The following is a 230686-nucleotide window of genomic DNA, read 5'->3' as shown; positions in this document are numbered from 1 at the left end:
GGAGCCGGACAAGACCTCAGACCGCGACCTTTCCAGCGTCAAGGTCATCCCGAGCCGGGGTGCCTGGCTCGAGTTCGATATCGACAAGCGCGACACCGTCGGTGTCCGCATCGACCGCAAGCGCCGGCAGGCCGTCACCGTCCTGCTCAAGGCGATCGGTTGGTCGGCGGATCAGATCCGGGAGCGGTTCGGCTGGTCCGAGCTGCTCATGACGACGCTCGAGAAGGACCACATCGCCGGGCAGGACGAGGCCCTGCTCGACATCTACCGCAAGCTCCGCCCTGGCGAGCCGCCGACGCGGGAGAACGCGCAGACCCTGCTCGACAACCTCTTCTTCAACCCGAAGAGGTACGACGTCGCCAAGGTCGGCCGTTACAAGTTCAACAAGAAGCTCGACATCGACGTCCCGATCGTCCGGGGCACGCTGACCGAGGAAGACATCGTCAAGACCGTGGACTACCTCTGCCGGCTGCACGCCGGTGAGGAGGGCTACGAGGCCGACGACATCGACCACTTCGGCAACCGTCGCCTGCGCACCGTCGGCGAGCTCATCCAGAACCAGGTCCGGGTGGGCCTGTCCCGGATGGAGCGCGTCGTCCGTGAGCGCATGACGACCCAGGACGTCGAGGCGATCACGCCGCAGACCCTGATCAACATCCGCCCCGTGGTGGCGGCGATCAAGGAGTTCTTCGGCACGTCGCAGCTGTCGCAGTTCATGGACCAGACCAACCCGCTGGCGGGCCTGACCCACCGGCGCCGGCTGAGCGCGCTCGGCCCCGGTGGTCTGTCCCGTGAGCGGGCCGGCTTCGAGGTTCGTGACGTGCACACGTCGCACTACGGCCGGATGTGCCCGATCGAGACGCCGGAAGGCCCGAACATCGGCCTGATCGGCGCCCTCTCGACGTTCGCGCGGGTCAACCCGTTCGGGTTCATCGAGACGCCGTACCGCCGGGTGGACAACGGCCGGGTCACCGACCAGGTCGACTACCTGACGGCCGACGAAGAGGACCGGTTCGTCAAGGCTCAGGCCAACGCGCCGCTCAAGAGCGACGGCACGTACGCCGAGGACCGCGTTCTCGTCCGCCGTAAGGGCGGCGAGATCGACTACGTCCCCGGCGAGCAGGTCGACTACATGGACGTCTCGCCGCGGCAGATGACCTCGGTCGCGACGGCGATGATCCCGTTCCTCGAGCACGACGACGCGAACCGTGCCCTCATGGGCGCCAACATGCAGCGTCAGGCCGTTCCGCTGGTCAAGGCGGAGGCCCCGCTGGTCGGCACGGGCATGGAATACCGTGCCGCGGTCGACGCCGGCGACGTGGTCGTGGCCGAGGTCGGCGGTCTGGTCGAGGACCTGTGCGCCGACTACGTGACGGTGCACCAGGACGACGGCCACCGCCGGACCTACCTGCTGCACAAGTTCCGTCGCAGCAACGCCGGCTCCTGCGTCAACCAGAAGCCCGTCGTCTTCGAGGGCGACCGGGTCGAGGCCGGCCAGGTCATCGCCGACGGTCCGTGCACCGACGAGGGGGAGATGGCCCTCGGCCGGAACCTGCTCGTCGCGTTCATGTGCTGGGAAGGCCACAACTACGAGGACGCGATCATCCTGTCGCAGCGCCTCGTGCAGCAGGACGTCCTCACCTCGATTCACATCGAGGAGCACGAGGTCGACGCCCGCGACACCAAGCTCGGCCCGGAAGAGATCACCCGCGACATCCCCAACGTCAGCGAGGAAATGCTCGCCGACCTGGACGAGCGCGGCATCATCCGGATCGGTGCCGAGGTCGTGCCCGGCGACATCCTGGTCGGCAAGGTGACGCCCAAGGGCGAGACCGAGCTGACCCCGGAGGAGCGGCTGCTGCGCGCGATCTTCGGTGAGAAGGCCCGGGAGGTCCGGGACACCTCGCTGAAGGTGCCGCACGGCGAGACCGGCACGGTCATCGGCGTACGCACGTTCTCGCGCGAGGACGGCGACGAGCTGCCCCCGGGCGTGAACGAGCTGGTCCGGGTCTACGTCGCCCAGAAGCGCAAGATCCAGGACGGCGACAAGCTCGCCGGCCGGCACGGCAACAAGGGCGTCATCTCGAAGATCCTGCCCATCGAGGACATGCCGTTCCTCGAGGACGGGACGCCTGTCGACATCGTGCTCAACCCGCTCGGTGTGCCCTCGCGTATGAACATCGGCCAGGTCCTGGAGACCCACCTCGGGTGGATCGCCAAGACGGGCTGGGAGGTCGAGGGCGACGACGCCGACTGGAAGCGGCAGCTGCGGGCCATCGAGGCGCATGAGTCTCCGAAGGACAGCAATGTCGCGACGCCGGTCTTCGACGGCGCCCGCGAGGAGGAGATCAAGGGCCTTCTCGAGTCGACGGTGGTCAACCGTGACGGTAAGCGGCTGGTCAACGGCGACGGCAAGGCGCAGCTCTTCGACGGTCGTTCCGGTGAACCGCTGCCGGACCCGATCTCGGTCGGCTACGTCTACATCCTGAAGCTGAACCACCTGGTCGACGACAAGATCCACGCTCGTTCGACCGGACCGTACTCGATGATCACGCAGCAGCCGCTGGGTGGTAAGGCGCAGTTCGGTGGCCAGCGGTTCGGCGAGATGGAGTGCTGGGCGATGCAGGCCTACGGTGCGGCATACGCACTGCAGGAGCTGCTCACCATCAAGTCCGACGACGTCCTGGGCCGCGTGAAGGTCTACGAGGCCATCGTCAAGGGCGAGAACATCCCGGAGCCGGGAATCCCCGAGTCGTTCAAGGTGCTGCTCAAGGAGCTGCAGTCGCTGTGCCTGAATGTCGAGGTGCTCTCCAGCGACGGCGTCGCCCTGGAAATGCGTGAGACCGACGACGAGGTCTTCCGGGCCGCGGAAGAACTCGGCATCGACCTGTCGAGGCGTCCTAACGAGGGCGTCAGCAGCGTCGAAGAGATCTGACGGAAGCGTCCCCGGTGGTTGAAACTGCCGGGGACGCCCCCGCCGGCCTGGAAAATATCCGAGCAACGAAACACGAGGGATAGACCAAGTGCTCGACGTCAACTTCTTCGACGAGTTGCGCATCGGCCTTGCTACCGCTGACGACATCCGCCAGTGGTCGCACGGTGAGGTCAAGAAGCCCGAGACGATCAACTACCGCACGCTCAAGCCCGAGAAGGACGGACTCTTCTGCGAGAAGATCTTCGGTCCGCAGCGGGACTGGGAGTGCTACTGCGGTAAGTACAAGCGGGTTCGGTTCAAGGGCATCATCTGTGAGCGCTGCGGCGTCGAGGTGACCCGGTCCAAGGTGCGTCGTGAGCGCATGGGCCACATCGAGCTGGCCGCGTCGGTCACGCACATCTGGTACTTCAAGGGTGTGCCGAGCCGGCTGGGCTACCTGCTCGACCTGGCGCCCAAGGATCTCGAGAAGATCATCTACTTCGCCTCGTACGTGATCACGAGCGTTGACGCCGAGGCGCGTCACCGCGACATGTCCACCATCGAGAACGAGATCTTCGCCGAGAAGCGGCAGTCCGAGAACAGCCGCGACTCCGAGATCGAGAAGCGGGCCGCCAAGCTCGAGCAGGATCTCGCCGAGCTCGAGGCCGAGGGTGCCAAGGCCGACGTGCGCCGCAAGGTCAAGGAGGCCGGCGAACGCGAGATGCGCCAGATCCGTGACAAGGCGCAGCGCGAGATCGACCGGCTCGACGAGGTGCTCGACACGTTCCGCAAGCTCGACAGCAAGCAGCTCGTCACCGACGAGCTGCTCTACCGCGAGCTGCGCGACCGCTTCGGCGAGTACTTCACCGGTGGCATGGGCGCCGAGGCGATCAAGGCCCTGCTGGAGAACATGGACCTCGACGCCGAGGCCGAGTCGCTGCGCGAGACCATTCGCAGCGGCAAGGGCCAGCGCAAGATCCGTGCGCTCAAGCGGCTCAAGGTCGTCGCCGCGTTCCTGAACACCCGCAACTCGCCGCTCGGCATGGTGCTGGACTGCGTCCCGGTCATCCCGCCGGACCTGCGCCCGATGGTGCAGCTCGACGGTGGCCGCTTCGCGACCAGCGACCTGAACGACCTGTACCGCCGGGTCATCAACCGCAACAACCGGCTCAAGCGACTGATCGACCTCGGTGCCCCCGAGATCATCGTCAACAACGAGAAGCGGATGCTGCAGGAGGCCGTCGACGCGCTGTTCGACAACGGCCGCCGCGGCCGGCCGGTCACCGGCCCGGGTAACCGTCCGCTGAAGTCGCTGTCCGACATGCTCAAGGGCAAGCAGGGCCGCTTCCGGCAGAACCTGCTCGGCAAGCGCGTCGACTACTCCGGCCGTTCCGTCATCGTCGTCGGCCCCCGGCTCAAGCTGCACCAGTGCGGCCTGCCGAAGCAGATGGCGCTGGAGCTGTTCAAGCCGTTCGTGATGAAGCGCCTGGTCGACCTGAACCACGCGCAGAACATCAAGTCGGCCAAGCGGATGGTCGAGCGTCAGCGCGCCGTCGTGTGGGACGTCCTCGAAGAGGTCATCAGCGAGCACCCCGTGCTGCTGAACCGCGCGCCGACCCTGCACCGCCTGGGCATCCAGGCCTTCGAGCCGCAGCTGGTCGAGGGCAAGGCGATCCAGATCCACCCGCTCGTCTGTACGGCGTTCAACGCCGACTTCGACGGTGACCAGATGGCGGTGCACGTGCCGCTGTCGGCCGAGGCGCAGGCCGAGGCCCGGATCCTGATGCTCTCGTCGAACAACATCCTCAAGCCGGCCGACGGCAAGCCCGTCACCATGCCCACCCAGGACATGGTCATCGGCCTCTACTACCTGACGCACCTCACCAAGGGTGCGAAGGGTGAGGGCCGGGTCTTCAGCTCGGACGCCGAGGCGCGGATGGCGTTCGACAACGGCGAGCTGCACCTGCAGGCGCAGGTGAAGATCAGGCTGCCCGAGGTGCTCGAGGTCGACAACGGCGCTGCCGAGCCGACCTGGGAGCGGCCCGAGGGCTGGGAGTCGGGCGACAAGCTGCTCGTCGAGACCACCCTGGGACGGGTGCTCTTCAACGAGACGCTGCCGCCGGGCTACCGCTACGTCAACTACGAGATCCGCAAGGGTCAGCTCTCCGCGATCGTCAACGACCTCGCCGAGCGCTTCCCCAAGGTCGCCCTGGCGGCGACCCTGGACGCGCTCAAGGAGGCCGGCTTCCACTGGGCCACCTGGTCCGGTGTGACGATCGGTATGGGCGACGTCATCGGCCCTCCGCGCAAGCCGGAGATCATCGCCCGCTACCAGGGCGAGGCCGACCGCATCGACAAGCAGTACCAGCGTGGCCTGATGACCGCCGAGGAACGTCGCGGCGAACTCATCGACATCTGGACCAACGCGACCAAGGACATCTCGAAGGAGATGGAGACGGCGCTGCCGCAGGAGAACCCGCTCTGGGTCATGATCAACTCCGGCGCTCGCGGTAACCTCCTCCAGCTCCGGCAGATCGCCGCGATCCGTGGTCTGGTGGCCAACCCCAAGGGCGAGATCATCCCGCGCCCGATCACCTCGTCGTACCGCGAGGGTCTGACCGTGCTGGAGTACTTCATCTCCACGCACGGTGCCCGTAAGGGCCTGGCGGACACCGCGCTGCGTACCGCCGACTCGGGTTACCTGACCCGGCGTCTGGTGGACGTCTCGCAGGACGTCATCATCCGTGAAGAGGACTGCGGCACCGACCGCGCGATCCCGATGACGGTGAGCGACCGCGAGCCCGACGGCACCCTCGTCGTGCACACGCACGCCGAGACCGGCGTGCACGCCCGCACCATCGCGGACGACATCGTCGGCCCCGACGGCAGCATCGCGGTGGCGCGTGGCGAGGACCTCAACTCGATCCTGGTCGACAAGCTTGTCGCCGCCGGGGTGGAGACGGTCCGGGTGCGCAGCGTCCTGACCTGCGAGTCGAAGCTCGGCGTGTGTGCGGCCTGCTACGGCCGCTCGCTGCCGACCGGCAAGTCGGTCGACATCGGCGAGGCCGTCGGCATCATCGCGGCCCAGTCCATCGGTGAGCCCGGCACGCAGCTGACGATGCGTACCTTCCACACCGGTGGTGTCGCGGGTGAGGACATCACCCAGGGTCTGCCGCGTGTGCAGGAGATCTTCGAGGCCCGCGTGCCCAAGGGCAAGGCGCCCATCGCCGACACCCCGGGACGCATCCGCATCGAGGACGGCGAGCGGTCGCGGAAGATCATCGTGATCCCGGACGACGGCAGCGAAGAGATCGTGTACGACAAGATCTCGAAGCGCGTCAAGCTCCGGGCGCTCGACGGCGACCACGTCGCGGTCGGCGAGAAGCTCACCGAGGGCACCATCGACCCGCACGAGCTTCTGCGGATCATGGGTCCGCGGGCGGTCCAGGTCCACCTGACCAGTGAGGTCCAGGAGGTCTACCGCTCGCAGGGTGTGCTCATCCACGACAAGCACATCGAGATCATCATCCGCCAGATGCTCAAGCGGGTGACGGTCATCGACTCCGGCGCGACCGAGTTCCTGCCGGGCGTGCTGGTCGACCGGGCGCTCTTCGAGTCGGAGAACCGCCGGCTCGTCGGCGAGGGTGGCGAGCCCGCCGCCGGTCGTCCGGTGCTGATGGGTATCACCAAGGCCTCGCTGGCGACCGACTCCTGGCTCTCGGCGGCCTCCTTCCAGGAGACCACCCGGGTGCTCACCGACGCTGCGATCAACTCGCGCAGCGACTCGCTGGTGGGCCTCAAGGAGAACGTCATCATCGGCAAGCTCATCCCGGCCGGTACTGGCATCAGCAAGTACCGCAACATCCGGGTCGAGCCGACCGAGGAGGCCAAGGCCAAGGTGTACTCGATGACCGGGTACCCCGAGACCGACTACGGCTTCGGGCCGGCCAGCGGGCAGGCTGTGCCGCTGGACGACTTCGACTTCGGGTCGTACCGCTAAGGGTTTCACGTTTCACCACCGGGGCGGCCGCGCATCACTGCGCGGCCGCCCTTCGGTGTTCCTAAGATGGATGGGTGACACTCCCCGCCACCGCCGTGCCCACCCGCCACCCGATGGATCCGGATCCGGCCCCATCGACCAAGGCGCGTGCCGTCTTCGCGCTCGGCCTGGTGGGGTTCCTGACCGGGGCGTTCGTCGGCGGAGTGATTCCCGCCACCATCGCATTGCTGCTGGCCCGCCAGGTCGAGCACCAGGCCTACTCGGCGGGCGGCTACCTGACCGGCATGGTCTGGGTGCGCCGCGGCCGGCGGCTGGCCTGGGCGGGGATCGTGCTGGCGCTCACCACGCTGGTGGTGGCGACGATCGCCGGTCTGCTGCACCTGGCCGGCGGGCCGGTCGGGCAGGACTTCGGCGCGAACACCGACTGAGGGCCCTCAGCGCGCCCTGGGGCTGCGCCGGACCACGTTCGGGTGACATGCTCGATGAGCCTTTTTCAATTGCCCGGGCGGCAGCCAACGGCCCGGTTGCCGCCGGCCCGGGGCCAGGGTTGAAAATTGCTCACTGATCCAGCGGGTTCGCGGTGAGAGGGACGTTTGTGACGCAGCAGCCAGGTTCGTGGTCGGCACCACCGGCGGCGCCGTACGGACAGCCGCCGGCGGTGCCGGCGCAGGCGCACGGCGTCATGCCGCCGAAGTCGAACGAACTGTGGACGCCGGAGCGGGTGGAAGCCGTGCCCGGCACCGGGTTCGGCCTGGTTCAGCTCAGAGTTACGCCGATCACGTCCGGCCTGGCGGTTGGCGCGCTGATGGCCGGCATCGCCTCGATCCTGGTATCCACCTTGGTGCTCTGCTTCGGCATCGCCGGCTCGTCGGAGGGCTGGGGCGGCTGGGTGGCGGGAGCGTTCGCCCTGCTGAGCGTCCTGTTCGGCGGCGGAGCCATCGCTGTGGGCCTGGTCTCACGGCGGCAGATCCGCCGCTCCGGTGCCGAGGGCCGGGTCCGCTTCACCGGCAACGGCGTCGCCGTCGCGGGGGTCTGGTGCGGGGGAGCCGGGCTGGGAATCGCGGTGCTGACGTTGTTGTTGGTAGTGGTATTGCAGTCATCGTGAGACCTCGTGGTGCCGGATCCGACACCGCGGCTCTGTCGTGCCGGGGCACCCGGTACACTTGTTAGTTGGAGATGTCCATCAGGGGAAGCAGGCTCGTTTTGACCTGTGTCCCCGAGGTGGGTACTCTTTCCCCTCGTGCCCGGGCTCGCCCGGGCAACTCGTGCGTGCGCCCGAGTCTGTGGTAATCGACGGGGCAGTGGCACGACAGGGTTACAGCCCTGACAAAGACAGAAACACTCGTTGCGTGTGTCAAGCGCGCGGCGGGACCGTGAGCCGGACGACACGCCCGACCGCGGGTGTCGGAGACCCAAACCGGGGTCTCACGACGCACATCGCAAACGAAGACATTGCGGCCGCTAAAAGGGCGGCCGAAGGGAGCGGAGAAACCCGGTGCCCACGATCCAGCAGCTGGTCCGAAAGGGCCGCCAGGCGAAGACGAGCAAGACCAAGACGCCGGCGCTGAAGGGAAGCCCCCAGCGGCGCGGCGTGTGCACGCGCGTGTACACCACCACCCCCAAGAAGCCGAACTCTGCGCTGCGCAAGGTCGCTCGTGTGAAGCTCAGCAGCCAGATCGAGGTGACGGCGTACATCCCGGGCGTCGGCCACAACCTGCAGGAGCACTCGATCGTGCTCGTGCGCGGCGGTCGTGTGAAGGACCTCCCGGGCGTCCGCTACAAGATCGTCCGCGGTTCGCTGGACACCCAGGGTGTCCGCAACCGCAAGCAGGCCCGCAGCCGTTACGGCGCGAAGAAGGAGAAGAGCTGACATGCCGCGTAAGGGCCCCGCTCCGCGCCACCCGGTGGTTCCGGACCCGGTTTACAACTCACCGCTGGTCACCCAGCTGGTGAACAAGATCCTGGTCGGGGGCAAGCGTCAGCTCGCCGAGCGCATCGTCTACGGCGCCCTCGAGGGCTGCCGGGAGAAGAGCGGCACCGACCCCGTGGTGACGCTCAAGCGCGCCATGGACAACGTCAAGCCGACCCTTGAGGTCCGCAGCCGCCGTGTCGGTGGCGCGACCTACCAGGTGCCGGTCGAGGTCCGCACGCCGCGGCAGACGACCCTCGGTCTGCGCTGGCTGGTCCAGTACTCCAAGGCCCGCCGCGAGAAGACCATGATCGAGCGCCTGCAGAACGAGCTGCTCGACGCCAGCAATGGCCTCGGTGCTGCCGTGAAGCGGCGCGAGGACACCCACAAGATGGCGGAGTCCAACAAGGCCTTCGCGCACTACCGCTGGTAAGACCCCGCTGCCGGCCCGGTTCCCGCCGGGCCAACGCAGTCAGTCGTACCGGTCCTGTAGAGACGACGACGAAGAAAAGTAGGGATTGAAGTGGCCGCCGCAGACGCGCTCGCCAAGGTACGCAACATCGGCATCATGGCGCACATCGACGCTGGTAAGACCACGACGACCGAGCGGATCCTGTTCTACACCGGTATCACGTACAAGATCGGTGAAGTCCACGAGGGCGCGGCCGTCATGGACTGGATGGAGCAGGAACAGGAACGCGGCATCACCATCACCTCCGCCGCCACGAAGTGCGAGTGGAACGGGTACACGATCCAGATCATCGACACGCCCGGCCACGTCGACTTCACGGTCGAGGTCGAGCGGTCGCTGCGTGTGCTCGACGGTGCCGTCGCGGTCTACGACGGCGTCGCCGGCGTGGAGCCCCAGACGGAGAACGTCTGGCGGCAGGCGGACAAGTACCACGTCCCCCGGATGTGCTTCGTCAACAAGCTCGACCGGACCGGCGCTGACTTCTTCCGCTGCGTGCAGATGATGATCGACCGGCTCAACGCCACGCCGCTCGTCCTCCAGATCCCGATCGGGCTCGAGGGTGACCACATCGGCGTCGTCGACCTGATCGGCATGCGGGCGCTCACCTGGCGTGGCGAGACCACCAAGGGTGAGGACTACGCGATCGAGGAGATCCCGGCAGATCTGCTGGACTCCGCGACCGAGTGGCGCGAGAAGCTCATCGAGACGCTCGCCGACGTGGACGACTTCGTCATGGAGAAGTACCTCGAGGGCGAAGAGGTCTCCCAGGACGAGATCAAGGCCGCCATCCGGCGCGCCACGATCGCCAGCAAGGCCAACCCGGTGCTGTGTGGCTCGGCGTTCAAGAACAAGGGCGTTCAGCCCATGCTCGACGCCGTCGTCGACTTCCTGCCGTCGCCGCTGGACGTCCCCGCGATCGACGGTACGGCCGTCGACGGTGAGACCCCGATCGTGCGCAAGCCGTCGAACGACGAGCCCTTCTCGGGCCTGGCGTTCAAGATTCAGACGGACAAGCACCTCGGCAAGCTCACCTACGTCCGGGTCTACTCCGGCACGCTCGATTCCGGCTCCCAGGTGGTCAACTCCACCAAGGACCGCAAGGAGCGGATCGGCAAGATCTACCAGATGCACGCGAACAAGCGTGAGGAGCGCCCGTCGGCGCAGGCCGGCGACATCATCGCCGTCCAGGGTCTCAAGCAGACCACCACCGGCGACACGCTCAGCGACCCGGCGAACCCGGTCATCCTGGAGTCGATGACCTTCCCGGAGCCGGTCATCCAGGTCGCCATCGAACCGAAGACCAAGTCGGACCAGGAGAAGCTGGGCGTCGCGATTCAGCGCCTCGCCGAGGAGGACCCGACCTTCCGCGTCTTCAACGACGAGGAGACCGGTCAGACGGTCATCGCCGGCATGGGCGAGCTGCACCTCGACATCCTCGTGGACCGCATGCGCCGCGAGTTCAACGTCGAGGCGAACATCGGTAAGCCGCAGGTGGCGTACCGTGAGACCATCCGCGGCACCGTGGAGAAGCTCACCTACGTGCACAAGAAGCAGACCGGTGGCTCGGGCCAGTACGCGAAGGTCGTCGTCACCGTCGAGCCCCTGCCGCTCGCGGCGGACGGCCCGACCTACGAGTTCGTCAACGCGGTGTCCGGCGGTCGCATCCCCAAGGAGTACATCCCCTCGGTGGACGCGGGCGCGCAGGACTCGCTGCAGTACGGCGTCCTCGCCGGCTACCCGCTTGTCGGCGTGAAGCTGACACTGGTGGACGGTCAGTTCCACGAGGTCGACTCGTCGGAAATGGCGTTCAAGATCGCCGGCTCGATCGTGATGAAGGAGGCGGCCCGCAAGGCCGACCCCGCACTCCTCGAGCCGATGATGTCCGTTGAGGTCACCACCCCTGAGGACAACATGGGTGACGTCATCGGTGACCTCAACTCCCGCCGCGGCATCATCCAGTCGATGGAGGAGCGTCACGGCGCTCGCGTCATCAAGGCACTGGTGCCGCTCTCGGAGATGTTCGGCTACGTCGGCGACCTGCGGTCGAAGACTCAGGGCCGGGCGAGCTACAGCATGCAGTTCGACTCCTACGCCGAGGTTCCTCAGAGCGTCGCGAAGGAGATCATCGCTAAGGCCACCGGCGCCTGACGCGTTGAGGCACGTGCGGTCCGTCGAGGACCGCACGTGCACGAGCAGTCGACAGAGTCCTGAGCGCCTTATCGGCGTGCCGGGCGAGAAGAAAAGACACAGTCCACAGGAGGACACCAGTGGCGAAGGCGAAGTTCGAGCGGACTAAGCCGCACGTCAACATCGGCACCATTGGTCACATCGACCACGGTAAGACGACGCTGACTGCGGCAATCACGAAGGTCCTGCACGACCAGTACCCGGACCTGAACCCCTACACGCCGTTCGACGAGATCGACAAGGCGCCGGAGGAGAAGGCCCGCGGCATCACGATCTCGATCGCGCACGTCGAGTACCAGACCGCGTCGCGGCACTACGCGCACGTGGACTGCCCCGGCCACGCCGACTACATCAAGAACATGATCACCGGTGCCGCCCAGATGGACGGCGCGATCCTGGTGGTCGCCGCGACCGACGGCCCGATGCCGCAGACCAAGGAGCACGTGCTCCTGGCCCGCCAGGTCGGCGTTCCGTACATCGTTGTCGCCCTGAACAAGAGCGACATGGTCGAGGACGAGGAGCTCCTGGAGCTCGTCGAGCTCGAGGTCCGCGAGCTGCTCAGCACCTACGAGTTCCCGGGCGACGACCTGCCGGTCGTGCGCGTCTCGGCACTCAAGGCGCTCGAGGGCGACGAGGAGTGGAGCGGCAAGCTCATGGAGCTGATGAACGCGGTCGACACCGCGATTCCGCAGCCCGAGCGTGAGACCGAGAAGCCGTTCCTCATGCCGATCGAGGACGTGTTCACGATCACCGGCCGCGGCACCGTTGTCACGGGTCGCGCCGAGCGCGGCATCCTCAAGCCGAACGAGGAGGTCGAGATCGTGGGTATCCGCGAGAAGTCGACCAAGACCGTTTGCACCGGCATCGAGATGTTCCGCAAGCTGCTCGACGAGGCCCGCGCGGGCGAGAACGTCGGTCTGCTGCTGCGTGGCATCAAGCGCGAGGACGTCGAGCGCGGCATGGTCGTCGTGAAGCCCGGCACCAGCACCCCGCACACGGAGTTCGAGGGCCAGGTCTACATCCTCTCGAAGGAAGAGGGCGGCCGGCACACCCCGTTCTTCCAGAACTACCGCCCGCAGTTCTACTTCCGCACCACGGACGTCACCGGCGTCGTCACGCTGCCCGAGGGCACCGAGATGGTCATGCCGGGCGACTCCACCAGCATGTCGGTCAAGCTGATCCAGCCGATCGCCATGGAGCAGGGCCTGAAGTTCGCGATCCGTGAGGGTGGCCGCACCGTCGGCGCCGGCACGGTCACGAAGATCAACGTCTGAGTAAGCACCCCGATTAGCAATGCCGCGATCGATGCGGCATACTAGTCAGGTTGCGTCCGCGCAGGGTGGTTGGCTGCTCTCGCTTTCGAGAGAGGGCGGTCAGCCACCCTCGCCGGGTGTCCGGCGTGGTTGTTCGTAGCCGCCGGCATCCCCGATCCCGACGGATCAAGGAAGACTCCCTGGAGAATTCCTTGCGGGCATGATCGCTCCAGATTCTTGGGGCGGAGCCTGGTTCACCAGCGCGACACGCCCGACCGCGGGGGTCGGACATCGCAGGACCAACGGTCCTGCGGGCATGCGAGGGCCACAGCTTTCGCACGTAGCGGCATCGAGAGAAGGAAACAGAAGCCACCATGGCGGGACAGAAGATCCGCATCCGGCTCAAGGCCTATGACCACGAGGTCGTCGACTCCTCGGCGCGCAAGATCGTCGAGACGGTTACGCGTACCGGTGCGCAGGTTGCTGGCCCGGTGCCGCTGCCCACGGAGATCAACCGTTTCTGCGTGATCCGTTCGCCGCACAAGTACAAGGACTCGCGCGAGCACTTCGAGATGCGCACGCACAAGCGTCTGATCGACATCATCGACCCGACTCCGAAGACGGTCGACTCGCTGATGCGCCTCGACCTTCCGGCTGGCGTCGACATCGAGATCAAGCTGTAGGGATCCGGACAATGGACAGGCAAGTGAAGGGCATCCTGGGCGCCAAGCTCGGCATGACCCAGGTCTGGGACAACAACAAGGTCGTCCCGGTAACCGTGGTGCAGGCCGGCCCGTGCGTCGTGACCCAGGTCCGCACCCCCGAGACTGACGGCTATACCGCGGTTCAGTTGGCGTACGGCGCCATCGACCCGCGGAAGGTCAACAAGCCGGAGGGCGGCCACTACGCGAAGGCGGGTGTGTCGCCGCGGCGCCACATCGTGGAGCTGCGCACCAGCGACGCCACCGAGTACGAGCTCGGCCAGGAGGTCACCGTTGAGGCGTTCGCGGTCGGTACGCCGATCGACGTCACCGGTAAGACCAAGGGCAAGGGCTACGCCGGTGTCATGAAGCGGCACGGTTTCCACGGCCTCAAGTCGAGCCACGGTGTGGAGCGTAAGCACCGTTCGCCCGGCTCCATCGGCGCCTGCGCGACGCCCGGCCGCGTCTTCCGGGGTACCCGGATGGCCGGTCGCATGGGCAACAAGCGCTTCACCGTGCAGAACCTCACGGTGCAGGCGGTCGACGTGGAGAACAACCTGCTGCTCGTCAAGGGTGCCGTTCCCGGCCCCAAGGGCGCGCTGATCCTCGTCCGTACGGCGGCGAAGAAGAAGGGTGGTGCCAAGTGAGCTCGGTTGACGTGATCAACACCGAGGGCACGAAGGCCGGCTCGGTCGAGCTGCCCGGCGACATCTTCGACGTGCAGGCGAACATCCCGCTGATGCACCAGGTCGTCGTGGCGCAGCTCGCTGCGGCCCGTCAGGGTACGCACAAGGCGAAGACCCGTGGCGAGGTCGCCGGCGGCGGCAAGAAGCCTTACAAGCAGAAGGGCACCGGTCGCGCCCGTCAGGGCTCGATCCGCGCGCCGCAGTTCACCGGCGGTGGCGTCGTGCACGGACCCGTGCCGCGCGACTACAGCCAGCGGACCCCGAAGAAGATGAAGGCCGCCGCCCTGCGTGGCGCCCTCTCTGACCGGGCACGCGACGGCCTGGTGCACGTGGTCGAGGGCTTCATCGCCGGCGAGAAGCCGTCGACGAAGGCCGCGATCGCCACGCTGCGCAAGGCGACCGAATCGAACAAGGTTCTGGTCGTCCTGAGCAGCCACGACGAGCTGAACTGGATCTCGCTGCGGAACGAGCCGACCGTCCACCTCATCGAGGCCGGCCAGCTCAACACGTACGACGTCCTGGTCGCCGACGAGGTCGTCTTCACCAAGGAAGCCCTCGACGAGTTCCTGGGCGTTCCGGCCGAAGCCGCCGAGGAGGGGGACAAGTGAGCACGATCGCCGACCCGCGCGACATCATCGTCGCGCCCGTGGTCTCCGAGAAGAGCTACAGCGTTCTCGACCAGAACTGGTACACGTTCCTGGTTCACCCGGACGCCAACAAGACTCAGATCAAGATCGCGATCCAGCAGATCTTCGACGTCCGCGTGCTGACGGTGAACACCGCGAACCGCGAGGGCAAGCGCAAGCGCACCAAGACCGGGTTCGGTCAGCGCAAGGCGACCAAGCGCGCGATGGTGAAGCTGGCTGACGGTGACCGTATCGAGGCCTTCGGCGGCCCGGTCAGCTAAGGGGTTGTAAATCATGGCTATCCGTAAGTACAAGCCGACCACGCCGGGCCGTCGTGGCTCCAGCGTCGCCGACTTCGCCGAGATCACCCGGTCGACGCCGGAGAAGTCTCTGCTGGCCCCGCTGCCCAAGAAGGGTGGCCGCAACGTCCACGGTCGCATCACCACGCGGCACCAGGGCGGCGGTCACAAGCGGCAGTACCGGCTGATCGACTTCAAGCGCAACGACAAGGACGGCGTGCCGGCCAAGGTCGCTCACATCGAGTACGACCCCAACCGCACGTCCCGCATCGCACTGCTGCACTACGCCGACGGCGAGAAGCGCTACATCCTCGCGCCGAAGGACCTCAAGCAGGGCGACCGGGTCGAGTCGGGTGTCGGCGCGGACATCAAGCCGGGCAACAACCTGCCCCTGCGCAACATCCCGGTCGGTACGACGGTCCACGGTGTGGAGCTTCGTCCCGGCGGTGGCGCCAAGCTGGCCCGTTCGGCCGGCGTTGGCATCCAGCTGCTCGGCCGTGAGGGTGTGTACGCCACGCTGCGTATGCCCTCCGGTGAGATTCGCCGCGTCGACATCCGCTGCCGCGCGACGGTCGGCGAGATCGGCAACGCCGAGCAGTCGAACATCAACTGGGGCAAGGCCGGCCGCATGCGATGGAAGGGCAAGCGCCCGACCGTCCGTGGTGTCGCCATGAACCCGGTCGACCACCCGCACGGTGGTGGTGAGGGTAAGACCTCAGGTGGTCGCCACCCGGTCAACCCCGCCGGTAAGCCGGAGGGCCGTACCCGCCGCAAGGGCCAGGAGAGCGACCGCATGATCGTTCGCCGCCGCTACGCCACCCGCAAGCGCGGGTAACGGGAGTTAAAAGATGCCTCGCAGCCTGAAGAAGGGCCCGTTCGTCGACGACCACCTCATCAAGAAGGTGGAAGTCCAGAACGAGAAGAACTCGAAGAACGTCATCAAGACCTGGTCGCGACGCTCGACGATCATTCCCGACATGCTCGGGCACACGATCGCCGTGCACGACGGGCGCAAGCACGTCCCGGTGTTCATCACCGAGGCCATGGTCGGGCACAAGCTCGGCGAGTTCGCTCTGACCCGCACGTTCAAGGGTCACGAGAAGGACGACCGCAAGAGCCGTCGTCGCTAAGCAGTCCACGGATTAAGAAACAAGAGGGGTTACAGCGATGCCAGTCAAGGGCGACGCTCCGGCGCTTCCGGGCGCACGGGCGGTTGCGCGCCACGTGCGCATCTCGCCGAACAAGGCGCGCCGTGTGATCAACCTCGTCCGCGGTCTGCCCGCGAAGGAGGCTCTCACGGTTCTGCAGTTCGCACCGCAGGCCGCGAGTGAGCAGGTCTACAAGGTGCTCGCGAGCGCGATTGCGAACGCGGAGAACAACGAGCGGCTCGACCCGGACGCTCTCCTCGTCAGCGAGGCGTTCGTCGACGAGGGTCCGACGCTGAAGCGGTTCCGGCCGCGTGCGCAGGGCCGGGCGTACCGGATCCGCAAGCGCACCTGCCACATCACCGTGGCAGTGGAGGCGGTCCAGGTGGCCACTCCGGCCCGCAAGGCCGCCGCGAAGAAGGCCGCGCCTGCGAAGAAGGCGGCGCCCGCCGCCGAATCCCAGCAGAGCACGGAGGGTGCCGAGTAATGGGTCAGAAAGTTCACCCCACCGGGTTCCGTCTCGGCATCTCCACCGACTGGCGGAGCCGCTGGTTCGCGGACAAGCTCTACAAGGACTACATCGGCGAGGACGTCAAGATCCGCCGCATGATGTCCAAGGGCCTCGAGCGCGCCGGCATCTCCAAGGTCGACATCGAGCGCACCCGTGACCGGGTCCGCGTGGACATCCACACCGCCCGGCCGGGCATCGTCATCGGCCGTAAGGGTGCGGAGGCCGACCGGATCCGCGGCGAGCTCGAGAAGCTCACCGGCAAGCAGGTGCAGCTCAACATCCTCGAGGTGAAGAGCCCGGAGTCGGACGCACAGCTCGTGGCGCAGGGCGTCGCCGAGCAGCTGTCCAGCCGGGTCAGCTTCCGCCGGGCGATGCGCAAGGCGATGCAGTCCGCGATGAAGAACCCGGTCTGCAAGGGCATCCGCGTGCAGGTCTCCGGCCGCCTCGGCGGCGCGGAGATGAGCCGCACGGAGTTCTACCGTGAGGGTCGCGTTCCGCTGCACACGCTGCGCGCCAACATCGAGTACGGCTTCTTCGAGGCCCGTACGACCTTCGGCCGCATCGGTGTGAAGGTCTGGATCTACAAGGGCGACGCCGTGCCGGGTCGCGAGGTCGCCCCCGAGGCGCCCGCGCGTCCGCGCCGTGACCGTGCCGACCGCCCCGAGCGTCCGCGCCGTGGCCGTTCCGGTTCGTCCGGTACGACCGCGGGTGGCACCGAGGCCGGCCGTGCCGCCCAGGCCGCGGCTGTGACCCCCGCCTCGGCGGAGGCCGCGCCCACGACCGACACCGCCGTTGCTCCGGCCGCGGCCGAAACGCAGCAGGAGGGCTGACACATGCTGATGCCGCGTAAGCCCCCGAAGGGCTTCCGCAAGCCGCACCACCCGGACCGCCACGGCGCGTCCAAGGGCGGCAACCGGGTGGTCTTCGGTGAGTTCGGTATCCAGGCCCTGGAGCCGGCGTATGTGACCAACCGGCAGATCGAGTCGGCCCGTATCGCCATGACGCGCCACATCAAGCGTGGCGGTAAGGTCTGGATCTCGATCTTCCCGGACCAGGCGCTGACCAAGAAGCCCGCCGAGACCCGCATGGGTTCCGGCAAGGGCTCGCCGGAGTGGTGGGTGGCGAACGTCAAGCCGGGACGCATTCTCTTCGAGATGTCCTTCCCGAACGAGACGATCGCGCGCGAAGCGATGCGTCGCGCGATCCACAAGCTCCCGATGAAGTGCCGCATCGTGACGCGCGAAGTGGGTGAAAGCTGATGGCAGCGGGCGTTAAGGCCTCCGAGCTGCGTGAACTCCCGGAAGAGGAGCTCGTCACGCGACTCAAGGAGTCCAAGGCGGAGCTGTTCAATCTCCGCGTCCAGGGTGCGACCGGTCAGCTCGACAACCACCGTCGTCTGCAGGTCGTCCGCAAGGACATCGCGAAGATCTACACGATCATGCGTGAGCGTGAGCTGGGGCTCTCGGCCGCGCCGACTGAGGTGACTACAGCATGAGCGAGAACGCAGCTGCTGAGCCGCGGAGCCAGCGCAAGGTGCGCGAGGGCCTCGTGGTCAGCGACAAGATGGACAAGACCGTCATCGTCGAGGTCGAGGACCGCGTCAAGCATGCGCTGTACGGCAAGGTTCTGCGGCGCACCCGCAAGCTTCAGGTGCACGACGAGCAGAACGCCTGCGGCGTTGGCGACCGGGTCTCGCTGATGGAGACCCGCCCGCTGTCCGCCACCAAGCGGTGGCGGGTCGTGGAGATCCTCGAAAAGGCCAAGTGAGTTTGCTGGGCCGGCCGGGTTACCCGGCCGGCCCGGCGGCCCGTCCAACCGCCCCGCCGCAGCCCTGGAAACGGACTAACGGCGGAGCAGAGTTCCGCCAAGCTTCGGCTCGTTGCCGGAGAACTGGCAGACATAGGAGACAGACGTGATCCAGCAGGAGTCGCGACTGCGCGTCGCCGACAACACGGGTGCCCGGGAGATTCTGTGCATCCGCGTTCTGGGCGGCTCCGGTCGCCGTTACGCGAGCATCGGTGACGTCATCGTGGCGACGGTCAAGGACGCCATTCCGGGTGCCGGTGTGAAGAAGGGTGACGTCGTCAAGGCGGTCATCGTTCGCACCGCCAAGGAGCGCCGCCGTCCCGACGGCTCGTACATCCGCTTCGACGAGAACGCCGCCGTCATCATCAAGGACGGTGGCGACCCCCGCGGTACGCGCATCTTCGGCCCGGTCGGCCGCGAGCTGCGCGACAAGCGGTTCATGAAGATCATCAGCCTGGCGCCGGAGGTGCTCTGACCGTGAAGATCAAGAAGGGCGACACGGTCGTCGTCATCGCCGGCAAGGACAAGGGCGCCAAGGGTAAGGTCATCGCGGCCTTCCCGCGGCAGGACAAGGTCCTGGTCGAGGGCGTCAACCGCATCAAGAAGCACGAACGCATCCGCACGACCCAGCGCGGTTCCAAGACCGGCGGCATCGTCACGCAGGAAGCCCCGGTTCACATCTCGAACGTGCAGATCGTGGACTCCGAGGGCAACCCGACCCGCGTCGGGTACCGCACCGACGAAGGCGGCCAGAAGGTTCGCATCGCGCGTAGCACCGGTAAGGACCTGTGATGACTGCCGCTACTGAGACCAAGACGCTGCCCCGCCTGAAGCAGAAGTACCGTGGCGAGGTCATCGCCGCCCTTCAGGAGCAGTACAAGTACGGCAACCCCATGCAGATCCCGGGCCTGGTGAAGGTCGTCGTGAACATGGGTGTCGGCGAGGCTGCCCGCGACGCCAAGCTGATCGACGGCGCCGTGCGGGACCTGACCACCATCACCGGTCAGAAGCCGCTGGTGCGGCGTGCGACCAAGTCGATCGCGCAGTTCAAGCTGCGCGAGGGCATGCCGATCGGCGCGAAGGTCACCCTTCGCAACGACCGGATGTGGGAGTTCCTGGACCGGCTGCTGTCGATCGCGCTGCCGCGTATCCGTGACTTCCGCGGTCTGGACGGGCGCAAGCTCGACGGCCACGGCAACTACACGTTCGGTCTGACCGAGCAGTCGGTGTTCCACGAGATCGACCAGGACCGGATCGATCGGACCCGGGGCATGGACATCACGGTGGTCACCACCGCCACGACCGACGAGGAAGGCCGGCAGCTGCTCAAGCTCCTGGGCTTCCCGTTCAAGGAGAACTGAGCATGGCTAAGAAGGCGCTGATCATCAAGGCGGCCGCGAAGCCGAAGTTCGCCGTGCGTGCGTACACCCGCTGCCAGAAATGCGGACGTCCGCACTCGGTCTACCGCAAGTTCGGTCTGTGCCGGGTGTGTGTCCGGGACATGGCCCACCGCGGTGAGCTGCCCGGCGTGTCGAAGGCTTCCTGGTAACCAAGCAATACCGCTTCGCCGTAGGCCCGGAATGCCTGGGAACCCCGGCGAGAAAGGTTGACGAATACCCATGACGATGACGGACCCGATCGCAGACATGCTCACGCGTCTGCGTAACGCCAACCAGGCGTACCACGACAAGGTGACCATGCCCTTCTCGAAGATCAAGGCGAACATCGCCGAGGTCCTCAAGGCAGAGGGCTACATCGCGTCCTGGACGGCTGAGGACCCGGCTGAAGGCGAAGTCGGCAAGCGGCTGGTCGTAGAGCTCAAGTACGGCCAGAACCGCGAGCGCAGCCTCGCCGGCATCAAGCGCGTGTCCAAGCCCGGTCTCCGGGTGTACGCCAAGTCCGACGAGCTCCCGCGGGTGCTCGGTGGCCTGGGTGTCGCGATCGTTTCGACGTCCCAGGGGCTGCTGACCGACCGGCAGGCCCGCAAGCGGAGCGTTGGCGGGGAAATCCTCGCCTTCGTTTGGTAACGGAGACTCTGACATGTCGCGAATCGGACGTAAGTCGATCCCGGTACCGGCCGGCGTCGACGTCACCATCACGGGCCAGACCATCAAGGTCAAGGGCCCCAAGGGCGAACTGCAGCACATCGTTGCCGAGCCGATCAAGGTCGAGAAGGCCGAGAACGGTGAGCTGTCGGTGAACCGCCCCAACGACGAGCGCCGCGCCAAGGAGCTGCACGGTCTCTCTCGTACCCTGGTCGCCAACATGATCATCGGCGTCACCGAGGGCTACAAGAAGACCCTGGAGATCAACGGCACGGGTTACCGCGTGACCGCGAAGGGCAAGGACCTCGAGTTCGCGCTCGGCTTCTCGCACCCGGTCAACGTGGTCGCTCCGAACGGCATCAGCTTCTCCGTCGAGAAGCCGACCCAGTTCACCGTGGCCGGCATCGACAAGCAGCTCGTCGGCGAGGTTGCCGCGAACATCCGGAAGATCCGCCCGCCGGAGCCGTACAAGGGCAAGGGCGTCAAGTACCAGGGCGAGGTCATCCGCCGCAAGGCTGGAAAGGCAGGTAAGAAGTGACCGCCACGCTGCTCAAGCGCCGCAATGGCGGCGGTGCCGCGTACAAGCGCGCTGTCGGAAAGGCGCGCCGGCACTTCCGGGTCCGCAAGAACGTCCGCGGCACCGCCGAGCGTCCCCGTCTGGTCGTCACCCGGTCCACGCGGAACATCACCGCGCAGATCGTCGACGACCTCAAGGGCCACACGCTCGCGTCGGCATCCACCCTCGATGCGACCCTGCGGGGCGGCGAGGGTGACAAGAGCTCGCAGGCCGCCAAGGTCGGGGCTCTACTCGCCGAGCGGGCCAAGGCCGCGGGCGTTTCCAAGGTCGTCTTCGACCGCGGTGGCAACCGGTACGCGGGGCGGATCGCCGCGCTTGCCGACGCTGCCCGCGAAGCCGGACTCGAGTTCTAGGAGGGAAGACCAATGCCTGGTCAGCAGCGCCGAGGCGGCGGGTCCGGCGGTAACAACGAAGGTGGCCGCCGCGACAACCGCCGTGAGGGCGGTCGCGGTAACGCGCCCGTCGAGAAGACCCCGCATCTTGAGCGGGTCGTAGCGATCAACCGCGTCGCCAAGGTCGTCAAGGGTGGTCGTCGCTTCAGCTTCACCGCCCTGGTGATCGTCGGCGACGGTGACGGCACCGTCGGCATCGGCTACGGAAAGGCCAAGGAGGTGCCCGCGGCGATCGCCAAGGGCGTCGAGGAGGCCAAGAAGCACTTCTTCAAGGTGCCGCGCATCGCCGCGACGATCCCCCACCCGATCACGGGTGAGGCCGCCGCGGGTGTCGTGCTCCTGAAGCCGGCGTCCGCCGGTACCGGCGTCATCGCCGGTGGCCCGGTGCGTGCCGTGCTGGAGTGCGCCGGCATCCACGACGTGCTCAGCAAGAGCCTCGGCTCGTCGAACCCGATCAACATCGTGCACGCGACGGTGGCGGCCCTGAAGGGCCTGGAGTCCCCGGAGGCCGTTGCGGCCCGCCGTGGCCTCCCGGTCGAGGACGTCGCTCCGGCGGCCATGCTGGCGGCGCGTGCGGAAGCGGCGGTGCGGTGATGGCACGCCTGAAGGTCACCCAGCTCCGCTCCGCGATCGGCCGTAAGCAGAACCAGCGGGACTCCCTGCGGTCGCTCGGGCTGAAGCGGATCAACGATGTGGTGGTCAAGGAGGACCGCCCCGAGATTCGGGGCATGATCTTCGCCGTGAACCACCTCGTCAGTGTCGAGGAGGTCGAGTAATGGCGATCAAGGTTCACCACCTGCGCCCGGCGCCCGGTGCCAAGACCGCGAAGACCCGTGTGGGTCGCGGTGAGGGCTCCAAGGGCAAGACCGCCGGTCGCGGCACCAAGGGCACGAAGGCGCGTTACCAGGTTCCGGCCCGGTTCGAGGGTGGGCAGATGCCCATCCACATGCGCCTGCCCAAGATGAAGGGCTTCAAGAACAAGAACAAGGTCGTGTTCCAGGTCGTGAACCTGGACCGGCTCGCGGAGCTGTTCCCCAACGGCGGCGAGATCGGCCCGCTGGAGCTCGCCGAGGCCGGCGCGGTCCGTCCGGGCCAGCCGGTCAAGGTTCTGGGCTCCGGCGAGCTGGGCGGCGTGACCCTGCGGGTCACGGCGCACGCGTTCAGCGAGTCCGCCAAGGAGAAGATCGCAGCTGCTGGTGGTTCCGCCACCGAGCTGTGAGGCTTTCCGGGGATGCTCGCCCGGGCATCGCGAGATGCTCGGGCAGCATCCCCGTTGTGGCGTCTGAACTGGCGTTTTGCCAGTTCGGACGTCGCTGTTTCAGCGGTCACCGGATGGATCTTCGCCCCGGGGCGGAATTGATGCGGCGACCGTGCCTCACAACAGGCACGTCAGACTGTTAAAGTCCGTTCCCAGCTAGGGATATCGGTCGTCCGGACCGATGCCTCCCCCCATCCGCCGATTTACACGCGGCCACCTCGCGCAGGAGGAAGAAGTTGCTCTCCGCCTTTTCCAGTGCGTTCCGGACGCCTGACCTGCGCAAGAAGTTGCTGTTCACAGTAGCGATCATCGCGGTCTACCGGCTCGGCGCCACTTTGCCCAGCCCAGGCGTGTCCTACACCAACGTTCAGAACTGTCTGGACGTGGTGAACAGCACCAACGCCGGCGGCGGGGTGCTGAACCTCCTCAACCTCTTCTCCGGCGGCGCGCTCCTGCAGCTGTCGGTCTTCGCGCTCGGGATCATGCCGTACATCACGGCGTCGATCATCCTGCAGCTGCTCACCGTGGTGATTCCGCGGCTCGAGCAGCTCCGCAAGGAGGGCCAGTCCGGCCAGGCGAAGATCACGCAGTACACCCGCTACCTGACCCTGGGCCTCGCGATCCTGCAGTCCTCGGCGTTCGTGGCCCTGGCCCGCTCCGGCCAGCTCTTCGCCAACGCCTGCCCGCAGGACCAGGAGAAGTTCCAGATCGTCCCGGAGAACACCGGCATCCCGATGTGGCTGACCCTGGTCATGCTGGTGGTCACCATGACGGCCGGTACTGGCGTCGTCATGTGGCTCGGTGAGCTCATCACCGACCGCGGCGTCGGCAACGGCATGTCGGTCCTCATCTTCACCTCGATCTCCGCCCGCCTTCCCGGCGAGGGCTGGACGATCAAGGAGACCAGCGGTACCGCGAAGTTCCTGCTGGTCATCGCGCTCGTGCTGGTCGTCATCTGCGCGGTTGTCTTCATCGAGCAGGCCCAGCGCCGCATCCCGGTGCAGTACGCGAAGCGCATGATCGGCCGGCGCATGTACGGCGGTACCTCGACGTACATCCCGCTCAAGGTCAACCAGGCCGGCGTCGTGCCGGTGATCTTCGCGTCCTCGCTGCTCTACCTGCCGCAGCTGTACCTGCAGTTCTTCGACCAGAACAACCTCAAGGGCTACCAGCAGTGGATCCAGAACAACCTGGCCAACCCCAGTAACTGGATCTACATCACCACGTACTTCCTGCTGATCATCTTCTTCACGTACTTCTACGTCTCGATCACGTTCAACCCGACCGAGGTCGCGGAGAACATGAAGAAGTACGGTGGATTCGTCCCGGGCATCCGTCCCGGCAAGCCGACCGCCGACTACCTGGACTTCATCCTCAGCAGGATCACCCTCCCGGGCGCGCTCTACCTCGGTCTGATCTCGGTTCTGCCGAACTTCTTCTTCATCTGGCTGAACAATGCCCAGTACCAGAACTTCCCGTTCGGTGGTACGGCGGTGCTGATCATGGTGGGTGTCGGCCTGGAGACGGTCAAGCAGATCGAGAGCCAGCTGATGCAGCGCAACTACGAAGGGTTCCTCCGGTAGTGGGGGCGCGGAGCCGGGGGGCTCTTGCGTCTGTGGTTTGCGAGGCTCGTTCTCACCGAAGCGAGGCGATGTAGGTGCGGCTGGTACTGGTGGGCCCTCCGGGGGCCGGTAAAGGGACCCAGGCTGAGTTCATCGCTGCCCATCTCGCCGTACCGAAGATCTCCACCGGTGACATCTTCCGGGCCAACGTGTCGCAGGGGACGCCCCTCGGCGTCGAGGCGAAGCGGTACATGGACGCGGGCAACCTCGTCCCGGACGAAGTCACCATCAACATGGTCCGCGACCGGCTCGCCGAGCCCGACGCCGGCGACGGCTTCCTGCTTGACGGTTTCCCGAGAACCGTCCCGCAGGCGTCGGCGCTCGACAAGCTGCTCGCGGACCTGGGCACCGCACTCGACTTGGTGATGGAGCTCGTGGTCGACGACGACGAAGTGATCCGGCGGCTCTCGGGCCGCCGGACCTGTCGCGGCTGCGGCAAGATCTGGCACGTCGAGTTCGACCCGACCAGCAAGGAGAACATCTGCGACAGGTGTGGCTCCGAGCTGTTCCAGCGCGACGACGACAAGGCGGAGACCATCGCCAACCGCCTCGTCGAGTACGCGGACAAGACCGCTCCGCTCGTGGACTTCTACGGGGCGCAGGGCAAGCTCGTCGGCATCGACGCGACGGGGCCGGTCGAGGACGTCACGGTGCGCGCCATCGACGCCCTGCGGTCGTACGGGGGCTGAGATGCGCCGTCAGCAGCTGGATATTCAGCTGAAGACCCCCGAGCAGATCGAGCTCATGCGGGGCGCCGGCCTGGTGGTCGCCGCCGCGCTCGACGCGATGCGGGACGCGGTGGCGCCAGGCGTCTCCACGGCCGACCTCGACGCGATCGCGGAGAAGGTCATCCGGGACGCGGGCGCGACCCCGTCGTTCAAGGGCTACCACGGCTTCCCCGCCTCGATCTGCGCCTCGGTCAACGAGCAGGTCGTGCACGGCATCCCGGCGGCCGGTCAGGTCCTCAAGGAGGGCGACCTGGTGTCGCTCGACTGCGGCGCGGTCCTGAACGGCTGGCACGGCGACTCGGCGATCACGGTCGGGGTCGGCGAGACCGACCCGGCGCTGCTGAGGATGGCGGCGGTGGCCGAGGACGCCATGTGGGCCGGCATCGCCGCCGCGGCCCGCGGCGCGGCCAACGGCCGGGGCCGGCTCACCGACATCTCGTTCAACATCGAGAAGGCCGTCCGCAAGGCGGGCCGCTTCGGCATCGTCGACGGCTACGGCGGCCACGGCATCGGCACCGAGATGCACCAGGATCCGCACGTGCTCAACCACGGCAAGCCCGGCAAGGGTCCGCGCCTGGTGCCCGGCATGTGCCTGGCGATCGAGCCGATGATCACCATGGGCTCGCCGCGCACCGCCGAGCTCGACGACGGCTGGACCGTTGTCACCCGCGACGGCTCGATGGCGGCGCACGTGGAGCACACGATGGCCCTGCTCGACGACGGCGTGTGGGTCACCACCGCGCCGGACGGCGGCCGCGCCCGCCTCGGCGATCTGGTCACGGCCCGCCAGCCGGCCCTCGGCTCGCTGGCAGAGTAAAACCATGGGTCGTGAGGAGATGCGGGCCGGCGACAGTGAGCGTCAGGCTGTCGCCGACCAGCTGAAGGTCGCGCTCGACGAGGGCCGGCTGGATCTGCACGAGTACGACGAGCGGTTGCAGCAGGCGTACGCGGCGAAGACCTACGGCGACCTCGACGGTCTCGTGACGGACCTGCCCGGGGTGATCCCGGCGCAGCGGTCCCGTCTCGAGCCCCGCCAGCAGCCCGCCACGCCGTCGGCGGCGTCCGGGGTGGATGGGAAGGGCAAGGACGGTGGACGGCCGTTCCTGGCGTCGTACAGCGGCGTGGTGCTGGTCTGCGTTGTCATCTGGGCCATGTCCTGCCTCGGCTCCGGCGAGTTCGTCTACTTCTGGCCCGGTTGGATGCTGATTCCGCTCCTGTTCGGATTGATCGGCCGGATCACCGGCCGGAATCGGTAGCGCGCTTCCTGGCCCGCTGCTGGCATGCTGGAGTGCATGGGGCGGGACGAGATGCGAGCGGCCGATGCCGATCGGCAGGCCGTCGCCGACCAGTTGAAGGTCGCGCTCGACGAGGGCCGGCTTGACCTGCACGAGTACGACGAGCGGCTGCAACAGGCCTATGCGGCCAAGACCTACGGCGACCTGCACCCGCTGCTCGACGACCTGCCGTCGGCCCGCACCACCGCGCTGCCCGGCGCCGTGGTCCCGGCCGGCGTGTCCGCGGTGGCCGGCACCGATGCCGAGCTGACCCGGCGGTGGGTGTTCGAGGTGTGGAGCGCCTGGGTGCCGGTCGTCGGCATCACCACGGTGATCTGGCTCATCTCCTGGATCGGCGCGGGCGATCCGATCTACTTCTGGCCCATCTGGGTTGCCGGGCCGTGGGGCGTCGTCCTCGCCTTCGTCACGGTGGCGGGCATCGCCAACGGCGAGCCCCGCAAGCAGGCCGAGAAGAAGGCCCGCAAGGAGCACGCGAAGCAGCTGAAGCGGGAGCGTAAGGCCTTGGAGGCCGAGTCCGCCCCGCAGGGCGAAACCCCCTTGACCGGGACGGAACCAGACAAACAGGCAGGGTGAATCTCCCGCCTCGTCCGGTTCTGCGCATCGCCGACACACCCGACCCCGGGTTACGGGGACCTCGGTTTGGTGTCGATGCACGGGCGCGCGTACACTGGCTAGCTGGCGCGCAGCGTCCACTCTTCCATGTCCACCAGCGCTTCGGTGGCGGGAGAGCCGCGGCTGGTCCCGGATCGATCCCTCGACCCGGAATGAGCGTTGCGAGCCTGCCCCAGAACCCGATGTCAGGTAGCGGAGGACATGCCAAAGAAAGACGGAGCCATCGAGATCGAAGGCCGAGTGATCGAGCCCCTGCCGAACGCCATGTTCCGTGTGGAGCTTGCGAATGGTCACAAGGTGCTGGCTCACATCAGCGGCAAGATGCGGCAGCACTACATCCGCATCCTCCCCGAGGACAGGGTCGTCGTCGAGCTTTCGCCGTACGACCTCACCCGTGGGCGAATTGTCTACCGTTACAAGTAAGGGTCGCGGGGGCTTTTCCAGTCCCGTCTGACGAGAGTTAAGGCACAACCGTGAAGGTCAAGCCGAGCGTCAAGCGGATCTGCCAGAAGTGCCGGGTTATCCGCCGGCACGGCCGGGTCATGGTCATTTGCAGCGACCCGCGCCACAAGCAGCGCCAGGGCTGATTTTCAGCCTGACGCTGTACAGATCCGTTTCATGAACAAGCTCGTCCCAGCCGCCGAGTCGACACGTCGATGCGCGCGGTTTCACCCCCGGTCGGAGGCCGGGGCCCGTCTGGGCAGGCGGGGTGGGTCGGGCACAGACCTCCGTGAGACACCTGAGGAGTAAGCCCACAAATGGCTAGACTCGTCGGCGTCGATCTTCCCCGCGAAAAGCGGATGGAGATCGCGCTCACCTACATCTTCGGGGTCGGTCGGACCCGCGCCGTTGAGGCGCTCACCGCGACCGGCATTGACCTGAACAAGCGCGCCAAGGACCTCACGGACGAGGAGCTGGTACAGCTCCGCGACTACATCGAGGGCAATTTCAAGGTTGAAGGCGACCTGCGCCGCGAGGTCGCCGCCGACATCCGCCGCAAGGTTGAGATCGGCTGCTACGCCGGCATCCGCCACCGCCGGGGTCTCCCCGTCCGCGGACAGCGGACCCGGACCAACGCTCGTACCCGCAAGGGTCCGAAGCGCACGGTCGCTGGCAAGAAGAAGCCCGGTCGGAAGTAATAGGAGCGCACTGACTTATGCCACCGAAGGCACGCGCTGGGGCCCCAGTCAAGAAGGTCCGGCGCAAGGAACGCAAGAACGTCGCCCACGGGCAGGCGCACATCAAGAGCACGTTCAACAACACCATCGTGTCGATCACCGACCCGACCGGTGCTGTCATCTCCTGGGCCTCCTCTGGCCAGGTGGGCTTCAAGGGCTCCCGCAAGTCGACTCCGTTCGCCGCGCAGCTGGCCGCCGAGGCCGCCGCACGCCGGGCCATGGAGCACGGCATGCGCAAGGTCGACGTGTTCGTCAAGGGCCCCGGTTCCGGCCGGGAGACCGCCATCCGTTCGTTGCAGGCCGCGGGCCTCGAGGTCGGCCAGATCTCCGACGTCACGCCCCAGCCGCACAACGGTTGCCGTCCGCCGAAGCGTCGCCGGGTCTAAGGGAGAGATCGAAGCATGGCTCGTTACACAGGGGCGGACTGCAAGCGCTGCCGCCGCGAGAAGATGAAGCTGTTCCTCAAGGGCAGCAAGTGCGACGGGCCGAAGTGCCCGTTCGAGTCGCGTCCCTTCCCGCCCGGCCAGCACGGCCGCGGTCGGACCAAGGAGACCGAGTACCTGCTCCAGCACCGCGAGAAGCAGAAGGCCCGCCGCACCTACGGCGTGCTCGAGAAGCAGTTCCGCGGTTACTACGAGGAGGCTGTCACCAAGCCCGGCAAGACCGGTGAGGTGCTGCTGCAGATCCTCGAGTCGCGTCTCGACAACGTGGTCTACCGGGCCGGCTACGCCGCGTCCCGCGACATGGCCCGCCAGCTTGTCAAGCACGGCCACATGCTGGTCAACGGCGTCAAGGTCGACATCCCGTCGTACCGGGTGAAGGACCACGACATCGTCCAGGTTCGCGAGAAGTCGCGCGAGATGACGCCGTTCGTGGTCGCGCAGGCTCAGGCGGGTTCCCGCCCGGTGCCGGCGTGGCTCGAGCCCATCCCGAGCGAGATGAAGATCCTGATCCACTCGCTCCCGGCCCGCCAGGTCATCGACACGCAGGTCCAGGAGCAGCTGATCGTGGAGCTCTACTCCAAGTAGCGCTCAGGTTCCGGCGTCCTCCGTAGGGGGACGCCGGAGCCGCACCACCACAGGACGGGCGTCATATAGCGGACGCCCCGAACGAAAGAAGAATCGCGTGCTCATCAGCCAGCGCCCGAGCCTCTCGGAAGAGTCGCTCAGCGAGACCCGCTCCCGGTTCACCATCGAGCCCCTGGAGCCGGGCTTCGGCTACACCCTCGGCAACTCGCTGCGGCGGACCCTGCTGTCGTCCATCCCGGGCGCGGCGGTCACCAGCATCAAGATCGACGGCGTGCTGCACGAGTTCACCACCATCCCCGGTGTCAAGGAGGACGTGGTCGAGCTCGTCATGAACGTCAAGGAGCTGACCGTCAGCTCCGAGCACGACGAGCCCGTCAGCATGTACCTGCGCAAGCAGGGCCCGGGCGATGTCACCGCGGGTGACATCCAGCCCCCGGCCGGCGTCTCCGTGCACAACCCCGACCTGAAGCTGGCCACGCTCAACAGCAAGGGCCGGCTCGACATGGAGCTCACCGTCGAGCGGGGTCGTGGCTACGTCACGGCCGCGCAGAACAAGAACGCCGGCGCAGAGATCGGCCGCATCCCGGTCGACTCGATCTACTCGCCGGTCATGAAGGTGACCTACCGCGTCGAGGCGACCCGTGTCGAGCAGCGCACCGACTTCGACCGTCTGATCATCGACGTCGAGTCGAAGGCGTCGATCTCGCCCCGTACCGCGCTGGCGTCGGCCGGCTCGACCCTCGTCGAGCTGTTCGGCCTCTGCCGCGAGCTGGACGAGACCGCCGAGGGCATCGACATCGGACCGTCCCCGCAGGACGCTCAGCTGGCCGCCGACCTGGCCCTGCCGATCGAGGAGCTGGACCTCACGGTCCGGTCGTACAACTGCCTCAAGCGCGAGGGCATCAACACCGTCGGTGAGCTGATCGGGCGGACGGAGGCCGACCTTCTGGATATAAGGAATTTCGGTCAGAAGTCGATCGACGAGGTCAAGATGAAGCTCGCCGGAATGGGCCTGGGCCTGAAGGACAGCGCGCCGTCCTTCGACCCGGCGCACGTGGTCGACTCGTTCGGCGACGTGGACTACGACACCGACGACTACCGCGAGACCGAGCAGCTGTAAGCGCGGCTGCCGCGGCCATGCTGTGCTGCAAATGAGCGGCTCCGCCGCACGGCAAGGGTAATTCCTCAAAGGCGGCAAATAGGCGGCTCTGCCGCACTGCAAGGTTTATTCCTCGAAGGAGCAACAAATGCCCACGCCCACCAAGGGTCCCCGCCTCGGCGGCAGCCCGGCGCACGAGAAGCTGCTGCTGGCCAACCTGGCCACGGAGCTCTTCCGGCACGGGAAGATCAAGACCACCGAGACCAAGGCCAAGCGCCTGCGCCCCCTGGCGGAGCAGCTGATCACCAAGGCCAAGCGCGGTGACCTGCACGCCCGCCGCCGGGTGCTGACCGTGGTCAAGGACAAGGACGTCGTGTACGCCCTGTTCGAGCAGATCGCGCCGCGTTACGGCAACCGGCCGGGTGGCTACACCCGGATCACCAAGACCGGTCCCCGCAAGGGTGACGCCGCTCCGATGGCCGTCATCGAGCTGGTCGAGGAGCTTGAGGTCGCGGCCACCACGGCGCCGGCCAAGAAGGCGGCCCGCAAGGCCGCCGCGCAGCAGGACAAGGTCGAGGCGCTCGCCCGCGAGGACGAGACGCCCGCCACCGCGTCCGACGCCGCCGGCGACCAGGGCACCGAGGTCGAGGGCGAAGACACCGACGCCAAGGCCTGATCCTTCGCAAGGTTGTGAGGCCCGGCACCCCTGGTGGGTGCCGGGCCTTCCTCTTGTACGGCTACCTAGTCCACGAATTTTGCGGGGTATCAGGTCGACATGGACGAAACAACGCGACTGCGCCTGGACGTCTCCTACGACGGCCGGGAGTTCTCGGGCTGGGCCGCGCAGCCGGCCCGGCGCACCGTCGCCGGCGTCCTCGTCGAGGCGCTCGAACGGCTGGTCGGCCCCGTCCCGCTGGGCCTCACCGTCGCCGGCCGCACCGACGCCGGGGTGCACGCGACCGGCCAGGTCTGCCACATCGACCTGCCGACGGCCGCCTGGTCCACCCTGGAGGGTTCGCTGCTGCGGCGGCTGGCCGCGCTCATGCCCCCGGACGCCCGGGTACGGGCCGTGACGCCGGTGCCGTCCACCTTCGACGCCCGCTTCTCCGCCACCTTCCGGCGCTACGAGTACCGGGTCGCCGACACCGTCTCCGGTCCCGAGCCGCTGCGCCGCTACGACACCCTCTGGTGGGTGCGGCCGCTGGATCTCGAGCGGCTGCGCGAGGCCGCGGCCGGGCTGGTCGGGCTGCACGACTTCGCCGCGTTCTGCAAGCGCAAGGAGCACGCCACCACCGTGCGGGCCATCACCCGGCTCGACTGGCGGCGGGAGGAGGACGGCGTCGCCGTCGCCACCGTGCAGGCCGACGCGTTCTGCCAGGCCATGGTGCGCAGCCTGGTCGGCGCCATGCTGACCGTCGGCGACGGCCGGCGGGACGCGTCCTGGCCGGCGAAGCTGCTGACGCTGCGGGAACGGTCGAGCGAGGTGACCGTCGCGCCCGCGCACGGCCTGACGCTGATCGCAGTGGGCTACCCGGCCGAGTCGGACTACGCCGACCGGGCCGAGGCGACCCGGCGCCTGCGCGCGTAAGGCTAGGGCCTGTCCTGCCGATCATGACGGCCTGCGCCGGGCCCAGCTTCCGCCTCGCGGCGCGGTCCGAACGGCCGAATACAACACCGGTATTCGACCGTCCGGCCCACTTGCGACGCGAAACCTGGACCTCGGCTCGGCGTCGCCATGATCGGCAGGACGGCCCTAGGGCTGGCCGGCCCGGCTGCTGATGATCGTCTCGTCCAGGTAGCGCCCGATCAGGTCGGCGGTGATCCGTTCCGCGTACGGGTCGTCGTCCTCGACGAGTCGGCCGTCCGGGCGGGCGATCACGCAGTAGAGCAGGTAGTGCCCGCGCTGGTGCCAGCCGACCTGTGCCAGCGGCTCCGCGAGTGGATCGCTGCCGAGCCCGCCCATCGCGGCGAAGCTGCCCCGGCCGGTCTCGACCAGCGGCCCGGCCTGCGAGGACACCAGCGTCGCGCCGGCCTCCTCGGCGAGGTTGAAGACGCCGGCGGTGACCTGGTAGCCGCCGAACGGCGCGGTCAGGCCCGCCCGGACCACCTGGTTGCAGCCGTGCTCGGCGAGCAGGGCGCCTAGTTCGCCGGTCGTGGCGACGTCGCAGTCGGTGTCGATGTGGGTCATCGTGACCTGGTACGGGGCCGTGCCCGCGACCAGGCGGATCTCCGGCTGCGGGAACACCTCGCGCTGACTCAGCGGCTCGGCGTCCACCTCGCGTGAGGCGATCGCCGCCGAGGAGACCGCCGGCGCGGCCGCCGAGTCGCCGAGCCCGCGCCGCTCGTCGGCGATGATGAAGAACGCGCTCAGCCCGATGATCGACACGATGATCACGGCGCCCATCCCGCTCATCAGCGTCTGCAACGCCCGCTGCGCCTGCTGCGGCTCGCGGGACGGCCGCCGCCAGGGCCCGCGCCGCGGCCGCTGCGGCCGGGCGGCGTGCGAGTGCGCGTGCGCGGACCGGGTGTGCGCGGCGCGGGTCTGGCGGTGCTGCGGCGCGGCCTGTCGGGTCAGGCCCTGCCGGGCGAGCACCTGGCGGGCGAGGGCCGGTCCGGCCAGCGCCTGTCGCGTCAGCACTGCGAGTCCGCCCTCCGGGATCGCGCGATGTGCGGAGCGGGGGTGCGGGTCGCCAGGCATGAAGGTCACGGTAGGAGCGCACCGTGATCGATGGACGCACAGACTGTGCGGCACCCCCGGCGGCCTCCCGTCGTTGCGGTCCACCGGTTGAGGGAGGATGGGCGTCGTGACCGCCGATCATTACTTCAGCGCCGAACCCGCCGCGCCCGAGAACCGGAGCCGCATCGAGTTCACCGCCGCCGGGCGGGCCTATGCCCTCACCGTCGCGGCGGGTGTGTTCTCCGCCGGGCGGCTCGACCCCGGCACCGCCGTGCTGCTGCGCAAGGCTGACCTGCCGACGGCCGACGCCGGCGGCACCCTGCTCGACCTCGGGTGTGGCTACGGCCCGATCGCGTGTGTGCTCGCGACCGAGGCGCCGTCGGCGACCGTGTGGGCGATCGACGTCAACGCCCGGGCCCGCGACCTGACGACGGAGAACGCGGCCGCGCTGGGCCTCGCCGGCCGGGTGGAGGTGGCGTCACCCGATGACGTGCCCGGCGACGTGGCGTTCGACCAGATCTGGAGCAACCCGCCGACCCACGTCGGCAAGGCCGAGCTGCACGCCCTGCTGGAGCGGTGGCTGCCGCGGCTGAAGCCCGAGGGCGTCGCCTGGCTCGTGATCAACCGGAATCTGGGCGGCGACTCGCTGCACACCTGGCTCACGTCGCTGGGCTGGGACGTGGCGCGTACGGCGAGCCAGCGGGGGTTCCGGGTGCTGCGCGTGACCCGGAAAACCGGCTGACCCGCCACACTTTGTCGGGGAGGATGCTCGCGTGGGTTACGTAGACGTCTCAGGCGTCGGATTCGTGCTGCCGGACGGCCGCGAGCTCTTCTCCGACGTGTCGTTCCGGGTCGGCGAGGGCGCGAAGGTGGCGCTGGTCGGGCCGAACGGCGCCGGCAAGACCACCCTGCTGCGGATGGTCGCCGGTGACACGCCCACGCCGGTCGGCACCATCGCCCGCGCGGGCGGGCTCGGGGTCATGCGGCAGTTCATCGGCATGATCGGCGATGACCGTACCCTCGAGGATCTGGCCCTGTCCCTGGTCGCGCCGCCGCTGCGCGCGGCAGGCGGTGCGCTCGCGGCCGCGCAGGCCGCGCTCGACGCGAGCCCCGACGCGGAGAGGGCGCAGATCGGGTACGCCAACGCGATCGCCGGCTGGGGCGAGGCCGGCGGCTACGACGCCGAGGTGCTCTTCGACGTCGTGGCCGTGTCCATTCTCGGCAAGCCGTGGGACGAGGTCCGGCACCGTGGCGTGCGCACGCTCTCCGGCGGCCAGCAGAAGCGGTTCGCCCTCGACCTGCTGCTGCGCGGCGGCGACGAGGTGCTGCTGCTCGACGAGCCGGACAACTTCCTGGACGTGCCCGGCAAGCGCTGGCTGGAGGCCCGGCTCCGGGAGTCGCCGAAGTCGGTGCTCTACGTGTCGCACGATCGTGAGCTGCTGGCGCAGACCGCGGACCGGGTCGTCGCCGTCGAGGGCGGCGGGGCGTGGACGCATCCGGGCGGCTTCGCGTCGTGGCACGAGGCCCGCTCGGATCGTCATGAACGCCTGCTCGAGCTGCGCCGGCGCTGGGACGAGGAGCACGAGAAGCTCCGCGAGCTGGTCTTCACGCTGAAGAACAAGGCGGCGTACAACGACGGGCTGGCGTCGCGCTATCAGGCGGCGCAGACCCGCCTGCGTAAGTTCGAGGAGGCCGGCCCGCCGCCGCTGCCGCCCAAGGAGCAGTCGCTGCGGATGAACCTGCGCGGCGGGCGCACGGGCAAGCGCGCGGTGATGTGCACCGGCCTGGAGCTGGAGAACCTGACGTTCCCGTTCGACCTGGAGATCTGGTACGGCGACCGGGTCGCGGTGCTCGGCGCCAACGGCACCGGCAAGAGCCATTTCCTGCGGCTGCTGGCGGCCGGCGGCACCAGTCCGGACGTCGACAACAAGCCGGTCGACGGCGCGCCGCTGGCACACGTGGCGCACAGCGGCGTGGCGCGGCTCGGCGCCCGCGTCCGGCCCGGCCACTTCTCGCAGACGCACGACCGCCCGGAGCTGCTGAAACGCACCCTTGTCGAGATTCTGTGGCGCGGCGACGACCACCGCAGCGGCACGGACCGGGCCGGCGCGATGAAGGCGCTCAACCGCTACGAGCTCGCGGCGCAGGGCGACCAGGTCTTCGGCACGCTCTCGGGCGGCCAGCAGGCGCGGTTCCTGGTGCTGCTGCTCGAGCTCTCCGGCGCGACCGTGCTGCTGCTCGACGAGCCGACGGACAACCTGGACCTGGCCTCGGCGGAGGCGCTCGAGGAGGGCTTGCAGGCGTTCGAGGGCACGGTGATCGCGGTGACCCACGACCGCTGGTTCACCCGGGGCTTCGACCGCTTCGTGCTGTTCCAGGGTGACGGCGAGGTCGTGGAGACCCCGGAACCGGTCTGGGACGTCCGCTGACCCGGCGGCGGTGACGGGCGTCACCCATGTTGATCATGGGTGACGTGGCCCGGGATTTCGCGGGCGAAAGGCCTGCGTGCGTGCTCTCTGGAGTGGCACAGCCACCCACTGTGGAGTGACGAGGGGGCTTTACGGGCGCCCCGGTGCGGGGTTACGGTCTGCGCGGAACCAACCCCACGGGAGTCCGGTGCACCGGGCTGAGAGGGGGGCTGTCGCGGCCCCCGACCGTCGAACCTGATCCGGGTCATGCCGGCGCAGGGAGGAGCGCGTTGTGGGCCCTGATTTCCCGCATCTTCACCTCATCACCGACGCACGCCGCGGGCGTGAGCCGCTGTCCGTCGTCGCCGCAACGGTCGCCGAGGCGCACCGCCGCGACGCGACCGGGCGGCTGGCCGTTCAGATCCGCGTCGAGGACGACGTCAGCGACCGCGAGACGTACGAACTGGCGGACGCCGTGCTGGAGATCTGCCGCCCGTATGGCGTGTTGTGCTTGGTCAACGACCGTCTGCACGTCGCGCTGGCGGTCGGCGCGGACGGCGGGCACGTCGGCGCCGGGGACCTTCCCGTCGCGGCGGCGCGCCGGGTGCTCGGGCCCGCCGGCGTGCTCGGCGCCACCTGCCGCGACGCGGCGGCGGCCCGGGCGGCGCGGCGGGCGGGCGCGTCCTATCTGGGCGTCGGCCCGGCCTTCGCGACCACGACCAAAGCCGGCCTGCCGGATCCGCTGGGCCCGGCCGTCATCGGCGAGGTCGCCGCCGCCGTCCCGGACACCCCGATCGTCGCCATCGGCGGCGTGACGGCCGCGAACGCGGGCTCACTGATCGCCGCGGGAGCCGCCGCGGTGGCCGTCGTCGGCGCGATCGCGAACGCGGCCGATCCGGGGCGGGCCGCCGGGGAAATGCTGGCGGCGCTCGCATGAGCGAGCTTGCGAGCGAATCAAACGGCTCAGTGTCTGACTCATGTCGTCGCCGCAGCGAAGCGGAGGTGACGGCATGAGCGCGACCGAGGTCGTGGTTGTCGGGGGCGGGATCATCGGGCTCTCGATCGCCTGGCGGTGTGCGCAGCGCGGGCTGGCGGTGACCGTCCACGATGACGGCGGCGACGGCGGTGCCTGGTACGCCGCCGCGGGAATGCTCGCGCCGGCCGGTGAGGCGGGCTTCGGGCAGGAGGCGCTGACCGAGCTCATGGTCGAGTCCGCGGGCCGGTGGCCCGGATTCGCCGAGGAGCTGAGCCGGGCGTCCGGCATCGACGTCGGCTACGACCGCACGGGCACGCTGACCGTCGCGCTGACCGCCGACGATGTCGCCGAGGCGCAGCGGCTCTGGGCGTACCGGCGAGGTCTTGGTCTCGGGTTGAGCCCGCTCGGGCCGAGCGCGCTGCGCGAGCTGGAGCCGGCGCTCTCGCTGCGGCTGCGTGGCGGCGCGCACGCGCCGGACGACCGGCAGGTCGACCCGCGCCGGGTGGTCGCGGCGCTGCGCGCGGTCCTCGGGCCCGCCGTGCTCCGGAGCCGGGTGGACGACCTGCCGGCGGGCGTGCCGGTGGTGGTCGCGGCCGGATCCGGGACCGCCGCGCTGACCGGGCTGCCGGTGCGGCCGGTGAAGGGACTCGTGCTGCGGCTGCGCGGCGAGCCCGGCCTGCTGCGGCACGTGGTCAGCGGGTGGGCCGACGGGCGGCACGTCTATCTGGTGCCGCGCGCCGACGGCGAGGTCGTCGTCGGGGCCACCCAGGACGAACGCCGGGACAGCACGGTGACCGCCGGGCAGGTGCGCGACCTTCTGCGGGCCGCCACCGACGTGGTGCCTGAGCTGGGCGAGTGCGAACTGACCGAGACCGTGGTGCGGCACCGGCCGGCGACTCCCGACAACGCGCCGCTGCTCGGCGCGCACACCGGCGGCCCGATCATCGCCGCCGGGCATCACCGCAACGGGGTGCTGCTCGCGCCCGTCACCGCCGACCTGATCGCCGAGCTGGTGGCGACCGGGAAGGCCGATCCGCTGCTGGACGCGTTCGCGCCGGGGAGGTTCGCATGAGGGTCATCGTCAACGGCGCCGAGCGCGACGTCGAAGTCGCCGACGTCGCGGCGCTAGTCGCGCAGCTCACCGAGGCCCAACGGGGGGTCGCGGTCGCCGTCAACGGCGAGGTCGTGCCGCGGTCCGCGTGGACCGGCGCGCCGCTGCGTGACGGCGACCGCGTCGAGGTGCTCACGGCGGCGCAGGGTGGCTGACATGTTCGGTGAGTCCCGGCTGATCCTGGGTACCGGCGGCGCGGAGAGCCTGGCCGCGCTCGAGGCCGCCGTCGTCGCCTCGGGCACCGAGATGGTCACCGTCGCGCTGCGCCGGGTCGACGCCGCCGGGCCGGGGCTGCTGCCGATGCTCGACCGGCTCGGCATGCGGATCCTGCCCAACACGGCCGGCTGCTACACGGCCGCCGACGCGGTGAAGGCCGCGCACCTGGCCCGGGAGGCCTTCGAAACGGACCTGGTGAAGCTCGAGGTCATCGGCGACGAGCGCACCCTGCTGCCGGACGGGGTCGAGCTGCTGCGGGCGGCGGAAACCCTGGTGGCGGACGGGTTTCAGGTGCTGCCGTACACCAGCGACGACCCGATCCTTGCCCGCCGGCTGGCCGACGCCGGGTGCGCGGCGGTGATGCCGGCCGGCGCGCCGATCGGCTCCGGGCTGGGCATCTCCAACCCGCACCACATCCGGCTCATCCGGGACAGCGTCGACGTGCCGGTGATTCTCGACGCGGGTATCGGCACCGCCTCGGACGCCGCGCTCGCCATGGAGCTGGGCTGCGACGCGGTGCTCATCGCGAGCGCGATCACCCGGGCCGAGGATCCCGCGCGGATGGCCGCCGCGATGCGGCACGCGGTGCGGGCCGGGCGGCTGGCCTTCGGCGCCGGCCGGATTCCCCGGCGCTTCCACGCGCTCGCGTCCACATCGGACGAGGGGCGGCCGGAATGGTGATCCCGTCCGGCGTCGTCGTGCTCACGGACCGCGGGCTCGCGGCGCGGCCGCTCGTCGAGGTGGTCGCGGCCGCGGTTCGCGGCGGCGCGGCGTGGGTCATCCTGCGCGAGAAGGATCTGGCGTACGCCGCGAGGCGCGCGCTGGCGACGGCCCTGCGTGCCGTGGTCCCGCCGGGCCGGCTGGTGGTCGCCGGGCCGGATCCGCTCGGCGGCGACGCCGTGCACCTGTCGCGGACGGATCCCGTGCCGCCGGATGCCGGGATCGTCGGCCGCTCATGCCACGGCGAGCCGCGACTGTCCACGGAGGACTATGTGACGCTCTCGCCGATCTACCCGACGGTGACCAAGCCCGGCTACGGCCCGGCGCTCGGCCCGGCGCGGGCCGCGGAGCTTGCCGGCGACGTGCCGTGGCTGGCGCTCGGCGGGATCGACTCGCCCGCGCGGGTCGCCGAGTGCATGGCGGCGGGCGCGGCCGGGGTGGCGGTGCTCGGCGCGGTGATGCGGGCGGCCGATCCGGAGTCGGTGACCGCCGCACTCGTGGCGGCGGCGGGGGTGCGGGCATGACGCCGACCGTGGTGCTGACCATCGCCGGCTCCGATTCCGGTGCGGGCGCGGGCATCCAGGCCGACCTGAAGACGTTCGCGGCGCTGGGCGTCTACGGCGTCTCCGTGCTCACCGCGGTGACCGCGCAGAACACGCGCGGCGTCACGGCGATCCACTCCGTGCCCGCCGAGGTGGTCGCCGCGCAGCTTACGGCGGTGCTCGACGACTTCGCCGTCGCGGCCGTCAAGGTCGGCATGATCGGCGATCCCGCGGTCGCGGCCCTGCTCGCCGACCGCGCCGCCGAGCTGCCGGAACTCGTGGTGGATCCGGTGCTCGTCGCGACCAGCGGCAGCCGGCTCTCCGGTGTCGCGGCCGTCGAGCCGCTCATCCCGTACCCCCGGGTCCTGACGCCGAACCGGCACGAGGCCGGCGCCCTCCTCGGACGGGAGGTGGGCACGGCCGAGGAAATGGCCGATGCGGCCGCCGAACTCGCGGCCCGCGGGCCGCGAGCGGTGGTGGTGACCGGCAGCGAGCTGGCCGTCGACGTGCTGCACCACGACGGGCGCACGGTCGTGCTCTCCGGCGAGCCCGTCGCGACCGCCAACAATCACGGCTCGGGCTGCACGTTCTCGTCCGCGATCGCGGCCCGGCTGGCGCTGGGCGACGACGTCGTCGCCGCGGTGCGTTTCGCCAAGAAGTACGTCGCCGGGGCGCTCACCGGCGGCCGGAACTGGAAGCTCGGCCGGGGGCCGGGTCCGCTGCACCACTTCGTCTGAGGGTCGATCCGGCGATCGCGCGATCCCGTGCGGTCGAACGCCGCCCTGTTCGTCACGATTGGGGAGGAAATATGAGGCGCAAGGTGTACGTCGAGGGATCCCGTCCGGACCTGCGGGTGCCGTTCGCGGAGGTCGAACTGTCGGGGGACAACCCGCCGGTGCGGCTCTACGACACGTCCGGGCCGGGCAGCGATCCCGCCGTCGGGCTGCCGCCGCTGCGCGGCGCCTGGATCGCCGAGCGCGGCGACGTCGCGCCGGTCGCCGGCGCCGGCACGCCGCTGGCGGGAGAGCGGCCCACCCAGCTCGCGTACGCGCGGGCCGGGCTGGTCACCGCCGAGATGGAGTTCGTCGCGATCCGCGAGGGTGTCGAGCCCGAGGTGGTCCGCGAGGAGATCGCGGCCGGGCGGGCCGTGCTGCCGGCCAACGTCAACCACCCGGAGATCGAGCCGATGATCATCGGCGCACGGTTCCTGGTGAAGGTCAACGCCAACATCGGCACGTCCGCGGTCACGTCCTCGATCGCCGAGGAGGTCGACAAGCTCACCTGGGCGACGCGGTGGGGCGCCGACACCGTGATGGACCTGTCGACCGGCAAGCGGATCCACGAGACGCGCGAGTCGATCGTCCGCAACTCGGCAGTGCCGATCGGTACCGTGCCGATCTACCAGGCGCTGGAGAAGGTCGACGGCGACCCGGTCAAGCTGAGCTGGGAGATCTTCCGGGAGACCGTGATCGAGCAGGCCGAGCAGGGCGTCGACTATATGACCGTGCACGCCGGGGTGCTGCTGCCGTACGTGCCGCTGGCCGTCGACCGGGTCACCGGGATCGTGTCGCGCGGCGGCTCGATCATGGCGGCGTGGTGCCTCGCCCATCACACCGAGAACTTCCTCTACACCAACTTCGCCGAGCTCTGCGAGATCCTGGCCCGCTACGACGTCACGTTCTCGCTCGGCGACGGCCTGCGGCCGGGCTCGATCGCGGACGCCAACGACGAGGCGCAGTTCGCGGAGTTGCGGACCCTTGGCGAGCTGACGCATGTCGCCTGGGAGCACGGCGTGCAGGTCATGATCGAAGGGCCGGGACACGTGCCCATGCACAAGATCAAGGAGAATGTGGACCTGCAACAGGAGCTGTGTGCCGGTGCGCCGTTCTACACGCTCGGTCCGCTCACCACGGACATCGCGCCCGCGTACGACCACATCACGTCGGCGATCGGCGCCGCGATGATCGGCATGTTCGGCACCGCGATGCTCTGCTACGTCACGCCGAAGGAGCACCTCGGGCTGCCGGACCGCGACGACGTGAAGGCCGGGGTGATCGCCTACAAGATCGCCGCGCACGCCGCCGACCTGGCCAAGGGCCACCCGGGCGCGCAGGACTGGGACAACGCCCTGAGCAAGGCGCGGTTCGAGTTCCGCTGGGAGGACCAGTTCAACCTGGCGCTCGACCCGGATACCGCCCGGGCGTACCACGACGCGACGCTGCCGGCCGCGCCCGCCAAGACCGCGCACTTCTGCTCGATGTGCGGACCCAAGTTCTGCTCGATGAAGATCACCCAGGAGCTGAAGGAGTACGCCGCCCGCGGGATGAAGGACAAGAGCGACGAGTTCGTGAACGCGGGAGGTCGCGTGTACCTCCCGGTCACGTCGGATCAGAGCTTGTAGAAGTTGACGTAGTGGTCGGGGGTGAACCAGGTCTCGCGGGTGGACCGGTTCACCACGATCCGGTACGCGTCCCGCGCCGCGCCCCGGGCCCGGGGATAGACGTCGTACTCGCTGTAGGTGGCGTTGAGCGGCAGCTGCCGCTCACGGTTCTGGAACGTGCCGCCGGTGTAGTTGTACTGCCCGTACGGCCAGCTGTACCAGCCCGCGCTGGTCGGCCAGCCCAGCGAGCTCCACCCGGTCCGCGCGGTGCGTGCGGCCGAGCAGCGCGACAACGTGCAGGTGGAATAGACCGCCGCCTCGGCGGCCGGTGTGTGCGTCGGCGCCACCACGGCGGGGGCGACGAGGCCGGCGGTGGCGAGCGCGAAGGCGATCGCGATCGCCGACAGCAGGCGGCGTAGACGGGAGGGGCGGTGTGCGTCAGGGGTCATGGCGGACTCCGATGCGTCAGGGCCCATGGCGTTGGGCCGTGACTACATGGTCAGTCCGCCGGCGCGCCCGCGGTACATCCCCGACACGTCATTCCATCGGTGTTCGACTATGTGTTGCCGGCTATTGGCCCAGGCCACTGACCCAGCCCACGTAGTCGGCGTCCCGGCCGTGCCGGGGCTTACCGTCCGGGACCGGGTCGGCGTTGCGCTGCCGCGGCGCCGGAGTCACCGACAGCGGAGCGCTGATCGGATTCGGTTGCGGCAGCGGCGCGCTGATCGCGGTCGGCTCCCGGGTCAGCGGCTCGGCGTTCCGGCCCCGGGCGAACGCGTCGTAGGGCGCGGGCTCGTCGTCGGTGTAGTCGCCGACGGCGACGCCGCCGGGCTGCGGGCGGGCGATGAAGGCGTCCGCGACGTTCGCGCGCCGTCCCTGGCGGCGGGGCTTCTGCGGCTTGCGGCCTGCCGCGGACGGCCCGCTCGGCCGAGCACCGGTCTGCGGCCGGGTAGCCGCCTCGGTGGTCGTCGCCGGCTTGTCGCCGGAGGCGTTCTTCGCCGGGCGGGCGGGTGAGCCGGGCGCCCCGGTGCCGGCGGCGGCGATCTCGGAGTCGGACCGGCCGGTCCGCTTCGGCAGCGGCGGCTTGTCCTGCCCCGGTGCGCCGGCGTCGTCGTCCGGGCCGGGGCCGCGGCGCACGACCGCGGCCAGCACCGAACCGAGCACTCCCGCGCCGGCGGCGGTCATCGCGGCCCAGTAGGGCACCACCTGGTAGCGGTCGTCGCCCGCGCCCGGGCCCGCGATCAGGTACGCGAGCGTCAGCAGCGCCGGACCGGCCAGCCCGGCCAGCGCGACGGTCAGAAGGGGCAGCTCCCGGCGGCGGGCGACCAGGCCGAGCGCCAGGCCGATCAGCAGGGCCAGCGCCGGCATCGTCGCCAGCGCGGTCCGCTGCGTCACCGCGGGCGAGAGGAACCCGGCGTCGAACACCCCGAGCCGGACGGCGGGCAGCGGGTCACTCGGCGCCAGCGACGGCGCGACCGACACCACCGCGACGACCCAGATCGCGATTCCCGTCACGACGATGCTCCACCGCGCCACCGCCTGCGCCAGGGCGGCCCACGCCGCGAAGATGCCGACAAGCGCGCCGAGCCCGGCGCAGATCGCGATCACGACGACCTCGTCGACGCCGGCGACCTGTGCGGTGCGGGCCGGCTGCATGGTCAGCGGCACCACCACGCCGGCGCCGAGCGCCGCCGCGAGGGAGAGCGCCAGCTCGGTGCCGACGCCGAGCCGCACCCGGTCCGGGTACCAGCGCCGCAGCAGCACCGCGCCGGCCAGCGCGCCGGCCGCGGCCGCCACCATCGCGAACCAGGAGATCCACGCGAGCTGCGCCGTCCACTGATCACGCGTGGTCACGTCCAGCACCCGCGTGAGCCGGACGATGCCGAGCCCGTACGCCACACCGAGCTGACTCGCGCCGGCCAGCGCGGCCACGCCGAGGGTCGCCGACAACAGCTTGACCCAGGTCCGAAATGCCATGCCAGGCACGTTACGGGGTGCTCAGGAGCGCGGCCAGTCCACGGCGCGCTTCTTAAGGATGGCCAAACCTCCGGCTAGGCGGAAGCGCCGCCGGCCTTCAACTCAACGATGCGGCCGATATACGCAGTGTCACCCGCGTTGGTAAGCATGTGGGTCTGACCGGGCTCCCGGAAGACCACGCCGCCGGTCTCCTCCTCGACGTCGATCCGCTCGCCCGCGGCCGTGTGGATCACGTTCCGGGCGCCCTGGACGGCGACCACCACGTACGCAAGGCCGTGGTGGTGCAGGGGCTGCGTCTCGCCCGGCTCAAGGGCGATGTGCCAGATCCGCACCTTGTCGTTCTCGAGCATGATCTGCTGCCCGACGGGGCTCAGCGCCTGATCGCTCACAGCTCTCCTACCTGGGGGAGGACCCGGGAAGCGATCAGCTCCACGTGGTCGAGGTCGTCCATCTCGATGATCCGCAGGTGTACCCGGGTCGCGCCGATCGCGGCCAGCTCGCCGATGCGCTGCACGAGCGCGTCCGGCGATCCGACGACCGGGTCCTCCGGCGGCAGGGCGCTCGGCACGTGCAGGGGCGCGGCCCGCCGCTGGGCCTCGGACTCGGTGCGCCCGACGGCGACCACCACGCCCGCCGACAGCCGCAGGTCGCGCCCGTGGCGCGCGGCCGCCTCGCGTACCCGGGAGAAACCCGCCGCCGTCTCCGCGACGGTCTTGAACGGCATGTTGAACTCGTCCGCGAAGCGGGCGGCGATCTCGGGCGTGCGCTTCGGGCCGCGGCCGCCGACGATGATCGGCGGCCCGGGCCGCTGCACCGGCTTGGGCAGCGCGGGCGCGTCCAGCAGCCGGTGGTGCTTGCCGTCGAAGGAGAAGCGCTCGCCCTCCTCGGTCGCCCACAGCCCGGTGATGATCGCGAGTTGTTCTTCCAGCCGGTCGAAGCGCTCGGCCAGCGGCGGGAACGGGATGCCGTACGAGGTGTGTTCGCGCTCCAGCCAGCCGGCGCCCATGCCCAGCTCGACCCGGCCGCCGCTCATCGCGTCCACCTGGGCCACCATGATCGCCAGCGGCCCGGGCAGCCGGAACGTCGCCGAGTTGACGAGCGTGCCCAGCCGGATCCGGGAGGTCTCCCGGGCCAGGCCGGCCAGGGTGATCCAGGCGTCGGTCGGTCCGGGCAGCCCCAGCTCGGCGCCCATCGACTGGTAGTGGTCGGCGCGCAGGAACCCCTCGAACCCCGCGTCCTCGGCGAGTCGGGCCAGCCGTAGCTGGTCCTCGTAGGTGGCGCCGCGGTGCGGCTCGGTGAACAGGCAAACGCGCATGGGCCGTCCTATGCCATCAGCAGTTCGTGCAGCTCCGCGCTACAGCGGGCCACCTCTTCCAGGTGCGCACCCCGGCCGAGCGTGCGGGGCCGGGGGATCTTGATGTCGAGGACCTCGCGGATCCGGCCCGGTCGCGGGCTGAGCACGACCACCCGGTCGGCGAGCAGCACCGCCTCGTCGATCGAATGGGTGACGAAGACGATCGTGGTGCCCAGCTCCATGTGCACCCGTTGCAGCTCTCCGGAGAGCTCCTCGCGGGTCAGCGCGTCCAGCGCGGAGAACGGCTCGTCCATGAGCATCACCCGCGGGTTGGCGATCAGCGAACGGCACAGCGCCACCCGCTGCTGCATGCCGCCGGAGAGCTCGTGCGGCAGCCGCTTCTCGAAACCGGCCAGGCCCGTCATGGCCAGCAACTCGTGCGCGCGCCCCCGGTGCGCCGCCTTGCGCCAGCCGAAGATCTGCACCGGAAGCAGCACGTTGTCGAGCACCGAGCGCCAGGGCAGCAGGGCCGGGCGCTGGAACATCATGGCGATGTCGCGGCGCGGGCGGTCCACCCGGTCGCCGGAGACCCGGACCTCGCCCGCGGTCGCCGGCAGCAGGCCCGCGATCAACCGAAGCAGCGTGGACTTCCCGCAGCCGGAGCGGCCGAGGACGGCGACGAACTCACCCTCGTGCACCTCAAGGTCGATCTCCCGTAGCGCTTCCACAGTGCCGCGACGGCCCGCGAAAGTACGGGAGACGCTGGTGAGACGGATCATCTGCGCGCGCTCCCATAGGGTTGAATCGATGCGCTGACACTGTAGCCATCCGGTGTTGCACAGTGATGATCAGCCCGTCCACAAGGGTGTCCCGGACCCACCTGACATCGATCATCATGTTGGCTTCCCCTACGCTAACGCGCGAGTTTCGCACACCACCTCCCGGCGCCGCGGCACCCTCCGCCCGACGCCGGCCAGCTCAACACCCTCGGTTGGGAAGGAACACGGTGCACAGAAGAACGTTCACTCGCACGCTCGTGGCCGCCGCGTTGGCCACGACCCTCGCCGCCGCAGCCGGTTGCAGCGACGACGCAGACGGCGGCACGGACAGCGGCGCGCAGACGCTGGAGAAGATCACCTATCTGACCTCGTTCGGCAACTTCGGGCGCGACTCATACGCCTACGTCGCGAAGGAGAAGGGCTACTTCCGCGACGCCGGCTTCGACGTCGAGATCAAGGCCGGTGCCGGCAGCGGCGAGAACATCAAGCAGATCGTCGCCGGCACGGCGCAGTTCACGCCGATCGACCTCACCGGCGGCCTGTTCGCCGCGGGCGGCGCGGGCAAGGTCACCGGCTTCACGGCGGTGGCGGCGATCCAGCAGCGCACGATGGCCGCGGTCATGTCGCTCGACGGCTACGGCATCAACTCACCGAAGGACCTCGAGGGCAAGACCGTCGCCGACCTGCCCGGCTCGGTCGTCCGCAGCCTGTTCCCGACCTACGCGAAGGCCGCCAACATTGACCACAACAAGGTCAAGTTCGTGAACGGGACGCCGCAGACGCTGTTCGGCACGCTCGCGCAGCACAAGGTGGACGGCATCGGCCAGTTCGTGGTCGGCAAGCCCACGATCGAGAACATCGCCAAGGGCAAGACCGCGGTGCTCCTGCCGTACAGCGACTACCTCCAGGACCTCTACGGCAACGCGCTGATCACCTCGACCAGCTACGCCAAGGCGAACCCGGAGAAGGTGAAGAAGTTCACCGCGGCCCTGCTCAAGGGCCTCCAGGACTCGATCACCAGCCCGGACGAGGCCGGCAACCTCCTGAAGAAGAACGTGCCGACCGCCGACCCGAAGTCGGCCGCGGCCGAGCTGACGCTGATGAGCCCGTTCGTGCGCTCGGAGGCCTCCGGCGTGCCCGTCGGCGCGCTGGACAGCCAGCGGGTCGCGCGCAGCATCGCCATCCTCCAGGGCTCCGGTCAGATCGAGGCCGGGCTCACGCCCGAGCAGGTCATCGACTTCTCGCTGGTGCCGAACGCCTGATCCGGCTCCGGCACGGGACCCGTCTCACGACGGGCGGGCCCCGTGCCGCCGGGGAGTGGGAGCTTCATAGATGACCGGCCTGGCGACGGCCCCTGTCCCCGACGCGGCGACCCCGGCGGAACCCGCGCGCCGCCGCACCCTCTCGGCCGTGGTCTGGCCCGTGTTCGGCCTGGCCATCGCGCTCGCCGTCTGGTGGGCCTGCACCGAGATCTTCGCGATCAACACGGTCGTGCTGCCGTCGCCGCCCGAGGTGGTCGACGGTTTCCAGCGGTACCGCGAGTTCCTGCTCACCGAGACCTGGCACACCGCGTACGCGACGCTGCTGGGCTTCGGCCTGTCCGTGCTGGTCGGCGTGCTGATCGGCGTCGCCATCGCGGCGTGGCGGCCATTCGAGCGGATGTTCTCGCCGCTGCTCGTCGCGTTCAACGCGGTGCCGAAGGTGGCGCTCGCGCCGCTCATGCTGATCTGGTTCGGCTACGGCCGCACGCCGATCCTGGCGATGGCGTTCATGGTCTGCTTCTTCCCGATCGTGCTGTCCACCGCGACCGGCCTGACCAGCACCCCGGCCGACCTGGCCGAGCTGGCCCGGTCGATGGACGCCTCCCGGTCGCAGACCTTCGCCCGGGTGCGGCTGCCCGCGGCTTTACCGCAGATCTTCGTCGGGCTCAAGGTGGCGATGCCACTCGCGGTCATCGGCGTGGTGGTCGGCGAGATGCAGTACGGCGAGAGCGGCCTCGGCACGATCATCGTGCAGACCAGTGGCCAGGGTGACACCGCTACGGCATTCGCCGCGATCACTCTGCTTGCGGTGATCAGCATTGTCTTCTATTACATCCTGGTGCTCGGGGAAAGACTACTGCTCCCGTGGGTTCGGGCGACTACCTCGAGCCGCTGACGCGTACGCGAAAAAGCCGGTCGGCGAGAACGCCGGCCGGCTTTTCCGTGCGTGAATCCGTCAGCTGAGCAGCCGCCAGCGGCCGCTGCGCGCCACCAGCAGGGTCAGCGCCTGCGGCATCAGCCCGGAGTGGTTGTCCGGGGTGAGGCGGATCGGGCCGGAGAGGCCGTCGGTCTGCGAGGTCTCCAGCACGTCCCGGATCCGCTGGCGGTCGCCGCCCACCTTGGCGACGGCGTCGGCGATCAGGTCGACCGCGTCCGCCGCGAACGACGCGACACCCGAGTAGGTGCCGTACCGGGAGGTGTAGTCGCGGAACCACTGCTTGCGGGTGGCCTTCGCCGGCGTCGTCGCGATCACGTCGTCGATCGCCAGGATCTGGGTGAAGACCATCGTCGTCTTGTCGGTGGCGGCCCTGGCCGCCTGCGGCAGGAACAGGTCGCCGGCGGCGGCCGCGTCGAAGTAGACCTCGCCGGCGTAGGCGGCCGCCTTCGCGCTGGTGGCGGCGAGGGTCGCCTGGTCGCTGCCGGCCCAGACGACGAGCGCGTCCGGCGCGGCGTCGGTGAGCGTGCCGACGGTCTGGGTGATGTCGGTGGCGGTCGGCTTGACCGACAGGGCGGCCGTCACGTTGATGCCGGCCTTCTTGAGCTCGGCCATCATCTTGGTCTTGCCGCCGCGGCCGTACAGGTCGTCGGAGTAGAGCAGCGCGGCGGTCCGGGTCCGCTTGCGGATCAGCTCGGCGACCAGCGCCGCGGAGCTGTCGGTCGAGTTCGGGCCGAGCTTGAAGACGTACCGCCGGCTCTCGACCGGGGTGGTGACCTCGTCGGCCGCGGCCAGCGCGATCGTCGGGATCTTCTGATCGTTGATCGTCTTGGCGGCGCCGACCACGCAGGCGTCGCAGGAGCCGGTGATCACGGCGGCGACCGTCTCGTCCTGCGCGAACGTGCTGATGTTGCGCAGCGACGCGGTCGGGTCGGACCGGTTGTCCAGTACGCGAAGGACCAGCTTGCGCTCGCCGAGGACGCCGGACGCGTTGACCTGCTCGACCTTGAGCTGGAGCGCGCGGGTGTATGCGAAGTCGACCGTCGCGCCCGAGGCCAGGTCGGCGCCGATCACGATGTCGGCGGCCTCGCCGGATTCGGTGTCCGAGTCGCAGCCCGTGAGCGGGGTGACGATGAGCGTCGCCGCGATCACGGACGCCGTCAGACGTCGGGGGAGCCTCACTGCGGGTGCCTCCTAGGGGGCGGAGCACGGGTTTGAACCATCTCGGCGGGCGCAACGTTGTCCGGTGTGGACCGCGGGAACACGGACAGTCCGTCCGTCCAATCGCGCCAAACCTTGCCAACGTGAAGGTCCCTGGTCAAGCTGTGCCGAATATGGTGAGCGGGATAGCTTTCCCACATAGTGGTTGGAATCTTGATGCATATGCGTCACTGCACCAACACGGATAGTTATCACGATTACATTCGTGCACTTCAACGCCTACGCATTGTCGATTGTTGAACCGAATGGGTGATTGCCATCGCGTTGTGAACGCTGTTTCCGGAACGTCTCAGGCTTCCCAAACGGTTGCCGGTTCTGATGAAATCGCGGCCGTGCCGCGTGTGGCACCAGCCCTGCCGCTTGATTCGGCTGGGCCCGGGAGACAGCACTCGGGCGGGCGCAGAGATGCGGGGATGACCAGCGAGGAGATGTCGTGAGCACCGGTTCTTCGGCCCAGGCTTCGACCTATCCCGCGGGCGGCACCGAGTTACCCCCGGGTAGCGGTGCGGACGCCGGCCGGTCGAGCGGGTTCGGCACCCGGGAGCGGCGTGGCCGCATCCCCCGGCTCCGGGACGCCAGGATCCGTTCCAAACTGGCACTGATTCTCTTCGTGCCGCTGCTCGCGGTCCTCGCGCTCGCCACCGTCCGCCTCGTCGACGTCGGCGGAAGGGCGCTCGACGCCCGCCAGGTCGAGGACCTGACCCGGCTGTCCACCGACATCTCCCGGCTCACGCAGTACCTGCACAAGGAGCGGATGGCGGCGGCGCAGTACCTCGCAGACCCGGCGGCCAAGCCGGACGGGTTCAACGCCGCGATCGAGCAGAGCGACGCCCGGATCCAGGAGTACACAGCGGACCGTGCCGAGCTCGACGAGCCGCCGGCCGCCGTGGCCGACCGGCTCACCCGGATCGACGACCACCTACAGACGATGGACGCGACCCGGACGAAGATCACCGATCGCGACGAGATCGCGATCTCCGAGGCGGTGCTGCGCTACAGCGTCGTGATCACCGACCTCGTCGGCTACGGCGAGGTGCTGAGCCAGTACGCGGGCGAGGGCACCGTCGCCGACAGCCTGCGAGCCGTTTCCGCGTTCGCCCGGGCCAAGGCCGGCACCGCCGAGCAGGAAGCGGTCGCCTACGCGGCCCGCGCCTCCGGCGACCTCAGCGCCGAGCAACTCTCCGTCTTCACCGCCACCCAGACCAGCCAGCAGGAGGCCCTGGAGGGCTTCGCCCTGGTCGCCACCCCGGCGCAGCGGTCGCTTGTGGACAACACGGTGACCGGCGACGCGGTCAACCTGGCCGACGGAATCGCCACCCGGCTCAGCCGCTCCGACCCGATCGAGCCGCTGGAGATCACCCAGTCCTTCGGCGCGGTGGTCGACCTGATGCGCTGGGCCGAGCAGCGGCTCGAGCAGCAGACCCTCGCCGAGGCCGTCGACGAGAGCTCCTCGGTCGCCCGCCAGGCCGCGGTGGAGACCAGCCTGGTCCTGCTCACCCTGATCCTCGCCGTCGCGCTCGCCGTGGTGCTGGCCCGCTCGCTCAACCAGTCGCTGCGCCGGCTGCGCGAGGGCGCGCTGGCGGTGGCCAACCGCGACCTGCCCGACGCGGTCGCCCGGCTGCGCGACGCCCGCAACCTGGGCGACGGCGGCGCCGACGACATCGTCAGGCAGGTGCGCGACCCGATCCGGCTCAACAACCGCGACGAGGTCGGCCAGGTGGCGCAGGCGTTCAACGTCGTGCACCGCGAGGCCGTACGCATCGCGGCCGAGCAGGCCGCCCTGCGGACCAGCGTCTCGGCGATGTTCCTCAACCTGGCCCGCCGCTCGCAGAGCCTGGTCGACCGGATGATCGGCGAACTGGACCAGATCGAGCGCGGCGAGGAGGACCCGAAGCGGCTCGCCCAGCTCTTCGAGCTCGACCACCTCGCCACCCGGATGCGCCGCAACGACGAGAACCTGCTGGTTCTCGCCGGCGCCGACTCCAGCGCGCCGCGCCGCGAGGACGCCCTGGTCGTCGACGCCCTGCGCGCCGCGCAGTCCGAGGTCGAGCTCTACAACCGCATCGAGTTCGGCACCGTCGACACCGACATCTCCATCATGGCCGTCGCCGTGAACGACGTCGTCCGCCTCGTCGCCGAACTGCTCGACAACGCCACCCGCTTCTCGCCGCCGAACACGGTGGTGGTCGCGGACGGCCGGCGCATCCGCGACTACGTGGTGATCCAGGTGGAGGACCGCGGCCTCGGCATGTCCGAGGAGCAGATGGACTCGCTGAACCGCCGGCTTGCCGAGACGCCCGACGTCGACGTCGCCGCGTTCCGCCTGATGGGCCTGGCCGTCGTCAGCCGCCTCGCCAGCCGTTACGGCATCCGGGTCGAGCTGCGGGCCAACATCGAGGGCGGCACCGTCGCCCAGGTGGTGCTCCCGAACCACATCGTCATCCTGCCGAACAGCCGGTCGGTGGACGGGCCGCGCGGCAACCGGCAGCTCGACCCCGGCCCGGCGAGCTGGAACGACCCGATGCCGCTCGGCCGCTCCAGCGCCGCGACGGCGACCCTGCCGGCCGTCTCCGGAGAACCGTGGGGCCAGCGCTCCGGCGGCTTCCCCGCCATCACCGCGCAGCAGCCGCCCCATCCGCAACTGCCGGTACCGCCCTCGCACCTGCCGGGTCGCGGCAACGACCTGCCGAGCCCGGACCGCCCGGCGCTGCCCAAGCGCGGCGACGCACAGCCCGGCGAGCGGCCGCCCCTGCCGGTCCGCGTCCCGCAGCCGGCGGATCCCGCGCCGGCGTACGGCGCCGGCTCGCCGACGATGGCCTATCCGGCGGTGACCACCGCGGCACCGGACCGGGGGGTCCAGCAGGACTACGCGCCGGCGACGGGCTTCGTCACCCCCGACGGCGCCAGGATCCCGGCGCCGAGGCGCCCGTCGAGCCCCAACCCGAACGGCTGGGGGGCCGCGCTCGCCTCCATGCCTCCGGCGCCGGCGCCCCCGGTACCCGCGCTGGCCGGCGAGACCGGCGAGACCTCGCCGATCTTCCTCGAGATGCAGCAGAGCTGGTTCAAGGGCCACGACGGGCCGATCACCGGGGAATGGAGCATGCCGACCGCGGGCTATGCGCCACCCCCGAACCAGCCGCAGTCACCGGCCGCGATGGCGGCGCCGGTCTCGGCACCCGTCTCGGCACCCGCCGCGGCACCCGTCTCGGCACCCGCTGCGGCGCCGGTCTCGGCCCCGGTCGCCGCGGCCGCCCCGATGGCGCCCCCGGCGCCCGTGGCACCGCCGGTCTCCAAGCCACAGAACGCAGGGCACAATGGTTCGCGGTCGGCGGACGCCGGCTCGGACAACGGTGCGCAGACGGTGCCCCGGCCACGCCGGTCGGCCGAGGAAGCCTGGCGCACCGCCGCCGACGATGGATGGCAGCGGGCGATGGCGGCGGCGGAACCCGTCGTCAACGACACCACCCGCTCCGGACTACCCAAGCGGGTTCCACAGGCCCAGCTCGTCCCCGGTGGCGTGCAGGACGGCCCGCGCAACCAGAACCGTCGCAGCCCGGATGAGGTGCGCGGCCTCCTTTCCGCGTACCACCGAGGTGTGCAACGCGGGCGTACGGCCGGCAGTGAAGAAACAGCTGTCGTGAACGCCCCCGCTCCGAAGGAGAACAAACAGTGACCAGGCCCCCCACCATGCAGGACATGGGCTGGCTGCTCAGCAACTTCGCCGACAGCGTGGCAGGCATCGCGCACGTCGTCGCGGTCTCGGCGGACGGCCTGCTGCTGGCCTCGTCCCGGGACCTGCCGGCCGACCGCGCCGATCAGCTCGCCGCGATCACGTCGGGCGTCGTCAGCCTCACTGACGGCGCCTCGCGCATGTTCAACGCCGGCGAGGTGCAGCAGACCATCATCGAGATGGACAGCGGATACCTCTTCCTGATGTCCATCAGCGACGGATCGTCGATGGCGGTGCTCGCGGCGCGCAGCTGCGACGTCGGTCAGGTCGGCTACGAAATGGCTCTGCTGGTCGAGCGGGTCGGCGCCGCCCTGGTGCCCGCACCCCGTGAAGCCGTCGCGCACCAGGTCTGACCTGGAGCGATATACGCGCCAGAAGCCGCTGAACGCCGGAAGGAGGTGACCGCACGATGGGAGAGCCGCATGATCCCAGGGGCAACCTGGTCCGTCCATATGCGGTCACCCGGGGCCGGACGGAGCCGAGGCGCGACATTCCCATCGAGGCGGTGCTGGTCGCCAGCCAGCCCGCCGTTCAGGAGGCCCGGTTCGCCGGGCATGACAAATACCGCATCGCCGTGCTGTGCGAGCCGCGGGCGCAGTCGCTGGCCGAGATCGCGGCCTACAGCAGGCTCGCGCTCGGTGTGGCCCGGGTTCTTGTCGCCGACATGGTCGCCGACGGGCTTTTGACGCTGCACAGTGCCGCTCCCAAACAAGGCTTCACGGAGCGGATGGATCTGCTGGAAAGGGTGTTGAGTGGACTTCGCAAGCTCTGAGCGGGCGGGGGCGCAACCCAAGGAGATCACCTCCGCGAAGATCGTCGTAGCCGGCGGTTTCGGCGTAGGCAAGACGACCCTTGTCGGCGCGGTCTCCGAGATCGAGCCCCTGACCACCGAGGCCGTGATGACCTCTGCTGGTCAGGGCATCGATGACGCGTCCAAGGTGCCCGGCAAGGAGACCACAACGGTCGCCATGGACTTCGGCCGCATAACGATGGCCGAGGACCTGATCCTCTACCTCTTCGGCACGCCCGGCCAGACCCGGTTCTGGTTCATGTGGGACGAGCTGATCAGGGGCGCGGTCGGTGCGGCCGTCCTGGTGGACACCCGGCGCATCTCCGACGCCTTCGCGCCGCTGGACTATTTCGAGAACCGGCACCTGCCGTACCTGGTGGCGCTGAACTGCTTCGACGGCGCTCCCCGGTACGAACCGGAAGAGGTCCGCGAGGCCCTGGCCATCGCGCCGCACGTCCCACTGATCATGTGCGACGCGCGGCACCGGGACTCGGTGAAGACGGTACTGGTCGGGGTGGTCGAGCACGCGATGGCGACCCTCGTGGCCGAGCAGGGCAGAGGATTCCCGGCGACCGTCGGCTGATCCTCACAGCGGGCGGTCTGCTTGTACCAACGGGCGGGCCGCTTGCCGGTCGCGCCCGTCAGGCGGGCAGCCGGTAGCCGCGTTTCACGACCGTCTGGATCACGCCAGGCGCTCCCAGGCCGGCCCGGAGCCGGGCCACCGCCATCTCCACCGCGTGTTCGTCGGCCCCCCGGGGCAGGGCCCGGAGCAGGGCCGCCCGGGACAGCACCCGGCCCGGCATCGCGGCCAGCGCCCGCAGAACCGCCATCGGTGCCGGCGCCAGCGGCCTCAGGTCGCCGTCCACGATCGCCGCGTGGCCGCGCAGCACGAGGGTGTGACCCGCCACCTCAAGCCTTATCGCCCTCTTGGGCAGTTCGTCGACGATTGTCCGGACCAGCGCGCTCAGCCGGGCCCGGGCCGGCGTCACCACCGGGATGTCGTGGCGGCGCAGCGGCGCCGCCGTCACCGGGCCGACGCAGGCCGTCAGAATGTCGCCGCGAAGGGCGTCCAGCAGCGTGTCCGTGCTCGGGCCCGCCGCGCTCAGCAGCGCGGTGACCGCCGGGGCCGAGGTGAACGTCACGGCGTCCACGAGGCGGCCCGCGATCAGGTCCACTAGGCGGTGCAGGGGCGCCGGGTCCAGCGGGGCCGCCCACCGGTACACCGGTACCTCGATCACCCGGGCCTTGGCCGCCTCCAGCGCCTCCGTGTACTCCGGCTGGCTCTCGCCGTGCAGCTGCATCGCCACCGTCATGCCGGCGATGCCGCGGGCCGCGAGGTGCTCGACCACCTCCGCATAGCTCTCGCCCTCCGGCGACCACTGGTCGTGCAGGCCGGCCGATCTGGTCGCCGCGCGGGCCTTCGGGCCCCTCGCCACCAGATATGCCCGGGAGAGCACCGCCCGCAGCGGCTCAGCCAGGCCCCAGCCCTCCGCGGCCTCCAGCCAGCCGCGCATGCCGATCCCCGTGTTGACAAGCACGATGTCCGGGGGCGTCTCCAGGCAGGCCCGGGTCGCCGCCCGCAGCACGGCGTCGTCCGCGATCGGGACTATGCGCAGCGCCGGTGCGATGACCACGCGCGCGCCGCGGCTCTCCAACAGCGCCGCCAGCTCGTCGCGCCGGCGGTCGGATGTCACGCCGATCGTGTATCCGGACAACGAGGCCGTCGGCGCCGCCAGCGCCGATGCCGTGATCACGGTTCTTCGCGGTCTCCCGGTCCGGTCCGTCATCCGGCGATCCGCCCTCCACACACCCTCGTGCGGGGAGGGCCCTTGAGAAGCCGCGGCGTGACCGGCCGGTCCACCGAAGGGCACGCTCGGAGATCGTCGTCCTCAGCGTCGACCCGCTCCCATGTCACGCTTACGTTCTCCGCCGTACCTCCGGCCGGCGCACGCCGCGGCCCTGTGCCGAGCCGCAGTACCGGCTCGGCGGACACCGCCAGGTCCGTCCTCAACCCTGGCGGCGGCTCGTGGGTGGTGCTCCTGAACGCACTGCCGGGCCGGAGCCCTGGCCGCGTCGTCGCGGTGACCGCACCACTCGCCATGTCCGGAAGCGTGCCGGGGGGTAATTTCGGACTCGGGTCCCGTATGTTTCGAACCTGCTAAGAGGCATTCACGTACGCTGGGTACCACCGTGGGTGGGATCACGCAGCCCCGTGTCGGCGCGCCGCGGGGCACCGCCTAAACTGGGGGCGCTACGTTATCCGGTCCCGTCTGCATGGCGGGCCCAACCGCCCGTTTTGACCGCGCGCCGCGCAGGCGGGTATTGTTGCCTGCTGTTGTGCGACAGCTGCGAGCGTACCCATTCGGGGTATGTTTGATGTTCGTGCTCCTTGCGACCAGCGCGCGCCCCCAGACCGACGACGAGACAAGGTAATTCTGTGCGTACGTACAGCCCGAAGCCGGGTGAGATCGAGCGTCAGTGGCACATCATCGACGCCTCCGACGTCGTTCTGGGCCGGCTCGCCACCCACACCGCCACCCTCCTGCGGGGTAAGCACAAGCCCACGTTCGCCCCGCACGTCGACACCGGCGACTTCGTGGTGATCATCAACGCGGGCAAGGTCGCGCTGACCGGCAACAAGCGGCAGACCAAGGTCGCGTACCGGCACTCCGGCTACCCGGGCGGCCTCAAGAAGGTCGGCTACGAGGAGCTGCTGTCGAAGCGCCCCGAGCACGCGGTCGAGCTGGCCGTCAAGGGCATGCTCCCGCACAACAAGCTCGCACGTCAGATCCTCAAGAAGCTGAAGGTCTACCCGGGCGCCGAGCACCCGCACGCCGCGCAGCAGCCGGTGCCGTTCGAAATCAAGCAGATCGCGCAGTGAGCGCGGGCGAAGGAAACAGCATGACCGACATCGTCGAGCCCGAGGTCGTCGAGACCGTCGAGGAGCCGGCCGCCGAGGCCCCCGCCGAGACTGTCGTGGTCGTCGAGGCGCCGGCGCCTGCCGTTCGCGCCCCGCGCCCGGGTGACCGTCCGATCCAGACCGTCGGCCGCCGCAAGGAGGCCATCGTCCGGGTGCGCCTCGTGCCCGGCAGCGGCAAGATCACCTGCAACGGTCGCGACCTGGACGCCTACTTCCCGAGCAAGGTGCACCAGCAGCTCATCCGCGAGCCGCTGAGCACCGCCGAGAAGGCCGAGCAGTTCGACGTGATCGCGAACCTGCGTGGCGGTGGCATCACCGGCCAGGCCGGCGCCCTGCGCCTCGGCATCGCCCGCGCGCTCATCACGAACGACCCGGACGACCGCCCCGCCCTGAAGAAGGCCGGCTTCCTGACGCGGGACTCCCGGGTCAAGGAGAGCAAGAAGTACGGTCTCAAGAAGGCCCGCAAGGCTCCGCAGTACTCGAAGCGCTGATCGCAGCGCTCGTCTTGCACCACGTCTGACCGACGGCCGGGTGCGCTCCCTCGCTTGGGGGCGTGCCCGGCCGTCCGCGTTTCCCTCCTCACACAAAAACTGCACCGGTCCGTCCCTCCGCGAGGAGGGCAGGCGGCCGGCGAAAGGAACGACCGACATGGGGCGACTCTTCGGCACGGACGGCGTACGCGGGCTCGCGAACGGTGACCTCCTCACTCCGGAACTGGCCCTGTCGGTCGCCGTCGCGGCCGCCCGGGTGCTCATCGAGAGCGACGCCAGCCACCAGCCCCTAGCGATCGTCGGACGCGACCCCAGGGCCAGCGGCGAGATGCTCGAAGCCGCGGTCGTGGCGGGCCTGACCAGTGCCGGAGCGAACGTCGTCCGGGTCGGCGTGCTGCCGACCCCCGCGGTCGCCTTCCTCGTCGGCCAGACCGGCGCCGACCTCGGCGTGATGCTGTCCGCCTCGCACAACCCGATGCCGGACAACGGCATCAAGCTCTTCGCCCCCGGCGGCCAGAAGCTCCCGGACGAGCTCGAAGCCAAGATCGAGGCGGCCATCGAGGACGGGCACGGTCTCATCGGACGCCCGACCGGCGCCGGCGTCGGCCGCGTGCACGACCTGCTCGACGGCGCCGAGCACTACATCAAACACCTGGTCGAGTCGACGCCGCACAGCCTGGCCGGGATCAAGGTCGTTGTCGACTGCGCGAACGGCGCGGCCAGCGAGGCCGGCCCGACCGCGTACACCGAGGCCGGCGCCGAGGTCATCGCGATCCACGCGGAGCCCGACGGCCTCAACATCAACGACAACTGCGGCTCGACGCACCTCGAGGCCGTCCGCGAGGCGGTCCTGGCCAACGGCGCCGACCTGGGCCTGGCACACGACGGCGACGCCGACCGCTGCCTCGCCGTTACCGCGGCGGGCGACGTGGTCGACGGCGACCAGCTCATGGCGATCCTGGCGCTGGCCATGCGCGACGCCGGCACCCTGACCGACAACACCCTTGTCGCGACCGTGATGAGCAACCTCGGCCTGCGGCTGGCGATGAAGCAGGCCGGCATCCGCCTGCTGGAGACCAAGGTCGGCGACCGGTACGTGCTGGAGGAGCTCGCGGTCGGCGGCTACGCCCTCGGCGGCGAGCAGAGCGGCCACATCGTGATGCCCGAGTTCGCGACGACGGGCGACGGCGTACTCACCGGCCTGCACCTGATGGCGACGATGGCGGCAAGCGGCAAGTCGCTGGCCGACCTGGCGGCCGTGGTGCACAAGCTGCCGCAGGTACTGATCAACGTGCCGGTCAAGGACCGCCAGGCGGGCGCCTCGGCGCCGACGGTGCAGGCGGCCGTGGCGCTGGCGGAGAACGAGCTGGGGGAGACCGGCCGGGTGCTGCTGCGCCCGTCGGGCACTGAGCACCTCGTGCGGGTGATGGTCGAGGCCGGCACCGAGGAGCAGGCGCGAACCATCGCCGAGCGCGTGGCCGAGGAGGTCCGCACGGCTAGCCCGGCCTGACCGGGCGCTGAGGCCGGCCTGCTACCTGGTTGGGCAGCAGGCCGGCCTGGTGCGCAAGGTGGTGGGGTCGGCCTGCTACCTGGTTGGGCAGCAGGCCTGGCCTGGTGCGCAAGGTGATGGGGCCGGCCTGCTTGCTGGTTGGGCGATGGGTCCGAACCATGTCTCAGGGTGTGCGCCGCTCGCGGCCAACAGGCGCCGAGTCTGCCTGTTGCTCCCGTCAGGCCAGGGTGCGGAGGCGCCTTGCCGCCTCGTCGATGACTTCCTCGCGCTTGCAGAAGGCGAAGCGGATCAGGTGGTGGCCCTGCTCCTGGTGGTCGTAGAAGACCTGGGTGGGCACGGCCACCACGCCGCACCGCGCGGGCAGTTCCCGGCAGAAGTCGACGCCGTCCGTGCCACCCAGCGGGGTGATGTCGGCGGTCACGAAGTAGGTGCCCGCGGACGGCAGCACCTTGAACCCGGCGTCGGACAGGCCGGCCACCAGCCGGTCCCGCCGGGCCTGTAGGCCGGCGCGGAAGCCGTCGAAGTACGAGTCCGGCAGTTCCAGCGCCACGGCGACCGCCGGCTGCAACGGTCCCGCGTTGACGAACGTCAGGAACTGCTTCACCCGCAGCACCGCCGACACGAGCGGAGCGGGGCCGGTCGCCCAGCCGACCTTCCAGCCGGTGCAGGAAAAGGTCTTGCCCGCGGACGAGATCCGCAGGGTGCGCTCCAGCATGCCCGGCAGCCCGGCGAGCGGGATGTGCGGCGTGGACGAGTCGGTGAAGACCAGGTGCTCGTAGACCTCGTCGGTCACGGCGTACACATCGTGCTCCCGGCAGAGCCGCGCGATCAGCGCGAGCTCTTCCGCAGTGAACACCTTGCCGGTGGGGTTGTGCGGGGTGTTCAGCAGCACCAGGCGGGTGCGGGGGCCGAAGGCCGCGCGCAGCTCACCCTCGTCGAAGCCGTAGCCGCCGTCCGGGCCCGGGCGCAGCGTCACGGGCCGGCGGACCGCGCCGGCCAGGGCGATCGAGGCCGCGTACGAGTCGTAGTACGGCTCGAAGCACACGACCTCGTCCCCGGGCTCGCACAGCCCGAGGATGCTGGCGGCGATCGCCTCGGTGGCCCCGGCGGTGACGGCCACCTCGGTGTCCGGGTCGCGGCTCAGCCCCCAGAACCGCTGCTCGTGCGCGACGATGGCGGCCCGCAGCGCCGGGATGCCGGCCAACGGCGGGTACTGGTTGGCGCCGGAGCGCAGCGCCTCGGCGGCCGCGGCCAGCATCTCCGGCGGGCCGTCGGTGTCCGGGAAGCCCTGCCCCAGATTCACCGAGCCGGTCCGCGCGGCGAGCGCGGACATCTCGGTGAAGATGGTGGTGCCGAACGGGCGCATGCGGCCGACGAGTGGATCGGCCGGGGTCGACGTCGTCACGCCAGCCAGCCTACGGCCACCGGCCCGGGAGCGCGGCCGGCCACGATCGTCAGAGGATGACCTTGATGCAGGAGGTCGTGATGAAGGTGCCGGTGGTCGTCTTCGCGGCGACCTCCTCGCCGTCGACCTTCGCGGTGCAGCTCAGCTCGCCCTCCGAGGTGCTGCCGCGAACGGCCACCACCGAGACGAGCGCCGAACCCTGCATGGTCAGCGTCTTGCGCCAGGGCAGGGAGGCGTTGCGCACCCGCTGGGGCTCGCCGCCGAACTTCTCCAGGTAGATGATCTCGACCGGGCCATCGCCGGTGACCTCGTACTCGACCTCGATCTTCCGGTCCTGATTCAGGCCCGGAATGTTCGGCAGGTCGGTCGGCAGGTCGGTGGGCAGGTCCGTGGGTAGGTCCGTCGGCAGGTCGGTGGGCAGGTCCGTGGGCAACTGGGTCGGTAGGGACCCGATGGTCTCCTCGGCCTTCTGCTTCGCGTTGTTGACCAGCAGCACCACCGAGGTCACGCCACCCGCGCAGAGCAGCAGGGTCACCGCCACCAGGACGGCGACCAGCGGGAGATTGCTGCGCTTCGGCGGTGGCGGCGGTGCGCCGTATCCCGGCTGCGAGCCGTATTCGGGCGGCGGGCCGTATCCGGCCGGTGGGCCGTATCCGGGCGGGCCGTATCCGGGCGGCGGCATCTGCTCGGGCGGCGCCTGTACGGGCGGCGGCTGGTACGCCGGCGGCGGAAACTGCCCCGGCTGCGCGGGGAACTGAGAGGTCGGCGGGTAGCCGTCCGGGGGCCCGCTGGCCTGCTGGTTCGCACCGGGCAGCGGGGCATACCCGGGCTGGAACGTCGGCGTGGGCGGCCGCGGCGGCTGGTACGGCTCGGTCGCGAGGGGGTCGCCCGACGGTGACGACCACGGCTGACCGGACACGGGTTCGTTCCCCGGGTACTGGCGTGTCGGGTCCGAAGGCGGTGGGTAACTCAATCGTCTCTCCAGAGCAGGCGTCGGGCCGACGGTACGCCCTCGGCGCCAGATCCGGATCACCCAGTCGTGTCACTCGCCGCCCTGACCTGGCCACAGAGTGACCCACGGTGGGCCGAACGGCCCTTTCGATCACGTACGATGCGCGAAAGTATGCCTCTTGCGCAGTGGCCATGAGCGGAAGTCCGCTACGCTGCCCCACATGTGTGGGATCGTGGGTTACGTCGGCGCTCGGCCGGCTTTGCAAATCGTCCTCGACGGGCTCCGCCGGCTGGAGTACCGCGGCTATGACTCCGCTGGTATCGCGGTCATCGATGGCTCCGTCATCCTGACCGAGAAGAAGGCCGGCAAGCTGGCGAACCTGGAAAAGACGCTGGCGGACCGGGCGAGTGACGGCATCGTCGTCGGCTCGACGGCCATCGGACACACCCGTTGGGCGACCCACGGCGGGCCCACCGACCGCAACGCGCACCCGCACCTCTCGGCGGACGGCCGCGTCGCAGTGATCCACAACGGCATCATCGAGAACTTCTCCCGCCTGCGCGCCGAGCTCGAGGCGACCGGCGTCGAGTTCGTCAGCGACACCGACACCGAGTGCGCCGCCCACCTGCTCGCCGCCGAGATGCGCGTCCTGCGCGAGTCCGGTGCCGAGGAGGGTCCGCAGCTGCTGGCCGAGGGCATGCGCCGCACCGTGCGGCGCCTGGAGGGCGCCTTCACCCTGCTCGCCGTCGACGCCGCGGTGCCCGACGCCGTGGTCGCCGCCCGGCGCAACTCGCCGCTGGTCGTCGGCCGAGGCAAGGGTGAGAACTTCCTCGCCAGCGACGTGTCCGCGTTCATCGAGCACACCCGCGAGGCGGTCGAGCTCGGCCAGGACCAGGTCGTACTGATCACGCCCGACGCCATCGAGATCACTGACTTCACCGGTGCGCCCGCCACCGGCAAGGAGTTCCACATCGACTGGGACGCCTCCGCCGCGGAGAAGGGCGGCTACGACTACTTCATGCTCAAGGAGATCGCCGAGCAGCCGCAGGCGATCGCGGACACCCTCCTCGGCCGCCTCTCCGAGCGTGGCGAGATCGTGCTCGACGAGGTCCGCCTCACCGACCAGGACCTGCGCGACGTCGACAAGGTCTTCATCGTCGCCTGCGGCACCTCCTACCACGCCGGGATGGTCGCCAAGTACGCCATCGAGCACTGGGTGCGCATCCCGTGCGAGGTCGAGCTGGCCAGCGAGTTCCGATACCGCGACCCGATCCTGGACCGCTCGACCCTGATGATCGTGATCAGCCAGTCCGGCGAGACCATGGACACCCTCATGGCCCTGCGGCACGCCAAGGAGCAGAAGGCCCGGGTCCTCGCCATCTGCAACACGAACGGCTCCACCATCCCGCGCGAGTCGGACGCCGTGCTCTACACCCACGGCGGCCCCGAGATCGCAGTGGCCTCCACCAAGGCGTTCGTCACCCAGCTGGTCGCCTGCTACCTGATCGGCCTGCACCTCGCACAGATCCGCGGCGTCATGTACGCCGACGAGGTCGCCGCTGTGGTCGAGCGGCTGCAGCGCACCCCGGACGACCTGCGTGGGCTCCTCGCCGGCATGGAGGACGTCCGGGCCCTGGCCCGCGATCTGAGCACCGCGTCGACGCTGCTGTTCATCGGGCGGCACGTCGGCTTCCCGGTCGCGCTCGAGGGCGCGCTGAAGCTCAAGGAACTGGCGTACATGCACGCCGAGGGCTTCGCGGCGGGCGAGCTGAAGCACGGCCCGATCGCCCTGATCGACGAGGGCACCCCGGTCGTCTGCGTCGTGCCCTCGCCGGCCGGCCGCGGCGTCCTGCGGGACAAGGTCGTCTCCAACATCCAGGAGGTACGCGCCCGCGGCGCCCGCACCATCGTGATCGCCGAGGAGGGCGACGAGGCGGTCCGCGCCTTCGCCGACCACCTGATCCAGGTACCGCGTACGCCGACGCTGCTCGCGCCCCTGATGACCACCGTGCCGCTGCAGATCCTCGCCTGCGAGATCGCGGCCGCCCGTGGCCACGACGTCGACCAGCCGCGCAACCTGGCGAAGTCCGTCACCGTGGAGTGACATCACCCCTCCCTTTCGGGACGTCGGCCGGCGTGTCCAGCGACTCGCTGCCGGCGTCCCGGTAACCCGGCCACTCGGCATCCGACCGCCCTGCGAAGGCGCGGGCCGGAATGCCGGGTCGCTCGGGTAGGCCCATGAAGGCGTGGGCGCCGGTTGTGGGCTCGCCCCGGCAGGCCCGCGATGGTGTGGGCGCTGGATGTCGGCTCGTGGCCGGTGATGGCGTGGGTCCCGGATGCGGGACGGCCTGGGTAAGCCTGTGACGGTGTGGGTGCCAGTCGTGGGCTCGTCTGGGTGGCCTGTGATGGCCTGGGTGCCGGTAGTGGGCTCGCCTTGGCGGGCCTGCGCTGTATGCGGGCCCGTGGCCCGTGATGGCGTGGGTCCTGGATGCGGATCGCCTGGGTAGGCCGGTGATGGCGCGGGCCAGAATGTCGGGTCGCCTGGGTGGGCCTGTGATGGCGTGATGGCCGGATGTGGCTCGCCTGGGGTGGGCTTGCGAAGGCGTGGGTTCCGGATGCCGGGGCGCCCGGGCTGGTGTCGAAATGTAGATCGTTTCCTGCTCGGTGAAGGTTGGAACCGCGCGCTGTTCGGCAGGGCCTGGCTGAGGGCGAGGTCCTCGGCCAGGGACCCGGACGCCGACGGCGAACCGGTCATGTCCGTGCGGGAGGTGGCAGCAGACCGCCCGGCGGCGCGTGCGATCCGCTGTCGAGTCCACGCCGACGCCCGGTGAGCCCATGAGGGCCAGATCGTCGGTGGGCGGGCGGCCGTGGGGAACCTGTCACCGCCCGGGTATGGACCGTCGCGGTGTTGACCCTCGGGCTCGGACGTCATCGGCAACCTCCCGGGTGGAAGCGGTTCGGCCGCCGACGTTAGGGCAAACCACGGGTGCCGGTGCTGCCCCTGTGGACAGCGGTCCGGGCGTACGACGGTTGTCCACAGCCCTGGCGCACGACTGATCGGGACAGCGGGCGGGCCGATAGGGTTTACCTGTGATCGTGTCTGTCGGGATCGACGTCGTGCTGGTCGATCGATTCGCCAAGGCGCTGGAGCGCACCCCGATGCTCGCCGACCGCCTGTTCACCGATTCGGAGCGAATGACCTCGTCCGGCAATCCGCGATCACCGGAGTCGCTGGCCGCGCGGTTCGCGGCCAAGGAGGCAGTGGCCAAGGCGCTGGGCGCGCCGGCCGGGCTGCGCTGGCACGACTGTGAGGTCGTCACGGATCCCGATGGGCGGCCATGGCTGACCGTCTCCGGTACGGTCGCGGCGGTGGCGGCGGAGCGGGGCGTCAGCAGGTGGCACCTGTCGCTGTCGCACGACGGCGGCATCGCCTCGGCGATGGTCGTCGCGGAGGCCTGAGTTCCCAGGGGGTTACGGCATGCGGCAGGCGTGGCGGGTGGCGGACGTACGTGCGGCGGAGAAGGCGCTGATGGCGACCCTGCCGGCGGGCACGCTCATGCAGCGCGCCGCGGCCGGGCTGGCCCGGCGGTGCGCGCTGCTGCTGAGCGAGTCCGGCGGGGTCTACGGCGCGACCGTGGTGCTGCTGGTCGGCAGCGGGGACAACGGCGGCGACACGCTCTATGCGGGTGCCACGCTGGCCTCGCGTGGCGCGGGCGTCCGGGCGATCCTGCTGCGACCCGACCGGGTGCATCTCGCCGGACTCGCCGCGTTTCGCCGGGCGGGTGGCGTCACCGTCGGTGACCTGCCGGACCGGGTGGACCTGGTCGTCGACGGGATCGTCGGCATCGGCGCGAGCGGCGGCCTCCGCGAGCCGGCGGCCGCGCTGGTCAGGCGCCTTCCGGGCCTGCGCGGGCGGGGCGGCGCCCGGCCGCCGGTGGTCGCCGTCGACGTACCGAGCGGGGTTGCGGTCGACACCGGTGACGTGCCCGGTGACGCCGTCCACGCCGACATCACCGTCACCTTCGGTTGCCTGAAGCCCGCGCACGTCGTCGGTGCCGCCGCGGTCCTGGCCGGCCACGTCGAGCTGATCGACATCGGGCTGAGCGAGACGCTGCACGGCGACCCGGCGGTGCGGGTGCCCGACGCCGCCGACATCGCCTCCTGGTGGCCCCGGGCCGACGCCGGCTCGGACAAGTACAGCCGCGGCGTCGTCGGCATCGCCACCGGCTCGGCGACCTACCCGGGTGCGGCCGTGCTCTCGGTCACGGGCGCGCTGGCCGGCCCCACCGGCATGGTCCGTTACGCGGGCAGCGCCGATCGCGACGTGGTGCACCGGCACCCGTCCGTGGTGGTCGCGCCGCGGGTCGCCGACGCGGGCCGGGTGCAGGCCTGGGTCTGCGGCTCCGGGCTGGGCACCGACGACGGCGCTCGCACGGAGTTGCGCAGCGTCCTGGCCACCTCCCTGCCGGTGCTGCTCGACGCGGACGCCCTCACCCTGCTCGTGGGCGGCCAGCACGCCACCGACCTGCGCCGGGACGCTCCGCTGGTGATCACTCCGCACGACGGCGAGTTCGCCCGGCTGGCGGGCGAGCGGCCGGGCGCGGACCGGGTCGGCGCGGCCTGCCGGCTGGCGGCCTGGATCAACGCCGTCGTGCTGCTCAAGGGCGACCGGACGATCGTGGCGACCCCGTCGGGCGAGGCGTGGGCCAACCCGACCGGCAGCCCCGCGCTGGCCACCGCCGGCAGCGGCGACGTGCTCGCGGGCCTGCTCGGCTCGCTGCTGGCCGCCGGTGTCCCGCCGGAGCGAGCGGCGATCATGGCCGCGTATGTGCACGGCCTCGCCGGGCGCCGGGCCGAGCGGGACGGCCCGGTGACGTCGCCGGATGTGGCAGCGGCGTTGCGCCCTGTGCTGGCTGAGCTGCTGTGACGCGGTTTTGTCGTACCGATCAGTAGGCTGGTGAGTATGTGGCAGGCCGAGGTCCGGATAGATCTGGACGCCATCCGGGACAACGTTGAAACGCTGCGCGCCGGCACCACCGCGGAGGTCATGGCGGTGGTCAAGGCGGACGGCTACGGGCACGGCATGCTGCCGTCCGCCCGGGCGGCGCTGGCCGGCGGCGCGACCTGGCTGGGGGCCGCCACCCTCGACGAGGCGCTGACCCTGCGCCGGGCGGGCATCACGGCGCCGGTGCTGGCCTGGCTGCTCGCACCGGGCCTGCCCCTGCACGAGGGCGTCACGGCCGACGTCGACCTCAACGCGGCGAGCCTGGACCAGCTCGGCGAGTTGGTCACGGCCGCCCGCCGGGCCGGGCGCCCGGCCCGGGTGCACCTCAAGATCGACACCGGCCTGGCGCGCGGCGGCGCCACCCCGGCCGAGTGGCCCGCGCTGCTCGAGGCGGCGGCCAAGGCGCAGGCCGGCGGCGAGGTCGAGGTGGTCGGCATCTGGAGCCACTTCGTGTACGCGGACGCGCCCGGCCACGAGACCGTCGATCACCAGCTGGCGGTCTTCGCGGAGGGGCTGGCGACCGCCGAACAGTTCGGCATCGAGCCGCGCTACCGGCACATCGCGAACTCGGCGGCGACCCTGACCCGCCCGGACGCGCACTACGACCTGGTGCGCCCGGGCATCGCCGTCTACGGCCTGTCGCCGCTGCCCGCCGGCCACGAGACCGGGCTGCGCCCGGCGATGACGGCCCGGGCCCGGGTGACCCACACCAAGCGCGTCCCGGCCGGCCAGGGTGTCTCGTATGGGCACGCCTACTACACGGCGCGCGAGACGACGCTGGCGCTGGTGCCGCTGGGCTATGCCGACGGCGTGCCCCGGCACGCCTCCAACGTGGGCCCGGTGTGGCTGGGCGGGCGCACGCGGACGATCGCGGGCCGGGTCTGCATGGACCAGATCGTCCTCGACTGCGGCGACGACCCGGTCGCACCCGGAGATGTGGCGACGCTGTTCGGACCGGGCGACGACGGCATGCCGACGGCCACCGACTGGGCCGACGCGGTCGGCACCATCAACTACGAGATCGTGACGCGCTTCGGCGGCTCCCGCGTCTCCCGCGTCTACGACGGCACAGCCGGAGTCCCCACCCCAGATCCCGCGGGCCCAGATCCCGCGGTCCCCGGTCCTGCGGTTTCGGGTCCTGCGGTTTCGGGCTCTGTGGTTCCGGGTTCTACGGATCAAGATTTCACGGCCTCGGGGGCCGTGGATCAGGGTGCTGTGGTTCGGGATCCCGGGGCTCCGGGTGCCGTGGCCTCGGCTGAGGAGGTTGCATGAGTCCGGCGAGGATGCCCGCACGGTCCGGTCCGCGGCGGCGGAGGCGGGCCAAACAGGTCGGGATCGTCGGCGCGGCCGTCGGTGTCGCCGCGGCCGGCCTGGCGACGGCCTTCGCCGTCGAGCGTGCGCTGGTCCGTAAGTCGCTCAACGCTCCCGGTGATCCCCATGCCGACGTGGAGTTCGGCGATCAGCCGTTCGACTCCGAGCTGACCGTGACCGCGGCCGACGGCACCGATCTGCGCGTCGAGATCGTCGAGCCAACGACGCCGACCGGCAAGCCCACCATCGTCTTCGTGCACGGGTTCGCCCTGGACATGGGCACGTTCTTCTTCCAGCGGCAGGTGCTCGCCGAGCAGGGCGACCATCGCCTCGTCTTCTACGACCAGCCGGGGCATGGGCGGTCCAGCCGGCTCAAGTCCGGCGACTACGACATCGCCGCGCTGGGCAAGTCGCTGGCGGCCGTGCTCGACGCGACCGTCCCGGATGGACACATCATTCTGGTCGGGCATTCGATGGGCGGCATGACGATCATGGCGTTCGCCGAGCAGTTCCCGGAATGGTTCGGCGAGCGGGTGACGGGCGTTGTGCTGATGTCCACCTCCGCCGGGCTGATCGACAAGTCCAAGCTCGGGCTGACCACGCTTGTCGCGCGGGTCAGCGCGCCGTTCTTCCCGCTGTGGGGCGGGGCGGCCCGGCTCGGCGGCGGCACCATCGACCGGGCCCGGGTGGTCTCCTCCGACCTGGCCTGGCTGCTGACCCGCCGGTACGGCTTCGGCGACGCCCGGCCGAGCCCGTCGTTGGTCACCTTCGTGGAGCAGATGAACTCCAAGACGCCGGTGGAGACCCTCGCCAAGTACCTCCAGACGCTCTACACGCACAACCGCTTCCCGGCGCTGTCCACGCTCAGCGGGGTGCCCGTGCTGGTGCTGGTCGGCACGAAGGACTACCTGACCCCGGTGACCCACTCGGAGGAGATCCTGCGATACCTGCCGCAGGCAGAGCTGGTGAAGTTCGACAACAGTGGGCACGTCGTCATGCTCGAGAAGGCCGACGAGGTCAACGCCGCGCTGCTCCCGTTCCTGAAGAAGATCTCTTGACCGCCACCGGATTCCGGCTGGCCACAGTGGACGACACGCAGGCGTTCGGCCGGCGACTCGCCGCCGTGCTGCGGCCCGGCGACCTGGTGCTGCTGACCGGGCCGCTGGGCGCCGGGAAGACCGCGCTGGTGCAGGGGATCGGCGCGGGGCTGGGCGTGCTCGGTGCCATCACCTCGCCGACGTTCGTCATCGCGCGGGTGCACCGGCCCGACCCGGCGCTGGGTGGGGCGCTGCCGTTGGTGCACGCTGACGCGTACCGGTTGGGCGATGCCGCCGATCCGCGCGCCGAGATCGACGACCTCGACCTGGACGCCTCCGCGGAGCACTCGGTGACGGTGGTCGAGTGGGGCACGGGCCTGGTCGAGCAGCTCAACGACGAATACCTGGCCGTCCGGATCGACCGGCTCGACGACGACACCCGGGTCATCGACCTCGTTCCCCATGGCGGCGACTGGGCCGCCCGACTGGAGAAGATGTGAACCTGCCTGACCTGCTCCCGGACGCCTGGCGCGCGGAGCTGACGCCGCTGCTCGACGCGGACGCCACCGCGTCGCTGAGCGCGTTCGTGGACGAGCAGTACCGCACGCACACCGTGTATCCGCCGATCGAGGATCTGTTCGCCGCCTATCGGCTGTGCTCGCCCGAGCAGACCCGGGTGCTGATCCTCGGGCAGGATCCGTACCACGGGCCGGGGCAGGCGCACGGGCTCAGCTTCAGCGTCCGCGAGGGGGTGCGGATCCCGCCGTCGCTGCGCAACGTCTTCAAGGAGCTTGCCGAGGACGTCGGCGTGCCGCCGGCGACCAGCGGCGACCTGACCGGCTGGGCCCGGCAGGGTGTCCTGCTGCTCAACGCGGTCCTGACGGTCCGGGCGGCCGCCGCGGCGTCGCACGCCAACAAGGGCTGGGAGGCGTTCACCGACGCGACGATCCGGGCGCTGAACGCCCGCGACGAGCGCGTGGTGTTCCTGCTCTGGGGTGGCTACGCACGTAAGAAGGCGGCCCTGGTCACGAACCCGGCGCACGTCGTCCTGGAGGCCGGCCACCCGAGCCCGCTGAACCCGAAGGGCTTCCGCGGCTCCCGCCCGTTCAGCTCGGCCAACAAGGCGCTGGCAGACGCGGGCCGCCCCCTCGTGGCCTGGGATCCCCGCCCGGACGCGTAACCACACCGACCCCGAACCGGCGAGCCGGCACCGAGGCTCCCCGACGGCCCGCCGCTGACGAAGGCAGCCAGGGCCGGGTGCTGCGGGCCGGGTGCTGCGGGCCGGGTGCTGCGGGCCGGGTGCTGCGGGCCGGGTGCTGCGGGCCGGGTGCTGCGGGCCGGGTGCTGCGGGCCGGGTGCTGCGGGCCGGGTGCTGCGGGCCGGGTGCTGCGGGCCGGGTGCTGCGGGCCGGGTGCTGCGGGCCGGGTGCTGCGGGCCGGGTGCTGCGGGCCGGGTGCTGCGGGCCGGGTGCTGCGGGCCGGGTGCTGCGGGCCGGGTGCTGCGGGCCGGGTGCTGCGGGCCGGGTGCTGCGGGCCGGGTGCTGCGGGCCGGGTGCTGCGGGCCGGGTGCTGCGGGCCGGGTGCTGCGGGCCGGGTGCTGCGGGGTTCGTGCCCGGCGCGGGCGGGTGGGTTTCCGGCGGCTAGGGTGCTTTACGTGCTTGTACTAGCGCTGGACACCTCCACGCCCGCGGTGACCGCCGCCCTCGCAGAGGTCACCGACACCGGCGTGAAAGGGCTGGCCGAGCGCCGTAGCGTCGATCCCCGTGCGCACGGTGAGCGGCTTGCGCCCCAGGTGCGGCTGATCCTCGACGATGCCGGGGTGCGGACTCGGGAACTGGCCGCGATCGTCGCCGGTGTCGGGCCGGGGCCGTTCACCGGGCTGCGGGTCGGGCTCGCCACCGCCGCGGCCATGGGGCAGGCGCTCGGCATTCCCACGTACGGGGTCTGTTCGCTCGATGGGCTCGGCCGGGCCGCCGGGCCGGGGCGTGTGCTGGTCGCCACCGATGCCCGGCGGCGTGAGGTCTACTACGCCACCTACGTCGACGGGGTGCGTGTCACCGATCCGGGCGTCGACAAGCCTGCCGACGTGCGGGTCGAGGTCGATCGGGCCGTCGGCGAGGGTGCGCTGAAGTACGCCGAGATCTTCGGGGTGCCTATCGACGACCGGGTTCTCTTCCCGCCGGGTGAGGCCCTGATCGCACTCGCCGCCGAGCGGGTCCGGCGGCGGGCGCCGGGTGAGTCGCTCACGCCGCTCTACCTGCGGCGGCCGGACGCCGTCGAGCCGGCCGGGCGTAAGCCGGTGCTGCACTGATGCGCATCACGCGGTTCCGGTGGTGGCACATCGCCGAGGTGCTTCCGATCGAGGAGGATCTCTTCGGGTCCGAGAAGTGGTCCGCCGCGATGTTCTGGAACGAGCTCGCCCAGCGCAACTTCTACCTCGTCGCCGAAGACGAGGGCGGCAAGGTGGCCGGGTATGCCGGTCTCTCCGTGGTGGATCAGGACGAGTCCTGGGTGCAGAACATCGCCGTGTCCCGCGATGCCCAGCGGCGGGGGACCGGGCGGCAACTGCTCGAGGCGCTGCTCGCCGAGGCCGGCGGGCGCAAGGTGCTGCTCGAGGTCGCCGTCGACAACGCACCGGCCCAGCGGCTCTACGCCGGCTACGACTTCGAGCCCGTCGGGATCCGGCGCGGCTACTACCAGCCCAGCAACACCGACGCCCTGGTGATGATGAGAAGTGCCTGACGAACCCCTGGTCCTCGGGATCGAGACCTCCTGCGACGAGACCGGTGTCGGCATCGTTCGCGGGCACACCCTGCTCGCCGACGCGCTCGCGTCCAGTGTCGAGCAACATGCGCGGTTCGGCGGGGTCGTGCCCGAGGTCGCCAGCCGCGCACACCTCGAGGCGATCGTGCCGACCATGCAGCGGGCCCTCGACGACGCGGGGGTGACCCTCGCCGACATCGACGCGATCGCCGTGACGGCCGGGCCCGGCCTCGCGGGTGCGCTGCTCGTCGGGGTCGCCGCCGCCAAGGGGTACGCGCTCGCCGCCGACAAGCCGATCTACGGCGTCAACCATCTGGCGGCGCACGTCGCCGTCGACACGCTGGAGCACGGGCCGCTGCCGGAGCCGGCCGTCGCGATGCTCGTGTCGGGCGGTCATTCGTCGTTGCTGCTGGTCGACGATCTCACCGCGGGGGTGACGCCGCTGGGCGCGACGATCGACGACGCGGCCGGTGAGGCGTTCGACAAGGTCGCCCGGCTGCTCGGGCTGGGTTTCCCGGGTGGGCCGGTGATCGACAGGATCGCGCGTGATGGCGACGCGGCCGCCATCGCGTTCCCGCGTGGACTGACGGCGCCGAAGGATCAGCTCAAGCACCGGTTCGATTTCTCGTTCTCGGGGCTGAAGACCGCGGTCGCGCGGTGGGTCGAGGCCCGCGAGCGCGCCGGCGAGCCCGTGCCGGTCGCCGACGTTGCCGCCAGTTTCCAGGCCGCCGTCTGCGACGTGCTCACCGCAAAGGCCCTGGACGCGTGCCGGGAGAACGGCGTCGAGACCCTGGTCATCGGTGGTGGTGTCGCCGCCAACTCGCGGCTGCGGCTGCTCGCCGAGGAGCGGGCGGCGAAGCTGGGCATCCGGGTACGGGTGCCGCGGCCGGGCCTCTGCACCGACAACGGTGCGATGGTGGCCGCGCTCGGCTCGCATCTGGTGGCCGCCGGGGTCGCGCCCAGCCGGCTCGACCTGCCGGCCGATTCCGCAATGCCATTGACCTCGGTCACTGTTGCGGGGTAGGAAGCCTGCATGATCGCACGAATGTGGGAGGTACGGGCGCTGGGCAGCGGCTTCGACGAGCTGCTGGCCTGGGTCTGCGACGAGGCGTTGCCGCAGGTGGAGGTGCTGCCTTCGCATGTGTCGAGCGAGGTCTACTCGTCGACCGACCACCGCATCGTCGTCATCTCGAAGTGGCGCAACACCCCGGCCGACCTGCCGGCGCCGCCGGAGCGGTTGACGGCCCGCGCCCCGCACGTGTGGGATTTCACACCCGTCGACAGGTAGCGCGCACGCTCAGCGTAGCGCCAGCCCCACACCGAGCAGCACCTGCTTCTCCTGTGGGTCTCCTCGGGCAGGTCGCGGACCACGGCGGCGAGCTCGTCGAGGGTGCGGGCGTCGCTGGCCACGCCGACCCGCTTGGCGAACTCGTCAAGGGTCAGCCGGCCGGCGCCGGTGTGGCGCTCGGTCCTGATCGGAGGCCCGCATGCTCACGCGGGCAATGTAGACCGCGCCCGCCCACCGGGCGAGGGCGGCGAACGCTCAGAGGAGCGGGTCCGCCAGCAGCCGTTCGAAGGCCAGCTCCGCGGCGCCGATCAGGGCCGCGTCCGTGCCCAGCTCGGGGGTGCGGAGCCGGACGTGTTCGCGGCAGGCCGGCAGCGCGACCTCGTTGAGGCGGCTGCGGATCTGGGCGGCCGCGACCAGGTACACGTCCCGCAGCGTGCCGCCGAAGATCACGGCTTCCGGGTTGAAGATGTTGATCAGGTTGCCGACGCCCAGGCCGATCCAGTCGCCCACCTGGCGTACCGCCTGCTGTGCGGCCCGGTCGCCGCGCATCGCCGCGTCGACCACCCCGAGCACCGCGTCCCGGCCGCTCTCGTTGGCGCGGCCCGCGAGTTCCAGCAGGGCGTACTCGCCGATCTCGGTCTCCCAGCAGCCCCGGGAGCCGCAGCTGCAGGGCTTGCCCGACGGGTTGATCACCATGTGGCCGACCTCGCCGCCGTAGCCGCCGTGGCCGGTCACCCGGCGGCCGCCGGCGATGATGCCGCCGCCGACGCCAACGTCGCCGTACAGGTAGATGACGTTGTCGTGGCCGGCCGCCGCGCCGCGGCTGTGTTCGACCATGGCCGAGACGTCGGCGATGTTGCCGACGGTCAGCGGGCCGACGTCGGCGCCCTCGAAGCCGCGCAGTTCCGAGCTGAGGGCCTCGCCGACCGGCTCCTCCACCCAGCCGATCGTCGGCGCCAGGCGGACCATGCCGTCGTCGCGGCGGACCATGCCCGCCACGGCCAGGCCGCCGCCCACGTAGCGGGCGCCCTCCGGAACGTCCCTGCGCATCTCGTGGATGAACTCGGCGAGCGGCTGGACCGCGTCGGCGACCTGCATGCCGCGCGGCCGGTCCGTCTCGCGGCGGTCCAGGATCTTGCCGCCCAGGCCGACCCGGGCGGCGCGCAGCCGGTCCACCTCGATCGCCAGCGCGTACGCGTACACCTGGTACGACTCGGGCCGGACGACAAGTGACGGTCGCCCGGCCCTCAGGGTCTCCTCGGGCGGCCGCTCGGTGACCAGGCCGGCGGCGGCCAGTTCGGTGGTCAGCGTCCCGATCGTGCTGCGGTTCAGCCCGAGCTTCGTGGTGAGCTCAGCTCGGGATGTAGCACCGTGAACATGTACATATCTCAGCAGCGTGCCCAGGTTGTGCCTGCGAACCTCCTCGTGGCTGGGGCCGGCTCGCATCAGTGAGCCGCCCCCGTGCCCGCGGGCCGGTTCATCGGTTACCGGTGGCTGCCGCTCTGCGGCGTGACAGGGCGTCGACGCTTGCGGCCAGCAGCAGGATGAGGCCGGTCACGATGAATTTGACGCCGGAGCTGTAGCCCATCAGGCCCATGCCGTTGTCGATGACCGCGATGACGGCGCCGCCGATGACGGCGTCCATGACGCGGCCTTTGCCGCCGAAGAGGCTGGTGCCGCCGATGACGGCGGCGCCGACGGCGTAGAGCAGGACGTTGCTGCCGCCGGAGTTCGGGTCGACGGAGTTGGCGCGGCTGGCCGCGATGATGCCGCCGACCGCCGCCATGGACGAGCCGATGACGAAGACCGAGATGCGGATCCGGTCGACGGGGATACCGGCACGGCGCGCGGCTTCCTTGTTGCCGCCTACCGCGTACACGTGTCGGCCGTAGGTGGTCCGGCCCAGGATGAAGGTCCAGACGATCAGGAAGACCGCGATGATCGGGGCGACGATGGGTACGCCCTTGACCGAGCCGCTGATCAGCGGGTTGATGCTGCGTTCCTGGGTGAGGACCGCGACCGCGGAGAACAACAGGATGGCGAGGCCGCCGATGCGGGCCAGCACGACGCCGATGGGGTCGGTGACCAGGCCGCGGGTGGCGCGGCTGCGGACCTGGGCGAATTCGACCAGGGCGTAGCCGGCGACGGCGGCGATGGCGAGGATCCAGCTGACCGCCACGGTCATGTTCTTGTTGGCCAGGGCCAGCACGAACGGGTCGCGGATGGAGATGTTCTTACCGCCGCTGAGCAGGACCAGCAGGATGCCTTGGAAGGCGAGGAACGCGGCGAGGGTGACCACGAACGACGGGATACCGACCTTGGAGACCAGGAAGCCGAGGATGAAGCCGATGACCAGACCGGTGATCAGGGCGGCGGGGATGGCGGTGTACCACTGCCAGCCGTGATCGGTCAGCAGGATCGCCATCACCGCGCCGCAGACGCCGCTGGCGTAGCCGGCGGAGAGGTCGATTTCGCCCAGCAGCAGGACGAAGACCAGGCCCATCGCGATCAGGGTGACCGCGGCGCCCTGGGAGAACAGGTTGGCGAAGTTGAGGGCGCTGAAGAAGGTGGGGCGGGCGATGCCGAAGATCAGGCAGAGCACGATCAGGCCGAGGATGGCGGGCAGGCTGCCGATGTCGCCGCCGCGTACCCGGCCCCAGTAGTCGTGCAGGTGGCTAGCGAGGGTCGGCTTGACCACCTGGACGCCGGCGCTCGTTGTGGTCGTGGTCATTGGTCGGCTCCCGGAGGCGTGATGTCGATGAAGCCGGACGCCGCCGGCTTTTCGGGCGGCAGGCCGAGGTTGCCGCTGCGCCCGGAGGTGATCAGTTCGACGATCTGGGAGTGGGTGACGTCGCTGGTCTTCACCTGGGCGGCGGCCCGGCCGAGGTAGAGGGCCGCGACACGGTCCGAGACCGCGAAGACGTCGTTCATGTTGTGCGAGATCAGTACGACGCCCAGGCCGTTGTCGGCGAGCCGGCGCACGAGCTCGAGCACCTGCGCGGTCTGCGCGACGCCGAGGGCGGCGGTGGGCTCGTCGAGGATGACGACGCGGCTGTTCCAGAGCACGGCCTTGGCGATGGCGACGGTCTGTCGTTGGCCGCCGGAGAGGCTGGCGACGAGCTGCCGGAGTGATTTCACGGTACGCACGGAGAGGCCGGCCAGGGTGTCGCCGGCCATCTGTTCCATGGTCGGCTCGTCGAGCACGATGCCGCGTACTTTCTCGCGGCCGAGGAACATGTTCTGGACGATGTCGAGGTTGTCGCAGAGTGCGAGGTCCTGGTAGACGACTTCGATGCCCAGCGCGGACGCGTCCCGGGGGCTGTGGATGGCGACCTGGTTGCCGTCGAAGATCACCGTGCCCGCGTCGATGGTGTAGATGCCGCTGATGCATTTGACCAGCGTCGACTTGCCGGCACCGTTGTCACCGACGAGTGCGGTGACCTCGCCCGGATAGACGCTGAGGCCGACGTCGTGCAGGACCTGTACGGGACCGAAGCTCTTGTCGATCCCGCGCAACTCCAGAAGAGGTGTCGCGGCCACAGGTGTTTCTCCTTCACTCGATGCGGCGCCGCCCACCCCCGTCGGGCATGGGCGGCGCCGTCGGTCACGAGATGGGGTCAGCTGATGCCATTGTCCGCGCAGAGCTTGGCGAAGTCTCCGGCACAGAGCTGATCCTTGGTGACGAAGCCGTCGGCCACAACATCCTTGACGCTGTCTTTGAAGATCGGGTCCGGGGTCAGCAGGACCGCGGGGATCTCCTTCTTCGTCTCCGGGTCCGTGACGGTCTGCCCGGTGTCCTTCCTCGTGCCCTTGGCCAGGCCGATGGCGAGCTCGGCGGCCGCGTCGGCCTCCTGCTTGATGGCCTTGTAGACCGTCATGCACTGGTCGCCCACGAGGATGTTCTGCAGACCCTGAACGGTCGCGTCCTGGCCGGTGACCGGGACCTTGCCGTTGAGCTTCTGCTTCTTGAGCACCGAGATGACCGCGTTGCCCAGGCCGTCGTTGGCCGCGAGCACGCCCTTGATCTTCGGGTTCTCGGTCAGCATCTGCTCGAAGATGGTGCCGCCCTGAGCGTTGTCCCAGTCCGGAACGGACTGGTCCGGGCCCTTGACGAACTCACCCGACTCGAACTTGGGATTCAGGACCGAGTCGTAGCCCTCCTTGAACAGGGTGGCGTTGTTGTCGGTCGGCGAGCCGTTGAGCCGGGCCACGACGGGCTTGACGGCCTTCATCTCGGTCAGGCACTTGACCAGGCCCTCGCCCTGGAGCTTCCCGACCGCCACGTTGTCGAAGCTGACGTAGTAGTCCGCGTTGCCGCCGAGCGTGAGCCGGTCGTAGTCGATGGTCGCGATGCCGGCCGCCCGGGCCTTGTCGAGGACCGCCTTGCCGGTTCCGGAGTCCAGGTTGACGATCATCAGCACCTTGACGCCGCTGGAGATCATGCCCTCCGCGATCGTCTGGAACTGGCTCTTGTCGCCCTGCGCGTTCTGGATGTCGACCGGTACGCCGGCCGCGTCGAACGCCGCCTTCAGGTACTTGGGGTCGTCGGTGCTCCACCGCTGCGAGCTGGCAGTGTCCGGCAGGATGACGCCCACCTTGCCGACGGACGAGCCGCCGTCTGTGCCTGAGTCGCCACCGCTGTCGTCACCGCATGCAGCCATGCTGCTGGTGGCCAGCAGGCCGACCGCGGCGAGGGCGAACATTCCCTTACGCATTCCTAGAGTCCTTTCGGATAATCCGGACCTTGCTTCGGATTCTGGTGTGCGCTGCCGGGAACGTCACTCACCCGACCCGCTGCGGAATCGGACACTCTTGTTGTATCGGGGCAACGTATTCCCGGTGCTGAACGTGGCACGACGGGCCTGATTGCAAGGTCCCGCAGCCCGCGTGAAACGGCAGCGCGGCGACGGTGGGTCACCGCGCGGCCCGTGAGTCACTTCACAACGTGACGCTAGGTCACTCCACGGCTCTGGATTGCCGGATCTTGATAACGGTGTCGTAACGGAAGGGTGTTGTGAGAGGTCTGGAGCTCTATGTCCGAATTTTGGCTATTTTTGCGTCCGCGAGCCGGATGAGGTCGGCCGGGTCGAGAGACACCTGTAGGCCGCGGCGCCCGGCCGAGACGTACATCCGGTCCAGGGTGGCGGCCGAGTCGTCGACGACCGTCGGCAGCCGCCGGCGCTGCCCCAGCGGGCTGATCCCGCCGCGGACGTAGCCGCTGCTGCGCTCGGCCGCGGCGCGATCCGCGAGCGCGGCGCGCTTGCCGCCGGCGGCGCTCGCCAGCGCCTTGAGGTCCAGCTCGCCGGTCACCGGTACCACCGCGACGACGAGCCCGCCGTCGACCTCGGCGATCAGCGTCTTGAAGACCGCCGCCGGCGTGACCCCGATGGCCGCGGCGACCAGAGCGCCATAGTCGTGTGCGTCGGCCGCGACGTCGTACGGGTGCAGCTCGTGCGCCACCCGCCGCGCCGTGAGCAGGACGGTGGCCGGGGTACCGGCAGCCTTCTTCGCCACGAGCAGGAAGGCTAGCGGCAGAGCAGGGCCGTCGGCGCGCCCGCCACCCGGGTCAGCACGAGCGACGCCGGTGCGTTGCCGCGCAGCCGCAGGTCCCGGCGCAGCTGCTCGGGCTCGAGCGCGGAGCCGCGCTTGCGGATCTCCAGCCGCCCGACGCCGCGCTCGCGCAGCAGCGTCCGCAGCCGCTTCAGGGAGAACGGCAGCACGTCGGTGATCTCGAGCCGCCGGCCGAACGGGGTGTCCACGGCGGTGTCGGTGTAGACGTAGGCGATCTCTGGGTCGGCGATCCGGCCGCCGATCGTCGCGGCGAACTCGGCGACGAGGTGCGAGCGGACCACGGCCGGATCCGGGTCGTACAGGAAGGCGCCGACCGGGCCGACCGGCGCCGCCGCGGTGCCCGAGCCGGTGAGCTCGGCGCCCGACGGCAATAGGATCGCCCGCCGAGCGAACTCCGCCAGCGGACCGCACCAGAACGCGGCCTCGACCAGATCGCCGCCGACGCTTACCCACTCGCCCTCGGCGCCCGGCGGTAGGAGCGCGTGATCGATGCCGGGGGCGAGCTTGAGCACCGTGCGTGGCACCCGGCCGGGCAGTGCGGCGATGAAGTCCCACGGCGGCGACCACGAGCGCGGGTCCATCACCCGGCCGCGGCCCGCCCGCCGGCGCGCCGGGTCGGCGAAGACCGCGTCGAACCGCTCCACCGGAACGCTCGTCGCGTCCGCGCACTCCACGGTCACCAGGTGGGCCAGGCCGGCGGCCTCGGCGTTCGCGGCGGCGAGCGCGGCCGTGAGCGGGTCGGCGTCGACGGCGTACACCCGGATGCCCGCTCGGGCCGCCGCCAGCGCGTCCGAGCCGAGGCCGCAGCCGAGGTCGGCCAGGGTCTCGACGCCGGCCGCGCGCAGCCGGCCGGCGCGCCGGTCGGCCACCGCCGCGCGGGTCGCCTGTTCGAGCCCGGCCCGGGTGAACAGCATGGTCTGGGCGGCCGTGCCGAACTTGGCCTCCGCGCGTATCCGCAGGTCGGTCTGGGTGAGTGCGGCGGCGGCCAGGCCGGGGGAGAGTCCGCGGGTGCGCAGCGCCGTCGCGGCGGCGAGCGGGTCCGCGCCGGTGACCTCGGCGGCGGCCGTCAGGGCGGCGGCTCCCTCGGGGGTACGCAGGGCGGCGAGCAGTTCGAGGTCCACGGAAAGTCATTCTGCTGGAAGCTGACGCGTTGGCACTCTGGTTGACGGAGTGCTAGTTCCGGCATAATCTCCGATTAGCACTCTCAACCTGAGGGTGCCAGCGTGCTCCCCGACCGGGGACGTGCGCCTGCGCCAGGCGGACCGGCACCCGCGACGACGGCCCCGCCCGGTGGCATGAGGCATCAGCCCGGCCTGTCCATTGGCCGGCGACAACACCTGTACCCAGGAGGGTATGCCCGTGACTACCGCGACAAAGGTTGCGATCAAGCCGCTCGAGGACCGCATCGTGGTCCAGGCGAACGAGGCCGAGACCACGACGGCGTCGGGCATCGTGATCCCCGACACCGCCAAGGAGAAGCCGCAGGAGGGCACCGTCCTCGCCGTTGGCCCCGGCCGGATCGACGACAAGGGCAACCGCGTTCCGATCGACGTCAAGGTCGGCGACACCGTCCTGTACTCGAAGTACGGCGGCACCGAGGTCAAGTACGCCGGCGAGGAGTACCTGGTGCTCTCCGCCCGCGACGTCCTCGCGGTCATCGAGAAGTAGACCTGATCTGACAGTGCTGAGCGCCCTGGCCCGGCTTCCGGTCCAGGGCGCCGGTGCGTTGAAGGGACCATAAATGGCGAAGATTCTTAGTTTCTCCGACGACGCCCGGCACCTGTTGGAGCACGGCGTCAACACGCTCGCCGACACGGTCAAGGTCACTCTCGGCCCGCGCGGTCGCAACGTCGTCCTCGACAAGAAGTTCGGCGCGCCGACGATCACCAACGACGGTGTCACCATCGCCAAGGAGATCGAGCTCTCCGACCCGTACCAGAACCTCGGTGCGCAGCTGGTCAAGGAGGTGGCGACGAAGACCAACGACGTCGCCGGCGACGGGACCACCACGGCGACCGTGCTCGCACAGGCGCTGGTCCGCGAGGGCCTGCGCAACGTGACCGCGGGCGCCAACCCGATCGCGCTCAAGCGCGGCATGGACCTGGCCGCCGAGGCCGTCTCCAAGGCGCTGCTGGAGAAGGCGGTCGAGGTCGACGACAAGAAGTCGATCGCGAACGTCGCCACCATCTCGGCGCAGGACGCCACCATCGGCGAGCTCATCGCCGAGGCGATGGAGCGGGTCGGCCGCGACGGCGTCATCACCGTCGAGGAGGGGTCCGTCCTGGACACCGGCCTCGAGGTGACCGAGGGTCTGCAGTTCGACAAGGGCTTCATCTCGCCGAACTTCGTGACCGACGCCGAGTCGCAGGAGGCCGTCCTGGAGGACGCCTACCTGCTGATCACCACGCAGAAGATCTCCAGCGTCGAGGAGCTGCTGCCGCTGCTGGAGAAGGTTCTCTCCGGCGGCAAGCCGCTGCTCATCGTCGCCGAGGACGTCGAGGGCCAGGCGCTGTCGACCCTGGTCGTCAACGCGCTGCGGAAGACCTTCAAGATTGTGGCCGTGAAGGCACCCGGCTTCGGTGACCGGCGCAAGGCGATGCTGCAGGACCTTGCGATCGCGACCGGTGGCGAGCTCATCGCCCCCGAGCTCGGCTACAAGATCGACCAGGTCACCCTCGACATGCTGGGCACCGCCCGGCGGGTCGTGGTGGACAAGGAGAGCACGACCATCGTCGACGGTGGCGGCCGCAAGGCCGAGATCGAGGACCGGGTCGCGCAGATCCGCAAGGAGATCGAGGCCTCGGACTCCGACTGGGACCGCGAGAAGCTCTCGGAGCGGCTGGCCAAGCTCTCCGGCGGCATCGCGGTGATCAAGGTCGGCGCCGCGACCGAGGTCGAGATGAAGGAGCGCAAGCACCGCATCGAGGACGCCATCGCGGCGACCAAGGCCGCGGTCGAGGAGGGCACCGTCCCGGGTGGCGGCGCCGCCCTGGCGCAGGTCGCCTCGGTGCTCGACGGCAACCTCGGCCTCACCGGCGAGGAGGCGGTCGGCGTGCAGATCGTCCGCAAGGCGCTTGTCGAGCCGCTGCGCTGGATCGCGCAGAACGCGGGCCACGACGGCTACGTGGTGGCGGGCAAGTCGGCCGAGCTGGGCTGGGGCCACGGCCTCAACGCGGCCACCGACGAGTACGTCGACCTGGTCGCGGCCGGCATCATCGACCCGGTCAAGGTGACCCGCAGTGCGGTCTCCAACGCCGTCTCGATCGCCGCGCTGCTGCTCACCACGGAGAGCCTCGTGGTGGAGAAGCCGGCCGATTCGGAGCCCGCCGCGGGCGGTGGCCACGGCCACAGCCACGGTGGCCACGGCCACCAGCACGGCCCGGGTTTCTGAGTCGAAAGAGTAAAAAGGGCGCGTCGCATTCCGCGGCGCGCCCTTTCTCGTGTGTGATGCGGGATTCGGGGAAAGAGGCGCGGATGATCGTCGTGGTTGAGGGTCCGACCGCGGCCGGCAAGACGTCGTGGTGCCGACGTTACGTGGGTCGTTACGTCGCCGAGTACGCCGCGACCGGCCGGGAACCCACCGACGCGGTGGCGCTGGCCCGGCACTGGGCGCGGGTGAGCATGGACCGCTGGGCGCAGGCCCTGGAGCTCGAGCACGCCGACGGCGTCGCGTTCTGCGACACCGACCCGGTGAAGCTGCACTACGCCTGGGGGATGGCGGCGCTGGGGCTGGCGCCGCGCGCCCGGTTCGACCGCGAGCTGACGGTGACCCGGGAGGCGTTCCGCGCCGGCAGGCTCGGGTTCGCCGACGCGGTGCTGGTCGGCCTGCCCGAGGTCGAGACGCTGCAACGCCGGCGCGACAGTGACGAGACCCGGCGGCGGCGCAACTTCGCGGCGCACGTCCAGCTCCGCGAGCCCCTCCAGCAGTGGTACGCGACGCTGGACCGGCTCGACCCGGGCCGGGTGATCTGGGAACTGCCCGCCGAGGGCGTACCGAAGCTGCCGGAACCCCGTGCCGATCGCGGCGCGGTGGAGTTGCTGGACGCCCTGGTGGCCGCCCTGCCGCCGCTGCGGCAGGTCGTCACCCAACCGTAAGGACTGTTCGGCACGCGCCGATGCAGGATGGAGGCGTGAACCTCTCGCCGCGGGCCGCGCTGGCCGGCGTCGCCGCGGCCGGCGTGGCCATCGGTGTCGCCGAGATCGTCGCCGTCCTCACCGGTCCGCTCTCGTCGCCACTGCTCGCCGTCGGCGGCGTGGTGGTCGACACCGTGCCCGGGCCGGTCAAGGACGTGGGCATCGCGGTCTTCGGCACCCACGACAAGACCGCCCTGATCGTCGGCACCGTGATCCTGCTCTGCGGCTACGCCGCGCTGCTCGGCGTCGTCGCGGTGCGCAGCCGGGCGGCCGCCTTCGCCGGTGTCGCCCTGTTCGGCGTGATCGGCGTGACCGCCGCGGTCACCCGGCACGACGCCGGGTTCACCGCCGCGCTTCCGTCGATCGTCGCCATGCTGGTCGCGGCGCTGGCCCTGTACTACCTCGTGCGGCTGGCCGTCACCGCGGACCCGGCCCCGGCGGCCCCGGGCGGCGACGATGGTCGGCCGGTGGACCGGGCCGGAACGGAGGAGAACCGGCGCCGATTCCTGCTGGCGCTGGGCGGCGCCGCGGCGGTGGCCGTCGTCGGGGGTTTCGGCGGCCGGTTCCTGACCTCGCGGCGCGCGGTGACCGCCGCCCGCGACGCGGTCGTGCTGCCGGAGCCGTTGCGGCCGGCCCCGGCGATCCCGGCCGGCGCCCAGGTCAGGGGCGCGGTGCCGTACGTCACGTCGAACTCCGACTTCTACCGGATCGACACCGCGCTGTATCCGCCGCAGATCGACCCGGCGACCTGGGAGCTGCGCATACACGGGATGGTCCGCAACCCGATCACCCTCACCTGGGAACAGCTGCTGCGGCGCCCGATGGTGCAGCGGTACGTGACGCTGGCCTGCGTGTCCAATGAGGTCGGCGGCGACCTGATCGGCAACGCGCTCTGGCTCGGCACCCCGATCAAGGACCTGCTGGACGAGGCGCAGCCGCTGCCCGACGCCGACCAGGTGGTGCAGCGCTCGGCCGACGGCTGGACCTGCGGAAGCCCGACCGCCGTGCTGCGCGACGGCCGGGACGCCCTGCTGGCGATCGGCATGAACGGCCGTCCTCTTCCGGTGTCGCACGGCTTCCCGGCGCGCATGGTCGTGCCCGGCCTGTACGGCTACGTCTCCGCCTGCAAGTGGATCACCGAGATCGAGCTGACCCGGTTCGCCGACTTCGACGCGTACTGGGTGCCGCGGGGCTGGTCGGCGCAGGGTCCGATCAAGACCCAGTCGCGGATCGACACGCCCCGTGACGGCGCCGGGCGCAAGGCGGGCGCGGTCACCGTCGCCGGGGTCGCCTGGGCACAGCACCGCGGCATCCGGTGGGTCGAGGTCCAGATCGACGGCGGCCCCTGGGCCCGGGCGACCCTCGCGCCGGCGGTCTCGACGGACACCTGGGTGCAGTGGTCATACGTTTGGCAGGCGACGCCGGGTGAGCACTTCGTGCGGGTCCGGGCCGCCGACGGTGACGGCGCGGTGCAGACCGGTGCCCCCGCGCCGCCGGAGCCGGACGGGGCGACGGGGTGGCATTCGGTGCAGGTCACGGTCGACTGAGGGTGTCACCCAAAAGCCGCACTTTTGGTCCGACGTCAACCCCAAGTTCGCTCATACGGTGGCTTGCATGTCCACCGATGCGGCGAACACGCCGTTGAACATGCCGACGTGGCTCCCCGCAGGGAACCGCGCCGGAAGCTGTGTGGTGCCACGCGTCGATCGGCGTCAGGCCGCCGGTGCCTGCCGTTGTGCCGGAACCGCCGACTTGTGGGGCCGGCCGAGGCGGGCCTCCAGCCGGGCAAGGTCCACCCGTCCGTGATGCCGATCGGCAAGGTCCTCCCAGCCGACCGCGAGCAGCCGCAGCCGCTCCGCTTCGCTGAAACCTCCCCAAACGCCGTACGGCTCACGGACAGCCAGTGCGTGAGCAGCGCACTCCGCCCGGACCGGGCAGGCGCCGCACATCGTCTTGGCATTCGCCTCCCGACGGTTGCGCGACGACCCACGCTCACCGTCCGGGTGGAAGAACTGGGCGCTGTCGCGCCCCCTGCACAGGCCGAGTCGCTGCCATTCCCAAAGGTCGGCGATGGGTCCGGGCAGTCTGCGAACGTTCGACATCAACACCCTCCTCCCGCGCGGCACCGCGGAGTGCTGTCATTGAGGGGCCTGACTCAGGCCTGTCGCCCGTGTACCCCGGCGAACGCCGGATCACACGCGACTTGTCGATGTCTTCGTCAGCCGTATCTCATCGGTGCTCCAAGCCGTACCGATGTTTCCTAATTTTTCCATCTAAAGCGCGTAATGCTGCGGCCGTTGCGTGATCTCCTCTGAGAGAGAAGGAGGATCACTGTGCGTACCGTCCTCGTGTGCGTCCGAACCCCACTTGCGGCCCAGACCGTCGCCTCTACCGCGGCCCGGCTCGGGATGACCGGGGTCGTGCGGACGGCGGTCAGCGAGACCGAGGCCATGATCCGACTGGCTGAAAGGCCGGCCGAGGTTGTCCTGGCCGACACCGCCGTGACCCGTCCCGACAGCGTCGGCTTCACCCGTCGCGTCCTCGCCCGCGCCCCGCAGGCGCAGGTCGTCCTCTTCGGTGCCGAAGATCCGCGGGTCGCCGCCGCGGCTGTCGCCGCCGGGGCCAGAGGTGTCATCCGCGGCGTCGAGCACGACCTGGTCAGTGTCGTCGCCAAGGCGTTGCTGCTCCTGCTCCTGCCGGTGCGGCCACAGGGCATGCCGATCAACGGCGCGAATGCCCAGCCCGCAACGGTCGGCGGCGCCGGTCGTAACAACAACTCGGCGGCCGCTCGCGGCCTGCACCGCGACGGGCTGGCCATGGCCGGCACGCCGAACGGTGGCGGGGTACCCGCGATGCTGCCGAACTCACCGATGGTCCCCGCCCAGCGAGGCGACGGATCGGACATCGACCCGGCCACCGGCCGGCCGATGGCGTGGCCGGGCAACGACACCGGCCGCACCGACGTCCCGACGGGCCGGCGGCTCACGCTCACCGAACGCGAGTTGCAGGTGTTGCGGGGGATGGCCGACGGGAAGAGCAATGCGGAGATCGGGCGTGAGCTCTTCGTCTCCGAGGACACCGTGAAGACCCACGCTCGGCGGCTCTTCCGCAAGCTGGGCGCCCGCGACCGGGCACATGCGGTGGCCGCCGGCTTCCGGGCCGGTCTGGTCGCTTAAACGGTAGGTCTGTTACACCCCGGGGGCCCGGGCGGCGATCAGGAAGCCTCGTCGTCCGTGCCCTCGGCAAGTGTGTCGTGCACCCCGTCGGCGTAACCACGGGCGTATTCCCACGTCACGTAGTGGTCCGGGTCCGGGTCGTAGGCCGGCTCGTGCACCCGCGGGCGGCCGTTGCTCAGCAGGTGGCGAAGGTTGCCCCGGAGCAGGTCCCAGTCGAAGTAGTGTGGCTCGTGACAGTCCTCGCACTCGATCACCAGACCGCGGATGCCCGTCGGACTCAGCAACGCCTGGTAGATCTCCAGGTCGGAGAGGTCCTCGAGGACGTCCTGCCGCTCAGGCTCGGTCAGCGGGTCACTCTCGGCGTCCTCCGAGAGGTCGTCGAGACCGGCGGCCGGGTCGGCAGGGTCGCCGTTGAACGGGTCGATCGGCTCTTCTTGCACGATGTCTACCGTACCCATGTATGGCGGGTGTGTGCTGGCCCGCACGCGCTGTCCGCCCAACAGAACGCCCTGACCGGATGGGTAGGATGAAACACTCCGCCTCTTCGCTAGGGATGATCTGTGGATAACGAGTCGGCCCGCACGGTTCCGCTGGGTCTCACCTTCGACGACGTGTTGCTCCAGCCGGGCGAATCGGATGTCGTGCCGAGCCGGGTCAACACGATCACCCGGTTGACCCGCAACGTCGAGCTCTCCATCCCGCTGCTCTCCAGCGCCATGGACACGGTGACCGAGGCGCGGATGGCGATCGCGATGGCCCGCCAGGGCGGCATCGGCGTGCTGCACCGCAACCTCTCGCTCGAGGAGCAGGCCGCACAGGTCGACCTCGTGAAGCGCTCCGAGTCCGGGATGATCACCAACCCGGTCACCTGTAGCCCCGACGACACCCTGCGCGAGGTGGACCAGCTCTGCGGGCGCTACCGCATCTCCGGCCTGCCGGTCGTCGACGCCGAGGGCGTGCTCGTCGGCATCGTCACCAACCGCGACATGCGCTTCGTCACCGACGACAGCGTCAAGGCGCGCGAGGTGATGACCAAGGCGCCGTTGATCTCCGCGCCGGTCGGTGTCGGCAAGGAAGAGGCCCTGGCGCTGCTCCAGCGGCACAAGGTGGAGAAGCTGCCGCTCGTCGACGACGCGGGCCGGTTGCGCGGACTGATCACGGTCAAGGACTTCACCAAGAGCGAGCAGTACCCGCGCGCCGCCAAGGACGCGCAGGGCCGGCTCCGGGTCGCCGCGGCGGTCGGCGTCGGCGAGGACGCCTACAAGCGGGCCCGTGCCCTGATCGACGCGGGCGTCGACGTGGTCATCGTGGACACGGCCCACGGCCACCAGCGCGCCGTGCTCGACATGGTGTCCCAGCTGAAGAAGGACACCACGATCGACATCGTCGGCGGCAACATCGCGACGTACTCGGGCGCCAAGGCCCTCGTCGAGGCGGGCGCCGACGCGGTGAAGGTCGGCGTGGGCCCCGGCGCGATCTGCACCACCCGGATCGTCGCGGGTGTCGGCGTGCCGCAGATCACCGCGATCATGGAGGCCGCGCGGGCCTGCCGCCCGGCGGGCGTCCCGGTCATCGCCGACGGCGGCATCCAATATTCGGGCGACATCGCCAAGGCGATCGTGGCCGGCGCCGACACCGTGATGCTCGGCGGCCTGCTGGCCGGCTCCGAGGAGAGCCCCGGCGACCTGATCTTCATCAACGGCAAGCAGTTCAAGACCTACCGCGGCATGGGCTCGCTGGGCGCCATGCAGTCCCGCGGCCAGGCGAAGTCCTACTCCAAGGACCGCTACTTCCAGCAGGACGTCACCGAGGACAAGCTGGTACCCGAGGGCGTCGAGGGGCAGGTACCCTACCGCGGCCCGCTGTCGCGCGTGGCGCACCAGCTGATCGGTGGCCTGCGCGCGGCGATGGGTTACGTCGGCGCCGAGACGATCCCTGATTTGCAGGAGCGGGGACAGCTCATCAGGATTACCGCGGCAGGCCTCAAGGAGAGCCACCCGCACGACATCCAGATGACCGTTGAGGCACCTAACTACCACTCCCGCTAAAGGGGTTTGAAGCATGCGTGACGTCGTGGAGATCGGCCTCGGCAAGACCGCCCAGCGCGGCTACCACCTGGACGACATCGCGATCGTCCCGAGCCGCCGCACCCGCGACGTGGACGACGTGTCCACCGACTGGCGCCTCGACGCGTACCCGTTCAAGATCCCGTGTGTGGCGCACCCGTCGGACGCGACGATGAGCCCGGCGTCCGCGATCGCCCTCGGCCGCCTCGGCGGCCTCGGCGTGCTCAACGCCGAGGGCCTCTGGACCCGCTACGAGGACCCGACCAAGATCCTCGAGGAGCTGGCCTCGCTCGACGAGGAGGCCGACGCCACCAAGCGCCTCCAGGAGGTCTACTCCGAGCCGATCCGGCCCGAGCTGATCGCCGAGCGGGTCCGGGCCATGCGCGACGGCGGCGTCACCGTCGCCGTCCGGGTGTCGCCGCAGCACACGCTGGCGCTGGCGCCGGTGATCCTCGACGCGGGCGTCGACCTGCTGGTCATCCAGGGCACGCTGGTCTCGGCCGAGCACGTGTCCACGACGGACGAGCCGCTGAACCTCAAGGAGTTCATCGCCGACCTCGACCTGCCGGTCATCGTCGGCGGCTGCACCGACTACAAGACGGCGCTGCACCTGATGCGCACCGGCGCGGCCGGGGTCATCGTCGGCATCGGCGCGGACGAGTGGTCCACGACGGACACCGTCCTCGGCATCCGGGTCCCGATGGCGACCGCGATCGCCGACGCCGCTGCCGCGCGCCGCGACTACCTGGACGAGACCGGCGGCCGCTACGTGCACCTGATCGCCGACGGCGGCATTCAGACCTCGGGCGACATCGCGAAGGCGATCGGCTGCGGCGCCGACGCGGTCATGCTGGGCGAGCCGCTCTCGCTCGCCGAGGGCGCCCCGGCCGGCGGCGCGTGGTGGCACTCGGCGGCGAGCCACCCGAGCCTGCCGCGCGGCGGCTTCTGCATCGCGGGCGAGCCGGACGGCACCCTCGAGGAGCTGCTCTACGGCCCGGCCGACCGGCCGGACGGCCAGCTCAACCTCTTCGGCGGCCTCCGCCGGGCCATGGCGAAGTGCGGCTACCACGACGTCAAGGAGTTCCAGAAGGTCTCGCTGGTCCTCGACCGCTGAGGATCGGACACATCATGCGCAGGTCACGAGCCTGGGTCGCGGCCGTCGCGGTGCTGGCGCTGGCCGGCTGCACCGACGCGGTCGCGCCCGCGCCCTCGACGTCGGCCTCGACGGCGGCCAGCTTCGCGGCGGGTGCGGAGGGCGCCGGGGATCCGTACTTTCCGACGTACGGCAACGGCGGCTACGACGTCGGCGACTACGACCTGCGGCTGCGCTACGACCCGGCCCGCGGTGAGCTGAACGGCACCGCGACGATCACCGCCACCGCCACGCAGGATCTCTCGCGGTTCAACCTCGATCTCGCGTTTCTCGTCGCCCGCAAGGTGACCGTCGACGGCCGGGCCGCCACCAGCCGGTCCGACGGGAACGAGCTGGTGATCACGCCCGCGGCCGGTCTCGCCTCCGGCGCGGCCTTCACCGTCGTCATCGACTACGGCGGCAAGCCGCAGGCGCTGAACAACAAGACGCTCGGTGTCGGCGGCTGGCTGACCACCCGGGACGGCGCCTTCGCCATCGGCCAGCCGGAGTCCGCGAGCACCTGGTTCCCGGTCAACGACCACCCGTCCGACAAGGCGACGTTCTCGCTGGCCATGACGGTTCCCGGCGGGGTCGAGGCGATCAGCAACGGCGTGCCCGGCGCGCGCAGCACCGCCGCCGGCTGGACCACCTGGACCTGGCGGGAGTCCAACCCGCTGGCCGGCTATCTGGCGTTCGTGGTGATCGGGCAGTACCGGGTGCGGGTCGGCACGCACGCCGGCCGGCCGATGATCATCGCGATCCCGGAGTCGCTGCCCGCGACCGGCAACGCCGCGCGTGCCCTGGACCGCACCGGCGAGATCGCCGACTATCTCGCCACCCGGTTCGGGCCGTATCCGTTCGCCGCGTACGGCGGGGTCGTCCTCGACGACGACCGGGTCGGCTACGCCCTGGAGACGCAGTCGCGGCCGGTGTACGGGAACACGTTCTTCCGGGGCAGCGCCAACGCCACGGTGGTCGCGCACGAACTGGCGCACCAGTGGTACGGCGACAGCGTCTCCCTGCGCCGCTGGCAGGACATCTGGCTCAACGAGGGCTTCGCCACGTACGCGGAGTGGCTCTGGGACGAGCACCAGGGCGAGCGGACCGTCCAGGAATCCTTCGACCGGGCCTACGCGAACTTCGACTGGTCGATCCCGACCGGCGACCCGGGCGTGGACCACCTGTTCAGTGAGGCGGTCTACGTGCGCGGCGCGATGACCGTGCAGGCACTGCGCCACACGATCGGCGACGACGCGTTCTTCGCGCTGCTCAAGTCGTGGCCGGCCGAGCACCGGGACGGCAACGCAAGCACCGAGGACTTCATCGCGGCGGCCGAGAAGGCGTCCGGCAAGGACCTCGGCGACTTCTTCGAGGCCTGGCTGTTCGGCGACCGGAAACCTACTTATTGATCAGCTTGGGGTGGTCCGCGAGGTACGCCTCGGGCGTGCCGGCCGCCGCCGCCTTGAGGAAGCCGCGGCCGACCGGGGTCAGCTGCTCGCCGATGTAGCGGCCGTTGTTGATGACCGAGTCGCCGGGCAGCCCGACCAGGGTCAGCCGCGACGGGTCGAGGTCGCGCAGCGCGTACGCGTACTCGATGGCGTTGCGGTCGCCGGAGACGACCAGGGTGTCGCCGAGCGCGGTGAGCACCGCCTCCGCCCGGGTCAGGTCGGCGGGCAGCCCCGCGCCCATGGCCTTGGTGAGCAGCGCCCGGACGAGCTGGCGCTGGTGGCGCTGGCGGGTGTAGTCGCCGCCGGCCGTGTAGCGCTGGCGGGCGTAGTCGATCGCCTGCCAGCCGGTCAGCGTCCGGGTGCCGGGCAGGTAGGTGGCCTGCGGGCCGGTGTACCCGCCGCCGCCGGGGCGCAGCTTGCGTGCCGTGCCGTCGGGGCGGCGGTGCTGCGAGACGACCTTCTGATCGATCTTCAGGGTGACGCCGCCGAGGGCGTCGGTCAGCCGGCTCAGCCCGTCGAAGGTCAGGATCGCGCCCGCGTCGAAGCCGTCGACGCCGGTGTAGTCCGAGATCGTCTTCGCGAGCAGCTCGTAGCCCTGCGCCACGTCGGCCTTGTCGGTGCCCCGTACCTTCGCACCGGAGCTCATCGCCTCGGTGAGCTTGCGCCGCCCGCCGCCGTACCCGTTGGCATCGAACGCGGGCACGTCCACGCGGAGGTCCCGGGGCAGCGAGTAGATGTATCCGGACTTGAGATCCTCGTTGATGTGCATCACCATGATCGCGTCAGCGTGCGGTTGCCAGTCGGGGATGCTCACCCGGGTGTCGACGCCGATCACCAGCAGGTCCAGCGGGCCGGTGATGTCGGCGCCGGGCGATGGTGCGGGGCTGGTGGCGCTCGGCGGGGCCGGCAGCGCCGACGCGGCTCCCGGGCCGGGCGCGGCCTGCGGGTCCGGCTCGTCGTCGCCGCCGCGCAGCGCCGCGACGATACCCACCCCGGCCAGCAGCAGCACCACTGTCACCGCGCCGACGATCGTCCAGATGAGCTTGGTTGTCCGCATGCTGGAACAGTAGGCGACGACTTCACACTGCTCAATGCCGCGACTTCTCGCGTTTTGGTACGTGCTGTGGATTTCGGGTAGATCGGCCGTACGCTGGCCGCCGCGATTCGCCGTGGCGGTGGGTCGATCACGGGGAGGCGCGGCCCACATGAAGTTCGTCTCGCGACGGGTAGCCGTCGGTGCGCTGTCGGCGGCGGTTGTCGTGACGATGGCCGGGGTGTCGACCTGGGCGCTTGCGGCCGACACCGCCTCCGGGCCGGTGCGTCTCGTCGTCGGCCTCAAGGCCAGCGCCCCCGAGGCCGTGACCGCGGCGGGGACCGTCCACGCGATGGGCATCCGGTCGATGGACGTCGCCGCGCCCGCGCAGAAGGCCATGGAGGCCCTGCGCGCGCAGACGATGGAGGTGCCGGCCGCTCGCAAGGCGTCGGTCATCGCGGCGCTCAAGAGGGACCCGAACGTCAAGTACGTCGAGGTCGACCGGGCGCGCGCGGCGTTCGACGTGACCCCGAACGACCCGGAGTACGTCGCGGGGAAGCAGCCCGAGATCGACACGGTCAAGCTGCCGGCCGCGTGGGACACCACGAAGGGCTCCGCGGTCAAGGTCGCCGTGCTGGACACCGGGGTGACCGGTGCCGGTGACCTGGCCGGCGCGGTGCTGCCCGGCTACAACTACGTCGACAACAACACCAAGGCCGCCGACGACAACGGTCACGGCACCATGGTCGCCTCGCTGATCGCCGCCCGCGGCGACGACGCCGCCGGCATGGCCGGCGCCTGCTGGGGCTGCTCCATCCTGCCGGTGAAGGTGCTCGACTCCGAAGGCGGCGGCTGGGACAGCGACATCGCCAAGGGCATCGTCTGGGCCACCAACAACGGCGCGAAGATCATCAACATGTCGCTCGGCGGCGAGGACTACGCGCAGGTGCTCGCCGACGCGGTCGCGTACGCCAACCTCAAGGGCGTGCTGGTCGTCGCCGCGGCCGGCAACGAGAACACCAGCGCCAAGTCCTACCCGGCGGCACTGCCGGACGTGCTCTCCATCGGCGCCACCGTGCGCGGGTCCGACGAGCGCGCCGACTACTCCAACTACGGCCCCAGCTGGGTCGACATGGTCGCGCCGGGCCAGGTCCTGGTCCCGGTCGGCGACAAGTTCCAGGTCCTCGAGGGCACCTCGTTCTCGACGCCGATGGTCGCCGGCGCGGCCGCCCTGGTGAAGTCGCAGCACCCCGAGTACACCGGCTGGTCGATCTCGCGGGCGCTGCGGGTCGCGGCCCGCCCGCTCGACTACGACGGCGACGGTGAGCACGACGCCTGGGCGCAGTACGGCATGCTCGACGCCGCCAAGGCGCTGACCATCGGCACCGAGCTGGACCCGCCGACGATCACCGGCATCTCGTACCCGGGCGCGAACTGGCGGCTGCGCGGCACGTTCAACGTCACGCCGACCGGCGTCGCCGACGCCTGGTCCGGCATCCGCAACGTCGACCTCTACGTGGACGGCGTCTACAAGTCGCAGGACCGGACCGCGCCGTACGCGCTGCCGTTCAACACCGCCGGCCGCAACGGCACGGTCAAGATGCAGCTGCGGGTCTACGACAAGGCCGGCAACCGCACCACCTACGACCGCACCATCATCGCGGACAACACGGTTCCGACCGTGAAGATCACCAGCGGGCCGAAGAACAAGGCGAAGGTCAAGGGCACGGTGAAGCTCGCGGTCACCGCTTCCGACACCTACGGCATGCGCCGGGTGGAGATGCTGATGAACGGCAAGGTGATCCAGACGGACACCGCCGCGCCGTACAAGTTCAGCTTCACGGCGTCCAAGCAGCCGAAGAAGATGAAGGTGCAGATCCGGGCGGTCGACCTGGCCGGCAACGTCAAGTACGAGGCGACGCGCAACTACACGCGCTGACGGCTTCTGCTACCCGGGCGCAACCGACGGGGTACGGGGTCTCCAACGGGCGGGGCCCATCGTGACCGGATGACTGCGCTGCGGGTACTGGTCGTCGGTCTTCTGGTGTGTGGCGTCTCGCTGGCGGGCGGTCCCGCCGTCGCGGCGCCGGTGGACGAGGCGCCGGTCTCGCTGATCGTCGGCCTGCACGGCGGCGGCGACGTGGTCGCCTCCCTCGATCGCAGCGTCGACGTCCTCGGCAGCGAGCGGCTCGCCGGTGCCGGCGCGGTCACCGTCGACGTCCCCGCCGACCAGGTCACCGAGGCCGCCGACGCGCTGCGGGCCGACCCCGCCGTCGCGTACGTGGAGCGGGACCAGGTCGCCCGGATGGCCGCCGTCACCCCCAACGACCCGTCCTACTCCAGCCAGTGGGGCATCGCCCGCACCGATGTCGGCCGAGCCTGGGAGACGACCCGGGGCGCCGGCGGCGTGGTCGTCGCCGTGGTGGACACCGGGGTGCGCAAGCTGCCCGACTTCGCCGGGCGGGTGCTGCCGGGCCGCGACTTCGTCAACCACGACAGCAACGCCGACGACGACCAGGGGCACGGCACGATGGCCGCCGGCGTGATCGCCGCGAGCGGCGACAACGGCGTCGGCATCGCCGGCATCTGCTGGAACTGCAAGATCCTGCCGGTCAAGGTGCTCGGCGCCACGGGCAGCGGCAGCTACAGCGACATCGCCGAGGGCATCCGCTGGTCCGCCGACCAGGGCGCGGACATCATCAACCTGTCGCTGGGCGGTACCGAGGACAGCCGGCTGCTGCGCGACGCCGTCGCGTACGCCGCGGGCAAGGGCGCGCTCGTGATCGCGGCGGCCGGCAACAGCGGGTCGTCGAAGCCGAACTACCCGGCGGCGGTGCCGGGTGCGCTCGCCGTCGGCGCCTCCACCGCCGAGGACGCCCGCTACTCCTGGTCGAACTACGGCAGCGGGTGGGTCGACATCGCGGCCCCCGGCTGCAACCCCGCACAGGAGCGCGGCGGCGCGGTAAGCCAGTTCTGCGGCACCTCGTCGGCCAGCCCGTTCGTGGCCGGCATCGCCGCCCTGCTCGCCTCGACCACTCCGACGCCGTCGGCCGAGACCATCCGTACGGCGCTGACGACGTCCGCCACCAAGATCTCCGGCGGCTGGGTCGCCGCCGGCTCCGGCCGGGTCGACGCCGCGGCCGCCCTCGCCGCACTGCCGGTCGCCGACGACAACGTGGCTCCGGCCGTGTCCTTCGCCTCGCCGAGCGGAAACGCGCTGGTCCGGGGCACGGTCACGGTCTCGGCCCGCGCCACCGACGACGTCGGCATCGCCAAGGTGCAGCTGCTCGCCGACGGCGTGGTCGTGGGCACCGACCGGGTCGCGCCGTACGCCGTCTCGTGGCGGACCTCCGGCCGCGGCCGGACCGTGGCGCTCGGGCTGCGCGCGTACGACCGCGGCGGCAATGTGGTGAACGCCACCCGCTCGGTGACCGTCGACAACTGGGGGCCCTCGGTCCGGATCACCGGCGGCCCGGCCGGCGGGACCCGCAAGGTCCGCAAGACCAAGTACGTCGCCGCCGCGGCCGCCGACATCCACGGGATCAGCCGGATGGAATTGCTGGTCAACGGCAAGGTCACCCAGCGGTACGCGGGCACCGCCCGCAGGTTCGGCGTGCAGACCTGGAAGCACGGCAAAGCCATGACCGTGCAGGTGCGCGCCTACGACCGGGCCGGCAACGTCCGGTACGCCCCGGCCCGGAAGTGGTACCGCTGACGCCGGTAAACTCGCGCGTCATGAGCACACCGCGTCCGGTCCTTGTCGTCGATTTCGGCGCTCAGTACGCCCAGCTGATCGCCCGACGGGTCCGCGAGGCGCGGGTCTACTCGGAGATCGTGCCGCACTCGATGCCGGTCGCGGAGATGCTCGCCCGCAACCCTGCGGCGATCATCCTGTCCGGCGGCCCGTCGAGTGTGTACGAGCCCGGTGCGCCGTCGCTCGACCCGGCGCTGTTCGACAACGACGTGCCGGTCTTCGGCATCTGTTACGGCTTCCAGGCGATGGCACAGGCGCTGGGCGGCACCGTCGCGCACTCCGGCGCGCGGGAGTACGGCCGTACCGTGCTCACGCCGCTCGCCGAGCCCGGCACGCTGCTGCGGGAGCTCCCCGCGGACCTGCCGGTCTGGATGTCGCACGGCGACGCGGTGACCGAGGCGCCGGCGGGCTACGCCGTGACCGCTTCCTCGGCCGGCGCGCCGGTGGCCGCGTTCGAGAGCCTGGAGACCCGCCGGGCGGGCGTGCAGTTCCACCCCGAGGTGGCGCACACCCAGCAGGGGCAGGAGATGCTCCAGCGCTTCCTCTACGACATCGCCGGCATCGAGCCGACCTGGACGTCCTCCAACATCATCGACGACCAGGTCGCCGCGATCCGCGAGCAGGTCGGCGACAAGCAGGTCATCTGCGGCCTGTCCGGCGGCGTCGACTCGGCGGTGGCCGCGGCGCTGGTGCACAAGGCGATCGGCGACCAGCTCACCTGCGTCTTCGTCGACCACGGGCTGCTGCGTGCCGGCGAGGCCGAGCAGGTCGAGAAGGACTACGTCGCGGCGACCGGCATCCGCCTCAAGGTCGTCGACGCCGCCGAGTCCTTCCTGGGTCACCTGGCCGGCGTCACCGATCCCGAGCAGAAGCGCAAGATCATCGGCCGGGAGTTCATCCGCACGTTCGAGGCGGCGGCCCGCGAGCTCGACGCCGAACGGCACATCGAGTTCCTCGTGCAGGGCACGCTCTACCCGGACGTGGTCGAGTCCGGCGGCGGCACCGGCACGGCGAACATCAAGTCTCACCACAACGTCGGCGGCCTGCCGGACGACCTTCAGTTCGCGCTGATCGAGCCGCTGCGCACCCTGTTCAAGGACGAGGTGCGCGCGCTCGGCGCCGAGCTGGGGCTGCCGGAGGAGATCGTCCAGCGGCACCCGTTCCCGGGACCCGGCCTGGCGATCCGGATCATCGGCGCGGTCGACCGGCACCGGCTCGACGTGCTGCGCGCCGCGGACCTGATCGCCCGTGAGGAGCTGACCGCGGCCGGCCTGGATCGCGACGTGTGGCAGTTCCCGGTGGTCCTGCTGGCCGACGTGCGCAGCGTTGGCGTGCAGGGCGACGGCCGGACCTACGGGCACCCCGTCGTGCTGCGGCCGGTCTCCAGCGAGGACGCCATGACGGCGGACTGGTCGCGCCTGCCGTACGACGTCATCGCCAAGATCTCGACCCGCGTGACCAACGAGGTGCCCGAGGTCAACCGGGTGGTCCTCGACGTGACCAGCAAGCCGCCGGGCACCATCGAGTGGGAGTAGGCCCCGCCGGGGCCGCGGATTCCCGCGGCCGGCTCCGTCATGCGGCCGGCGGCTGACCCCAGGTCGGGTCGGCCGGGTCGCGCCACGGCGGCGCGGCCGGTGCGGCCGGCGCGGGCTCCTCGGGCATCAGGAACCAGGCGATCGGGTACGCGAGCACGCCCGCGCCCCAGGTGAGTGCGACGAGCACGCCGAAGCCGACCCGGATGAGCACGGGGTCGACGCCGAGGTAGCGGCCGAGCCCGCTGCACACGCCCGCCACGATGCGGTCGTCGAGCGGTCGGCGGAGCTGCTTGTACGGGGCGATGGTGGGTTGAGTCATGACCCAAGAGTGCGGCGAACGGGTCACTTGCCGCCTCGGTGAGAGCCCCGATTCCGACCCTGATTCGCGGTACCGAGATGGGTGATTCGGGGGTTTGCTGTCTGTTATCGCCCGGGTGCGCTCAGTGCGGAGAACCGCCCTGATCAGCGATTACTGTGGGCTATCGTCCTGTCAGGAATCCGACAGTCGATTTCTGGAGGTCACATAATCCGGGCAGAATGCCGCCCGTGACCCCCGCTCTCGAGCCGCTCCGCAGGATCGCGGCCTACGCCGTCGCGACCGATCCCCAAGGCCGCGTCCTACTCGTCCGCGCCTCGACCCGTTCCGGCACGCCCGGCGTGTGGTCGCTGCCCGGTGGCGCCGTCGACCATGGCGAGGACCCGAACCACACCGTCGTCCGCGAGACCGCGGCGGAGACCGGGCTGTCCGTCGCCGTCGCCGGCCTGCGCGACGTGCTGGCCGACATGAGGTCCCTGCCGCACCGCGGCGTCACCATCCACACCGACCGCCTCGTCTACGAGGTGTCGATCCGTGGGGGCAACATCTGTGACCGCGTGGGCCAGCCGACCGACCTGGCCCGCTGGCACACCCTCGAGGAGGCGGAGCGGCTGCGCCTGCGGCCGTTCACCGCCGCCGCGCTGGGCCTCTCGGCGGCCTCCGCCGACCTGCGGCCCGAGGAGGTGCCGGAGTTCCCGTCCTTCTACGCCGTCGCCGGTCCGGACGGGCTGCACCGCGCGCAGCGCTTCGCGGCGTACGCGATCGCCACCGACCCGCGGGACCGGCTGCTGCTGACCCGCATCGCGCCGGGCTATCCCGGTGCCGGCCGCTGGCACCTGCCCGGTGGCGGCACCGACTACGGCGAGCAGCCCGGCACCGCCCTGATCCGCGAGCTGGTCGAGGAGACCGGCCAGGTGGGCCGCCTGGTCGAGCTGCTCGGCGTCGCCAGCCACCGGGACGCGGCGTCGCTGGGCCCCGAGGGCTACCCGATCGACTGGCACGGTGTCCGCGCCTTCTACCGGGTCTTCGTGGACGCCCCGACAGAGGTGGTCGTCAAGGACGTCGGCGGCTCGACCTCCGAGGCGTGCTGGATGGCGGTCAAGGCGGCCGCCGAGCTGCCCGGGGACCAGGTGACCGAGGTGACGGCCGAGGCGCTGCGGGCGGCGAGGCTAGCCTGAGGGGCGTGAAGGTCAGACGAATCGGCGCGTACGGGGTGTGCCGCGACGGCTCCGGCCGGGTGCTGCTCGCCCGCAACTCCGGCCTGTCGTCGTTCCCGGGGCTGTGGACGCTCCCGGGCGGCGGCGTCGAGCAGGGCGAGGACCCCGACGAGACGGTCGTCCGGGAATTCGCCGAGGAGACGGGCCTCTCCGTACGCGTGGCGGGCCTCCGCTCTGTGACGTCGGACGTGTTCCAGCTGCCACACACCGATACGTGGGAACACACCGACCGGATCATCTACGACGTGGAAAACGCCGGCGGCAGCCTGCGCAACGAGGCCGCGGGCACCACCGAGGCCGTCGACTGGGTGCTGCCGGAGCGGCTGCCGCTGATGCCGTTCACCGCCCGCGTGCTCGGCCTGCCCGACACCGCCTCCGACGTGCCGGACGACCCGGACGAGGCCGTCGCCCGCACACCGGGGCGCGGCCAGCGCTTCGGGGCGTACGGGCTGGTCACCGACCCGGACGGCCGGATCCTGCTCACCAAGATCGCGACCGGCTACCCCGGGGCCGGCCGCTGGCACCTGCCCGGCGGCGGCACCGACCACGGCGAGGCGCCCGAGGCGGCCGTCGCCCGGGAACTGCTCGAGGAGACCGGGCAACACGGACGGGTGACCGGGCTGCTGGGCACCTCGCATCTGCACGACCCGGCGGCGATAGGTCCCGAAGGGGTGCCGATCGACTGGCATGTCGTCCGGGTCCTGTTCAGGATTCTCGTGGACGAGCCGACAGAAACAGTGGTGACCGAAGCCGGCGGATCCACTGTCGCGGCGGGGTGGTTCGACGCCACCACGGTGCGTGATCTCCCGCTGACCGACGTCGCGAGGTCCGCCGTCCAGCGCTTGGCGGGGGAGACGACGCATCGATGACCGGCCCAGGCGGCCGGTGATCGGCCTAGGAGGCTTCGGTTAGAATCGTCACAGGGCCAGGCAGCATGGGTGCCCCCCGCGCCCGTCGAAGGAACGGAACTCAAGAGGACGTCGTTGCACACGGCGCTGAAGAGGTCTGCGAGGTCTATCGCCAAGACCGCTCGGCTATGCGATTGTGTAACCCGCCTAACATGACTGTCCGTAGACGTACGGGCGAAGGGCAGCACCCCGGAACGGCTCTAGCCGCCGGGGATTCCGACCCCAAGATGGAGGAGCACGTGCCGAGAACCCCTTGGCGCCGGCGTCGCACGACGGATAGTCCCCGTCCCGCCGGACGTCGTTGGGCAGGCCGGCTGCGCCGCGGTGGAACGATCGCGCGGCAAGCCCTTCTGGTGCGCGTGGGACGCAGGTCCGGCGAAGCCGGACGCGCCGCCACCGCCACCCGGGCCGAGGTGATCTACACCGGCACGGAGCTCCTACCCTCCCCGTACGGCCGCAGCCGTGCGATCGCGACCTCGGACAGCCACGGCCCCGCGCCGCTGGCCCAGCCGGTCGTCGTCGAGGCCGACTCGGCCTCGCTGCTGCCCGGTGAGCACACGATGCGCCGCCGCGTCAGCTTCGCGCTGGTCAACGGCTGCACCCTGGCCAGCCTCGGCCTGGGGCTGCTCGCGATCTTCCTGGCCATGCAGGGCGAGACCCGGATCGCGGCCGCCTGCCTGGTGGCCTGCGTCGTCTTCGACGGTCTCGACGGCGCCCTGGCCCGCAAGCTGGGCGTCTCCAGCCCGTTCGGCGCGCAGATGGACTCGCTGGCCGACATGTGCTCGTTCGGCCTGGCCGCGCCCGTCGTGGTTTACGCCTCGCTCGCGCACTCGGTGCCGACCGCGTTCGCCGCGGTGGCCTGCATGCTGGTGGCCGGCTGCGCCGCGATCCGGCTGGCCCGCTTCAACGTCTCGCCCAAGGACGGCCGGTTCTTCTCCGGCGTGCCGACGACGATGGCCGCCGCGGTGCTGGCCCTCGCGGTGCTGATCGGCCTGCCGCTGCCCGGCGAGGTGGTGCTGGGCGGGGTGGCGCTGATGGCGTTCGCGATGGTCTCCAGCTTCCCCTACGCGAAGCTGGCCCGGCTCGTGAAGCTGCCGCCGTGGCTGTGGCTGCTGCCGATCGTGGGCGCCCTGGTGGACCCGCGCCTGACGTTCGTGCTGGTCGTCGCCGCGTACCTGTGCAGCGGCCCGGTGCTGTGGCTGCGGACCCGCCGCGCCGTCGTCTGACCTCTCCGGTCATTGGAAAGGCCGCCTTCCCCGGCTGGGGGAGGCGGCCTTTTCCGCGTTCGGTGTGCGGATCAGATCCAGCGGGCGATCACGGAGCTGGCGCCGATGACCTTGTCGCCGACCGCGACGGTGGCCTGCGCCTTGTCCGCCGGCAGGTAGACGTCCGTGCGGGAGCCGAAGCGGATCAGCCCCATCCGCTCGCCGCGGGCCACCAGGGTGCCCACCGGGGTGCGCTGCACGATCCGGCGGGCGATCAGGCCCGTCCGCTGGGCCACCGCGACCGTGCCGTGGTCGGTGTCCAGCACCGTGTACGCCGCCACGTTGTGCTCGGCGGCCGCCGTCATCGCGTTCGCGTAGCCGCCGTCGATCACGAAGTAGTCCGTGACCCGACCGGCCACCGGCACGCGGTTGACGTGAACGTCGAGCACCGACAGGAAGACCGCGATGCGCAGGAACTCGCCCTCGCCGAGGCGCTCGTCGGTCAGGCGCTCCACCGACAGCACCCGGCCGTCGCTGGCCGCAACGATCGCGTTCGAGTCGGCGGGGATGTCGCGCTCCGGGTCGCGGAAGAACGCCGCAACCGGGAGCGCGGCAAGGGCCGGGATCAGCCACAGCTTCGACTTGGGCCGGGCGCCGCGTGCCAGCGCGGCCAGGCCGAGCGCGATGCCCGCCGCGGCGACGCCGTTCGAGTCGATGTGCATCGTGCGGGTCACCGGCACGCTGGACGGGCGGTAGGCCGGCGCCAGCGTCGCGGCGACCCGGGTGTCGGCCTGGCTGAAGCGCAGCCGGTGCACGCGCAGCGGCGGCTGGTTGCGGGCCACCAGGTCGGTGCCGACCCCGAAGAGCGCGCTCTGCCGGAACAGCTCGGCGGCCGCGCCGCCGGTCTGTCCGGGCACGGCGGGAACCGCGACGGAGACGACCGCGCCCTCGGTGAGGTACTTGCCCAGGCTGTCCAGCACCGCGCGGGTCTCGTCGGCGGTGCCGGTCAGCGGCTCGCCGAGGATGACCACGTCGGCCGGGGTGGCCTCGGCGAGCGAGTCCAGGATCCGGACCCGGTCGGAGACCCAGCTGCCAAGCCCGGCGATGTGGTCGCGGAGCAGGTCGGCGGTGCTGCGGACGCCCGCGACCAGGGTCAGGTTGTCGCCGGGCAGCAGCGCCTCGATGGCGGCGGCCACCACGGCCGAGGCGTGGTCGGCCCCGATGACCAGGGCGCTGGTTGCGGCGTTGTGGCGGGCGAACTCTGCGGTAAGGGCGCGGGCGGCGCGCGGGCCGACGCCGGTCACAGGCGCGGTGGACACGGCGGGAAACGGCGTCATGGCGGTACGAGCTCCTCGCGCTGTCGGATTTCCTCTGCTCGAAGAGCATATGGCGCCGTCCGCAGGCCTCACCCGTTGGTGTGACCTGCGGACGGTGTGTTTGCGTTCAGTCGCGCTGCGGTAGCTCGCCGGTGTCCTCATCCGTCACCGGAGCCTCGTCCGCCGCGGGCTTCGGTGCGGCGGGGGCGGGCGGCTCCGGTGCCGGCGGCGTGGAGACCGGGTGCTTCAGGTACGCCGGGTTCAGGTCGACCCGGTCCGCCGGGTTGTGCAGCAGCTCGCGGACGATGTCGGCGTGCATGCCGGGCGGCAGGTCGCTGCCGGGCGTCTCCACCTCGGCCTCGGCCTGCACCGCGGCGGGCACCTCGGCGCGCTTGCCGGAGCGGATCGCGCCGAGCAGCCCGAGCACCCCGAACAGGATCAGCCCGCCGGCCACCAGCCAGCCCGCGGCGGGCAGCTGGACCGAGGTCACCCGGGTGATCGCCCACCAGGCCGCGACCAGCAGGAAGATCAGGCCGAAGCTCAGCGAGATGCCGTCGGTACGGTGCGGCCTCATCGGGCAACCTCCACGTCGCCGGTGTTCATCTCGATGTTCAGCCGCAGCTTGCCGCCGCCGGCGCCGTCCGCGCCCAGGTCGGTGACTTCCTGCGTGTTGAGGTCGCTGCCCTCCCACTGGCGGCCGAAGATCTCAGCCCGGCCGCCGTCCATCTGGACGGTCGTGGTGGTGTCGACGTTGTCGGGGAGCAGGATCCGTAGCTGGCCGAGCTTCATCGCGACCGTGGTGACCTGCTCGTGGTTGGTGAAGTCGACGGCGCGCAGGTCAAGGGTGGCCGTACCGATGGTGAAGTCGTACCGGTCGGCGACCGCGCCGATGCTCTGCGGCCGGTAGGAGCTGTTGCCCAGCTCGCCGCCCCAGGTCTCGGCGCCGCTGGAGACGGCGAGGCCCACGCAGGCCAGTATCGCCAGGAAGATGAGCCCGCGGGAGCGGCCGAACCAGGTGCCCACGATCAGGCCGAGGGCGATCGTGGTGAGCGCGGCGGCGAAGTAGGCCGAGACCGAGAGGTCCGCGCCGGCGAGGTCGATCAGGGCCAGCAGGCCCATGACCATCACGATCATGAAGAACGTGATGCGGCCGAGCTTCGAGCGCTCCCGGGGCGGCTTGGGCTGCCGCGGCCTCGGCGGCGCCGGCGGGTGCACCGCCGGCCCGGCCTTCTGCTGTGCCCAGGGGCCGTGCGGTGCGAACGGCGGCCGGTAGCCACCGGGCGGCGGCGCGTACGCGGTGCTGGGCGGGATGTACGCCGCCTGCGTGTAGCCCGGCGGCGGGTAGCCGGGCGGGGCGGAGGCAGGCGGGCTGTAGTTCGGGGGCCGGGGCGGCAGCGGCGCGGTCACCGGCTCGCCGGCCGGTCCGGCCGCGGCCGGGAACGCCGCGGTCCGCTCGTCGTCCGGCTTCGCCGCGGCGGACGACGCGGGTGCCGGTGCCGCGGGAAAGGTGGCGGCGCTCGCCGCCGACCACGGCCCGTCCGCCGCCGACGCCGGGTCCGGCGCCGCGGAGCCCCGGTTCGCGTTCAGCCGGCCGTTGCGCTTTAGCACCAGCGCGCCGCAGGCCAGGACGGCAGCGGCCAGCAGGGTCGCCCGCAGGCCGTCCCGGACGACGAACGCGAAGGTCAGCACGGCGGCCGCGCTCACCACCACGATCGACAGCGGGGTCATCGCCGAGCGGCCGCGGCCGAGCAGCGACTCGACCGGGGATCCGGTGTCACCCTCGGCCGGGGTCAGCAGCCAGGCGACCAGGTAGATCAACACGCCGACGCCGCCGAAGAAGCTGAGCACGGCCAGCACCACGCGCCAGAGCACGGGGTCGGTGTTCGTGGCGTTGGCGATCGCGCCGGAGACGCCGGCGAGGTACCGGCCGCGGACGGGCCGGATCAGCTTCTCCCGGGAGAACGTCGGCCCGTCCGTCCCGCCGAACCACGGCGGCGGCTGGGCGCCGGGCGGCGGTGCGGCGCCGGGCGGCGGGGGAGGCGGGGGGTCCGACTCGGTGGTGGCGTCCGCGGCCGGCGGCTCGTAGGCCGCGGGCGGAGGGTCGGACGCCGGGGGTACGGCGGAAGGTGCCGGAGCGTCCTGCGACGACCCGGAAGCTTCGCGGGACTGGGCAGCTTCGTCGGTCATGCCTTCGATACTGGCGGTACCCCTACCCGAACCGCCTCAGGCGGCGACCCTGACGCCACCCTGAGATCCAGGGGCCCTGCGGATAGGGGAGTTACCCCGTGGCCGTCGGCCCCGGCTCGTGTGACGATCGAACAGGCCGGACATCACCGTGCCCGGAGCCTGGAGGAGGAGCGATCACCGCCGCAGCCGCACCACCGCCGCGCCGCCTGTACCGGCCGCGCGACCACCGTGTCATTGCCGGTGTCGCCTCCGGCCTCGCGCGTCATCTGCGCGTACCGGTCACCGCGGTACGTATCGCCCTGGTGCTCCTGCTCGGTTTCAACGGCCTCGGCCTGCTGCTCTACGCGGTGTTCTGGGCCGTGCTTCCGCAGCAGCTGCCGACCGGCGAGCAGCGCACCCGCCGGGACCTGGCGCTGCTGCTGCCGTTCGGCGCGATCGGCCTCGGCGTCGTGCTGCTACAGGGCCTGCTCTTCGATGACAACGGCGTGGCCGGCACGGCGGGCTGGCTGGTCGCCGTCACGGCGGTCGGCGCCGGCGTGATCTGGCACCAGTCCGATCCGACCCGCCGGGGCTGGGCGGACAACCCGCGGGCGCCCTGGTTCGCCGCGGTGGTAGCGGAGAGTGATCGCCGCTCGTTCCTGTTCCGGTTCATCGGCGGCGGCGTCCTGGTCGCGGTCGGCGTCATCGGCGTGCTTGCCGTGTACACACCCGCCGGCAACCTCAGCACCGTCTTCAACGGCGTGATCTTCGCGCTGGTCGGCCTGCTCGGCGTCGGCGTCGTCATGGCGCCGCTGCTCTGGCGCACGTTCAGCCAACTGCGCTCCGAGCGCGAGGGCCGCATCCGTGAGCAGGAGCGCGCCGAGGTCGCGGCGATGATCCACGACCAGGTGCTGCACACGCTCGCCCTGATCCAGCGCAACTCCACGGACATCAAAGAGGTGCAGCGGCTGGCCCGAGGCCAGGAGCGCAGCCTGCGCAACTGGCTGTACAAGCCGATGGCGTCGCCCACCGAGCGGTTCGCGGCGGCGCTCGAGCAGGCGGCCGCCGAGGTCGAGGACACGTACGCGATCTCGGTCGAGGCCGTGGTGGTCGGCGACACGGAGTGTGACGAACGGGTGGTCGCGCTGATCGCCGCCGCGCGTGAGGCGCTCGTCAACGCGGCCCGCCACTCCGGGGTGGAGACCGTTTCGCTCTACGCGGAGGTCGAGGCCGAGGAGCTGAGCGTGTTCGTCCGCGACCGCGGTGCCGGTTTCGACCTCGCGGGGGTGGAGGATACGAGGCACGGCGTCCGTGGCTCGATCGTCGGGCGGATGCGGCGGCACGGCGGCAGGGCCGAGATCCGCAGCGCACCCGGCGACGGCACCGAGGTACGCCTGACGCTGCCCGCCTCGCGGGAGAGCGTCTCCGCCGGAAAGGAGAACGCGCGATGACCGAGCCCGTAGCCGAGGAGGGTCGGCGGCTGACCGTCTTCCTCGTGGACGACCACGCGATGTTCCGGGCCGGCGTCCGCGCCGAGCTCGGCGCGCACGTGGACGTGGTCGGCGAGGCCAGTTCCGTCGCGGAGGCGGTGGCCCGGATCGCCGCTACCTCCCCGGACGTGGTGCTGCTCGACGTGCACATGCCCGACGGCGGCGGCCGCGCGGTGCTCGACGCGATGCGGCGTACCCACCCGCAGGTGAAGTTCCTGGCGCTTTCCGTCTCCGACGCCGCCGAGGACGTGATAGGCCTGATCAGGGCCGGCGCCCGCGGCTACGTCACGAAGACGATCTCGCCGGACGAGCTCGCCGCGGCGATCAGGCGGGTGGCCGACGGCGACGCGGTGTTCAGCCCGCGGCTCGCCGGTTTCGTGCTGGACGCGTTCGCGTCGCGCCCGGACGTGCCCGTCGCGGACCCCGAACTGGATCAGCTCACCAACCGCGAACGCGAGGTGCTGCGGCTGCTCGCCCGCGGCTACGCGTACAAGGAGATCGCCAAGGAGCTGTACATCTCGATCAAGACGGTGGAGACCCACGTCTCGAACGTGCTGCGCAAGCTGCAGATGTCCAACCGTTACGAACTCTCAAGGTGGGCGGCCGATCGCCGACTTGTGTAGGTGTACCCAACCGTCTGTAGCGGTCGTTTTGCCAAGTAGGGGACAAAGCGGACGTTTTAGCAACTGACGGTTACGGCATCATTACAAGTAATCAGAAACCAGAGGTCAGCGGCATGTAGCCGATCGAGAAGATGATCTTCGAACAGCGGCGGCGGCGCATCGGGCTAATATCGGCTTGATAACGGCGCCGCCATGGCCTAGGGGCCCTGTGCGAAGGTGTCCTCTACTCACACAACCCCTCGTGAGCGCCCTTGAAGGAGTAACTCCCATGCTCGGGAATCGTCCATGGAAGATGGCGGTCGGCGCGACCGCCATCGCCTTGTTGGCCGCTGGCTGCTCTAGCGGCGGGTCGGAAGACACCGACACCGCCTCTAACACCGTCGTCATCGGTATCGGAGAGCCGCAGCACCTGATTCCGTCGAATGCGACTGAGTCGAGTGGCGCCCAGGTCCTCTCCTCGCTGTTCTACCCCCTCATCGACTTCGACGCGCAGAGTAAGCCCGTCGAGGTCGGCGCCGAGTCGGTCACCTCGGACGACAACAAGGTCTGGACGATCAAGCTGAAGCCGGGCTTCACGTTCAGCAACGGCGAGCCCGTCATCGCCGATAACTTCATCGACGCCTGGAACTACGGCGCGTACGGCCCCAACGGCCAGGGCGCGTCCTACTTCTACGAGCGCATCGAGGGCTACGCCGACCTCCAGTCGGTCGACCCGGACGGCGAGGACGGCCCGAAGAAGGCCCCCGAGCCCAAGGCCAAGACCCTCGCCGGCCTGAAGAAGGTCGACGACAGCACCTTCACGGTGACCCTGTCGGCGCCCTTCGCCGGCTGGGAGTCCGTCATGGGCTACACCGCGTTCTACCCGCTGCCGAAGGCCGCCTTCTCCGCCCCCGGCGTCATCGCCGACGGCTTCGAGGACGCGATCATCGGTAACGGCCCCTTCAAGATGAAGGGCACGTGGGAGCACGACTCCCAGATCGTGGTGGAGAAGGTCGACGGCTTCAAGGGCACCGCCCCGAAGATCGACGGCGTGACCTGGAAGATCTACCAGGACCAGAAGGCGGAGTACGCCGACCTCCTCGCGGAGAACGTCGACGTCCAGACGACCATCCCGATCGAGAGCCTGGCCGCCGCCCCCGGCGACCTGGGTCCCCGCTTCCTGAAGAGCCCGAGCTCCTCGTTCGCGTTCGTCGGCTTCCCGACGTTCCAGAAGGAGTTCGCCAAGAAGGAGGTCCGGCAGGCCCTCTCCATGGCGGTCAACCGCCAGGAGATGACCGACCAGATCTTCCTCGGTTCGCAGACGCCGGCCACGTCCTTCGTGTCCCCGGTGGTTGCCGGTTACCGCGACAACACCTGCGGTGACAACTGCAAGTACGACCCGGCGAAGGCCAAGTCGCTCTACGACGCGGCCGGTGGTCCCAAGAAGATCCAGATCACCTACAACGCCGACGGTGGCCACAAGGCGTGGGTCGACGCCATGTGCAACCAGATCAAGGCGTCGCTCGGCATCGAGTGCACGGGCGTCGGCGAGCCCAAGTTCGCCGACCTGCTCACCAAGGTCGAGAAGAAGGAGCCGGTCGGCCTCATCCGCCTCGGCTGGCTGATGGACTACCCGCTGATGGAGAACTACCTGGGCCCGCTGTACGGCACCGGTGGCTCCTCCAACTACTACGGGTACTCCAACCCGCAGTTCGACGCGCTGGTCAAGGAGGGTTCGGCGGCCAAGACGACCGACGAGGCCATCGCCAAGTGGCAGGCGGCCGAGGACATCCTCGCCCAGGACATGCCGGTCATCCCGCTGCGTTTCGGCCAGAACGTCTTCGGCCACTCGCAGAAGGTGAAGAATGTGAACGTCGACCTGTTCTCCAAGGTCGACCTCTACAAGATCGAAGTGAACTGATCCAAGGCGGTTAGTGCACTGGTGGCGCCACGGATTATGTGACACCGTGGCGCCACCGCTGTGTTCCCCTACCTACAGCCGCCGTGCCCACAAGGTGCGGCGGCGCATCTTCCGCGGAAGAGGCTAAATCCGTATGTTCCGCTACATCGTGCGGCGCCTACTTCAGATGGTTCTGACGTTCTTCGGAGCCACCTTCATCGTGTATGCGCTGATGTTCGCCAACCAGGACGACCCCCTCCAAGCGTTGGCGGGCGAACGGCCCCTTACCCAGAGCGTGCGCCAGGCACTGACCGAGCGCTACCACCTCGACGAGCCCTTCCTTACGCAGTACTGGTACTACATGAAGGGCATGCTCAGCGGGGACTTCGGCACCTCGCTGACCGGCCGCAAGATCAGCGACATGATGCTCCAGGCCTGGCCGGTGACCATCAAGCTCGCGCTCATCGCGATGATCATCGCCGCGACCGTCGCGGTCACCGCCGGCGTCATCTCGGGCATCCGCCGGGGGAGCGCGTTCGACAACGTGACCCTGGTGATCACGCTGATCATCCTCTCCCTGCCGATCGTGGTGCTCGCCCCGATCGCACAGCTGTTCTTCGCCATCAAGTTGGGCTGGTTCCCGCCGACGGCCGGCGCGCATCCGACGTTCTGGGCGCTGTTGTTGCCGGCGTTGGTCCTCGGCAGCCTCGTGATCGCGACCGAGCTGCGGGTCACCCGTTCGTCGGTCGCCGAGAACCTGCGCTCCGACTACGTTCGCACGGCCCGGGCCAAGGGTCTGTCCCGCAAGCGGGTGATCGGCGTGCACGTGCTGCGAAATTCGCTCATTCCCGTGGTGACGCTCATCGGTGTCGACATCGGCGGTCTGATGTCCGGCGCGATCGTCACCGAAGGTGTCTTCAACATTCCCGGCGTCGGGTTCAACCTCCTTCGTGGCATCAAGACCGAGGACGGCCCGCTGGTAGTCGGCTTTGTCAGCATCCTGGTGATCGTCTTCCTGGTCGTGAACCTGCTGGTCGACCTGCTGTACGCCGCCCTGGACCCGAGGATTCGTTATGAGTGATCTCGAAGCAGTAGCCGCCGTGGAGGGCCCCGCGGGCAACCCGCCGACCGAGCCGAGGCACGCCAACAAGCGCGACAAGCCCCGCAGCCTGGCCGGCGACGCCTGGATCGACCTGCGGCGTAACAAGATCTTCTGGTTCGCGTCCGTCCTGGTCGTGATCATCGTGGCGATGGCGGCCTTCCCGTCCCTGTTCGGTGCGGGAGACCCACGCGACTGCGCGCTGAGCCGCCAGTTCGGATCGCCGAGCGGCACGGCGTTCTTCGGGTACGACTTCCAGGGCTGTGACGTCTACGCCAAGACCATCTTCGGCGCCCGGAACTCGATCGTGGTCAGCGTGCTCGCCACGCTGCTCTCCGGCGTGATCGCCCTGATCATCGGCCTCGCCGCGGGCTTCTTCGGCAAGTCGCTCGACGCGATCCTGTCGCGTTTCATCGACATCGTCCTCGGCATCCCGTTCCTGCTCGCCGCGATCGTGCTGGCCAAGCGCCTCTCGTCGGACCCGGCCAGCAACGGCGTCGTGGCGGTCACCGTCACGCTCGGCGTGCTCGGCTGGACCACGGCCGCCCGCATCATGCGGTCCGCGGTGATCACGTCCAAGAACCAGGACTACGTCGCCGCCGCCCGCATGCTCGGCGCCGGCTCGGGACGCATCATGTTCCGGCACATCCTGCCGAACTCGATCGCCGCGTTCGTCGTCGTGCTGACGATCCTGCTGGGTACGAACATCGCCGCCGAGGCGACGCTGTCGTACCTGGGCATCGGGCTCAAGAACAGCGCCATCTCCTGGGGCATCGCGATCTCCGAGGCCGGCCCGTACGTCCGGACCGCACCCGAACCGCTTATCTGGCCCTCCATCTTCCTTGCGGCCACTGTGCTGGCCTTCATCATGCTGGGCGACGCCGTCCGCGACGCCTTCGACCCGAAGCTGCGGTGACCGCGACATGACCGATATCAAGGCGCAGATCGACGTCCTACCGGGCCTAGATCCGCACGCACCGTTGCTCGAGGTCACCGATCTGCACGTGGAGTTCCGCACCCAGTACGGCGTCGCGCGCGCCGTCAACGGCGCCAACTTCCTGCTGTCGCCCGGCGAGACCCTCGCCATCCTCGGCGAGTCCGGCTGCGGCAAGTCCGTGACCGCGCAGGCGATCATGGGCATCCTCGACAGCCCGCCCGGCTTCATCACCAAGGGCGAGGTCAAGTACCGCGGCCTCGACCTGCTGAAGCTTTCGGAGAACGATCGCCGCAAGGTGCGCGCCAACCAGATCGCGATGATCTTCCAGGACGCGCTGTCGGCGCTGAACCCAGTGTTCACCATCGGCTACCAGATGGCCGAGCTGTTCCGGAAGCACCGCGGCATGTCCCGCGGCGACGCCAAGCGGCGCTCGATCGAGCTGCTCGACCAGGTCAAGATCCCGGCCGCGAAGGCCCGAATCGGCGACTACCCGCACCAGTTCTCCGGCGGCATGCGCCAGCGCGTGATGATCGCGATGGCGCTGGCGCTGGACCCCGAGGTGCTGATCGCCGACGAGCCCACCACGGCGCTCGATGTCACCGTGCAGGCGCAGATCATGCGCCTGCTCGCCGAGCTCCAGCAGCAGCGCAACATGGGCCTCATCCTGATCACCCACGACATGGGCGTGGTCGCCGACGTCGCGGACCGCATCTCGGTGATGTACGCGGGCAAGGTCGTCGAGGAGGCGCCGGTCTACGACATCTACGCGCGACCGGCACACCCGTACACGAAGGCGCTGCTCGAGTCGATCCCGCGGCTCGACATGAAGGGCCAGCAGCTCAAGGTCATCAAGGGCCTCCCGCCCGCGCTGACGGACATCCCGAAGGGTTGCGCCTTCAACCCGCGCTGCACCTACACCCAGGATGTCTGCCGGCAGAACCCGGCGCCGCCGCCGTACTTCGTCGCGCCGGGCCGCACGGCCCGTTGCCACTTCTCGAGGGAGGTTGCGGGCGAATGAGTGACCGCAACGATGTAGTGCTCGAGACCAAGGGTCTCGTGAAGCACTTCCCGATCACCCAGGGCATCGTCTTCAAGTCGAAGGTCGGCGCCGTCCGCGCCGTCGACGGCGTGGACATTCAGCTGCGCCGCGGCGAGACCCTCGGCGTCGTCGGCGAGTCTGGCTGCGGCAAGTCGACGCTGGCCAAGCTGCTTGTCGGCCTCGAGAAGCCGACCTCGGGCGCGATCAACGTCCGTGGTGAGGACATGGTCAAGCTCAGCGGTGGCCGCCTGCGCCGGGCCCGCCGCAACATCCAGATGGTGCTCCAGGACCCGTACACGTCGCTGAATCCCCGCATGACGGTCGGCGACATCATCGGGGAGCCGTTCGAGATCCACCCCGATGTCACGCCCCGCCAGGGCCGTGGCCGGGCGGTGCAGGACCTGCTCGACACGGTCGGCCTCAACCCCGACCACGTCAACCGGTACCCGCACCAGTTCTCGGGCGGACAGCGCCAGCGCATCGGCATCGCCCGCGCGCTGGCCCTGAAGCCGGAGATCATCGTCTGCGACGAGCCGGTCTCGGCGCTCGACGTGTCGATCCAGGCGCAGGTCATGAACCTTCTGGAGGGCCTCCAGAAGGATTTCGGCCTGTCGTACATCTTCATCGCCCACGACCTGTCCGTGGTCCGCCACATCTCGACGCGGGTCGCGGTCATGTACCTGGGCAAGATCGTGGAGATCGGCAACGACCACCAGATCTATGAGCAGCCGACCCACCCGTACACCCAGGCGCTGCTCTCCGCGGTTCCGGTGCCGGACCCGCGGCTGCGCGGTCGTCGCGACGAGATCGTGCTGGAGGGCGACGTCCCGTCGCCGGCCAACCCGCCGTCGGGTTGCCGGTTCCGGACCCGCTGCTGGAAGGCCCAGGCGGTCTGCGCCGAGCAGGAGCCCCTGCTCCAGATCCGGGAGCGCTCGCCGCACCCGAGCGCCTGCCACTTCGCCGAACCCCGCGACGTGGTGCACGCAGTCTGAGCAAGTGCGTTCGAGGAGGGGCCTGCCGATCCGGCGGGCCCCTTTCTCCTACCCCCGTCAGACGGTCAAAGCGGGCCGCGGCCGGCGCGGAGCAGCAACAGGGCCACCTGGGTGCCGTCCGGGCCGAGCGCCTCGCGGAAGCGTTCCACGATCTCCCGCTCGCGGCTGAGCACCAGCCGGGTGCCGCCCGATGCCATCCGGGTGCGGCCGACCTGCTGGCTCAGGCGCGAGCGTTCCAGCCACAGGTCGATAAGCGATTGATCGATCTCGTCGATGCGTTCGCGGATCGTCTTGATCTCTTCAACGGCGGGCTCCGCGCCGGCGCCGGTGGGCTGGTCGATCAGGTTTGCGCTCATGTCGTGCTCCTCGGGTGCTGGCGCCCCGGTCGGCCCGGCCCGGGCAGCATCAAGCCCCGGGCTGGGAGGCCCGGGGCTTGATGTAGGTCTGTCGTTCAGACGCGTCCTACGGTCGCCGGACTTCCGGTGCCGTAGTAAAAAAATCGCGCCTGTTGGATCACGCAGCGAGTATGACCCCGGCCCGGGCCGCTTCGCAAGGAAACGGCCCGAACAGTGGGAATGTCCCGCTCATACAACGGTTTTGCCTGGGTTTTCCGCCGCGGGTCGGCTCAGCCGACCTTCGTGATGCGGTTGGCCGGGCCCGGCGCTACCGGGGCGCCGGCGCCCAGGTAGCCGACCAGGGCGTCGACGTCGAAGCCCGGCGCCGTGGTGCGGCCCGTGCCCAGCGTCAGGTTGGTGAAGCCGTCGCCGCCGTTGGCCAGGAAGTCGTTCGTGGTGACCTGGTAGCTGGCGGCGGGGTCGATCGGGGTGCCGTTGAAGGCCAGGGCCGTCACCTTGGAGCCCGCCGGGGCGGTGCTGTTCCAGGAGTAGGTCAGGCCCGCGGACACCTGGAGGATGCGCTGGGTGGTCTGCCCGCCGAAGCCGACGAACTGCTGCTCCAGCACGTCCTTGAGCTGAGCGCCGGTGAAGGTCTGCGTGACCACCAGGTTGTTGAACGGCTGGACGGTGAACGCCTCGCCGTAGGTGACCTGCCCGTTGGCCTCGCCACCCGACGACAACTCGGCGTCGAAGTCGGCGCGGATGCCACCGGGGTTCATCAGCGCGATCTGTGCGTTGCTGGTCTGTGTCCAGGCCAGCTGCGCGTCGGCGATCACGTCGCCCAGCGGCGACTCGCCGTTGGCGCCGGCGGTGCGGGTGATGTCGCCGGTGATGCTGCCGACCACCCGGTTGGCGATCGGGGCGACCGCGGTGCGGTACTTGTCCGCGACCGCCTTCGCCTTCGCGTCGACCGTGGCCGGGTTCTTCAGGAACACGCCGGCGGCGTCCTTCAGCCAGCCGCCGTTGCCGTCGGAGACGCCGTTCTCCACGATCACGTTCTTGGCCGTGACCTCGGCGAAGCGGCCCGTGCGCCGGTCGATCGAGTAGTCGATGTCGGTGATCAGCTGACCGTTGGTGCCGGCGCTGGTCACGACCGACGTGCCCGCGGAGTTGGGCAGCGTGCACGAGTAGAACCGGTGCGTGTGGCCCGAGACCACCAGGCTGAACTCCGGGTTCAGGCCCGCCACGATCGGCACGATCGGGCCGGAGAAGTTGTTGCAGTCCGACGCGCCGGGAACCGGGACACCCTGGGACGCGCTCTGCTGGCCGCCCTGGTGCACGAGCAGCACCTGCGCCTTGACGCCGAACAGCTTCAGCAGGTTGCCCCACTTGTTGGCCGTCGCGACCTCGTTCTCGAAGCGCACGTTCTTGATCCCGGCCGGGTTGACGATGCCGGGGGTGCCCTCCAGGGTCAGGCCGACGAAGCCGACCGGGACGCCGCCGATGAACTTGATGTCGATCGGCGGGAGGATCGGCAGGCCGGTCTTCTTGTTGATCGTGTTGGCGGCGAGGTAGGTGAACTTCGCGCCCTTGAAGCCGTCGCCGTCCTGGCAGCCGTCGGTCGGGTGGCAGCCGCCCCGCTGCATGCGGATCAGCTCGTCGACACCCTCGTCGAACTCGTGGTTGCCGACCGAGCTCACCTGGAGCCCGACCTCGTTCATCAGCTCGATCGTCGGCTCGTCGTGGAACGCCGCGCTGACCAGCGGGGTGCCGCCGATCAGGTCGCCGGCGCCGACGGTCAGGGTCGACCGGCCGTCCGCGGCCGCCTCGGAGCGCAGGCGCTTCAGGAAGGTCGCGAGGTATTCGACACCGCCGGCCGGCGTGCCGTTCACGGCCGCGCCGCTGCCGCCGGGCGGGTCGATGGCGCCGTGGAAGTCGTTGTAGCTCAGGAACTGGCCCTTGACCGTCTTGCCGGACAGTCCGTAGGAAACGCTGGCGGGCGCCATGCCGGGCAGGTGCTGCGCGGCAGGGGCCGGATTCTCGGAGCGCGTCATCGGCAGGGTGGCGACGACGGCCAGAGCGAGGGCCGGTACGGCGAGATGACGCGTCGCGGCCCAGCCGCGGAGGCGGGGGTGGTCCATAGTATTCGGTCTCCCGATCGGGTCACGGATCAACCAACTGAGACAGCCTCGTGTATCGACGCTGGTCAGCGCTACTACTTCCGGGTGACAGCTTGGTTGCGGCGGCCCGACGATGACCGGTCGGAAGACATATGTCCGACCCTGGACCGCGCTACTGCCCCGGAGAACATTGTCGGTGGTGCGGCATAGACTTGTCCGGCGATGCGAGCCCTTCCGGAAAACTCCCAGCCCCTGTTCGCGATGCCGCCTGTCCAGGGCGGCGGATCACCGGGACAGGACGCTGCGCCCAAGCGGGCGCCGGCCCGCCGGCTTGACCCCGAGTCGCTGCTTGTCGGCCTCAACACCCCGCAGCGCGACGCCGTCACCCACGCCGGGTCGCCGCTGCTGATCGTGGCCGGCGCCGGGTCGGGCAAGACCCGGGTGCTCACCCACCGGATCGCCTACCTGCTGGCCGAGCGGGACGTGCATCCCGGCCAGATCATCGCGATCACCTTCACCAACAAGGCCGCCGGTGAGATGAAGGAGCGGGTCGCCGCGCTGGTCGGGCCGCGGGCCCGGCTGATGTGGGTGTCGACGTTCCACTCGGCGTGCGTGCGCATCCTGCGGGCCGAGCACGAGCACGCCGGGCTGAAGAGCACGTTCTCGATCTACGACGCCGACGACTCGCGGCGGCTGATGCAGATGGTGGCCCGCGAGCTGGATCTCGATCCGAAGCGCTACACCGCCCGCGGCCTCGCCGCCCAGGTGTCGAACCTGAAGAACGAGCTGGTCGAGCCCGAGGAGTTCAAGAACCGGGCGAAAGGCCCCAACGAGCGCGCCGTGGCCGAGGCCTACGTGCTCTACCAGCGCCGCCTGGCCGAGGCGCACGCGCTGGACTTCGACGACATCATCATGGCGACCGTGCACCTGCTCCAGTCGCATCCGCACATCGCCGAGGCATACCGGCGCCGCTTCCGGCACGTGCTCGTCGACGAATACCAGGACACCAACCACGCGCAGTACATGCTGGTGAAGGAGCTGGCCGGGCCGGTGGACGGTGACGTGCCGCCGGGCGAGCTCTGCGTCGTCGGCGACGCCGACCAGTCGATCTACGCGTTCCGCGGCGCCACGATCCGCAACATCCTCGAGTTCGAGCGCGACTATCCCGATGCGCGCACGATCCTGCTGGAGCAGAACTACCGCTCCACCCAGACGATCCTGTCCGCGGCCAACGCGGTGATCGACCGCAACACGTCGCGCAAGCCCAAGCGGCTCTGGAGCGACCAGGGCGCCGGCGAGCAGATCGTCGGCTACGTCGCCGACACCGAGCACGCCGAGGCCGACTGGGTGGCCCGCGAGATCGACCGGCTCGGCGACAACCACGAGGTGCGCCCCGGCGACGTCGCGGTCTTCTACCGCACCAACGCGCAGTCGCGTGTCTTCGAGGAGGTGTTCATCCGCGTCGGCCTGCCCTACAAGGTGGTCGGCGGTGTGCGCTTCTACGAGCGCAAGGAGGTCCGCGACGCGCTGGCCTACCTGCGCGCGGTGGTCAACGACGACGACACGGTGAGCATCCGCCGCGTGCTCAACACCCCGCGCCGCGGCATCGGCGACCGGGCCGAGGCCTGCGTCGAGGCGCTGTCCACACGCGACCGCATCTCGTTCGGCCAGGCCCTGCGCGGCGCCAAGGACGCACCGGGCATCTCGACCCGCGCGGCGAACAGCATCGCCGACTTCGTGCGGCTCCTCGACGACCTGCGGGAGCTGTCCAGGACGGCGCCACCCGAGGAGGTGCTTGAGGCGGCGCTTCAGCGCTCGGGCCTGCTGTCCGAATTGGAGGACAGCCTCGACCCGCAGGACCAGGGCCGGGTGGAGAACCTCCAGGAGCTGGTCAGCGTCGCCCGCGAATACACCGAGCGGGTCGAGGCGCAGGCCGACGAGGACGACGACGCGCCGGCCGCGAGTCTCGCCGGCTTCCTCGAGCAGGTCGCGCTCGTCGCCGACGCCGACCAGATCCCCAGCGACGACCCGGACCACCAGGGCGTGGTCACCCTGATGACGCTGCACACGGCGAAGGGCCTCGAGTTCCCGGTGGTGTTCCTGACCGGCCTCGAGGACGGCGTGTTCCCGCACATGCGCGCGCTGGGCGACAACGCCGAGCTCGAGGAGGAGCGCCGGCTCGCCTACGTCGGCATCACCCGGGCCCGGCAGCGGCTCTACCTGTCCCGGGCGGTGACCCGGTCGGGGTGGGGCCAGCCGCAGTACAACCCGCCGTCACGCTTCACCGACGAGCTGCCGGCCGAGCTGGTCCGCTGGGAGCGCACCGCGGCTTCCTACACGTCGTGGTCCGGCACGGGCGGGGGCGTCGGTGGTCGCGGTGGGGGAGACCGCGGACGCGGCGGAGGCTTCGCAGGGGGTACGCCCAAGGCGCAGCAACTCGCCTCGCGCCTCGGCGTCGACGCCAGCAGGCTCACGACGGCGAGCGAGATGAAGCAGACGCCGAAGGTGGAGGCCGGAGACCGGGTCAACCATCAGCGCTACGGCCTCGGGCGTGTCGTGACCGTGGAGGGCCATGGCCCCGGCGCGCGCGCCCAGATCGACTTCGGCGACCAGGTCATGTGGCTGGTGCTACGCCACGCCCCGGTCGAGAAGCTCTGACGCGCCTCCCGGCGTAGCGGGGCTCAGCCGCGGGCGGCGCAGCCGCCGAGGTTGACGCCGTGGTCCTGCATCCAGCGGGTCGGCTCGATCGGGTTCTTGTAGCTGCCCTTGTGTACCTCGAAGTGCAGGTGCGGGCCGGTCGAGTGGCCCGTGGAGCCCTCGTTGCCGATCTGGTCGCCGGCCTTGACGGCCTGGCCCGTCTTGGTGGTGATGGCCGACATGTGGCCGTAGTGGGTCAGGTAGCCGTTGCCGTGGTCGATCAGCACCGCGTTGCCGTAGCCGTCCTCCACGCCCGCCGACACGACCCTTCCCGCGCCCGCGGCGCGGATCGGGGTGCCGGTCGGCGCGGCCAGGTCGACGCCCGCGTGCAGGCGGCCCCAGCGCGCGCCGAAGCAGGACGTCACCGAGCCCTCGGGCATCGGGTCGACCCACAGCCGCGGCTTGGGCTTGCGGCTCTGCGCGACGGCCGGCATGCCGGTGTCCAGCGACAGCCCGTCGCCGGCGGCACGGAGGCCGGCGTCGGCGTCGGACGCGAGCGGGATGGTCATCGGCTCGGAGGTCTTGAGCTGTGCGGCGGCCGGGGTGCGCGCCTTGGCGGAGGCCGGGCCCGAGGAGGCGCTGAAGTACAGGCCCGCGATGCCCGCGGCGCCGACGCTGGCGACGAGCGCGGCGGCCATCACGAAGTGGCCCTTGCGGGCGGCCGGCTCGGCCGGGTCCCGGTGGGTGTGCGAATCGGCCGTCCGGCGGTGGCGACCCCAGATGTTCCCGTTGGCTCGATGCTGCTGCACGACGGGGTGATCCTCCAAGGGTCTCGGCGTCCGACACATGCCTGTCGGCACCGCACCGCGGATCTTGAGGAGAATCGGCCCGGCGCTACCGCCGCGGTTGCGGCGCGGTTGCGGGCGCGACGTGACGTCGATCCGGGAGGACGGCCGGCCTGATGCGCGCGTTCCTCCGGGACCGGCGGACACGAAAACGCGGCCGGACCGTGAGGTCCAGCCGCGACGGGTCGTGCGGGATCAGGAGGCGCCGACTCCGTAGACCGACTCGATCCGGAGCTTGATGTCGACGCCCTGCTCGCGCAGGAAGACGATCGGGTCGGTCGTCGCGCCGTTGACGTGCACCTCGAGGTGCAGGTGCGTGCCGTAGGAGTAGCCGGTGTTGCCGACCTCGCCGATGATCTGGCCGGCCTTGACGGTGTCGCCGGCCTTGACCATGAGCCGCCGGGAGTGCGCGTAGATCATCTCGGTGCCGTCGGCGTGCTTGACGGTGATGGCGTAGCCGTAGCCGCCGTTGTAACCCGCGGCGGTCACCTGGCCGGCGTGCACGGCCTTGTAGGGGGTGCCCTCGGGCGCCGCCAGGTCGATGCCGGCGTGCAGCTTGCCGAAGCGGACCCCGTAGGGCGAGGTGAACTGGTAGTCGTCGAGCGGGAGCAGCCAGGCCTCGGCCTCGGCCTGCTCGTCGGAGATCTTGGTGCTGGCGGTGCGGTCCTCGCCGCGCGACGCGCGGTCGCCGTCGGCCGAGCGGTCGGCGAGGGCGTCGCCCGCCTCGAGGTTCTGGAGGACCGACGGGTTGATGGTCTTCGCGTCCGGCAGCTGCGAGGCGGCACCGAGGGCCACGACGCCGGCGCCGACGAAGGCGGAGGTGACAACTACCGCGTAGCGGCTGCGCGGAGGTGTGGGTACGCGGCGGCGGCCGCGATAGCGGTCGGGCTCAGACGACAAGCGCTGACGCACGAACAACCCTCCGTCGGTGGCAAAGAAGCGGCAACCACCAAGCTGGAACAGGTGCTGAACGGTGGTTTGCCGGGCGGTCGGTCTGGGGTTAACCAGTTGACAGCCGTGGGCCACGGTAACGAAACGCAACCCCAGTCACAAGTCGCAGCGCCAATTCCCTGACAGTTACCTGTCGGCATTCGGGGGCGATTGTCCGAGTTGGTTGCATTTCTGAGTAGGGGCAGTGTTGGCTCTCCGTAACTGTGTTTTCAACACAAAGTCATGTGACGTGGAATACCTTTAACGGTGCTTGCTTAGTGGGGCCGGATGCTCTTGCGCCGGCAGGTAGTACGGGGCCGCGGCTTCCGGGGTTCAACCGCGGCGGGTTACCGTTCGTTCAGGTGGCAGTTCAGATGGTCGGCCGGCAGTGCGGCCGGTATGCGCCGAAGGGGTCGCAGATGCAAGCACGAATCAGGGTCGTGGTGGCCAAGCCGGGGCTGGACGGGCACGACCGCGGCGCGAAGGTCGTGGCCCGGGCGTTGCGGGACGCCGGCATGGAGGTCGTGTACACCGGCCTGCACCAGACGCCCGAGCAGATTGTCGAAACGGCGATCCAGGAGGACGCGGACGCCATCGGGCTGTCGGTGCTCTCGGGTGCGCACATGACGCTGTTTCGGCGCGTAGTGGAACTGTTAGCGCAGCGTGATGCTGCCGATATCGTGGTATTCGGCGGCGGCATCATTCCGCCCGACGACATTGCCGAACTGGAGAAGATCGGCGTAGCGCATATCTTTACGCCGGGCGCCACCACCGCATCCATCATCGAATGGGTACGCGCCAATGTGGCCACGCCTGTAGCGTGACCATTTAACTGCGAAGAGTTAAGGGGAGAGGCCGGACGCACCCCTCACACGTCCGGCCTCTCTATGCACGATGCCCCGCCGCCACCCCTCGACCGACAGGGCATCGGCCGCTTTCATCGGCGCTCAGCGCTCCGACATCACACTCAACGACGCCTCCCGAGCGGGGTTACGCGACCAGGGGCCACTTTTTCCCGTTTTTCCCGGACGCCGCCGCGAGGCTCCCGGTGAGCCCTCGCCGGCGGTCCGTCGCCGACTTGGCTGCGGACGGCGCCCGACTGGCGTAGAACTCGACCTGTGCCGTCTTGCACACCGCGCACCCGCGACGGTACGAGCGGGGGCCGGGTGGCTAGGCTGCGAATTGAGGCCCTAGGGCCGACATTTCTCTCACGCTGGCGGCGACGCAACGACGCGCCGCGGACATCAGGTCGGGACGCAGGTACGCGGCTTGCCGGGGCAAGCGTCGCGAGCGAAAGGAGACACGTGGACCTGTTCGAGTATCAGGGGCGCGACCTGTTCGAACGGCACGGGCTGCCCGTGCTGGGCGGCGGCGTCGCCGAGACCCCGCAGGAGGCCCGCGCGATCGCCGAGCGACTCGGCGGCCGGGTCGTGGTCAAGGCCCAGGTGAAGGTCGGCGGCCGCGGCAAGGCCGGCGGCGTCAAGCTCGCCGCCGACGCGGCCGAGGCCGAGGCCCGCGCGGGCGACATCCTCGGTATGGACATCAAGGGCCACACCGTGCACAAGGTGATGTTGGCGGAGACGGCGGACATCAAGGAGGAGTACTACTTCTCCTACCTGCTGGACCGGGCCAACCGCACCTTCCTCTGCATCGCCAGCGTCGCCGGCGGCATGGAGATCGAGACGGTCGCCGAGGAGGACCCCGAGCGGGTCGCCAAGATCGCGATCGACGCCAACGAGGGCGTTGACGAGGCCAAGGCGCGCGAGATCGTCGCCGCCGCCAAGTTCCCGGCCGAGGTCGCCGAGCACGTCGTCGACATCGCGGTGAAGCTCTGGCAGGCCTTCGTCGCCGAGGACGCCACCCTGGTCGAGGTCAACCCGCTCGCCAAGGTCGGCGACGGCCGGGTGCTCTGCCTGGACGCGAAGATCACCCTGGACGAGAACGCCGGCTTCCGGCACGCCGACCACGAGGCGCTGGTCGACCAGTCCGCGGTCGACCCGCTGGAGCAGGCCGCCAAGGCCAAGAACCTCAACTACGTCAAGCTCGACGGCGAGGTCGGCATCATCGGCAACGGCGCGGGCCTGGTCATGTCGACCCTCGACGTGGTCGCGTACGCGGGCGAGAAGCACGGCGGCGTCAAGCCGGCCAACTTCCTCGACATCGGCGGCGGCGCCAGCGCGCAGGTCATGGCGAACGGCCTCGAGATCGTGCTCGGTGACCCGGCGGTCAAGTCGGTCTTCGTGAACGTCTTCGGCGGCATCACCGCGTGCGACGAGGTCGCCAACGGCATCATCCAGGCACTGGCCCTGCTCGGCGAGCGCGGCGAGGCGGTCAACAAGCCGCTCGTGGTGCGCCTCGACGGCAACAACGCCGAGGCCGGCCGGGCGATCCTGGACTCGGCCGACAACCCGCTGGTGCAGCGGGTGGACACGATGGACGGTGCGGCCGAGCGTGCCGCCGAGCTCGCGGCTGCGGGGAAGTGACGACATGGCTATCTGGCTCACCAAGGACTCCAAGGTCATCGTCCAGGGCATGACCGGCTCGGAGGGCTCCAAGCACACCCGCCGGATGCTCGCCGCCGGCACCAACGTGGTCGGCGGCGTCAACCCGCGCAAGGCGGGCACGAGCGTCGACTTCGACGGCACGTCGCTGCCGGTCTTCGCCTCCGTAGGCGAGGCGATCAAGGAGACCGGCGCGGATGTGTCGGTCATCTTCGTGCCGCCGGCGTTCACCAAGGCGGCGGTGCTCGAGGCGATCGACGCCGAGATCCCGCTGGCCGTGGTGATCACCGAGGGCGTGCCGGTGCAGGACTCGGCCGCGTTCTGGGCGTACAACATCGCGCAGGGGCAGAAGACCCGCATCATCGGCCCGAACTGCCCCGGCATCGCCTCGCCGGGCGCCTCCAACGCCGGCATCATCCCGGCCGACATCACGCCGGCCGGCCGCATCGGCCTGGTCAGCAAGAGCGGAACGCTGACCTACCAGCTCATGTACGAGCTGCGGGACTTCGGCTTCTCCACCTGTGTCGGCATCGGCGGCGACCCGATCATCGGCACCACGCACATCGACGCGCTGAAGGCGTTCCAGGATGACCCGGACACCGACGCGATCGTGATGATCGGCGAGATCGGCGGCGACGCCGAGGAGCGCGCGGCCGAGTTCATCAAGGCCAACGTGACCAAGCCGGTCGTCGGCTACATCGCCGGCTTCACCGCCCCGCCCGGCAAGACCATGGGCCACGCGGGCGCGATCATCTCCGGCTCGGCCGGCACCGCCGACGCCAAGAAGGAGGCCCTCGAGGCCGCCGGCGTCAAGGTCGGCAAGACCCCGAGCGAGACCGCGCGGCTCATGCGCGAGGTCATGAGCTGATTCGGGTACGGCAACCGGCGCGCCGCCGCACGGATCCTCGGATTCCGTACGGCGGCGCGTCGCCGTTATGGGCGTTCTTGACACCGCCTGAGGAATCGTTAGGCGGCGCGCCGCCGTTTCTGCGTCGCCGCAGCCCGCCCGGCGTGGAAAAGTAGGCCGCGATGCCGACCACCCCCGACCTTCCCGATGGTCGACCCGCCGGCTCGGAGGACCAGTTCGAGGCCGCCGAGGCGGTTCACCTTGCCGCGCGCGAGACGGTGCCGGTCGATGTGCGCCCCTCGGTGCCCGCCGGCCATCCCACGGTGACGGTCGATCCGGGTGACCGCGCGACCGTGCGGATCGATCCGCGCAACCACAAGACTGTCAAGCTGCCCACCCAGCGCCGCCCGAGCGAATCGCGGCGCCGCGCACCGCTGCTGGTTGCCGCCGGCTTCGCGACGTTCTGGGCCGCGCTGGTGTCCTACGTTCCGGTCGCCGCCGTCGTCGGGCTCGCCCGCACGCTCGAGGGCCAGGGCGGGCTGGGCGGCGCCTCGCACGCCGGCCTGGCGGGCTGGCTGCTCGGCCACGGCGTGCCGATCGGCACCTCCATCGGCCCGCTGGGTGTCGCGCCGCTGCTGCTGACCCTGCTGGCCGGCTGGCGCCTCAACCGCGCCGGCCTGCACGTGACCCGCGCGATCGGCGCCCGGCGCCGCGGCTCGCCCCGGGCGGCCCTGCTGGTGGCGACGACGATCGGCCTCGCGTACGCGCTCCTGGGCGCCGGCGCGGCGCTCGCGGTGGACGGCCGGGGCACGGAGGTCTCCGCCGGGCGCGCGGCCCTGAACTTCTTCCTCGCCGGGCTGGCGTTCTCCCTGATCGGCGCGCTGCGCGGCACGGAGGCGCTGGTCGTGACGGCCCGCCGGATCCCGCCGGCGCTGCGCCACGGGCTGCGCGCCGGGGTGGTGTCGGCGCTGCTGATCCTCGCGGCGGGCGCGGCCCTCGCCGGGCTGTCGGTGGCGGTCGGCGGCGGCCAGGCGGCGGACATGATCTCCGCATACCGGACCGGGGTGGCGGGTCAGGCCGGCATCACGCTGCTCAGCCTCGCCTACGGCGCGAACGGCGTGGTCTGGGCGACGGCGTACCTGCTGGGTCCCGGCTTCCTGCTGGGCACCGACTCGGCGATCCGGCTCACCGAGGTGACGGTCGGGCCGCTGCCGACGCTGCCGCTGCTGGCGGGCCTGCCGGACGGCCCGATGGGCGCGAGCGGCGCGGCGCTGCTCGCGGTGCCGGTCCTCGCGGCGATGGCGTCGGGCTGGCTGCTCACCCGCCGGCTCGTCGGCGTGCACCACGTCGCCGACGGCCACCTTGCGCCGCGCAACCCGCGCAACCCGGGCGACCCGGCGCCGGCCGAGCCGGCCTGGTCGCTGGTGCTCGGCGCGGCGCTGCTGTCCGGACCGGTCGCCGGGCTCGTGCTCGGCGTGCTGTCCTGGATGTCGGGCGGCCCGCTCGGCAACGGGCGGCTCGCCGAGATCGGGCCGGTGCCGTGGCAGGTCGCGCTCGTCGCGACGATCGTGGTCGCGGTGTCCGCGAGCATCGGCGCGGCGGCGGGCCGCGCCTTCCGGGCACCGGCCCGCAAGTAGCCTCCGGTACCCCGTACGACAACGGGCGCCCGGGCCGTGAGGCCCGAGCGCCCGTTCTGGCGCTACCGCGTCAGTTGCCGGTGATGCTGTCGTAGCCACCGGTGGAGTAGAAGATGATCTGAACGATGAGCAGCACGGCGATGATGCCGAAGCTGACAAAGGCCAGGGTCGGCTGCTTGCCGACCTTGCGGGCCTCGAGCAGGCTCAGGATCGCGAACACGATCGCGAGCGGGGTGCAGCAGAAAGCGAACACGATGCCGAGGACGCCCCAGAGCGTCGTCTTGTCGTTGGCCGCGGGGGCCGGCTGTCCGTAGGGCGGTGGCGTCACGGCGAATCCTCCAGATAAATCCGTGCAGTGCGGTATGGGGTGAACCATGTGCGCACGCGGGCCATCACGTGAGCGGCCAGCAGCCTAACCGATGATCAAAGGTTTCCGCTGTCCTTGAAACGACCCGTTTAGCGGCCCGGACCTGCTCGACGATAGGGTGCTCGGGTGACAGACCCCGCGCCCGCCCGCCTGGTCGTCCTCGTCTCCGGCTCCGGCTCCAACCTGCAAGCACTCCTCGACGCCGCCGCGGATCCCGCGTACGGCGCGAGGGTCGTGGCCGTCGGCGCCGACCGGGACGGCACGGTCGGACTCGACAGGGCGGCAAGAGCCGGCATTCCCACGTTCGTGGACTCGGTGAAGGCCTACCCGACCCGGGACGACTGGGACGCCGCCCTCGCCGGCCACGTGGCCGCGCACAAGCCCGACCTGGTCATCTCGGCCGGCTTCCTGAAGCTGGTCGGCAAGGAGTTCCTGACCGCGTTCGGTGACCGCTACGTCAACACGCACAACGCGCTGCTGCCGTCGTTCCCGGGCATTCACGGCCCGCGCGACGCCCTCGCGTACGGCGTGAAGATCGCCGGCGCGACCCTCTTCTTCGTCGACGCGGGTGTCGACACCGGACCCATCATCGCCCAGGTCAGCGTTCCCGTGCTCGACGACGACACGGAGGAGACGCTGACCGAGCGGATCAAGGATGCCGAGCGCCGGCAGCTCGTCGAGTACGTCGGCCGGCTGGTCCGCGAAGGCTGGACCATCACGGACAGGAAGGTCTCCATCCCATGACCGAGCGTAGCGAGGGTCGCCGTCCGCTGAGGCGGGCACTGCTCAGCGTGTACGACAAGACCGGCCTGGTCGAGCTCGCGCAGGCGCTGCACGCGGCCGGGGTGCAGGTCGTCTCCACCGGCTCGACCGCGTCGACCGTCGAGGCCGCCGGCGTGCCGGTGACCCGGGTCGAGGAGCTGACCGGATTCCCGGAGTGCCTGGACGGCCGGGTCAAGACGCTGCACCCGAAGGTGCACGCCGGGCTGCTCGCCGACCTGCGGCTGCCGGCGCACTCCGCACAGCTCGCCGACCTGGCGGTCGAGCCGTTCGACCTGCTGGTCAGCAACCTGTACCCGTTCACGCAGACGGTCGCCTCCGGCGCGAGCGTCGACGAGTGCGTCGAGCAGATCGACATCGGCGGCCCGGCGATGGTGCGCGCGGCCGCGAAGAACCACCCGTCGGTCGCCGTGGTGACCTCCGTCGCGGCGTACCCGTTGATCCTGGACGCCCTGCGCGACGGCGGTTTCACGCTGACGCAGCGCAAAATGCTCGCGGCCCGCGCCTTCGCCGACATCGCGGAGTACGACGTCGCGGTCGCCAACTGGTGCGCGACCACCCTCGCGCCGGCGGAGTGGCCGGAGTTCGCCGGGCTGGCGCTCGGGCGCGAGAGCGCGCTGCGCTACGGCGAGAACCCGCACCAGCAGGCCGCGCTCTATCTCGACCCGAACGCGCCCGCGGGGCTCGCGCAGGCCGAGCAGCTGCACGGCAAGGAGATGTCCTACAACAACTATGTGGACGCGGACGCCGCCTGGCGCTCGGCGAACGACTTCACCGAGCCGTGCGTGGCGATCATCAAGCACGCCAACCCGTGCGGCATCGCGATCGGCGCCGACGTCGCCGAGGCGCACCGCAAGGCGCACGCGTGTGACCCGGTGTCGGCGTTCGGCGGGGTCATCGCCGTCAACCGGCCGGTGACCGTCGAGCTGGCGAACCAGCTCGACGGCATCTTCACCGAGGTCATCGTCGCGCCGTCGTTCACCGACGAGGCGCTCGCGGTGTTCCGCGGGAAGAAGAACCTGCGCGTGCTCGTCGCGCCGGCCTGGAGCCCGCCGCCAGCGGAGATCAAGCAGATCGGCGGCGGCGTGCTGGTGCAGCTCTCGGACCGGATCGACGCCGCGGGCGACGACCCGGCGAACTGGACGCTGGCCACCGGCGAGGCGGCCGCGCCCGAGGACCTCGCCGACCTCGCCTTCGCCTGGCGGGCGATCCGGAGCGTGAAGAGCAACGCGATCCTGCTCGCCCACGACGGCGCGGCCGTCGGCGTCGGCATGGGCCAGGTCAACCGGGTCGACGCCGCGCACCTCGCGGTGAGCCGGGCCGGCGCGGACCGGGCCAAGGGCAGCGTTGCCGCCTCGGACGCGTTCTTCCCGTTCCCGGACGGCCTCGAGGTGCTGATCGCGGCCGGCGTCAAGGCGGTCGTGCAGCCGGGCGGCTCGGTGCGCGACAACCTGGTGATCGAGGCGGCCGAGAAGGCGGGCGTCACCGTCTACCTGACCGGCACGCGGCACTTCTACCACTGATGGACGTCGTCCGGAACGAGACCTTCTCCGGCGAGGACTGGGCCCTGGACGAGGTGGAACGCGCACACTACGAGGACTGCGCGTTCCACGACGTCGACTGGTCGGAGGCGAAGCTCGCCGGCTGCACGTTCACGCACTGCGAGTTCGGCAACGTGCGGTTCAACGCCACCGAGCTGACCGACTGCGCTATCACGCAGTCGGTGATCCGCCGCAGCTCGTTCTTCGACGCCACGCTCGCGGGCTGCAAGCTGACCGGCACCCAGTTCCTCGACTGTGGGCTCCGGCCGCTCACCGTCGACGGCGGTGACTGGGGTTTCGTCTCGCTGCGCGGTGCCAACCTCACCGCCGCGCGGTTCGGCGGCCTGCGGCTGCGCGAGGCGGACCTCACCAACGCCGACCTCACCAGGGCGGACCTGCGCGGCGCGGACCTCTCGAACGCCCGGCTGCAGGGCGCGGTGCTCAAGGGCGCCGACCTGCGCGGAGCCGACCTGGACGGGGTCGCGCTGCGCGACGTCGACATCGACGGCGCGCAGATCGACCTGGCGCAGGCGATGCAGTTCGCCACGGCGTTCGGTGCGCGGGTCAGCGGCTAGCGAGTGGCTTACCTCGCCTATTCGGCCCTCCCGGGTAATGGATCGTTAACCGGCTGATACGGTCCGGAAAAAGTCGTCCTGCCGACCGGGAGTGAGAGACATGGGCAAGAAGGTCACCGTCGTAGGCGCCGGTTTCTACGGGTCCACGACCGCACAGCGTCTGGCCGAGTTCGACATCTTCGAGACCGTGGTGCTCACCGACATCGTCGAGGGCAAGCCGGAGGGCCTCGCGCTGGACCTCAACCAGTCGCGGCCGATCGAGGGTTTCGAGACCAAGATCGTCGGCGCCACCACCGGGCCGAACGGCGAGGGCTACGAGGCCATCGAGGGCTCGGACGTGGTCGTCATCACCGCAGGCCTGCCCCGCAAGCCGGGCATGAGCCGCATGGACCTGCTCGGCGTCAACGCCAAGATCGTGCGCCAGGTCGCCGAGAACGTGGCGAAGTACGCGCCGAACGCCGTCGTCATCGTGGTGTCGAACCCGCTCGACGAGATGACCGCGCTCGCCCAGATCGCCACCCAGTTCCCGCGCAACCGGGTACTCGGCCAGGCCGGCATGCTCGACTCGGCCCGCTTCACCAACAACGTGGCCGAGGAGCTGAAGGTCCCGGTCTCCAGCGTCACGACCCTGACGCTCGGCTCGCACGGCGACACCATGGTGCCGGTCCCGTCGAAGTCCTCGGTCAACGGCAAGCCGCTCGCCGAGCTGCTCCCGGCCGACAAGGTCGAGGAGCTCGTCACCCGTACCCGCAACGGCGGTGCCGAGGTCGTGGCGCTGCTCAAGACCGGCTCGGCGTACTACGCGCCGTCCGCCGCCGCCGCTCGCATGGCCAAGGCCGTCGCGGAGGACTCCGGCGCGGTCATGCCGGTCTGCGCCTGGGTCGACGGCGAGTACGGCATCTCCGGGGTCTACCTGGGCGTCGAGGCCGAGATCGGCGCCGAGGGCGTGAAGAAGGTCGTCGAGACCGAGCTCACCGCCGCCGAGCTGGCCGGCCTGAAGGAGGCCGCCGAGGCCGTCCGCGCCAAGCAGGCGGACGTCGCCGACCTCTGATCCCGTCAAGCGTGAAAGGCCAGGGCCGACGGCCCTGGCCTTTTTTCGCCCTGCCGGACCGGCGTCCCGCCGGTAGCGCGATGATGGTGAGCGGACCCACAGGGCAAGGGGCGGGAGCGATCTCCAACCGGCCTCCAGTACGCTTGTACTGCTAAAACATAGTGTCCCGGGAGAGGAGCGCCGGTCGATGGCGAAGATCAAGGTCAACAACCCGGTCGTGGAGCTGGACGGCGACGAGATGACCCGGATCATCTGGAAGCAGATCCGCGAACAGCTGGTGCTGCCGTACCTCGACGTCAACCTGGAGTACTACGACCTGTCGATCGAGCACCGCGACGAGACCGACGACCAGGTGACCATCGACTCGGCCAACGCCATCAAGCGCCACGGCGTCGGCGTGAAGTGCGCGACGATCACCCCGGACGAGGCCCGCGTCGACGAGTTCGGCCTGAAGAAGATGTGGCGGTCGCCGAACGGCACGATCCGCAACATCCTCGGCGGCGTCGTCTTCCGCGAGCCGATCATCATGTCGAACGTACCGAGGCTGGTACCGGGCTGGACGAAGCCGATCATCATCGGCCGTCACGCACACGGCGACCAGTACAAGGCGACCGACTTCGTCGTGCCGAGCGCCGGCAAGCTCACCGTCACGTTCACGCCCGAGGACGGCTCCGCGCCGATGGAGTTCCACGTCGCGGACTACCCCGGCGGCGGCGTCGCGATGGCGATGTACAACTACGACGAGTCGATCCGCGACTTCGCGCGCGCCTCGTTCCGGTACGGCCTGGCCCGCAACTACCCGGTCTACCTCTCCACGAAGAACACGATCCTCAAGGCGTACGACGGCCGGTTCAAGGACCTGTTCGCCGAGATCTTCGAGACGGAGTTCGCCGAGGAGTTCAAGGCCGCCGGCCTGACCTACGAGCACCGGCTGATCGACGACATGGTCGCCGCCGCGATGAAGTGGGAGGGCGGCTACGTCTGGGCCTGTAAGAACTACGACGGTGACGTGCAGTCCGACACGGTGGCGCAGGGCTTCGGCTCGCTCGGCCTGATGACCTCGGTGCTGATGACCCCGGACGGCAAGACCGTCGAGGCGGAGGCCGCGCACGGCACCGTCACCCGGCACTACCGGCAGTGGCAGAAGGGCGAGAAGACCTCGACCAACCCGATCGCCTCGATCTTCGCCTGGACCGGCGGCCTCAAGCACCGCGGCGTGCTCGACGGCACCCCGGCGGTCACCGAGTTCGCCGAGACGCTCGAGCGGGTCTGCATCGACACCGTCGAGGCCGGTCAGATGACCAAGGACCTCGCGCTGCTGATCTCCCGGGACGCCCCGTGGCTGACCACGGACGAGTTCATGAACGCCCTGGACGAGAACCTGGCGCGTAAGTTCGCCTGATTCCGTACCGCAAAGACCGCCGGTGGCAGCCGGCGGTCTTTTTTGGGTTTTGGATGAATGCGGTAAATCGCATGTTTAGGATGCGTTACCAAGGGGCAGGGCATTCGTTCTTCTCGGTAGAACGGATGACGGTCGTGTCGCTTCACCAGTCGCCCGCCGGTCTGGCCGCCTTGTCCCGGGCGCCGACCGGCTCTGGAAGTTGACGCGATCAGTAGGCGCGTACGCCTGCCGTCCTTCCCTGCGGGGGGCCTTCGTCCCGGGCCCCCCGCCCCCCACACTCCGCCCGCGCGCTCAGCGCGCGTCGCGCAGCAGCTGGGCCGCGGTCTCCGGGACGATGTCGTTGACGAAGGCGCCCATCGCGGACTCGGAGCCGGCCAGGTACTTCAGCTTGTCCGCCGCCCGGCGGATGCTGAACAGCTGGAGGTGCAGGTAGCCCAGCTCGCGGCCCGCGCCGGTCACCGCCTGGTGCCAGGCCGAGATGTAGGGCATCGGCCGGTCGAAGAGCGCGTCGAAGCGCTTCAGGATGTCCAGGTAGATCGGGCCGAAGGCGTCGCGCTCCGCGTCGGTCAGTGCCGGGATGTCCAGGACCTGCCGGTTCGGGGCGAGCTGGATCTCGAACGGCCAGCGCGACGCGGCCGGCACGTACGCCGTCCAGTGCTCGTTGGCGGCGACCACACGGACCTGAGCCTTCTGCTCGGCCTCGAGCACATCCGCGTACAGGTTGCGGCCTCCGGTGCGCTCCGCGTGCCGCTGAGCGGCCCGGAGCGCGGCCTGGGTGTGCGGAGGGACCATCGGGTACGCGTAGATCTGCCCGTGCGGGTGGCTCAGCGTCACGCCGATCTCGATGCCGCGGTTCTCGAACGGGAAGACCTGCGCGACGCCGGGAAGCGAGGACATCTGCCGGGTACGGTCGGCGAGCGCGTCGACCACCGTGCGCACGCGTTCCGGCGTCAGCGCGCCGAAGGAGCTGTTGTGGTCGCTGGTGAAGCAGACGACCTCGCAGCGCCCGACGCCGGGCCGGACCGGCACCAGGTCGGTCAGCTCGGTGACCTCGTCCGCGTTGATCCGGTCGCTGAACGACGGGAACTGGTTCTCGAAGACGACCACGTCGTAGTCCGGCGCGGGGATCTCGCTCGCGAAGTCCGGCGTCGACGGGCAGAGCGGGCACTTGTCGCTCGGCGGCAGGAACGTGCGGGTCTGCCGGTGCGCGGCGACCGCCACCCACTCGTCGAGCAGCGGGTCGTACCGCAGCTGCGACGTCGGCGGCGGTGGCGGCAGCTGCCGGGTGTCCGGCCACCCGTCGCGGTCCGTGCTCGGCGTCTCGTCGAAGTAGATGAGCTCGCGGCCGTCGGAGAGCCGGATCGCGGTCCTCTTGAGGATCATTGAGCGGTTACCACCATCAGCTCGTTCACCTGTTCCGCGAGGACCGCGCGCGCGGCCTCGTCCAGCTGGTCGTCCGTGATCACGACGTCGGCGCGGTCGAGCGGCACGATCGAGGAGATGCCGACCGTGCCCCACTTGGTGTGGTCGGCGAGCACGACAAGCCGCTCGGCCGCCTCGACGAGGGCGCGGTTGACGTCGGCCTCCATGAGGTTCGGCGTCGTGTAGCCGGCCCGCTCGCTCATGCCGTGCACGCCGAGGAAGAGCACGTCGAGGTGGAGCGTGCCGATCGCGGCGACCGCGACCGGGCCGACCAGCGCGTCCGACGGCGTGCGCGTCCCGCCGGTCAGCACCACGGTCTGGTCCGGGCGCCCGGCCCGGTAGAAGATGTCGGCGACCGGGATGGAGTTGGTGACCACGGTCAGCGCCGGCACGTCGACGAGCCGCTGGGCGAGCCCGGCGGTCGTGGTGCCCGCGGACAGCGCGATGGCGTCGCCGGGTGAGACCAGCGCGGCGGCGCGCATGGCCATCGCCGCCTTCTCGGCGCGCTGGCGCACCGACTTGGCCGCGAAGCCCGGCTCGTGCGCCGAACCAGGGCTCACCGTGGTGGCGCCCCCGTGTACCTTCGCCAATAGGCCCCGGTCAGCCAGGGACTCCAGGTCGCGGCGGATCGTCATGTCCGACACGCCGTACTCGACGGCCAGCTCGCTGACGCGCACGCCGCCCGCCGCCCGCACCCGGTCCAGGATGGCTGCCTGGCGCTGCTGCGCCAACATCAGCACTCACCCGCATTGAGTCGTTCTAACCGCACGAATTCGAACACGTGCGAACACTACCTGCTGATCGGGTGTGCGCAAAAGAGTGTGTGTTAGATACCTCGGCCACGCTTGTGCAGCGCGGAGAGCACGTTCTCCACCCGGACCGCGCCCGCGATGGCCGCCAGGGCGATCGCCGTACGCGGCTCCTTCCAGTTCGCGCGGACCGCCTCCTTGCTGAACTGCCAGGCCTGGCTGCGGTTACCGGACGCCGCCGACCAGCACGCGAGCTGGCCGTACACCCGGGCGGCGCCCGGCCGGCACCCGCTGATCTCGGGGTGGCGCTGCATCATCCAGCGCAGCGAGGAGATCTTCGTGGCGTACTCGTAGGCGTAGTGCGAGGTCCGTCCCCAGAGCACCCGGACCAGCGGCTCGTCCAGGTGCACGATCGGCGCACGGCGGGCCGCGCGCAGCAGCAGGTCCCAGTCCTCGTTCTGGCTGCCCGGCGCGTCCTCGGCGACCAGCCCGATCGCCGACTCCACCAGCGACTCCCGGCGCACCACGAACGACGACGAGTGCAGCATCGCCATCCGGGAGCGGGCCAGCTCGTCGACGGTCACCCGGCTGCGGCCGGCCAGCCGCGGGGTGGTCCTGCCCTCGTACTCGACCTCGATCGCGCAGGTGGCGAACTCGGAGTCCGGCTCGGCGAGCAGGGCGGCGATCTGGCGGCGCAGCTTGTCCGGCGCCCACCGGTCGTCGTCGTCGCAGAACGCCACGTACTCGGTGTCCAGCGCCAGGATGCCGGTGTTGCGGGCGCCGGCCAGGCCGGAGGTCCGCCAGTTCGTCAGCACCAGCACCTGGGTGCCCTCGGTGGAGGCGAGAAGGTAGTCGGGCTCGGTCTGGTCGTAGACGACGACCACCTTCATCTCGCCGGGGTAGCGCTGGTCGCGTACGGCGGCGATCGCCTTGCGGACGAGTTCGGGGCGGTTGCGGGTGGGGATAACGACACCGACGGACGGCCAGTTCATCACGCCTCCTGGAGCATCTCTGCGGGGTTGAGCGGGTACCCGTACGCGCGCAGCATCGGCGCGCACACCGCGCCGACGAGGCGGCGCTGACCGCTGGGCAGCGCGCGCATCCACGCGTCGTCGCGGCGCAGCGGCAGCCGGCCGACGCTGAAGCGCATCGGGTTTCCGGCGGCGCTGTGCCCGACCCGCAGGTCGGCGTACCCGTCGCCGAGGAAGGCCAGGTCGGCGTCGCCGACGGGGACGCCGGCGTACTCGGCCAGCTCGCGCAGCGCGGCCCGCGGGTCGGTGAGGAACTGCTCGTAGCGGATCCGGCGCACCGGGACGCCGCGCCGGGAGAGCAGCCCGAACGCGGCGTTGTGCGCGTTCCAGAGCAGGGCCGAACGGCCGGGGGAGTAGCGGGTCATCTCGTCGCCGCCGTCGGTCTCCGGCCGGGCGACGGTCTTGGTCCAGGAGTACGCGACCCCGCGCGCGTCGCGGACCACGTGCACCACCCGCAGATCAACGTCGTCCGCCCAGCGCAGCACGTGGGCGAGGGCGCTGTGCTTGGAGGAGTCGACGATGACCGCGGCGCCGGAGACCTCAGCGGCGGCCGCGTAGACCCTGGCGTAGTAGCTCGCGTACTCGCGGACGTCGGCGCGCTGGGCGGCGGGCAGGCCGCTGCCCGCCAGGCGGGGGATGTGCCGGGTGCGCTCCACGACGTCGCGCAGGGCGTGCACCCGCTCGACGTCCACATTGGCCCATCCGCCGAAGGCCGAGAGGCCGACGCGCCTCCAGAACGTGCAGGCGGAGAAGTGGGCGCCGCAGCCGCAACGCTCGTCGTCGCGGATATCGCGCTGCCACAGGTGGACGACTTCGCCGAGCGCGCACACGGAGGGGAGTTCGCCGAGGAGGCGTTCGACGAGAGTTGTCCCGCTCCGCCCCAACCCGCCCAAATATAGGATTCGTGCCACTTTCGCCCACCTTCACTCGTTTCGCTCCTATAACGAGCGAGCAGGGCTGAAGGAGGCGTTGCATGACCGTCGAAGCATTCGACCGGGTCCATCTGGACGGCACGGGAATCGACCGCATCACCGAGGCGGAGGTCGTCGCGGTCGTCCGGGAGGCGATCACCCTCGGCCGGGGCGGTCGCATTCTCACCCCGAACGTCGACATCCTGCGCCAGGCGCAGATCGACGCGGGAGTCCGCGTACACCTCGACGACGCCGACCTGATAGTCGCCGACGGCATGCCGCTGGTCTGGGCCAGCCGGCTCAGCGGAACGCCGCTGCCGGAACGGATCGCGGGCAGCAGCCTCATCTGGTCGCTGTCCCGCGGGCTCGGCCACGACCGCCGGTCGATCTTCGTCATCGGCGGCGCGCCCGGCGCGGACGGTGCGCAGAACGGCGCGGCCCGGGCCGCCGACCGGCTCGCCCGGGAGTGCCCCGGGCTGCGGATCGCCGGGACCAGCTGCCCGCAGTTCGGCTTCGAGAAGAAGAAGCGGACCTATGCCAGGTTCCTCGCCGAGGTCGTCCGCGCGAAACCCGACCTGGTCTTCGTCGGCCTCGGCTTTCCCAAGCAGGAGAAGGTCATCACCCGGCTGCGCGCCGAGATGCCCAAGGCCTGGTTCATCGGCTGCGGCGCGGCGGTCAACTTCGTGGCCGGCGACGTCGAGCGGGCGCCGCTCTGGATGCAGCGGACCGGCCTCGAGTGGGCACACCGGCTGGGCACGGAGCCCGGCCGCCTGGCGAAGCGCTACCTCAAGCACGACGCCCCGTACGCGATGCGCCTGCTCGCCGGCGCCGCTAGCCGGCGCCGATGAGCCCTGGTCGGACCGGGACGAGGCCGTCCCGGTCCAACCATCAGCTCGGGTTGAAGTACGGGTCCTTCGTCAGCCGGGTGAAGGCATCGAAGGCCGGCTTGTCGCCGGCGAGCTGGAACTGCTGCTTCGGGCCGTTGCCCTCGGGGTTGGACTCGAAGTAGACGACGCCCTTGATCTGCGGGTTCGCCTTGAAGGTGCCGGCGGCGTTGCGCAGCCAGGCGGCCCGGCCCTCGGAGCCCCAGGCCTTGGCCACCCCGAACTCGCCGACGATGATCGGCTTCGGGCGCTGGGCGGCCCACTGCAGGAACGGCCCCATCAGCGTGCCGATCGGCTGGAAGAGGTTCCCCGCGTAGACGTCGACGCAGGTCCAGTCGACCTGGTCGTCGCCAGGGTAGAAGGCCGGCGCGTCGCCGCGGATGAAGCCCTCCGCGGTCGGGCACCACACCCACGACACGTTCTCCACCCGCTGCTGGGCGAAGATCTCCCGGATGTGCTTGTACGCGGCGATGTAGTCCTCGCCGGACCACATCGTCGCGCGCAGGTTCGGCCGGTCCATCTCCCACCGGATCCGCAGCAGCACCGGCCTGTCCACCTTGCGGATGGCCCGGGCCTGCTGCTTGATCAGGCGGTCGTGCTCGCCCGCGAGGATGGAGCGGTTGTCGCCGGTCGCCCAGCTCACCATCAGCGTCGCGCCCTGCGCCAGGAACTCGGCGTCCGACTCGGTGCCGACCATCTGCTCGAAGCGCCGGTAGGTGTTGATGATGTCCAGCGGCCGGCCCAGCTCCTCCTCCAGGCCGTCGACGGCCTCGACCCGGCCGACGTGGGTGAGCTCGTCCGGCTTGATCCAGGCGCCCAGGTAGGCGCCGGTCGCCGGCGCCTCGAACGGCCCGGACTCGAACGGACCCGGGTTGACGGCCACCGCGGCGGGCGCGCTGGTCAGGTCCGGCGCCGGCGCGGGTTCGGGCTTGTCCCGCCGGTGCGAGGTGCAGCCGGCGAGCACGAGGATGAGCAGGCCCAGCAGGGCTATGACGCGACGCATGGCAGCGGCTACCTCTTCCGGCGGGCCGTGTAGAGGACGTTTACCGCGAAGCCGTCCGCGCCCGGCAGCCGGCGCATTGCCGCGTCGGCGGCGCGGGCCAGCCGCAGGTTGTCCAGCGACTCGGTCAGCATGGAGAAGCCGCGCCGCTCGATGATCTCGAAGCCGTGCCGGTCGAACAGCTCCTCGACCTCGTCGTGTGACAGTTCGGCGAACCAGCGCTCGCCCGAGTGGCGCCGGGCGCGCAGGTGCCGCAGGGAGCCCGCGTTGCCGTGGTTCTCCACCACCAGCAGGCCGGAATCGGCCTCGGGCAGGACCTTCGCGGCGAACGCGATCGCCCGGTCCCGCACGTCCGGGTGCACGTTGAGCAGCAGCCGGAACATCGTCACGATCGCCGGGTGCCCGGCCGGCACCGGGGTCGGCACCGGACCGTCCATCGGCACCTGGTGCCACCGGGCCTGCGAGCCGACCTCGGCCGCCTTCGCCATCATCTCGGCCGACGTGTCGTAGCCGTGCGCGTCACGGACCAGGCCGTGCAGCGTGCGGATCGCGCGACCGGTGCCGCACGCGAAGTCGTGCTGCACCGGTGGGGTGTCGAACTCCCGGTCGACGAGCCCGCGCAGGTAGGCACGCTGCCGCTCGTTGATCCGCGACGCGTAGCTGTCCGGCGCGTAGGTGACGTGCTCGTACTTGTCGACGGCGTTCGCGTCCTGGAACACCTTTGTGTATTCGGTGGTCAACCGGTCCTCCTCTGGATGAGCTTGCGGGGCTGGAAGGCGTCGAGGGCGAGGGGGCCGCGCAGCAGCCAGACGCCCACGGCGTACGCGGGTACTGCCGTGGCTACGGCCAGCGTGAGGCCGGCCGGTCCGGCGCCGGTCACGGTGGTGACGAGCCCGGGTACCAGGCCGAAACAGGCGGCGGAGAGCCCGGCCGCGGTGAGCGTGCCCGTGCCGAACGGGTGCAGCCGGGCGGCGCGGCCCACCTGCACGAGCGGCAGCAGGTTGTTGGCGACCATCGCGCACGCCAGGCCGATCGCGGCGCCGAGGGCGCCGTACCGGGGGATCAGCAGCACGTCCAGGCCGATCGTCACGCCCAGCGCGATCAGGACGTTGACGAGGTTCCACGAGGTGCGCCCGGCCATCGCCAGGACCATGTCGACCATGCCGCAGCCGGTGGCGACGAGCATGGCGCAGGCCAGCACGACGACGACGTCGGCGCCCCGCGGGTACGCGTCGCCGAACAGCCCCAGGTAGACCGGCGCGAGCAGGATCACCAGGAAGTTGATCGGCCAGGTCACCAGCACGAGCCAGCCGGTGGCGGTCTGGTAGAGGTGGTTGGCCGTCTCCCGGTCTCCGGTCGCCAGCGCCTCGGCCAGCCGGGGCTGCACCGACTGGGAGATGCCCTGGTTGGCGAACTGGATGAGCACCACGAACCGGCCGGCGACGGCGTAGATCGCGGCGGCCGCCAGCCCGCCGAGGGCGGCGACCAGGAGCACGTCGACCCGTTGCAGCGCGAGCTGCGCGACGCTGGCCAGGGCCCGCGGGCCGGTGAAGCGCCAGAAGTCGCGGCGCAGCCGCCGGCGCTCGCCGCGCCGGGTCCGCGCCTGGTGCGGCCGGCCGGCCAGATAGGTCCGGCGCAGCGCGAACGCCGCGAGCACCGTCACCGGCAGGTACGGCACGGCCCAGGCCAGCGCGAACTCCGGCAGCGTCGCCATCGTCGAGAGGCCGGCCACCCCGACCGCGCCCACGCACAACAACTGCAGCGCGCTGCGCGTGATCCGGTCGAGGGTGACCGTCGGCCGCATGGCCTTGTAGCCGCGGGTCGCGGTCAGCAGCGCGTCGGTGAGCGCCTGCAACGGCAGGAAGACCGCCAGCACCCGCAGCCCGGTGGTGTGCGCGCCGACGACGTGCGGCGACTCCTGCGCGGTGAGGTGCGCGATCGCCGGCGCGCCGAACCACATCGCGAAGCCGAGCAGGACCGCGAACGCGAGGACCGGCGTCAGGCCGGTGCGCAGGCAGGCGCCGAGCAGGTGATCGTTGCCGGTGGCCCGCAGCCGGGCCGGCCAGTAGACCAGGCCCGTCTGCGTGCCGAGCTTCGCCAGCCCGCCGGCCAGCACGAACGCCGCCGTCGCGGCGAAGAAGGCGCCGGCCTGCTCGGCGCCGAGGCCCCGCGCGACCACCCAGGTGACCGCGACGCCGGTGCCGCCGGCCAGCGCGGAGCCGGCCATGTTGGCCAGCCCGCCCCGCGCGACACCCTGTGTAGTTTTTCGGCGCGGCGGGTCGGCGACCGCCGTCGCGGTCATGCCTGACGCCAGATGGGCACCCGGCCAAGCCAGGTGGTCAGCGCCTCGTCGTGCGACGCGAAGTAGTTCGTCAGGTCGCGGCGCAGGCCCGGGTCCATGTCGGCCTGCCGGGGCCGGGCGTTGTGCCGCTCGAAGGCCGGGTGCCCCAGGTCGAGGCGCAGCCCGAGGAACGAGCAGACCTCGTCGTAGATCTCCTCGGGCTCGGTGAAGAACCGCTCGCTCTCCACCACGTGGATGCGTTCCCGGCCGACGTGCTGCGCCATCACGCTCAGGTAGCGGGCGTACTCGCCCCGCGACCGGTAGGCGTGGTGCTGGTGCGCGAACGAGTAGTAGGTCGGGTCGGTCGCCAGCTTGTGCTCCTGGCGGTGCAGCCGGGGCGGCTCCAGCGCGAGCGCGTTGCCGAAGTCGCGCTCGTGCTCGAAGCCGCGGGCCAGCTCGTGATGGTGCTGCGAGTAGGCCCGCTCCACCGGGTCGCGGACCAGCACCACGAGCTTGGCGTCGGGCAGGTCCGCGGCGATCCTGGCGGCCGCCTGCGGGTGGTACATGTAGTACGGGCTCGACTCGAAGGTCTGCGCCTCGACGCCGTACTTCGTGCGGATCCGCTCGGCGCTGCGTTGCAGCGGGAAGTGGCCCTTGTACCAGCCCTTGCCGCGCTCATACGACACGTCGAAGTAGTGCACGCCCTTGTGCAGCACTGCCTTGAGCACGGTCGGGTGTGCGGCGAGCGCGCGGTAGAGCGAGGTCGTGCCGCAGCGCTGGCCGCCGCAGATCAGGAACGACGGTTCCATCCGTGCGGGCGCGGTGAGCCGGCCGTACGAGCGGGAACCCAGGTGTACGACCCGTTTCACCGGGCTCGGGACCTTGGAGACGTCCATTTACAGCTCCTCGACCCGGCGGATGAGCACCGGGAGCAGCCAGGTGCCGAGGACGCCCAGCCGGGCACCCGCCTCGGCCTGGCGGTCGGTCAGATAGCGGGCGGCGAGGTCGATCAGGTACAGCAGGGCGGTGAGCTCGCGGGCCTCGTCGGCGACGCCGAACGCGGCGAGCAGCTCGCCGGCCCGGCGCACGGTCGCCTCGACCGCGTCCGTGGCGTCGCCGGTGGACTGGATCCGGCGCTGCAACTCGTGGTGCACGGCGTCGAAGCCGACGGGCACGCCCCGGGCGAACCGCTCCCAGTCCCAGACCAGCAGCGTGTCGGCGATGTTCGCCATGTTCCACGGTGCCCAGTCGCCGTGCCAGGCGCCGTAGCGCAGCGTGTGCTGCCCGGCGTGGGTGGCCAGCAGCTCAGCCGCCGAGGCCAGCGCGGCGCCCTCGGGCCGGTCGCACACGGCCGCGAGCCGGCCCCGCAGCTCGGCCCAGTACGCGCTCCCGACCAGGGTCCCGCTGGTGTATCCGTAGCAGCCGGCGATGTCCAGCATCGCGGCGGTCAACCGGCGCGGGGAGAGCGGCGCCCGCGGCAGCCACACCGGCAGCGCCGACTGGACCAGCACCTGGAGGCCGCGCCAGTCACCGGCGTGCAGCACCGTCGGCACGGTCAGCTTGGTGAGCCCGGCGGTGCCCAGCGCCCGCAGGGCGGCGGTCTCGGCGTGCACCAGGTGCCGGGTGAGCGAGCCGGTGCCGAGCTTGCCGAACGCGAACGTCTCGCCGTCGGGGGTGATCAGTTGCAGCACCGGCTTGCGGTTGGCGCGGGCCGGGCCGATGTGGATGCTGATCGCCAGGTCGCGCCCGAGCGCCTCGCGCAGGTGCCCGTCGATGCTCGCGGCGTGCGGGCCGGTGATGCGCACCCGGTCGCGCAGCAGCAGGCCCGACGCGCCGGTGCGCAGGGCGGCCACGACGGCGTCCCGCTTGAGCCGGGCGCTGACCGACTGCGGCTCGGCGTAGCGCCGGACCGCGGCCGCCGCGACCCGCCGGGACGTGTTCGGCACCAGCAGCCGGGGCCGGCGCGCGTCGGGCACGACCAGGTACTCGGCTATCTGCTCGCCGTGCTCGCCGGTGGTGTCGCACGGCGCCGGGTAGAGCAGCGCGAGTACCTCCGCCAGGTATTGCGCCCGCAGTGCGGCGTCTGCCACGGTCAGTTCCGCCGGAGCGGTCTTCACCGGACTCAAGTGCCATCCCCCTCGATCTCGTTGCGCCAGAGCAGCGCGTACGCCAGGAACATGAAGACCAGAGGGGTGGCCAGCGAGTTGTACCAGAGCATGGCCGAGAAGGAGCTCACGATCGCGGCGCTGCCGGCGATGCCGATCGGGGTGCGGTCGCGCCGGAACCGCCACAGGCCGTAGGCGAAGAAGCCCAGGTAGGCGACCGTGCCGACGGTGCCGTGCGCGAACATCAGCTGCCAGAACTGGCCGTTGCCGCCGACCGTGAAGTTGCCGCAGCGCTCGCACTCGGAGCTCTCGCCGACCGCGATGGAGTTGCGGCCGCCCATGGTGTTTCGGGTCGAGCCGTAGCCGATCACCGGGGAGTCGGCGAAGCCGTCGATCGCGCGCTCGATCAGGAAGGAGCGCACCCCGTTGGACTTGCCGTTGTCGAGCCGCGCGGTCACCGTGTCGCCGAGCGGGGTGGCGACCAGGGCGACGACCAGCGCGGCCGCGGCGAACAGGACCGCGGGAACGATCCAGATCCGGCCCATCAGCACGTAGCGGACCGCGACGTAGAGGACGACGACGCCGATGCCGATCCACAGGCCGCGGTTCAGCGAGACGACCGCCGGCACGATCGACACGGCGAGGCAGAGCAGCGCGAAGAGCTTCGCACCGCGGCGCCCGGAGGCGAAGGCGGCGACGACGAGCCAGCCCATCAGCAGGCAGAAGTTGTTGCCCCAGGTGTTGGTGTATCCCCACGGCGCGGCCGGGCGGGGCTTGTCGCCGCCGACCAGGTCCATGATCTGCGCGGCGTACGGGTGCACCAGCGACTGCACGAAGCCCTTGCTGCGTACCCCGTGCGGCAGCAGCCACTCGACGGGCGAGGTGAACTCGAAGCGCCCGGCCACCATGCCGAGCAGGCCGCCGAGCACCGTGATCACGAAGAGCCAGCCGAGCAGCTTGACCAGGCGCCGGCGGGGGAGCTCGGCCTCGGTCAGGTTGCCCGCGTAGACGAGCAGGACGGTCAGGGACGCGTACAGGCTGAGGCGGTAGACGACCGCGACCAGGCGGTCGGCCGCGGCCTCGACCACCGTGCCGGAGGGGTCGGCGCCGAGCGCCGCGACGCTGACCACGACCGCCGTGAGGAACAGCAGCCACCAGGCGAAGCCGGGTGGCAGCCGCAGCGGCCGCCCGGCCGCGTGGCGGCGCAGCAGCAGTACCAGCATCGGCGCCGCCATGATCGGAAAGATCAGCACGCCGAGCCCGAGCGCCCACCACGCCGGGTAGAACGCGAGCACGCTCGCGAGCGGCCAGGCGGGCAGCGCGGTCGGCCGCCCGCGCGCGGCCGTGCCCGCAGCCGTGCCCGCCGGCCCGGCCGCCCGGGTGCTGAACGTGCCTGGGCCGCCCGGGACGACCAGCGTCACTTCTCTTCCGGCTGGTCGGCGTGCTTCTCGGCGGTCTTGGTCTGCGCGCCCGCGCTCGGCTGCGGCGCGGTCTTGGTCTGCGTTCCCGCGTTGCCCTGCGGCCCGTTCGTGTTCAGGTCGATTACCGCGGTGACCTCGTCCATGCCGGCCTCGCGCGGCCGGACCGGCGCGCCGCCACCCGGCGAGGGCGGCGTCCGCAGCGGCTGGGTCCGGTCCGCGTCCAGGACCGCGGTCTCGTCGGGCCGGGGCTCCCTGCGTTCAGCCTGGAGGGTGACGACCGGCAGGTTCTCCTCGACGCCGCGCATGCCGGTCAGCCGGGGCAGCACGACGGCGCCGAGCAGCGGCGTGCCGACCCGGCTCAGCTGCTCGGCCGCGTCAAGCAGCGCCGGGCGCTTGGCGCGGCGCAGCTCCACCGCGAGGATGGCGGCGTCGGCGAGGCTGGCCAGGCTCTGCGCGTCGGCGCTGCTGGTGGTCGACGGCGCCTCGATGACCACGTAGCCGGCCTGCCGGCGCAGCGCCTGTAGCGTGTCGCGCAGCCGCTGCGACTGCATCAGGCCGGCCGCCGTCGCGGCGCCGCCGGTCGTGATGACCCGCAGCGACGGGATCCGCGGGGTGCGCTGCATCGCCTTGTTCAGGCCGATCCGCCCGGCCAGCAGGTCGGACAGCCCGGGCATCGCCGAGACGCCGAGCATCCGCGCCAGCGGCGCGGCGTCGACCACGCTGTCCGGCAGGTGCGCGCCGATCAGCACGACGTCGCTGCCGGTACGGGCCAGCGCGGCGGCCAGGTTCGCGGCGACCAGCGTGGAGGCGGAGCCGCGGCTGGCGCCGGTGACGACGAGGATCTGGTCGCCGCTGTTCAGGCTCGCCAGTACCTCGTTGCGCAGCCGGTTGAAGACCCGCCCGCCCGGCCCGTACGGCTGGAGCACGTCGTCGAAGTGCGGAGCGGTCCGCTCGTCCAGCGCCGCGAGCACCGGCATGCGCCCGCGGTCCCGCACGTCGGCCGCGGTCTGTAGGCGACCGTCGAAGCGTTCCCGGGCGAACGCCAGTGCCAGCCCGACCAGCAGGCCGGCCATCCCGCCGGTGGCGATGTTGAGCAACGCGTTCGGGCTGGTCGGCGCGTCGGGTTCGCGGGCGTCGCTGATGATGCTGCCGGCGCCGACGGTCGCCGTGGTCAGCTCGTTGAGCCGGGCGGTCAGGTTGTTGAGCTGGTTCTGCGAGTTGTTGCGCAGGCTCTCCAGGTTGCTGCGCTCGAAGCTGCCGTTCTCCGCCTTGGCCAGCCGGTTGTTGATGCCGGTCAGGTTCGCGGTGAGCTGCCTGACCTTGAGCGTCAGCGTCTTGATCTGCTGGTCCAGCCCGGCGCGGGCCGTCTCCTCGCGATTGCGCAGGTAAGCCTCGGCGAACGCGTGCGAGCCGTTCTGCGCGCCCGCCGGTGTGTCCGCCTCGAAGCGGATCACCAGGACGGTGGTGTTCGCGGGCACCTCGACGGCGACCTGGCGGGCGAGCTCGAGCGGCGAGACCTCGGCGCGCAGCAGCGTCGCGGCCTTCACCGCGACCGCGCCGGAGGCGACGAGCTGTGCCTCGGTGTCGAGGTTGATCGTGCCCTTGGTGCGGCCGCCGGAGGCGTTGGTGTCCCCGGAGACGGCCTGCACCAGCACCGATGTCGACGACTCGTAGACCTTCGGCACGGCCTGGGTCACCGCGGCGCCGAGCCCGAGGCCCACCCCGCCGGCAGCGAGAACCACCCACCAGTGCCGGCGGAACACGCCCAGGTAGTGCGAGAGGTCGGCGGATACCGGGCGCGGAGCTTCCATCGGTAAGGCGGCCCTTTCGGGATGGAGTTGAGTACACAGCAATCGGGCTTTTCGCCCCCCGAGGGGGTAAACGGCCCGTGCCCCGTTGCGTAACTACTCCACCGCGATCGGTTACTTCATATTTGGTTCCACCCAGCCGGTCTCCACCAGATAGGCAAGCACCACGTCGATGGCCTCCGGCACCGTCATGTCGGTCGTGTCCAGCGTCAGCTCGGCGTCGGCCGGCTCCTCGTACGGGTCGTCGACGCCCGTCATGCCGCGTAGCTGGCCGGCGCGGGCGCGGGCGTACAGGCCCTTGCGGTCGCGGCGCTCGCAGACCTCGAGCGGGGTCGCCACGTGCACCAGCACGAAGCCGGCGCCCGCCTCGGTGGCCATCCGGCGCACGGCGGCCCGCGCGTCCTCGTACGGGGCGATGGGGCAGGCGATGGACATGCCGCGGTGCCGGGCGACCTCCGCGGCCACCCAGCCGATCCGCCGCACGTTGCGGTCCCGGTCGGCGCGGCTGAAGCCGAGCCCGGCCGACAGCTCCCGGCGCACGACGTCACCGTCGAGGAACGTGACGGTCCGCTCGCCGTCCTCCCGCAGCGAGTCGGCGAGGCCGCGGGCGATCGTCGACTTGCCGGAGCCGGAGAAGCCGGTGAAGAAGACGACCAGGCCGCGGTGCCGCCGCGGCGGGCGCATCCGGGTCAGCTCCTTGGCGACGGCCGGCGGTGTGTGCCACTCGGGCAGCGGGAAACCGCGGTCGAGCAGGTCCTCGATCTCGGCGGTGCTCATCGCCAGCCGCCGGTTGCGCGGCGGGATGTCGTCGCGCCAGCGCCACTGGCCGTCGCGGTTGTCGTAGGCCAGCTCGCGGGGTACCAGCACGCGCAGGCCGGCGCCGGAGAGCATGTCCCCGGTGGAGAGCACGTGGGTGACGCCGTATGCCGTGGCGACCCGGGCGCGCAGCAGCGCGTCGCGCATCTCGTCGTTGCGGGGCATCAGCGGCACGGCGACGATCGTGGCCGGTGGCATCCGGTCGCGGGCCGCGAAGATGGCGCGGACCAGCGCCTCCGGCGGCAGGCCGTCGGGGCCCGGGCCGGTCACCGGGATGATGATGAGCAGGTGCGCGGCGAGGGTGCGCGCGGCGTGCGCGATCTGCGCGAGCTGCGGGCGGTGCAGCGGCCGGTCGGCGATGACGCCGAGGACCCGGCCGGGCGGGAGCAGCGCGTGCACCTCCTCCGGGGTACGCCGCAGGCGCTGGAACGGGCCGTGCCCGCCGTCGCCCATCCGGCGTACCGCCCCGCCGATCGCGTACATGCCGGCGGTGGTCGGCCAGGCGTCGGTCACCTCGATCGCGGCGACCGGCGCGCCCTCGGGGTCGGTGAGCACCACCGTGCGGCGCAGCGGATCGTCGAGGTCGAGGCCGGTGGCGAGCTCGGCCGGTATCTCGCAGGTGACGCCGACCGGCCACGGTGTCCCGTCGGCGAGCCGGCCCCGGCGGCGCAGTGCCGTCAGGTCGGCGCGGCCGAGGAATCCGGTCAGCGGCGCATATGCGCCGGAGAGAAGTAATTCGAGGTCGGCGAGTTCGTGCCCGCGCGGCGTGTACGTCGGCGCGTCACGCAGCACGTCCTCTGGCAGCACAGAACCGTCGTTCACCTAAGACTCCCCCTGCAGCGACTTGAGGGACAGTTTCGCAGCAGGACTCCCCGCGGTCGAGCGGGGCTCGGCAGTCTGTCCGTTCCGGACCCTCGCCACGCGGGCAACCGGCCCAGGTAGTCGACAAAACGGACATTTGATCCAATACTGGGCGACCGTGAGACGTCGACCGCTCCGGACCAGGCCCTTGCACATCATCGCCATGACGGTGATCTTCGCCCTCTCGCTGGTCGCCACCCTGTCATGGGCGTGGACCGGCGGCGTGGATCAACTCGGACTGCCGTTCGGCCCGGGCGACGGTCCGGCCGCGCCGGTGCCCGGCCGTCCGCTGCCGCCGCTCGGCGGTGGACGGGTGCCGGCCGCGCCGGGCGCGTCCGCGGTACCCGGCGTGCCGGGCGTGGTGCCCGGCGCCTCCGCCTCCGCCGGCGTGCCGGGCGTACCCGGTTCCGCCGCACCCGGCGCGAGTCCGTCGGGCGCCGGCCCGGCGCCGGCCGCCGGCGAGACGCGGAGCTCGGAGTCCGGTGCCCGGCGCTGCCGTACCGGCAGCAAGCTCGTGCCGACCTGCGGCGTGCTGTGGGGAGTGGCGCCCGGCGCCTTCACCGACGGCCGCGGCAAGCGGGCGCTGGCGCAGTTCGAGGAGAAGACCCAGCGCCACCAGGACGTCTTCCACGCGTACCACAAGGGCAACCGGCAGCTCTTTCCGACCGAGGCCGAGGCCTCCATCGCCCGCGAGCCGGGCCGGGAGCGCATCCTCTTCCTCAACTGGAAGCCGTCGGGCGCGTCCTGGGCCGCCATCGCCAACGGCGACCGGGACACCGACGCGTTCCTCGACCGGCTGGCCCGGCACATCAACACGACGTTCCCCGAGCGGTTCTTCTTCACGGTGCACCACGAGGCCGAGGACAACGTCCGCGAGCGGGCCGGCTCCGGCTACCGGGCCGAAGACTACGCGGCGATGTACCGCCACGTGGTGGAGCGGCTCCGCGCCCGCGGCGTGGACAACCTGGTCACGGTGCTCGTGCACATGGCATACGTGCCGCACACCAGCGAGAGCTGGTTCCAGAGCATGTACCCCGGCGACAGCGTCGTCGACTGGATCGGCTTCGACACCTACGCGTACGGCGACCCCGGCTACGGGCACGGCGACTTCGCGGAGCTGCTGAACCGGCAGAGCTCGGCCCGCCCGAACTGGCCGGGCTTCTACAACTGGGCCACGCGCCGGCACCCGTCCAAGCCGCTGATGGTCGCCGAGTGGGGCGTCTGGACCTCGAAGCGCAACCCCGGCCACAAGGCGGAGTTCTACCGCGAGGTCGGCCGGCAGATCGGCCGGTTCCCGCGCATCCGGGCGATGGTGCACTTCGACACTCCGCACAGCCAGAAGGGCCGCGACTCCCGGGTCGACGCGACACCCTCGTCGCTACAGGCGTATCGCGAGCTCGGACGGCTCCCGATCTTCCAGGTCGACGTCGTGCCATCCCTGTCCTGAGGCGTAGGCGGTCTCAGGGGTGAGTCCGGGGTTCACCTGATCCGCAACCGTGACAGCTCTTCCTAGGCTGTCGCTGTGAGCCTCATCGACACCCAAGGGTTGACCAAGACGTACGGCGGGCGGGTGACTGCCCTCCAGGACCTGACCGTCTCCGTCGAGCCCGGGATCATCGGACTGGTCGGCGCCAACGGCGCCGGCAAGTCGACCTTCATCAAGATCATGCTCGGCCTGATCGCGCCGACGTCCGGGCAGGTGCGGGTCTTCGGCATCGATCCCACCGTCGACCCCGACCGGGTGCGCGCCAAGGTCGGCTATATGCCGGAGCACGACGCGCTCCCACCCGACGTCTCCGCCGCGGAGTTCGTCACCCACCTCGGCCGGATCAGCGGCCTGCCGCGCACCGCCGCCCGCGAACGCGCCTCCGAGGCGCTGCGGCACGTCGGGCTCTACGAGGAGCGCTACCGGCAGATCGGTGGCTACTCGACCGGCATGAAGCAGCGGGTGAAGCTGGCTCAGGCGCTGGTGCACGACCCCGACCTGCTGCTGCTCGACGAGCCGACGAACGGCCTCGACCCGGCCGGGCGCGACGCCATGCTGGCGCTCGTGCACCGCATCGGCACGGAGTTCGGCATCTCCGTCGTGGTCTGCTCGCACCTGCTCGGCGAGGTCGAGCGGATCTGCGACTCGCTCGTCGCCATCGAGGGCGGCCGGCTGCTGCGCGCGGACCGCATCTCGGCGATGACCGAGGCCAGCGACGTGCTCGCGGTCGAGGTCAGCGAGGGCACCGAGGAGCTGGCCGCCGCGCTGACGGCGCTCGAGCTGCCGGTGACCCGGGACGGGCGGCTGTTGCTCGTGCCGCTCGACCGGGAGGAGACCTACGACCGCATCCTGCGGGCCGTCGCCGACCTGGACCTGCCGCTGCACCGCCTGGACCAGCGACGCCACCGGGTGGCCGAGCTCTTCGCGCCGAGGGAGACCGCCGATGTCTGAGTCCAGCGTCATCCACGACATCGGTTATCAGCGCTACACCGGGCCCCGGCTGGGCCGCAGCGCGGTGTTCGGCGCGATCTACGTGCACGGCGTGCGCGCGGCCTACGGCTTCGGCCGGTCGGCCAAATCGAAGATCTTCCCCTGGCTGGTCTTCGGCATCGTCACGCTGGTCGCGGTGATCATCGCGGCGGTACGGGCGCAGACCGGCACGGTGCCGCTCAACTACATCCAGTTCGCGGACGCGATGAGCTGGCTGATCATCTTCTTCGTCGCGATCGTCGCGCCGGAGCTGGTCTCCCGGGACCTGCGCGCCGGGGTGCTGCCGCTCTACTTCAGCCGGCCGGTGCGCGCCGCGGACTACGTCGGCGCGAAGGTCGCCGCGATGGTGACCGCGGTCTGGGTGCTGCTCGCCGGCCCGCAGCTGATCATGTTCCTCGGCGCCGCCCTCACCACCAAGAAGGGCATGTCGGGCGTCTGGGGCGAGCTCGACGACCTGCTCTGGGGCTGGTCGTACAGCCTGCTCTGGGCCCTGCTGTTCACCGGGATCGGCCTGCTGATCGCCTCGCTGACCGGCAAGCGCGCCTTCGCGGCCGGCGGCATCGTCGCCGTCTTCCTGATGACCACGCCGGTCGTCGGGGTGCTGGCGACCCTGCCGTCGCGGACCGCGCAGGAGCTGGCCTTCCTGGCGAGCCCGATGACCCTGGTCAGCGGCGTCGCGCAGTGGATGGTCCCCAACGCCAACACCGGCCTGCCCATCGGCCGCTTCGGCCCGGTCTACGCCATCGAGGCGGCCGTCCTGATCGTCACCTGCCTGCTGCTGCTACTGGCCCGCTACCGGAAGGTGGCCTCGCTGTGACCACGGTGGAACTTCAGAACGTGTCCCGCTGGTACGGCAACGTGGTGGCGGTCAACGACATCAGCATGACGCTGGAGCCGGGCGTCACCGGCCTGCTCGGCCCGAACGGCGCCGGCAAGACCACCGTGCTGCACATGATGGCCGGCTTCCTGTCGCCGTCGCGCGGCGCCGTGACCATCGACGGCGCGCCGACCTGGCGCAACCCGGAGATCTACCGCCGGCTCGGCCTGGTCGCGGAGCGCGAGGCGGTGCACGGCTTCCTCACCGCCCGCGAGTTCGTGCGGGCCAGCGCCAAGATGCAGAAGCTGCCGGACCCGGCGGCCGCGACCGAGTGGGCGTTGCAGATGGTCGAGATGACCGACGCGGCGGACCGCCGCATCGAGACGTACTCCAAGGGCATGCGGCAGCGCACCCGGGTGGCGGCGGCGCTGGTGCACAACCCGCAGGTGCTGCTGCTGGACGAGCCGTTCAACGGCATGGACCCGCGGCAGCGGATGCACATGATGGACCTGCTGCACGAGCTGGGGGAGCGGGGCCACACGATCCTGTTCAGCTCGCACATCCTCGAAGAGGTGGAGCAGGTGTCGGGCACCGTCCAGGTGATCGTCGCCGGCCGGCTGGCGGCCTCGGGCGACTACCGCAAGATCCGCCGCCTGATGACACACCGCCCGCACGTCTTCGCGTTGCAGTCCTCGGACGACCGGCGGCTGGCGGTGGCGCTGATCGGGGAGAAGTCGGTCTCCGGCGTGGAGATCGACCACGCCGGCCTGACGGTCCGCGCCGGCGACTACGGCGGCTTCACCCGCGCCCTGCCGCGCATCGCCCTTGAGGAGGGCATCCGGCTGCGCAAGCTGTTGCCGTCCGACGAGTCCCTGGAGAGTGTCTTCTCCTACCTGCTGGAGGCCTGACGTGTCGACCGTTGCGTGGATCACCGCCCGCGGATTGTTCGGCCGGCGCCGGGTGCTCCTGCTGCTGCCCCTTCCGGCGCTGCTGATCGGCCTCGCCCTGCTCTGCGAGGCCTACGACGTCAACCCGGCGGACTGGGGCGAGCCGGTGCTGGTCGGCCTCGGCCTGGCCGTGGTGCTGCCGGTGGTGTCCCTGATCGTCGGCACCGGGGTGCTCGGCTCCGAGGTGGACGACGGCACCATCGTGCACATCCTGACCAAGCCGCTGCCCCGCCGCGACATCATCCTGGCGAAGCTGGGCGTGGCGATCGTGGTGAGCGCCGTGACCGCGGCGGTTCCGCTCTTCGTGGCGGGCACCCTGGCCGACTCGGCGCGCCTCGGCGCGGCCCTCGCGATCGCCGCCGCGATCGGCGCCTGCGCCTACTCGGCGTTCTTCCTGATGCTCAGCCTGCTGACCCGCCGGCCGGTGCTGCTCGGCCTGGTCTACATCCTGATCTGGGAGGGGCTGCTGAGCAGGTTCATCAGCGGCACCCGGGTGCTGTCCATCCAGCAGTACGTGATCACGATCGCGGACAAGATCACGCCGACCGCGCTGTACGAGGACGAGGTGTCTCTGACGGTCGCGGTCGTCATGTCCGTGATCTTCGTCCTGGGCTGCACCCTGGCCGCGGTCGACCGCCTCCGCAGCTTCAGCATGGCGGGCGAGACCAGCTGACCTGACGTCGACGGCCGGGCACCCTGAGAACAGGGGCCCGGCCGTCGCCGTTCAGGCCGGATCAGCCGGTGTTGCGCATGCCGGCGGCGATGCCGTTCACCGTGGTCAGCAGGGCGCGTTCCAGGGCCGTCGAGTCCGACGGAGACCGGCGGGCGCCCGGCGCCGCCGGCGGGCCGTCGTTCAGCTCGCGGTACTGCCGCAGCAGCGCCACCTGTAGGTGGTGCAGCGGCTCCAGGTAGGTGTCGCGGACGCCCAGCGTGCGCGACAGCTCCGGCTGGCTGGAGAGCAGCTCGTCGTGGCCGGTGATGGCCAGGATCTGCTCGACCGTCTTGGCGTACTCCCGCTCGATGGTGGTGAAGATGCCCTTGAGCTCGGCCGGCACCAGGGTCTCCACGTAGCGCCGGGCGATGTTCAGGTCGGTCTTGGCCAGCATCATCTCGACGTTGGAGATGAAGGTGCGGAAGAACTGCCAGTTCGCGAACATCTCGTGCAGGACCTCCGCCTGGCCGGCCTCGCGGACCGCGGCCAGGCCGGTGCCGACGCCGAACCAGCCCGGCACGATCTGCCGGGTCTGCGTCCAGCCGAAGACCCACGGGATCGCCCGCAGGCCGCCGAGGCCCGCGTCCGCGTTCGGGCGCTTCGCCGGGCGGGAGCCGATGTTCAGCGCGCCGAGCAGCTCGGTCGGGGTCGCCGCCCAGAAGTACGCCGGCAGGTCCGGGTTCTCGACGAGCGCCCGGTACGCGCCGAAGGCGGCGCCCGACGCCGTGTCCATCGCCGCGTCCCAGCGGGCCAGCGAGGAGAGGTCGACCGACGGCGTGGTGTGCAGCAGCGTCGCCTGGAGCACGGCCGCGACGGTCAGCTCGAGGTTCTCCCGCGCCAGGGTCGGCAGCGTGTACTTGTCGGAGATGACCTCGCCCTGCTCGGTCACCTTGATCGCGCCGTCGAGCGTGCCGTACGGCTGCGCCAGGATCGCCTCGTGCGTCGGGCCGCCGCCGCGGCCGACGGTGCCGCCGCGGCCGTGGAACAGCCGGAGCCGGACACCGTGCCGGGCCGCCACGTCGCGCAGCGCGCGCTGCGCCTTGTGGATCGACCACTGGCTGGTGGTGATCCCGGCCTCCTTGTTGCTGTCGGAGTAGCCGAGCATCACCTCCTGGAGGTCTCCCCGGGCCTTGACGATCTCCCGGTAGGCCGGCAGGGAGAGCATCTCGTCCAGCAGGTCGCCGCCGGCGTCCAGCTCCGCCGGGGTCTCCAGCAGCGGCACGATGCCGATCCGGGCGCGGCCGTTGTGAATGTCGATCAGGCCGGACTCGCGGGCGAGCACCGCGGCGGCGAGCACGTCGTCGACGCCGAGCGTCATCGAGATGATGTACGACTCGATGACGTCCGCGCCGAACCGGTCCTGCGAGTCGCGGATCGTGTTGAACACGTCGAACGTCTTGCGCGCCGAGTCGGTGAGCGGGGTGTCGGCGCTGGCCAGCGGCCGGCGCCCGGTCAGCTCGGTGGCGAGCAGCTTGGTGCGCTCGGTGCGGTCCAGCGACAGGTAGTCGTCCACCTCGCCGACCCGCGCGTACATCTGCGCCAGCACCTCGTGGTGCTTCTCCGCGTGCTCGCGCACGTCGAGCGTCGCGAGCTGGAGGCCGAAGCCGGAGACCGCCCGGATCGCCGACGCGACCGTACCGACCGCGGTGAGCTGACCGGAGTTGCGGGCCAGCGAGGCGCGGATCAGCTCGAGGTCGGCGATCAGCTCCTCGTTGCCGAGGTAGTCGCGCCCCGGCACGTGCGCGGTGCCGCGGTGCAGGCGTTCGCGGGTGTTGGCGAGCTTGGCCTTGATGCAGCGCACCTTGAGCCGGTACGGCTCCTCGGCGTTGGTGCGGCGGAAGCGGGGCGCGACCTCCCGCAGCGCGTCGAGGTCGTTGGCGAGGCTGGCGGACAGGTCGAGCGAGACCCCGCGCAGCCGGCGGGACACCGACAGCTCGTCGATGAGCGCGTCCATGGCCGCCTCGGTGGCCTGGATGCCGTGCTCGTGCTGGATCATCAGCACGTCGCGGGTGACGGCCGGGGTGACGAACGGGTTGCCGTCGCGGTCGCCGCCGATCCAGGTGCCGAAGGTCAGCGGGCGCGACGTCGGCGAGGTCTCCACGCCGAGCCGGCGCAGCGTCTCGGCGAGGTCGTCGAGCACCTGCGGCGCGGCGTCCGCGTACAGGTCCTTGAGGTAGTAGACCGCGTTGCGGGCCTCGTCCGTCGGGTCCGGCCGGTCCAGCCGCAGCTCGTCGGTCTGCCAGAGCAGGTCGATCAGCTCGGCGAAGCGCCGCGTCGAGGCGGTGGTGTCCGAGGCGCCGTACAGGATCGCGGCGCTCGCCTCGGCGTCCAGCGAGTCGGCGAGCTGGCGCAGCTTGGACAGGATCGAGCGCCGGGCGGCCTCGGTCGGGTGCGCGGTGAAGACCGGGCGGACGGCCAGCCGGCGCGCGGCGGCGGCGATCTCGTCGGCCGGCACGCCCTGCTCGGCGATCCGCTTGGCGGCCTGGTCCAGCCAGCCGCCGTCGCGGGCGCGGCGCCGCTGGAGGTCGCGGGCGCGGTGCACCTGCTCGGTGATGTTCGCGAGGTGGAAATAGGTCGAGAACGCCCGGGCCAGCTTGGTGCCGGTCGTGACGTCCAGGGCGGCCAGGCGCTCGGCGGCGGCCGGGGCGTCGGCCCGGACCAGCGCACGCACCTCCTCGACCAGGTCGAGCAGCGGCTTGCCCTCCTGCCGGGCGAGGGTCTGGCCGAGCAGGGTGCCGATGCGCCGAATGTCGGCGCGCAGGGCGGCGTCGGGGCCGTCGGGGTCGAGCTGGCCGTGCTGGTCCGTCACCGGAGCGCTCCTTTTGCATCGCGTGCGGAAGGACGGCGCTGTCCCGACTCTGCCGATCGTATCGGTGGGCCGCCCAGCCTGCGTGATTTGAGGTAAGTCTCATACGTCCTTACGTCCGCTTCACGCCTTTCGGGATTACCTGTGCGACACAAAGGTTTCGGGGAGGAAAAGCATGACAAGTAGGACCCGAGTTCTGGTGGCCGGAGCGGTGGTCACCGCCGTCGGCCTGACCGCCGCCGGCATGGGGGTCGCGAACGCGGCCACCGATCCGCCGCCGCTGTCCTTCACCCGCGCCGCCGCCAGCGTGGTGGCCGAGCGCTACGTGTGGGGAGACGAGAGCTACCTCAACTTCGATCTGGGCGTGCACGTGATCGCGGGTAAGGACCCGTTCGAGATCCGTGCGGCCCGCAAGTCCTACGCCGATCCGATCGTCGCCGAGCAGGTCGTCGTGAAGAACGGCAAGAAGAAGAACGTGGCGCTGCCCGCCGGGATGGTCACCGGCTGGGGCGGCCTGAAGGACTTCACCGCGGTCACCATCAAGAACGCGGCCGGCGCCGAGGTCGCGAGCTACACGACCGACTTCTGCCCGAACTCGTACGAGTCGGCGCGGACCCGGCGGGACGCGCCCGCCGAGACGCCGTACCCGCAGGGCTGCTCCGGGGACAACCCGTTCACGCTCGGCTCGGTCTGGGGCATCCAGGCCGGCTGGAACGCGCCGACCTCCAGCCTGCCCCGCACCGGCGACGTGCAGATGCCGGACGGCGACTACACGGCGACGGTCACGCTCGGCAAGGCGTACCGGGACTACTTCAAGATCGCCGCGGACTCCGCGACGCAGACCGTCAACGTCAAGGTCGAGACGATCGACGAGGGCCAGGGCGCGCGGTCGGCCAAGGCACCCGAGTCGTTCAAGGCGAAGGCCAAGGCCGCGCGGGCGGGCGACGACCCGAACCAGGCGGCCGCCGTCGCCGAGCACAGCGAGCACGCCGGCCAGGGCGACGAGTCCCGGCAGATCTCCGCGTACAAGCCGGAGTTCCGGCCGCCGGCGAAGAAGCCGAAGGCCGTCAAGGCCGCCAGCATCCCCAAGGGCCCGCGGCCCGACCTGCGCTCGCTGCCCGCCTGGGGCATCTCGCTGTCGCAGGAGGAGGACGGTAAGTCGTACGTCAACTTCGGCGCGACGGTCTGGAACGGTGGCACGTCGCCGCTGCTTGTCGACGGCTTCCGGCAGACCGGCACCGAGCTGATGGACGCGTACCAGTACTTCTTCGACGCCAAGGGCAAGGAGGTCGGCTCGGTCGCCGCCGGCACCATGGAGTGGGACGCCCGCGAGGGGCACCGGCACTGGCACTTCACCGACTTCGCCCAGTACAACCTGCTCTCCAGCGACAAGAAGCAGGCGGTGCGCAGCGGCAAGGAGGCGTTCTGCCTGGTGAACACCGACGCGGTCGACTACACGGTCCCGAACGCCAAGTGGCGCCCGGAGAACACCGACCTCTCCAGCTCGTGCGGCCAGAACACGGCCGTCGCGGTGCGCGAGGTGCTCGACATCGGTAACGGCGACACCTACTCGCAGCAGCGACCTGGCCAGTCCTTCGAGATCACGGACCTGCCGAACGGCACCTACTACATCGAGGTCAAGGCCAACCCGGTCAACCGCCTCAGCGAGGTGAGCACGACGAACAACACGTCGCTCCGGAAGATCGTCCTGGGCGGCACGCCGACCGAGCGCACCCTCGAGGTGCCCCCGGTCAACGGCATCGAGGGCTGACGCGGCACCGGCCGGTCGCGGCGCGAGCCGCGACCGGCCCGGTCAGGACCGGGGACGGGCCAGATCGAGGGCGTACCGGGACCACCACTGCCCGGCCGGCGGCGCGCCGCTGCCGCAGGCGCCGTCGGACTCGCCCGGCCGCTTGACCCACAGGAACGCGTCGGCGAGCGGCACCCCGGTCCGGGTCGTAGGCTCCTCGCCGAGTGCCCGCCCCGGCGGGTTGCACCAGTGCCGGTCGCCCGCGCCCTTCTGCGCGGGCCCGTTGCCGTTGCGGCTGGTGTCGACCACGAAGTGCGCGCCGCGGAGCAATGTGGACAGCCGGCTGCCGTACGTGATGTTGTCCGCGGTCGTCTCGAAGTTGGCCACGTTCAGCGAGAACCCGTACGCCCGGTCGAGGCCGGACTTGCGCAGGGCGGCGACCAGCCGGGCCGGCTGGGTGATCCAGGTCGGGTTGCCCGCGTCGAGGTAGACCAGCACGCCCGGCGCCGCCCGCAGCGCCTCGACAGCCTCGGCCAGCAGCGCGTAGCGCTGTTCGGCGTCGTCCTCGCTCAGGCAGCCCTGCACCGCCTGCGGGATCGCGTCGGGCTCCAGCACGATCAGCGCCGGGTGCCCGCTCAGGGAGCCCGCCAGCGTCCGTACCCAGGTCCGGTAGTCCGCGGCGTCGGCCGCGCCGCCCGCCGAGTGGCCGGCGCAGTCGCGGCCGGGGATGTTGTAAAGGGTGAGCACCGGCAGTTGGCCCGCCGCGGCCGCGGCCGTGACCAGGCTCTGTGCCCGCTGTGAGTAGCCGGGTGCTGCGTCGGCGAACCACGTCGCGGTCGGCCGGTCGGCGATGCGCCGGATGATCCGGGCCTCGGCGGTACGCCCGGCGCTTTCCCACTCCACCGCCTGTCGCGCGGCCGAACCGTTCGGATCGACGTAGAGCCGGCGGTCCGAGAGCCGCCCGCCGCCCGACGCTTCCGGGGTGACGGGCTCCCGCCGCTCGGTGGACGCCGAGGGACCGGCCACCACCGGCGAGTCCGCGCCGCGCGTCGAGAGGGTCACGATGGCGGCGAGGACGAGCGCCAGGGACAGCCCGGCGGCCAGTATCGGCCAGTGCGGGCGCATCGAGCGGAGGTTCGCCATCAACGCACCCGCACCCAGCGCCCGGTCGACGGCACGCCCTTGTCGTCGATCAGGAAGAGCATGTACCAGCCCGCGGGGACGAGGCCCTTGTCCTGCGGGACGGTCACGGTGACCCCGTCGGCGGTGCGCGCCAGGTCGAGGGCGACCGAGCGCTGGTCGACGTCGGTGACGTGGGTGACCGCGCCGGGCCGCAGCAGCCGGGCGGCGCGGATGCGCCCGGCGTCGGCGGTGGCGAAGCCGGCCTTCGCGCCGCGCTCCAGGGTGTCCGGCCCGGCGCCGACGCCCGGCCGTGGGCCCTTGAACAGGTACGGCGGCGAGTAGACCTCGATGCGCTGCTCGAACGTGCCGGGGTCCTTGCCGGCCCGGTCGTAGAGCGGGTCGCTGCCCAGCGTGATGACCCGGCCGTCGGGCAGCAGCAGCGCCTCGGAGTGGTAGTTGCGCCCGACGGTCGACTCGGCGGCCGTCTCGAACCGGTCCCGGTCGGGCCGGTAGATCTGCGCGTTGTACAGGTCGCTGCGGGTCTGGCCGCGGTATTCGCCGCCGCGGTAGCCGGAGGAGCCGCCGGTGGTCAGCACGGTGTCGTCGGGCAGCAGCACGGTGCTCAGGTAGCGGGCGGGCTGCGGCAGGTCGGGGCCGGGCCGGTAGGCCGGCTTCGGTTCGTCCAGGTCGGCGATCGCGGTGCGCCGGGTGGAGACCGGTGATTCGCCGACCTCGCCGCCGCCGAAGATCATCACCTTCTGGTCCTGCGCGGGCGGCAGCAGTACCGAGGAGCTGGTCTCGGTCATCCGTGGGTCGGGCAGGCCGGGTACGACCTGGAACTTATTGTTCGTCAGGTCCCACAGCCCGGGGGTGCGGCCCTCGGTGTCCGAGCCGTAGCCGGAGTTCGAGCCGGAGAAGAAGAGCCGGCCGTCCTGCATCAGGTGCAGGCCGGGGTAGGTGGGGAAGACGCGCTTGAGCTTCGGCGCGGCCACCCAGCGCTTCTGCGCCCGTACGTAGCTCTCGTTGTCGCCCGGCAGGATCCGGCCGAACTCGTCCAGCCCGGACACGGCCAGCACGTCGCCGTTCGGCATCTCGGCAAGCGTCGGGTACCAGCGGCTGCGGACCATGTCGCCGGTGCGCACGTAGCGCTCGGTCTGCGGGTCGAACTCGTACGACGTCCGGTCGCCGCCGTACTCCTGCTTCTCCCGGGTGATCTTGTCGGAGAGGCCGTAGATGTTGCGCTGGTCCAGGCCGGTCAAGCCCGCGAGCGTGTACTGCGCCGGGTGGTCGACGATCGAGGCGTCGCCCGCGGCCTCGGCGTCGACCCAGACCTCGGCCGCGCCGGCGTGCGTCATCACCTGGTCGCCGTGCTTCATCGCGATCGCCGCCGGCACGGTGACGTCGTCGCGGGTGAGGTAGGCCCGGCCGTCCTTGGCGGTCAGCCGGGTGCCCTTCGGGAAGACCCGCGGGCCGCCCGCCGGCGACTCATTCTTGATCTTCATGACCCCGGCGGCGTGCGTGATGTCCTTCTCCAGGACCTCGTACGACTTCGTCCCGCCCGCGATCAGCAGCCTGCCGTCGGGCAGGAACGTGTGCCCGGCGCAGAACACGTCGGTCGGCGTCGGCACCTCGGCGAACGAGTTCCGGGCGGGGTCGTACAGGATCGACCGGAACGTGCCGGCCTCGAAGTTCTCGCGGTTGTTCCCGCTGCCGGCGATGATCAGCACCTTGCCGGTGTGCAGCAGCGCCGCGTGGATCGCGTTGACCCGGAAGGTGTGCGGCACCGGCAGCCGGGCCCAGTGCCCGTACTGCTGCTTGTAGGCCAGCCGGTTGATGTTGAAGTCGTGCAGGGCGTCCGAGCCGAACGCCACCATCGGCTGGTTGACGAAGACGAGCAGGCCCAGGACGACGAGGCCGATCGCTCCGCTCAGCAGGCGGCGGGCCGTCGACGGGCGGGGGCGGGGCTTCATGCGTACGACTCCACGGGTTCCTCGGCGGGCTTCTCGGGCGGTGCGCTCTCGGGCGGTGTGACGGCCCGGCGGCGCTGGTGTTCCTGGCCGACCCAGATCGCGGGCGGCATCAGGCAGATCACGAGGTTGATGGCCGGCCAGGCCCACATCGCGCCGTGCACGTGCGCGCCGATCGGCGCCGAGATCAGCAGCACGACGTAGAACGCGGCCCAGCGCAGCCCCGGCGCGAACGTCAGCAGCCGGTCCGGGCTGGCCGAGTCGCCCTTGGGCGTCACCACGAAGCCGGCGTTGCGGCGCAGCAGCGCGCCGAGGAACGACGACACGTATACCGGCGTGGACAGCGTTGACATGAGCATGCCGGCGAGCCCGGACGAGCCGGCGTCCTCGTGCGGGCTGGTGTTGTGGCGGCGGTTCCAGACGTAGAGGCCGACCTGGAACAGCGCGGCGTCCACATAGAGCATCAGCCAGACGTGCATCGGCACCTGAACGCCCTTGGCGCCCAGCACCAGATAGCAGACGGCGTTGGCGGCGCCGAGCAGCCAGGCCAGCGCGGTCAGCGGGTAGTACGACGTCAGCAGCGCGTAGTGCAGCCCGCGCCGGAAGCCGAGCCGCCACATGAACTTCACGAACCCCGTGACGATGACCTCGTCGGTGCCGCGCGACCAGCGGTGCTGCTGGGTGAAGTAGTCGGTCCACGACGACGGTCCCTCGCCGACGGCGAGCACGTCCGGGGTGTACACCGAGCGCCAGCGCGCGCCGGTGTCCGGATTGCGTCCACTGTGCACGACCAGGCTGGTGGCCATGTCCTCGGTGATGGAGTCCTGTAGGCCGCCGATGCCGCGCAGTGCGGAGATGCGTACGGCGTTGTTGGTGCCGACCAGCATGGAGACGCCGAGGCGGTTGCCGGCGCGCTGGAGCAGGGAGTGGAAGAGGTATTGCTGTGATTCGGCCCAGCGGGTCACGACGTTGTCGTAGTTGCCGTAGATCTGTGGGCCGACGACGAAGGCGACGTCGGGGTCGCGGAAGTAGCCGAGGAGTCGTTCGCAGAAGTTGGGTAGTGGTACGTGGTCGGGGTCGACGGAGACGAAGACGTCGTACTGGTCGCCGTTGGCGTCGACCCAGGAGTTGTAGTTGCCGTGTTTGGTCTTGGCTTTGAAGGCGCCGGTGGGGGTGTTGTACTCGGGCCGGCCCTTGCGGCTGAAGTGCTGGACGCCGATGTTTCGGCACATCTGGCGTACCTGGTCGTCGTCGCCTTCGTCGAGCAGCCAGACGTCGTAGCGGCCGGCGTGGCGGATGGCCCGGGCGGCGCGCAGGGTGCGTTCGACCATGTCGACGGGTTCCTTGCCGGGCACGATCGTGGTCAGGAACGCCACCCGCAGGGCACGGTCCGGGACCATCGGCACGGGGTCGCGGGCCCAGAGCGTGGCCAGGCACAGCGTCACCACGTTGACCAGCCGGAACAGCTCGATCAGCGCGGTCGCCACGATCATGACGACGGTGGCGGCGTACAGCCAGGTGTGCAGCCGCGGGTCCGGCACCTCGATCGAGGAGAGCAGCCAGGCGAAGAACGTGCTCTCGAACGCGAACGCGAAGAGCGTGATCAGCACGGTCGCGATCGGCCGCCGCCGGGCCAGCGGCCGCATCCTGACCCGCTGCGGTCCGTCGCCGGGAACCTCGGCCGGCCCGGCCAGGACGCTGTAGCTGCTGTACTGGTACCGGCCGGGCAGCAGCACGGTCGGTGTGTTCAGGGCGCGCGCGAGCGCGGGGTCGACCGCAGCTCTGGCCGCGGCCATTCCTTCGCCGCTCATCGGCGTCCTCTCACCTCGGACCCGGGCATGGTGTATTCGGCGAGTGCCCGCGGGCGCCCGCCGTGCTCTGGTGTGCTCAGGCCGACATCGGCACGGCCGAGCGCACGTGCACCTCGGCCTCGACCGCCGGGGCGGCGATGGGGCGGCTCAACTGACGCGGGCGCGCGGCGTAGTGCTCCGCGTGCTGGGTCAGGAGCAGGCGGGCGGGGGTGTCCGCCGGCCGGACCTTGCCGACGAACGCCCGCCGGGCGGCGGTGAAACCGGACCGGTCGCCGAACATGTCGCTGCTCATCTCCGCGAGTTCGCGGGCCTCGTACACGTCGAGGGGCACGCGTTCGCCCGCGAGCCGCTTCGCCTTGGCCGCCTGGCGCCGCCGCGCGTCCCGGGCGTCGGCCTGGCGCACGGCGAGCGCGGTCAGCCACTCGCCGTACGCCTCGGGGTGCCGGGGTCCGACCTCGTCGACAAGCCCGAGCGCACCGGCCCGCTCGGCGCTGATCGGAAGCTTCGCGTCGATGAGCGCCTGCGCGGTGTCCGGCCCGACCCGCCGGGGCAGCGTGAAGGTGTGCAGCTCGGAGCCGTACAGGCCCATGTCGTAGTACGGGTTCAGGATCACGCCCTGCCGCGCCGCGACGATGTCGGCGCCCAGGCCGAGCATCACGCCGCCGGCGCCGGCGCTGCCCGCGTACGCGGCGATGACGACCTGCCGGGTGCAGGTGATGATCTCCCGGCACACCTCGTTCATCGCTTTTATGTTCGCCCAGGCGGCCGCCGCGGGATCACCGGCGGCGTCGATGACGTTGAGGTGTATCCCGTTGCTGAACGTGTCGGTGCCACCGCGCAGCACCAGCACCCGGGTGTCCTGCGCCGCGGCGTGCCGGAGCGCGGCAAGCAGCCGGCGGCAGTGCCCGGTGGACATCGCGCCGTTGTAGAAGTCGAACGCCAGCCAGCCGACCGGCCCCGACCGCCGGTACCGCACCTGCCGGTACGACGGCCCCTCGGGTTCCGTGCCCGGCGGCAGCGGCGAGTCGGCCACGCCGCGCAGCCGCTTGCCGAGCAGCGTGGTCGCGGGCAGCTTGATCTTCCGGGACTGCGCGGCGTCGTGCAGGTGGCCGAGCCAGACGCTGCCGTCGCCGGTGCCGACCAGCACGGCGCCCTGCCGCCGGCCGAGCAGCGCACCCGGGCGGGCGCCCCGGGCCAGCCCCGGGTGCGCGTCGTAGGCGAAGACCTCGAGCCCGGCGAGCGTCGTGCGTACGCCGGGTGCGCCGTCGGCGGCGCGGATCCGCCGGATGATGTGCTCGGTGGGCTGCGTCCAGTCGAAGGCGCGGTCGGCCTGCTGCATCGCGGGGCGGCTCCGGGCGCCCTGCACCTCGACGGTCAGCTCGGCCGCGGGCGTCGGCCGGAACGCCGGATCGGCGGCCTTGGCGATCACCTCGAGGACGCACTCGACGGCCGCGTCGGCGACCGGTCCGTTGTAGAGGGACGACTTGCGCGGCGCCGCGAGCGGCATCGGGAACGTGCGGGAGGCCCAGACCGGTCCGGCGTCCATCTCCTCGACCGCCTGCAGGGCGGTGACGCCCCAGGCGGGTGCGCCGTCGGCGATGGCCCAGTCCAGCGACGACGGTCCGCGGTCGCCGACCGGACCGGGGTGGATGATCACCGTGCGATGGTGCTGCCAGACGGCGGTGGGCACCCGGTCACGCAGGTACGGGCAGATGATCAGTTCGGGCTGCGCGGCCTGTACGCCGTCGACGATGTCCTGCGGTCCCGTGGCGAACAGGACCCCGACGTCGTGGCCCGCCTCCCGCAGCGCGCACCAGACCCGCTGACTCAGACCGTTGAACGCCGAAACGAGCAACAGAACCCGCACATTGCCTCCCCAGACAATTCCCCCCATGGCGAACGGCAGCTTCCGCTACCTGTGCGATGCCATGTCGGACATGCGGTCCGATAACGGTCCGTCGTGCCGATGTTCCCGGCAGGCGGACTAAGCTTGGGGGCATACCCCCCGTCCAACTGGCGCCGGGGGTTTTCGATGTGCCTTCCCGGGGGTCTTTTTCCATGCAACTCAGTGGCCTGATCCCGGCCGCCCTGCGTGACCGCGGGCTGGCCCGGGCCCGCGACCTCGCCCACAAGGGCGGCGCCGACTCCGACGCGCTCGACCTCACCGCCCCCGCCTCGCTGCGCCCGTTCGTCGTGGCCGCCGTCGCCGGACCGGCAGAGACGGGCGGCGCCGGCCGCCCCGTGCTCGCCGTGACCGCGACCAGCCGCGAGGCCGACGACCTCGCCGAGGCGCTCGGCGCCCTGATCCCGCCCGGCCAGGTCGCCGTCTTCCCGTCCTGGGAGACGCTGCCGCACGAGCGGCTCTCGCCGCGCTCCGACACCGTCGGGCGCCGGCTGGCCGTGCTGCGCCGCCTCGCACACCCCGGCGCCTCCGGCGACGAGCCGGTGCAGGTCGTCGTCGCGCCGGTCCGCAGTCTGTTGCAGCCGCAGCTCAAAGGCCTCGGCGACCTCGAGCCGGTTGAGCTGACCCCCGGCGGCGACGCCGAGCTGGAGGGCGTCGCCCGGCGCCTGACCGACATGGCGTACGCGCGGGTCGACCTGGTCACCAAGCGCGGCGAGTTCGCCGTGCGCGGCGGCATCCTCGACATCTTCCCGCCCACCGACGAGCACCCGTCCCGGGTCGAGTTCTGGGGCGACGAGGTGGAGGAGATCCGCACCTTCGCCGTCGCCGACCAGCGCACCATCGACGCGGTCGAGCGGCTCTGGGCGCCGCCGTGCCGCGAGCTGCTGCTGACACCGGCCGTCCGGGCCCGGGCCGCCGAGCTGGCCGAGCAGCACCCCGAGATCGGGGAGATCCTCGACAAGCTGGCCGAGGGCATCCCGGTCGAGGGCATGGAGTCGCTGGCGCCGGCGCTGATGCAGGGCACCGACTCCATGGAGCTGCTGATCGACTGCATGCCGCGCGGCACACACGTGCTGCTCTGCGACCCCGAGCGGATCCGCACCCGGGCGCACGACCTGACCCGTACCTCGGACGAGTTCCTTGAGGCGAGCTGGGCCGCGGCCGCCGTCGGGGGCGAGGCGCCGATCGACGTCGGCGCCGCCGCCTTCCGGACCCTCGGGGACGTGCGCGCCCACGCGGCGGTCCTGCACCAGTCATGGTGGACGGTCTCGCCGTTCGGGCTGGCCGAGGCCGAGGCCGCGGAGTCCGAGACGCCCTGGCTGGAGACGCCGGCCGTCGACGTGGCTCCCGACTCCGGCGACGCCATCGCCCTGCCCGCCCAGCCGGTGCCGCTCTACCACGGCGACACCGCGCGGCTCACCGCCGACCTGCGGCGCTGGGCCGCCGATCAGTGGGCGATCGCGCTGGTCTTCGAGGGGCACGGCACCGCGCAGCGCGCCACCGAGCTGCTGCGCGACGCCGGCCTCGGCGTCACCCCGGTCGACTCCATCACGGACCGCATCGAGCCCGGCCAGCTGCTCGTCACCTGCGGCGGGCTCAACCACGGCTTCGTCGACGAGGGCTCGCGGCTCGCCGTCATCACCGGCAACGACATCACCGGCGGGCGCGGGGCGTCCACCAAGGACATGCGCAGGATGCCGAGCCGGCGGCGCAACACGATCGACCCGCTGGAGCTGAAGCCGGGCGACTTCGTCGTGCACGAGCAGCACGGCATCGGCCGTTACGTGGAACTGGTGCAGCGCACGGTCAACGGCGCCGAGCGCGAGTACATGGTGATCGAGTACGCGGCCTCCAAGCGCGGCCAGCCCGGCGACCGGCTCTTCGTGCCGACCGACCAGCTCGACCAGCTCTCCCGCTACGTCGGCGGCGAGTCGCCGACGCTGCACAAGATGGGCGGCTCCGACTGGCAGAAGAGCAAGGCCCGGGCGCGCAAGGCCGTCCGCGAGATCGCGGCACAGCTCATCCAGCTGTACGCGGCCCGGCAGGCCTCCAAGGGCCACGCGTTCGGCCCGGACACCCCGTGGCAGCGCGAGCTGGAGGACGCGTTCCCGTACACGGAGACGCCCGACCAGATGGCCGCCATCATCGAGGTCAAGCAGGACATGGAGCTGGCCGTCCCGATGGACCGGCTGATCTGCGGCGACGTCGGCTACGGCAAGACCGAGATCGCGGTCCGGGCGGCGTTCAAGGCGGTGCAGGACGGCAAGCAGGTCGCCATCCTGGTGCCGACGACGCTGCTCGCGCAGCAGCACTTCAACACGTTCGCCGAGCGGATGAGCCAGTTCCCGGTGACGATCAAGCAGCTCTCCCGCTTCCAGACGCCCAAGGAGGCCGCGCAGACGCTCGAGGAGGCGGCCAGCGGTGCCGCCGACATCGTCATCGGCACGCACCGGCTGCTGGCCGCGGCGACCCGCTTCAAGAACCTCGGCATGGTCATCGTCGACGAGGAGCAGCGCTTCGGCGTCGAGCACAAGGAGCAGCTCAAGACCCTGCGGGCCTCCGTGGACGTGCTGACCATGTCGGCTACGCCGATCCCGCGGACGCTGGAGATGGCGATCACCGGCATCCGGGAGATGTCGACGATCGCCACACCGCCCGAGGAGCGGCACCCGGTGCTGACGTTCGTCGGCGCGTACGACGACAAGCAGGTCGCCGCGGCCATCCACCGTGAGCTGCTCCGCGACGGCCAGGTCTTCTTCCTGCACAACCGGGTCGAGTCGATCGACAAGGCGGCCCGGCGGCTGCGCGAGCTGGTGCCCGAGGCCCGGGTCGCGGTCGCGCACGGGCAGATGGGCGAGGAGGCGCTCGAGAAGGTGATGGTCGGCTTCTGGGAGAAGGAGTTCGACGTCCTGGTCTGCACGACCATCGTGGAGTCCGGCATCGACATCCCGAACGCCAACACCCTCATCGTCGAGCGCGCCGACCTGCTCGGCCTCTCCCAGCTGCACCAGATCCGCGGCCGGGTCGGCCGCGGCCGCGAGCGGGCGTACGCGTACTTCCTCTACCCGCGCGAGAAGCCGCTGACCGAGACGGCACACGAGCGGCTCGCCACCATCGCCCAGCACACCGAGCTCGGCGCGGGCATGTACGTGGCCATGAAGGACCTGGAGATCCGCGGCGCCGGCAACCTGCTCGGCGGCGAGCAGTCCGGCCACATCGAGGGCGTCGGCTTCGACCTGTACGTGCGGATGGTCGGCGAGGCGGTCAGCGCCTTCAAGGGCGACCGGCCCGAGGAGGAGCCGGAGGTCAAGGTCGACCTGCCGATCGACGCGCACCTGCCGACCGAGTACATCGCGGTGGAGCGGCTGCGCCTGGAGATGTACCGCAAGCTCGCCGAGGCCCGCGACAACGCCCGCCTCGACGAGGTGGTCGCCGAGATGACGGACCGCTACGGCGAGCCGCCGGCGCAGGTCGCCAACCTGATCGCGGTGGCGCGGTTCCGCCTGATCGCCCGCGCGTACGGCCTGACCGACGTCTCCGTGCAGGGCCGCCACCTGCGGTTCTCGCCGCTGCCGCTGCCGGACTCGAAGCAGATGCGGCTCAAGCGCTACCACCCGGACTCGGTGTACAAGCAGGCCAACGACCAGGTCAGCGTGCCGCGCCCGAGCACCCGCCGGGTGGGCGGCGAACCCCTGCGCGACCAGGCGTTGTTGCAGTGGTGTGGCCAGCTGCTCTCCGATGTGCTCGGCGAGGTCCCGGCCCCGGTGCGCGGGTGACCGGAATTTCCGGGGGCGAGCGGTACCGGGCATACGGGACGTGAGAGAGTCATGACCATGCAGCGTGCCCGCCGACTCGCATCCACCGCCGTCGCCGCAGCCCTGGTCGTGGGCGGCCTGTCCGCCTGCCAGGCCGAGCCCGACGTGGCCGCCTATGTCGGCAGCCTCGGCACGATCATGGCGGACGAGGTCGCGCGGGTGTACGACCAGGCGGAGCAGGACCTGACCGCGTCGCGCGACGAGGTGCGGCAGCAGCAGGCCGGCGCGTCCGCCGAGCCGGTGCCGCCGGTGCAGGTGCCCTTCCAGCAGCAGGACGTCCTGAGCAACATGCTCACCGTGGACATCCTCGAGCAGCTCGCCCTGGCGCACAAAGTGCAGCCCGCCGCCGAGCCGACGGTCGAGCAGGTCGCGAAGGCCACCAACTACTCGCCGACCTGGGCATACACCGAGCTCTACGCGCGCGCCTACCGGCTGCGTTCGGCGCTGCTGCCGGCGGTGGCGCCGGCCGAGCTCACCGACGCCGAGCTGCGCGCCGTCTACGACACGCTGAACGCCGCCGCGCCGGGCCAGGTGGCGCCGTTCGAGCAGTTCAAGGCCGAGCTCTCGGCCGAGAACAAGAAGGCGCTCGAGCAGAGCCTCGGCCTGCGCAACGAGGTCGAGAAGGTCGTCGCGGCCGAGGACGTGACGTCGAACCCGCGCTTCGGCACCCAGGAACTGGTCCTGCTGTCGGCGCCGACCGGCGGCGAGACCCCGGTCCCGCTGGTCACGGCGTCGCTCGACGCCGGAACCGACGCTTCCGAGGCACCGTTCGTCGCTCCCGCGTCCTGATGTCCACGGCCGGGCGCATCGTCCTGCTTGTCACCTCGCCCCGGCTGCCGGCCGGTCTGCTCACGTCGACCGCCTGGGACCTGGTCCGCGCGCATCCCGTCTTCACGGCCGCCGACGGCGACCAGGTGCGTGCGCTGCGGTCCGCGGGCGTGACCGTCGGCGTCATCGAGCCCGACCCGGAGGCGCTGATCGCGGCGCTGGCCTCGGCTCCGACGGTGATCTGGCTGGGCGGCGCGGCCGGCGACGAGGACTTCGCCCGCCGGCTCGGCCTGCGGCTCGCCCGGGAGCCGTCCCTGGCCGAGCTCGAGCTCTGCTACGGCTCGTGGGACCCGCCCGGCGCCCGGCTGCTCGACGCGGTGGCCGTGATGGACCGGCTCGCGTCGCCCGGCGGCGACCCGTGGAAGCAGCAGCAGACGCACGCGAGCCTGGCGCAGTACCTGCTGGAGGAGAGCTACGAGGCGTACGACGCGATCGTCGCCGGTGATCTCTCCGCGCTGCGCGAGGAGCTCGGCGACGTGCTCCTCCAGGTGGTGCTGCACGCCCGGCTCGCCGAGAACCTGGACCCCGACGAGCGCTGGAGCGTCGACGACGTGGCCGGCGGGCTGGTCGACAAGATGGTGCGGCGCAACCCGCACGTCTTCGCCGGCGAGAGCGTCGGCAGCGTCGAGGACATCATCGACAACTGGGAACGCATCAAGAAGGCCGAGAAGTCGCGGGACTCGGTCCTCGACGGGATCGCGCTGAGCCAGCCCGCGCTGGCGCTGGCGGCGAAGATCCTCCAGCGTGCGTCCCGGGCCGGGCTGGACGTGCCGCTGCCGGCTGGCGCCGACCTCGGCGCGACGCTGCTGCGCCTCGTCGCCGGCGCACAGGCCGACGGCCAGGACCCGGAGGCCGCGCTGCGGCAGGCGGCGCTTGAACTCGCCGAGGAGATCCGCACGGCGGAGGGTGTCGCACCCGCCGAGTAGATTTCCCTGCATGCCGGAGTTCGTGCCGCTCGCGGAGCGCATCGTCGACGCCATCCTGGAAACCGATCCCGCGATGGCGTCCTTCGCCGGTGACCATCGCTTCGACGATCGGCTGCCCGATCTCTCACCCGGCGCGGTCGCCGACCGGGTGGCCATGCTGCGCGACGCCGCCGACACGCTGGCGGGCATCGACCCCGACGCCTTCGGCGAGCAGGACCGGGTCGACCACGCCATCCTGTCCGCGGTCGTCGAGCGCGGCATGTTCGAGCTCGGCGACATCCGCGAGCACGAGTGGAACCCGCTCGAGCACAATCCCGGCCCGCTGCTGCACGCGCTGCTGTCGCGGCCGTTCGCCCCGGTCGAGGAGCGGCTCAGCAGCCTCGGCGGCCGGCTGGCCGCCATACCCGACGCGCTCGCCACCGCGCGCGCGGTCCTGCGCGACGTGCCGCGGCTGCACACCGAGGTCGCCATCGGCCAGTTCGCCGGCACGGCCGCCCTGATCCGGGGCGAGCTGCCCGGCATGCTGGCCGGTGCGCCGTCCCTGCGCGGCGCGATCGAGCCCGCGGCGGCGGCCGCGCTGGACGCGCTCGGCGAGTTCGACCTGTGGCTCAAGGCCGGCCTGGAGAGCGGCGATCCCGGCCGCGACCCGCGGCTGGGCCGGCCGCTGTGGGAGGCCCGGCTCTGGCACACGCTCGACACCGAGCTGCCGGCCGCCGAGGTCCTGGCCCGGGCCGAGCGCAATCTCGACGAGGCCGGCGAGCGGCTCCGCGAGGCCGCGGCCGAGCTGGTCGGCGGCCCGCCGACCGACGAGACGGTGCGCCGGGCGCTGGACACCCTCGCCGAGCGGCACCCCGACGACGAGACGATCGTCGACCTGGCCAAGGTGACGATGGCCGAGGCGACGGACTTCGTCCGCGAGCACGACCTGATGACGCTGATCGACGACCCCTGCGTCATCGAGGAGATGCCGGAGTTCGCCCGCGGCGTCGCGGTGGCCTACTGCGACCCGCCGGGCCCGCTGGAGACGGCGGACGTGCCGACGTTCTACTGCATCGCGCCGGCACCGGCCGACTGGCCGCGGGAGCGGGTGGAGTCGTTCTACCGCGAATACAACGACCACATGATGCGCAACCTGACGGTCCACGAGGCGATGCCGGGCCACTTCCTCCAGCTGGCGCACTCGCGCCGGTTCCGCGCCGGCACCCGGGCGCGGGCGCTGGGCTTCTCCGGCCCGTTCGTGGAGGGATGGGCGGTCTACGCCGAGGAGCTGATGGCCGGCCTGGGCTTCGGCGGCCCGCCGGTGCGCCTCCAGCAGCTCAAGATGCAGCTCCGGATGAGCCTCAACGCGATCATCGACCAGTTGACGCACTGCGAGGGCCTCGGCGAGCAGGAGGCCATGGCGATGATGACGGGCCGGGGCTTCCAGGAGGTCGGCGAGGCGGCCGGCAAGTGGAAGCGGGCGCTGCTCACCTCGACCCAGCTCTCCACCTACTTCGTGGGCTACACGGAGGTGTCGGCGATCGCGGCGGCCCGCCCGTTCGGCGCCACGCCGAAGGCCTGGCACGACGCCATGCTGGCGCACGGCTCACCGCCGCCGCGCCACCTGCGCACGCTGCTCGGCGTCTGACGGACGGCCGAGGACGGCTAGGGCCGGTCGCCGCCGGCCTGCGCGCGGCGATCCACCAGCTTCGCCTTCTTCGGCACCTCGAACATCTCGTCGGCGACCTTCTCCGCGTAGTGGGTCATCGCCACCTCCACCCGGACCGAGTTCAGGAAGCCGCTGAAGCTGCCGAGCGCGCCCTCGTTGGTGATGCACGTGGTGAAGTCCCGGGTCGCCGCGCCGTCCACCCCGGCGAGCCGCACGCACGTGGCGTGCCGTCCCGCGATTGTCGTGTCGTGCTGCACCACTTCGACGTCGTTGTCCAGAACGGCCGCGTTGAGCAGCGCCTGCACGGTCGACGGCAGCACCATGCCGGTGGCGTCCGCGCCCTCGAACACCTTGGCCGGTGGCGGGCTCGTCGGCGTCGCCGGCGCCGTCATCGTGCACGTCGTCGCGTTCGCCCCGGTGTCGCACAGGGTCGTCGCGTCCGTCGTCACGGTCACCTTTCCGCCCGGATACACGTACGCCGAACGGGTGGGCGCCTGCGCCTGCGCGACCGTCGCGGTCCCGCCGCCGGACAGGTGGTAGCTCGCCTCGTAGGTCAGCGCGGCCGCGCCGGACATCTGCGCGGCCAGGTCCGAGACCAGGTCGTTGCGGGCCAGGCCCTGGCCCGGATCGTCAAGGTCCGAGCAGCCCGCGGTCGCGGCGGCAAACAGCACGAGCACGGCCGCTACGGCGCGACGACGGGAGAGAAGCACGTGCCCACCTTTGCCGATGGCCGCAACCTCGCGCAAACCGGTATCCAGGGCAGAACCTACGCGCGGGAGCGGGACAGCAACTGCTGCCGCATCACGTAGCGGCGGATTATCCGGGCCTGGCTCTCGTCCGGGTCGAAGACGGCCACCATCTCCACCGACATCGGGCCCGGCGGCACCCGCTGCGGCAGCGCCGCGACCTTCGTCGCGACCGCGTCGAGCACGACCATCTCGGTGCCGAGCTGGATCTCCAGGCGCAGGTCGTCCCCGCCGTTGACCTCGGCGCCCGCGAAGTGGCCCCGCATGCTGTGCTCGCTGATGTCGCGGATCCAGCCGCTCGCGTCCGGGAAGCCCGCGCGGCGCAGGCGCACCTGCTCGCCGCCGCCGCCGCGGACGAAGTGCCGGTGCTGTTCGACGACGGGCTGCCGCTGCGCCTCGACCTCGATCATGTTCTCCTCGACGTCGGTCACCCGGCACAGCAGGGAGTACCGGCCGCGCGGGGCGGCCGACCAGCGCAGGGCGACGTTGGCGCCTACGCCGGGAACGGAGTCCCGGGGTGCCGACAGGATGAGGCGCGCGTCCTCGGAGTCGACGACACGGACGCGGGCGGTCTGCTCGTCGGAGACGGACATCTCGACGTACGAGCCGGCATCGGGCAGCAGCGGGAATGTGGTCATGGCGATTCACGAGATCGGCAGTTTCGCGACCCGCTTGAGGTATGTGGCGGCGGAAGTTCACCGGCCGCCGCCACGGCGGCCACAGCGAGTCGATACGCTCTAGCCCGTGGTGGGCCGCAGGGTCGCGGTCTGGAATCTATCCATACGAGCATGAGGAGCGACACGACACATGGCCACCATTGAAGCGATCGTCGCCCGCGAGATTCTCGACTCACGGGGCAACCCGACCGTCGAGGTCGAGGTGGGTCTTGACGACGGCACCATCGGCCGCGCCGCGGTCCCGTCCGGCGCCTCCACCGGCGCCTTCGAGGCGATCGAGCTGCGCGACGGCGACAAGGGCCGCTACCTCGGCAAGGGCGTCGAGAAGGCGGTCAGCAACGTCGAGGACAAGATCGCCGACGAGCTGCTCGGCTACGACGCCAGCGAGCAGCGCCTGATCGACGAGAAGATGCTCGCCGTCGACGGCACCGCCGACAAGTCGGAGCTGGGCGCCAACGCCATCCTCGGCGTGTCCCTCGCGGTCGCCAAGGCCGCCGCGCTCTCCGCCGAGCTGCCGCTGTTCCGCTACGTCGGCGGACCGAACGCGCACGTGCTCCCGGTGCCGATGATGAACATCCTCAACGGTGGCGCGCACGCCGACTCGAACGTCGACGTGCAGGAATTCATGATCGCCCCGATCGGCGCGCCGTCCTTCCGCGAGGCGCTGCGCACCGGCGCGGAGGTCTACCACGCGCTCAAGTCCGTGCTGAAGAAGAAGGGCCTCTCGACCGGCCTTGGCGACGAGGGCGGCTTCGCGCCGAGCCTGCCGACCAACGCCGCCGCGCTGGACCTGATCGCCGAGGCCGTGCAGGCCGCCGGCTTCAAGCTCGGCACCGACATCGTGCTGGCCATGGACGTCGCGGCGACCGAGTTCCACAAGGACGGTGCGTACGTCTTCGAGGGTTCGCCGAAGTCGACCGAAGAGATGATCAACTACTACGCCAAGCTGGCCGAGACGTACCCGATCGTCTCCATCGAGGACCCCCTCGACGAGGAGGACTGGGCGGGCTGGACCGCGCTGACCTCGCAGATCGGCGGCAAGGTGCAGATCGTCGGCGACGACCTGTTCGTGACCAACCCGACCCGCATCGGCCGGGGCATCGCCGAGGGCGCCGCGAACGCGGTCCTCGTCAAGGTCAACCAGATCGGCTCGCTGACCGAGACCCTGGACGCCGTCGACCTGGCGCACCGGGCCGGCTTCAAGACGATGATGAGCCACCGCTCGGGTGAGACCGAGGACACCACGATCGCGGACCTGGCCGTCGCCGTCGGCAGCGGGCAGATCAAGACCGGCGCGCCGGCCCGTTCGGACCGCGTCGCGAAGTACAACCAGCTCCTGCGCATCGAGGAGGAGCTCGGCGATGCCGCGCGGTACGCCGGGGCGGGCGCGTTCCCCCGTTACCGCTCCGCGTGACCCTGCGTCGATAGATCATGGAGTTGTGGCTCCGCGTTTCGTGGGCATAGTGTCGAGAGGCAGGTGCCGCAACTCCATGGTCGTGGCGAGCTCCCGGGGAGGGGCAGGGTATGACGCAGCGCCGCATGCCCAACTCCCATGGGCTCAGCGGGCAGGGGCCGTCGCGACGGCCCACCGGACACGCGGGACGCCCGGGTAGTCGTACGACCGCCCGGCCGAGCCGCACCCGCGACACGGCGGACACCCGGATAGAGCCCCGCCGGACACCCGCCGCTCGCAACACGGCCGGCATCCGCTCCGGCAGCCGGCCCGCCGCCGCGCGGCGCGCGGCCGCGACGGGCGCCACCAAGCGCACGGTCGCGACCCGGCCCCGGGCCTTCACCGGCCGGGCGACCGTCCTGATCGTCGTGCTGGTCACCCTGGCACTCGCCTACACCTACCCGGTTCGCGTCTACCTCGCGCAGGAGTCGCAGATCGCACAGATGCAGGCCGATCAGGCCGCGCAGCAGGCCAAGATCAAGGGCCTGAGCGACGAGGTCGAGAAGTGGAAGGACAAGGAGTACGTCCGCATCCAGGCCCGGGACCGGCTCTTCTATGTGCGCCCGGGTGAGATCCCGCTGCTCGTCCTGCACGACCCCGAAGGCGCCGCCCGCGCCGCGGGCAGGACCTCGGCGTCGGACGCCCCCGACCGCTGGTACGACACGCTCTGGGGCAGCGTCGCCGCCGCCAACGCAGAATCCCGAAAGTAGATGACGACTCCTACCGAGGCCGATCTCGAGATCGTCGCCCAGCAACTGGGCCGCAGCCCCCGTGGTACCCGCGCCGTCGCGCACCGCTGTCCCTGCGGCAACCCGGACGTGGTGGAGACCTCGCCGCGGCTCGACGACGGCACCCCGTTCCCCACGCTGTTCTACCTCACCTGCCCGCGCGCCACGGCGGCCTGCAGCCGGCTGGAGTCGGCCGGCGTCATGCGCGACATGCAGGACCGGCTCGCCACGGATCCGGTGCTCGCCAAGCAGTACGCCGAGGCGCACGAGGACTACCTGCGGCGCCGCGAGGCGGTGGAGCACGTCGCGGAGATCGGCAAGGTCTCCGCGGGCGGCATGCCCGACCGGGTGAAGTGCCTGCACGTGCACCTCGGCCACGCCCTGGCGGCGGGGCCGGGCGTGAACCCGTTCGGCGACGAGGTCCGCGAGGCGGTCGGGTCGTGGTGGACAGGCGGTCCGTGCGTGCGGCCGCAGGCTGAATAAACTCTTCTCTCATGCAGGTCGAGATCCGCCGGGCGCGGACGTCCGATGTCCGGGCGATCCGGGCGCTGGTGGACACCTACACCTCCGATCGCCGGCTGCTCAGCAAGGCCACCGTCACGCTGTACGAGTCCGTGCAGGAGTTCTGGGTCGCCGTCGACACCGAGGGCGACCGGGTGGTCGGCTGCGGCGCGCTGCACGTGATGTGGGAGGACCTTGCCGAGATCCGCACGGTCGCGGTCGACCCGGTCTGCCGCGGTCTCAAGATCGGCCACCGCCTGGTGTCGGAGCTGCTCGGCGTCGCCCGCGAACTCGGCGTGGCCCGGGTCTTCTGCCTCACGTTCGAGACGCGCTTCTTCGGCTCGTTCGGCTTCACCGAGATCGACGGCGCGCCCGTGCCGCACGGCGTCTACGAGCAGCTGCTGCGCTCGTACGATGAGGGCGTCGCCGAATTCCTCGATCTTGAGCGGGTCAAACCGAATACCCTCGGCAACACCAGAATGCTCCTCCATCTCTAGGGGAAAAGCGTGCGCGTCGCGGCAATCGACTGCGGTACCAACTCGATCCGCCTGCTCATCGCGGACGTGCCCGGCCGGAGCGACGGGGCTCTGTCCGATGTGGCCCGTCGGATGGAGATCGTGCGGCTGGGCGAGGGCGTGGACCGTACCGGTCGGCTGGCCACGGAGGCGATCGAGCGCACCCGGGTTGCCCTGCTGGGCTACGCGGCGGAGATCGCCGAGCTGGGTGTCGACCGGGTCCGCATGTGCGCGACCTCGGCCTCCCGGGACGCCGCGAACGCGGCGGACTTCGCGGCGATGGTCCGCGCGACCCTCGGCGTCGACCCGGAAGTGATCACCGGCGACGAGGAGGCTCGGCTCTCCTTCACCGGCGCGGTGCGGGGACTGACGGCGCCGGGGCCGTATCTGGTGGTGGACATCGGCGGCGGCTCGACCGAATTCGTGGTCGGCGGCGCGGAGGTCGAGCACGCGATCTCGGTGGACATCGGCTGCGTCCGGATGACCGAGCGGCATCTGCACGGCAACCCGCCGACCTCGGCGGAGATCGCCGCGGCGGAGGCGGACATCACGAGGGCGGTCGACACCGCGCTGCGGGCGGTGCCGGGCCACGGCCCGGCGACGCTGGTCGGCCTGGCCGGTTCGGTCACGACGGTGGCGGCACTGGCCCTGCACCTACCCGAGTACGACGCGACGCGCATCCACCACGCCCGCATCGCGTACGACGAGGTGGCGAAGGTGACCACCGGACTGCTGGAGTCGACGGTCGCGGACCGCCTCGCCCTGCCGGTGATGCACCCGGGCCGGGCCGACGTGATCGGCGGGGGCGCGCTCATCCTGCGCATCATCATGGAGCGCGCGGGCGCGGCATCGGTGGTCGCCAGCGAACACGACATCCTCGACGGCATCGCCTACGGACTCGGCTAGAGCGACCTCGCGTACCAGTCGTTCGTGTCGCGGCACTTGTCGAAGCCGACCGCCTCGAACTCGTCCCACGAGTCGCCCCGGTCGACGCCGAACCACCGCAGCACCTGGTTGATGGCGTGGTCCCGTGGGTCGTCGACGATCTCGAACCAGTCGTCCTCGTAGCCGTCGGACGTGAATCGCGGCCCGAACGCGACGTCACCGCCGCGCCAGCCGATCGCCTCGTGCCAGCCGAGGCTGCCGAAACTCTCCTGGCCGACGAACGCGATCGGCGCCTCTGCCGAGAGCCGGCGACCATGCTCGGCCAAGGTCGTCGACAGATATCTGAACTGTCCATACAGGTCCGGCCCGCCGCCTATGGTCTTGGAAACCTCGTTGCTGAACGGGATCAGGGCCAGCCCGAAGGGCAGTTCCACCACGATCGCGCCGACGCTGGTGGCCCAGGCGCGGCCGGCCGGGGTCGGCCGCATGACAAAGGCCGAAAGATTACTACTCATGGAGATCATTGTGGTGGCCGCGCGCAATCGGCCCGATCGGCGTTGATCTGTCTTTGACACTACTTCGCATCGCGAAGTAGTGTGCACCGCGTGGATACCACACAGCTCCTCAAGGGAGTGCTGGATCTCGCCTGCCTCGCCGCCCTTCGCGAGGACGACGGCTACGGCTACGACATCCTGCGCCGCCTGCGCATCGCCGGCCTGACCGACGTCGGCGACGCCTCCGTTTACGGGACCCTGCGCCGGCTCTTCAACGCCGGCCTCCTCACCACGTACGTGGTGCCCAGCGACGAGGGCCCGCACCGCAAGTACTACGCGCTCAACGCCGCCGGCCGCGCCGAGTTGCAGCGGTCCGGCAAGATCTGGCAGGGCTTCGCATCCACGATGAACGATCTGCTTCGCGAGCGGGAGACGCCGTGACCACCACAGCTCAGGACGAGATCAACCTCTACGTGTTCGCGGTCCGTGCGGCGCTCGGCGACCTGCCGGAGTCCCTGCGCGACGAGCTGCTCGAGGACCTGCCGGAGCACCTGGCCGAGGTGCTCGCCGACGGCGGCGGCACGCTGACCGAGCGGCTCGGCAGCCCGGAGGCCTACGCGGCCGACCTGCGCGGCACCGCCGGTTTCGTCGGCGGCTTCCCCGACCCGCCGAGCCGCGCACACCAGCTCTTCGAGCTGCGCGACCAGGCCCTGGTCCGGCTGAGCGCCGTCGACGCCCGGCTCGGGCCGCTGCTCGGATACTCCAGGGTCAGCGAGTTCCTGCTCCTGCTCCGCCCGGCCTGGTGGGTCCTGCGCGGTTACCTCGCGGCGATGGTGCTGGCCTGGATGCTCGACGACAGCGGGCAGCCGATCGGCCTGCTGCCGCGCATCGGCGGCAGCGAGGTCGTGGCCCTGCTGCTGCTCGGCATCGGCGTCCTCGGCTCGATCTGGCTCGGCCGGCGCTCGCTGCGGCTCACGAAGTGGCCGCGCATGTCGCTCTACGCCGCGTCGGTGATTCTGGTGCTGGTCGCGCTCGGCGGATTCAGCTCCGCCGACAGCAGCACCCGGGACTCGTACTACACCGACGTGAACTACGACAATCCCTACAGCAACATAGAGGACCTCTTCGTGTACGACGAGCAGGGGCGCCTGGTCGACAACGCGCGGATCTTCGATCAGAACGGCGAGCCGCTGCGCCTCGGCAACCCGTACTGCACCGACGAGACGGGCGCATACACCGAGGTGGAGACGCTCACCTATCCGTACTGCCCGGGCCGGGCGCCGTACCGGCTGCCGGAGCAGGCCGATCCCGCGACCAGCGCCGGTCCCGCCGCGAGCGCCGATCCCGCCGAGGAGGCGTCGCCGGGCACCCGGCCGGTGCCGGCGCCGCCCGGAAGTTCCCGGGTCAGCCCTTCGGCCACTACCGAACCGGGCCCTTCGGCCAGCGCCGCGGCGACTTCGGTCGCGCCGAGATGAACCTGGGCTGACGGGGTCGCGGGGTGGCCTGCCAATCGCTAGGTTGTGCTGCGATCGGCCGACCCCCTCGGCCGGACCTCGAAAGGAACCATAGTGAGCAACCCGGTTGCGTCTCCGCCCCCCGCCGGCGACGGTTTCCCGCCGCCCGTCTCCGAGGGCGCCGGCGCTCCCGTGCCGAGCCAGCCGTTCGGCGCGCCGCCGGTCGACGGCCAGCCCGTCGGCGACCCGGCGCAGCAGGGCTTCGGCTCCGCGCCCCAGCAGGGTTTCGGCACTCCGGCCACCTTCCCCATCGAGCCGGAGAAGAAGAAGCGGGGCAACGCCGCCAACCTCGCGCTGCGCATCGTCGGCATCATCGTCGTCTCGGTGATTATCTTCGTCGGCAAGGGCTACTTCTTCGGTGACAAGGCGAAGGACGCGGCCGTCGGCGACTGCGTCGCGTCGTCGCAGAACGTCAAGGTCGACGAGGAGACCGAGGCGCAGGCCGAGGTCGTCGACTGCGCATCGAAGGAGGCCGCGTTCACCGTGGTCGGCCGGGTCAACGGCGAGACCGACACCGACAGCAAGTCGTGCGAGAAGTACTTCAAGGAGAACGAGGAGTACTACGTCTACAGCAGCACCGCCGGCGGCGGCTACCTGCTCTGCCTGCGGCCCAAGGCCTGATCTTCACCCGTACGGCGGGAGCATCCACCCCGGGTGCTCCCGCCGTCGCGTGCGGTGCTGTGCTTGACCGCGTGCCCAGCCGTACCCCGCAGGAGGTCGCCGCCCACGCGGCCGCGGCGGCCGACCTGCCCGCCGTCGACGCCGGCGTCGCCGACTGCTTCGCGTGCCCGCGCCTGGTCGCCTGGCGCGAGGAGGTCGCGGCCGTCAAGCGGGCCTCCTTCCGCGACCAGGACTACTGGGGCCGCCCGGTGCCGGGCTTCGGCCCGGCCGGCGCCACCATCGCGATCCTCGGCCTCGCGCCCGCCGCGCACGGCGGCAACCGCACCGGCCGCATCTTCACCGGCGACCGCTCCGGCGACGTGCTCTTCGCGGCCCTGCACCGGGCCGGCCTGGCCAACCAGCCGACGAGCGTCGCCGCCGACGACGGCCTGGCCCTGCACCACACCCGGATCTTCGCGGCGGTCCGCTGCGCACCGCCGGACAACAAGCCGCTGCCCGCCGAGCGGGACGCCTGCGCGCCCTGGCTGCACCGTGAGCTTGATCTCATCAGGCCCACGCTGCGGGTGGTGGTAGCGCTCGGCGCCTTCGCCTGGGCGGCCTGGTGGCCGGCGATGACCGCCGTCTACGGCGTCCGGCCGCCCGTGCCGCGCCCGGCCTTCGGGCACGGCGCGCAGGTCAGCGTCGCCGGCGCGCCCGACCTGCTCGGCTGCTACCACGTCTCGCAGCAGAACACCTTCACCGGCCGGCTCACACCCGTGATGCTCGACGATGTCTTCGCCGATGCGAAACGCCGCGCGGGCCTGGCATGATGCGGAGTCTGCCGAAATTTCGGAGCATCGAAACCTAGGGCTCGAATTGGATCTCGCCGCACTCCGTCGCTGGTGGCCGCTGGCCGCCGTCCTCGGGCTGCTCTTTCTCGCCTCGCTGGCGGCCACCCACTCGGCGCCGCAGCTCGAGCGCTTCAACCCCGACGCCGCGCCGGCCACCGAGGCCCCGCCGCTGCTGCCGCCCTCGCGGGAGGCGGTCGTCCGCCCGTCCGCGGAGCCGGTGGCGGGCGGCGACCTGCCCGACTGGGTCGGCCGGGTGGCCCTTGTCGTGCTCGGGGTCCTCGCCCTGGCGATTCTCGGGCTCGTCGTCTGGGCCGTGCTGCGCCACCAGCTCGGCCGCCGCGGCACCCGCAAGGGCCGGCTCGACACCCGGCGGCGGGAGCCGCGCACCGCGGAGGACCTGGTCGCGGCCCTCGACGCCGGCCTCCAGGAGCTCTCCGACACCGACCGGGACCCGCGCCGGGCGGTGATCGCCTGCTGGGTCCGGCTCGAGGACGCCGCGGCCGCGGCCGGCACGCCGCGGCACGCGGGGGACAGCCCTACGGACCTGGTCGCCCGCCTGCTCGCCGAGCAGCGGGTCGACGCGGGCGTGCTCACCCCGTTCGCGGCCGTCTACCGGCAGGCCCGCTACGCGACGCACACCGTCGACGACCAGATGCGCCGCCAGGCCCGCACCGCGCTCGAGCGCCTGCGCGCCGACCTGGGGGCGGGGGTGCCGTCATGAGCGAGCTTGCGAGCGAATCATCAACTCAGTCCAAAACCCATGTCGTCGCCGGAGCGCCAGCGGAGGTGACGGCATGAGTGACGGGGGGCTTGAGGAGCTTTTCGGGAGCCGCGGGGACGAGGCGTTCGTCGAGGAGCCCGGTGAGGTCGTCGAGAAGCCGCGTTCGAGGGCCGGATGGATCTTCCGCAATGTGGCGCTGATCGTGGTGGCGACCGTCGTCACGGTCGCCGGGCTGCGGTCGCGGGGCATCAGCGTCTCGATCCTGCTGATCGTGGCGGCATTCGTGGCGCTTCGCCTGCTGATGCTCGCGGTGTCCGAAGTGGCCCCGCCGGTGCCGCCGCGCCGCTCCGCGTCGCGCGGCGCGGACTCCTCCGGCAGCCGGCTGGCCGGCACCGACACCCTGCGCGCCGCGGTGCGCCGCTGGGAGCGGCAACTGGACTGGTCGCAGAGCGACGCGGAGAAGTTCTCGCGTAACGTCCTGCCCGTGCTCGCCGAGCTCGCGGACGAGCGATTGCGGCTCAAACACGGCATCACCCGGTCGTCGGATCCGCGGCGCGCCCGGGAGCTGCTGGGCGAGCCGCTGTGGGGGTTTCTGGACGCGCCGGTCCGGCGCGGGCCGAAGGCGCGCGAGCTCGCCACCTACGTCGATGCACTAGAGAGAATCTGAGAGGGTGGTTCGGTGACGGACGCGAGCGTGGAGATCCTGCCGCCGTACGAGGTGCACAGGATGGCCGGCGCTGTCCTGGACTCGGTCGGCAGCGTCGTTGTCGGCAAGCGGGACGCCCTCGAACTGGTGCTGGCGGGCATCCTGGCCGGCGGTCACGTGCTGCTCGAGGACCTGCCCGGCCTCGGCAAGACGCTGACCGCCCGGTGCTTCGCCCAAGCGCTCGGGCTCGACTTCCGGCGGCTGCAGTTCACCCCCGACCTGCTGCCGGCCGACGTCACCGGCTCGTTCCTCTATGACCAGCGCAAGGGCGACTTCGCCTTCCGCGCCGGCCCGGTCTTCACGAACATGCTGCTCGCCGACGAGATCAACCGGACGCCGCCGAAGACCCAGGCCGCCCTGCTCGAGGCCATGCAGGAGAAGCAGGTCTCGGTCGAGGGCGTCACCTACCGGCTGGACCCGCCGTTCCACGTCCTGGCCACGGCCAACCCGATCGAGTACGAGGGCACGTACCCGCTGCCGGAGGCCCAGCTGGACCGCTTCATGCTGCGCGTCTCGTTCGGTTACCCGACCCGGGACGAGGAGTGGGAGGTGCTGCGCCGCCGGATGTCCCGCCGCCAGGAGGACGCGCAGCTCGCGCCCGTCGTCGACGCCCGGCGGCTGATGGCCATGCAGGCCTCCCTCGAGCACGTCGCCGTCGAGGACTCGATCGGCCGCTACATCGTGGCGCTGACCTCCGCGACCCGTGAGCACGCCTCGGCGCTTGTCGGCTCCTCGCCGCGCGGCTCGCTGGCGCTGCTGCTGCTGGCCCGGGCTCGCGCCATCATGGCCGGCCGCGACTACGTGGTGCCCGAGGACGTCAAGGACGTGGCCGTGCCGGCGCTCGCGCACCGGATCACGCTGCGGCCGGAGATGTGGCTGCGCCGCGTCGACCCGTCCTTCGTGGTCCAGGAGGTGCTCCAGGCGGTGCCGGCGCCAGCCAGCGGCGCCCTGCCCACGTACGCGGGCGGGTACGCCGAACAGTGACAGCCATGGAGCCGCCGCCGCTGCGCGCCGCCGTACCCGCCGGGGTTGCGGCGGCGGAGGAGGCGTGGGCGGCGCCGGCCTGGGTGCCCACCCGGGCGCTCGGCCGCACAGTCCTGCTCACCGGCCTGCTGCTCGTGCTCGGGGTGGCGCTGGGCCGGGTCGACCTGGTGCTGCTCGCGGCGCCGTTCGCCGTCGGCGCGGCCATCGGCCTGCGCCGGATGCCCCGCTCGGCACCCGAGCTGACCATCGAGGCGGCCGAGGAACACATCGTCGAGGGTGGCCGGGTCGAGGCCGGGCTGACCGTCGCGAACCCCGACGTGATCACCTACGACCTGGTCGTGGTCCGCGCGCGCACGTCGCCGTGGCTGGAGCTGGAGAACGCCGACCGGCCGTTCGCGATCACCGTCGCGCCCGACGGCTGGACCGGCGTGGAGCTGCCCGGCGCGGCGCTGCGCTGGGGCCGGCACGACGTCGGTCCCGCCGCCGCCCGGGTCGCCGCCTGCGGCGGCCTGCTCGCCTGCCGGCCGGTCGTGACGCCGGCCCGGGGCGTGCGCGTCTTTCCCGAGACCGAGCCGTTCGCGGCCACCGAGGCGATGCCCGCGGCGGCCGGCCTGGTCGGCAACCACCGGTCGCGGCGGCCGGGCGAGGGCGGCGAGCTCGCCGGGGTGCGCCCGTTCGCACCCGGCGACCGGCTGCGCCGCATCGACTGGCGGGTGTCCCTGCGCACCCGGGACCTGCACGTGGCCTCGACGCTCTCGGACCGCGACGCCGAGGTGCTGCTCCTGCTCGACGTGCTCGGCGAGGCCGGCGCGTCCGAGGGCGTCAAGGGCCGGGCGTCGGTGCTCGACACGACCGTGCGCGCGGCCGCAGCGATCGCGGAGCACTACCTCCAGCGCGGCGACCGGGTGTCGCTGTTGGAGTACGGCTCCACCGCGCGCCGGCTGCGGCCGGCGACCGGCCGCCGGCAATATCTGACGGTGCTCGAGTGGCTGCTCGACGTGCGCGCCGACAACAACGACGCCGACGGCCCGCACGAGCACGTCTTCGGCGCACACCACGTGTCGCCGGACGCCCTCGTCGTGGTGCTGACGCCGCTCGTCGACCCGCGCTCGGCCGACATGCTGGCGGGCCTGACCCAGTCCGGGCGGTACACGGTGGCCGTCGACACGCTCCCGGCCGGTGCCGCGCCGCCCAGCCGCGGACCGTGGACGCCGCTGGCCACGCGGCTGTGGCGGATGGAGCGGGAGAACGTGCTCGGCCGGCTGCGTGAGCACGGCGTGCCCGTGGTGACCTGGGCCGGGACCGGCAGCCTCGACCTGGTGCTGCGCGACGTGTCCCGGCTCGCCTCCGCGCCCCGGGGGCGCTGACATGCTGAGCGGACTCAACAAGCGGATGGACCGGGCGCGCACGGCGGCGGTCCGCGCCACGCTGCTGCCCCTGCTGGTCCGGTGCGGGATCGGGCTGGCGCTGTTCGCCGCGATGACCGTCGCCTGGCCCGCCGGCCTGGTGGCGAGCCGTTACCTGGCGGCGCTCGGCCTGGTCGCCGTCTACCCGGCCTTCGCGCCGCGCGGCCGGGGCGTCACCGTCGCGGTCCTGGTGGTGGTCGGGGGCTGGATCCTCGACACCACCTGGGGCGACTCCCGGGTCGCGCTCTGGCGGGTGCTGAGCATCGCGACCCTGCTGTACCTGGGGCACACGCTGGCGGCGCTCGCGGCGGTCCTGCCGTACGACGCGGTCGTCAACGTCGACGTGGTCGCCTCCTGGCTGGGGCGGGCGCTGGTGGTGATCCTGATCTCCGCGATGCTGACCGTGATCGCGCTCGGCCTGACCGCCGAACTCGCCGGTGGCGCGTTCGTCATCGCCACCCTGGTCGGGCTCGGTGCGGCCGTCGGCCTGACCCTGCTGCTGGCCCGCATGCTGCGCCGAGCGTGATCATTAGGCAACCCTTAGTTCACAGTGAAATGAAACCGAAACTTGTTTGTTACGGCACTTGACCGGCGGGTTTGTCATTGGTCACAGCGCGAGGCGTTGGAGCGCCGTAAGCAGGAGAATGGGTCCGTGAAACCGCAGCGGATCGTCGTCGTCGGGGCAGGTCACGTGGGGCTCTACGCCGCACTGCGCCTGTCGAGGAAGCTCAGCGCGCGCCAGGCCGAAGTGATCGTCATCGACCCTCAGCCGCACATGACCTACCAGCCGTTCCTGCCGGAGGCCGCCGCGGGCAACATCTCCCCGCGCCACTCGGTGGTGCCGCTGCGCCGCGAGCTCAAGCGCTGCCGGATCGTGTCCGGCGAGGTCACCCGGATCGAGCACGCCCGGAAGACGGTCACCGTCCAGCCGATCGAGGGCCCGGTCAAGGAGATCGCCTACGACCACGTCATCGTCGCGCCGGGCTCAGTGTCGCGCACCCTGCCGATCCCCGGCCTGCGGGAGAACGGCATCGGCTTCAAGACCATCGGCGAGGCCATCTACCTGCGCAACCACATCCTCGACCGGCTCGACATCGCCGCGGTCACCCCGGACCCCGAGGTGCGCCGGGCGTCGCTGACCTTCGTCTTCGTCGGCGGCGGCTACGCGGGCATCGAGGCGCTGGCCGAGATGGAGGACGTCGTCCGCGACGCCCTGAAGTACTACCCCGAGCTGCGCCGGGACGAGGTCCGCTTCGTCCTGGTCGAGGCGACCAACCGGATCCTGCCCGAGGTCGGACCCGACATGGGCGCCTACGCGGCCCGGCAGCTCGACCGGCGCGGCATCGACCTGCGCCTGGACACCCGGCTGGAGTCGTGCGCCGGCGGCCTGATCAAGCTGTCCGACGGCGACACGTTCCGCGCCGAGACCCTGGTGTGGACGGCCGGCGTCAAGCCGTCGCCGATGCTCGACAACACCGACCTGCCGCGCGGCCCCCGCGGGCACCTGACCTGCCTGCCGACGCTCCAGATCGTGGACGGCGACACGGTCCTCGACGGCGCGTGGAGCGCGGGCGACTGCGCACAGGTCCCCGACCTGGCCAACCCGGGCGCCTGGTGCTCGCCGAGCGCGCAGCACGCGGTCCGGCAGGCGTCGCGGCTGGCCGACAACATCCGCGCCGTGGTCATCGGGGCAACCCCCAAGGACTACAAGCACAAGTACGCGGGCAGCGTCGCCAGCCTCGGCCTCTACAAGGGCGTCGCGAAGATCTACGGCATCAAGCTCAAGGGCTTCCCGGCCTGGCTCATGCACCGCACCTATCACATGAGCCGCATCCCGTCGTTCAACCGCAAGGTGCGCGTGCTGGCCGACTGGACGCTGGCGTTCGTGCTCAAGCGCGAGGTCATCTCGCTGGGCCAGCTCCACGCGCCCCGCGAGGAGTTCACCCACGTGACGCCGCCGCTGGGCGACGGCCGCGCGGCGGAGCCGGTGGGGGCCGGCACCCGCTGAGCGAGTCGGCAGGAGTCCGGCGTTCTGCCGGGCTGACCGCACCGGCTACGGTGAGCAGCAGAGCATCCCGCCCGGGTGGTGGAACGGCAGACACGGCCGCCTTAAAAGCGGCTGCCCAAAAGGCGTGCGGGTTCGAGACCCGCCCCGGGCACGCTCATCGCCGCGGTCAGTTCATGTTTTCAGGCTGCTCACAGCGATCACGGACGCCATCGGGTCGCTGAAGCGCTTACCCTGGAAGAGCACGCCCCTACGTGCCTCAACCTCAAAGGGAGGCTGGACACAGTGAAGACTTCAAACCCGGTGCTCTCGCGCCTCGGCGAAGCGGCCGAGCGCGAGCGGTCGGCCGGCTACAACCCGGCCGGACCGTACGGACCGGCCGCCGGTCAGCCGGGTTACGGTCAGCCGTACCCGTCGGCCGAGGGATTCCCGGCGGCGCCGCCGGCCGTACTGCCCATGACCGTCGACGACGTCGTGGTGAAGACCGTGATGCTGCTCGGCATCACCGGCGTCTCCGCCGTGGCGGCCTGGAACCTGGTCCCGGACTCGCTGCTCGGGCCGGCCTGGATCGGCGCGGCGATGGTGGGGCTGGTCCTTGGCCTGATCATCTCGTTCTCCCGGGTGGCGAACCCGGCGCTGGTCATCGCGTACGCGGTGGTCGAGGGCGCGTTCGTCGGCCTGGTCAGCAAGATGTTCGAGTCGTTCTACGACGGCATCGTGCTCCAGGCGGTGATCGCCACCTTCGGCGTCTTCTTCGTGATGGCCGCTTTGTACAAGGTCAAGGCGATCCGGGCCACCCCGAAGTTCCGGCGCGGCATGATCGCGGTGATGGCGGGCCTCTTCGCGGTCATGCTCATCAACTTCGTCCTGTCCCTCTTCGGCGTGACGACGGGGCTGCGCAGCGCCGGTGCGCTCGGCATCGGCTTCAGCCTGGTCTGCATCGTCGTGGCGTCGCTCAGCTTCATCCTCAGCTTCCACGAGGTCGAGGAGGGCGTCCGCATGGGCCTGCCTCAGCGCTACTCGTGGACGGCCGCGTTCGGCATCCTGGTCAGCCTGATCTGGCTGTACATCGAGATCCTGCGCCTGCTGAGCTTCCTGCAAGGCGACGACTGACCGTCGCGAACACGCGTCTGACCCGGCAGCGCCCGGCCGTCTCCCCACGGCCCGGGCGCTGCCCCTTTTCTGCGCGCGGATAGGGTCCGTTGGTGGACGACTTCCAAGCGGCGGTGCAGCGCCTGCTGGCCCAGGTGAGTCACTGGGAGGCGGCACGCTGGGGCGCGGCCGCGGGCACCGCCGGGTGCACCCGCGGAGACCTCCTGCACGGCCTGGTGCAGCGACTCGCCGATCTCGGGGCCGCCGCGGAGAACCGCCGGCAGCGGCCGGTGCCGCGCCTGGCGGACACCATCCTCGCGGACCAGGTCCGGGTCATGGCCGACGACCTGCTGGCGGCCGGCCCGCCGGACGAGACGCTGGCCGAGGCCGCCGAGGCGATCTCCACGACCCGCGCGAGCCTCTGAGCGGGGCGGAAATGAAATCCGCCGGGCCCGACGCCGTCAAAGGCAGTCGAACCCGGCGGGGGATTGAGAGAGCGTCAGCTGAGCCGTTCGAGCACCATCGCCATGCCCTGGCCGCCGCCGACGCACATCGTCTCGAGGCCGATGCTCTTGTCGTGCCACTCCAGCGAGTTCAGCAGCGTTCCGGTGATCCGGGCGCCGGTCATGCCGAACGGGTGGCCGACCGCGATCGCGCCGCCGTTCACGTTCAGCTTGTCCAGCGGGATGCCCAGCTCCCGGTAGGAGGGGATGACCTGGGCCGCGAAGGCCTCGTTGATCTCGACCAGGTCGACGTCGTCGATGGTCATGCCGGCGCGCTTGAGTGCCTGGCGCGACGCCTCTACCGGGCCGAGGCCCATGATCTCCGGCGAAAGGGCGGTCACGCCGGTGGAGACGACCCGGGCCAGCGGGGTGATGCCCAGCTCGCGGGCCTTGGTGTCGCTCATGATGACCACGGCGGCCGCGCCGTCGTTCAGGGGGCAGCAGTTGCCGGCCGTGATGCGGCCGTCCGGGCGGAAGACCGGCTTCAGGCCCGTCACCGCCTCCATCGTCACGCCCGGGCGCGGGCCGTCGTCGGCCGAGACGATCTTGCCGTCCGGGGTGGTGACGGGGGTGATCTCGCGCTCCCAGAAGCCGTCCGCGATCGCCTTCTCCGCCAGGTTCTGGCTGCGGACGCCGAACTCGTCCATGTCCGCGCGGCTCACGTCGTACGCCTGCGCCAGGTTCTCCGCCGTGTAGCCCATGCCCAGGTAGATGTCCGGGAGCAGGCCGTCCTCGCGGGGGTCGTGCCAGACGCCGCCGTTCTTGGCCGCCTCCGTGTTGCGGACGCGGGCGTCGGCGAACTTCGGGTTCTCCCAGCCGCCGCCGACCAGGGCCTGCGCCTCGGGCGGGAGGCTGTCGGAGTTGCCCCGGGCGAAGCGGGAGACGGTCTCGACACCGGCCGAGACGAAGATGTCGCCCTCGCCGGCCTTGATCGCGTGGAAGGCCATCCGGGTGGTCTGTAGCGACGAGGAGCAGTACCGCGTCACGGTGGCGCCCGGCAGGCCGTCAAGTCCGAGCAGGGTGGCGACCACGCGGGCCATGTTGAAGCCCTGCTCGCCGCCCGGCAGGCCGCAGCCGAGGTAGAGATCCTCGATCAGGGTGCGGTCGAGCTGCGGCACCTTGTTCAGCGCGGCGTCGACGATCGTGGCGGCGAGATCGTCGGGGCGCAGGTCCTTCAGCGAACCCTTGAAGGCGCGACCGATGGGGGAGCGGGCGGTGGCGACGATGACAGCTTCCGGCATGCGACCAACGTTAACGCGCCGGTAACTTGACGGGGAAGCGTTACTTCGTCACACCGAAATGTCTGATTTATTCGAGTGAGGTGCGGCGACCCGCGGCCTGGGCCGCGTCCAGCACCGCCGGGAGGAGGGCGTGCGCCCACACCCGGTAGCCGTCCGCGGACGGGTGGAAGCCGTCGTAGCAGAGGGTTCCCGCGTCCGCCCGGAACACCGCGCCGGTCTCGCCGGCGAGGTCGACCACGACGCCTCCCGCGGCGGTCACGGCGGCGCCCTGCGCCCGGGCGACGCGGCGGCCAACCCAGCCCGTGATCTGGCGCAGCGGCGGCGCGATCGAGCGGACCGCGCCCAGGTCGGGGCAGGTGCCGACGACGACCTGGACACCGGCGTCGCGCAGGCGGCGCACGGCGTCGCCGAGGTGCGAAGCGGACTCCTCCGGGCTGTGCAGGCCGGTCGCGTCGTTCGCGCCGATCAGCACCACGGCCACGTCGGGGCGCTCGCCCAGCAGGGCCCGGGCCACCTGGGTGGCCAGGTCGGCCGAACGGGAGCCGGCCACGCCGACGCTGGAGAGCAGCACGTGCCGCTGGCCGGCCTCGGGGGTGCCCTCGGCGAGCAGCCGGGCGAGCTGGCCGCCGACGGTCTCCGACAGCCACTCCACGCCGACACCGACCGCGGCCGCGTCGCCGAGCAGCACGAGCCGCAGCGGGGGCGCCGCCGACGGGCCCATCGAGGTGCGCAGGGCCAGGCCCATTGTCGGCTTGGCGTATCGCCGGGTGCGGGCCGCGATCGCCTCGCCCGCCAGCAGCGCGACACCCCCGACGGCCCCGGCGAACAGCGTGGCCGCCGTCGCTCTGCCGATCCGTCCCGCCAGGCCCGCCATGTCGCCTCCCTGCCGCAGTAGAACCCGTCAGTCGACGGCTGCTGGATGATCCTCAGGTGTCCACCCTACGGCGCCCGCGGCCGACCGGCCGGACGCGCTCACAACACGCCCCTTCTCCGTGGCCGGCCGGGTCGTGCGGTGGCCGAACCGCAGGCGGGGCTCGCCGAACCAGGGGTGCCGGCGCAGCAGCGCCCAGCGCCCGGCGGGACCGCGCTCGTGGCCGTCGACCTTGACCGCGCTGACCTCGGTGCCCGCCGCGCGGACCGCCTCGTGTGCCGCCTGGGGCAGGCTGCGCACGCCGTCGGGCCCGGCGGCCGGCGCCCGGTCGTCCTCGCCGAGGGTCGCCATCAGGGTCGGCATCATGACCGCGGCCGCCCGCGCGTAACCCTCGACCGAGGGGTGGAAGCGGTCCGAGCCGAACATCCGGACCGGGTCGGCCTCGAACGCCGGGCCGAGCAGGTCGCCGATGGACACCGTCCGGCCGCCGGCCTCGACCACCGCGACGGTCTGCGCGGCCGCCAGCTGCCGGCTCCACCGGCGGGCCAGCCAGCGCAGCGGCGGCTTGATCGGCTGGATCGCGCCGATGTCGGGGCAGGTGCCGACGACCACTCGGCAGCCGACGGCGCGCAGCCGGCGGACGGTGTCGCTGAGGTGGCGGACGGCCGCCGTGCGCGCCGAGAAGTGGGTGACGTCGTTGCCGCCGACCAGGATGACGGCGATCTCCGGCTCGTATTCCAGGGCGGCGTCCACCTGATAGGGCAGGCCGGACGACATCGAGCCGACCACGGCGAGCCGGTGCAGCCGGACCGGCCGGCGCAGCCGCCGGGAGACGCCGGTGGCCAGCAGCGCGCCGGGTGTCTCCCGCGGGCGGTGCACGCCGTATCCGGCCGCGGAGGAGTCGCCGAGGATGACCATGCTCAGCGGGCGGCCGGGGAACTTGGGGCCGTAGAGGCCGTCGCCGCGCGGCGGGGGAGCCTCGGCCATCGGAATGACCTTGCGGACGCCCGCGGCCTGCCGCAGCAGCACGCCGGCCGACAGGAGCGTGAGGCCCGCGGCGGCGCCGGTGACGGCGCCCGCGATTCGGCCGGCCTGCCGGAGCCGCCGCCGGTCCGCCTCCGTCCAACTGCGCACCTGAGCCACGCTGTCCCTCGCTCTCGCTCGGTGGGGAACTACCCGTCAGCCGGGTGTGAGGCCCGGCCGCCGACGATGGTGGGGCCTTCGAGGCTAACGCGCACATGCGACAACCGTCTGAACCCCGCGCCGAGCGGGTATGTCTGGCGCGTGGTCGTCATGCTGGTATTAGCGAAAGGGGACGACATGGCCAGGAAGCTGCACCGTACCGCCGCCTTCACGGCGCTGGCGAAGGCCCTCATGTCCGGGGCCCGAGGCGGCCCGTCGATCGGCAAGCGGTTTGCCGCGCTGCCCCGGATGGTGAAGGCCACCGCCAAGGGCCAGTACGACGGCGGCATGCGGGTGGCGATGATGGCCGCCGCGACGGCGTACGTGGTCTCGCCCGTCGACCTGGTCCCCGAGGCGGCACTGTTCGTTTTCGGGCTGGCCGACGACGCCGTGATGATCACTTGGCTGGCGGGCGCGGTGCTCGCGGAGACCACGCGCTTCCTCGAGTGGGAGAAACAGCGTGATGCGATCCTGCCCGGATCCGTGGTCGACTGAGCCGTAGGCTGACGCGATACAGGTCAGCACCCAGAAGGGCACAGCGACGTGCGGTACTACGACAATGTCGTCGACATCATCGGGGACACCCCCCTGGTTCGGCTGCGCAACGTCACCGAAGGCATAGCGGCGACAGTCCTTGCCAAGGTCGAATACATGAACCCGGGCGGATCCGTGAAGGACCGCATCGCGCTGCGCATGATCGAGGACGCCGAGAAGGCGGGGCTGCTCCGGGAGGGCGGCACGATCGTCGAGCCCACCAGCGGCAACACCGGTGTCGGGCTGGCGCTCGTCGCGCAGCTGCGCGGGTACAGGTGCGTCTTCGTCTGCCCTGACAAGGTCAGCGAGGACAAGCAGAACGTGCTGCGGGCCTACGGCGCGGAGGTCGTGGTGTGCCCGACCGCGGTGGCGCCCGAGGACCCGCGCTCGTACTACAACGTCTCGGACCGGCTGGCCCGGGACATTCCCGGCGCCTGGAAGCCGGACCAGTACAGCAACCCGGCGAACCCGCGCTCGCACTACGAGGAGACGGGCCCCGAGCTGTGGAAGCAGACCGAGGGCCGGATCACCCACTTCGTCGCGGGCGTCGGCACCGGCGGCACGATCACCGGCGTCGGCCGGTACCTCAAGGAGCAGGGCGAGGTGCGGGTCGTCGGCGCCGACCCCGAGGGCTCCGTCTACTCCGGCGGCACCGGGCGGCCGTACCTGGTCGAGGGCGTCGGCGAGGACTTCTGGCCCGAAACCTACGACCGGACCATCTGCGACGAGGTCATCGAGGTGTCCGACTCGGACTCCTTCGAGATGACCCGCCGGCTGGCCCGCGAGGAGGGCCTGCTGGTCGGCGGCAGCTGCGGCATGGCCGTTGTCGCGGCCCTGGAGGTGGCCCGCAAGGCCGGCCCGGACGACGTGATCGTCGTGCTGCTGCCCGACGGCGGCCGCGGCTACCTGTCGAAGATCTTCAACGACACCTGGATGGCCCGCTACGGCTTCCTGACCACCGGCGACGGCGAGGCGACGGTGGCGGCGGCGCTGGACGCCAAGAGCGGCGCGATGCCCCCGCTGATCCACGTGCACCCGACCGAGACGGTCCGCGACGCGATCGACTACATGCGCGAGTACGGCGTCAGCCAGCTTCCGGTGCTCAAGGCCGAGCCGCCCGTCGTCACCGGCGAGGTGGCCGGCTCGATCGCGGAGAAGGCCCTGCTGGACGCGCTGTTCACCGGCGCGGCGCACCTGCACGACACGATCGAGCGGCACATGGGCGACCCGCTGCCGATGATCGGCGGTGGACAGCCGGTGAGCGCGGCGGTCGCGCTGCTGGAGAACGCGGACGCGGCGATGGTGCTCGTGGACGGCAAGCCGGCCGGCGTCCTCACCCGGCAGGACCTGCTGGCGCACCTGTCCTGAGCGCAGAGCTGAACCGGCCCGCTCGCGACGCGAGCGGGCCGGCGCTATGAGAGCTCGGTGGGCACCGTCACCACGTCGACGAAGGCGTTCTTCCGCAGGACGGTGACGGGCAGGTCGGTGCCGATCGCCGGGCCCAGCATCAGGCGCTGGAGGACCTGGACGGACTGCACCGGCTCGCCGCCCGCGGTGACCAGGATGTCGCCCAGGTAGATGCCCGCCGTGCCGGCCGGGCTGCCCGGCACCACCTCGACCACCCGCAGGCCCAGCTTCTGGCCCAGCCGCCCGGCGATCGGCGGCGGCAGCGGCACGGGCACCCCGGCCACGCCAAGCCACGCCCGGCGGACCCGGCCCGAGGTCACCAGCTCGCCGATGATGTGCCGGGTGGTCCTGTTGATCGGCACGGCCAGGCCGAGGCCGTAGCCCGCGACCGCGGTGTTGACGCCGACGACGGCGCCGGTGAAGTCGGCCAGCGCGCCGCCCGAGTTGCCGGGATTGAGCGCCGCGTCGGTCTGGATGACGTTGTCGATGATGCGGACCCGGCGGCCGTCGCGGGCCGGCAGCGAGCGGCCCAGCCCCGAGACGACGCCGGCGGTGACGGACCCGGCCAGGCCCATCGGGTTACCCACCGCCACGACGAGCTGGCCGATGCGCAGTTCGTCGGCGTCGCCCAGCGGCGCCGAGGGCGCGCCCGGGCTGTGCACGCGGACGACGGCGAGGTCGGAGAGCGCGTCGATGCCGACCACGTCGAACCGGGTCTCGGTGCCGTCGGCGAAGTCGGCGGTGCCGCCGCTCGCGCCGGCGACCACATGGGCGTTGGTGAGCAGGAACCCGTCGTCGGTGAAGGTGACCGCCGAGCCGGCGCCGTTCCCGCGCGGGGTGCGGACCGCCAGGGCGGCGACGGACGGCAGGAGGCCGGTGGCGACGCCGGTCACGACACGGCTGTAGGCATCGAGTGCCTTGGCTTCGACACCCGTGTGTTCGGTATCCATGCCCTCCAGAACGCCGGGCCGTCGCCATCGATGCCCGTGCGGCGTCCGCCCAGGGCGAAAAGAGACGGTCACGGATAGTTGCGAAGGTCGCACAGACAGTCCGACCAGCGGCGGGCGTCCGGGGGTTGTATGAGTAGCGACAGAGTTGACCAGCCGGACGGGAGGGTGGGTTGAATGGTCATCACCGACCAGGCTGTACCGGCCGACATCGTGGACCGCCTGCTCTGGGACGACGCGCAGCGGATGCTCGGCCGGCACGCGGAGGCCGGACATGACGGCAACTGTGTCTGGTGTGGATGGCGGTGGCCGTGCACGCCCCGCCGCCTCGCCGAGCGCGCCGACACCGCCGCCCGCCGGCCGTGGCGGGAGGCCTGGACGCTGCGCCACGACCTGAACAGCCTCCGCGGGATGCCGGGCGTCCGGCTCGGGCTGGAGGACAACCGCGTCCGGCGCGAGAACCCCAGGACCGACGAACTGAACCGAGGCTGTTTCGATTGAAGACATGAACGTCGGCCGGTGGCTTGACCGTCCCCCGGCAAGAAACCGATTCATCGGATCGGCCGACGTTCGACCGCGGTGATGTCGCTGTGCCCCGCCAGCACACCGGCATCCCGCGCCCGGACCCGCCCAAGAACCGTTTCGACCGGCACGCCTCCGCCGGTCGGCGCCTCCGGCCAGGCGCCAAATCCGGTTCGGGCGGGCGCGGTTGGCGGGAGTGCGTGACCACAGGTTCCCCCGCATTCACTCGGTCATGCACTCCCGCCCGCCACCCCGGCGACCCGCCGCCCGTAGCGGACCTGCGATGCCGGCTCGCCGCCGATCGCCTCGGTGCGCGTGGTCCCGTCGGCGACCCAGCCGCCGCGCTCGTAGAAGCGCCGGGCGCGGGCGTTGGCGGCGAGCACCCAGAGCACCGCCCGGTCGCCGATCAGGGCGAGCGCGGGCAGCGCGTCGCGCATCAGCCGCAGCCCTACGCCGGTGCCGACGTAGGCCGGGTCGGCGTGGATCGCCGACAGCATGCCGACGCCGTCCTCCTCGCTCGGGCCCAGGTAGGTGAAGCCCGCCAGCGTCACGCCGTCGACCGCGACCGTCAGCCGGTGCGTGTCCCGCTCCCACTTCCACCGCTCGGCCCACCACTCGCCCATCGCCTCGGGCGAGCCGTAGGCCAGCGCCTCGGGGGAGAGGATGTCGGCGTACGCGGTCGCGCGCGAGTGGAAATGCAGGGCGCCGATGGCGGCCATATCGCCGTCAGTGGCGGGACGAAGGCGCACGGTCATTCGCCGAACCTAGCCTGGGCGGCACCGGAACTCGCAGGAGATCCTCGGCGAGCACGATGTCGCCGTCGAACTCCGCCCGGGCCTCGTCGAGAAAGCGCGCGCTGTCGGCGTACCGCTGGGAGAAGTGGGTGAGCACCAGCGTGCGTACGCCCGACTGCCGGGCCACCGACGCGGCCTGGCCCGCGGTCAGGTGGCCGACCTGCGCGGCCATCGCGGCGTCCTCCGACAGGAAGGTCGACTCGATGACCAGCAGGTCCGCCCCCTCGGCCAGCCGGAACACGTTGTCGCACATGCCGGTGTCCATCACGAAGGCGAAGCGCTGGCCCGGCCGGGGCACGCTGACCTGGTCGAGGGTCACCCGGCCGGCTAGGCCGGTGCGCTGGAGGTCGCTGATCATCGGGCCGGTGATGCCGTGCGCGGCGAGCAGCGACGGGACCATGCGGCGGCCGTCCGGCTCGGCCAGGCGGTAGCCGTAGGTCTCGATCGAGTGGCGCAGCGGCAGGGCCGTCAGCGTGCCCGCGGAGGTCTCCGCGAGGAAGCCGTCGGACACCGGGGCCGGCTGGACGTCGGCGACGTCGTAGAAGCTCGTCGCGTGCCGCAGCCGGTCGAAGTACTCCCGGCCGCCGGCCGGGAAGTGCACGAGGACCGGGTGCCGGACCTTGTCGAGCGAGATCCGCTGGATGATCCCGGGCAGGCCGAGCGAGTGGTCGCCGTGGAAGTGGGTGATGCACACCCGGCGCAGCGGGGTCACGGCCAGCCCGGCCAGCAGCATCTGGCGCTGGGTGCCCTCGCCGGGGTCGAAGAGGATGACCTCGTCGTCCCAGCGCAGCAGGTAGCCGTTGTGGTTCCGGTGCCGGGTCGGCACCTGGCTCGCGGTGCCGAGGACGATGAGCTCGCGCATGATCACCTTCGGGCATGAAGCGACCCCCGGGGATTTCCGCGCGCAGCGCGGTCCGGTCGGACTGGGCCGGATCCCCGGGGGTCGGGTGGCTACCTGATATTCGCCGCACCGCTGCCACACGGTCTCGACGTTCGTACGAAGCTGTCAAGGACAGCGGCTAGCGGACAGCCACCTCACGAGTCCCGTTGCTATACAACTTCGGACCACCTCCCTTCACGTGTACGGCCACGTTAACCACTCGGGAGCCGGGGGGACAACGCTTTAATGGTCACTAGAGGCGGGGGAATACGCGTGGGGACATCTCGGTTCCCTCCACCGCCAGCGAGGCAGGTCCCACGACCTGCGGGTCCGGGGTGCCGATGTTCCCGGCGTCCTTGTCGTCGTAGTCGAAGCGGTTGAGCACGAACCGGATCGCCTCCAGCCGGGCACGCTTCTTGTCGTTGCTCTTCACCACGGTCCACGGGGCGTCGGCGGTGTCCGTGTAGAAGAACATCGCCTCCTTGGCCTCGGTGTAGTCGCCCCACTTGTCCAGCGACTCGAGATCCATCGTCGAGAGCTTCCACTGCCGTACCGGGTCGACCTGGCGGATCGCGAAACGGGTGCGCTGCTCGCCCTGCGACACCGAGAACCAGAACTTGATCAGGTTGATGCCCGAGCGCACGAGCATCCGCTCGAGGTCCGGGGCCTGGCGCATGAACTCCAGATACTCGACGCGGGTGCAGAAGCCCATGACCCGCTCGACCCCGGCCCGGTTGTACCAGGAGCGGTCGAAGAGCACGATCTCTCCGGCCGCGGGCAGGTGCTTGATGTAGCGCTGGAAGTACCACTGGCTGCTCTCGCGCTCGCTGGGCTTCTCCAGCGCCACGACGGAGGCGCCGCGCGGGTTCAGGTGTTCCATGAAGCGCTTGATCGTGCCGCCCTTGCCGGCGGCGTCGCGGCCCTCGAAGAGGAACACCATCCGCTCGCCGGTGCGCTTGCACCACTTTTGCAGCTTCAGCAGTTCGATCTGGAGCAGGCGCTTGTCATGGTCGTATTCGGGCCGGGCCATCCGGGACTCGTACGGGTAGTCCTCGCGCCAGGTGTCGACCGGGCTGCCGTCGGGGTTGAGCAGCACCGGGTCGTCGTCATCGTCGTCGGCGACCCGGTAGCCGGCCAGTTCGGTGATCGGGCCCTGGTACGGCCTGGTGACCTGCTCCGCGTCCCACTGGTGCCCGTTCGGGTGTTGTTGCTCCTGCTCGGCCTGCATGGGCCCTGCTTACCCACTCGGCGCGACCCTCAACGCAGCCAGGCCCGCACCTTCGTGCGGCGGGAGGCCTTGATCGCGGCCGGCAGCTCGCGCAGGGTCGCCTCGCCGACCTGCTCCTGACGGCCGTAGAGGACCCCGTAGCCGAAGGCGTCCGGCGCGGTCCGGGCCACCTCGCGCAGCACCTCCCGGGCGACCACCGAGTCCTGGTGCCCGCCCAGCACGTCCTGGAGCGCGGTCAGCGCCTTGACCAGGCGCTTGCCCGGCTTGCCGGCGCCCGGTGCGTAGACCTCGACGCCGTAGCGGGCCTGCTTGTATGCCTTGCGGGCCTCGTGCAGCTCGCCGTCGACCTCGTCGGCGGTTGCCTCGTCGAGCAGCCGGTCGGCCTTGCGCAGCGCCTTGCCGGCCCGGCGTCGCGCGTCCGCGTCGTCCGGCGCGGGGTCGTCGACCAGCTCGTCCATCGCGTCGAGCAGGGCCAGGTAGCGGTCGCTGTCCAGGGCCGCGACCAGCTCCTCCCGGCCGCGCGCGACGTCAGCGTCGAGGCGCTCGCGGATGCCCGCCGCCACCTCCGGGAACTCGCCGGCGACGGCCAGCAGCTTGTGGCTGAGCACCTGGCCGTCGCGGACCGCACCGAGGCGGTCGGCGAGCCACTTCAGCTCGGTCTTGAGCGCCGTCGCGCGCTCGGGGTCGAACGAGCCCTTGAACGTCTTGAGCGTGCTGCGCAGGCGGCGGGTCGCCACCCGCATCTTGTGTACGGCCTCGGCCGAGCCCGCGCGTACCCCGGCGTCCTCGTCCTCGACGGCCTCGCGCTGCTCCCGGGCGTACCGGAGCACGGGGTTGATCTTCTTGTCCCGGTGGTCGGTCGCCGCGAGGCGGTCGCCGAGCGCGCGGGCCAGCTTCGACGGACCGGCCGCCGGGGTGGCGCCGGCGGCGCACAGCAGCCCCTCGACGGCGTCGAGCACCTCCGGGCCGCCGTCGACCAGCTCCACCTCGAGCTCCTGCCAGCGCTGCTCGCCGTCGTCGGTGTCCGCGCGGACCTCGTCCTGCGCGATGAGCGCCAGGATGCGGTCGTCGGCGTCGCGCAGCGGCGTCTCCACCCGGTGTGTCCGCAGCCGGGCGACGGGCCGCAGCGGCCGGGTCCGCACGATGGTGCGGACCTCCGCGATCAGCTCGGCCGGCACATCGTCGCCATCGGTCAGCGGCAGCCGGTGCTCGGTGCGGCTCGCGCCGTCACCCGGGGTCTTGAGGTGCCAGCCGGCGTCCTCGCCGCCGGTGCGCCGCCGCAGGGTGCGGCGGTGGTGCGCCAGCCGCAGATCCTCGGTGTCGAAGTAGGTCGCGTCGAGATCGTGGGTGTCCGCTTCGCCGTGTCGGACGACCTCGGCGGCGCCGGCGAGCGGCGGCAACGAGAAACCGGCGGGGACGTCGTATTTGCGTTCGGTTTCGGTCGCCGTCTGCATACCTTTCAATATGCCCGGTGTGACGGTGGCTCAGCCATCTCTCAGCGAAACGGGAAAGCATGGTTGTCCGGTATCGCCCCAAGGATTCCCAGGTCATTCGGTGCTTCGATCCAGCGATTTCCCAGGTAGCGCCGCCACACTGGACTCAGGCCCCGGTTGGGTTCGGCGCTCGTCCCCCGTGCGAGCGTCGGATCTTTCAGGCCTGACGAGAGCGCCGCCCCGACCGCCGCCCCGGTCCGGGGTGGCGCTCTTTCTTCGTCCGCGGCCTCAGACCGCCGCCTCGTCGCGGCTGCGGAGGTACTGCGCCCGTGAGTAGTGCGCGGCGGCGGCGCCGTAGTACATCGTCGCGAGCGTGACGTGGAAGCTGTTGTCGGTCAGGGCGTTCTTCGCGTTGGCGGTCTCCGACCAGCGGATCTCCGCGTCCGAGGCGCTGATGCCGCGCCGGGCGCAGCGCTGGCTGTACAGCTCCTTGCCCTGCCGGAACGTCTCGAGCGCGCTCTCGGCCTGCTTCATCATCGCCCGGGCCGTCTCGATGAGGGCCTCGGCAAGAGTCCAGGCGGCGCGCTCGTCCTCGTTGTTGAACCTGGGCACGGTGTACCTCCCCTGCCGACCCTCCTGATTTGTCCTCTTGTTCAGTGTGTGATCGGCGTCGGCGCCTGTCGATCTTTTACACCCGCAAGAAGGACGAGGCGGTTATCCGGTCGGCGTACGACCGGGCCTCCTCGTCGGAGTCGTACTTGTGCCGGGGCCAGAAGAAGCCCCGCAGGCCGTCGCCCTTGGTCCGGGGCACGACGTGCGCGTGCAGGTGCGGCACCGACTGCGACACCACGTTGTTCATCGCCACGAACGTGCCCTGCGCGCCGAGGACCGACGGCACCGCCGCCGCCACCCGCTGCACCAGGGCGAAGAATCCGGGCAGCCGCTCGGCCGGCAGTTCGGTGAGCTGTGAAACGTGCGTGCGCGGCACCACCAGCACATGGCCCTTGAAGACCGGGCGGATGTCGAGGAAGCCGACGCCGTCGGTGGAGTCGACGACCTTGAACGCGGGAACCGTGCCCGCCACGATCGCGCAGAAGAGGCAGCCGGGCATCAGGGCAGACTAGCCTTGCGATTCATGACGGGTAACACGTACGGCTTCGACACCCTTGCCATCCACGCCGGGCAGGATCCCGACCCACGGACCGGGGCAGTCGTGCCCCCGATCTACCAGACCAGCACCTACGCGCAGGACGCCGTCGGCTCGCCCCGGCTCGGCTACGAGTACAGCCGCTCGGGGAACCCGACCCGCGACGCCCTCCAGGAGTGCCTGGCCGCGATCGAGGGCGGCCGGCGTGGCCTCGCCTTCGCCAGCGGCCTCGCGGCCGAGGACACGCTGCTGCGTACCGTGTGCCGGCCCGGCGACCACGTGGTGATCCCGGACGACGCATACGGCGGCACCTACCGGCTGTTCGCCAAGGTCGCCGAGAACTGGGGCCTGGACTGGACCGCGGTGCCGCTGAACGACCTGGACAAGGTCCGTGCCGCGTTCCGGCCCGGTCACACGCGGCTGATCTGGGCCGAGACCCCGACCAACCCGCTGCTGAACATCGCCGACGTCGCCGCCCTCGCCGGGCTCGCGCACGAGTACGACGCGCTGCTCGCCGTCGACAACACGTTCGCCTCGCCGTACCTCCAGCAACCGATCGGCCTCGGCGCCGACGTCGTCATCCACTCGACGACCAAGTACATCGGCGGGCACTCGGACGTGGTCGGCGGCGCGCTGATCGCGGCCGATGACGGCCTCGGCGACGAGCTGGCCTTCCACCAGAACGCGATGGGCGCGGTCAACGGACCGTTCGACGCCTGGCTGACGCTGCGCGGCATCAAGACCCTCGGCGTACGGATGGAGCGGCACTGCGACAACGCCGAGCGGATCGTCGGGTACCTGCGGGACCACCGGGCGGTCGGCGAGGTGCTCTACCCGGGGCTCGAGTCGCATCCCGGACACGAGACCGCCGCGAAGCAGATGTCACGCTTCGGCGGCATGATCTCGTTCCGCGCGGCCGGCGGCCCTGAGCAGGCGATCAACATCTGCAACCGGACAAAGCTCTTCGTGCTCGCCGAGTCGCTGGGCGGCGTCGAGTCGCTGATCGAGCACCCGGGACAGATGACACACCTGTCAACGGCCGGTTCCCCGCTTGAAGTCCCCGCCGATCTCGTGCGACTGTCTGTCGGCATCGAAACCGTTGACGATCTGCTCGCGGATCTGGAGCAGGCGCTCGGCTAGGTCCTACAGACGGAGCGGGCCATGGAAAACCTGGCGACCACCTGGGTGGGTGCCACGGCGAAGCAGATCTCGCGCGCGGTCCGGCGCGGTGACACGACCGCGACTCAGGTCGTCGCCGATCACCTCGAGCAGATCGCGATCTCCGATCCCGCGATCGCCGCGTTCCGGGTGGTGCGCGCCGGCGAGGCGATCGCCGAGGCCGAGAAGGTGGACGACCAGGAGGACCTGGCCAATCTGCCGCTCGCCGGGGTGCCGGTCGCGGTGAAGGAGAACACGCCGGTCGCGGGCCTGCCGACCTGGCACGGCTCGGCGGCGGCCCGCACGGCCGTCGCCGAGGACGACCACGAGGTGGTGCGCCGGCTGCGCGGCGCCGGAGCGGTGGTCGTCGGGGTCACCCGGATGCCCGAGATGGGCCTCTGGGCGACCACCGACGGCCCGGACGGTCCGACCCGCAACCCCTGGTCCCTCGACCGCACGCCCGGCGGCTCGTCGGGCGGCTCGGCCGCGGCGGTCGCCGCCGGCCTGGTGCCGATCGCGCACGGCAACGACGGCCTCGGCTCGGTGCGCATCCCGGCGGCGTGCTGCGGCCTGGTCGGGCTCAAGCCCGGCCGCGGGGTCGTGCCCTGCGACCTCGGCGTCGACGGCTGGCTCGGCCTGGTGGAGAACGGCATCCTGGCCACCACGGTGGCCGACGCCGCGCTCGGCTTCGGCGTGATGGCCGGCCGGGCCCCGGCGAAGCTCGTTCAGCCGGAGCGGCTGCGGGTCGGCGTCTCGCTGCGCTCGCCGGTTTCCGGGGTACGCCTGGACGAGCCCAACCGCGAGGCCGTCGCCACCGCGGCGAAACTGCTGGTGGCCGCCGGGCACGACACGGTCACCGCGGATCCGGCGTACTCGACCGGCACCGGCCTGAGCGGCCTGGCCACCTGGTTCGCCTGCGCGTACCGCGAGGCGCAGGCCGCGGGGCTCGACCTGCGGACGCTGCAACCGCGCACCCGGCGGCACATCCGGCTGGGCGGCCTGATGTGGAAGCGGGACTGGGCGCGGCAGGCGCCGCGCGACGCCTGGCGCGAGCAGAGCATCCGGTTCTTCGCCGACCACAACGTCGACGTGCTGCTCACCCCCGCGCTGGCGGCAACGCCGCCGCCCGCGGACGGACACTCCACCGGGAGCTGGCAGCGCAACATGCGGGTCAACATGCGGTACGCGCCGTACGCCGCGCCCTGGAACATCGCCGGCCTGCCCGCGATCGTGGTCCCGGTCGGCCTGCGCCCGGACGGGCTGCCGGTCGGCGTGCAGCTGGTTGGCCCGCCGGACTCGGAGCTGCTGCTGCTCGCGATCGCCGGACAGTTCGAGGTGGCGAACCCCTGGCCTCGCCACGCCTTCGTCTGACGGTAGTGGCACGATCAGAGGCATGAGCTACCGGGGTGGACAGGCGTGAACGAGCTGTTGGAGCTGGCCGACATCGAGGCCGCCCGTGACCTGCTCGCCGGGATCGTGAAGACGACCCCGCTCGAGTACTCCATGCCGCTGACCCGCACCCTTGGCGCGCCGATCTGGCTCAAGTGCGAGAACCAGCAGCGTGCGGGCTCCTACAAGGTCCGCGGCGCCTATACGCGGATCGCCCGGCTCACCGACGCCGAGCGCGCCCGTGGCGTGGTCGCCGCGAGCGCGGGCAACCACGCGCAGGGCGTGGCCCTCGCGGCGGGCATCCTGGGCGCGAAGTCGACGGTCTTCATGCCCGAGGGCGCGCCGCTGCCGAAGGTCTCGGCCACCAAGGGCTACGGCGCCTCGATCGAGTACGCCGGCACCACCGTCGACGACGCGCTCACCGCGGCGCGGGAGTTCGCCGCGGCGACCGGTGCGATCCTGATCCACCCGTTCGACCACCCGGACGTCATCGCCGGGCAGGGCACCGTCGGGCTGGAGATCATCGAGCAGTGCCCCGACGTGGGCACGATCGTGACCGCCGTCGGCGGCGGCGGGCTGATCTCCGGGGTCGCGGTCGCGGCCCGGGCGCTGCGTCCGGACATCCGGATCATCGGCGTGCAGTCCGCCGGCGCCGCCGCCTATCCGCCCTCGCTGGCCGCGGGGGAGCCGCAGACGCTCGAGCGCTACTCCACGATCGCCGACGGCATCGCGGTCATGCGCCCGGGCGTGCTGAACTTCGCACACGTCAGCAAGCTCGTCGACGACGTGGTCACGGTCACCGACGAGGACCTGTCGGCCGCCCTGCTGGTGCTGCTGGAGCGGCACAAGATGGTGGTCGAGCCGGCCGGCGGCGCGGCGGTCGCCGCCCTGCTCACCGGCAAGGTCGACCTGAAGCCGCCGATCGTGGCGATCCTCTCCGGCGGCAACATCGACCCGATGCTGCTGCTCCGGGTGATCGAGCACGGCCTGGTGTCGGCCGGCCGCTTCCTGCGGCTCTCGGTGCGCACCGGCGACCAGCCCGGCGAGCTGGCCCGGCTGCTCGCGGAGATCGCGGAGCAGCGGGCCAACATCGTCGACGTCGCGCACTCGCGGCAGAACCCCCGGCTCAGCTTCGGCGAGGTCGAGGTGCAGCTGTCGGTGGAGACCCGCGGCCCGGACCACTCGGCGGCGCTGATCGGCGCCCTGCGCAGCTCGGGTTACACCGTCACGCTGCTGTCCGGCACGCCCTGAGTCCACACAATGATCCCCCGGGCCGCCGCGCGGCCCGGGGGACAGTGGTTTGCGCCGATCAGGCCCCGAACGGGGCGAATTCGACCACCGTGACCTTGATGTCCGCACCGCTGGGCGCGGTGTAGGTGACGGTCTGGCCGGGCCCGGCGCCGAGGATCGCCTTGCCGAGGGCCGACTCCGGGCTGTAAACCGTGTAGTCGGTGGTGGCGGCGATCTCGCGGGAGCCGAGCAGGAACGTCTCGGTGTCGGTCTTGTCGTCGTCGAAGTAGATCGTGACGACGGTCCCGGGCGCGACGGCGTCGGCGCTGGGCGCGTCGCCGACCTCGGCCTTGCGCAGGAACTCCTTCAGGTAGAGGATCCGGCCCTCCTGCTTGCCCTGCTCCTCGCGGGCGGCGTGGTATCCGCCGTTCTCGCGGAGATCACCCTCCTCACGGCGGGCGTTGATCTCGGCGGCAACGGCCGGCCGGGCTGCGATCAACTCGTCGAGCTCGGCCTGCAGCCGGTCGTAAGCGTCCTGGGAGAGCCAGGTCTTCGACGCCTCTGAACTGCTCACAGACTCTTCTCCTTGGGACGAACAGGCGTACGGAGCGAATCACTTAGCTTACCAGCGGTGCGCATGGTGGTCTGAGAGGCGAATCCCGCCCATGTTCGGCCGAGCGGGGTCGCTCAGCGCGGGGCGGCGCAGCGCAGAACCTCGCCGACGGCGGCCCGGGCGGTCGTCGGCACGACCTCGGCCACCTCGATGACCCGTGCCGAACCCTCGGCGCCGACCGTCACCGTGGCGCGGCCCACCTCGGCGCCGTCGTAGCTGCGCGCCCGCAGGCCGCACGTCGCCGAGCCGCCGGCCGGTACCCGGACGGTGAACTTGACGGTGATCCGGGAGTCGGTCACGTCGGACCAGCCGACGATCTGGGCGTCGTAGTCCGGGTCGCCGAACCGCCCGTAGAGGCGGACGGCGAGGAATCCGACGGTGATCGCGGCGACCAGGGCGAGGGCGATGGGCGCGAACAACCGGCGGCGCCCGTCGCGGCGCCGCCCGTAGCGGCCCGGCGGGAATACCGGGGTTGTGGCGCGCGTCTCGCTCACCAGAGGGCCCTCTCCTGCGAAAGTTGTCGGTGCGATCGGCCAGAATGGCCAGGTCCATCTTCGCAGCCGGCACCGGGGGTCCTCTACGAGGCCCGGTCGAGGGAGACAGCAGTGGCTGAGCAGTTGCGTCTCATGGCGGTGCACGCGCACCCCGATGACGAGTCCAGCAAGGGCGCGGCCGCCATGGCCCGCTACATCGCCGAGGGCGTCGAGGTGCTGGTCGTAACGTGTACGGGTGGGGAACGCGGCAGCGTGCTCAACCCGAAGATGGACCGGCCCGAGGTGCTCGCCGACATCACCAACATCCGCCGCGCCGAGATGGACCGGGCGCGCGAGATTCTGGGGGTCGAGCAGGCCTGGCTGGGCTTCGTCGACTCGGGCCTGCCCGAGGGCGACCCGTTGCCGCCGCTGCCCGAGGGCTGCTTCGGCCTGGTCGACCCGGCCGAGGGCGCGATCCCGCTGATCAAGCTCATCCGCGAGTTCAAGCCGCACGTCATGACGACCTACGACGAGAACGGCGGCTACCCGCACCCCGACCACATCATGTGCCACAACATCTCCGTGGTGGCCTTCGACGCGGCCGGCGACCCCGAGCGGCACCCCGAGCTGGGCGAGCCGTGGCAGCCGCTGAAGCTCTACTACAACGCGGGCTGGAGCCGGGCGCGGATGATGGCGCTGCACGAGGCCATGCTCGGGGCCGGCCTCGAGTCGCCCTACGCGGAGTGGCTGGACAAGTGGGAGGACCGCCAGGACCGCGGTGACAAGATCACCACCCGGGTCGAGTGCGGCGACTACTTCGAGGTGCGCGACGACGCGCTGCGCGCACATGCCACCCAGGTCGACCCCGACGGCTTCTGGTTCCACGTGCCGATGGACCTTCAGCAGAAGGTGTGGCCGACGGAGGACTTCGAGCTGGCCCGCTCGCTCGTCGACGGAGCGGTCCCGGAGTCCGACCTGTTCGCGGGCATCCGGGAGCCGGCCGAAACGCGATAGGGCGTAACGTGAGTGCTGTGAACTTCGTGGTGGCGGTCAACAACTTCGGTGATACCCGATCAGGCGGCCTGGCCGGGCCGATGGGCCTGTTCATCATCGTGCTGATGGCCATCGGCACGGTGCTGTTGATCCGCAACATGAACAAGCGTCTGCGTCGGCTTCCCGACAGTTTTCCGGATCCGAACGCCGCTCGGCGTGCGGCCGAGATCGCGCGGCTCGACGCCGATCTTGAAGCCCCCGACGCCGCCCCGCGCGACGCCGGCCCGGACGCGGCTGCCTCTGATGTGGAGAATGTGCCGGAGGAAGCCGAGGTCAGGGCCGCTGAATCGGGCGATTCGACGCGCGCGAGCGGCGCCCCGGGTGAGCACGCTTAGTCACAGCGCGCCGAATTCCACTTTGTCAAGACCGAAGTCTGGCCGCGGCCACCGGGCCGTCCCGGATGGAGCATCGACAGCGCCCTTCCGTCAAGCCCTGTTGCGTTCTGCCGGATTGGCTTAGCCTTCCGCCGGGGGGCTTTGATGTCCCTCAACCCTGCGCGGAAAGGGGGCTGACGGTGACCATCCTCCGCCCCCCACTTCCTCCACTGCAGATGCACGTGCATCCGCCAGTGCCGCTGGTCAGCGGGGGGCTGGCATGACATCCCAGCCCGGTCCCGGAGCCGAACAGCGGCGCGAGCGACCCCCCGGCAAGGCCGGCCCGGTGTCTCGGCCCAAGGCCGGTCGGGTCCTTACCCGGATCATCGTCGCGGCGGCCCTCGTCGCCTCGGTGCTCGGCATGATGATCCCCCTGCCGCGGCCCACAATCGTGTCGCTGTCGCCCGCCGGCGGGGTGGGCGTCGCCGTCCTGCTGGTCGCCGCCGCTCAGCTCGCGCGGCTCCGCGTCCGGATCGGGCGGGGCACCGTCAACATCACCTGGGGCGAGACCGCGTTCATCCTCGGCTTCGCCCTCGCGCCGCCCGGCTGGCTGCCCGTCGCGACCCTGCTCGGTGCGGCCGGTGCCTGGCTGCTCATCACCTGGCTCAACGACCAGCGGATCTTGGCCGATCTCGCGCACATCGCGGCGTCGGTGAGCCTCGGCGCCGCCGGCGGAACCGCGGTCACCTACGCGATCGCCGGGCCCTCCGCGCCGATCGAGGGCACCCGGACGCAGGTCGCGCTCATCGCCGGCTCGGTCGTCTACCTCGTGATCACCCTCGGCCTCGCCGTGCTGAGCCTCTCGCTGCACCGCGACGCCGCACCGCCGCAGATCGCCGTCCGTGCCCTGCACGCCAAGCTGCCCATGTTCGTCGGCAACGTGCTCGTCGGTCTGCTGACGCTCTTCGCCCTGGTCAACGAGCCGCTCTGGCTGCTCGCCCTGCTGCCCGCGCTGTGGCTGCTCCAGCGCACCTACCGCTACCACCTGCGCGCCGAGGAGGAGCGCCGGATCTGGGAGGCGTTCGCCCGCGCCACCCGGACGCTCGGCGGCCCGTCCGAGCGCGCCGTCGCCGCGGCGGGCCTGCGGGGCGCCCTTGACGTCTTCGGCGCCCGCCGGGTGGAGATCGAGGTGCTCCAGCCGCGCGGCGCCAGCCCCCGGCGGTACGCGGCCGACGGGGCGCCGCAGGAACAGACGCCGGGCGCGCTGCCGGGGCCCGTGATCACCCAGGCGATGACCGTCGGCGGGACCCCGGTCGGCGAGCTGACCGTGTGGCTCACCGAGCCGACCCTGCCGGTGTCGCGCGACGAGCTCGCCGTCTCCGCGTACGGTGACGCGCTCGCCGGCGCGCTGCACGACGCCGCCGCGCACGAGCGGCTGGCCCGGCTGGAGGCCAAGGTGGCACACGACGGCGTGCACGACCTGCTGACCGGCGTCGCGAACAGGTCCGCGCTGATCGCCAACGGCGACGCGATGCTCCAGTCGTTCCACCGCGACCGGCAGGTGGCGCTGCTGCTGCTCGACCTCAACGAGTTCCGTGAGGTCAACGGCACCCTCGGGCACCAGGCCGGCGACGCAATGCTGTGCACGGTCGCCGAGCGTCTCACCGACCTGGCCCGCGAGGGCGAGCTGGTGGCGCGCCTCGGCGACGACGAGTTCGCGATCCTGCTGCCCACCGTCGCAGTGCTCGCCGACTCGGCGACGCCGCTGCACGAGATGCCCAACCCGATGCCGCAGGCCGTGCGCCGGGCGAGCGAGGTGGTCGACCTGCTCGGCCAGCCGATGGAGGTCGGCGGCGTCCGGCTGGTCACCGAGGTCGCGGTCGGCGTGGCCGTGTCCCAGGCGGGCTGCACGGACCTGGCCGAGCTGATCCGGCGCGCCGGCATCGCCCTCGACCAGGCCAAGGAGCTGAAGGTCGGCGTCGCCACCTACGACAGCACCCGCGACGCCAGCAGCACCGACCACCTGGCGCTGACCGCCGAGCTGCACGACGCCCTGACCGCGGACGACCAGCTCGTTGTCGTGCTGCAACCCGAGGTCGACCTGGCGACGGGCGCGCCGACCGGCGTCGAGGCGCTGATCCGCTGGCGACATCCGCGCCGAGGGACGCTGAGCCCCAACGACTTCATCGACACGGCCGAGCACGGCGAGCTGCTCGGCCCGTTCACCCGCTACGTGCTGGACCGCGCGCTGGCCGCGGCCGCGGAGTGGACCGGCCAGGGCCTGGACATCCCGGTCTCGGTCAACATCTCGGCGCGCAGCCTGCTCGACGCGAGCTTCCCGGCCCAGGTCGCGGACGCGCTGCGGCGCCGCGGCATGGGCGCCGGCCAGCTGGTTCTCGAGATCACCGAGTCGGTGGCGGTCAGCGAACACGAGGTCGTGGACGAGGTGATCGCGGCGCTGCGCAACCTGGGCGTACAGATCTCGGTCGACGACTTCGGCACCGGCTTCTCCTCGCTCTCCTTCGTCACCCGGGTGACCGTCGACGAGCTGAAGGTGGACCGCTCCTTCGTGACCGGCATGATCGACTCGCCGGCGTCCGCCGCCGTGGTCCGCGGCGCCGTCGAGCTGGGCGCCCGGCTGGGCGCCCGGGTCGTTGCCGAGGGCGTGGAGACGAGCGACCAGCGTGCGGCCCTGCTGGCGCTTGGCTGCATCTCGGCGCAGGGCTACCACTTCAGCCGGCCGCTACCGGCGGACAAGATCGTCGCCATGCTGCACCAGCTGGCGCAGGCCGCCCCGTCGAACATCGTCCCGCTTCGCGCCGACGGTGCTTCCTGACCTGCCCGGGGCGGGTTTAGGAGTATCGGGCCCGGGTGCGCCCGAAGGTTAGCTATTCGCGCATTTCAGACCTATGTCGTGGCTAACGTAACCAGGTGTGATTCGTGCCATTTTCGCGGGCGGCGTCCGCAGATGCCTCGTTCCGGCGGTCGCGGTGGCCGCCGTGGCGGCGCTCGGCGTGTGCGTCCCGGCCGGCCCGGCACACGCCGCGAGGCCGGGACTCGGCCGAGCCGGAGCGACGCTCGCGGTGGACCTGCTGCACCAGGGCGCGGCGAGCGTGCCCGCCGGCACGACCACGACCTACATCGTCCGCTACTCCTGCTCGTCGGCGACCGTCGACTGCGCCGGCCCCGCGCTGACGGTGGCGATCCCGCCGACGCTGAACGCCCCGAGCGCGATCAGCGCGGGCGCGTTCGTCGGCACCGGCGGGTACAGCGCCGCCACCCGCACCATCACCTGGGCCTTCACCGGGCCGATCACCGCCGGCGCGTCGGGTGAGGTGCAGTTCAACGCGCAGATCCCCAACCTGATCACCGGCGCGGACGAGGTGATCACGCCACCGCGACGTTGTCGGCGGACAACGCGGCGACGGTCACGGACACCGATCCGATCACCGCCATCGCCGCGATCAAGACGATCCTCAGCGTGACTCCGAGCGTGTCCAGCGCCGTCACCTATCTCGACGCCGCCACGCCTATCACCCTGAGCCCCTGCATCGACACCGACCCGATCCTCAGCGGCACGGTGGCGCTGCAGCCGGGCACGCTGACCCTCAGCCTGCCGAAGGGTGCCACCGTGTGGAACGCGGACGGCGCGACCATCGGCGGTGACGCCGCCGGCGGGTTCACCCTCACCTGGGCCGGGGTGGAGAGCGCCACCACCTGCCGCACCTCCGCGTTCAAGAAGACGCCGCAGATCGCGTTCCCGACCGGGGCCTTCGCCGTCGGGCAGACCTGGTCCGCCGCGGCGCGGTTCGAGGCCGTCGCCTTCGGCGGCACGGCCGCGACCGTGCTCACCGCGACCGCGGCCGGCAAGCTGAGCGCGTCGCTGCTCGGCACGTTCAGCAAGACACACAGCGGCCGGGCGAGACTCGACGCGACCAGCGGCACCACCACGTCGGAGTACGGCTTCCAGACCAGCGCGCAGAACAAGTCCACCGGGACGGCGACCGACGTCGTGCTCGACGACACCATGCCGGACACCTTCGACCTCACCCGGGTCACCGGCGGGCCGACGCCCACCAGGGTCGAGTACCAGACCAGAACCGACCCGTCCTGGCATGTCGCGCCGCTGCCCCCGTTCCCGGCCACCAGCCTGAACCTGGCCGCCGGTGACAAGGTCACCCGGGTCCGTTTCACCTGGGCGAGCGTCGCCGGGGGCACGTCGGTCTCCATGACGGCCTACGGCACCACGACCGGGCTGCCGGTCGGTGGAAAGATCACCGACTGCACCGACGGCAGCATGGTGCTGTCCGGGGTGACCATCGTGGGCAGGCCCTGCTTCACCGAGGGCATCCTGTCCGCGGCCCCGAACCTCGTCCTCGGCCTCAAGGTCGTCGGGTCGCCGCCGCCGCTGCAGCCGGGCGACCGGGTCGACCTGGATCTGACAAACACCAACCGGGCCTCGCCGGACTCGACCATGGCGGTCCTGCCGGCCAACGCGATCGTGCTGCCGCCCGGCGTCACCTACGTGGACGGTTCGCTGCGGGACGCGTGCAGCAAGCTCCGGACCCTGTCCGTGCCGGCGGTCACGGTCACCGAGAACTGGAACGGCACCGGCCGACAGCGGGTGACCATCACCTACCAGCAGGGCGAGACGCTGGGAATCGGCGTCAGTGAATGCAAGCGGCTGACCGTCGCGGTGCAGCCCGGCACCGCGTTCGGACCGAAGTCGATCGACACCTACCTCTGGGACCAGAACCGGCCGTGGGGCGCCGAGTTCAATGCTCAGGACACCGACGACATCAACGACAACAAGAACACCGGCGAGAACGTGATGAAGGTGAGCACGCCCGTCACCATCGCCTCGCTCGGCGCGGTCGCCGCGGTCAAGGGCGTGCGGGGATCGCAGGACACCACCTACATGAAGTACCCGCAGGTCGGCCACTCGCGCCCGGACCAGGCCACGTCGTACTCCCTGGACCTGGTCAACACCGGCACGGTCGCGCTCACCGACGGGGTGGCCTACGACGTGCTGCCGCGTCCGGACGACGGGCGGGGCAGCACGTTCCGGCTCGACCTGACCGCGCCGCCCACCGTCCAGGCCGGCATGACCGTGGCCTACTCGACCGCGGCCAACCCGTGCCGGCCGGAGCTGGGCATCAGCGCCGGCTCCGGCTGCGACGACGACTGGTCCGCGACCGCTGCCGACCTCGCCGCGGTCACCGCGCTGCGGTTCACCACCAACCCCGGTGTCAAGATCGAGCCCAGCGGGAGGCTCAGCGCGACCTGGCCGATGCACGTCCCGTCGGGCCTGTCCGCCACGGACACCGCGTACAACTCCGTGAGCGCGTCGATCAGCCGCGCCGACGGCATCGGCGGGCCGTTCACGGTGAGCCCGGTGAAGGTGGGCACGGTCGTCGTGGAGTCCAGGCTGTCGGTGAGCGTCCCGGCGGTGGGTGGAGCGCACCATCCGGGCGAACTGCTCACCGTGCCGGTCATCGTGACGAACGGCGGGCCGACGACGTCACCCGGCGCCACCGTGACCCTCACGGTGCCGCCGGAACTGACCGACCCTGTCGCGTCCGGCGCGGGGTGGACCTGCCAACCGCCGGCGGGTGGCGAGATCGTCTGCGTCTACTCCGGCGACCACCCGGTCGGGGACACCACGATCAACCTGACCGGCGTGCCCAGCAAGGCGGCCACCCTCACCATCGAGGCGGTGCTCACGCAGGCCGGGTACGACCCCGATCCGACCGACAACAGCTCCAGCACGACGGTGACCGTCATCCAGAACGTCCGGATCAGTGGGCACGTGTTCCACGACGACGACAACGACGGCGTCCATGACGCGGGTGAGAGCCTCGCGGGCGGAGTCACCGTCGAACTGCTCAGCGGCGCGGGTACGGTGCTGGAGAGCGCCAGCACCGACCCGGCCGGCTACTACGGGTTCGCTGTCGGCGCCGGCACCTACTCCCTGCGTCTGCCGGGTCCCGGCCCCGCGATCAGCACACCCGGAGGTGCCCAACCGCCGGCATTCACGCTGATCATGGGCGGCAAGAAGGTCCAGGACTTCGGACTCGCCCCACCGACGGACCTGAAAGTCACGGCGTCCGGCTCCGCCGGAGGCGTCGGCGATCCGGTGTCCGGCCTCTTCACCGTCACCAACACCGCCGTCACCCCGGCGACCAACGTCGTGGTGGAGTTCACCCTGCCGGCGAGCGTCTCGCCGGCGAACGTCTTTCCCGTGGTCGGCTGGACCATCGTGCGTGGGGCCGGGGGCCACCTTCACCGCGACGGCCGCCAACGCCCTCGACCAGGGCGCGACCGTCACGTTCACCGCGGTCGGCGTCGCCACCGTTGACGGGCACCACACGTTCTCGGCCGAGGCCAGGACCGACACCTACGAGGTCGACACCGCCGACAACAGGGCATCGGTGACCGCGACCGTCACGCCGGCCGCCGACATACAGATCACGCTCACTACCGACGACGTCATCGCGGTCACCGGGGACGTCGGCACGGTCACGGCGACCGTCACCAACAACGGTCCGTCCACCGCGGCCGACCCGACCATGACCGTCACCCTGCCCGCCGGCCTGCGGGTCCCGCCGGGCGCGGTCATCTCGGCACCGCCCGGGTGGACCGTCACCGTCGGTCCCGCGGACGGCAGCGTCCAGACCGTGACGCTCACCTCCGACCACGTCCTGCGGAGCACGGCGTCCGAGTCCATCGACATCCCGGCCAAGGCGATGGCCACCGGACCGTGGTACGTGCGAGCCATCGTGGAATCCACGACCTACGACCGGATACCGGCCAACAACGAGTACCAGTTGCGACTGCCGGTCGCGGCCCGGGCCGACCTCGCACTCTCGGTTGACACCACGAACGCCCCGCGGTCGCAGGGGGCATCCGGGTCGCTGTCGGTCGCGCTCACCAACCTCGGCGTCGATCCGGCCGACGGCACGGTCGTGACAATCGGCCTGCCGGCCGGAGTCGCACTCGCCGCACCGCCGCAGCCGCCGACGGGCTGGGTCGTCGCGGTCGCCGCCCAGACCGTCATCCTGACCAGCACCGGGGAGGTGAGGCCGGGGCCGGCCACGGTCTTCGCGCTCGCCGTACGCGGCGTCGCACCGACCGCGCCGCAGGCGGTCGTGAGCGCCGGCGTCACCGCCGCGACGGCAGACCCGGTGAACGCCAACAACACCGCCACCGGCCCGGTGACCGTCCGGCCGGTATCTGATTCAGGCCAGCCCGGACCGGGACCCGACATCGGGGTACCCGATCCCACGATGATCCTGCCGACGGCCGACATGGCGGTCACGGTCACCAAGCCGAGGCCAGTGCGCAGCGGCGGTTCGGGCGTGCTCACCGTCGCGGTGGCCAACAACGGGCCGAACGACGCCGGCACGCCACGGGCCACGGCCGTACTTCCCGCGGAGATCCACTGGAGTGCACCCCGGGTGGCGCCGGCCGGCTGGACCGTCACGTTCGCCGGCCGGACGGTGACCTTCACGGCGGCCTCGCCCATGGTGGTCGGTCGTACCGTCTCGTTCGCCATCCCCTTCGACACGGCCCCGGCCGGCGCCTACGCCATCACCGCCACCGTCGAATCCGCGACGGACGACCCGGAGGCGGCCAACAACGCGGCCCGTGCGTCGTTGTCGGTCGGCCCGATCGCCGAGGTCTCCGTGCTCGTAGACGCGCACTCCGCCCCGCACGTGCCCGGTTCGGCCGGCTCGGTGGCGGTCACCGTCGCCGACGCCGGGCCGGACGACGCGGAGGCCCCGGTGTTCACCGTCACCCTGCCCGCCGGCCTGCTCCGAAGCGGTCCGGTCACGCCTCCGCCCGGCTGGACCATCACGGACAACGGCCGGCGGATCACCATCCGGTCCAGCCGGATGACGGCCGGCTCGGCGGCAACGGTCGGCATCGCCGTGCAGGCCGGCAGCGCGGGCGTGCACGCCGTGACCGCCACCGCACGGTCGAACACCCTTGACACCCGCCCGGCCGACAACCGCGACAGGGAACTCGTGACCGTTGCCGCCGCGCCGATCACCGGGGGCGGGGGAGCCACCGCGCTGCCACTTACCGGCGTCGCGGTCACCGGGCTCGGCTGGCTGGCCGTCGGGCTGCTCACCGCCGGGTTCGCGTTGCGAGCCGCGGCGGGCCGGCCGCGCCGGCGTTCCGCGTCCTGAGCTGCCCGGGGGTTAGGTTGGGTCATGGCCAACCGTCTCGCCGGCGCGACCTCGCCCTATCTGCTCCAGCACAAGGACAACCCCGTCGACTGGTGGCCCTGGTCCGACGAGGCGTTCGCCGAGGCGCGCAAGCGCGACGTGCCCGTGCTGATCTCGGTCGGCTACGCCGCCTGCCACTGGTGCCACGTGATGGCGCACGAGTCGTTCGAGGACGAGGCGGTCGCCCGGCTGGTCAACGACGGCTTCGTCGCCATCAAGGTCGACCGCGAGGAGCGGCCCGACGTCGACGCCGTCTACATGACCGCCACCCAGGCGATGACCGGCCAGGGCGGCTGGCCGATGACCGTCTTCGCGACCCCGGGCGGCGAACCGTTCTTCTGCGGCACCTACTTCCCGAAGGCCGGCTTCACGAACCTCCTGACGTCTGTGGCCACGGCCTGGCGTGACCAGCGCGAGGCGGTGATCACGCAGGGCGCGGCGGTGGTGCAGACGATCGGCGGCGCGCAGCTCGTCGGCGCGGCGACCGCCCCGATCTCCGCGGGGCTGCTCGACGCCGCGGCGGCCCGGCTCGCCGCGGAGCACGACCCGGCGTACGGCGGCTTCGGCGGCGCCCCGAAGTTCCCGCCGCACATGGACCTGCTGTTCCTGCTGCGCCACCACCAGCGCACCGGCGCGGAGAACGACCTGGAGATCGTCCGGCACACGGCGGAGCAGATGGCCCGCGGCGGCCTTTACGACCAGCTGGCGGGCGGCTTCGCGCGGTACGCGGTCGACAACACGTGGACCGTGCCGCACTTCGAGAAGATGCTCTACGACAACGCCCTGCTGCTGCGCGTGTACACCCAGCTGTGGCGGCTCACCGGCGACGCGTTCGCCCGCCGCATCGCGGACGAGACCGCGGCGTTCCTGCTCCGCGACCTGGCCACCCCCGCGGGCGGGCTGGCGTCGGCCCTGGACGCCGACACCGACGGCACCGAGGGGCTGACCTACGCGTGGACCCCGGCCCAGCTCAACGAGGCGCTGGGCGAACCGGACGGCACCTGGGCGGCCGACCTGTTCCGGGTGACCACCAAGGGCACGTTCGAGCACGGCAGCAGCGTCCTGGTGCTGGCCCGCGACATCGACGCCGCCGATCCGGAGCTGGTCGCCCGCTGGCGCGACGTCCGGGACCGCCTGCTGGCGGCGCGCGGCGAACGCCCGCAGCCGGCCCGCGACGACAAGGTCGTGGCCTCCTGGAACGGCCTCGCGGTCACCGCGCTGGCGGAGTACGCACAGCTCACCGGCGGTTCGGGCGCCGAGGCCGTCGAGCTGGCCACGGTGCTGGCGGAGCGGCACATCGTGGGCGGCCGGCTGCGCCGCGTCTCCCGCGACGGCGTGGTCGGCGCGCCGGTGGGCGTGCTGGAGGACTACGGCTGCGTGGCCGAGGCGTTCTGCGCGGTGCACCAGCTGACCGGCGACGGGCGGTGGCTGACCCGGGCGGGCGAGGTGCTCGACGTGGCGCTCGCGCACTTCGCGACCGGGTCCGGCGGCTTCTACGACACGGCCGACGACGCGGAACGGCTCGTGACCCGGCCCGCCGACCCGACCGACAACGCGACCCCGTCCGGGCTGGCGGCGCTCTGCGCCGGGCTGGTCGGCTACGCGGCGCTCAGCGGCGAGACCCGGTACCGGGAGGCCGCGGACGCGGCGCTCGAGACCGCCGGGCCGCTGATCGAGCGCCATCCGCGGTTCGCCGGCTACTCGGCGACGGTGGCGGAGGCGATGCTCGCGGGCCCGTACGAGATCGCCGTCGTCACGCCGGACCCGGCGGGCGACCCGCTGGTCGCGGCCGCGCACCGGCACGCGCCGCCGGGGACGGTCGTGGTGGCCGGCGAGCCCGGCCGCCCGGGCGTGCCGCTGCTGGCGGACCGGCCCCTGATCGACGGCGCCGCGGCGGCCTACGTCTGCCGGGGTTTCGTGTGCGACCGCCCGGTGACCTCGGTGGCGGACCTGGTGACCCGCCTGTCCGCCTGATCGCCGGCGGGCTCAGGCCGCCTCATCCGGCGGTCCGGCGGCTCGTTAGGCTGGCGGCGAGATGGATACCCGAACCGGTCTGCCCGTAGTCGGCATGGTGGGCGGAGGCCAGCTGGCCCGGATGACCCACCAGGCCGCGATCGCCCTCGGCCAGTCGCTGCGCGTGCTCGCCGAGTCGCCCGACGACAGCGCCTCGCTCGTCGCCGCCGATGTGCACATCGGCACGCACACCGACCTGGCCGCGCTGCGCGAGTTCGCCAAGGGGTGCGACGCCGTCACCTTCGACCACGAGCACGTGCCGACCGCGCACATCGCCGCGCTCGCCGCCGAGGGCGTCAAGATCTACCCCGGCGCGAACGCGATCCTGTACGCACAGGACAAGCGCCAGATGCGCGAACGCCTGAGCGCGCTCGGCGCCCCGGTGCCCCGCTGGCGGCCGGTGACCACGGCAGCGGAGATCGCCGACTTCGCCGCCGGCCTCGCCGGCGCCGACTCCCCGGCCGGCTGGCCGGTCGTGGCCAAGGCGGTCCGGGGCGGCTACGACGGCCGCGGCGTGTGGATGCTCGATGATCTCGCCGCCGCGGAGGCGCTCGTCGCCACCGGCACCGAGCTGATCGTCGAGGAGCGGGTGCCGCTGCGGCGGGAGCTGGCCGTGCTGGTCGCCCGGTCGCCGTTCGGGCAGGTCGCCGCCTACCCCGTCGTCGAGACCGTGCAGCGCGACGGCATCTGCGTCGAGGTGCTCGCGCCGGCGCCGGACCTGCCCGAGGCCCTCGCCGTCGGCGCGCAGCAGCTCGCCATCGACCTGGCCAACGCGCTCGGCGTCGTCGGGCTGCTGGCCGTCGAGCTCTTCGACACCGGCACCGGCGTCCTGGTCAACGAGCTGGCCATGCGTCCGCACAACTCCGGGCACTGGACGATCGAGGGCGCCCGCACGTCGCAGTTCGAGCAGCATCTGCGCGCCGTCCTCGACTATCCGATGGGCGAGACGTCGCTGGCCGCGCCCGCCGTGGTGATGGCCAACGTGCTCGGCGGCGAGCCCGGCGGCATGTCCATCGACGAGCGGCTGCATCACCTCTTCGCCGCCGATCCGGGCGCCCGCGTGCACCTCTACGGCAAGCAGGTGCGGCCCGGCCGCAAGATCGGGCACGTCACCGTGCTCGGTGACGACATGGCGCAGGTGCGCGTGCGGGCCGTGCGCGCCGCCCGCTGGTTGCAGGAAGGCAGGCAATGACACCGGTAGTCGGCGTGATCATGGGCAGCGACTCGGACTGGCCGACGATGGAGGCGGCGGCCGAGGCCCTGGCCGAGTTCGACGTGCCGTTCGAGGTCGGCGTCGTCTCGGCACATCGCACGGTCCGCAAGATGGTCGACTACGCGACGTCCGCGGCCGACCGCGGCCTCAGGGTCATCATCACCGGCGCGGGCGGCGCGGCCCACCTGCCGGGCATGGTCGCCTCGATGACGCCGCTGCCGGTCATCGGCGTGCCGGTGCCGCTGAAGTACCTGGACGGCATGGACTCGCTGCTGTCGATCGTGCAGATGCCCGCCGGGGTGCCGGTGGCGACGGTCTCGATCGGCGGCGCGCGCAACGCGGGCCTGCTGGCGGTCCGCATCCTGGCCGCCTCGGACCCGGTCCTGCTCAAGCGGATGCAGGCCTTCCAGGCCGGCCTCGAGCAGGTCGTCGCGGACAAGGACGCCGCGCTGCGGGCCCGCCTGCTCCCAGACGCCGGCTAAAGCCCCAACCGCAAGCAAAAGGCCCGCTCACCGAGGAACCGGCGAGCGGGCCCTTCCGCGTGGCTAGGCGCTCATCTCTTGGAAGGTGAAGTGCTGCCAGGCGCCGTAGGTTGTCTGGTTGGCGCTGTCACCGGAGTCGCCCGTCACGTAGACGGAGCGAACCCGGAAGAGGACGTCGCGCGGGTGTGCGCCGGTCAGCTTGGCGACCGACGTGCCGTCGGCGTCGATCGCGACGAACCGCGAGCTCCAGGCGCGCCACTCGCCGTCGGCGTAGAACTGGACGACGAGCTTCTGCTTGCGACCGGGGTATGCGGTCATCGCGGTGGTGAACTGCGGCGTCGTGTTCCGGTGGAAGTAGTGGTACTCCGTCGAGTCGATCAGGCCGGTCTGGTAGTGCTCCGAGACGGCCGTGCTGATCGCGACCCGGGTGCGGACGTCGGAGGTCGCCACCGCGGGTGCGTAGCGCGCGTCGCCGGCGAACCTGGCGGTCACCGTGGTGTTGCGGGTCAGCGTGATGCGGGCGGTGACCTTGCCCGCGTCGTTCACGGTCGCCGACTTGATCAGCCGGTTCGGCTTGTCGCCGTACGGGTCGGCCCAGATCTCCACGGTCCGGTTGGTGTGGGTGGCGCCCAGCCGCGCGGTGAAGGCCACCTGGGTGCCGTAGGCGAAGACCGCGCCGTTCCGGTTCAGGGTCAGCGCGGGCGCCTCCCGGGAGACCGTGACGGTGGTCCTGGCCGAGGCCGCGCCGTACTGCTCGTCACCGGCGAAGGCGGCCGTGTAGACGACCTCGCCACCGGCGTTCGGCGTGTCGGTGCAGGCGAACCCGCCGGCGGCGTCGGTCACCGCGGTGCACACCGGCGCCTTGGCGGACTCCAGGTCGGCGCGGTTCACGACGATCTCGGTACCGGCCGGGAGCGAGCTGGTGCCGGCGATAGTCAGCGGCTCCGCGCGGGTGGCGGTGGCCGGTGCGCTCACGGTGAGCGCCGGCGTCGGCGCCGGGTCGTTGAGCACCCAGAGCCGGAAGGCGCGGCGGTACCGGGCGACCGCGAACAGCCGCGGGCCGGCCGGCTCCCAGGCGATGCCCCGGTCCTGGATACCGTCGCGGGGCGGCTCGCCCGAGCCGTCGGGCGGGCTACCCGCCTCGGGCAGGCGAATCGTCTGGGTGGCCGAGGTCTGCTCGCCCTCGAAGACGTAGACGTCGTCCCCGGTCGCCTGATTCGCCACCGAGATCGCGATCCGGCCGTCGGTGTTGACGTCGACGCCGTTGGCCCGGGACAGCGCCGGGTAGGTGACGGTGGTCGTCAGGTCGCCGAGCCGGACCTGCGACTCGGCCCCGTTGGCGGCCCGGACCAGGTGGCTGCCGTCGGCGGTGAAGGCCGACTCCTTCACGGCGGGGCCGGTGCCGGCGGCCCGCCGGGGCTCGCCCTCGGTGCCCGACGAGACGTCGTACACCCAGAAGTCCGCGGAGTCGCGGTCGGCCACCACGAGCGTGCCGGGCGCGGCGGCGCCGGCCCGGACGACCGGTTCGGCCTGTAGCCGTTCGGCGTTCAGGCTGCCGGGCAGGTGCACGGTGTTGTCGGCCGGGTCGACCGAGCCGAAGTTGCCGTTGTCGCCCTCCATGAAGCCGAACCACAGCTTGTCGCCGACCGGCGCGACGGAGTGCGGACTCCGGTCGCCCACCGGGTAGCGGGCCGTCTCGCGCACCGTGTCGGTGTCGACGGCCGCGATCGCGTGCGCGCCCGACAGCGCGGCGTAGAGCCGGCTGGAGTCGCTGGAGAGGGCGAGGCCGTCCACGTACCCCAGGCCTGTCAGCTCGCCGACCACGGCGCCGCGGTAGTTGGTGGCGACGATCTTTCCGCCCGCCGGGTCGCTGATGAACACTCGCTTGTGGACGCCGTCGACGACGATGTCGCCGAACGAGGCGATCGAGAGCTCGGCCTGCGAGTCGGCAAGCGCGGCACCGGTGGTCGCGCCGAGCGCGAGGATTGACGATCCACAAAGGATCGAGGCCGCAAGCGCGGCCTTCCACTTACCCATATTGGTTCCCCCATGATCAAAACAGTGGTCGCAGCTTACGTTCCCATCGAAGGGCGTAAGATCGACCGAAAGGACGAGCCGGTTGCGGCTCGTCCTTCAGCTCATGCCCGATAGCCGTCGAACAGTGGTCCGCCGGCGCGGGCGAGCACCTCCGCGGCGAGGGCCGCCGGCTCGTCGCGGGCCGCCGACCAGCGCGCCGCGAAGGCCGGGTCCAGCTCCCTGAGCTCCCGCAACAGCCACTTGCCCGAGCTGAGCCACCCGCCGGCGAACGCCAGCGCGGCCCGCGCGGTCTCGAACCAGAGCGTCGCGGCGATCACCGACCGTTCGCCCGGGTCGGCCGCGTGCCGGTGATCGTCGAGCAGGTCGGTGAGGCCGTAGCGGAGCCGGTCCCGCTCGGCCGTGGTCAGCGGCGGCGGCCCGTCGGCGAGCACCCGGGCGCACCGGGCCGCGAGCTCGCCCGGGTCGCCGATCAGCGGCACGCCGCGGGCCAGCATCCGGTGTGTGCTCGGCTTGCGGGCGGCCAGCTCGCGCTCCAGGAACGCGGCCAGCCGTTCGGGGGTGTGCACGAACAGCTCCACCGGCCAGCCGCGGAAGTGCAGGCTCTCCCGGTATCCCGGGCCCGCCTCGTGGAGCACCACGATGTCCAGATCGGACCCGGCGGTGCGCTGCGGACCGATCACGCTGCCGGTGAGCACCGCCCAGGTGGCGTCGGGGAAGCGGTCGGTGACAAGCTCGCGGGCAACGCTCAGCGGATCCATTGCGAGATTCTGCCGCACCGAACGGCTAGCGCATCCTGACCAGGGCGCCGAAGACCCGCTCGTGGGTGCGGCCGGATCCATTGCGAGATCCTGCCGCACCGAACCGCTAGTGTCGTGAGTCGTTAATGCGTGTGCAGTAGTGGGCGATGGATTCGAGGATCTGGTCGGCGGTCTTGGTCCAGACGTAGGGCCGCGGGTCGTCGTTCCAGGTCCCGATCCAGTCGCGGATGTCTTTGTTGAGTTCGCGGACGCTGCGGTGGGTGCCGCGTTGCAGCTTTTTGGTGGTCAGTTCGCCGAACCAGCGTTCGACGAGGTTGAGCCAGGATGAGCTGGTCGGGGTGAAGTGCAGGATGAACCTGGGGTGCGCGGCCAGCCAGCGTTTGATCGCTGGGGTTTTGTGGGTGGAGGCGTTGTCCAGCACGACATGCACGTCGAGATCGGCGGGGACTTCGCGGTCGAGAGTCTGCAGGAACTTCTTGAACTCGATCGCCCGGTGCCGGCCGTGCAAAGATCCGATGACCTTGCCGGTGGTCAGGTTCAGCGCGGCGTAGAGGCTGGACGTGCCGGCGCGCATGTAGTCGTGGCTGGCGCGGGCCGGGGTGCCGGGCAGCATCGGCAGGACCGGGGCGGTGCGGTCCAGGGCCTGGATCTGTGACTTCTCGTCCACGCACAACACGACGGCGCGTTCGGGCGGGTCGAGGTAGAGCCCGACGACGTCGCGGACCTTGTCGATGAACTGAGGGTCCTTCGACAGTTTCCAGGTGTCCTGGCGGTGCGGTTGTAAACCGAACGCCCGCCAGATCCGCGAGACCGCGCTCTGGGTCAGGCCGACCTCGGCTGCCAGGGACCGGGTCGACCAGTGCGTGGCGTCCTTCGGTGTGGTCTCCAACGTCGTGGTGATCACCCGTTCCACCTCGGCGTCGACGATCGTGCGGGGCCGACCGGGCCGTGGCTCGTCCAGCAGTCCTTCGAGCCGGTCGGCTGCGAAGCGGTTACGCCACTTCTTCACCGTGTTCCGCGAGATCCCCAGTTCCTCGGCGATCAGCCCGTTCGGCGCCCCTGCAGCATCCGCGCAGGCGAGCACCACCCGCGACCGCAACGCGATCGCCTGAGCACTCGACGGACGCCGCGACCACGCCAGCAACTGCTCACGCTCGTCGTCAGTGAGCACGATCGGCACTGCTGTCGGCAACGGCATCCCACCACCGTACCCACTGACAACGATTTAACGACTCAGGACACTAGCGCATCCTGACCAGGGCGCCGCGGAGCCGCTCCTGGGTGCGGCGGCGGTTTTCGTTTGTGGCGCCCACGAAGAGCAGGATCACGCCGACCGGCACCAGGACCAGCCACGGACCGACCAGGGTCGCCGCGAAGTGGATCGTCGCGATCGCCGTGGCCACCGCGCCGACCACCACCGGTGCCTGCTGGCGCTGGCGGGAGCCCACGATCAGGGTGGCCACCGCGCCGAGCAGCAGCAGCAGCTCGCGCAGGTCGCCGGCGTCTGTGGCGATCACGATTCCGATCGTCGGCACGAACGCCGCCAGCAGGGCCGGCCCGTACGCCGCCCAGCTGCTCAGGTCCGGCCGCTGGCGGGACTCCAGGATGCCGACGAGCAGGGCGAGGGCCGCGAAGGGCAGCGTGTATGCCTCCGGCAGCGCCACCTCGGCGATCGCGATGAACAGCCAGATGCCGATGATCTCGAAGCCGACGGAGAGCCAGAACAGGTTGCGCCGCTGGTTCGGGGTGCGGCCCGGGCGGATCGCGGCCAGCCCGAGCACCGCGCCCCAGGCGGCCAGCAGCGCCGCGAGGTGAGCCGGGGAGTTGTAGGCAAGTGCGCCGGCGAGCAGGGCCGACGCGTAGCCGCTCCATTCGACGGTGGTGGCCTCGCGGCGGTACTCGGGCAGGCCGAGCCGCGGCAGGGCGGCCTCGAGCACCAGCAGCACCGCGCCGACGGCCAGCACCCCGAACGCGGCCCACTCCGGGGCCAGCCCGGCCACCAGCGCGACCGTAAGCACGAAGAACTGGCCCATCACCGCGGCGAAGAGCCAGCCGAGGATGCGGGCGTGCTGGCTGCGGCCGACCAGCGCGCCGACCAGGCCGACGCCGACCGCCGAGCCCAGCGTGAAGAGGGTGAGCTGCTGGGTGGCGAGGCTGCCGGCCAGCCCGGCGCCGCCCGCGAGCAGGCCGATCACGAAGACGATGTTGCGGGTCGTGCGCAGCAGGGTGGCCCGGGTGGCGACCGGCGGTGGGGTCAGCGCCAGCCCGAGCATCGAGATGGTGAAGACCACAAGCGCCGTGGATGTCGAGGCCGGCCACTGCGCGTTCATGGCGATCGGCGCGATCAGCAGGGTGACCGCGAGGCCGGGCAGGATCACCGGTACGGCCTCGGCGGGCTTGGCGCCGAAGCCGAGTGCGGCGAGCGCCGCGGCGATGGTCAGCAGCACCGCGGCGAGCACGCTGGTGCCGTCGACGCTGCCGGAATCGGGGTTGGCCAGCGCGGCGACCGGCCCCTCCCAGATCGCGCCGAGCTGCGCCAGCGGGTCGAAGAGGGCCGCACGCAGCGCGGGCGCGATGGAGAGCAGCGCCAGGACGGTCGGCAGGGCGGCGACGAGCACCGCGCCGTTCGCCGGGTCGACGAGCCAGCGGCCGCGAAGCCCGCTGGGTCGCAGCTCGGTCCAGTGTGGGCGCACGTAGCCGCTCTCGCTGCGGTAGCGGTTCGGCGCGACGGTGAGCCCGGGCGCCGGGATGGAGCCGCGCAGCAACTCCGCGAGGACGCCGAGCAGGGCCGCGGTCGCCGCGTACAGGGCGGTGGGGTAGTCGCTCGGCACCGAGGCCAGCGCCGTGATCGTGGCGCCGCCGACGAGCCCGATCGTGGCCCAGGGCAGGTACTGCGGCACCCAGCGGGCGACCAGCGCCAGCAGGGCCAGCGTGAGGCTGGACCCGGCGAGCGCCGCGGTGAGCACCACCTGCACCGAGTTGCCCTGGTCGGCAGCGACGGCCGCGAGCACGCCGGGGGCCGCGAGCAGCGCGCCCGCGGTCGCGGCGCCGCCGATCTGGGCCCGGTGCCGGGGCATGCCGGTGTCGTCGAGGGCGAGGTTGACCACCTCGTCCCGGTTCGCGGTCTCCGCCCACTCGCTCTGCGTCCCAGGCGTCAGATCGGCCCGCGACATCCAGGCCACCAGGACGCCGGCGAACGTGATCAGGCCGAGCGCGATCGCCGTCGACCAGGGCCGGACCAGGCCCGCCCCGACGGCGTGCAGCGAGACGACGGCGGCGACCCCGGCCCGGGTGAGCGCGGCGCGCGGGTCGGTCGCGGCGACCGCGGCGATCCCGTATCCGAGGGTGACCGCGCCGCCGATCAGCAGCGGCGACCACCAGGGCAGGCCGAACGCGGCCGGCGCCCCGATCGCGGCCAGGGCGACGCAGACCGCCTCGACGTCGTAACGGGTCGGGCGCGGCAGCGCGACGGCGGCCGCCAGCGCGATGATCACCAGCGCGACCGGTGCCTGCCAGGCGCCGGCCGGCGGGGTGGTGGAGTACGCGGTGACGTCGGAGGCCCAGATCGGGCCCGGCGCCGCGATGATGCGCAGGCCGCCGCCGATCGCCTGCCAGCCGGCGATCACCAGGACGATCAGGCCCGCGGCGCCCAGGCCGCGCACCGGCCCGCGGCTCCAATCCTCGGGCAGCGCGCGGACGCCGAAGGCCACGATCAGCACCACGATCGCGGCGACCGCGAGCGGCGAGTCGGGGAAGGCCAGTGCGGCGACCCGGGCGAGCGCACCGCAGACGGCGACGGTGGCCGCGGCCGCGGCGATGTCGGGGCCGTCGACCATCCGGTCGGCGCGCCGGCCCGAGTCGATCGACTTGGCGAAGAACAGCAGGCCCGCGGCGGCGAGCAGCAGCGCGCCGACCCAGATGTCGGGTGCGGTGGCGCCGGGTGCGAACAGCGCGGCGATCGCCATCGCGGCCGCGCCGCCGGCGGCGCCGGCGGTCATCGGCAGGCTGACCTCGCGGCGGGCCACCTGGAACACCGCGGCGTAGGTGAGCGTGCCCGCCACGGCCAGGAAGCCCAGCGCCAGCGCGGGCACGGTCACCGCCTCGGTGGGCGGCGGGCCGCCACCGGGGTCCTTGGTCGCCAGCACTGCCGTCACCACGGCACCCGGTATCGCCAGCGCGGCCGCGCCGGAGGCCCAGTCGCCGACCAGCCAGGCGTACAGGCGTACCGGAATCTGGCGGGCCGCGACCGCGACCATCACGCCCGCGCCGGCGATCGCGGTCAGCACCGCGGCGGTGAGCCACGACGCGCTCAGCGCGGCGCCCGCGCCGAAGAGGCCGACCACCCCGGCGGCCGCGATGTGCGCGATGGCGATCCGGCGGGTCGGCGCGAGCAGGCCCGTGCCGCCGAGGCCGATTGCGGCGAGCACCAGCGGCCAGGGCGCCTCCGACCAGGGCATGCCCAGCGACGCCGGCACGGCGAGGGCGGTCAGCGCGACGCCGGTGACGGCGCCCTCGTGCCGGTACTCGGCGGGCAGGGCGAGCGCGGCGGCGACAGTCAGCAGCAGGGCGCTCAGGGCGAGCAGCCAGCCGGACTGGCCCGCGGCCTCCGCGATGCGCCCGGCGTAGGCCGCGGTGTCGGCGTTCCAGACCGGCCGGGCGGCCTCCACCGGGGCGATCGCGGCGCGCAGGGCGTCGACGGCGACGAAGAGGCCGATGAGCGTGAGCGCGCCGGCCGAGGCGTACTGCGGGCCGCGGCGGGCCTCCTCGGGCACCGTGCGGACCACGGCGCCGGTGACCGCGACTGCGGCGGCGGCCGCGGCCAGGGTCCAGGACGGCGACGCGACGGTGGCGATCCGGGCGACGGCGGCGATCACGGCGAGCGCCAGCACGCCGCCGGCGATGTTGCGGGCCAGGATCCGCTGCACCAGGCGGGCGGCGGCCGAGACGGTAAGCGCCGCCAGCACCAGGATCAGGCCGGAGCGCACCGCGTCCGGCAGGGTGTCCGCGGTCAGCAGGGCGGCGCCCGCGTAGACCAGCGCGCCCGCGGCGGCGGCACAGAGCAGGCCGAACGTCAGCCCGCGCAGCAGGCCAGCCGACGGCGGCGTGGCGGGCGGGGCCAGCGGCACCGAGCCGGCGGCCGAGGCGCCGGCCGGGCGGGGGCCGGGGAAGATCCGGGTCGGCAGCCACCGCCAGCGGCGGCGGCCGGTCAGCCCGTCGATGATCAGGTCGGGCTCTTCCGGCAGCGACTCGGGCCGGGCCGGCGCGTCCTCGTAGTCGGCCGGGTCGGCCGGGTCGACGTCCCGGTCGGCGTAGTCGGCCGCGCCGGCGCGCCGCGCGTCGGCCGCGGCGAGGGTCTCGCGGTCGGCCGCGACGGGCCGGCCGAACGGCCAGCGCGGCACCAGCCGGCCGTGCCGGATCACCGTGGTGAGCAGCAGCAGGTCGATGAGCGCGACCACGGTCAGCGCCAGCGCCCAGCCGGCCGCGCTCTCGATCGCCGGGTACGCCAGCAGCGGCGCGACGGGCTGCACGGCGACGACGGTGGCGTAGCGGGGCGCGGCGAGCCGGGTGACGCCCGCGTAGAGGAACGACACCACGGCGGTGATCAGCAGCGTCACGCCGAGGAACACCGTCGCCGGTATCGCGGCGCCGCCGAACAGGCTGCTGCCGTGCAGCGCGAACAGGGTCAACGGCAGCAGCACGAGGCCGACCGCCGCCAGCGTCTCCGCGGTCGAGGTCAGCCCCCGGCGCGAGATCGCGGGCGCGACCCCGAGCGCGACCGCGGTCGCGATGGCGAGGATGAACACGCGGCCGAACGTGTTGCTGGTGGCTCCGGCGAAGACGATGGCGGCGACGCCGAGCACGAGGGCGCTGAGGCCGAGCAGGATGTTCTGCACCGACTTCGAGGAGGTCTCCGGCCCGTGCGCCAGATGCAGGTCCGGCTCGGGCGGCAACGGCGCGACCCGGGGCCGGCGGCGGGGCGGCGGCGGTGGCAGGGCCGGGCGCTCGGTCGGCGGCGGATCGTCGACCAGGGTGGTCACGCCGTCGGTGGCCTCACCGGGCGGGCCGGTGTGCGCGGTGCCCGGCTCGGCCCAGGACGGCGCACCGGTCGTCTCGCCGGGCCGCCGGCGCACCTTGCGGGCGGTCTTGGCGGCCCGCTTCTTCTGCTGGTTGGCGTGCGCCAGGATGTCGCGCTGGAACTGCGCCGCCTGGATCTTGCCCGCGATCTGGGTCCGTTCCTTGGCCGCGGCCATGTCCCGGATCTTCAGGTCCGCGATCGACGCGTCGATGCGAGCGAGCTCCTCGTCGTAGCCGTCCTGCGCCACGGCACCTCCTCGACCCGTCACCACCGAAGCAACCGACACCTCATTAGAACAGTCTCAGGCAGGTCGAGATCAATGGAAACGGCCGCGAACCCGACAGGTTCGCGGCCGAAGGCCGTGTCAATACGCCGTCAGAGTGCCGGTGCCGGCCGTCCCATGCCCCGGTACTGCCAGCCCGCCCGCGCCCAGAGCACGGAGTCGAGGCAGTTCCGGCCGTCGATGACGCGCCGCTCGGCGACCAGCTCGCCGAGCACCTGCGGGTCGGCGTTGCGGAACTCGGCCCACTCGGTGAGCACGCAGACCAGCTCGGCGCCGGTGACCGCGTCGGACATCGAGCTCTCGTAGTGCAGGCCCGGCTGGGCGACGCGGGCGTTCTCCATGCCCTGCGGGTCGTAGACCCGGACATCCGCGCCGGCCTTGGCGAGCCCGGCCGCGACGGCCAGCGACGGCGCGTCGCGTACGTCGTCGGAGTTGGGCTTGAAGGCGGCGCCGAGCACCGCGATCCGGGTGCCGGACAGGTCCGGGCCGGCCGGCCCGGAGCGGCGGCCGAGCAGCTCGGCGGCGAGCTGGAGGACCTTGCTGCGGCGCCGCAGGTTGATCAGGTCGACCTCGTGCAGGAACCGGAGCGCCTCGCCGGCGCCGAGCTCCTGAGCGCGGGCCTGGAACGCGCGGATGTCCTTGGGCAGGCAGCCGCCGCCGAAGCCGACGCCGGCCTGGAGGAAGCGGTTGCCGATGCGCGGGTCGTAGCCGATCGCCCGGGCCAGCTGGGTGACGTCGCCGCCGGCCACCTCGCACACCTCGGCCATGGCGTTGATGAAGCTGATCTTGGTGGCGAGGAACGCGTTCGCGGCGACCTTGACCAGCTCCGCCGTGGCGAAGTCGGTGACCACCAGCGGCACCTCGCGGTCCTCGGTGGCGGCCAGGTCGAAGACGCCCTTGTGCGCGGCGTACAGCATGCCGTTGGCCCAGTCGGACTTCACGCCGACCACGATCCGGTTGGGCCGCAGCACGTCCTCGACGGCGAAGCCCTCCTGGAGGAACTCCGGCGACCAGGCCACCTCGATGCCCAGCTCGGGGTCCGTGTGCTTGGCGACGAGCTGCTCGATCCACTCGGCGGTGCCGACGGGGACGGTCGACTTGCCGACGATCAGGGCCCGGCGGGTGAGGTGCCGGGCGAGTTTTGTGACAGACGTCTCAACGTACGAGAGGTCGGCGCCCATCCCGTCCCCGCGCTGGGGTGTGCCGACGCAGATGAAATGCACGTCGGCGAAGTCGGCGACCTCCTGGTACGAGGTGGTGAAGCGCAACCGGCCCGAGGCGAGGTTGGACCGCAGCAGGTCGTCGAGCCCGGCCTCGTGGAACGGCATCTGCCCGGCGGCCAGCTTGGCGATCTTGGCCTCGTCGACGTCGAACCCGAGCACCTCGTACCCGAGCTCGGCGAAGCAGATGGCGTACGTCGCGCCGAGGTAGCCCGTGCCGAGGAAGGCCAGGCGGGGCCGGGCGGCACCGGACGGCGGCTCGACCTCGGGGAAGGCCGGCACGCTCTGATGGGTCGGGTACGGGATGGTCACGAGGAGAAACTCCACTCACACGGGGCGCCGGAGGGGGGCCTGCGCCGAAACGTGGCATTCACCTTCTCATGGCGGTGCACGCTCGATCCGTCCACCGTCCGCGGCGAAGGATAGTGCGCGTACCCTACGCGTCGGTAACATGGGACGGGAGCCGTAGAGGGAGGGCCACAGCCATGTCTGATTTCGACGTTTACCAGCTGCCGGAGGACCACGAGACCATCCGTGCGGCCGTACGCGAGGTCTGCGACGCGCGCGTGGCGCCGAACGCGGCGGAGGCGGACGAGAACGCCGAGTTCCCGAAGGCGTCCTACGACGCCCTGCGCTCCTCCGACTTCCACGCGCCGCACATCCCCGTCGAGTACGGCGGCGCCGGCGCGGACGCCCTGGCCACCGCCATCGTGATCGAGGAGGTCGCCCGCGCCTGCGCCAGCTCGTCGCTGATCCCGGCGGTCAACAAGCTCGGCACGATGCCGCTGATCCTGGCCGGCTCCGAGGAGCTCAAGCGCAAGTACCTGACCCCGGTCGCGGCGGGCGAGGGCATGTTCTCGTACTGCCTGTCGGAGCCGGAGGCCGGCAGCGACGCGGCCTCGATGACCACCCGCGCGGTCCGCGACGGCGACTACTGGGTGCTCAACGGCGTCAAGCGCTGGATCACCAACGCCGGCGTCTCGGAGTACTACACGGTCTTCGCGGTCACCGACCCCGGCGCCCGCTCGCGCGGCATCTCGGCGTTCGTGGTGGAGAAGTCCGACGAGGGCGTCAGCTTCGGCGCGCCGGAGAAGAAGCTGGGCATCAAGGGCAGCCCGACCTGCGAGGTCTACTTCGACAACGTCCGCATCCCGCTGGACCGGATGATCGGCGCCGAGGGCACCGGCTTCGCCACCGCGATGAAGACCCTGGACCACACCCGCGTCACGATCGCGGCGCAGGCGCTGGGCATCGCGCAGGGCGCGCTCGACTTCGCCAAGGGCTACGTCAAGGAGCGCACGCAGTTCGGCAAGCCGGTCGCGGACTTCCAGGGTGTGCAGTTCATGCTCGCCGACATGGGCATGAAGCTCGAGGCCGCCCGGCAGCTGACCTACGTTGCGGCGGGCAAGAGCGAGCGCGGCGACACGGACCTGACCTACTTCGGCGCGGCCGCGAAGTGCTTCGCCTCGGACGCCGCGATGGAGATCACCACGGACGCGGTCCAGCTCCTCGGCGGCTACGGCTACACCCGCGACTACCCGGTCGAGCGGATGATGCGCGACGCCAAGATCACGCAGATCTACGAGGGCACCAACCAGGTCCAGCGCATCGTGATGGCGCGGCAGCTCCTTAAGGACTGATCCGAAGACGTTTTAGCAGGTCGAAACGGTGCCGACTACCCAGTAGTCGGCACCGTTCCGTTCACGCGGCGGTCCGAGCAACATCCGTAGGATGACCGCATGAGCGCTGAGGCATTCGGCAGGTACCTTCCTGCCACCGTCACGCTCGATGACCTTGCGGCGATGAACACCGCCGACCGGTACGGCCATCGGTACGAGTTGAGTCCCGAGGGAGCGTTGTCGGTCATGCCGCCGGCAGATTCCGATCATGCCGCGATCGCCAGCCGACTGTTCGCCTGGCTTGTGCTGGCTGGTTGGCCGGCCGACCAGATCCTTCAGGCGGTGGGTGTCAAGCTCCCGGGCCCGAACGGTGACGGTGGCCGGATTTCTGACCTGACGCTCTGGTCCGCCCCGCAGGCCCGCAGCGTGTGGCTTCCGCTGACCGACCTGCTGCTGGCAGTCGAGATCGTCTCGCCCGGTTCGGCCGTGATGGACGAGGTCGTCAAGGTGCGGGAGTACGCCGCGGCCGGGATTCCGCGGTACTGGATGGTCGAGCGGGATGCCGCGCAGACGGTGACCTTGCATGTTCTCGGTGCGGATGGCGCCTATGAGGTCGCGGCGAAGATGCCGCTCGCCTGGTTGCTGCAGACGAAGCCCGCCGATCACCGCCTCGGCGGCTGACGAGCCGCCGCCGGGCGATCCGTGCGCAGCACCTCGACTCAGGGCTTGTCCGGGGTGGGTAGGGGGGTGGGGCGGGTGTCGTCGGCGGCCTCGTCGGCGGGGCGTTCGAGGTTGGTCACGGTCATCGCGCGGCGGTCCTGGGTGGGGCCGGTCGTGTCCGCCGCCGGTATGCCCAGCTGGGTCGTCGGGTCCGCGCCGGGATCGGGTCGCTCGGTGCCGGCGATCGACATCGGCTTGGTGTTCTCCTCGGTCTTCTCACCGGCCGGGCTCACGACGGTGGCCTCGCCCGGTGCCGGGATCGTCAGCAGCTGGGTGCGGTCCTCGGGCGGATCGACGGTGCCGGCCCGGATCACCTGCGTCTTCTCGCCGGAATCGGTGCTGTCGGCGCTCGCCGCGGGCACCCGCAGCACCTGCGTCGAGTCGCCGTCCGGAACGGCCGGCACCCGCAGCACCTGCGTCCGCTCACCGGAATCGGCGGCGGCCAGGTCCGGCGGCACCAGCCGGGTGGTCGCGTCGCCGTCCGGCCCGGCGGCCGCGCCCGCGACGTCGTGCGTCACGTCGTCCGAGCCGAGCACGTCGTGCGTGGCCTCGCCGGCCTCGGTGACAACCTCGGTCGGCTCGTCCGTGCCGGTGACGACCTCGGTCGGCTCCTCGGCCTCCGCGATGACCTCGGTCGGTCCGTCGCCGGTCCGGAGCAGCGTGGTCGCCTCGTCCTGCTGCGTCGGGGCGCCGAGCCGCATGACGGTGGTCTTCTCGTCGTCATCGTCCACCGCGACGGCCGGCGGCAGCGCGGTCGTCCGCTGCCCGCCCGCCGGGATCGTCACCGTCGGCTCCGCGGGCACGACGACCTGCGTGGCGTCCGCCGCCGGAGTCCACAACGGCGGCACGTGCGGCGGCATCTGCGGTGGCGGCATCTGCGGCATGCGCGGTACCTGGCGCTGCTGGGGGATCACCGACGTCGGTTCCGCGGCCATCGGCGTGCTGGCCACCCGGGCCGCGCCGCGTGCGCCGCCGATCGTCCCGATCAGCAGGATCTGCGGCGGCTCGTAGGCGCGCCACCGCCGTGCGCTCAGCGCCGTGCACAGCAGCGGCACGGCCAGCAGGACCGCCAGCCCGTACCCGGGCGTGCTGACGTCGAAGCCCTCCTTGGCCACGTTCGCCGGCCAGATCCCCGCGTAGGAGTCCGGTGCTATCCGGGCCCAGGCGCCGACGACCGCGAAGACCAGGCCCGCCAGCGCCGGGCCGGCCGGGGAGATCGGGGCGAAGAGCAGGATCGCGTACGCCGCGCCGGCGAGCAGGAGCAGCAGCACGCCGGAGAGCGACTCGATGCCGCCGTTGTCGCGCGCCCGGCCCGTCAGGTCCTGGTCGAAGCCGACACCGCACAAGATCCAGACCGCGGGGGCGAGTACAAGGGCATACATGATCGACCGTAGATGGCGCACGCCCGGCACCGTACCCGCCTGCGGCAATGCGCAGAAAGGGCCGCCGTACCGTAGCGGTCATGAGTGACCATCCCGTGGGACGGCTGACCTCGCACTCGCGGGTCACCCTCAGCCGAATAATGATCGCCACCGACGTAAATCTGTACGGCACGGTGCACGGCGGAGTCCTGATGAAGTTCGTCGACGACGTCGCCGGTGCGGCCGCGGCGCGGCACAGCGGCGGCACCGCGGTCACCGCCGCGATCGACGAGATCCTGTTCATGGAGCCGGTGCGGGTCGGCGACCTCGTGCACGCGTACGCGCAGGTGAACTGGACCGGGAGCACCTCGATGGAGGTCGGCGTCAAGCTGACCGCCGAGCGCTGGGACACCGCCGGCGGCGAGCCGCTGAAGGTGGCCACCGCGTACCTGGTCTTCGTCGGGGTGGATGTATCCGGGCATCCGCGGACGATCCCGCCCGTGTTGCCCGAATCGCCCGACGATCAGCGCCGCTTCCGCGAGGCGATCATCCGGCGGGAGCACCGGCTGGCCCGGCGGAAGGCGATCCAAGAGGCCCGGTCAACCCCGGTTGAATAACCGTTAGGGTGGCGGCATGACGACGGGCACGGTGCTGTGGACCCCGCCGGCGGACGTTCTCGAGACGTCCCGGATGGGGCGGTTCATGACCTGGCTGCGGACCGAGCGCGGCGTGGACGCGGCGGACTACGCCGAGCTGTGGCAGTGGTCCGTGACCGACCTCGAGGGCTTCTGGCGGGCGATCTGGGACTACTTCGAGGTCATCGCGCACACCGAGCCGACGGCGACGCTGCCCGACGCCGCGATGCCGGGCGCGCGGTGGTTCCCCGGCGCCACGCTCAACTACGCCGAGCACGTGCTGCGGATGCCGGGGCTCGGCGACGACGATCCGGTCGTCATCGCGTACTCGCAGACCCGCGAGCCGGTCACGCTCACCGCCCGGCAGCTTCGTGACCGGGTCCGGCGGGTCGCCGCCGGCCTGCGCCGGCTCGGCGTCGGGCCCGGCGACCGGGTCGCGGCCTACGCGCCCAACATCCCCGAGACGTACGTGCTCATGCTGGCGACGGCCGCCCTCGGCGCGGTGTTCTCGTCGTGTGCGCCGGAGTTCGGCTCGCGCAGCGTCATCGACCGCTGGACCCAGATCGAGCCCAAGGTCCTGGTCGCGGTCGACGGCTACCGCTACGGGGACAAGGCGGTCGACCGCCGCGAGGAGGTCGCCGCGATCCGGGCGGCTCTGCCCAGCGTCGAGCACCTGATCACGATCGGCTACCTCAACGGCGGCGGTGACTGGGACGGCCTCGACGGCGACGAGCCGATGACGTTCGCGCCGGTCCCGTTCGCGCACCCCCTCTACGTGCTCTACTCCTCCGGCACGACGGGCCTGCCGAAGCCGATCGTGCACGGGCACGGGGGCATCCTGCTCGAACACCTGAAGATGCTCGCGCTGCACCACGACCTCGGCCCGGGCGACCGGTTCTTCTGGTTCACCACCACCGGCTGGATGATGTGGAACTTCCTGGCCTCCGGCCCGGCGGTCGGCGCGGCGATCGTGCTCTTCGACGGCCACCCCGGCCACCCGGGCCTCGACGCGACGTGGCGGCTCGCCGCGGACGCGGGGGTCACCTACTTCGGCACGTCGGCGCCGTTCCTGATGGCCTGCCGCAAGGCCGGCGTGGTCCCGCCGGCGGGAGCGATCCGCGCCGTCGGCTCGACCGGCGCGCCGCTGCCGCCGGAGGGTTTCCGCTGGGTCTACGAGGTTCTCGGTGACGCGCCGCAGCTTCAGTCGCTGTCCGGCGGCACCGACGTCTGCACCGGCTTCGTCGGCGGCACCCCGCTGCTGCCGGTGATCGAGGGCGTCATCTCGTGCCGGGCGCTGGGCTCGCGGGTGGAGGCGTACGACCCGGAGGGCAAGCCCGTCATCGGCGAGCTCGGCGAGCTGGTCATCACCGCGCCGATGCCGAGCATGCCGGTCGGCTTCTGGAACGACCCGGACGGCCGGCGCTACTTCGAGGCCTACTTCGACGTGTACCCGGGCGTGTGGCGGCACGGCGACTGGATCACCATCGGCGAGGACGGCAGCTGCGTCATCACCGGTCGTTCCGACGCCACCCTGAACCGGGGCGGGGTGCGGCTGGGCACCGCCGAGTTCTACTCGGTGGTCGAGGGTGTCGCCGACATCGCCGACTCCGTCGTCGTGCACCTCGACGCCGACGGCCAGGACGAGCTGCTGCTCTTCGTGGTCCTGGCCGAGGGCGTCGAGCTCGACGACGAGCTGCGCGGCCGGATCCGCGCAGAGCTGCGTGCCGCGCTCTCGCCGCGGCACGTCCCCGACGAGATCCATCAGGTACGCGCGGTGCC

Annotated in this window: 215 protein-coding genes, 1 tRNA gene, 2 pseudogenes and 1 riboswitch (2 of these 219 running past the window's edge); of the genes and pseudogenes, 150 read left to right on the top strand and 68 right to left on the bottom strand. The window is 71.2% G+C overall.

Going from position 1 to position 230686, the window contains the following annotated elements:
- From rpoB to truA, 42 genes are all read left to right on the top strand, one after another.
- Positions 1–2935: the 3' portion of a DNA-directed RNA polymerase subunit beta gene (gene rpoB, locus BJ971_RS35525; protein ID WP_184997672.1), read on the top strand. It extends 506 nt beyond the left edge of the window; the window shows 2935 of its 3441 coding nt (coding positions 507–3441); the start codon falls outside the window, past its left edge; its stop codon occupies positions 2933–2935.
- Positions 2936–3023: 88 nt separating this feature from the next.
- Positions 3024–6914: a DNA-directed RNA polymerase subunit beta' gene (locus tag BJ971_RS35520; protein ID WP_184997671.1), complete on the top strand. Its 3891-nt coding sequence runs from the start codon at positions 3024–3026 to the stop codon at positions 6912–6914.
- 113 nt (positions 6915–7027) lie between these two features.
- Positions 7028–7342, top strand: coding sequence for a hypothetical protein (locus BJ971_RS35515; RefSeq protein WP_184999278.1), 315 nt, complete (start codon positions 7028–7030; stop codon positions 7340–7342).
- A 230-nt stretch (positions 7343–7572) separates the two neighbouring features.
- Complete coding sequence (locus BJ971_RS35510; RefSeq protein WP_307837419.1) at positions 7573–8019, top strand: hypothetical protein; 447 nt, start codon at positions 7573–7575, stop codon at positions 8017–8019.
- Between the two features lie 390 nt (positions 8020–8409).
- On the top strand, positions 8410–8784 hold the full coding sequence (gene rpsL, locus BJ971_RS35505; RefSeq protein WP_014440718.1) for a 30S ribosomal protein S12: 375 nt from the start codon (positions 8410–8412) through the stop codon (positions 8782–8784).
- Between the two features lies 1 nt (position 8785).
- A complete protein-coding gene (gene rpsG / locus BJ971_RS35500; RefSeq protein WP_106130645.1) occupies positions 8786–9256 on the top strand; it encodes a 30S ribosomal protein S7 in 471 nt (156 codons plus the stop codon).
- A gap of 90 nt (positions 9257–9346) precedes the next feature.
- Positions 9347–11443 carry an elongation factor G gene (gene fusA / locus BJ971_RS35495; protein ID WP_184997670.1) on the top strand — a complete coding sequence of 699 codons (2097 nt, stop codon included), beginning with the start codon at positions 9347–9349 and terminating at the stop codon, positions 11441–11443.
- 119 nt (positions 11444–11562) lie between these two features.
- On the top strand, positions 11563–12756 hold the full coding sequence (tuf, locus tag BJ971_RS35490) for an elongation factor Tu (protein WP_184997668.1): 1194 nt from the start codon (positions 11563–11565) through the stop codon (positions 12754–12756).
- Between the two features lie 353 nt (positions 12757–13109).
- Positions 13110–13418 (top strand): 30S ribosomal protein S10, encoded by a 309-nt coding sequence (gene rpsJ, locus BJ971_RS35485; RefSeq protein ID WP_007073037.1) that lies wholly within the window; start codon positions 13110–13112, stop codon positions 13416–13418.
- Between the two features lie 11 nt (positions 13419–13429).
- Positions 13430–14083 carry a 50S ribosomal protein L3 gene (rplC, locus tag BJ971_RS35480; protein WP_184997667.1) on the top strand — a complete coding sequence of 218 codons (654 nt, stop codon included), beginning with the start codon at positions 13430–13432 and terminating at the stop codon, positions 14081–14083.
- A complete protein-coding gene (gene rplD, locus BJ971_RS35475) occupies positions 14080–14730 on the top strand; it encodes a 50S ribosomal protein L4 (RefSeq protein ID WP_184997665.1) in 651 nt (216 codons plus the stop codon). The genes rplC and rplD overlap by 4 nt, the downstream gene beginning before the upstream one ends.
- Positions 14727–15029, top strand: a complete 303-nt coding sequence (rplW, locus tag BJ971_RS35470; protein WP_184997663.1) for a 50S ribosomal protein L23 — start codon at positions 14727–14729, stop codon at positions 15027–15029. The genes rplD and rplW overlap by 4 nt, the downstream gene beginning before the upstream one ends.
- Positions 15030–15042: 13 nt before the next feature.
- Positions 15043–15882, top strand: coding sequence for a 50S ribosomal protein L2 (rplB, locus tag BJ971_RS35465; protein ID WP_184997662.1), 840 nt, complete (start codon positions 15043–15045; stop codon positions 15880–15882).
- 13 nt (positions 15883–15895) lie between these two features.
- On the top strand, positions 15896–16177 hold the full coding sequence (gene rpsS / locus BJ971_RS35460) for a 30S ribosomal protein S19 (RefSeq protein WP_014440726.1): 282 nt from the start codon (positions 15896–15898) through the stop codon (positions 16175–16177).
- Positions 16178–16214: 37 nt separating this feature from the next.
- Complete coding sequence (rplV, locus tag BJ971_RS35455; RefSeq protein ID WP_184997660.1) at positions 16215–16679, top strand: 50S ribosomal protein L22; 465 nt, start codon at positions 16215–16217, stop codon at positions 16677–16679.
- Positions 16679–17533, top strand: a complete 855-nt coding sequence (gene rpsC / locus BJ971_RS35450) for a 30S ribosomal protein S3 (protein ID WP_184997659.1) — start codon at positions 16679–16681, stop codon at positions 17531–17533. The genes rplV and rpsC overlap by 1 nt, the downstream gene beginning before the upstream one ends.
- A 3-nt stretch (positions 17534–17536) precedes the next feature.
- Positions 17537–17962, top strand: coding sequence for a 50S ribosomal protein L16 (rplP, locus tag BJ971_RS35445; protein ID WP_015618999.1), 426 nt, complete (start codon positions 17537–17539; stop codon positions 17960–17962).
- Positions 17962–18198 (top strand): 50S ribosomal protein L29, encoded by a 237-nt coding sequence (gene rpmC / locus BJ971_RS35440; RefSeq protein WP_184997658.1) that lies wholly within the window; start codon positions 17962–17964, stop codon positions 18196–18198. Before rplP ends, rpmC begins: the two co-directional genes overlap by 1 nt.
- Positions 18195–18470, top strand: a complete 276-nt coding sequence (gene rpsQ / locus BJ971_RS35435; protein WP_184997657.1) for a 30S ribosomal protein S17 — start codon at positions 18195–18197, stop codon at positions 18468–18470. Before rpmC ends, rpsQ begins: the two co-directional genes overlap by 4 nt.
- Positions 18471–18615: 145 nt before the next feature.
- The gene (gene rplN, locus BJ971_RS35430) at positions 18616–18984 is read left to right on the top strand and encodes a 50S ribosomal protein L14 (protein ID WP_023358185.1); all 369 of its coding nucleotides are present in this window, start codon (positions 18616–18618) and stop codon (positions 18982–18984) included.
- Complete coding sequence (gene rplX / locus BJ971_RS35425; RefSeq protein ID WP_184999276.1) at positions 18981–19301, top strand: 50S ribosomal protein L24; 321 nt, start codon at positions 18981–18983, stop codon at positions 19299–19301. The genes rplN and rplX overlap by 4 nt, the downstream gene beginning before the upstream one ends.
- Entirely contained in the window at positions 19301–19870 is a 570-nt protein-coding gene (rplE, locus tag BJ971_RS35420) for a 50S ribosomal protein L5 (protein ID WP_184997655.1), read from the top strand. Before rplX ends, rplE begins: the two co-directional genes overlap by 1 nt.
- A gap of 2 nt (positions 19871–19872) precedes the next feature.
- Positions 19873–20058, top strand: a complete 186-nt coding sequence (locus tag BJ971_RS35415; RefSeq protein WP_014440734.1) for a type Z 30S ribosomal protein S14 — start codon at positions 19873–19875, stop codon at positions 20056–20058.
- A gap of 70 nt (positions 20059–20128) precedes the next feature.
- Positions 20129–20536: a 30S ribosomal protein S8 gene (rpsH, locus tag BJ971_RS35410; RefSeq protein ID WP_184997654.1), complete on the top strand. Its 408-nt coding sequence runs from the start codon at positions 20129–20131 to the stop codon at positions 20534–20536.
- A gap of 13 nt (positions 20537–20549) precedes the next feature.
- Complete coding sequence (gene rplF, locus BJ971_RS35405) at positions 20550–21092, top strand: 50S ribosomal protein L6 (protein WP_184997652.1); 543 nt, start codon at positions 20550–20552, stop codon at positions 21090–21092.
- Positions 21089–21484, top strand: a complete 396-nt coding sequence (gene rplR, locus BJ971_RS35400; protein ID WP_184997650.1) for a 50S ribosomal protein L18 — start codon at positions 21089–21091, stop codon at positions 21482–21484. The genes rplF and rplR overlap by 4 nt, the downstream gene beginning before the upstream one ends.
- Positions 21485–21496: 12 nt before the next feature.
- Positions 21497–22117: a 30S ribosomal protein S5 gene (gene rpsE / locus BJ971_RS35395; protein WP_184997648.1), complete on the top strand. Its 621-nt coding sequence runs from the start codon at positions 21497–21499 to the stop codon at positions 22115–22117.
- On the top strand, positions 22117–22299 hold the full coding sequence (gene rpmD, locus BJ971_RS35390) for a 50S ribosomal protein L30 (RefSeq protein ID WP_184997647.1): 183 nt from the start codon (positions 22117–22119) through the stop codon (positions 22297–22299). The genes rpsE and rpmD overlap by 1 nt, the downstream gene beginning before the upstream one ends.
- Positions 22299–22742 carry a 50S ribosomal protein L15 gene (rplO, locus tag BJ971_RS35385; RefSeq protein ID WP_184997646.1) on the top strand — a complete coding sequence of 148 codons (444 nt, stop codon included), beginning with the start codon at positions 22299–22301 and terminating at the stop codon, positions 22740–22742. The genes rpmD and rplO overlap by 1 nt, the downstream gene beginning before the upstream one ends.
- A 275-nt stretch (positions 22743–23017) precedes the next feature.
- On the top strand, positions 23018–24364 hold the full coding sequence (gene secY, locus BJ971_RS35380; RefSeq protein ID WP_184997644.1) for a preprotein translocase subunit SecY: 1347 nt from the start codon (positions 23018–23020) through the stop codon (positions 24362–24364).
- Positions 24365–24438: 74 nt separating this feature from the next.
- Positions 24439–25092, top strand: a complete 654-nt coding sequence (locus tag BJ971_RS35375; protein ID WP_184997642.1) for an adenylate kinase — start codon at positions 24439–24441, stop codon at positions 25090–25092.
- Position 25093: 1 nt separating this feature from the next.
- Complete coding sequence (gene map, locus BJ971_RS35370) at positions 25094–25948, top strand: type I methionyl aminopeptidase (protein WP_184997640.1); 855 nt, start codon at positions 25094–25096, stop codon at positions 25946–25948.
- Between the two features lie 4 nt (positions 25949–25952).
- Positions 25953–26387: a DUF1707 SHOCT-like domain-containing protein gene (locus BJ971_RS35365; RefSeq protein WP_184997638.1), complete on the top strand. Its 435-nt coding sequence runs from the start codon at positions 25953–25955 to the stop codon at positions 26385–26387.
- A gap of 51 nt (positions 26388–26438) precedes the next feature.
- Complete coding sequence (locus tag BJ971_RS35360) at positions 26439–26999, top strand: DUF1707 SHOCT-like domain-containing protein (RefSeq protein ID WP_184999275.1); 561 nt, start codon at positions 26439–26441, stop codon at positions 26997–26999.
- A 240-nt stretch (positions 27000–27239) separates the two neighbouring features.
- Positions 27240–27461, top strand: coding sequence for a translation initiation factor IF-1 (gene infA, locus BJ971_RS35355; protein ID WP_007073013.1), 222 nt, complete (start codon positions 27240–27242; stop codon positions 27459–27461).
- 50 nt (positions 27462–27511) lie between these two features.
- Positions 27512–27625 carry a 50S ribosomal protein L36 gene (rpmJ, locus tag BJ971_RS35350; RefSeq protein WP_088952025.1) on the top strand — a complete coding sequence of 38 codons (114 nt, stop codon included), beginning with the start codon at positions 27512–27514 and terminating at the stop codon, positions 27623–27625.
- Between the two features lie 171 nt (positions 27626–27796).
- Positions 27797–28177: a 30S ribosomal protein S13 gene (rpsM, locus tag BJ971_RS35345; RefSeq protein ID WP_184997636.1), complete on the top strand. Its 381-nt coding sequence runs from the start codon at positions 27797–27799 to the stop codon at positions 28175–28177.
- Between the two features lie 17 nt (positions 28178–28194).
- The gene (rpsK, locus tag BJ971_RS35340; protein ID WP_015619020.1) at positions 28195–28602 is read left to right on the top strand and encodes a 30S ribosomal protein S11; all 408 of its coding nucleotides are present in this window, start codon (positions 28195–28197) and stop codon (positions 28600–28602) included.
- Positions 28603–28617: 15 nt separating this feature from the next.
- On the top strand, positions 28618–29244 hold the full coding sequence (gene rpsD, locus BJ971_RS35335; RefSeq protein WP_184997634.1) for a 30S ribosomal protein S4: 627 nt from the start codon (positions 28618–28620) through the stop codon (positions 29242–29244).
- Between the two features lie 97 nt (positions 29245–29341).
- Positions 29342–30364 (top strand): DNA-directed RNA polymerase subunit alpha, encoded by a 1023-nt coding sequence (locus BJ971_RS35330; RefSeq protein ID WP_130510652.1) that lies wholly within the window; start codon positions 29342–29344, stop codon positions 30362–30364.
- A 127-nt stretch (positions 30365–30491) separates the two neighbouring features.
- A complete protein-coding gene (gene rplQ, locus BJ971_RS35325; protein ID WP_239087720.1) occupies positions 30492–31019 on the top strand; it encodes a 50S ribosomal protein L17 in 528 nt (175 codons plus the stop codon).
- Positions 31020–31118: 99 nt separating this feature from the next.
- A complete protein-coding gene (gene truA / locus BJ971_RS35320; protein WP_184997633.1) occupies positions 31119–31931 on the top strand; it encodes a tRNA pseudouridine(38-40) synthase TruA in 813 nt (270 codons plus the stop codon).
- 165 nt (positions 31932–32096) lie between these two features.
- On the opposite strand, the gene BJ971_RS35315 is transcribed toward truA, so the two are convergent.
- Positions 32097–33041: a hypothetical protein gene (locus BJ971_RS35315; RefSeq protein WP_184997631.1), complete on the bottom strand. Its 945-nt coding sequence runs from the start codon at positions 33039–33041 to the stop codon at positions 32097–32099.
- Positions 33042–33147: 106 nt separating this feature from the next.
- On the opposite strand from BJ971_RS35315, the gene BJ971_RS35310 reads away from it, so the two are divergent.
- The 9 genes from BJ971_RS35310 to thiC all read left to right on the top strand — a co-directional run bounded on the left by BJ971_RS35310 (position 33148) and on the right by thiC (position 41394).
- Positions 33148–33762 (top strand): class I SAM-dependent methyltransferase, encoded by a 615-nt coding sequence (locus BJ971_RS35310; protein ID WP_184997630.1) that lies wholly within the window; start codon positions 33148–33150, stop codon positions 33760–33762.
- 31 nt (positions 33763–33793) lie between these two features.
- Positions 33794–35449, top strand: coding sequence for an ABC-F family ATP-binding cassette domain-containing protein (locus BJ971_RS35305; RefSeq protein WP_184997629.1), 1656 nt, complete (start codon positions 33794–33796; stop codon positions 35447–35449).
- Positions 35450–35615: 166 nt separating this feature from the next.
- Positions 35616–35727: riboswitch (TPP riboswitch) on the top strand.
- On the top strand, positions 35721–36365 hold the full coding sequence (gene thiE, locus BJ971_RS35300; protein ID WP_184997628.1) for a thiamine phosphate synthase: 645 nt from the start codon (positions 35721–35723) through the stop codon (positions 36363–36365). (Overlaps the previous riboswitch by 7 nt.)
- Positions 36366–36405: 40 nt before the next feature.
- Positions 36406–37476 (top strand): glycine oxidase ThiO, encoded by a 1071-nt coding sequence (gene thiO / locus BJ971_RS35295; protein ID WP_184997626.1) that lies wholly within the window; start codon positions 36406–36408, stop codon positions 37474–37476.
- Positions 37473–37670, top strand: a complete 198-nt coding sequence (gene thiS, locus BJ971_RS35290; RefSeq protein WP_184997625.1) for a sulfur carrier protein ThiS — start codon at positions 37473–37475, stop codon at positions 37668–37670. Before thiO ends, thiS begins: the two co-directional genes overlap by 4 nt.
- Before the next feature lies 1 nt (position 37671).
- Positions 37672–38412 (top strand): thiazole synthase, encoded by a 741-nt coding sequence (locus BJ971_RS35285; RefSeq protein WP_184997623.1) that lies wholly within the window; start codon positions 37672–37674, stop codon positions 38410–38412.
- Entirely contained in the window at positions 38406–38975 is a 570-nt protein-coding gene (locus BJ971_RS35280; protein ID WP_184997621.1) for a thiamine phosphate synthase, read from the top strand. The genes BJ971_RS35285 and BJ971_RS35280 overlap by 7 nt, the downstream gene beginning before the upstream one ends.
- The gene (gene thiD / locus BJ971_RS35275) at positions 38972–39730 is read left to right on the top strand and encodes a bifunctional hydroxymethylpyrimidine kinase/phosphomethylpyrimidine kinase (protein WP_184997620.1); all 759 of its coding nucleotides are present in this window, start codon (positions 38972–38974) and stop codon (positions 39728–39730) included. The genes BJ971_RS35280 and thiD overlap by 4 nt, the downstream gene beginning before the upstream one ends.
- A gap of 71 nt (positions 39731–39801) precedes the next feature.
- Complete coding sequence (gene thiC / locus BJ971_RS35270) at positions 39802–41394, top strand: phosphomethylpyrimidine synthase ThiC (RefSeq protein ID WP_184997619.1); 1593 nt, start codon at positions 39802–39804, stop codon at positions 41392–41394.
- Here the strand turns inward: thiC and BJ971_RS35265 are convergent.
- The 5 genes from BJ971_RS35265 to BJ971_RS35245 all read right to left on the bottom strand — a co-directional run bounded on the left by BJ971_RS35265 (position 41382) and on the right by BJ971_RS35245 (position 45423).
- Positions 41382–41822 (bottom strand): ribonuclease domain-containing protein, encoded by a 441-nt coding sequence (locus BJ971_RS35265; protein WP_184997618.1) that lies wholly within the window; start codon positions 41820–41822, stop codon positions 41382–41384. The genes thiC and BJ971_RS35265 overlap by 13 nt on opposite strands.
- 121 nt (positions 41823–41943) lie before the next feature.
- Positions 41944–43350 carry a hypothetical protein gene (locus tag BJ971_RS35260; RefSeq protein WP_184997617.1) on the bottom strand — a complete coding sequence of 469 codons (1407 nt, stop codon included), beginning with the start codon at positions 43348–43350 and terminating at the stop codon, positions 41944–41946.
- Between the two features lie 74 nt (positions 43351–43424).
- Positions 43425–43700, bottom strand: coding sequence for a cupin domain-containing protein (locus BJ971_RS35255; protein ID WP_184999274.1), 276 nt, complete (start codon positions 43698–43700; stop codon positions 43425–43427).
- A 35-nt stretch (positions 43701–43735) separates the two neighbouring features.
- A complete protein-coding gene (locus BJ971_RS35250) occupies positions 43736–44665 on the bottom strand; it encodes an LLM class F420-dependent oxidoreductase (RefSeq protein ID WP_184997616.1) in 930 nt (309 codons plus the stop codon).
- 8 nt (positions 44666–44673) lie between these two features.
- On the bottom strand, positions 44674–45423 hold the full coding sequence (locus BJ971_RS35245) for an ABC transporter ATP-binding protein (RefSeq protein WP_184997615.1): 750 nt from the start codon (positions 45421–45423) through the stop codon (positions 44674–44676).
- Between the two features lie 227 nt (positions 45424–45650).
- Between BJ971_RS35245 and BJ971_RS35240 the strand changes: the two genes are divergently transcribed.
- Together BJ971_RS35240 and BJ971_RS35235 are read left to right on the top strand one after the other, a co-directional pair.
- Positions 45651–46685, top strand: a complete 1035-nt coding sequence (locus BJ971_RS35240; RefSeq protein WP_239087851.1) for an ABC transporter substrate-binding protein — start codon at positions 45651–45653, stop codon at positions 46683–46685.
- A 70-nt stretch (positions 46686–46755) separates the two neighbouring features.
- A complete protein-coding gene (locus BJ971_RS35235) occupies positions 46756–47580 on the top strand; it encodes an ABC transporter permease (protein WP_184997613.1) in 825 nt (274 codons plus the stop codon).
- 60 nt (positions 47581–47640) lie between these two features.
- On the opposite strand, the gene BJ971_RS35230 is transcribed toward BJ971_RS35235, so the two are convergent.
- Entirely contained in the window at positions 47641–48801 is a 1161-nt protein-coding gene (locus BJ971_RS35230; protein WP_184997612.1) for an ABC transporter substrate-binding protein, read from the bottom strand.
- Between the two features lie 472 nt (positions 48802–49273).
- Here BJ971_RS35230 and BJ971_RS35225 point away from each other — a divergent pair, with 472 nt between their 5' ends.
- From BJ971_RS35225 to BJ971_RS35210, 4 genes are read left to right on the top strand one after another with little or no spacing between them, the layout of a single operon-like run.
- Positions 49274–52513: a sensor histidine kinase gene (locus BJ971_RS35225; RefSeq protein ID WP_184997611.1), complete on the top strand. Its 3240-nt coding sequence runs from the start codon at positions 49274–49276 to the stop codon at positions 52511–52513.
- Entirely contained in the window at positions 52510–52923 is a 414-nt protein-coding gene (locus BJ971_RS35220; protein WP_184997610.1) for a roadblock/LC7 domain-containing protein, read from the top strand. The genes BJ971_RS35225 and BJ971_RS35220 overlap by 4 nt, the downstream gene beginning before the upstream one ends.
- A gap of 56 nt (positions 52924–52979) precedes the next feature.
- Complete coding sequence (locus BJ971_RS35215) at positions 52980–53342, top strand: DUF742 domain-containing protein (protein ID WP_184997609.1); 363 nt, start codon at positions 52980–52982, stop codon at positions 53340–53342.
- Positions 53323–53943, top strand: a complete 621-nt coding sequence (locus BJ971_RS35210; protein WP_184997608.1) for a GTP-binding protein — start codon at positions 53323–53325, stop codon at positions 53941–53943. The genes BJ971_RS35215 and BJ971_RS35210 overlap by 20 nt, the downstream gene beginning before the upstream one ends.
- 58 nt (positions 53944–54001) lie before the next feature.
- On the opposite strand, the gene BJ971_RS35205 is transcribed toward BJ971_RS35210, so the two are convergent.
- The gene (locus BJ971_RS35205; protein ID WP_377885364.1) at positions 54002–55114 is read right to left on the bottom strand and encodes a uroporphyrinogen-III synthase; all 1113 of its coding nucleotides are present in this window, start codon (positions 55112–55114) and stop codon (positions 54002–54004) included.
- A 683-nt stretch (positions 55115–55797) separates the two neighbouring features.
- Here BJ971_RS35205 and rplM point away from each other — a divergent pair.
- The 3 genes from rplM (at position 55798) to glmM (ending at position 58281) form a co-directional block, all read left to right on the top strand.
- Positions 55798–56241, top strand: a complete 444-nt coding sequence (gene rplM / locus BJ971_RS35200) for a 50S ribosomal protein L13 (protein ID WP_184997606.1) — start codon at positions 55798–55800, stop codon at positions 56239–56241.
- Between the two features lie 20 nt (positions 56242–56261).
- Positions 56262–56771 (top strand): 30S ribosomal protein S9, encoded by a 510-nt coding sequence (gene rpsI, locus BJ971_RS35195; protein ID WP_221478910.1) that lies wholly within the window; start codon positions 56262–56264, stop codon positions 56769–56771.
- A gap of 157 nt (positions 56772–56928) precedes the next feature.
- A complete protein-coding gene (gene glmM / locus BJ971_RS35190; RefSeq protein WP_184997605.1) occupies positions 56929–58281 on the top strand; it encodes a phosphoglucosamine mutase in 1353 nt (450 codons plus the stop codon).
- A 217-nt stretch (positions 58282–58498) separates the two neighbouring features.
- Here the strand turns inward: glmM and BJ971_RS35185 are convergent, their stop codons facing one another.
- Both BJ971_RS35185 and BJ971_RS35180 read right to left on the bottom strand, forming a co-directional pair.
- Positions 58499–59686, bottom strand: coding sequence for a pyridoxal phosphate-dependent aminotransferase (locus BJ971_RS35185; protein WP_377885362.1), 1188 nt, complete (start codon positions 59684–59686; stop codon positions 58499–58501).
- A 49-nt stretch (positions 59687–59735) separates the two neighbouring features.
- The gene (locus BJ971_RS35180; RefSeq protein WP_184997604.1) at positions 59736–60605 is read right to left on the bottom strand and encodes an MmpS family transport accessory protein; all 870 of its coding nucleotides are present in this window, start codon (positions 60603–60605) and stop codon (positions 59736–59738) included.
- A gap of 253 nt (positions 60606–60858) precedes the next feature.
- On the opposite strand from BJ971_RS35180, the gene glmS reads away from it, so the two are divergent.
- From glmS to BJ971_RS35120, 12 genes and pseudogenes are all read left to right on the top strand, one after another.
- Entirely contained in the window at positions 60859–62742 is a 1884-nt protein-coding gene (gene glmS, locus BJ971_RS35175) for a glutamine--fructose-6-phosphate transaminase (isomerizing) (RefSeq protein ID WP_184997603.1), read from the top strand.
- A 986-nt stretch (positions 62743–63728) separates the two neighbouring features.
- Entirely contained in the window at positions 63729–64097 is a 369-nt protein-coding gene (locus tag BJ971_RS35170) for a holo-ACP synthase (RefSeq protein WP_184997602.1), read from the top strand.
- Between the two features lie 19 nt (positions 64098–64116).
- Complete coding sequence (locus BJ971_RS35165; protein ID WP_184997601.1) at positions 64117–65565, top strand: NAD(P)H-hydrate dehydratase; 1449 nt, start codon at positions 64117–64119, stop codon at positions 65563–65565.
- Between the two features lie 36 nt (positions 65566–65601).
- Positions 65602–66711, top strand: a pseudogene (alr, locus tag BJ971_RS35160) (alanine racemase); the annotation flags it as partial.
- A 200-nt stretch (positions 66712–66911) separates the two neighbouring features.
- Complete coding sequence (locus tag BJ971_RS35155) at positions 66912–68012, top strand: alpha/beta fold hydrolase (RefSeq protein WP_377885360.1); 1101 nt, start codon at positions 66912–66914, stop codon at positions 68010–68012.
- Positions 68009–68491: a tRNA (adenosine(37)-N6)-threonylcarbamoyltransferase complex ATPase subunit type 1 TsaE gene (gene tsaE / locus BJ971_RS35150; protein WP_184997600.1), complete on the top strand. Its 483-nt coding sequence runs from the start codon at positions 68009–68011 to the stop codon at positions 68489–68491. Before BJ971_RS35155 ends, tsaE begins: the two co-directional genes overlap by 4 nt.
- A complete protein-coding gene (locus BJ971_RS35145; protein ID WP_184997599.1) occupies positions 68488–69171 on the top strand; it encodes a uracil-DNA glycosylase in 684 nt (227 codons plus the stop codon). The genes tsaE and BJ971_RS35145 overlap by 4 nt, the downstream gene beginning before the upstream one ends.
- A 91-nt stretch (positions 69172–69262) precedes the next feature.
- Positions 69263–69634: a hypothetical protein gene (locus BJ971_RS35140; protein ID WP_184997598.1), complete on the top strand. Its 372-nt coding sequence runs from the start codon at positions 69263–69265 to the stop codon at positions 69632–69634.
- Positions 69635–69644: 10 nt separating this feature from the next.
- Positions 69645–70301, top strand: a complete 657-nt coding sequence (tsaB, locus tag BJ971_RS35135; RefSeq protein ID WP_184997597.1) for a tRNA (adenosine(37)-N6)-threonylcarbamoyltransferase complex dimerization subunit type 1 TsaB — start codon at positions 69645–69647, stop codon at positions 70299–70301.
- The gene (rimI, locus tag BJ971_RS35130) at positions 70301–70732 is read left to right on the top strand and encodes a ribosomal protein S18-alanine N-acetyltransferase (protein ID WP_184997596.1); all 432 of its coding nucleotides are present in this window, start codon (positions 70301–70303) and stop codon (positions 70730–70732) included. The genes tsaB and rimI overlap by 1 nt, the downstream gene beginning before the upstream one ends.
- Positions 70725–71777, top strand: coding sequence for a tRNA (adenosine(37)-N6)-threonylcarbamoyltransferase complex transferase subunit TsaD (gene tsaD, locus BJ971_RS35125; protein WP_184997595.1), 1053 nt, complete (start codon positions 70725–70727; stop codon positions 71775–71777). Before rimI ends, tsaD begins: the two co-directional genes overlap by 8 nt.
- Before the next feature lie 9 nt (positions 71778–71786).
- On the top strand, positions 71787–72041 hold the full coding sequence (locus BJ971_RS35120) for a hypothetical protein (RefSeq protein WP_184997594.1): 255 nt from the start codon (positions 71787–71789) through the stop codon (positions 72039–72041).
- Positions 72042–72118: 77 nt separating this feature from the next.
- Here the strand turns inward: BJ971_RS35120 and BJ971_RS42740 are convergent.
- The 7 genes and pseudogenes from BJ971_RS42740 to BJ971_RS35085 all read right to left on the bottom strand — a co-directional run.
- Positions 72119–72229: pseudogene (locus BJ971_RS42740) on the bottom strand (DUF1707 domain-containing protein); the annotation flags it as partial.
- A gap of 67 nt (positions 72230–72296) precedes the next feature.
- A complete protein-coding gene (locus tag BJ971_RS35110; protein WP_184997593.1) occupies positions 72297–73487 on the bottom strand; it encodes an ROK family protein in 1191 nt (396 codons plus the stop codon).
- 31 nt (positions 73488–73518) lie between these two features.
- Positions 73519–74772: a sugar ABC transporter permease gene (locus BJ971_RS35105; protein ID WP_184997592.1), complete on the bottom strand. Its 1254-nt coding sequence runs from the start codon at positions 74770–74772 to the stop codon at positions 73519–73521.
- Positions 74769–75581, bottom strand: coding sequence for an ATP-binding cassette domain-containing protein (locus BJ971_RS35100; RefSeq protein WP_184997591.1), 813 nt, complete (start codon positions 75579–75581; stop codon positions 74769–74771). Before BJ971_RS35100 ends, BJ971_RS35105 begins: the two co-directional genes overlap by 4 nt.
- Positions 75582–75658: 77 nt before the next feature.
- The gene (locus tag BJ971_RS35095; protein WP_184997590.1) at positions 75659–76756 is read right to left on the bottom strand and encodes a sugar ABC transporter substrate-binding protein; all 1098 of its coding nucleotides are present in this window, start codon (positions 76754–76756) and stop codon (positions 75659–75661) included.
- Between the two features lie 316 nt (positions 76757–77072).
- Positions 77073–77555: a Cys-tRNA(Pro) deacylase gene (ybaK, locus tag BJ971_RS35090; RefSeq protein ID WP_184997589.1), complete on the bottom strand. Its 483-nt coding sequence runs from the start codon at positions 77553–77555 to the stop codon at positions 77073–77075.
- An 11-nt stretch (positions 77556–77566) separates the two neighbouring features.
- Entirely contained in the window at positions 77567–78733 is a 1167-nt protein-coding gene (locus tag BJ971_RS35085; RefSeq protein WP_184997588.1) for a class I SAM-dependent methyltransferase, read from the bottom strand.
- A 238-nt stretch (positions 78734–78971) separates the two neighbouring features.
- Here BJ971_RS35085 and groES point away from each other — a divergent pair, with 238 nt between their 5' ends.
- The 4 genes from groES to BJ971_RS35065 all read left to right on the top strand — a co-directional run bounded on the left by groES (position 78972) and on the right by BJ971_RS35065 (position 83293).
- On the top strand, positions 78972–79280 hold the full coding sequence (gene groES / locus BJ971_RS35080; RefSeq protein ID WP_012015047.1) for a co-chaperone GroES: 309 nt from the start codon (positions 78972–78974) through the stop codon (positions 79278–79280).
- A 73-nt stretch (positions 79281–79353) separates the two neighbouring features.
- Entirely contained in the window at positions 79354–81003 is a 1650-nt protein-coding gene (gene groL, locus BJ971_RS35075) for a chaperonin GroEL (RefSeq protein ID WP_184997587.1), read from the top strand.
- An 83-nt stretch (positions 81004–81086) separates the two neighbouring features.
- Complete coding sequence (locus tag BJ971_RS35070) at positions 81087–81707, top strand: hypothetical protein (protein WP_184997586.1); 621 nt, start codon at positions 81087–81089, stop codon at positions 81705–81707.
- A 20-nt stretch (positions 81708–81727) separates the two neighbouring features.
- A complete protein-coding gene (locus BJ971_RS35065) occupies positions 81728–83293 on the top strand; it encodes a molybdopterin-dependent oxidoreductase (RefSeq protein WP_184997585.1) in 1566 nt (521 codons plus the stop codon).
- 165 nt (positions 83294–83458) lie between these two features.
- On the opposite strand, the gene BJ971_RS35060 is transcribed toward BJ971_RS35065, so the two are convergent.
- Positions 83459–83848: a WhiB family transcriptional regulator gene (locus tag BJ971_RS35060; RefSeq protein WP_184997584.1), complete on the bottom strand. Its 390-nt coding sequence runs from the start codon at positions 83846–83848 to the stop codon at positions 83459–83461.
- Between the two features lie 231 nt (positions 83849–84079).
- Between BJ971_RS35060 and BJ971_RS35055 the strand changes: the two genes are divergently transcribed.
- Positions 84080–84922 carry a response regulator transcription factor gene (locus BJ971_RS35055; RefSeq protein ID WP_184997583.1) on the top strand — a complete coding sequence of 281 codons (843 nt, stop codon included), beginning with the start codon at positions 84080–84082 and terminating at the stop codon, positions 84920–84922.
- Positions 84923–84960: 38 nt separating this feature from the next.
- On the opposite strand, the gene BJ971_RS35050 is transcribed toward BJ971_RS35055, so the two are convergent.
- Positions 84961–85362: a DUF5319 domain-containing protein gene (locus tag BJ971_RS35050; RefSeq protein WP_184997582.1), complete on the bottom strand. Its 402-nt coding sequence runs from the start codon at positions 85360–85362 to the stop codon at positions 84961–84963.
- Positions 85363–85482: 120 nt separating this feature from the next.
- Between BJ971_RS35050 and guaB the strand changes: the two genes are divergently transcribed.
- Genes guaB through BJ971_RS35035 form a run of 3 tightly spaced genes read left to right on the top strand, consistent with a single transcriptional unit; the run spans position 85483 to position 89529 of the window.
- Positions 85483–86970 (top strand): IMP dehydrogenase, encoded by a 1488-nt coding sequence (gene guaB / locus BJ971_RS35045; RefSeq protein ID WP_184997581.1) that lies wholly within the window; start codon positions 85483–85485, stop codon positions 86968–86970.
- A 13-nt stretch (positions 86971–86983) separates the two neighbouring features.
- Positions 86984–88102 carry a GuaB3 family IMP dehydrogenase-related protein gene (locus BJ971_RS35040; protein ID WP_184997580.1) on the top strand — a complete coding sequence of 373 codons (1119 nt, stop codon included), beginning with the start codon at positions 86984–86986 and terminating at the stop codon, positions 88100–88102.
- Between the two features lie 14 nt (positions 88103–88116).
- Entirely contained in the window at positions 88117–89529 is a 1413-nt protein-coding gene (locus BJ971_RS35035; RefSeq protein ID WP_184997579.1) for a M1 family metallopeptidase, read from the top strand.
- Here BJ971_RS35035 and BJ971_RS35030 read toward each other — a convergent pair.
- The gene (locus BJ971_RS35030; protein WP_184997578.1) at positions 89519–90625 is read right to left on the bottom strand and encodes an LCP family protein; all 1107 of its coding nucleotides are present in this window, start codon (positions 90623–90625) and stop codon (positions 89519–89521) included. The genes BJ971_RS35035 and BJ971_RS35030 overlap by 11 nt on opposite strands.
- A 148-nt stretch (positions 90626–90773) precedes the next feature.
- On the opposite strand from BJ971_RS35030, the gene BJ971_RS35025 reads away from it, so the two are divergent.
- From BJ971_RS35025 to guaA, 3 genes are all read left to right on the top strand, one after another.
- Positions 90774–92540, top strand: coding sequence for a S8 family serine peptidase (locus BJ971_RS35025; RefSeq protein WP_184997577.1), 1767 nt, complete (start codon positions 90774–90776; stop codon positions 92538–92540).
- A gap of 69 nt (positions 92541–92609) precedes the next feature.
- Positions 92610–94316 (top strand): S8 family serine peptidase, encoded by a 1707-nt coding sequence (locus tag BJ971_RS35020; RefSeq protein ID WP_184997576.1) that lies wholly within the window; start codon positions 92610–92612, stop codon positions 94314–94316.
- Between the two features lie 20 nt (positions 94317–94336).
- The gene (gene guaA, locus BJ971_RS35015) at positions 94337–95890 is read left to right on the top strand and encodes a glutamine-hydrolyzing GMP synthase (protein ID WP_184997575.1); all 1554 of its coding nucleotides are present in this window, start codon (positions 94337–94339) and stop codon (positions 95888–95890) included.
- A gap of 37 nt (positions 95891–95927) precedes the next feature.
- Here guaA and BJ971_RS35010 read toward each other — a convergent pair whose 3' ends face one another.
- Positions 95928–96209 (bottom strand): PspC domain-containing protein, encoded by a 282-nt coding sequence (locus tag BJ971_RS35010; RefSeq protein WP_184997574.1) that lies wholly within the window; start codon positions 96207–96209, stop codon positions 95928–95930.
- Between the two features lie 227 nt (positions 96210–96436).
- Between BJ971_RS35010 and BJ971_RS35005 the strand changes: the two genes are divergently transcribed.
- From BJ971_RS35005 to BJ971_RS34995, 3 genes are all read left to right on the top strand, one after another.
- Complete coding sequence (locus BJ971_RS35005; protein WP_184997573.1) at positions 96437–97384, top strand: NUDIX hydrolase; 948 nt, start codon at positions 96437–96439, stop codon at positions 97382–97384.
- Between the two features lie 5 nt (positions 97385–97389).
- Positions 97390–98292, top strand: a complete 903-nt coding sequence (locus BJ971_RS35000; protein WP_184997572.1) for an NUDIX domain-containing protein — start codon at positions 97390–97392, stop codon at positions 98290–98292.
- Between the two features lie 278 nt (positions 98293–98570).
- Positions 98571–99557, top strand: coding sequence for a CDP-alcohol phosphatidyltransferase family protein (locus BJ971_RS34995; protein WP_377884895.1), 987 nt, complete (start codon positions 98571–98573; stop codon positions 99555–99557).
- Positions 99558–99628: 71 nt separating this feature from the next.
- On the opposite strand, the gene BJ971_RS34990 is transcribed toward BJ971_RS34995, so the two are convergent.
- The 3 genes from BJ971_RS34990 to BJ971_RS34980 form a co-directional block, all read right to left on the bottom strand.
- Positions 99629–100873 (bottom strand): phosphatidylserine decarboxylase, encoded by a 1245-nt coding sequence (locus tag BJ971_RS34990; RefSeq protein ID WP_184997571.1) that lies wholly within the window; start codon positions 100871–100873, stop codon positions 99629–99631.
- Positions 100874–100979: 106 nt separating this feature from the next.
- Positions 100980–101426, bottom strand: a complete 447-nt coding sequence (locus tag BJ971_RS41830) for a hypothetical protein (RefSeq protein ID WP_239087696.1) — start codon at positions 101424–101426, stop codon at positions 100980–100982.
- Entirely contained in the window at positions 101423–103039 is a 1617-nt protein-coding gene (locus tag BJ971_RS34980; RefSeq protein ID WP_184997570.1) for a PspC domain-containing protein, read from the bottom strand. Before BJ971_RS34980 ends, BJ971_RS41830 begins: the two co-directional genes overlap by 4 nt.
- A 206-nt stretch (positions 103040–103245) precedes the next feature.
- On the opposite strand from BJ971_RS34980, the gene BJ971_RS34975 reads away from it, so the two are divergent.
- From BJ971_RS34975 to BJ971_RS34945, 7 genes are all read left to right on the top strand, one after another.
- A complete protein-coding gene (locus BJ971_RS34975) occupies positions 103246–104469 on the top strand; it encodes an ATP-binding protein (protein ID WP_184999269.1) in 1224 nt (407 codons plus the stop codon).
- On the top strand, positions 104466–105131 hold the full coding sequence (locus tag BJ971_RS34970; protein WP_184997569.1) for a response regulator: 666 nt from the start codon (positions 104466–104468) through the stop codon (positions 105129–105131). The genes BJ971_RS34975 and BJ971_RS34970 overlap by 4 nt, the downstream gene beginning before the upstream one ends.
- Positions 105132–105399: 268 nt before the next feature.
- On the top strand, positions 105400–107031 hold the full coding sequence (locus BJ971_RS34965) for a peptide ABC transporter substrate-binding protein (RefSeq protein WP_377884898.1): 1632 nt from the start codon (positions 105400–105402) through the stop codon (positions 107029–107031).
- Positions 107032–107164: 133 nt separating this feature from the next.
- Entirely contained in the window at positions 107165–108091 is a 927-nt protein-coding gene (locus BJ971_RS34960; RefSeq protein WP_184997568.1) for an ABC transporter permease, read from the top strand.
- On the top strand, positions 108084–109025 hold the full coding sequence (locus tag BJ971_RS34955; RefSeq protein WP_184997567.1) for an ABC transporter permease: 942 nt from the start codon (positions 108084–108086) through the stop codon (positions 109023–109025). Before BJ971_RS34960 ends, BJ971_RS34955 begins: the two co-directional genes overlap by 8 nt.
- A gap of 7 nt (positions 109026–109032) precedes the next feature.
- On the top strand, positions 109033–110064 hold the full coding sequence (locus BJ971_RS34950; RefSeq protein WP_184997566.1) for an ABC transporter ATP-binding protein: 1032 nt from the start codon (positions 109033–109035) through the stop codon (positions 110062–110064).
- Positions 110061–111077, top strand: a complete 1017-nt coding sequence (locus BJ971_RS34945) for an ABC transporter ATP-binding protein (protein WP_184997565.1) — start codon at positions 110061–110063, stop codon at positions 111075–111077. Before BJ971_RS34950 ends, BJ971_RS34945 begins: the two co-directional genes overlap by 4 nt.
- Before the next feature lie 65 nt (positions 111078–111142).
- Here the strand turns inward: BJ971_RS34945 and BJ971_RS34940 are convergent, their stop codons facing one another.
- Positions 111143–111433, bottom strand: coding sequence for a chorismate mutase (locus BJ971_RS34940; protein WP_184997564.1), 291 nt, complete (start codon positions 111431–111433; stop codon positions 111143–111145).
- Between the two features lie 269 nt (positions 111434–111702).
- A complete protein-coding gene (locus BJ971_RS34935) occupies positions 111703–113553 on the bottom strand; it encodes a bifunctional metallophosphatase/5'-nucleotidase (protein ID WP_184997563.1) in 1851 nt (616 codons plus the stop codon).
- 201 nt (positions 113554–113754) lie between these two features.
- On the opposite strand from BJ971_RS34935, the gene pcrA reads away from it, so the two are divergent.
- On the top strand, positions 113755–116190 hold the full coding sequence (gene pcrA / locus BJ971_RS34930; RefSeq protein ID WP_184997562.1) for a DNA helicase PcrA: 2436 nt from the start codon (positions 113755–113757) through the stop codon (positions 116188–116190).
- A gap of 23 nt (positions 116191–116213) precedes the next feature.
- Here the strand turns inward: pcrA and BJ971_RS34925 are convergent, their stop codons facing one another.
- Positions 116214–116978: a M23 family metallopeptidase gene (locus tag BJ971_RS34925; protein ID WP_239087698.1), complete on the bottom strand. Its 765-nt coding sequence runs from the start codon at positions 116976–116978 to the stop codon at positions 116214–116216.
- Positions 116979–117209: 231 nt separating this feature from the next.
- A complete protein-coding gene (locus BJ971_RS34920) occupies positions 117210–117926 on the bottom strand; it encodes a M23 family metallopeptidase (RefSeq protein WP_184997560.1) in 717 nt (238 codons plus the stop codon).
- 437 nt (positions 117927–118363) lie between these two features.
- Between BJ971_RS34920 and icmB the strand changes: the two genes are divergently transcribed.
- The 4 genes from icmB to BJ971_RS34900 all read left to right on the top strand — a co-directional run bounded on the left by icmB (position 118364) and on the right by BJ971_RS34900 (position 122929).
- On the top strand, positions 118364–118768 hold the full coding sequence (icmB, locus tag BJ971_RS34915; protein WP_184997559.1) for a coenzyme B12-dependent isobutyryl CoA mutase small subunit: 405 nt from the start codon (positions 118364–118366) through the stop codon (positions 118766–118768).
- Positions 118769–119248: 480 nt separating this feature from the next.
- Complete coding sequence (gene sucC / locus BJ971_RS34910) at positions 119249–120427, top strand: ADP-forming succinate--CoA ligase subunit beta (protein ID WP_184997558.1); 1179 nt, start codon at positions 119249–119251, stop codon at positions 120425–120427.
- Between the two features lie 4 nt (positions 120428–120431).
- Complete coding sequence (gene sucD / locus BJ971_RS34905; protein ID WP_184997557.1) at positions 120432–121313, top strand: succinate--CoA ligase subunit alpha; 882 nt, start codon at positions 120432–120434, stop codon at positions 121311–121313.
- A gap of 161 nt (positions 121314–121474) precedes the next feature.
- A complete protein-coding gene (locus BJ971_RS34900) occupies positions 121475–122929 on the top strand; it encodes a cell division protein PerM (RefSeq protein ID WP_184997556.1) in 1455 nt (484 codons plus the stop codon).
- 70 nt (positions 122930–122999) lie between these two features.
- On the opposite strand, the gene BJ971_RS34895 is transcribed toward BJ971_RS34900, so the two are convergent.
- Positions 123000–123257 carry a DUF4190 domain-containing protein gene (locus BJ971_RS34895; RefSeq protein ID WP_221480038.1) on the bottom strand — a complete coding sequence of 86 codons (258 nt, stop codon included), beginning with the start codon at positions 123255–123257 and terminating at the stop codon, positions 123000–123002.
- A gap of 165 nt (positions 123258–123422) precedes the next feature.
- Here BJ971_RS34895 and purN point away from each other — a divergent pair, with 165 nt between their 5' ends.
- From purN to BJ971_RS34870, 5 genes are all read left to right on the top strand, one after another.
- A complete protein-coding gene (gene purN, locus BJ971_RS34890; protein WP_184997555.1) occupies positions 123423–124040 on the top strand; it encodes a phosphoribosylglycinamide formyltransferase in 618 nt (205 codons plus the stop codon).
- Positions 124037–125599: a bifunctional phosphoribosylaminoimidazolecarboxamide formyltransferase/IMP cyclohydrolase gene (gene purH / locus BJ971_RS34885; RefSeq protein ID WP_184997554.1), complete on the top strand. Its 1563-nt coding sequence runs from the start codon at positions 124037–124039 to the stop codon at positions 125597–125599. The genes purN and purH overlap by 4 nt, the downstream gene beginning before the upstream one ends.
- Positions 125599–126192 (top strand): pentapeptide repeat-containing protein, encoded by a 594-nt coding sequence (locus BJ971_RS34880; RefSeq protein WP_184997553.1) that lies wholly within the window; start codon positions 125599–125601, stop codon positions 126190–126192. The genes purH and BJ971_RS34880 overlap by 1 nt, the downstream gene beginning before the upstream one ends.
- A 100-nt stretch (positions 126193–126292) precedes the next feature.
- Entirely contained in the window at positions 126293–127243 is a 951-nt protein-coding gene (gene mdh / locus BJ971_RS34875; protein ID WP_184997552.1) for a malate dehydrogenase, read from the top strand.
- Between the two features lie 187 nt (positions 127244–127430).
- Entirely contained in the window at positions 127431–128645 is a 1215-nt protein-coding gene (locus BJ971_RS34870) for an NADP-dependent isocitrate dehydrogenase (RefSeq protein ID WP_184997551.1), read from the top strand.
- Positions 128646–128936: 291 nt separating this feature from the next.
- On the opposite strand, the gene galT is transcribed toward BJ971_RS34870, so the two are convergent.
- The 4 genes from galT to BJ971_RS34850 all read right to left on the bottom strand — a co-directional run bounded on the left by galT (position 128937) and on the right by BJ971_RS34850 (position 132758).
- Positions 128937–130028, bottom strand: coding sequence for a galactose-1-phosphate uridylyltransferase (gene galT, locus BJ971_RS34865; RefSeq protein WP_184997550.1), 1092 nt, complete (start codon positions 130026–130028; stop codon positions 128937–128939).
- On the bottom strand, positions 130025–130801 hold the full coding sequence (locus BJ971_RS34860) for a DeoR/GlpR family DNA-binding transcription regulator (protein ID WP_184997549.1): 777 nt from the start codon (positions 130799–130801) through the stop codon (positions 130025–130027). Before BJ971_RS34860 ends, galT begins: the two co-directional genes overlap by 4 nt.
- A gap of 92 nt (positions 130802–130893) precedes the next feature.
- Positions 130894–131808 (bottom strand): glycosyltransferase family 2 protein, encoded by a 915-nt coding sequence (locus BJ971_RS34855; RefSeq protein WP_184997548.1) that lies wholly within the window; start codon positions 131806–131808, stop codon positions 130894–130896.
- Positions 131808–132758 (bottom strand): sulfotransferase domain-containing protein, encoded by a 951-nt coding sequence (locus tag BJ971_RS34850; RefSeq protein ID WP_184997547.1) that lies wholly within the window; start codon positions 132756–132758, stop codon positions 131808–131810. Before BJ971_RS34850 ends, BJ971_RS34855 begins: the two co-directional genes overlap by 1 nt.
- A gap of 62 nt (positions 132759–132820) precedes the next feature.
- On the opposite strand from BJ971_RS34850, the gene BJ971_RS34845 reads away from it, so the two are divergent.
- Positions 132821–133606 (top strand): WecB/TagA/CpsF family glycosyltransferase, encoded by a 786-nt coding sequence (locus tag BJ971_RS34845; RefSeq protein ID WP_184997546.1) that lies wholly within the window; start codon positions 132821–132823, stop codon positions 133604–133606.
- Positions 133607–133646: 40 nt separating this feature from the next.
- Here BJ971_RS34845 and BJ971_RS34840 read toward each other — a convergent pair whose 3' ends face one another.
- The 8 genes from BJ971_RS34840 to cysC all read right to left on the bottom strand — a co-directional run bounded on the left by BJ971_RS34840 (position 133647) and on the right by cysC (position 143895).
- Positions 133647–134645, bottom strand: a complete 999-nt coding sequence (locus tag BJ971_RS34840) for a glycosyl hydrolase (RefSeq protein ID WP_184997545.1) — start codon at positions 134643–134645, stop codon at positions 133647–133649.
- 8 nt (positions 134646–134653) lie between these two features.
- Positions 134654–135382, bottom strand: coding sequence for a methyltransferase domain-containing protein (locus BJ971_RS34835; protein WP_184997544.1), 729 nt, complete (start codon positions 135380–135382; stop codon positions 134654–134656).
- Positions 135379–136944, bottom strand: coding sequence for a lipopolysaccharide biosynthesis protein (locus BJ971_RS34830; RefSeq protein ID WP_239087700.1), 1566 nt, complete (start codon positions 136942–136944; stop codon positions 135379–135381). Before BJ971_RS34830 ends, BJ971_RS34835 begins: the two co-directional genes overlap by 4 nt.
- Positions 136941–137819: a sulfotransferase family protein gene (locus tag BJ971_RS34825; protein WP_184997543.1), complete on the bottom strand. Its 879-nt coding sequence runs from the start codon at positions 137817–137819 to the stop codon at positions 136941–136943. Before BJ971_RS34825 ends, BJ971_RS34830 begins: the two co-directional genes overlap by 4 nt.
- Positions 137820–139013, bottom strand: coding sequence for a hypothetical protein (locus BJ971_RS34820; RefSeq protein ID WP_377884911.1), 1194 nt, complete (start codon positions 139011–139013; stop codon positions 137820–137822).
- Positions 139014–139045: 32 nt separating this feature from the next.
- Positions 139046–140449 carry a hypothetical protein gene (locus BJ971_RS34815; protein ID WP_239087701.1) on the bottom strand — a complete coding sequence of 468 codons (1404 nt, stop codon included), beginning with the start codon at positions 140447–140449 and terminating at the stop codon, positions 139046–139048.
- Positions 140446–142260, bottom strand: coding sequence for a Wzz/FepE/Etk N-terminal domain-containing protein (locus BJ971_RS34810; protein ID WP_184997541.1), 1815 nt, complete (start codon positions 142258–142260; stop codon positions 140446–140448). The genes BJ971_RS34815 and BJ971_RS34810 overlap by 4 nt, the downstream gene beginning before the upstream one ends.
- Positions 142261–142371: 111 nt before the next feature.
- Complete coding sequence (gene cysC / locus BJ971_RS34805; protein WP_184997540.1) at positions 142372–143895, bottom strand: adenylyl-sulfate kinase; 1524 nt, start codon at positions 143893–143895, stop codon at positions 142372–142374.
- Positions 143896–144097: 202 nt separating this feature from the next.
- On the opposite strand from cysC, the gene BJ971_RS34800 reads away from it, so the two are divergent.
- The 5 genes from BJ971_RS34800 to BJ971_RS34780 all read left to right on the top strand — a co-directional run bounded on the left by BJ971_RS34800 (position 144098) and on the right by BJ971_RS34780 (position 148847).
- The gene (locus tag BJ971_RS34800; RefSeq protein ID WP_184997539.1) at positions 144098–145381 is read left to right on the top strand and encodes a glycoside hydrolase family 26 protein; all 1284 of its coding nucleotides are present in this window, start codon (positions 144098–144100) and stop codon (positions 145379–145381) included.
- Between the two features lie 75 nt (positions 145382–145456).
- Positions 145457–146371 carry an ABC transporter ATP-binding protein gene (locus tag BJ971_RS34795; protein WP_184997538.1) on the top strand — a complete coding sequence of 305 codons (915 nt, stop codon included), beginning with the start codon at positions 145457–145459 and terminating at the stop codon, positions 146369–146371.
- A complete protein-coding gene (locus BJ971_RS34790; RefSeq protein WP_184997537.1) occupies positions 146364–147227 on the top strand; it encodes an ABC transporter permease in 864 nt (287 codons plus the stop codon). The genes BJ971_RS34795 and BJ971_RS34790 overlap by 8 nt, the downstream gene beginning before the upstream one ends.
- Positions 147224–148135, top strand: a complete 912-nt coding sequence (locus tag BJ971_RS34785; protein ID WP_184997536.1) for an ABC transporter ATP-binding protein — start codon at positions 147224–147226, stop codon at positions 148133–148135. Before BJ971_RS34790 ends, BJ971_RS34785 begins: the two co-directional genes overlap by 4 nt.
- Before the next feature lies 1 nt (position 148136).
- Positions 148137–148847 (top strand): ABC transporter permease subunit, encoded by a 711-nt coding sequence (locus tag BJ971_RS34780; protein ID WP_184997535.1) that lies wholly within the window; start codon positions 148137–148139, stop codon positions 148845–148847.
- A gap of 61 nt (positions 148848–148908) precedes the next feature.
- Here BJ971_RS34780 and ppc read toward each other — a convergent pair whose 3' ends face one another.
- Complete coding sequence (ppc, locus tag BJ971_RS34775; protein WP_184997534.1) at positions 148909–151695, bottom strand: phosphoenolpyruvate carboxylase; 2787 nt, start codon at positions 151693–151695, stop codon at positions 148909–148911.
- Positions 151696–151867: 172 nt separating this feature from the next.
- Here ppc and BJ971_RS34770 point away from each other — a divergent pair, with 172 nt between their 5' ends.
- On the top strand, positions 151868–153463 hold the full coding sequence (locus tag BJ971_RS34770; protein ID WP_184997533.1) for a lysyl oxidase family protein: 1596 nt from the start codon (positions 151868–151870) through the stop codon (positions 153461–153463).
- A 42-nt stretch (positions 153464–153505) separates the two neighbouring features.
- Here the strand turns inward: BJ971_RS34770 and BJ971_RS34765 are convergent, their stop codons facing one another.
- The 4 genes from BJ971_RS34765 to BJ971_RS34750 all read right to left on the bottom strand — a co-directional run bounded on the left by BJ971_RS34765 (position 153506) and on the right by BJ971_RS34750 (position 160209).
- Entirely contained in the window at positions 153506–154585 is a 1080-nt protein-coding gene (locus tag BJ971_RS34765) for a glycoside hydrolase family 6 protein (protein ID WP_239087702.1), read from the bottom strand.
- The gene (glxA, locus tag BJ971_RS34760; RefSeq protein ID WP_184997532.1) at positions 154585–156534 is read right to left on the bottom strand and encodes a radical copper oxidase GlxA; all 1950 of its coding nucleotides are present in this window, start codon (positions 156532–156534) and stop codon (positions 154585–154587) included. Before glxA ends, BJ971_RS34765 begins: the two co-directional genes overlap by 1 nt.
- Positions 156531–158342, bottom strand: a complete 1812-nt coding sequence (locus tag BJ971_RS34755; RefSeq protein ID WP_260415193.1) for a glycosyltransferase family 2 protein — start codon at positions 158340–158342, stop codon at positions 156531–156533. The genes glxA and BJ971_RS34755 overlap by 4 nt, the downstream gene beginning before the upstream one ends.
- 76 nt (positions 158343–158418) lie before the next feature.
- A complete protein-coding gene (locus BJ971_RS34750) occupies positions 158419–160209 on the bottom strand; it encodes a hydrogenase maturation protein (RefSeq protein ID WP_184997531.1) in 1791 nt (596 codons plus the stop codon).
- 191 nt (positions 160210–160400) lie between these two features.
- Here BJ971_RS34750 and mfd point away from each other — a divergent pair, with 191 nt between their 5' ends.
- Genes mfd through BJ971_RS34730 form a run of 4 tightly spaced genes read left to right on the top strand, consistent with a single transcriptional unit; the run spans position 160401 to position 167441 of the window.
- Entirely contained in the window at positions 160401–164021 is a 3621-nt protein-coding gene (gene mfd, locus BJ971_RS34745) for a transcription-repair coupling factor (RefSeq protein ID WP_184997530.1), read from the top strand.
- Between the two features lie 51 nt (positions 164022–164072).
- Positions 164073–164849: a hypothetical protein gene (locus tag BJ971_RS34740; protein ID WP_184997529.1), complete on the top strand. Its 777-nt coding sequence runs from the start codon at positions 164073–164075 to the stop codon at positions 164847–164849.
- Positions 164849–165814 (top strand): nucleoside triphosphate pyrophosphohydrolase, encoded by a 966-nt coding sequence (locus BJ971_RS34735; RefSeq protein WP_184997528.1) that lies wholly within the window; start codon positions 164849–164851, stop codon positions 165812–165814. The genes BJ971_RS34740 and BJ971_RS34735 overlap by 1 nt, the downstream gene beginning before the upstream one ends.
- Positions 165815–165824: 10 nt before the next feature.
- Positions 165825–167441 carry a DUF885 domain-containing protein gene (locus tag BJ971_RS34730; RefSeq protein WP_184997527.1) on the top strand — a complete coding sequence of 539 codons (1617 nt, stop codon included), beginning with the start codon at positions 165825–165827 and terminating at the stop codon, positions 167439–167441.
- Between the two features lie 17 nt (positions 167442–167458).
- Here the strand turns inward: BJ971_RS34730 and BJ971_RS34725 are convergent, their stop codons facing one another.
- Together BJ971_RS34725 and BJ971_RS34720 are read right to left on the bottom strand one after the other, a co-directional pair.
- Positions 167459–168172: a hypothetical protein gene (locus BJ971_RS34725; protein ID WP_184997526.1), complete on the bottom strand. Its 714-nt coding sequence runs from the start codon at positions 168170–168172 to the stop codon at positions 167459–167461.
- Positions 168173–168228: 56 nt separating this feature from the next.
- A complete protein-coding gene (locus BJ971_RS34720; RefSeq protein WP_184997525.1) occupies positions 168229–168846 on the bottom strand; it encodes a hypothetical protein in 618 nt (205 codons plus the stop codon).
- Positions 168847–169015: 169 nt separating this feature from the next.
- Between BJ971_RS34720 and eno the strand changes: the two genes are divergently transcribed.
- The 5 genes from eno (at position 169016) to BJ971_RS34695 (ending at position 172988) form a co-directional block, all read left to right on the top strand.
- Positions 169016–170299: a phosphopyruvate hydratase gene (gene eno / locus BJ971_RS34715; RefSeq protein ID WP_184997524.1), complete on the top strand. Its 1284-nt coding sequence runs from the start codon at positions 169016–169018 to the stop codon at positions 170297–170299.
- A gap of 110 nt (positions 170300–170409) precedes the next feature.
- Positions 170410–171048: an FtsB family cell division protein gene (locus BJ971_RS34710; RefSeq protein ID WP_184997523.1), complete on the top strand. Its 639-nt coding sequence runs from the start codon at positions 170410–170412 to the stop codon at positions 171046–171048.
- Positions 171049–171549, top strand: a complete 501-nt coding sequence (locus BJ971_RS34705) for a DUF501 domain-containing protein (protein ID WP_184997522.1) — start codon at positions 171049–171051, stop codon at positions 171547–171549. It abuts the gene before it with no gap.
- Between the two features lie 11 nt (positions 171550–171560).
- Positions 171561–172064 (top strand): amino-acid N-acetyltransferase, encoded by a 504-nt coding sequence (locus BJ971_RS34700; protein ID WP_184997521.1) that lies wholly within the window; start codon positions 171561–171563, stop codon positions 172062–172064.
- A gap of 9 nt (positions 172065–172073) precedes the next feature.
- Complete coding sequence (locus tag BJ971_RS34695) at positions 172074–172988, top strand: Ppx/GppA phosphatase family protein (protein ID WP_184997520.1); 915 nt, start codon at positions 172074–172076, stop codon at positions 172986–172988.
- Here BJ971_RS34695 and BJ971_RS34690 read toward each other — a convergent pair.
- Positions 172985–173482, bottom strand: a complete 498-nt coding sequence (locus tag BJ971_RS34690) for a hypothetical protein (protein ID WP_184997519.1) — start codon at positions 173480–173482, stop codon at positions 172985–172987. The genes BJ971_RS34695 and BJ971_RS34690 overlap by 4 nt on opposite strands.
- A gap of 90 nt (positions 173483–173572) precedes the next feature.
- Between BJ971_RS34690 and BJ971_RS34685 the strand changes: the two genes are divergently transcribed.
- From BJ971_RS34685 to BJ971_RS34625, 13 genes are all read left to right on the top strand, one after another.
- A complete protein-coding gene (locus BJ971_RS34685) occupies positions 173573–173902 on the top strand; it encodes a PadR family transcriptional regulator (RefSeq protein ID WP_184997518.1) in 330 nt (109 codons plus the stop codon).
- Positions 173899–174936, top strand: coding sequence for an HAAS signaling domain-containing protein (locus tag BJ971_RS42735; RefSeq protein ID WP_239087625.1), 1038 nt, complete (start codon positions 173899–173901; stop codon positions 174934–174936). Before BJ971_RS34685 ends, BJ971_RS42735 begins: the two co-directional genes overlap by 4 nt.
- A gap of 93 nt (positions 174937–175029) precedes the next feature.
- Positions 175030–175596, top strand: coding sequence for an LppU/SCO3897 family protein (locus BJ971_RS34675; protein ID WP_184997517.1), 567 nt, complete (start codon positions 175030–175032; stop codon positions 175594–175596).
- Between the two features lie 71 nt (positions 175597–175667).
- A complete protein-coding gene (locus tag BJ971_RS34670; protein WP_184997516.1) occupies positions 175668–176405 on the top strand; it encodes a uracil-DNA glycosylase in 738 nt (245 codons plus the stop codon).
- Between the two features lie 46 nt (positions 176406–176451).
- Positions 176452–177147 (top strand): DUF4129 domain-containing protein, encoded by a 696-nt coding sequence (locus tag BJ971_RS34665; RefSeq protein WP_184997515.1) that lies wholly within the window; start codon positions 176452–176454, stop codon positions 177145–177147.
- 73 nt (positions 177148–177220) lie between these two features.
- Positions 177221–177814 (top strand): hypothetical protein, encoded by a 594-nt coding sequence (locus BJ971_RS34660; protein WP_184997514.1) that lies wholly within the window; start codon positions 177221–177223, stop codon positions 177812–177814.
- 60 nt (positions 177815–177874) lie between these two features.
- Complete coding sequence (locus tag BJ971_RS34655) at positions 177875–178837, top strand: AAA family ATPase (RefSeq protein ID WP_184999262.1); 963 nt, start codon at positions 177875–177877, stop codon at positions 178835–178837.
- Between the two features lie 5 nt (positions 178838–178842).
- Positions 178843–180204, top strand: coding sequence for a DUF58 domain-containing protein (locus tag BJ971_RS34650; RefSeq protein WP_184997513.1), 1362 nt, complete (start codon positions 178843–178845; stop codon positions 180202–180204).
- A gap of 1 nt (position 180205) precedes the next feature.
- Positions 180206–180769, top strand: a complete 564-nt coding sequence (locus tag BJ971_RS34645) for a hypothetical protein (RefSeq protein ID WP_184997512.1) — start codon at positions 180206–180208, stop codon at positions 180767–180769.
- A gap of 126 nt (positions 180770–180895) precedes the next feature.
- The gene (locus BJ971_RS34640; RefSeq protein ID WP_184997511.1) at positions 180896–182251 is read left to right on the top strand and encodes an NAD(P)/FAD-dependent oxidoreductase; all 1356 of its coding nucleotides are present in this window, start codon (positions 180896–180898) and stop codon (positions 182249–182251) included.
- 69 nt (positions 182252–182320) lie between these two features.
- Positions 182321–182402, top strand: a tRNA-Leu gene (locus BJ971_RS34635).
- 131 nt (positions 182403–182533) lie between these two features.
- Positions 182534–183361 (top strand): Bax inhibitor-1/YccA family protein, encoded by an 828-nt coding sequence (locus BJ971_RS34630; RefSeq protein ID WP_184997510.1) that lies wholly within the window; start codon positions 182534–182536, stop codon positions 183359–183361.
- A gap of 92 nt (positions 183362–183453) precedes the next feature.
- Positions 183454–183765, top strand: coding sequence for a hypothetical protein (locus BJ971_RS34625; protein ID WP_184997509.1), 312 nt, complete (start codon positions 183454–183456; stop codon positions 183763–183765).
- Positions 183766–183839: 74 nt separating this feature from the next.
- Here the strand turns inward: BJ971_RS34625 and BJ971_RS34620 are convergent, their stop codons facing one another.
- From BJ971_RS34620 to BJ971_RS34610, 3 genes are all read right to left on the bottom strand, one after another.
- The gene (locus BJ971_RS34620) at positions 183840–185084 is read right to left on the bottom strand and encodes an acetyl-CoA C-acetyltransferase (RefSeq protein WP_184997508.1); all 1245 of its coding nucleotides are present in this window, start codon (positions 185082–185084) and stop codon (positions 183840–183842) included.
- Positions 185085–185151: 67 nt separating this feature from the next.
- The gene (locus BJ971_RS34615; RefSeq protein ID WP_184997507.1) at positions 185152–185958 is read right to left on the bottom strand and encodes an SGNH/GDSL hydrolase family protein; all 807 of its coding nucleotides are present in this window, start codon (positions 185956–185958) and stop codon (positions 185152–185154) included.
- Positions 185959–185985: 27 nt separating this feature from the next.
- The gene (locus BJ971_RS34610; protein ID WP_377885546.1) at positions 185986–187089 is read right to left on the bottom strand and encodes an SGNH/GDSL hydrolase family protein; all 1104 of its coding nucleotides are present in this window, start codon (positions 187087–187089) and stop codon (positions 185986–185988) included.
- 186 nt (positions 187090–187275) lie between these two features.
- On the opposite strand from BJ971_RS34610, the gene BJ971_RS34605 reads away from it, so the two are divergent.
- Entirely contained in the window at positions 187276–187632 is a 357-nt protein-coding gene (locus tag BJ971_RS34605) for a YkvA family protein (RefSeq protein WP_184999261.1), read from the top strand.
- A gap of 48 nt (positions 187633–187680) precedes the next feature.
- Positions 187681–189039: a cystathionine beta-synthase gene (locus BJ971_RS34600; protein WP_184997505.1), complete on the top strand. Its 1359-nt coding sequence runs from the start codon at positions 187681–187683 to the stop codon at positions 189037–189039.
- A gap of 44 nt (positions 189040–189083) precedes the next feature.
- Here BJ971_RS34600 and BJ971_RS34595 read toward each other — a convergent pair whose 3' ends face one another.
- Complete coding sequence (locus BJ971_RS34595; protein ID WP_239087624.1) at positions 189084–189971, bottom strand: S1C family serine protease; 888 nt, start codon at positions 189969–189971, stop codon at positions 189084–189086.
- Positions 189972–190202: 231 nt separating this feature from the next.
- Between BJ971_RS34595 and BJ971_RS34590 the strand changes: the two genes are divergently transcribed.
- The gene (locus BJ971_RS34590; protein ID WP_184997503.1) at positions 190203–190526 is read left to right on the top strand and encodes a hypothetical protein; all 324 of its coding nucleotides are present in this window, start codon (positions 190203–190205) and stop codon (positions 190524–190526) included.
- A 251-nt stretch (positions 190527–190777) separates the two neighbouring features.
- On the opposite strand, the gene BJ971_RS34585 is transcribed toward BJ971_RS34590, so the two are convergent.
- From BJ971_RS34585 to BJ971_RS34560, 6 genes are all read right to left on the bottom strand, one after another.
- Positions 190778–191302 carry a GNAT family N-acetyltransferase gene (locus tag BJ971_RS34585; protein WP_184997502.1) on the bottom strand — a complete coding sequence of 175 codons (525 nt, stop codon included), beginning with the start codon at positions 191300–191302 and terminating at the stop codon, positions 190778–190780.
- Positions 191274–192209: a ribonuclease Z gene (locus BJ971_RS34580; RefSeq protein ID WP_184997501.1), complete on the bottom strand. Its 936-nt coding sequence runs from the start codon at positions 192207–192209 to the stop codon at positions 191274–191276. The genes BJ971_RS34585 and BJ971_RS34580 overlap by 29 nt, the downstream gene beginning before the upstream one ends.
- A gap of 265 nt (positions 192210–192474) precedes the next feature.
- Entirely contained in the window at positions 192475–193449 is a 975-nt protein-coding gene (ppk2, locus tag BJ971_RS34575) for a polyphosphate kinase 2 (protein ID WP_184997500.1), read from the bottom strand.
- A gap of 29 nt (positions 193450–193478) precedes the next feature.
- Positions 193479–194903, bottom strand: a complete 1425-nt coding sequence (locus BJ971_RS34570; RefSeq protein ID WP_184997499.1) for a CYTH and CHAD domain-containing protein — start codon at positions 194901–194903, stop codon at positions 193479–193481.
- A 267-nt stretch (positions 194904–195170) separates the two neighbouring features.
- Entirely contained in the window at positions 195171–195494 is a 324-nt protein-coding gene (locus BJ971_RS34565; protein ID WP_184997498.1) for a hypothetical protein, read from the bottom strand.
- Between the two features lie 76 nt (positions 195495–195570).
- Positions 195571–195993, bottom strand: coding sequence for an HIT family protein (locus BJ971_RS34560; RefSeq protein WP_184997497.1), 423 nt, complete (start codon positions 195991–195993; stop codon positions 195571–195573).
- A gap of 24 nt (positions 195994–196017) precedes the next feature.
- On the opposite strand from BJ971_RS34560, the gene BJ971_RS34555 reads away from it, so the two are divergent.
- From BJ971_RS34555 to ilvA, 3 genes are read left to right on the top strand one after another with little or no spacing between them, the layout of a single operon-like run.
- A complete protein-coding gene (locus BJ971_RS34555; protein ID WP_184997496.1) occupies positions 196018–197169 on the top strand; it encodes a cystathionine gamma-synthase in 1152 nt (383 codons plus the stop codon).
- A gap of 21 nt (positions 197170–197190) precedes the next feature.
- Positions 197191–198558 carry an amidase gene (locus tag BJ971_RS34550; RefSeq protein ID WP_184997495.1) on the top strand — a complete coding sequence of 456 codons (1368 nt, stop codon included), beginning with the start codon at positions 197191–197193 and terminating at the stop codon, positions 198556–198558.
- A 45-nt stretch (positions 198559–198603) separates the two neighbouring features.
- Positions 198604–199827 carry a threonine ammonia-lyase gene (ilvA, locus tag BJ971_RS34545; RefSeq protein WP_184997494.1) on the top strand — a complete coding sequence of 408 codons (1224 nt, stop codon included), beginning with the start codon at positions 198604–198606 and terminating at the stop codon, positions 199825–199827.
- 58 nt (positions 199828–199885) lie between these two features.
- Here the strand turns inward: ilvA and greA are convergent, their stop codons facing one another.
- Positions 199886–200380: a transcription elongation factor GreA gene (greA, locus tag BJ971_RS34540; protein ID WP_184997493.1), complete on the bottom strand. Its 495-nt coding sequence runs from the start codon at positions 200378–200380 to the stop codon at positions 199886–199888.
- A gap of 113 nt (positions 200381–200493) precedes the next feature.
- A complete protein-coding gene (locus tag BJ971_RS34535) occupies positions 200494–200913 on the bottom strand; it encodes a DUF4307 domain-containing protein (RefSeq protein WP_184997492.1) in 420 nt (139 codons plus the stop codon).
- A 111-nt stretch (positions 200914–201024) separates the two neighbouring features.
- Here BJ971_RS34535 and mca point away from each other — a divergent pair, with 111 nt between their 5' ends.
- The 3 genes from mca (at position 201025) to BJ971_RS34520 (ending at position 205095) form a co-directional block, all read left to right on the top strand.
- On the top strand, positions 201025–201906 hold the full coding sequence (mca, locus tag BJ971_RS34530) for a mycothiol conjugate amidase Mca (protein ID WP_184997491.1): 882 nt from the start codon (positions 201025–201027) through the stop codon (positions 201904–201906).
- Positions 201907–201914: 8 nt separating this feature from the next.
- Positions 201915–202280 (top strand): hypothetical protein, encoded by a 366-nt coding sequence (locus BJ971_RS34525; protein ID WP_184997490.1) that lies wholly within the window; start codon positions 201915–201917, stop codon positions 202278–202280.
- A gap of 259 nt (positions 202281–202539) precedes the next feature.
- Complete coding sequence (locus BJ971_RS34520; RefSeq protein WP_184997489.1) at positions 202540–205095, top strand: EAL domain-containing protein; 2556 nt, start codon at positions 202540–202542, stop codon at positions 205093–205095.
- A 312-nt stretch (positions 205096–205407) separates the two neighbouring features.
- Here the strand turns inward: BJ971_RS34520 and BJ971_RS34515 are convergent, their stop codons facing one another.
- A complete protein-coding gene (locus tag BJ971_RS34515) occupies positions 205408–205650 on the bottom strand; it encodes a hypothetical protein (protein WP_184997488.1) in 243 nt (80 codons plus the stop codon).
- A 12-nt stretch (positions 205651–205662) separates the two neighbouring features.
- On the opposite strand from BJ971_RS34515, the gene BJ971_RS34510 reads away from it, so the two are divergent.
- From BJ971_RS34510 to purE, 5 genes are all read left to right on the top strand, one after another.
- Entirely contained in the window at positions 205663–208617 is a 2955-nt protein-coding gene (locus tag BJ971_RS34510) for an SdrD B-like domain-containing protein (RefSeq protein WP_184997487.1), read from the top strand.
- Positions 208523–210451, top strand: coding sequence for a DUF11 domain-containing protein (locus BJ971_RS42390; protein WP_184997486.1), 1929 nt, complete (start codon positions 208523–208525; stop codon positions 210449–210451). The genes BJ971_RS34510 and BJ971_RS42390 overlap by 95 nt, the downstream gene beginning before the upstream one ends.
- 24 nt (positions 210452–210475) lie before the next feature.
- Positions 210476–212464, top strand: coding sequence for a thioredoxin domain-containing protein (locus tag BJ971_RS34500; protein ID WP_184997485.1), 1989 nt, complete (start codon positions 210476–210478; stop codon positions 212462–212464).
- Positions 212465–212525: 61 nt separating this feature from the next.
- Complete coding sequence (locus BJ971_RS34495) at positions 212526–213695, top strand: 5-(carboxyamino)imidazole ribonucleotide synthase (protein ID WP_184997484.1); 1170 nt, start codon at positions 212526–212528, stop codon at positions 213693–213695.
- Positions 213692–214198, top strand: a complete 507-nt coding sequence (gene purE / locus BJ971_RS34490) for a 5-(carboxyamino)imidazole ribonucleotide mutase (protein WP_184997483.1) — start codon at positions 213692–213694, stop codon at positions 214196–214198. The genes BJ971_RS34495 and purE overlap by 4 nt, the downstream gene beginning before the upstream one ends.
- A gap of 63 nt (positions 214199–214261) precedes the next feature.
- Here purE and BJ971_RS34485 read toward each other — a convergent pair whose 3' ends face one another.
- From BJ971_RS34485 to BJ971_RS34465, 5 genes are all read right to left on the bottom strand, one after another.
- Positions 214262–216235, bottom strand: a complete 1974-nt coding sequence (locus tag BJ971_RS34485) for a YncE family protein (RefSeq protein WP_184997482.1) — start codon at positions 216233–216235, stop codon at positions 214262–214264.
- Between the two features lie 101 nt (positions 216236–216336).
- A complete protein-coding gene (locus tag BJ971_RS34480; RefSeq protein ID WP_184997481.1) occupies positions 216337–216993 on the bottom strand; it encodes a nucleotidyltransferase domain-containing protein in 657 nt (218 codons plus the stop codon).
- Positions 216994–217099: 106 nt separating this feature from the next.
- Positions 217100–218191, bottom strand: coding sequence for an IS630 family transposase (locus BJ971_RS34475; RefSeq protein WP_184997480.1), 1092 nt, complete (start codon positions 218189–218191; stop codon positions 217100–217102).
- A 43-nt stretch (positions 218192–218234) separates the two neighbouring features.
- Positions 218235–223316, bottom strand: a complete 5082-nt coding sequence (locus BJ971_RS34470; protein ID WP_184997479.1) for an SCO7613 C-terminal domain-containing membrane protein — start codon at positions 223314–223316, stop codon at positions 218235–218237.
- A 128-nt stretch (positions 223317–223444) separates the two neighbouring features.
- Positions 223445–224884, bottom strand: coding sequence for a UDP-glucose dehydrogenase family protein (locus BJ971_RS34465; protein WP_184997478.1), 1440 nt, complete (start codon positions 224882–224884; stop codon positions 223445–223447).
- A gap of 173 nt (positions 224885–225057) precedes the next feature.
- Here BJ971_RS34465 and BJ971_RS34460 point away from each other — a divergent pair, with 173 nt between their 5' ends.
- Positions 225058–226212: an acyl-CoA dehydrogenase family protein gene (locus tag BJ971_RS34460; protein ID WP_184997477.1), complete on the top strand. Its 1155-nt coding sequence runs from the start codon at positions 225058–225060 to the stop codon at positions 226210–226212.
- 99 nt (positions 226213–226311) lie between these two features.
- A complete protein-coding gene (locus BJ971_RS34455) occupies positions 226312–226872 on the top strand; it encodes a Uma2 family endonuclease (RefSeq protein ID WP_184997476.1) in 561 nt (186 codons plus the stop codon).
- A 38-nt stretch (positions 226873–226910) separates the two neighbouring features.
- Here BJ971_RS34455 and BJ971_RS34450 read toward each other — a convergent pair whose 3' ends face one another.
- On the bottom strand, positions 226911–228293 hold the full coding sequence (locus BJ971_RS34450; protein ID WP_184997475.1) for a hypothetical protein: 1383 nt from the start codon (positions 228291–228293) through the stop codon (positions 226911–226913).
- Between the two features lie 80 nt (positions 228294–228373).
- Between BJ971_RS34450 and BJ971_RS34445 the strand changes: the two genes are divergently transcribed.
- Entirely contained in the window at positions 228374–228889 is a 516-nt protein-coding gene (locus BJ971_RS34445; RefSeq protein WP_184997474.1) for an acyl-CoA thioesterase, read from the top strand.
- Positions 228890–228905: 16 nt separating this feature from the next.
- On the top strand, positions 228906–230686 hold the 5' portion of the coding sequence (locus tag BJ971_RS34440; RefSeq protein ID WP_184997473.1) for an acetoacetate--CoA ligase. Its footprint extends 163 nt past the window's final position; the window shows 1781 of its 1944 coding nt (coding positions 1–1781); the start codon lies at positions 228906–228908; its stop codon lies beyond the right edge, outside the window.

The organism is Amorphoplanes digitatis, from assembly GCF_014205335.1.
Lineage (GTDB): Bacteria > Actinomycetota > Actinomycetes > Mycobacteriales > Micromonosporaceae > Actinoplanes > Actinoplanes digitatus.
This window is presented reverse-complemented; position numbering and strand designations above follow the sequence as displayed.

Coding starts and splice junctions, on each gene's coding strand:
- BJ971_RS35515 (WP_184999278.1), top strand. CDS start 7,028: ATGGATCCGGATCCGGCCCCATCGACCAAGGCGCGTGCCGTCTTCGCG.
- rpsG (WP_106130645.1), top strand. CDS start 8,786: ATGCCGCGTAAGGGCCCCGCTCCGCGCCACCCGGTGGTTCCGGACCCG.
- rpsJ (WP_007073037.1), top strand. CDS start 13,110: ATGGCGGGACAGAAGATCCGCATCCGGCTCAAGGCCTATGACCACGAG.
- rplC (WP_184997667.1), top strand. CDS start 13,430: ATGGACAGGCAAGTGAAGGGCATCCTGGGCGCCAAGCTCGGCATGACC.
- rplB (WP_184997662.1), top strand. CDS start 15,043: ATGGCTATCCGTAAGTACAAGCCGACCACGCCGGGCCGTCGTGGCTCC.
- rpsS (WP_014440726.1), top strand. CDS start 15,896: ATGCCTCGCAGCCTGAAGAAGGGCCCGTTCGTCGACGACCACCTCATC.
- rplV (WP_184997660.1), top strand. CDS start 16,215: ATGCCAGTCAAGGGCGACGCTCCGGCGCTTCCGGGCGCACGGGCGGTT.
- rpsC (WP_184997659.1), top strand. CDS start 16,679: ATGGGTCAGAAAGTTCACCCCACCGGGTTCCGTCTCGGCATCTCCACC.
- rplP (WP_015618999.1), top strand. CDS start 17,537: ATGCTGATGCCGCGTAAGCCCCCGAAGGGCTTCCGCAAGCCGCACCAC.
- rpmC (WP_184997658.1), top strand. CDS start 17,962: ATGGCAGCGGGCGTTAAGGCCTCCGAGCTGCGTGAACTCCCGGAAGAG.
- rpsQ (WP_184997657.1), top strand. CDS start 18,195: ATGAGCGAGAACGCAGCTGCTGAGCCGCGGAGCCAGCGCAAGGTGCGC.
- rplE (WP_184997655.1), top strand. CDS start 19,301: ATGACTGCCGCTACTGAGACCAAGACGCTGCCCCGCCTGAAGCAGAAG.
- BJ971_RS35415 (WP_014440734.1), top strand. CDS start 19,873: ATGGCTAAGAAGGCGCTGATCATCAAGGCGGCCGCGAAGCCGAAGTTC.
- rpsH (WP_184997654.1), top strand. CDS start 20,129: ATGACGATGACGGACCCGATCGCAGACATGCTCACGCGTCTGCGTAAC.
- rplF (WP_184997652.1), top strand. CDS start 20,550: ATGTCGCGAATCGGACGTAAGTCGATCCCGGTACCGGCCGGCGTCGAC.
- rpsE (WP_184997648.1), top strand. CDS start 21,497: ATGCCTGGTCAGCAGCGCCGAGGCGGCGGGTCCGGCGGTAACAACGAA.
- rpmD (WP_184997647.1), top strand. CDS start 22,117: ATGGCACGCCTGAAGGTCACCCAGCTCCGCTCCGCGATCGGCCGTAAG.
- rplO (WP_184997646.1), top strand. CDS start 22,299: ATGGCGATCAAGGTTCACCACCTGCGCCCGGCGCCCGGTGCCAAGACC.
- map (WP_184997640.1), top strand. CDS start 25,094: ATGCGCCGTCAGCAGCTGGATATTCAGCTGAAGACCCCCGAGCAGATC.
- BJ971_RS35365 (WP_184997638.1), top strand. CDS start 25,953: ATGGGTCGTGAGGAGATGCGGGCCGGCGACAGTGAGCGTCAGGCTGTC.
- BJ971_RS35360 (WP_184999275.1), top strand. CDS start 26,439: ATGCGAGCGGCCGATGCCGATCGGCAGGCCGTCGCCGACCAGTTGAAG.
- infA (WP_007073013.1), top strand. CDS start 27,240: ATGCCAAAGAAAGACGGAGCCATCGAGATCGAAGGCCGAGTGATCGAG.
- rpsM (WP_184997636.1), top strand. CDS start 27,797: ATGGCTAGACTCGTCGGCGTCGATCTTCCCCGCGAAAAGCGGATGGAG.
- rpsK (WP_015619020.1), top strand. CDS start 28,195: ATGCCACCGAAGGCACGCGCTGGGGCCCCAGTCAAGAAGGTCCGGCGC.
- rpsD (WP_184997634.1), top strand. CDS start 28,618: ATGGCTCGTTACACAGGGGCGGACTGCAAGCGCTGCCGCCGCGAGAAG.
- rplQ (WP_239087720.1), top strand. CDS start 30,492: ATGCCCACGCCCACCAAGGGTCCCCGCCTCGGCGGCAGCCCGGCGCAC.
- truA (WP_184997633.1), top strand. CDS start 31,119: ATGGACGAAACAACGCGACTGCGCCTGGACGTCTCCTACGACGGCCGG.
- BJ971_RS35315 (WP_184997631.1), bottom strand. CDS start 33,041: ATGCCTGGCGACCCGCACCCCCGCTCCGCACATCGCGCGATCCCGGAG.
- thiO (WP_184997626.1), top strand. CDS start 36,406: ATGTCGTCGCCGCAGCGAAGCGGAGGTGACGGCATGAGCGCGACCGAG.
- thiS (WP_184997625.1), top strand. CDS start 37,473: ATGAGGGTCATCGTCAACGGCGCCGAGCGCGACGTCGAAGTCGCCGAC.
- BJ971_RS35285 (WP_184997623.1), top strand. CDS start 37,672: ATGTTCGGTGAGTCCCGGCTGATCCTGGGTACCGGCGGCGCGGAGAGC.
- BJ971_RS35280 (WP_184997621.1), top strand. CDS start 38,406: ATGGTGATCCCGTCCGGCGTCGTCGTGCTCACGGACCGCGGGCTCGCG.
- thiD (WP_184997620.1), top strand. CDS start 38,972: ATGACGCCGACCGTGGTGCTGACCATCGCCGGCTCCGATTCCGGTGCG.
- thiC (WP_184997619.1), top strand. CDS start 39,802: ATGAGGCGCAAGGTGTACGTCGAGGGATCCCGTCCGGACCTGCGGGTG.
- BJ971_RS35265 (WP_184997618.1), bottom strand. CDS start 41,822: ATGACCCCTGACGCACACCGCCCCTCCCGTCTACGCCGCCTGCTGTCG.
- BJ971_RS35260 (WP_184997617.1), bottom strand. CDS start 43,350: ATGGCATTTCGGACCTGGGTCAAGCTGTTGTCGGCGACCCTCGGCGTG.
- BJ971_RS35255 (WP_184999274.1), bottom strand. CDS start 43,700: ATGCTCGAGAACGACAAGGTGCGGATCTGGCACATCGCCCTTGAGCCG.
- BJ971_RS35250 (WP_184997616.1), bottom strand. CDS start 44,665: ATGCGCGTTTGCCTGTTCACCGAGCCGCACCGCGGCGCCACCTACGAG.
- BJ971_RS35245 (WP_184997615.1), bottom strand. CDS start 45,423: ATGATCCGTCTCACCAGCGTCTCCCGTACTTTCGCGGGCCGTCGCGGC.
- BJ971_RS35235 (WP_184997613.1), top strand. CDS start 46,756: ATGACCGGCCTGGCGACGGCCCCTGTCCCCGACGCGGCGACCCCGGCG.
- BJ971_RS35215 (WP_184997609.1), top strand. CDS start 52,980: ATGGGAGAGCCGCATGATCCCAGGGGCAACCTGGTCCGTCCATATGCG.
- rpsI (WP_221478910.1), top strand. CDS start 56,262: ATGACCGACATCGTCGAGCCCGAGGTCGTCGAGACCGTCGAGGAGCCG.
- glmM (WP_184997605.1), top strand. CDS start 56,929: ATGGGGCGACTCTTCGGCACGGACGGCGTACGCGGGCTCGCGAACGGT.
- glmS (WP_184997603.1), top strand. CDS start 60,859: ATGTGTGGGATCGTGGGTTACGTCGGCGCTCGGCCGGCTTTGCAAATC.
- BJ971_RS35165 (WP_184997601.1), top strand. CDS start 64,117: ATGCGGCAGGCGTGGCGGGTGGCGGACGTACGTGCGGCGGAGAAGGCG.
- BJ971_RS35155 (WP_377885360.1), top strand. CDS start 66,912: ATGAGTCCGGCGAGGATGCCCGCACGGTCCGGTCCGCGGCGGCGGAGG.
- rimI (WP_184997596.1), top strand. CDS start 70,301: ATGCGCATCACGCGGTTCCGGTGGTGGCACATCGCCGAGGTGCTTCCG.
- BJ971_RS35120 (WP_184997594.1), top strand. CDS start 71,787: ATGATCGCACGAATGTGGGAGGTACGGGCGCTGGGCAGCGGCTTCGAC.
- BJ971_RS35110 (WP_184997593.1), bottom strand. CDS start 73,487: ATGCGAGCCGGCCCCAGCCACGAGGAGGTTCGCAGGCACAACCTGGGC.
- BJ971_RS35105 (WP_184997592.1), bottom strand. CDS start 74,772: ATGACCACGACCACAACGAGCGCCGGCGTCCAGGTGGTCAAGCCGACC.
- BJ971_RS35095 (WP_184997590.1), bottom strand. CDS start 76,756: ATGCGTAAGGGAATGTTCGCCCTCGCCGCGGTCGGCCTGCTGGCCACC.
- groL (WP_184997587.1), top strand. CDS start 79,354: ATGGCGAAGATTCTTAGTTTCTCCGACGACGCCCGGCACCTGTTGGAG.
- BJ971_RS35070 (WP_184997586.1), top strand. CDS start 81,087: ATGATCGTCGTGGTTGAGGGTCCGACCGCGGCCGGCAAGACGTCGTGG.
- BJ971_RS35065 (WP_184997585.1), top strand. CDS start 81,728: ATGCAGGATGGAGGCGTGAACCTCTCGCCGCGGGCCGCGCTGGCCGGC.
- BJ971_RS35060 (WP_184997584.1), bottom strand. CDS start 83,848: ATGTCGAACGTTCGCAGACTGCCCGGACCCATCGCCGACCTTTGGGAA.
- BJ971_RS35040 (WP_184997580.1), top strand. CDS start 86,984: ATGCGTGACGTCGTGGAGATCGGCCTCGGCAAGACCGCCCAGCGCGGC.
- BJ971_RS35035 (WP_184997579.1), top strand. CDS start 88,117: ATGCGCAGGTCACGAGCCTGGGTCGCGGCCGTCGCGGTGCTGGCGCTG.
- BJ971_RS35030 (WP_184997578.1), bottom strand. CDS start 90,625: ATGCGGACAACCAAGCTCATCTGGACGATCGTCGGCGCGGTGACAGTG.
- BJ971_RS35025 (WP_184997577.1), top strand. CDS start 90,774: ATGAAGTTCGTCTCGCGACGGGTAGCCGTCGGTGCGCTGTCGGCGGCG.
- BJ971_RS35020 (WP_184997576.1), top strand. CDS start 92,610: ATGACTGCGCTGCGGGTACTGGTCGTCGGTCTTCTGGTGTGTGGCGTC.
- guaA (WP_184997575.1), top strand. CDS start 94,337: ATGAGCACACCGCGTCCGGTCCTTGTCGTCGATTTCGGCGCTCAGTAC.
- BJ971_RS35010 (WP_184997574.1), bottom strand. CDS start 96,209: ATGACTCAACCCACCATCGCCCCGTACAAGCAGCTCCGCCGACCGCTC.
- BJ971_RS34990 (WP_184997571.1), bottom strand. CDS start 100,873: ATGACGCCGTTTCCCGCCGTGTCCACCGCGCCTGTGACCGGCGTCGGC.
- BJ971_RS41830 (WP_239087696.1), bottom strand. CDS start 101,426: ATGAGGCCGCACCGTACCGACGGCATCTCGCTGAGCTTCGGCCTGATC.
- BJ971_RS34980 (WP_184997570.1), bottom strand. CDS start 103,039: ATGACCGACGAAGCTGCCCAGTCCCGCGAAGCTTCCGGGTCGTCGCAG.
- BJ971_RS34970 (WP_184997569.1), top strand. CDS start 104,466: ATGACCGAGCCCGTAGCCGAGGAGGGTCGGCGGCTGACCGTCTTCCTC.
- BJ971_RS34965 (WP_377884898.1), top strand. CDS start 105,400: ATGCTCGGGAATCGTCCATGGAAGATGGCGGTCGGCGCGACCGCCATC.
- BJ971_RS34960 (WP_184997568.1), top strand. CDS start 107,165: ATGTTCCGCTACATCGTGCGGCGCCTACTTCAGATGGTTCTGACGTTC.
- BJ971_RS34955 (WP_184997567.1), top strand. CDS start 108,084: ATGAGTGATCTCGAAGCAGTAGCCGCCGTGGAGGGCCCCGCGGGCAAC.
- BJ971_RS34950 (WP_184997566.1), top strand. CDS start 109,033: ATGACCGATATCAAGGCGCAGATCGACGTCCTACCGGGCCTAGATCCG.
- BJ971_RS34945 (WP_184997565.1), top strand. CDS start 110,061: ATGAGTGACCGCAACGATGTAGTGCTCGAGACCAAGGGTCTCGTGAAG.
- BJ971_RS34940 (WP_184997564.1), bottom strand. CDS start 111,433: ATGAGCGCAAACCTGATCGACCAGCCCACCGGCGCCGGCGCGGAGCCC.
- BJ971_RS34935 (WP_184997563.1), bottom strand. CDS start 113,553: ATGGACCACCCCCGCCTCCGCGGCTGGGCCGCGACGCGTCATCTCGCC.
- pcrA (WP_184997562.1), top strand. CDS start 113,755: ATGCGAGCCCTTCCGGAAAACTCCCAGCCCCTGTTCGCGATGCCGCCT.
- icmB (WP_184997559.1), top strand. CDS start 118,364: ATGCAAGCACGAATCAGGGTCGTGGTGGCCAAGCCGGGGCTGGACGGG.
- sucD (WP_184997557.1), top strand. CDS start 120,432: ATGGCTATCTGGCTCACCAAGGACTCCAAGGTCATCGTCCAGGGCATG.
- BJ971_RS34900 (WP_184997556.1), top strand. CDS start 121,475: ATGCCGACCACCCCCGACCTTCCCGATGGTCGACCCGCCGGCTCGGAG.
- purH (WP_184997554.1), top strand. CDS start 124,037: ATGACCGAGCGTAGCGAGGGTCGCCGTCCGCTGAGGCGGGCACTGCTC.
- BJ971_RS34880 (WP_184997553.1), top strand. CDS start 125,599: ATGGACGTCGTCCGGAACGAGACCTTCTCCGGCGAGGACTGGGCCCTG.
- mdh (WP_184997552.1), top strand. CDS start 126,293: ATGGGCAAGAAGGTCACCGTCGTAGGCGCCGGTTTCTACGGGTCCACG.
- BJ971_RS34870 (WP_184997551.1), top strand. CDS start 127,431: ATGGCGAAGATCAAGGTCAACAACCCGGTCGTGGAGCTGGACGGCGAC.
- galT (WP_184997550.1), bottom strand. CDS start 130,028: ATGATCCTCAAGAGGACCGCGATCCGGCTCTCCGACGGCCGCGAGCTC.
- BJ971_RS34860 (WP_184997549.1), bottom strand. CDS start 130,801: ATGTTGGCGCAGCAGCGCCAGGCAGCCATCCTGGACCGGGTGCGGGCG.
- BJ971_RS34855 (WP_184997548.1), bottom strand. CDS start 131,808: ATGAACTGGCCGTCCGTCGGTGTCGTTATCCCCACCCGCAACCGCCCC.
- BJ971_RS34845 (WP_184997546.1), top strand. CDS start 132,821: ATGACCGTCGAAGCATTCGACCGGGTCCATCTGGACGGCACGGGAATC.
- BJ971_RS34840 (WP_184997545.1), bottom strand. CDS start 134,645: ATGCGTCGCGTCATAGCCCTGCTGGGCCTGCTCATCCTCGTGCTCGCC.
- BJ971_RS34830 (WP_239087700.1), bottom strand. CDS start 136,944: ATGACCGCGACGGCGGTCGCCGACCCGCCGCGCCGAAAAACTACACAG.
- BJ971_RS34825 (WP_184997543.1), bottom strand. CDS start 137,819: ATGGACGTCTCCAAGGTCCCGAGCCCGGTGAAACGGGTCGTACACCTG.
- BJ971_RS34810 (WP_184997541.1), bottom strand. CDS start 142,260: ATGGAAGCTCCGCGCCCGGTATCCGCCGACCTCTCGCACTACCTGGGC.
- BJ971_RS34800 (WP_184997539.1), top strand. CDS start 144,098: ATGACGGTGATCTTCGCCCTCTCGCTGGTCGCCACCCTGTCATGGGCG.
- BJ971_RS34790 (WP_184997537.1), top strand. CDS start 146,364: ATGTCTGAGTCCAGCGTCATCCACGACATCGGTTATCAGCGCTACACC.
- BJ971_RS34770 (WP_184997533.1), top strand. CDS start 151,868: ATGACAAGTAGGACCCGAGTTCTGGTGGCCGGAGCGGTGGTCACCGCC.
- BJ971_RS34765 (WP_239087702.1), bottom strand. CDS start 154,585: ATGGCGAACCTCCGCTCGATGCGCCCGCACTGGCCGATACTGGCCGCC.
- glxA (WP_184997532.1), bottom strand. CDS start 156,534: ATGAAGCCCCGCCCCCGCCCGTCGACGGCCCGCCGCCTGCTGAGCGGA.
- BJ971_RS34755 (WP_260415193.1), bottom strand. CDS start 158,342: ATGAGCGGCGAAGGAATGGCCGCGGCCAGAGCTGCGGTCGACCCCGCG.
- mfd (WP_184997530.1), top strand. CDS start 160,401: ATGCAACTCAGTGGCCTGATCCCGGCCGCCCTGCGTGACCGCGGGCTG.
- BJ971_RS34740 (WP_184997529.1), top strand. CDS start 164,073: ATGACCATGCAGCGTGCCCGCCGACTCGCATCCACCGCCGTCGCCGCA.
- BJ971_RS34735 (WP_184997528.1), top strand. CDS start 164,849: ATGTCCACGGCCGGGCGCATCGTCCTGCTTGTCACCTCGCCCCGGCTG.
- BJ971_RS34730 (WP_184997527.1), top strand. CDS start 165,825: ATGCCGGAGTTCGTGCCGCTCGCGGAGCGCATCGTCGACGCCATCCTG.
- BJ971_RS34720 (WP_184997525.1), bottom strand. CDS start 168,846: ATGACCACATTCCCGCTGCTGCCCGATGCCGGCTCGTACGTCGAGATG.
- eno (WP_184997524.1), top strand. CDS start 169,016: ATGGCCACCATTGAAGCGATCGTCGCCCGCGAGATTCTCGACTCACGG.
- BJ971_RS34710 (WP_184997523.1), top strand. CDS start 170,410: ATGACGCAGCGCCGCATGCCCAACTCCCATGGGCTCAGCGGGCAGGGG.
- BJ971_RS34705 (WP_184997522.1), top strand. CDS start 171,049: ATGACGACTCCTACCGAGGCCGATCTCGAGATCGTCGCCCAGCAACTG.
- BJ971_RS34700 (WP_184997521.1), top strand. CDS start 171,561: ATGCAGGTCGAGATCCGCCGGGCGCGGACGTCCGATGTCCGGGCGATC.
- BJ971_RS34690 (WP_184997519.1), bottom strand. CDS start 173,482: ATGAGTAGTAATCTTTCGGCCTTTGTCATGCGGCCGACCCCGGCCGGC.
- BJ971_RS34660 (WP_184997514.1), top strand. CDS start 177,221: ATGAGTGACGGGGGGCTTGAGGAGCTTTTCGGGAGCCGCGGGGACGAG.
- BJ971_RS34655 (WP_184999262.1), top strand. CDS start 177,875: ATGGCCGGCGCTGTCCTGGACTCGGTCGGCAGCGTCGTTGTCGGCAAG.
- BJ971_RS34650 (WP_184997513.1), top strand. CDS start 178,843: ATGGAGCCGCCGCCGCTGCGCGCCGCCGTACCCGCCGGGGTTGCGGCG.
- BJ971_RS34645 (WP_184997512.1), top strand. CDS start 180,206: ATGCTGAGCGGACTCAACAAGCGGATGGACCGGGCGCGCACGGCGGCG.
- BJ971_RS34620 (WP_184997508.1), bottom strand. CDS start 185,084: ATGCCGGAAGCTGTCATCGTCGCCACCGCCCGCTCCCCCATCGGTCGC.
- BJ971_RS34615 (WP_184997507.1), bottom strand. CDS start 185,958: ATGGCGGGCCTGGCGGGACGGATCGGCAGAGCGACGGCGGCCACGCTG.
- BJ971_RS34605 (WP_184999261.1), top strand. CDS start 187,276: ATGGCCAGGAAGCTGCACCGTACCGCCGCCTTCACGGCGCTGGCGAAG.
- BJ971_RS34590 (WP_184997503.1), top strand. CDS start 190,203: ATGGTCATCACCGACCAGGCTGTACCGGCCGACATCGTGGACCGCCTG.
- BJ971_RS34585 (WP_184997502.1), bottom strand. CDS start 191,302: ATGACCGTGCGCCTTCGTCCCGCCACTGACGGCGATATGGCCGCCATC.
- ppk2 (WP_184997500.1), bottom strand. CDS start 193,449: ATGCAGGCCGAGCAGGAGCAACAACACCCGAACGGGCACCAGTGGGAC.
- BJ971_RS34570 (WP_184997499.1), bottom strand. CDS start 194,903: ATGCAGACGGCGACCGAAACCGAACGCAAATACGACGTCCCCGCCGGT.
- BJ971_RS34560 (WP_184997497.1), bottom strand. CDS start 195,993: ATGCCCGGCTGCCTCTTCTGCGCGATCGTGGCGGGCACGGTTCCCGCG.
- BJ971_RS34555 (WP_184997496.1), top strand. CDS start 196,018: ATGACGGGTAACACGTACGGCTTCGACACCCTTGCCATCCACGCCGGG.
- BJ971_RS34550 (WP_184997495.1), top strand. CDS start 197,191: ATGGAAAACCTGGCGACCACCTGGGTGGGTGCCACGGCGAAGCAGATC.
- BJ971_RS34520 (WP_184997489.1), top strand. CDS start 202,540: ATGACATCCCAGCCCGGTCCCGGAGCCGAACAGCGGCGCGAGCGACCC.
- BJ971_RS34500 (WP_184997485.1), top strand. CDS start 210,476: ATGGCCAACCGTCTCGCCGGCGCGACCTCGCCCTATCTGCTCCAGCAC.
- BJ971_RS34495 (WP_184997484.1), top strand. CDS start 212,526: ATGGATACCCGAACCGGTCTGCCCGTAGTCGGCATGGTGGGCGGAGGC.
- purE (WP_184997483.1), top strand. CDS start 213,692: ATGACACCGGTAGTCGGCGTGATCATGGGCAGCGACTCGGACTGGCCG.
- BJ971_RS34485 (WP_184997482.1), bottom strand. CDS start 216,235: ATGGGTAAGTGGAAGGCCGCGCTTGCGGCCTCGATCCTTTGTGGATCG.
- BJ971_RS34480 (WP_184997481.1), bottom strand. CDS start 216,993: ATGGATCCGCTGAGCGTTGCCCGCGAGCTTGTCACCGACCGCTTCCCC.
- BJ971_RS34475 (WP_184997480.1), bottom strand. CDS start 218,191: ATGCCGTTGCCGACAGCAGTGCCGATCGTGCTCACTGACGACGAGCGT.
- BJ971_RS34460 (WP_184997477.1), top strand. CDS start 225,058: ATGTCTGATTTCGACGTTTACCAGCTGCCGGAGGACCACGAGACCATC.
- BJ971_RS34455 (WP_184997476.1), top strand. CDS start 226,312: ATGAGCGCTGAGGCATTCGGCAGGTACCTTCCTGCCACCGTCACGCTC.
- BJ971_RS34450 (WP_184997475.1), bottom strand. CDS start 228,293: ATGTATGCCCTTGTACTCGCCCCCGCGGTCTGGATCTTGTGCGGTGTC.
- BJ971_RS34445 (WP_184997474.1), top strand. CDS start 228,374: ATGAGTGACCATCCCGTGGGACGGCTGACCTCGCACTCGCGGGTCACC.